Below are 226,899 nucleotides of genomic sequence, written 5' to 3'. Positions count from 1 at the left end.
TCGACGTGCTCGTCGTCACGCCGTTCCCGCTGATCCACGGCTGCGTGGTGCGCTGCCGCGCGCTCGGCATGCTGCAGATGACCGACGAATCGGGCGTCGACGCGAAGCTGGTCGCCGTGCCGCAAGACAAGCTGTGCCCGATGACGGCGCACATGAAGTCGATCGACGACGTGCCCGAGTACCTGAAGGACCAGATCAAGCACTTCTTCGAGAACTACAAGGCGCTCGAGAAGGGCAAGTGGGTGAAGGTCGACGGCTGGGTCGGCCTCGAAGCCGCGCACAAGGAAATCACCGAAGGCGTCGCGAACTACAAGAAGTAAGCGGCGAGGGCTTCGAGCCGAGCGGCGTTAGGCGTTGTTAAGCCCGCGTTGCGAAAGCCCAAAGCAGACGCAAAAAAACCGCGTGAACCCGCAAGGGTCGCGCGGTTTTTTCATGGGCATGCCGCCGATCAGGACGCTTCGGGTTGCGCGTCGTCTTCGTCAGGCGGCAAAGGAGGCGGAGGCGGCAGCACCGATTCGAGCGTGAACACGCCCGCCGCCAGTTCGCGCTTTTTGCCGGGTGCAAGCCGCTTGACCCAATATTCGGCGCGCAATGCGCTCGACCGGTCGCCGACTTCGAACGAAGCGAGGATCGCCACCGGTTTGCGCGAGCGCGTATAGCGTGCGCCTATGCCGCTTGCGTGCTTGTCGAAACGCGCAGCGACGTCGACAGCGATGCCCGTATAGACGCTGCCATCCGAGCATTCGAGCATGTAGAGAAACCAGGGCATCGTGAAGTGGTGAGAACGATGGCGCAGTCGCCATCAAGTCTTGAAAGGATTGTGCTCGCGCAATTCGTGGACATGCGCGTGGATCAGATTCGCCTCGTTGGCGAGAAAGCGCCCCACGGCATCCTCGAACGCCGGATGCGCGAGCCAGTGCGCGGAACGCGTGATCGTCGGCAGAAAGCCGCGCGCCATCTTGTGCTCGCCCTGCGCGCCGCCTTCGAAGCGGTCGAGCTTTTCTTCGATGCAGAATTCGAGCGGCTGGTAATACGCGGTCTCGAAGTGCAGGCACGGCACGTGTTCGAGCGCGCCCCAGTAGCGGCCGTAGAGCGTGCCCCCGGTCGCTTCGTTGCGCTCGTAGACGACGAGCGAGCTCGCAATCGGCTTGCCTTCGAATTCGGCGATGACGAGCAGCAGGTTCTCCGGCATCGTTTCGCCGATCCGCCGGAAAAAGTCGAGATTCAGATAGGGCGACGAGAAGTGCTCGCGGTACGTCTGCCGGTAGCACTTGCTGAAGAAGCGCCAGTCGGCGTCGGTGGCGTCTTCGCCGCGCACGCGCCGGAACGTGATGCCCGCTTCGCGCACCTTGCGGCGTTCCGCGCGGATGTTCTTGCGCTTTTTCTGTTCGAGCGTCGAGAGGAAATCGTCGAAATCGCGGTAGCCGTCGTTGAGCCAGTGAAACTGGATGCCTTCACGCTGCATCATGCCGAGATCGGTCAGCGCGCGCGTTTCGATTTCGGTTGGGAACAGCACGTGCAGCGACGACACGTCCATCTGCTTGGCGAGCGCAACGAGCGTGGCCGCAAGCTGGCGCTGCGCGGTTGCGTCGGCGGCGAGCATCCGGCTGCCCTGCACCGGCGTGAACGGCACCGCGCAGACGAGCTTCGGATAGTACGCGAGCCCGTTGCGCTGATACGCGTCGGCCCAGGCCCAGTCGAACACGTATTCGCCGTACGAGTGGCTCTTCAGATACAGCGGCGACGCGGCCGCGAGCCGGCCGGTGCGCGTGTCGGTCAGTGTGACGAAGCGCGGCGCCCAGCCCGCGTGCTCGCTCGCGCACTGCGTCGTGGTCAGCGCGGCGAGGAATTCGTGCCTGAGAAACGGCGTAGGCTGCGCCTGAAGCGCGAGCAGGCCGTTCCACTCCGCCGCGTCGACCTCGAGAGGAGACGCGAGAAGGCCCATGCGATAATCGAAGCGTTCTTGTTTCAACGGTGTGACTGTTCCACGTGGTCCGGCGATGCGGCTCAAGCCGGGCCCAGCTATCGACCCTGAATGAGACCACCCCCATGCTCTCTGCGTTCGCTGCCCCCCGAGGGGGCGGTCGGCACGTTTGGGGCGGCCCTGCACGTACCGACATGAAAACCCGAATCGCACTTGCTCAAATCAATGTCACTGTCGGCGACTTCGCCGGCAACGTCGCGAAGATCGTCGCCGCCGCGCGCGCGGCCCACGACGACGGAGCGAAGCTGCTTGTCGCTCCTGAGCTCGCGCTCTCCGGCTATCCGCCGGAAGACCTGCTGCTGCGCCCCGCGTTCTACGCCGCGAGCGCCGCTGCGCTGGCCGATCTCGCCGTTCAGCTCAAGCCGTTCGCGGGCTTGCACGTGATCGTCGGCCACCCGCATCGGGAAGCCGCGAGCGACACGAACGGCCATGGTAATGCAAACCGGCCCATCGAGCGCGGCCTGCCGCCCGTCGATACGTACAACGCCGCGTCGCTGATCGTCGACGGCAAGATCGTCGGCACGTATGTGAAGCAGGAACTGCCGAACACCGAGGTGTTCGACGAAAAACGCTATTTCGCCGCCAATCCGACGCCGTTCGTGTTCACGCTCGATGGCGTCAAGTACGGCGTCGTGATCTGCGAGGACGCGTGGCACGCGTCGGCGGCGCAACTCGCGAAGGCGGCGGGCGCGCAGGTCATCGTGATCCCGAACGGCTCGCCGTATCACTTGAACAAGGAGGCGGTGCGCGTCGATATCCTGCGCGCGCGGATCGCCGAGACCGGCCTGCCGATGATCTACGTGAACATGGTCGGCGCGCAGGACGAGCTCGTGTTCGACGGCGGTTCGTTCGTGCTCGACGCGCAGGGCGAAATGGTCGCGAAGATGCCGCAATTCGTCGAAGGCCATGCGATCGTCGAGTTCGAGGGCGCCACGCCCGTGAAGGGCGAGATCGCGCCTGAGCAGCCGCTCGAAGCGCAGGTCTACGCGGCGCTCGTCATGGGTGTGCGCGACTACATTGGCAAGAACGGCTTTCCGGGGGCGATCATCGGGCTGTCGGGCGGCGTCGATTCGGCTCTCGTGCTGGCCGTGGCCTGCGATGCGCTCGGCGCCGACCGCGTGCGCGCCGTGATGATGCCGTCGCGCTACACGGCCGACATTTCCACGACCGACGCCGCCGACATGGCGCGCCGCGTCGGCGTGCGTTACGACGAAATCGCCATTGCGCCGATGTTCGATGCGTTCCGCGGCTCGCTCGCGAAGGAGTTCGAAGGCCGCGCGGAAGACGCGACGGAAGAGAACATCCAGGCGCGCATCCGCGGCACGCTCTTGATGGCGCTGTCGAACAAATTCGGCTCGATCGTGCTGACCACGGGCAACAAGAGCGAGATGGCCGTTGGCTACTGCACGCTCTACGGTGACATGGCAGGCGGCTTCGCGGTCATCAAGGACATCGCGAAGACGCTCGTCTACCGTCTCTGCCATTACCGCAATGCGGCAACCACGTTCGAGAAGCGCGACATCATCCCCGAGCGGATCCTGACTCGCGCACCGTCGGCCGAATTGCGCGAGAACCAGACCGACCAGGACAGCCTGCCGCCGTACGACGTGCTCGACGAAATCATGCGGCTCTACATGGAAGAGGACAAATCGCTCGGCGAGATCGTCGCCGCCGGCTTCGCGGCCGACGACGTGAAGCGCGTCACGCGCCTCATCAAGATCAACGAATACAAGCGCCGTCAGGCGCCGATCGGCATTCGCGTGACGCACCGCGCGTTCGGCCGCGATTGGCGCTATCCGATCACGTCGCGCTACCACGAACCCATCGAATGACCGAAGCGGCGACACGCGCCGTGTGCATTCGCGCCCATTGTGCGGATCGCGATGCACCCGGCGCGGCGTAGAATCGAACCCATCTCTCTCTCCAAACGCTAGCGAGGCACGCCATGAAACGCATCACCGCCATCATCAAACCGTTCAAGCTCGACGAAGTGCGCGAGGCGCTCGCGGAGGTCGGGCTGACGGGGCTGACCGTCACCGAAGTCAAGGGCTTCGGGCGCCAGAAAGGTCACACGGAGCTGTACCGGGGCGCCGAATATGTCGTCGACTTCCTGCCGAAGGTGAAGATCGAGGTGGTGGTGGCGAGCGCGCAATGCGATCAGGTGATCGACGCGATCATCGGCGCGGCGCGCACCGGCAAGATCGGCGACGGGAAGATCTTCGTGACGGATGTCGAGCGCGTGATCCGCATCCGGACCGGCGAAGAGAACGAAGCGGCTGTTTGAGATGGGACTTTGAAGGTCGCGCTGCCGGTGCGCGGCGCGGCTTGATTTGCAGCTATACCGGCGTCACGCCGGTTTTTTTGCGCCCAAAATGAAAAAACGGTGCGACGCCCTTCCGGACACCGCACCGATACGCGCCTCTCGCAGCAGCGTGAAACTTGTGTTGAAACTGTTCTGATTACACCGTTCGATTAGAACGAGTGCTGGATACCTGCGTACACGCCGGTCTGGCTGTGACCCGACAGCGGGTTGTCAGAGTTGCCAATGCCGTTTGCTTCCAGGCTGAGGGTCGAGTTGTTGCTGTTGCGAATCGTCGCGACCTGGAGGTCGAGCAGCGTGCGCTTGGACAGGTTGTACGAACCGCCGATCGTGTACATCGTCCCGTTGCCGCCGCCGTTGTTCGCATTGGCGTGATAGACAGCCGCAATCAGCGCGGCCGCCGGCGTCGCCTGCCACGTCACGCCGCCCCATTCGTGGTCGACCGAGGTCGCGGCCGTCGTGAGCTTGGAGCCTGACGTACGAAGCGCCTCGTAGCCGCCTTGCACCTTGAACTGGCCGAGGAACACGTTGACCATCGCCATGTAGTCGCGGCCGTAGTTGTACGCGCCGCTCGCCACCGGGTTCGCGCTGCCGGTAGCATCGCCGTTCAGCTGACCGTTGAGCGGATTGCGGATTTCGTCATAGAGGCCGCGAACCTGGAAGAGCGCCGACGTGTAGGTCAGTTGCAGGCCGGCTTCGCGGCCTTGGGTCGTCGTGCCGTTGCCGTTCCAGTTCGTCGCGTTCGACAGCGAATACTGGCCGTAGACGTCAAAGCCGTACCACTTCGGCGACTGATACGAAATGTTGTTGCTCGACTGCGGCCAGTTGCGGCCACGCACGAGCGAAGCCGACGACCAGGACGACTGACCGAACGGGTCGAAGTCCCAAATGCCGTTCGAGATGAAAAGTTCGCGGCCGAGCAGGAAGGTACCGAATTGATCGTTCGCGAAGCCGATGGTCGCCCAGCGATTCCAGATCTGGTTGGTTCCGCCGAGGTTGCCGTTGAACGTGTTGAAGGAGCCTTCCAACTGGAACACGGCCTTCGTGCCGCCGCCCAGGTCTTCAGCACCCTTCAAGCCCCACAGGCTGGTACCCCAGTCGCCGCTTTCCGCGCGCCAGCGGCTCGTCGAGCCACCCGTGCTGTTCGGAATGCCGCTCATATATTCGATGCCTGCGTCGAGGCGCCCGTACAGCGTCACGCTGCTTTGTGCGTGTGCGACTACGCCAGCAGACATGAGCGCCGCGGCGAGCAAAGCTTTCTTCATCATCTCCTCCATTACCCTGTCAAAAATGCAGCCACTACTGCGAATAGCGCCCGGCGTGGAGACGCCGGGCGGGAATTTTTATATCCAGGGAGACCTGCGGTAAGGCCGACGCGCAATGCCGTGTGGCGGTTGTCCCCGAGCAGGGCGCGTGTAGTGGGCCAGCTGACTGTCGCAGTTCCGATCCCCTCGTTGACCGGTGTCTCCTCTGCGCTTTGAAGTAAAACTACTTTTCAAGTACTTTGTTTTGCTACTTTGGTTACTAATTTAGCAAAAATACACTTCAGTGGCGAAGAAAATCGTAGTTCGGCTAGCTGGTGTCTCTAAATTGCAATACCAGTGTGGTCCGCGTGCGTCAGCGAACCTCATGAAGATGCGGAAAATCCTTGTCTGACAAGGGAAGTCGGATTCCTAGACAGATGAGTCAAGGAATTTCACTATTGACGACCCAATTAGGCGGGAGTAGGCGGCTAATTGCGCGTGATTTGCGCGAGGGAGCCGCCTAAAAGACGACTTATTGGGATTCGAAGGAAAAATAAAAGGCGCTGAAAGCGCCTTGTAAAAAGTAGTCCAGTCGGATTTTATGCAGCTCTTATTTGAGGCTGCCCGACAAGAATTGTCGGAGCCGTTCGCTCTTCGTGTTTTGAAAGACCTCGTTGGGGTGTCCTTCTTCCTCGATGCGTCCTTGGTGCAGGAACACGACGTGGTTCGACACGTTGCGCGCGAAGCCCATTTCGTGGGTCACGACGATCATCGTGCGGCCTTCTTCGGCGAGCTTCTGCATCACCTTCAGCACTTCGCCGACGAGCTCCGGGTCGAGCGCCGAAGTCGGCTCGTCGAACAGCATCACGTCGGGGTTCATGGCGAGTGCACGCGCGATCGCAACGCGCTGCTGCTGGCCGCCCGACAAATGCGACGGATATTGCTTCTCGACCCGCGGCGCGAGTCCCACCTTCTCCAGATACTGACGCGCGCGCTCCTCGGCTTCGCGGCGCGCCAGGCCAAGCACGTGGACCGGCGCTTCGATCACGTTCTCGAGCACGTTCATATGCGCCCACAAGTTGAAGTGCTGGAACACCATCGAGAGCTTCGTGCGCATGCGCTGCAGCTGCTTCTGGTCGGCTACGCGAAGCGCGCCGGCCTTGTCCTTCTGCGTGCGGACTTCTTCGCCGTCCAGATAAATGCGCCCGGCATTTGGCTGCTCTAGGAAGTTGATGCAGCGAAGGAACGTGCTCTTGCCTGAGCCGGACGAGCCGATGATGCTGATCACGTCGCCGGCGTTCGCCTTGAGCGAAACGCCTTTGAGCACCTCGTGGTTGCCGAATTGTTTGTGCAGATCGTCGACGAAAAGCTTGTGCATCGGGGAATTCATGGAAATGGTTTTACTTGCCCTGCGGACGCAGATACGCGAGCCAGTGCTTCTCCGCGCGGCGGAACAGCGCGACGAGCGCAAACGAAATGAGAAGGTAGAGCAGGGCCGCGATGCCGAACGCCTGGAACGACATATACGTGGCCGAGTTCACGTCGCGAGCGATCTTGAGAATGTCGGGGACGGTGGCCGTGAAAGCGACGGTCGTCGCGTGAAGCATCAGGATCACTTCGTTGCTGTAAAGCGGGAGCGCGCGCCGCAACGCCGACGGCAGGATCACGCGCCGGTACAGCGTGAACGACGACATCCCATACGCGCGCGCCGCCTCGATCTCGCCGTAGGCGGTCGACTTGATCGCGCCCGCGAAAATCTCGGTGGTGTACGCGCAGGTGTTCAGCGTGAAAGCGAGCAGCGTGCAGTGCATGCCGTCGCGGAAGAAGTCGTTGAGCAGCACGTTGCCGCGGACGACTTCGAGGCTGTAGAGGCCCGTATAGCAAAGCAGCAGTTGCACGTAGAGCGGCGTGCCGCGGAAGATATACGTATAGAGCCACACCGCGCTCGACAGCCACTTCCGCTTCGAGACGCGCGCCACGGCGAGCGGCACCGAAAGACAAAAGCCAAAGCCGATCGACACGACGAGCAGCCACAGCGTGATGACGACGCCCGTCAAGCGGTAGCCGTCGCTATATAGATAGTTGCGCCAGTATTCTTGAATCAGCTCGATCATAGTTCCGCCTGCTGTTGCGCTTAGAGGTCCGCTTTACGAACGCCGATCGAGTAACGCTTCTCGAGCCAGAGCAGCACCAGATTCGAAATCGTCGTGATGGCGAGATAGATCGCGCCTGCCAGCAGCGTGAAGAAGAAAAAGCGCAGCGTGCCCTTGCCGGCATCTTGCGACGCTTTGACCACGTCGGCCAGGCCGATGATCGAGACGAGCGCGGTCGCCTTGACCATCACCTGCCAGTTGTTGCCGATGCCGGGCAGCGCGAAGCGCATCATCTGCGGGAACATGATGCGCGCGAACGTCTGCCAAGACGTCATGCCGTACGCGGCGCCCGCTTCGAGCTGGCCGCGCGGCACAGAAAGGAACGCGCCGCGGAAAGTCTCGGTGAAGTACGCGCCGTAAATGAAGCCGAGGACGATCACGCCGGCCACGAACGGATCGATGTCGATCTGATCCCAGCCGAGCAGGTCGGTGAGATTGTTCAGCCAGATCTGGATGCTGTAGAAGAGCAGCAGCATCAGCACGAGATCAGGGACGCCGCGAACGAGCGTCGTATACAGCGCGCCCGCGCCGTAGGTAACGCGGTTCTTCGACAATTTCGCCGCTGCGCCGAGCAGGCCCAGCACAAAGGCGAAGGCGAGCGAAAGGACCGCCAGCTTGACGGTCTGCCAGGTGCCCGCGAGGATCAGCGGGCCATAGCCTTGAAGGGACATAGGAGGTCCTTGACGGCGCGCCGGGCGCGTCGCGAAAGACGCGATTCCCGACAGCTTGGCGCCTTCCGTGCGGAATGGGGGCGCGCGAGGCTGTCGCGCATCGCTGTGAAATACATGACCGTCTCGCCGTGCAGCTGGTGAGGGGCTGCCATCGGGCGCGGGCAAAGCGCGTGAGGCGCAAGGCTTACGCCGTACTTCGGCAAGACGGCGCGTTTGTCGGTGGTGCTGCGGCGACCGTACTGCTTGTCGTATTGCTTCTACGAAAAGCGCGGTATTTTACCCGAAGCCGCGCGCAGCGCTACTGCGGCGAACCCCGAGCGGCGCCCGCAAACGAAAACGAAGGGCAATGTAATCGATCGGCAAGCACAGACAATGCGCCGATGCGCAAAGGTAAGCGGCCAAAAAAAACGCCACGCGGCGCATTTCATGCGCGCGTGGCGTTTTCTTCAACGCGGCGCTGGCGAAGGTGGACCGCGGCCAAGACATTACTGAGGCGCAGCGGGCGCCCCAGCAGCCCGGTGGTTTACTGCGCAGGCATCGCGTCCGATGCCGCGCCCTTCTTATGCTGCTCCCAGCGCTGATGCATCTTCTCGCGCATCTGCTCCATCTTCGCGAAGTGCTGCTTGAGCGCCGTGCTGACGATGGTTTTTTGCTGGTCGTTCAGGCCGTTGTAGAAGGCGAGCCAAGCCTGCGCGGTCTGTTCGTGAAGCTGCTGATCCTGCTGCATCGCCTTCTGGTGAGCGTCATGCAGCGCGTTCAGGTCGAGGATCGGCTGCTGCTGCATCGCCTTGAACTGCTCGTGCATCTGCTCGTGATTCGCGCGCAGCGTCTCACGGTTTTGCTTCATCGTGTTGAGCGCGTCTTGCCACTGCTTTTCCTGATCTGGCGAGAGCTTCAGTTGGGTGTGCAATTGATTCAGTTGCTTTTCGAAGCCGCCATGGTGCCAACCGCCTGGGCCGCCCATCGGCATGCCGTCCTGGGCGGCGTAAGCGGCGCCGAACGTCACGGCGAGCGATGCGGCAGCAACGGCGAGATAGCGCGAGATTTTGTTTTTCATCGAAGACTCCTAAGAATAAATAAGCCGCCGATGCGTTTTGCCGCTTACGTGAGACGCGGCGCGCCATCGGTTAGGCATAGGCTAGTCAGCCAGCGAGCGCGCCGTGTTACGCGATGAAGAGGGCGTATTACGCTACATTACGAGTGACTTTGGCAGTAATACCCGGTAACCCATTAGCGTGTTTGCTCACCGAATGCGTGGGCGGCGCGCGTTAAACTTCGTGCCATGGCTACTCAAATCCTTGTCGTCGACGACGACTCCGAACTGCGCGATTTGCTGCGCGACTACCTCGTCAAACAGGGCATCGAAGTTTCGGTGCTGCACGACGCCGGCTCGCTCGAGCGGCGCCTCGAGCGCGAGCGTCCCGATCTGATCGTGCTCGATCTGATGATGCCGGGCGTCGACGGCCTGACCGCGCTGCGCAAGCTGCGCGCGGCGGGCGACGACATTCCCGTGATCATGCTGACCGCGCGGGCGGACGACGTCGACCGCATCGTCGGCCTCGAACTTGGCGCCGACGACTACCTCGGCAAGCCGTTCAATCCGCGCGAGCTGCTCGCGCGCGTGCAGGCGGTGCTGCGGCGCCGGCGCACGGTGCCGTCGGCGGCGCCCGAGCAGCGCGAGCCGTTTTTGTTCGGGCGCTTCCAGCTCGACTTCCAATCGCGCACGCTGAATATGGAAGGCAAGCCGCTCACGCTTTCGGGCAGCGAGTTCGCGCTCTTGAAGATCTTCGTGAATCATCCGATGCGCACGCTCACGCGCGAGCGCCTGCTCGAACTGCTGCACGGGCCTGAATACGACGGCACCGATCGCGGCATCGACGTGCAGGTGTGGCGTCTGCGCCGCATTCTCGAAACCGACCCGTCGACGCCGCGCTTCATCCAGACCGTGCGCGGCCGCGGTTACGTCTTCGTGCCCGACGGCGAGCAAAATGCGCCGGCCAATTGATTCGCTGTTTGGACGGCTGGCGCTGCTGGTGATCGCCGTCCTGCTGTTGTCGCATTTTGCGTGGTTCCTGCTGATCCGCTTCGAGCGCAGCCAGTTCCAGGCGCGCTATGCCGTGGAGGAGGCGACGTTCCTGGTCGACGCCGTGCGCCAGCACGTCAAGCTCACGCCGAACCAGCCGCTGCCGTCGCGCGTGCGCCTCGTCGATCCGACGAGCGCCGACATCCCGCCCGAGAGTTCCGACTTGCCCGGCTCGCTCAAGCGCTTCGCCGACGACGTACGCGAACGCATGCCGACCGGCTCCGATGTCCGGATCGCCGTGGGACGCCCGCCCCAGCTGTGGGTGCACGAGGCGGGCGACCGCGACTGGATCGTCGTGCCGGTGCAGCCGCTGCGTCCGGCGCGGCCATTCGACCAGATGCTGATCTGGCTGTCGTCGATCTTTGCGCTGGCGGTGATGTGCGCGCTGTTTGTCGCGTGGCGGCTGCAAAAGCCGCTGACCTCGCTCGCGCAGGCAGTGACCCGTTTCGGCCGCGGGCAGCCGGTGCCGCCCTTGAAGGAGCGCGGGCCGCGCGAGCTGCGCCTGCTGACGCACGGCTTCAATCAGATGGTGCAGGAAGTGTCGCGCACCGAAAACGATCGCGCGGTCATGCTGGCTGGCGTCGCGCACGATCTCAAGACGCCGCTTGCCCGCCTGAGGCTGCGCGCGGAGATGATGGAAGAGGCGAAGATGCGCGACGGCGTCGTGCGCGACGTCGATTCGATGACGCACATCGTCGATCAATTTCTCGTGTTTGCCCACGGCGGCGTCGATCGCAGCGAGCCGGTCGAGGTCGACGAACAGTGCGAGCGCCTTGCCCGGAGCTATCGGGCGGCGTCGACGGGCGCGCCGACCGTGCAAACCGAGCTCACCGCCGGGGCGGGTTTCAGGCTGCCCGCCGCGACGCTCGACCGGATCTTGTCGAATTTACTTGAAAACGCGCATGCGTATGGCGCCCCGCCCGTGCACGTCGAGACCGCACGCACACCGGCCGGCTGGACACTGGCGGTCAGCGATCATGGTCAGGGGATTGCGCCGCAGGATCTGATCAATGCGAGCCGCCCGTTCGTTCGGCTCGACCCGGCGCGCGGCGGCAACGGGCACAGCGGTCTCGGCCTCGCGATCGTGGAGCGACTCGTGCGCCGCGCGGGCGGCGTGTGCGAGATCGGCAATCAAGAAGGCCGCGGCTTGCGCGTGCGGATGACGTTCCCGTTCGAAGCGCTGCCGCGCACGACAGCGGAATCGGAAGCGGTCTGGTAGAGGCGGGCGCTTGTTCTAACGAAAACCCGGCGAATGCGCCCGCGCAGGCGGGTGTTTATTCGGCGAACAGCGTGTTGAGCGCGGCGGCGGCGTCGCTGTCGACCGTGTTGTACGTGACGCTGTTGGCCTCGAAGATATAGTGCGTCGTGTACTTGCCGAGCTTCTCCAATATTTCCTCCTGGATCGCTTCAGGCGCCACGTCGAGTTTCAGGTACCACGCCGTCGACGACAGCCGGCTCTGGAACGCGCCGTACTCGGCCAGCAGATGGTCGAACGCAGCGGCGTCCTGATCCCGGCAGACGATGACCAGATTCCCTTTCATGGATACCTCCCAGGTTGGATCAATGACTTTCGTATGAAAGTCGATGATACCTTGAGGCCGCCGTGTGCCGATTTAATGTCGGCTTTTGCGGGCGCGCTTTTTCGTGGCGCGAAACGGCGGGTTCGACCGGTGCTCGCCGTGCTCAAGAGGTGACGACCGCGGCGCGTCCGGCGGGCGACGGGTCGTCGGGAGGAAGGGCTTTGGTGCGGTCGCGGCCGGCCGATTTCGCCGCGTACAGCGCGAGGTCGGCGCGGCTCATGATGCGCTCGGGCAAGTCGGCGCCGGACAGTTCGGTGATGCCGATGCTCACGCTCAGCTCGACGCCGGCCGGCAGCCGGGCCGACGGCTGGGCCTTCAACCGCTCGTGCAGCCGTTGGGCGACCGCGAGCCCGTCTGTCAGCGCGGTCGCCGGCAGCACGATGCCGAATTCCTCGCCGCCGAGCCGGCCGATCGCATCGCTCGTGCGCAACTCGTGGCGGCAGATCGTGACGAAGTGCTCGAGCGCGCGGTCGCCGATGGCATGGCCGAAGCGGTCGTTGATCTGCTTGAAGTGGTCGAGGTCCGCGATCGCGAGGCACAGCGGCTTGCCGCCCGCGCGCGCCGCGGCGATCTCCTTTTGCAGCAGGTCGAGGAAGTAGCGGCGCGAGAGCGCGCCCGTCAGCGCGTCGTCGCGCGCCTCGGCCGACAGCAGCAAGTTGGCTTCCTGGAGCTGGTCGGCGAGATGGCGGGCGGCGCGGTGGTGGCGTTTTTCGCGCAGGTACGACGCGCCGATCAGATAGGCGAGCATGATCGAGCCGGCCAGCAGCACGAACACGAGCAAATGCATGTTGCGATGGTTGCGCAGCAGTTCGGGCCACGAAATGACCGGATCGACGAGGTGAGCCGAGAGCCCGGAGTTGAGCCCGCCGCGCATCTCGTACAGCGAAGGCGTATGCGTGCCGGGCAGCTCGACGATCTGTCTGGCAAGCGCGCCCGGCACCCAGGGCGCATCGTGCGCGACTTGCGAGGCGAGCGGCTGCACGCCGAATTCCGGAAAATCGGTGCGCATATAGATGTTCTTGCGCTCGTCGGCGCTCATCGTCTCGACCCGTGCATGGGGCAGCGCGCGGCCGGCCACCGCGCTGTCGTGCGCCATGATGATGACGCCGTTCTCGTCGGCGATGAACGTGCCCGGGTGCGCGACCCAGTGGTGCAGCCGCGCGATGCCGAGCTTGGCGACGATGGCCCCGACGAGCTCGCCGTCGTTATACACGGGCGACGCGATGAATATCCCGGGCTCGCCGCTGTTGCGGCCGACGCCATACGCCTGCGTGAAGCCGCCGAGCAGTGCCTCCTCCAGATACGCGCGCGCTTTCATGTCGCGGCCGACGAACGAGCCCGCCATTGCGGCGTTGCTCGAAGCCACGCAAAGGCCCTCCGTATTGACGAGCCAGATGTTGTCGAGACCGGAGAAGCCCTGGGCGTTGTGCAGAAAGTCGCTGATACCGGCGAGTTGCGGGTCTTTCGATAGCGTCTCGCGCAACTCGGGTTCCATGGCGGGGCGCTTCGCGGCATAATTCTGCGCCTGAGACAGTGTGTGCTGAATCATGCGCATTTCGGCGATGGTTTCGGGAATTGCACGCGCCATCGCCAGATCGCTTGCAATCATCTGCGCCATGTTGTCTGCGGCGGCCGACGAGATCTGCCGCTGCGTGACGATGGCGTCGTCGAGTTCGCGCTCACCCATCTGATCGGCCACCAGTCCCGCGACGATCCAGCAGGCGAGCGCGACGATCATGAGGCTCGACAGCGCGATCGCCCGGCGCAGGGTGGGGTGGTTCATCGACTCTCGGATCCGTCTGACAGTTGCGTGCGGTTAGCGGGTTGGGTTGCGGTGCAGGACGCGCCGGCTGGTGCCGTGGCACCTGGGTGGCGGGAGTTGGGCCTGCTGTCGCGGCTCGATGGGTTGCGCGGGGCATACCTTGGACGCGACATCTCGAAATTCTAACTGGCGGGCGGCGTCATGCCCATATACAACAGCGGGCAGCGTTTTTGCACCATCCGGCGCCGAAAGGTTGTGCGTGAAACCTAGGTTGTAGTAGTGTCGTGCCGTCAAAAAGCAGGAAAGCCAGTCAGCCTTCGAGCGCATTGAAATGCGCCGCCGCCGGGGGTAGCGCTTGCTGACTACAGCGCCTTAGCAGTCAACGAAATACCGCACTCATGCTTCTTGTCATGTCCTCATATCGCTTTCCGAATCGACCTTTTGACTGGCGTGACGCTCACGCCATACGCCATTCGCATGCGATCTTCCGCTTAGGAGCCGGCTCGCCGGCCGCGGACCGTTCAATGTTTCTTGCCGCGGAGGGCGCCTGATGGACTTCGGCTTCAACCTGAATCGGACCGCCAATGCGTCGGCGTGGCGGCTCTTGCCCAATCGCTGGGACTTCGTGGCCTTCCCGCTGATCATCTGCCTGATCGCGATGGCCGCGATCGGCTTCCATCAGACGATGGAGCCGATTTCGACGCTCAAGACCCAGGTGATCTCGACCGATCCGTCGAACCTGCCGGAATACGCGCTGCGCACGACGCTGCGCATGCTGGCGGCAATGGTGGCGTCGCTGCTGTTCACGCTGATCTACGGCACGCTCGCGGCGAAAAGCCGCCGCGCGGAGAAGGTGCTGATTCCGATTCTGGACATCCTGCAATCGGTGCCGGTGCTCGGCTACATCTCGTTTACGGTCACGTTCTTCATCGCGCTGTTCCCGACCCGCGTGGCCGGCGCCGAATGCGCGGCGATCTTCGCGATCTTCACGAGTCAGGCTTGGAACATGACGTTCAGCTTCTATCAGTCGCTGACGACCGTGCCGCGCGATCTGGACGAAGTCTCGCGCGGTTTCCATCTGACCGGCTGGCAACGCTTCTGGAAGCTCGAAGTGCCGTTCTCGATGCCGGGGCTCATCTGGAACATGATGATGTCGATGTCGGGCGGGTGGTTCTTCGTGGTGGCGTCGGAGGCGATCACCGTCGGCAACAACACGATCACGCTGCCGGGCATCGGCGCCTATCTCGCGCAGGCGATCTCGGACAAGAACCTCACGGCGATCGGCTGGGTGATTCTGACGATGACGATCGTGATCCTCGCCTATGACCAATTGCTGTTCCGTCCGCTCGTCGCATGGGCCGACAAGTTCCGCATGGAAACCACCAGCTCGGGCAATGCGCCGGAATCGTGGCTGCTCGATCTGGTGCGCCGCACGCGCCTCATTCATCAGTTGCTGGTGCCGGCCGGCTGGATGCTGGCGCGCACGGCGCGTTTGAGATTCCGTCTGCCCTCCATGAGCGGTGTGCGTTTTCCCGTGCCCAAGCTCGAGAAGGGGCCGTCGCGCATCGGCGACATCATCTGGAGCATCGTCGTGCTGCTGGGCACGGTGTATGTGGTTTATCGCGTGATCGCGTACGTGAGCACCGGCGTCACGATGAGCGAGGTCGAGCACGTGTTCGGGCTCGGGCTCATCACGCTGCTCCGCGTGCTGTTGCTGATCGCGATTGCGTCGGTGATCTGGGTGCCGCTCGGCGTGCTGATCGGGCTGCGTCCGGCGCTTGCCGAAAAGATCCAGCCGCTCGCGCAGTTCCTCGCCGCGTTCCCGGCGAACCTGCTGTTCCCGGTGTTCGTGATCGTGATCGTGAAGTTCAATCTGAACCCGGATATCTGGCTGTCGCCGCTGATCGTGCTCGGCACGCAGTGGTATATCCTGTTCAACGTGATTGCCGGCGCGACCGCCTATCCGAACGACTACAAGGAAGCGGCCACCAATTTCCGCATTCGCGGATGGCAATGGTGGCGCCAGGCGATGCTGCCCGGCATCTTCCCGTACTACGTGACCGGCGCGATCACCGCATCAGGCGGCGCATGGAATGCCAGCATCGTCTCCGAGTTCGTGCAATGGGGCGACATCAAGGTCCAGGCGCACGGTCTCGGCGCCTATATCGCGCAGACTACGGCCGCAGGCGACTTCCCGAAGATCATCCTGGGCATCGCGGTGATGTCGTTGTTCGTCACGCTGTTCAACCGCACGTTGTGGCGTCCGATGTTCCGATATGCCGAATCCAAGCTCCGGCTCGATTGATCGGCCTCGTCCGACACCTCATCTGAAACGTAGTTAGCGAAACCAAGAGTAACGCGCGATGCAAAATTCCAAAGATGCTGTAGCTGCTACGCCGGCGCAGGCGCCGGCCGTTTCCCGGGACGCTGGCCGCGAGATCCTGAACGTCAAGGACGTATGCCGAGGCTTCGACAAGGCGCAAGGCGAACTGCTGGTGCTCGACGACGTGAATCTGACGCTGCATGACGGCGAGATCGTCGGGCTGCTGGGCCGCTCGGGTTCGGGCAAATCGACGCTCCTGCGCATCATCGCTGGCTTGATTCAGCCGACCGACGGCCACGTCGACTACCTTGGCAAGCCGCTCGACGGTCCGGCCAAAGGCGTCGCGATGGTGTTCCAGACATTCGCGCTGTTTCCGTGGCTCACCGTGCTGCAGAACGTGGAAGCGGGGCTGGAAGCGCAAGGCGTCGGTGCGCGCGAGCGCCGCGAGCGCGCCCTCGCCGCGATCGACCTGATCGGTCTCGACGGCTTCGAAAACGCCTATCCGCGCGAGCTGTCGGGCGGCATGCGTCAGCGCGTGGGCTTTGCGCGCGCGCTGGTCGTCGACCCGACGCTGCTCTTGATGGACGAGCCGTTCTCCGCGCTCGACGTGCTGACCGCCGAAACGCTGCGTACCGACTTGCTCGATCTGTGGACGCAAGGCCGTCTGCCGATCAAATCCGTGCTGATCGTCACGCACAACATCGAGGAAGCGGTGTTCATGTGCGACCGCATCCTGGTGCTGTCGTCGAACCCGGGCAAAGTGATCGCCGAGATCAAAGTGCCGTTCAAGCATCCGCGCAACCGTCTGGACCCGGCGTTCCGACGCCTCGTCGACGACATCTACGCGAAGATGACCGCGCGCCGCACCGACGAAACGGCCAAGAAGGGGCTCGAACTGGGGAGCTGGCTGCCTGAGGTGTCGACCAACCTGATGGCGGGTCTGATCGAGACGCTGGCCGCGGCGCCGTATCACGGCCGCGCGGACATGCCGGAAATCGCGCGCTCGCTGCACCTCGAAGTGGACGATCTCTTTCCGATCGCGGAAGTGCTGCAGCATCTGGGTTTCGCTGACATGCGCGAAGGCGACATCTTCCTCACGCCGCCCGCGCGCGTGTTCGCCGAGTTCGGCACGCAGGAGCGCAAGATGATGTTCGCCGAGCATCTGTTGCGGCACGTGCCGCTCGCCGCGCGTATCAAGAAGGTGCTCAACGAGCGTCCGGGGCATCGCGCGCCGCGCGTGCGTTTCGAGCAGGAGCTGGAAGATTTTCTGTCGGACCAGGCCGCTGAAGAAACGCTCGACGCGGTCATCAACTGGGGCCGTTATGGCGAGATCTTCTCGTACAACGACCAGTCGGAAATTTTCAGCCTGGAAGACGTGGAAACTTGATGGCGCGCAGGCCGGGGCTTGACCCCGGTCCTTATTGCAAGTTGCCCCACCGATCCACAGCTGGCTCCGCCGACGCCCACTTCCATCCCTGCGGCGCCTGACACGCGGTGGCCGTGTACCAGTCTTCATGCGCGTCGGAGTCGTCGCCGTCCGCGACCGAGAACACGAAATCCTTGCAGAGCGCGAGCGCCGAAGCGAACGCACGGGTCACGCGAATCCGGCCGTGACCGTTCTCGACCGGCAGCCGATGCTTGACGCGCCAAGTCTGCGTGCCATCGACCGGCGTGACGCCGACGAGCGACGCAATCGCATCCTGCTGATCCTGATGCAAGCGCTTCATGGTGCGGTTGACCGCTTCGTCGGTGGCCGCCTGCACCGCGATGCCGACGCCGATGCCCACCGCCGGGTTCGCGGTCACGGCGCCGGTGGCGACACCCGCCACCGCGCCGCTTGCCGCGCCGATCGACTGACAGCCGGCCAGGAGAAGCGCGCTCGCCGCAAGCGCCGCGCCGGCAACGATCAGACGCACGCTCATTGCAGTGCACCCCAGCGGCCGGTGGCCGGCTCGGCCGAGGCCCACTTCCACGCGTTGCCGTCGCGGCAGATCGAGGCGACGTAGAAGGCGCTTTGCGCCGCTTGGTCTTTGGTCGCGGCGGTGTCGACCGAGAACACGATTTCCTTGCAATCGAGCGTGCCGCTGCTGATCGTGCGGCTGACGGTGACGCGTCCGCGCTCGTCGTCTTCAATCGGAACCGAGTGCGAAACCGACCACGATGCCACCCCGCCGACATCGAGCGGACCGGCCGCCTGCGCGATCTGGTCCTGCGCGAACGCGTGCGCGACGCGCTGCGTGTATTTGACGCCGGCCTGCGCACCCGCGACAGCGCCAAGGCCGATACCGGTTGCCACCGCGGCGTTGTTCGTGACCTTCGCGGCGATCGCCGCGCCGCCGATACCGGCCCCGGCCGTAGCGCCTTGGTAGTAGAGCGAGCTGCAGCCGCTTAACATCGATGCCCCCGTCAGCAAGAGCATGGCGGTCAATGGCGCTTTGCAGCGCCAGAGGAAGCGGGGCAAGGGTGACATTCTTCTTTCCTTCTATTGCGGTTTATTGCTTGCTTTGCGCCGGCTCGCGCGTGCTCGGCGCGCATGCGCCGCGCGGGCGCACGCGCATTGTGAACGATCGAATTTGTAATTGGCAAAACAGAAATGCAAAGGATTGCAAATTTTGCGGCGTTCGAACGTGTTTTGTGCTTGGCGCTATTGCCGCGCGGGCGCGTGTGCGGGGCGCGATTATCGCTTAGACACGCGAGCGGTGTCGTTGAGTGATGTCACGCAATTGAATTCGAGACGAGGTCGGGGCCTTTCATCAATGTGAACAGGCCCTCGTCTTATTCTTCGCTGGCAGGCGTGTCTTCGTCGTCCTCGTACGAACCGAGCCGGTTGTACAAAGTCTTGAGACTCACGCCGAGCGCCTTGGCGGCGCGCCGCTTGTCGCCACCGCAAAACTTCAGCGTGCCGAGGATGATTTGCTTTTGCGCGTCGGCGAGCGGCGTGCCGACCCAGACGCTCATCGCGTCGCCCTGCGTGACGGCCTTCTTCGCACGCGCCGCGAGCCGCGGGTGTTCGATCTCGATCGTCTTCTCCGCGAGGATGAACGCGCGATAGACAGCGTTCTTCATCTCGCGCACGTTGCCGGGCCACGAGTAGGTGCGCAGCGTGTCGAGCGCGCGCTTGCTGAACACCTTGCTGGTGTTTTCCTGCGCGTTCATCTCGTCGAGAAAATGCTGCGCGAGCAATTCGCGGTCGCCTTCGCGCTCGCGCAACGGCGGCGCGCGCAGCGGAAATACGGCGAGCCGGTACATCAGGTCTTCGCGCAAGCCATGTTCCTTGACGGCGACGAGCGGATCGCGATTGGTCGCGGCGATCACGCGCACGTCGCTTTGCAGTTCGTCGGTGCCGCCGACGCGAAAGAACGTGCCGGTCTCCAGTGCGCGCAGCAGTTTCACCTGCCGTATCGGCGCCATCTCGGTCACTTCGTCGAGAAACAGCGTGCCGCCGTTCGCATGCTCGAAGTAGCCCGCGCGGCCCTGCACGGCGCCCGTGAAGCTACCGCGCTCGTGGCCGAACAGCTCCGCTTCGATCAGGTTGTCGGGGATCGCGCCGCAATTCACCGCGACGAACGGCGCGTCCTTGCGCGCGCTGCGCTCGTGGATCGTGCGCGCGATCAGTTCCTTGCCAGTGCCGGATTCGCCGACGATCAAGGCGGTGGCGTCGGTGGCCGCCACGCGTTCGATTTGCTCGTAGAGTTCCCGCATCGCAGGCGACGAGCCGTACAAACTGCCGTAGCACTCGAGGCTGGAGGTCTTGCGCGACGCGCGCTTCTCGGGCGCTTGCGTGCCGCTATCGTCGGGCGTTTCCGCCGTCGTATCGGGGTCGCTTGATGCCGACATGTGAGTTGTCCCGCAGAGGCGAGTTCGACCGTCGAAGTGCGCGCGGTGCATGGGCGTGCGCTGCTCGTTTCGATCTCGATCTGCTATCGCGAAAAGGCTATTTAACCATGCTCGCTGCGGCCCTCGATGTAATTTCTGCAGGCATGAAATGTGCTGATTGTTGAGATTGCAATTTTTCGGAACTCATCGCGCCCGCGGCACTCCGATTTCAAGATAGGGACAAGACGGGGGCTGTGCGGCGGCCGGAATATCGGTTGATTCGGCCCTCATGCGGTCGTCGCGTGCGTCGGGCCGCTATGCTTGAAAAGCGATAGGACGGCTCGCATCCGCGGCATTCAGAGGCGGCGTCCGGCAACATCGTGCGGGCGTCCGTGGTTCGTGCATCAGGACAAACAGATCAGGGGGACTCCCATGGCTCGCCCCAGAATCGGCATTTTCGGCGCGCTCGTCGCCGTGGGCGGCATGCTCGCCTGGCATTGGTCACAGAAGCACCGCGCCTCGCAGACGCGGCTCGTGCAGGACCTGAACCGCTGGGAAAACGAGGGCGGAGCGGTGGCCGCGTCGACCCAGACCGCGCCTTTGCCGATGTCTCCGAAGCCGGAGAAGGCCGATCAGGCCAACGGCCGTGCGGACGGCGGCAATGAGCCCGGCGTCTGGCATTTCCCGCACGGCTGAGCGGCGAGGCGTGCGTCGAGCGCCCTGAGCCGCCGGTGAGCCGGCGGCGCGTCGATCCGCCCGCAATACGTATCAAAACGTTTCATTTCGGTGCATTTGGCTTTGACGTGCAACAATGGGACTCGAAAGCGGCGCTTGCCGCTCGTATTGTTGTGAAGATAACCCTACTGGAAGCATTCGACCCACAATGCCTCATGTACTGATTGTCGACGACGACCCGAACACCCGCGACGCGCTCGCGGAGATCATCGGCGCGGACGGTCTGACGACGGCTACCGCGGGCGACCTGCGCGAAGCGCGCATCCAGCTCGTGCGGCAGACGCCGGATGTCGTGTTCACCGATCTGAAGCTGCCTGACGGCAGCGGCGTCGATCTGTTCGAGGATCTCGATCCGCGCTCGGGCGTCGAGATCATCGTCATCACTGGTCATGCAACGGTGGAATCCGCGGTCAGCGCGCTGAAAATGGGCGCGGCCGACTACCTCGTCAAGCCGGTCAACATGCAGCGCGTGAAGGCGATTCTCGAGCGCCTGCCGCGCCCGGGCGACCTCAAGGCGCAGATCGGCACGCTGCGCGGCGAGCTGCGCAGGATGGGGCGCTTCGGCTTGATGCTCGGCAGCTCGCCTGTGATGCAGGAGGTCTATGACCAGATCGGCCGCGTCGCGCCGACGGCGGCGTCGGTGCTGCTCGTCGGCGAATCGGGCACCGGCAAGGAGGTCGCCGCCCAGACGCTGCACGAGCTGAGCCTGCGGCGCAAGCATGCGTTTCTGGCGGTCAACTGCGGCGCGATCTCGCCGAACCTCATCGAATCGGAAATGTTCGGCCACGAGCGCGGCTCGTTCACGGGCGCGGACCGTCAGCACAAGGGCTATTTCGAGCGCGCGAACGGCGGCACGCTGTTTCTCGACGAAATCACCGAGATGCCGGCCGAGCTGCAGGTCAAGCTGTTGCGCGTACTGGAGACGGGCGCCTTCATGCGCGTGGGCACGACCAAGGAGATCGAGACCGACGTGCGCGTGATCGCGGCGACCAACCGCGATCCGGAAGAGGCGGTGCTCGAAGGCAAGCTGCGTCTGGACCTGTATCACCGGCTCAACGTGTTTCCGATCAGCTTGCCGCCGCTGCGCGATCGCGGCGGCGATGTCGGTCTGCTCGCGCAAGCGTTTCTCGATGAGCTGAACGATCGTCATGGCACGAAGAAGCAGTTTCCGCCGGCTGTGAAGGAGATGATGTCGTCGTATCCGTGGGCCGGGAACGTGCGCGAACTGAAGAACTACGTGCAGCGCGCGTACATCATGGCAAGCACCGGTTCCGATACCACGGCGACGGTGCCGCTGCAGATCTCGCTGTCGAAGCCGTCGACAGGCACGGCCGTCACGATTGCGTTCGGCACCTCGCTCGCGGACGCGGACCGGCAACTGATACTCGCGACGCTCGAGCAGTGCGGCGGCGTGAAGACGCGCGCGGCGGAGATCCTCGGCATCAGCTTGAAGACGCTCTACAACCGGCTCGTCGAATACGGCGACGACGCGAAGGCGGCTGCAGCAGCAGAGGCCGGCGAGGCATCGGCGACGGCGGGCGAGGCGGGTACGCCGGGTGCGTCGGTGTAAGCGGACCGGTCACAGGCGGCCGGGCGGGAGGGTTCGATGCGTGCGTTTGAATTCGACGCTTTGCGCTTGCACACGCCGGAGCCCGAGCCGCCGCATCCGCAAGAGCCGCCCGAGCCTCCCGCGCCGCCGATCGGCGATCCACCCCCATGGCCCGAAGTGAAACCGGCCGCGAGATCGTCGGGAAGCGCCGCGTTTGAAACGCAGGGATGACGTACCAGCCGCGCGCCGCGCTGCAATGTACAGGTTACAAAAATCGCGAAATTGTTACCGCGCGAATTTCCTGCCAGCGTCTAGACTAATTGGTTGATATCCCCGCTTGGGGCGCTCGCCTTCCTTTCGTCGGAGGCATCACATGAGACACCCAGCCTTGCGGCGCTCCGCGCGCCATGCTCAGAAGCGCGAAATGCGCAGCAGTCCGGGCGGCAGCGCGCCGCCCCAGCCATCGCACGATCCCGCCTCGCAAAATCGGCCCGCGCCCAACGCCCCGCCGGACGGGGATCACAACCAGGGCGGCGTGCGCCAGGAAGGCATCGACTATCAGCGCGACCTCGGTTCCGAGCAGGACGCCTAAGTTTTTTGCGGTACGCCTTTCATCGCATCTTTGTCCGCACGACGCCGCGCGGGCGCCGTCGTGCGCGTTGCATTTTCATACAACTTTTTCGACACGCTCAGAGACATAAGGCACGCGGCTTGCGTAGGCTCTCCTTCGAACGAGGTGAAAGCTTCGCTCATGCCATGACAACCGAAGAGGTGTAGCCGTAATGAGCAGACTAATCGTGGTATCGAATCGCGTTGCGCCGACGCAGGAGGGCCGGCCCGCAGCGGGAGGTTTGGCTATTGGCGTTCTCGACGCGTTGAAGGAAACCGGTGGGGTCTGGTTCGGATGGAGCGGTGAGATCGTCGGCGAGGCGGGTGAGCCCGTCATTGAAAAGCAGGGCAATGTGACATACGCGACGGTCGGGCTCTCGCGCCGCGACTACGACCAGTACTACCGAGGCTTTTCGAACGCGACGCTGTGGCCTGCGTTCCACTATCGCACGGACCTCGCGCGCTACGACCGGCAGGAATACGCGGGCTATCTGCGCGTCAACGCGATGCTCGCGAAGCAGCTGAAAGCGCTCCTCAAGCCCGACGACATCGTCTGGGTCCACGACTATCACTTGCTGCCGTTTGCGCAGTGCCTGCGCGAGTTGGGTGTCGCCAATCCGATCGGCTTTTTCCTGCACATTCCGTTTCCGGTTCCCGAGATGCTGCGCACCGTGCCGCCCCACGAAGAACTCGTGAAAAGCATGTGCGCCTATGACGTGGTCGGTTTCCAGACCGACTCGGACCGGCAGTCGTTCGTCGACTACATCGAGCGCGGGCATTTCGGCCACGTGAGCGAGGGCGGCATGGTCCACGCACACGGTCATATGTTCAAGGTCGCGGCCTATCCGATCGGCGTTTATCCGGACGCGATTGCCCAAGCCGCGCAGCAGTTCGCGGACCGCAAACCGGTCAGGGCGCTGCGCGACGCGATGCGCGGCCGCCGGGTGATCATGAGCGTCGACCGGCTCGATTATTCGAAGGGGCTCGTCGAGCGCTTCCAGGCGTTCGAGCGGTTCCTGCTCAATGCGCCGGGCTGGCATGGGCGCGTGTCGCTCGTGCAGGTCGCGCCGCCGACGCGCTCTGACGTGCAAACGTATCAGCGCATCCGGCAGAACCTCGAAGGCGAGGCGGGGCGCATCAATGGACGCTTCGCGCAGCTCGACTGGACGCCGATTCAGTACCTCAACCGCAAGTACGAGCGCAATCTGCTGATGGCGCTGTTCCGGATGTCGCAGGTCGGCTACGTGACGCCGCTGCGCGACGGCATGAATCTCGTTGCGAAGGAGTACGTTGCGTCGCAGGACCCGGCAGACCCGGGCGTTCTCGTGCTGTCGCAATTCGCGGGTGCGGCGGAGCAGCTGCCGGGTGCGCTCGTCGTGAATCCGTTCGATTTGTCGCAGACGGCCGAGGCACTCGAGCGGGCGCTGTCGATGCCGCTCGAAGAGCGGCAGGCGCGTCACGCCGACATGATGGGGCCGCTGCGCGAGATGGATCTCTCGAAGTGGCGCGATGCGTTCCTCGCTGATCTCGGGCGAGTCGCGACGGCCGCGACGGTGACGCGCAACGCAGTGAAGTTCGCGAATATCGCCGCGTGATCTAGCGATTCGATTTGAAAGGGGGCACCGCCTTTCGGGCGGCGCCCCCGCTCTTTGTCTGCGCTTTGCTTTTTACGTCGCCCTCGCGTCGGCGAGCGATCACCGCTGCCGCAACTGCGCAGGCGGCACCTTCATCAGATTCCGATACTTCGCGACCGTGCGCCGCGCGACGATCATCCCTTCCTGCGCGAGCAGCTTCGCGAGGCTCACGTCGGAGAGCGGATCGTGCACGTCCTCCTGGGCGATCAACTCCTTGATCAACGCGCGCACCGCCGCGGCCGAGCAGCGTCCGCCGGTTTCGGTCGCGAGCTTGCGCGGGAAGAAGTGGCGGAATTCGAAGATGCCGCGCGGCGTCGCCATGTACTTGTTGCTCGACGCGCGCGAGACCGTCGATTCGTGCAGGCCGAGCTCGTCGGCCACTTCGCGCAGCACGAGCGGCTTGAGCGCGATCTCGCCATAGTCGAAGAACGCCTTCTGATGCGCGACGATGCACTCGGCGACGCGCTGGATCGTCGTGAAGCGCTGCTCGGCGTTGCGCAGCAGCCAGCGCGCTTCCTGAAGCTGCTGGCCGAGCGGCGAGGCGTTCGTGCTCGTGGCCTGCGCGAACATCTCCGCGTACACGCGGTGGATGCGCGCGCGCGGCAACACGGCCGGATTGATCGCGACGACCCACTGATGCTTCACCTGCCGCACGATCACGTCCGGCACGACGTAGTTGTCGGCGGGATGCGCGTACGCTTCGCCGGGCTTTGGGTCGAGCCGCCGCACGAGCATGCATGCGACGCGCAGCTCTTCGGCCGAGCAGCCCGTCTGCTTTTGCAGCTCGGCGTGCTCGCGGCGCGCGAGGCGTTCGAGGTGGTGTTCGGCGATTTCCAGCGCGAGCGCGCGGCCTGGCGTGTCGTCGGGCATCGCCTGCAATTGCAGGCTCAAGCATTCCGACAGCGAGCGGGCGCCCACACCCGGTTTGTCGAGCGTCTGCACGAGCCGCACCGCGACGCGCAGTTCCTCTTCGGTCAGCGGCGGATCGGCTTCGCACACCTCGGTGAGTTCATCGAGCGGATCGCGCAGATAGCCGTCGTCGTCGAGCGCTTCGATGATGATCTGGGCGGCGACGCGGTCGCGCTCGTTCAACGGATACACGTTCAAGAAGCTATGCATCTGCTCGTGCATCGTCGGTTGCGCATGCGCCCAGGTGCCGGGGTCGACATCGTCGGCATCGCCGTTGTGCCGCGTGTTCGCGCGCGTCGACCAGTCGGTGGCGAACTCGCCCACGTCGCCGGAGTCGCCTGCGGGCCGGTCCGCGTGCTGGTCCAGCGAGGCATCGCCGGCGGCTTCTGCGCCCTCGGGCGTCATTTCGGCTGGAGCGGGGGCCGCAGCCGCCGCATCGGCTTCATAGCCGGGGTGGACGTCCGCGTTGCCATCGGCGGCGGGCTCGGCCTCCTCCGTCGAAGGCTCCTCGAGTTCGAGGAATGGATTCGTGTCGAGCGCTTGCCGCACTTCCTGTTCGAATTCGAGCGAAGACAACTGCAAGAGGCGCACCGATTGTTGCAGACGCGGTGTCAGCGCGACGTGCTGCTTGTGATGGAGTTCGAGAATAGGTGGCATGTTGAGCGTCCCGTCGTTAGCAAGGTTCGCTCCTGTCCTGCAATGGCCGTACCAGTTTGCTCAACCTGCTGATTTGCAGGGGTTTTCGATTTCAGCAAGCGCGTCCGAAGCGCACTTTTTACAACGTGCCCGCAAAAGTGCGGTGAATTTCGTGCGAAAAAAGCGGCCGCCCGATTCGGAGCGGCCGCCGTGTTGTGAAAGGGCTCGATCGCGGTCGAGGGCTACGGCTTCATCATCCCGCTGCCATGCTGGCTGCGCAGTGAGCGCAGGCGATCGTGATTTTCGCGCACGCCTTGATATTGCCGTTCGACGACTTGCCTGACGTCGGCCGGCAGCTCCGCATCGAGCGCCATCCGGTAGTGGTGCTCGGCGGTGTCTTCACCGCGCTCGCATTCGTTGAGGATCGCTTCATCGCTGCGGCCGGAGACGACGGTCTTTACGCCGAGCCAGCCGCGATGCAGCGCGCCGCCCATCGACCCATGGTTCTCCGGCCTGCCGCCCATTCCCCGCACGAGGTCCTGCAATTCGCGCGCGGCCCGCGTGCAGTCGTTGGCGCGGCTCGAAAACAAGAGTTTGAGTTGCTGGTCGCGGGTTGCTTCGGCGGCTTTGTGAAATTCGCGTTCGCCGTCCTTCGACGTTTCCGTGAGATCGTTCAGCACCGCAATGACGTTAGTTGACATAGGGGCCTCCTCAGGCGTAATGACGCGCGAAGCGCGTCGGGGGCGGTTGTGAGGTCATGCATAGGCCATGCCAGCGAATAAGCCGCCGCGCCGCGCGCAGACTTCTCGCGTGGATGACATGAGTGAGCGACTGCGCCTTGCCGCTACGCTTCGCGCTGATTCATTTCGGCCATCGGCGTCGGCGTTCTGGTCGGATCGAAGTCGGACCAGCGGCCTTGCTGCCAGCGTCCCGTCGCGCGCTCGATCGCCATGCCGCCGGCTTCGCGCAGCACCGTCGCGGCCTCGAGCTGATTTTCCGGGCAGACGTGCACGGCGACGAGCACGCCGGAATCGCGCATTTCGTGGAGCACGGCGTGCGCGACCGAGTCGTGCAGCGGCGGGGCGGTGCTCGCCCTGTCATGCATGGCGGAGCCGATCATCGACCCGACGTAGGCCCCCACGCCAGCGGCAATCACCGCGATCAGAAGCGACGTCGTGATCGACATGAAGATCGCGACCCCCGCGATCGCGCCCGCCACCGCGCCGATCGTGGCGCCGCGGCTCGGGCCCTTGGCGCCGTGCAGCATGGCGGCGCTCGGATGCTCGGACGATTTGCGCGCGTGCTGTCCACGCGGGTTCACGAAAAACAGATTGACGTCTTCTTCGACGAAGCCGCGATTGAACAGCTGCTGGGCGGCAGCTTCGGCGGCAGGGAAGGTGGTGAAGCGTCCAGCGACGATGAGTGACATGGCGCCTCCTTGGCATCGTTGAAAAACCATGCGTAGAGGCCCGGCGCCGCGCCGCAACAATGCGTGACGCGGGCACAACCTTAGAGTAGTGCGTGGGCCGCGAGTGCGGAAAGTGCGGGTTTTTGCGGAGAGAAAAATGTGCGGCAGGCGAGGGCCAGGCATGCGCGCGCGCCGCGTGCCTGGCGCGCTATTCAGCGCAGGCGCTCAGGCCACCTTTGGCTGCATCACCCGCAGCGTGCTCACCACCGAAGCCACGGCGGCAAACGCCGCGGCGACATAGAGGGTCACCGTCGGCCCGCTGACCGGCGCGAAGCCGAAGATCAGCGCGACGAGCGCGGCACCCAGCGTTTGCCCAGTGAGACGCGCGGTGCCGAGCATGCCGCTTGCGCCGCCGCTGCGCTCGCGCGGCGCGGACGACAGCAGCGTGCGGTTGTTGGGCGACTGAAAGATGCCGAAGCCGGCTCCGCACAGCGCCATGCGCCAGGCGATGTCGAGGGGCGTTGGATGCGCGCCGAGCGTCGCGAGCAAGAGGAGCCCGGCGGTCATCGCGACGAGCCCGGCTCCGCCGAGGAGGCCTGACGAGTAGCGGTCCGACAGCACGCCGGAAAGTGGCGCCGCGAAGATGATCGCGAACGGCCAAGGCGTGATCAAGAGCCCCGTTTGCACCTGCGAAAACCCGAGCGTGTTCTGAAACAGGAACGGCAGCGACACGAATGCGAGCATCTGCGCGCAGAACGAGCAGATCGACGTGCAGACCGACAGCGCGAACACCGGAATCTTCAAGAGATCGACGGGAAGGAGCGGCGCGGCCTGCGTCAGCTGCCGGCGCACGAAGAAATAGCCGATGATCGCGGCGCCGAGCAATTCCGCCGCCGCATAACCGCGGTTTTCGCCGTGGCCGAGGCTGTCGATCGCGACGATCAACAGCCCGAACACGAACGCGTTCATGACCGCGCTCACGTAGTCGTACGGCGAGTCGTGGCCGGGGTTGGTCGGCAGCGCCCGGACGGCGCCCAGCATCGCCGCGACGCCGATCGGCACGTTGATCGCAAAGAGCCACGGCCAGTTGGCGACGGACAGCACGGCCGACGCCACGGTCGGCCCCACCGCCGACGACACCGCCACCACCATCGCGTTGATCGCGATCCCGCGCCCGAGCTGCGTGCGCGGATAGATCATGCGCACGAGCGCGGTGTTGACGCTCATGATGCCCGCGGCGCCGAAGCCTTGGATCACGCGCGCGATCGCGAGCGTCGCAAGCGACCCGGAGAGCGCGCAGCCGAGCGACGCGACCGTGAAGAGCACGAGCCCCGCCGTGTACACGCGCCGGTAGCCGATGCGGTCGCCGAGCGAGGCGAGCGGCAGCAGCGAGATCGTGATCGACAGCTGATAGGCGTTGACGACCCAGATCGACGCGGCGGCGCTTGCTTTCAGATCGCGCGCGATGGTCGGCAGCGCGACGTTGGCGATGGCGCTGTCGAGCACCGCGAGCGTGATGCCGAGCGCAACGACGACGATGGCCCAATAGCGTTGCGGCAGGGGCAGACCTTGTTCGTGGTCCATCTTGGTCTTGGTGGAGTCTGGGGGAAGTGAAACAAAAGCGGCGGGCCGCGCGTGTCGCCGCGCAGCCCGCCGCATCGTGCTTGGCCGCTTACTTGAGTTCGTAGAGGCCGGTGTAGGTCGTCGAGTCGATTTCGTTCAGATGCGTCATGAAGCGCGCGACGGCGTTGGTCGTCTCGGCGGTAATCGGCAAATTCGCGACCTTGAGCGCATGCAGACGGAAGATGTAGCGATGCGTGCGGTCGCCGCGCGGGGGCGCCGCGCCGCCGAAGCCCTGCGTGCCGTAATCGTTCCTCACCTGCAGCGCGCCGGCCGGCAGGAGAGCGCCGTCCGCGCTGCCTGCGTTGCGCGGCAGCGCGCGCGCGTCGGCCGGGATGTTGACCACGACCCAGTGCCAGAAGCCGCTGCCCGTCGGCGCATCGGGATCGTGGATCGTGAGCGCGAAGCTCTCCGTGCCTTCCGGCGGCGAGTCCCACTGCAGCGCCGGCGACGTGTTGCCGCCTTCGCCGTCGACGCCGAACGTCTTGTCGTTCATTTCCTGCGCTTTCGTCATGAAGCCGTTGGCGGGAAAGTCGTCGGACCAGATTCTGAAATCTGCCATGGGATGCCTCCTTTAAACAGGGGTTCGAGGTGGGGCTGACGCGCGGTTCGCGAGACGGAATGTGACACGGCGTGTGGCACATCGTGATTGATCGGCAAACGCTCTGCAAACGCGCCGGTGAGCCAATCGAGTTTAGCACCGCGCTATCTGCCTTGCCGCCGGCTTCGCATCCGGCGACGACGCTTCGTATCGGCGCAACCCATCCCCCGGAGTGTTTATAAGCTGCGTGAGAGCCGCAAGCGGTGGCTTCGACATGGAGCCCGCGGCGCACCGATCACGAGTCTTCTTCGCACGTCCACTTCGAGGTGACATAGCAATGAATACGATTTCGTCCGCTTACCTGAATCCGGCCCCCACGCCGAACAACAACACGTCCAGCACGGGGCAATCGTCGACCGCCGAGGTCGAACAGCTGTTGCAAGACATCGAGAATCTGCTGGAAAGCGCAGGCGGCGGTGGCGGCTCGAACCCCGCCGCGGGTTCCGGCGCGGGCGGCGGCAGCCCCCAACCCCAGCCGACCAACTTCGCGAGCACCACGCCCGGTGCAGGCGGTGCCGGTGGCGCGGGTGGAGCCGGCGGCGGGGCAGGCGGCACGGGTGGTGTCGGCGCCGGTGCGGGGCAAGGTCTGCACGACGTGAAGATCAATTCGCAAGCGGGCGGCGAAGCGCTGCACTTGCAGGAAGACAGCCAGGGCAACCTGTACAACGGCAGCGGCAATTCGGTCGGCCGCATCAACTCGGACGGCAGCGTGTCGCTCAACTCCGGCGCGACGAAGGAAATCCAGCGCCTCGAGACCGGCAACAATCCGCTCGGCATCCCTCTCACCAAGCCGCAAACGAGCGACGGCGGCAACGCCACGTTCTCGTCCTCGCAGGTCACGGTCGAGGCCGGCGACTTGAACCAGTCGAACGACTTCTGAGGCGTTAGCCGACGGAGACGCGTCACGTGCATCGAAGCGGTGCGACGTCGGCTAACCGCGCGCCCAACCGCGCGGCGAGCGGTGCGGCGTCGCCCGCTCATCCTGCGCATCCTGCCTATGCGCAGTGCCGTGACGAGGTCGTCGGGATGCTGCTCAAGATCTTCTCGCTCGGCTTGAAGGACGCGCCGCGCGAGGATCTGGAGGACATCCTGCTCGCGTTGCGCGTGCTGCGCCGCGACGCGCTCGCGGTCGATCTCGGCGAAGTCCGCCTGCGCATCCGCGAGACCGACTGGATCGGCGCCGTGCGGCTCTTGAAGCGCCTCGAATCGGTGGACAAGAGCAACGCGGCGTCGATCGCTTTGCTGGCCGGCTGCCTCTTCAAGCTCCACGACGACGAGTGGCGCCGCTATGTCGCGAATCTGCTGCGCGACGGCGCGAACGGCGCCGCGCTCGCGCTCGTGAGCCGCTTCATCGAGACGGGCGAGACCGTGCGGCAGATGCCCAATGGCCCTGCCGTCGACGACTTGCGCACGCGCATCGCCGACGTGCTGCGCACGGGCGGCATGTCGACTTATTGAGCGTGACTTTGCTACACGCGGATCGTGCACCCAACACCCCAGGAGATGAAATGCAAATCGGCATGTTCATGACCATGCCCGCACCGGAGCCGCGGCCCGCCGCCGAGATCCTGTCGCGCGGAATCGAGCTGGCCGTCGCCGCCGAGCAACTGGGGTTGAGCCACGTCTGGCTCGCCGAGCATCACTTCACGAACTACGCGTACTCGTCGCGGCCGCTGATGCTGCTCTCGCATATCGCGGCGCGCACGCGCCGCATTCGTCTCGGCACGGCGATCGTGCCGTTGCCGCTGCATCATCCGCTCGTCGTCGCGGAAGAGCTCGCGATGCTCGACGTGCTCTCGGGCGGCCGCGCCGAGGCGGGCTTCGGCAAGGGCTATCAGCAGTATCAATACGAGCGCTTCGGGCTCGTCAAAGGCGCGCATCCGCAGCGCGACGACGAGGCGCTCGACATCGTGCAGCGCGCGCTGCACTTGCCGTTCGTCGAGTTCGAAGGCGCCGAATTCCACATCCCGCGCACGCGGCTTTATCCGCGGCCGCTGCAGACGCGCATGCCGTGCTGGGTCGTCGTCAATTCGAGCGAGCGCGCGCAGATCGAGCAGGCGATCGCGCGCCGCATGAATCTTTTCACCGGCGTGCTCGAACCGATCTCGAAGCTCATCAATATCCGCGAGCGCTATCCGGACCTCGCGCCGCAGCTCGCGGGACTGCGCATCGGCACGCAACGGCCCGTCTATGTCGCGGAGAGTGAAGCCGAGGCGCGCGAGGCGATCGAGCAGGTGCGCTGGAACGGGCGTGCGACGCTGCGTCTGCGGCATGGATTGGGCAATGTCGTCGATGGCGTCGTGTGCGCGGACCCTTTTGCGGACGAGCCGCCGGCCGATGCGTTGTGCGAAGACTTCGTCGTGATCGGCACCGCCGAGCAATGCGTGCGGCAACTGGAGCGGATTCGCGACGGCATCGGCTGCGACTACTTCAGCGCGAGCTTCTGGTTCGGCGCGCTGCCGCAAGCGCAGGTGCTCGCGTCGATGCGGCGCTTTGCGGAACAGGTGATGCCGGCGTTCGCCGAGGCGCACGTCGAGGAGATGCAAGCATGAATGCGCTAGCGGCACTGGCTGCGGACGGGGCGTTGCTGAACGAGGGGAGTGCGGTTGCAGTATTCGATGCGACGCGGGGCGATCCATCCGTCAGCGATACGATCGCCCCCTCCACCTTGAACGACCTCTGGCTCCATTGCATCCTCGATGCGCTCGCCGCGCATGGCGTGCGCCGCGCGGTGCTCTCGCCGGGCGGCCGCAGCGCGGCGCTCGTGCTCGCCACGCGCGAGCGCGAAAGCTTCGTCGATACGCTCGTCTGTACCGACGAGCGCAGCGGCGCATTCGCGGCGCTCGGCATGTCGAAGATGACGGGCGAAGCGGTGCTGATCGTCACGACGTCGGGCTCGGCCGTGGCGAACCTCGTGCCCGCGCTGACCGAAGCCGATGCGTGCGGCGTGCCGCTCGTCGTGGTGAGTTGCGACCGGCCGCGCTCGCTGCGCGGCACGGGCTTCGGGCAGATGACCGACCACATCGGCGCGTGCCGGGCGTTCGTGCGCGCGAGCGTCGATCTCGACGATCCGCTCGATTCGCCCGAGGCGCTGATGGCGATGCGAGCCGCCGTCGACGCCGTGCTCGCGCAGTGCCGGGCGCCGCGCCGTGGCCCGGTGCATATCAACGTGCCGATGCTGGGCCGGTTTGATTCGACCGAATCGCCTGAGGCGTCGGCGGCGACGCGGGCTGCGGCGCTGCCGCTGACCGAACAGCCGCTGGCCGTCGGCCGAGCGCTTCGCGATCCTGCCGATAAGCAGCGGCTCGCCACGCAGGCCGATAGCGCCGACGACATCGCTACCGCCTTATCCCATCTCGCCGCACGCCTGCCGTTGATGCCCGGCCTGCGCGGCATGATCGTCGCGGGCCCCGAATGCGGCGTCCCCGGCGACGTGCTCGACGCATTCTGCGCACGCACCGGCTTCCCGGTCATCGCCGACGCCGCCAGCGGCTTGCGCGGCTATGGCCGCGCGGACGTCTCGAGCGGTTTCGATGCGCTCGCGGTGCCGTCGCCGCTCGCCGCGCGCGCGCCCGATCTCGTGATCCGCTTTGGCCACGCGCCCGTGATGCCGCAAGTGCAGAACTATCTGCTCGCGCATCGCGTGCCGACGCTCAAGGTGTCGACGCTTCCCGCCGACGCCGATTACCTGCATCCGTCGTTCGTGCCGCTCGTCGCACCGTCGCCCGTTTTACTCGACGCACTCGCCGAGCGGCTCGCTCCCGGCGACGACAAATGGCGCACGGCGTGGCGCCAGTCGAGCACGCGCGTGCGCGCCGCGCGCGTTCAAGCGCTGGCGGGACTGGAGTGGGGCGAGTTGGTGGCCGCGCAGCAAATCTTCACGCACGACGGCTTCGACTTCGTGCAATTCGGCAACTCGATGCCGGTCCGCCACGCCGATCTGTTCGACGACGTTCGCCCGCGCGTGCGAGCCGCGCTGTCGAACCGGGGCGTGTGGGGGATCGACGGCACGGTCGGGACGTTCATCGGCGCCGCGCGTGCGCGCGGCGGGGCGGGTTTGCTCGTGCTCGGCGATCTCGCGCTGCTGCACGATCTGCCGGCGCTCGCGAGCGCACAGCGACACGCGGGCTGCGCGTGCATCTGCGTGATCAACAACGAGGGCGGCGCGATCTTCGATTTCCTGCCGCTCGCGCAACGTCCCGACTACCGCACCGCCGTGCGCAATCCTCACGCGATCGATTTCGGCTGCCTCGCGGCGGCCTTCGGCCTGCGCTTCGCGCGCGCAGCCGATCGCGAGAGCCTCGCCGCCGCGCTCGACGCCGCCCGCGCGCACGAAGGCGTGACGATCGTCGAAGCCGCCGTGCCCGCGGGGTCGGCGTGCTCGCAGATGGACCAGATGATTGCGGGGATGGCGGCGTTGTTGCGCGGACGGTGATTCGAGTCGACGCCGCGGCAGGCGCTGCCGTGGCGTGAGCGACGGCGATGCGGCGCCGATCGGAGGTGCTGGCGCCGTCCCGCGCTCAGCCCCCGCCCAGCTTCCTCAACCGCCAGATCAAGCTCGACGTATCGAGCCGGTTCCCGCCGAGCGCCTGCACGTCGCCGTAGAACTGATCGATGAGCGCCGTCACCGGCAGCGGCGCGCCGTTGCGTTTCGCTTCGTCGAGACAGATGCCGAGGTCCTTCCTCATCCAGTCCACGGCGAAGCCGAAATCGAACTTGCCTTCGATCATCGTCTTGCCCCGGTTCTCCATCTGCCAGCTCGTCGCCGCGCCTTTGCCGATCGCGTCGAGCACGCGCGCCATGTCGAGGCCCGCGCATTCGCCGAAACGGACCGCTTCGGCGAGACCCTGCACGACGCCGGCCACGGCGATCTGGTTGACCATTTTCGTGAGCTGGCCCGCGCCCGCGGGCCCGAGCAGCGTGACGGCGACCGCGTAATGCGCGAGCGTCGCGGCGACGCGCTCGAATGCGGCGGCATCGTCGCTGCCGCACATGATCGTGAGCTTGCCGTTCTTCGCGCCGGCTTCGCCGCCCGACACGGGCGCATCGATGAACGACACGCCACGCGCCTTTGCCAGCGTCGACAGTTCGCGCGCGACGTCGGCGGAGGCCGTCGTATGGTCGGCGAACACGGCGCCTTGCGCCATGCCGGCGAATGCGCCGTCGTCGCCGAGGGTGATGCTTCGGAGGTCGTCGTCGTTGCCGACACAGGTGAGCACGAGGTCGGCGCCGCTCGCGGCCTCGCACGGCGTGCGCGCCGCCTTGCCGCCGAATTCGGCAACCCATTGCGCGGCTTTTGCTTCCGTACGGTTGTAGACGGTCACGTCGAGACCGGCTTTCGCAAGATGCCCGGCCATCGGATAGCCCATGACGCCGAGGCCGAGAAACGCGACGCGCCGGACGGCGGCGCGAGAGGAAGTGGTCGGATCGCTCACCAGCGGCTCCTATAAAGGACGGGGGAAGGCGCCAATTATGTCAGCGCGCCGAGACACTCGCAGACGCCGTCGTGCCGGCAAGCGCGGACGAGGGGCCTCGGCGTCAACGCCCCCGCGTGATTTTTCGAACTATCGTCGAAGCCGATGGTTCTGATCCGAAATAGCGATTTTTCTTTTGGCGGCCGGCCTTATAGGATTCAGTCATATGCTTATGCCGTTGCCCGGCTTGGCGAGGCGCGTCATGGCGAGAGAAGGAGGTCAGATGGAACACCGAGCCCGGACCCAGAACGAAAAGCTCGAGGTGAAGACCACGACGTGCTACATGTGCGCGTGCCGCTGCGGCATCCGCGTGCATCTTCGCGACGGCGAAGTGCGCTATATCGACGGCAACCCCAACCATCCGCTCAATCAGGGCGTGATCTGCGCGAAGGGGTCGTCGGGGATCATGAAGCAGTATTCGCCCGCACGCCTTACGCAACCGCTGATGCGCAAGCCCGGCGCCGAACGCGGTGCCGCGCAGTTCGAGCCGGTCTCCTGGGAAACCGCGTTCGCGACCCTCGAAAAGCGCCTGTCCCACCTGCGCGCCACCGATCCGAAAAAGTTCGCGCTCTTCACCGGCCGCGACCAGATGCAGGCGCTCACCGGCCTCTTCGCGAAGCAATTCGGCACGCCCAACTACGCGGCGCACGGCGGCTTCTGCTCGGTCAACATGGCGGCCGGGATGATCTACACGATGGGCGGCTCGTTCTGGGAGTTCGGCGGCCCCGACCTCGACAGCGCGAAGCTGTTCTTCATGATCGGCACCGCCGAAGACCATCACTCGAATCCGCTCAAGATCGCGCTCTCGAAGTTCAAGCGCGCGGGCGGTCGCTTCATCGCGATCAATCCGGTGCGCACGGGCTACGCGGCGATCGCGGACGAATGGGTGCCGATCCGCCCCGGCACCGACGGCGCGCTGTTCATGGCGCTGATCCGCGAATTGATCGAAACGAACGCCTACGACCGCGAGTTCGTCACGCGCTACACGAACGCCGCCGAGCTGCTCGACATGGACGAGCAGCGCAACACGTTCGGCCTCTTCGTGCAGGACCCTGAATCGCCCGTCGGCAATCCGCTCTTTCCGCAGAACCGCATGTGGTGGGACCCGGCCGCAGAGCGCGCCGTGGTGCATCACGCGCCCGGCGTCACGCCCGCGCTCGAAGGCCGCTATGCGCTCGCGGACGGCACGCCGGTCGTGCCGTCGTTCGCGCTGCTGCGCGAGCAGGTGGCCGAGTGCACGCCCGAGTGGGCGTCGGAGATCACCGGCATTGCCGCCGATACGATCCGCCGCCTCGCGCGCGAAATGGCCGACACGGCCCGCGACCACAAAATCACGCTGCCGATCCAGTGGACCGACGCGTGGGGCCAGACGCACGACACCGTCACCGGCAACCCGATCGCGTTCCACGCGATGCGCGGGCTCGCCGCGCATTCGAACGGCTTCCAGTCGATTCGCGCGCTGTCGATCCTGATGTCGATCATGGGCACGATCGATCGCCCCGGCGGCTTCCGGCACAAGTCGCCGTATCCGCGCGCGGTGCCGCCGTCGGCGAAACCGCCGAACGATCCGGACGTGATCAAGCCGAATACGCCGCTGGCAACCGGTCCGCTCGGCTGGCCCGCCGCGCCGGAGGATCTCTTTGTCGATAAGGATGGCGAGCCCGGCCGCATCGACAAGGCGTTCTCGTGGGAATACCCGCTCGCGGTCCACGGCCTCATGCACAGCGTCATCACGAACGCCTGGCGCGGCGACCCGTACCCGATCGACACGTTGCTCATCTTCATGGCGAACCTGGCGTGGAACTCGTCGATGAACACGGTCGAGGTGCGCAAGATGCTCACCGACAAGCACGAGAACGGCGAGCACAAGATTCCGTTCATCGTGGTGTGCGACGCGTTCCAGTCCGAGATGACCGCGTTCGCCGACCTGATCCTGCCGGATACGACCTACCTCGAGCGGCACGATGCGATGTCGGTGCTCGATCGTCCGATCTCCGAATACGACGGCCCGGTCGACTCCGTGCGCGTTCCCGTGGTGCCGCCGACCGGCGAATGCAAGCCGTTCCAGGAAGTGCTGATCGAACTCGGCAGCCGGCTGAAGCTGCCGGCGTTCACGAAAGAGGATGGCACGCGCAAGTTCCGCGACTACCCGGACTTCGTCATCAACTTCCAGACCGCGCCCAATTCGGGCGTCGGCTTTCTCGCCGGCTGGCGCGGCAAGGACGGCGACAAGGCGCTCGTCGGCGAGCCGAATCCGAACCAGTGGGAGCAGTACGCGAAGAACAATTGCGTGTTCCATTTCACGCTGCCCGAATCGATCCAGTACATGCGCAACTGCAACGGGCCGTATCTGAAGTGGGCGGTCGAGAACGGCTTCCGCAAGTTCAGCGAGCCGATCGTGATCCAGCTCTACTCGGACGTGCTGCAGAAATTCCGGCTCGCCGCGCGTGGCAAGACGACGGGCCGCCAGCCGCCCGATCACCTGCGTGCGCGTATCGAGCGCTATTTCGATCCGCTGCCGTTCTACTACCCGCCGCTCGAAAACGCCGCGACCGATACCGAGCGTTATCCGCTCGCGGCGATCACGCAGCGTCCGATGGCGATGTACCACTCGTGGGATTCGCAGAACGCGTGGCTGCGGCAGATCCACGGCGAGAACTACCTGTTCATGAATCCGCGCATGGCGCAGGAGAACGGCATCGAAGACGGCGGCTGGATCTACGTCGAATCGCAGTGGGGCAAGGTGCGCTGCATGGCGCGCTACAGCGAGGCGGTCGAGCCGGGGACGGTGTGGACCTGGAACGCGATCGGCAAGGCGGCGGGCGCTTGGAACCTCGGTCCCGACGCGAACGAATCGAAGCACGGATTTCTGCTGAATCACCTGATCACGGACGAGTTGCCCGCTCAGGAAGCGAACGCGGCAGCGGGCGCGCGGATCTCGAATTCCGATCCGGTCACAGGACAGGCCGCGTGGTACGACGTGCGCGTGCGCGTCTATCCGGCTGAAGCCGACGCTGACCACACGCTGCCGCAGTTCGCGCCGATGCAACCGCTGCCCGGCTCGACGGGCGCGAACGCGGTGCAGCGCGTCGTGCAGGCGTATTTCGCGGGGCGCGGCGAATTTGCCAAGCGCCTGGTGCAGGCGGTGAAGCCCGCCGCCAAGCGCCACGACGACGAACAGTAAATGAGCGGGAGCAAGCAATGACTCAGATGGCCCTCGTGATCGACTTGAACGTGTGCGTCGGATGCCACGCGTGCGTGACGAGTTGCAAGGAATGGAACACGTCGGGCGAGGCGGGCAGCCTCGCGGATTTCCGGCCCTACGACGACGACCCGTCGGGGACGTTCTTCAACCGCGTGCAGACCTACGAAACCGGCGTGTTTCCGCTCACCGACACGATTCACTTCCCGAAATCGTGCCTGCATTGCGAAGACCCGCCGTGCGTACCGGTGTGTCCGACCGGCGCCAGCTACAAGCGCAAGGAAGACGGCCTTGTGCTCGTCGACTACGACCGCTGCATCGGCTGCAAATACTGCTCGTGGGCCTGCCCCTACGGCGCGCGCGAGATCGACGAGAAGCGCCATGAGATGACGAAGTGCACGCTGTGCTCGGACCGCATCAACAACGAGGCGCTGCCCGAGCGCGACCGCAAGCCCGCCTGCGTGCTCGCGTGCCCGACTTCGGCGCGGCTCTTCGGAGACATCCACGATCCTGAGTCGACGGTGTCGAAGGCGATCCGCGAGCGCGGCGGTTATCAGTTGATGCCGGAGTGGGGCACGCGGCCTTCGAATCACTACTTGCCCAGGCAAAAGACGGAATCGACGTCGTGCGGCGGGGGCTCGTGCTCGTGCAAATCGGCGGGCGACGCCCAGGATGTGTCGATCGACGCGCAGCTCGAGCGAGGCCAGTTGAACCTGGCATCGGCGGCGACGCGCGTGTGATAGCGGCTGGTCAATAAGGATTGGGAGTCAACGAAGATGAGACCTGCTTTCTCGGTGGTGTTCCTGACGACGCTTTGCGGCGCCGCACAGGGATTGTTGATCGCGCTTGTCGGCGTGGAAGCCGCCGGGCGGCTCGGCTGGGCTGCGACCAATGCGATGACGTCGCAAAGTTTCTATGTCGTGGGCGCGGGCGTGTCGGTCGCACTCGGCGCGCTGGGCCTCGTCGCATCGTTTTTCCACCTCGGACATCCGGAGCGCGCGTGGCGCGCAATCGCGATGTGGCGCACGTCGTGGCTGTCGCGCGAGTGTCTGGCACTGCCCGCGTTCCTCGCTTGCGCGTTCGCGTATGGCGTCGCGCACTGGATCGGTTCGCCGTACGCGCTCGCGATTGGCGTGCTCGGCGTGCTGGCGGGCGCGGTGCTCTTCGTCTGCACGTCGATGATCTATGCGTGCCTGCGCTTTCTGCAGGAATGGGCGACGCCGCTCACGCTGGTCAACTTCGTGCTGCTCGGCTGCGCATCGGGATTCACGCTCGCCGCGGCATGCTCGGCGTGGCTCGCGCCTGCGCTGGTCGGCGCGCTAGCGCCGTGCGCTTGCGTGCTGACGCTGGCGGGCTGCGCGAGCCGGGTCGCGTCGCTCGCGCGCAATGCGCGGCTGCGGCCGAAGTCGACGCTGGAAAGCGCGACCGGCATCAAGGGCCCGAACGTCGTCCAGAAGTCGCGCGGCTTCACCGCCCAATCGTTCAACACACGCGAGTTCTTTCACGGCCAAACGGCGCGCACGGTGCAGACCATCAAGTGGGCGTTCTTGCTCGGCGGATTCGCGGTGCCGTTTGTGCTGACGGCGTTGGGGGCGGCGGCATCGTCGTCGGTGGCGTCGTCGATCGCGCTGCTCGGCGCGGCGTTCGTCATCCAATACGCGGGGCTCGTCGCGGAGCGTTGGTTCTTTTTCGCCGAAGCGCGCCATCCGCAGAATTTGTACTACGGACGCGCTTCGTGAACGTGGCGCGGGTCGCAAAATAGATCGCCTGGCGGCAGCAACGCTCGTAGAATCGAGACAGCCGCCGTCAGATTCAGGGAGACTGCTATGCCTGATTCATCCATCGGTTTCATGCTGACGCTTATCGTCTTCGTATGCGCCGCGTTTCTTGTTGCGACGCGGTATCAGACCGAACACCCGTTGAACGACTTGCGGCGCTGGCTCGGTGCGCATCATCCGCAATGGATGCATAGGCGGCATTGAGAAAGCAGGGCGGCCAGAGGCCAGAGACGTCAGGCGCCGAAGTCGAGGCCGCCGATCAGAATGGACGGTTCGTCCTGGGTGCGCGTCGCGAAGTCGATCGATCGCGCGTCCTGCCAATTGCGCAGCTTGCGAGGAATCGCGTTGAGGTAGCGCTGAAAGCGCGTGCGGCCCTCGGGGGTCGTCAGCAGGCTTTCGATTTCGTCGTCATCCCATGTCAGGTCGACATTGAGTGGATGAGAGAAGTGCCTCACGTGCTCGTGCGCGTGCTCGCTCATCTCCCCGAATAAGCGGACTCGCGTCGGGCGGCCAGCGCCTTCGGACGAGATGATTTTCGCGCGCACTTGCGCGTCGAACAGACCAGTGATCGTCTCCGCGATGCGGGGCGCAAATTCGGTTTCGAAACGGCGGACAATCGCGACATCCATGTATGGGCTCTCCGTGCGTCGGCAGATGCTAGCACGGGGATGGGCCGCGATTCGTCCTGATACGTCCGGCTAATTCGTCCTGTCAGCTAGCGGCTCGAGCCGCCACCGCCGCCTCCACTACCACCGCCGCCGTGACCGCCGCCATGGCCACCCCAGCCGCCGCCGCTCGTCCAGACGCCGCCATGGCCGCCGCCGTGACCCCAGCCTCCGCCCCAACCGTGCCCGTGACCGCCGTCGTGGTCATGATCGTGGTCGTGATCATGGTGGTCGAAGAAGCAGCAGCTGCCGCCGCCGATGCCGACTGCACCGTATGCAAACCCCGGCTCGTAGTCCGGGCCGTAGCCGTAGTAGCCGTCGGGGTAGTAACCGTAATCGGGGTAGCCGGGAGCCTCCGCGACGCAGCCCGCGAGGGCGGAAGCTAATCCGAGGATTGCGATGAGCCTGAACATGATTTCGCTCCCATCTATCTTCTAAGAAAGGAAAAACGGGAGCGGAGTTCGACGGGAATTGTGTCCGGAGGTTACTGGCAGGTGGATGGCGGGAATATGGCAGCGCGCTTAACGTCGCTGCGCGCACTCCGGATTGAAGACGCGTTCTGTCGATGGCGGATTGTTCGCGAGCTTGTTCGCCGGACGGCGCGGCCGCGCGACCAGCTCGCCGCCGCAATTCGGGCAGGTGCCGTGAAGCACATTCGTCACGCAGTCGATACAGAACGTGCATTCGAACGAGCAAATTCGCGCGTCGGCGGACTCCGGGGGGAGGTCTTTGTCGCAGCATTCGCAGCTTGGTCTAAGTGCCAGCATCTAGAGACTCCTGAGCGTAAAGTGGTGAGGGAGCAACGCGTGCGATACGGTACATCGAAGGCGATATGACGGGACTGCCAATTTCGTGTCTTTCCCCGATTTCCGGAATGTTTTGCGTGTTCTGACCGTTTAGTTTAGGTGCCCCGCTCGGGCTCGAATTGCTTCGTTCCTTCGCAAGGGAGGTGCGCCATGTCCTCGATTCGGTCTTTGAAGCTATTGCTGGTCTTCCCGCTCCTGTTTGTCGTCGCCGGATGCGCGCACGAGGATAGCGTCTCGTCGCAGCCCACTCAAACCGCGGTCGTGTTGCCCGCTGGCGCCTGTCAGGCTTCCGATGGAGGAATCGTCGCGGAAGGCACCATTGTCTCCCGGTGCGCCGTGCCGGGCACGGGCATCACGGACTGTCCGCGGTACATCTGCAAGCGATGCACCAGCGGCGCTTGGGGCGGGGAATACACCTGTCTATACCGATGAGCCGACGGATTCGGCGAGGTACTTCCGGACAGCAAAAAGCCCCGCGGTCGTAAAACACGCGGGGCTTCTAAGAAGCTGGGAACGGCTGCGAAGCGCATTTGGTCCCCCCGACAGGAATCGAACCTGTATCTAGCGCTTAGGAGGCACTTGTTCTATCCATTGAACTACGGGGAGAGGACCGTTTTCGCGACCAAGCTCGGCAACGATGAACTGCAGCTTAGTCTTGCTTCGCGGATTCGCAATGCCGGAGCGTCCGGCGTTGGCAGCGAGCGCAGAGTATAGCAAATCCCTTTAGCGCCAAGCGGCCCCGGGGGTGCTTCGTCCGCAGACGCTACCTGCTGGATCACAGGCGCAAATCAGCAAACTTCACCCCTCGACGGAATACTCTTCAAGCTCGCGTGTTCTGTGTCGTACCGGCTCAGAACTCGACCGCCGCAAACTCGGCCTTGGTCACGTCGCATTCCGGACACCGCCAGTCTTCGGGAATGTCGGCAAAGCGGGTGCCCGGCGCGATGCCTTCGCCGGGCAGGCCGTCTTGTTCGTTGTAGACCCAGCCGCAAATCAGGCAGACCCAGCTTTTGTATTCGATGACTTCGCTCACGGAATTCTCTTTCAAATGAATGCTTTGGAACGCTCTGGCCCTTCGTGACGACGTCGGGCAAAACGCGCGATTTTACCGGATTCCGCGAGGGAGCCCGCGTGCGCAATTGCCGCGGCGCCCGAGCGCGAATCGGCTTTCTAGCTGAGTCAGTCTATTTTGCAAGCCCGGTGTATGCTGACCACCGGCTTGATTCCACCTGGAGAAAACGATGTTGAAAAACAAATGGATCACAAGCGCAGTGTTCGCGGGCCTGCTCGTGGCGTCGGCCGCGGCGCGGGCTGACTCTCGCGTCTTCTTCGTCGCGCCGAAGGACGGCGCGACCGTGACAAGCCCGGTGCACGTGGTGTTCGGGGTCGAAGGCATGACGGTCTCGCCGGCCGGCACGTTGACGGAAGGCACGGGCCACCATCATCTGATCATCGATGGCGGGCCGGTGCCGCAAGGCACCGTCGTCCCCGCCGACGAGACGCATATCCACTACGGCAAGGGGCAGACCGAGACGGACGTGACGCTGCCGCCGGGCGACCACACGCTGACCATGCAATTCGCCGACGGCGCGCATCGCTCGTATGGTCCGCAAATGAGCCAGACCATCACGGTTCATGTGAAGTAAGCCATACGGCCGCTCGTCATTCCATGCGGCGGCCGTGTCTTTTTGGGGCGCGCGCGGCTCGTGCGCGCTCGTCCTATGTGTCCTATGTCTTTAGGCACCCCCGGCCGCGCATCGCGCGACCGGTACAATGAGCGTTTTGGTTTTCTCCTAAAGCCGCTCTCCCCATGTCGCTTTATTCCATCACCGGCGCGCAGCTCGCGTTCGGTCACGTCGCGCTGCTCGATCACGCGGATTTTTCGCTCGAAGCCGGCGAGCGCGTCGGCCTGATCGGCCGCAACGGCGCCGGCAAATCGTCGCTGCTGAAGATCGTCGCGGGGCTCACGAAGCCCGATGACGGCCTCGTCACGCGTCAGCAGGATCTGTCGACCATCTATGTGCCGCAGGAGCCGGAGTTCGATGCGGACGCGTCGGTGTTCGATAGCGTCGCGGCCGGCCTCGTCGACGCGCGCGCGCATCTCGACGAATTCGACGCCGTCGCGCACAAGCTCGCGGAAACGCCCGAAGGCGCCGAGCACGATGCGCTGCTCGCGCGCATGAACGCGCTGCAATCGTCGCTCGATGCGCACGACGCCTGGAGCTGGCGCACGCGCGTCTCGACCACGCTCGCGCAAATCGGCCTCGACGGCGACGCGCGCGTGGGCGCGCTCTCGGGCGGGATGCAAAAGCGCGTCGCGTTGGCCCGCGCGCTGGTCGCGCAGCCGGACGTGCTCTTGCTCGACGAGCCGACCAACCACCTCGATTTCGACGGCATCCGCTGGCTCGAGGAGCTGCTCGCCTCGCAGCGCGCCGGGCTCTTCTTCATCACGCACGATCGCGCGTTCCTCGACCGCGTGGCGACGCGCATCGTCGAACTCGACCGCGGCCGGCTGCTGTCGTACCCCGGCAATTTCTCCGCTTACCAGACGCGCAAGGCGCAGCAGCTGGAAGTCGAGCGCGTCGAAAACGAGAAGTTCGACAAGCTGCTCGCGCAGGAAGAGGTGTGGATTCGCAAGGGCGTCGAGGCGCGCCGCACGCGCAGCGTCGGCCGCATCGCGCGGCTCGTGCAGATGCGCAACGAGCGTGCCGAGCGGCGCAACGTGCAGGGCAACGTGAAGCTCGACGTCGGGCAGGGCGAGAAGTCCGGCAAGATCGTCGCCGAGCTGACCGACGTGGTGAAGCGCTACGGCGCGCGCACGGTGGTCAACCGCTTTTCGTCGACCGTCATGCGTGGCGACAAGATCGGCTTCGTCGGACCGAACGGCGCGGGCAAGACGACGCTCCTCAAGCTGATCCTCGGCGAATTGGCGCCCGACGAAGGCACCGTCAAAGTCGGCACGAACCTGCAGGTCGCGTACTTCGACCAGATGCGCGCGCAGCTCGATCAGGAAAAGAGCCTCGCCGATACGATCAGCCCCGGAAGCGACTGGGTCGAAGTCAACGGCACGAAGAAGCACGTGATGAGCTATCTGGGCGACTTTCTGTTCGCGCCGGAACGCGCCCGGTCGCCCGTGAAGTCGCTCTCGGGCGGCGAGCGCAACCGGCTCTTGCTCGCGCGTCTCTTCGCGCGGCCCGCGAACGTGCTCGTGCTCGACGAACCGACCAACGACCTCGACATCCCCACGCTCGAACTGCTCGAAGAGCTGCTCGCCGACTACGACGGCACGGTGCTGCTCGTGAGCCACGATCGCGCGTTTCTCGACAACGTGGTGACGTCGGTGATCGCGTCGGAGGGGGCGGGGAACTGGCGCGAGTATGTCGGCGGCTTCACCGATTGGCAGGTGCAAAGCGAGCGCTCGCAGCAGATCGCCGAGCAAGCGGCTGCGAAGGACGCGGCGAAGGAAGCCCCCGCGGCCAGCGCGCCGAAGGAAAGCGCCGCGGGCCGCAATGCGCAGCGCACGGTCAAGCTGTCGTTCAAGGAGCAGCGCGAGCTGGAGGCGCTGCCCGAGAAGATCGCGGCGCTCGAGGCCGAGCAAAAGACGATCGGCGCGCAGCTGGAAGACGGGTCGATCTTCGCAAAGGACCCGCAGGAAGGCACGCGTCTCACCGAGCGCTACGCGGCCATCGACGACGAACTGTTGCTTGCGCTCGAGCGCTGGGAAGAGCTGGAAGGCAAGCGCAAGTAGTAGGGCGCGCCTAGTGGGGCACGCCACCTGCGGCAAGCGCGGCACACCAAGAGCGGCAGCGGCGCAAAGACGATCCGCTTGATGCTCCGCACTGTGCGATGCCGAACGGCGCGATCGCGTGTTCATCGCTAGCGCTTAGAAGCTGAGCTGAAGCCAGGCGACGGAAAAGACGCTCCGTCGCCCGGCTTCGAGTTCGCGTTTGCAACTAATTAGAAACCCGTATCAAGTTGCGAGCGAGCGGCGCGACATTCCTCTGACACAACATCGAGAGCGCCCACGTCCAGTGGGTCTCTCCGCTTTTTTCAGCGACATCGCATTTTTTCCACGCTGCATTGCCGCATGAATCCGGTCTGCGGGCCAGCGCACAAAGCTCTGGATATACAGCATGTCTTTTGCCTTCGATAAGGGCTCCGACACGTTACACGCTCTTACTCGATCGACGCGTTTCGAGTGGTTTCGGCTCAACGTTGGGTCATCGGAGAGCGAAAATTCCGATAAGAATGATTCCACTCCCTTCCGGCCGCGAAATGATCGATAACGCTTCGCGTTGATCGTTTGCCGTGAGGATGTTCTTTCTTCGACGTCGCAATTCCAATCACTTTCTACTGGACGTCAACGAGACGCCGTAGCGTTCCCGCTCCCCTCATCGTTCAGCGCTGAAACGTTTTTGCCCGTTTCTGCTGCGCTGCAGAGCGGCCATTTCCGCCAGACCTATACGCCAAAAGGTCTGACTACTTGCTGGTACAGACCTCGCTTACTGCGTCGCGGCAATAAACGGCGGCGCGCCCGGGATTGGGTAGCGCTCGCCGCATAAAACGGCTTCAGCGCCGGACAAAAGATTTCCCGTAGTCATTTCTTGGTGGGACGCCACGATTTCGATCGTTCGGCGCCGGGGACTCGCTTTGTCTGGACAGTTGCGCCCAACTGGCGAGGACCCATGAAAGCTACACGCACAAGCGGCACGAGTGGCACCCGAGGCACGAAACGCAAGCGCCGCAGCGCGAGCACCGCACGCACCGCACTCAAGGCAACCGCCTTGTTGCTGGTGCTCCTGGCGCGCGACTACTGCGCGGCCGACCCGGCTATCCCGCCCGCAACGGCTCGCAAGGTCGAGGAAGGCGTGGTGCTCACCGAGCGCGATCAGGTTCGGCGGCAAGTGTTCGAGCTGGCCGGCGCCGGCTCGCCGCAGCTCGCGCTGGAACAGGCCAAGCAGCGCCCCGACTCGTTCGCGGTCAAGGACTTGCTGCAAATCGAAGCGCTCGTCGTCGCGAACGAGGTGCATTGGGGCCGTCAGCAAGCGCTGGCGTCCGACGATGCCGACCGCCTCGCGCAAACCACGGCGGCGCTGAAGCACATAGACGCATTGCTCGCGCGCATCCCCGATGGCGACGACTATGCCGACGTGCGCCGCTCGGTGCAGGCCGAGCGTGTCGAAGCGCTGCAGGGTCTCGGGCGCATGAAGGATGCGATCACGCAGTACGAAGAGCTGCTGCCCGCCAACGAGCCGCTGCCTGCGCGCACGCATACCGCGGCGGGCGACGCTTACACCTACCTCGACAGTCCTAAGCAAGCCGCCCGCGCCTACGAGCTCGCGCTGAAGACGCCGCTCGATCCGATCAAGCCGTCGACCGAGCCGCATGCGCTCAAGCGCATCGACGTCGAAGAGGGGTTGTTCTTCTCCTACCTCGACCAAGGCCGTTTCGACGAAGCAAAGGCTTTCCTGCAGTCGATCAAGAAGACGACGCCGGTCTACGCCGATCTGTCCGACGACCCCGAGGAAGTGAGCGAGGACTACGGCCGCGTGAAGAAGCTCGAAGCGCAATACCTGCTCTACACGAACCGCACGAAGGAGGGCGTCGCCGCGCTCGACGACTTGCGCAAGGACGCGCCGTTCGACCCGTCGCTGGTCTCGGCGCGCTCGGATGCCGCGCTCGTGCAGGAGCGTCCGCATCAAGCCGAAAAGCTCTACCAGGACACGCTCGTCGATCACCCCGGCGATATCGAAACGCTAGCGGGCCTCGGCAAGACCGAGATCGAGCTCAATCAGTACGATCGCGCCGCGGCGATCAACGCCGAGTTCACCGACCGCTTCCCCGACAGCAACACGGTCAAGAATTTTCAGCGCGACTTCGAGGCCTACAAGAGCCCGCAGTTGATCGTCGAAGGCAACGGCCAGAAGGGCAACTCGACGCTCGCCGACAACGACTGGGGCGTCGACACGCAGCTCTACTCGCAGCCGATCGCCAACTACTGGCGCGTCTTCGCGCACCAGTTCAGCGGCCGCGCCGACACCGGCGACGGCGACAGCGTGAGCCGCATTCGCAACGGCGTCGGCGGCGACTTCCGCTACTACGGGTGGGATGCCGCGGCCGAAGTCGACCACTCGACCGGGCCGACCGGCTACACGGGCGTGGCGGGCACCGTCGCGTTCCAGCCGAACGACCACTGGAAGTTTTCGACCGGCATCGACACCAACGACAACTCGCTGCCGTGGAAGGCCTACCAGGCGGGCGTCACGGGCCGCACTGCGAGCGCCGACGCGCGCTACCAGTTCGATGACTACCGCTACTTCGATCTCGGCTACGGCGTGTCGCGCTACAGCGATACAAACCTGCATCAGCAGTGGAACGGCACCTGGTACGAGCGGCTCTTCAACACGCCGAAGTACGAGATCTCGACGTGGGTCGATCTCGACACGAACGGCAACACGCTCGCGAACACCGCGTACTTCAACCCGCACCGCGACATGACCGCCCAGATCACGACGATGTTCCAGTGGACGCCGTGGCGCAACGTCGACCGGCAGTTCAGCCAGCGCGTCTACGCGACCGTCGGCGGCTACCGCCAGACCGATGTCGGCAACTCGATGCTCTGGGAAGTGCGGCTGGAGCAGGCGTGGCAGCTCGGCACGCATTCGTCGCTCGCGTATGGCGTTGGCGTCGCGAGCCAGCGCTTCGACCACAGCCGCGAGACCAGCAAGCTTATCTATCTCAACCTCAACGTTCCGCTCTAACCGGCCACTCCCACGATCATGGACAAGCTCCTCACTCGCCGCCGCTTCCTCGCTTTTGCCGCCGCGATGTCCGCGGCGCCCGTCGCCCATGCGGCCCAGGCTGGCCTCGGGCTCGACCTCTTGCCTCCGCCCGACCAGGACGACGGCCTCACGTTCCGCGTGATCGCGATCCACGACATTCGCGACGACCTGATGGCCGATATCGGCTCGGTGGCCGACACCTGCGCGATCAGCACCACGACGTTGAACACGATCTTCGCGTGGCTCAAGGCGAAGGACTTCCATCCGGTGAGCGTCGATCAGATCGTCGCATCGCGCAACGGCGGGCCGCGTCTGCCGCCGCGCGCGGTGCTGATCAGTTTCGACGATGCGTACACGAGCCAGTACACGAAGGCGTTTCCGCTTCTGAAGGCGTACAACTATCCGGCGATGATCGGCGTCGTCACGCGCTGGACTGAAACACCGGCGGGACAGCCGGTCAGGATCAGCCGCAAGTCGCTGATGCCGCCGGGCTACTTCATGAGCTGGGAGAGCCTGCGCGAGATGGCCGATTCGGGCTTGGTCGAGATCGCCTCGCACACGCACGACATGCACCACGGCGCGATCGCGAATCCGCAGGGAAACGAATTGCCGGCTGCGAGCGCGCATCTCTACGACGCAAGCCTGAAACGCTACGAGACCGACGACGAGTACCTTTCGCGCATCCATACAGACCTCGGACGCAGCGTCGCCTTGATCCAGCAGCACACGGGCGTGAAGGTGCGCTCGGCCGTCTGGCCGTACGGCATGTACAACGCCGCCTTGATCCAGGCGTCGCAGTCGCTCGGCATGCAGACGCACTTCACGCTCGACGACGGCCCGAACACGCCCGACGTGCCGCTCACGAAGATTCGCCGCTTGCTGGTGTCGTACGACTGGGACGTCGGCACGATGATCGGCCAGTTCCGCGTCGCGCGCGCGTATCGCGGCGAGCACGATCCGGTGGAGCGCGTCGTCGATGTCGCGCTCGACGACGTGTACGACCCCGATCCCGCCAAGAGCGAAGAAAAGCTCGGACGGCTGCTCGACCGCATCAAGGACCTCGAACCGAAATCGGTCTATCTGCAGGCGTATTCGGACCCGAGCGGCACGGGTTTCGCACAGGCGCTGTACTTCCCGAACCGGCATATGCCGATGCGCGCCGATCTGTTCAACCGCACGGCGTGGCAACTGATCACGCGCGCCGGCGTGCAGGTGTATGCGCGCATGCCGCTGCTGTCGTTCGCGCTGCCCGAAGGGCATCCGGCGGCGGCGCACGTGGTGCAGACCTGGCCGGGCGTGGTCGTGGCGAGCGATGCGGACGCGAGCTTCGCTGCCGCGCGCCTGCCGCGCCTCTCGCCGTTCGACGCCGACGCGCGCGACGTGATCGGCGACATCTACGACGACCTCACGCGCTACGCGAGCTTCAACGGCGTCGTGTTCGGCGCGGACGCCACACTCTCCGAATACGAGGATGCGAGCGAAGCGGCGCTCGCCGAATACGCGACCTGGGGACTGCCCGCCGACCTCGGCCAGATCCACGCCTCCGACGCGCTGAAAGCGCGCTGGTCGCGCGCGAAGACCGCGCATCTGGTCGCGTTCACGAAGTCGCTCGCCGACCGTGTTCGGGCGTACCAGGGCGGCGGCAACGTGCTGACGGTGAGAAGCCTGCCGGCGCTCGCCGCGCTCGATGCCAACGCGGACCGCAAGTACGCGCAGAACCTCGACACCTTCATCGCGAACTACGACTTCGTCGCGCTGGCGGCGCATCCGGGCAAGGCCGGCGAGCGCACCACCGACGCCTGGCTCGACGCGCTCTCGCAACAGGTGCTCGACCACGCCGGCGCCGCGAAAAAAACCGTCTTCGAACTGCCCACCGTCGAGCGCCGCGCGGATGGCGGCACGCAAGCGGTCGCCACCGAAACGTTGCGTGCGCAACTGAAACGCCTGAACGCAGCGGGCGTCGTGCATCTCGGCTACGCGACCGACGACTTTCTCGACAACCGTCCCGACACCGTCGCGCTGCGCGACGTGATGTCGATCCAGAACTCCGTGCGGCTGAAACCGGGCATGGCGGTCTGATGGCCTGGCGCGCTTCGTAAACCCGCGCAAACAACAACAACGAGGAAACCATGAAAAACGTGCTGGGAGTGATTTCGAACTTCGTCTTCTACTACCCGCTTCTGATGGCGTACCTGTGGATGATCGGCGGCTTGCTGCATTACTTTCTGATCGAGCGCCGCGAAGCCCACCAGAAAGCGAGCGACACGCTCGACGAATATCCGAAAGTCGCCGTCGTCGTGCCCTGCTACAACGAGGCCGACAACGTGCGTGAAGTGATCGCGTGCCTCGACAAGCTCGACTATCCGAACTACTCGATCATCGCCGTCAACGACGGCAGCCGCGACGCGACGGGCGCGATCCTCAACGAGCTCGTCGACCTCTATCCGAAGCTCGTCGTGATTCACCAGAATCAGAACGAGGGCAAGGCGATCGGGCTCACGACGGCCGCGATGCTCACCGACGCGGAGTTCCTGATGTGCATCGACGGCGATTCGCTGCTCGACGCAGAAGCGATCCGCTGGATGCTGCCGCACTTCCTCAAGGACCCGAAGGTGGGCGCGGTGACCGGCAACCCGCGCATCCGCACGCGCACGTCGCTGCTCGGACGGATGCAGGTGGGCGAGTTCTCGTCGATCGTCGGGCTCATCAAGCGCACGCAGCAGATGTACGGACGCATCCTGACGGTCTCGGGCGTGGTGTCGATGTTTCGCAGGAAGGCGCTTCGCGAAGTCGGCTACTGGAGCTCCGACATGCTGACCGAGGACATCGACATCAGCTGGAAGCTCCAGACCAACGACTGGCTGATTCATTTCGAGCCGCGTGCGTTGAGCTGGATTCTGATGCCCGAGACGTTCCGCGGCCTCTATAAGCAGCGTCTGCGCTGGGCGAAGGGCGGCATCCAGGTGCTCTTCAAGTACGCGAGCGCGATCGTGCGGCGCCGTCAGGTCTTGATGTGGCCGATCTTCATCGAATACGCCGTCAGCATCGTGTGGGCGTACTGCATGCTGCTCACGATCGCGTTGATGGTCGCGACCGCGCTCGTCACGCTGCCCGAGGCGTGGCGCTTCGCGATCGTGCCGCGCGGGGCGGGCGTGTTCCTGTTCGCCACCTGCTGCCTGCAAATCCTCATCGGCTGCCTGCTCGACCGCCAGTACGACGCGCGGCTCTTGCGCTATTTCATCGACACCGTCTGGTACCCGATCGCCTTCTGGGCCATCAGCATGATCGCGGCCGTCATCGCGCTGCCGAGCGTGCTGCGCCAGCGGCGCGGCAAGCGCGCGCGCTGGGTCAGCCCGGATCGCGGCATCCGCGCGAGCGGGCCGCCCGCGGCCGCGAATGGGTTGGCAATCGTCGCCGCAGACGCCGCGAACGACGACCAGTCGCACGATCAAGCGCAACACCGCAGTCCACTCGATGCAGGTCCGCATCGGCAACTTTCCTAACCAGGAGGCACAGTCATGGATTTCCCGATCATCGATGTATCGAAGCAATCGGTGCAGCAGTTCGAAACGGAGTGCAGCCACGCGAAGGCCGTGCGCTATGTCGCGTGGTATCGCGTGATACGGCCGGCGCTCGTGCTGGGCATGTGGCTGTTCGGCGCGTGGTACGTCAACTGGTGCCTGTCGCATGCCAGTGCCGAGGAACTGTCGTTGCGGGCGTTTCTGCCGAGCATCCTCGGCATTGCCGCGATGGCGTGGACGCTGTCGCTCTGGACGCTCTTTCGCCGCGTCGAGCGCCATCTGAACCCGGTGCGCCAGGAGCGCGTGCCCGATGTGGCGCCGCCCGTCACGGTCTTTCAATACGAACTCGGCGACGGCGCCGCGCGCTGCATGGTCGCCTATCACGACGACGACGGTTTCATCTCGCACGTTATGTCCATGTCGGACCACATCAAGCAGGCCGAAGCAGCCTAACGAACACGTTACGGGGGAATGCATCATGTGCGGAATTGTGGGAGCCGTCGCGGCATGCGACGTGATGTCGGTGCTGACTGAAGGCTTGAGACGCCTCGAATACCGCGGCTACGATTCGTGCGGCGTCGCGGTGCTGCAGGAAGGCGAGCCGCGGCGCGTGCGCAGTGTCGCGCGCGTCGCGGACCTGGCGGAACAAATCGGCCGCGAGGGATTGACGGGGACCATCGGCATCGCGCATACGCGCTGGGCAACGCACGGGGCACCGGTCGCGGACAACGCGCACCCGATCTTCTCGTGCGGCGAGATCGCGCTCGTGCACAACGGCATCATCGAGAACCACGAAACCTTGCGCGACGAGCTGAAGGGGCTTGGCTATGTGTTCGAATCGGATACCGATACGGAGGTCATCGCGCACCTCATTCACTACACGCGCGCACACGGCGCTTCGAGCGACCTCGTCGCGGCCGTGCAGTGCACGCTGCGGCGGCTGCGCGGCGCTTATGCGATCGCGGTGTTCGCGAAGGATGAGCCGCATCGCGTGATCGGCGCGCGCGCGGGCTCGCCGCTCGTGGTCGGTTTCGGCGACGACGGCAACTACCTCGCCTCCGACACGATGGCGCTCGCGGGCACGGCCGAGCATTTCATCTATCTGGAAGAGGGCGACATGGTGGTGCTCACGGCCGACGCTGCACGCATCGTCGATCGCCAGGGCGCGAGCGTCGAGCGCGAGATCCGCGTGCTCGCGGCGAGCAGCAGTGCGACCGATCTCGGTCCCTACCGGCACTACATGCAGAAGGAAATCTTCGAGCAGCCGGGCGTGATCGCGGACGCGACCGAAAGCATCCGCAAGATCGTGCCGGACCTGTTCGGTCCTGACGCCGAGCGCGTGTTCTACTCGATCGAATCGCTGCACATCGTCGCCTGCGGCACGAGCTACTACTCGGGGATGACCGCGAAATACTGGTTCGAATCGATTGCGGGGCTGACGACGCAAGTCGAAGTTGCTAGCGAGTACCGCTACCGCGACAGCGTGCCGAATCGCAAGACGCTGTTCACCGGTATTTCGCAGTCGGGCGAGACGGCCGATACGCTGGCCGCCATCAAGCACGCGCAGCAGCTTGGGCACAAGTACACGCTTGCGGTGTGCAACGTTCCGCACAGTTCGCTCATGCGGCAGACGATGCTGCAATACCTGACGAGCGCGGGGCCCGAGATCGGCGTCGCGTCGACCAAGGCGTTCACGACTCAGCTCGTCGCGCTATTCGTGCTTGCGCTGACGCTTGGCAAGGTGCGCGGACGGGTGTCCTCGACGCAGGAGGCCGAGTACCTCCACCAACTGCACCACTTGCCCGCCGCGCTCAACAGCGTGCTCGCGCTGGAGCCGCAGATCATCGCGTGGGCCGAAGCGTTCGCGCGCAAGGACAACGCGCTCTTCCTCGGCCGCGGACTGCACTATCCGATCGCGCTGGAGGGGGCATTGAAGCTCAAGGAGATTTCATACGTGCATGCCGAGGCGTATCCCGCAGGCGAGCTCAAGCATGGGCCGCTTGCGCTCGTCACGGGCGACATGCCAGTCGTCACGATCGCGCCTAACGATGCGCTGCTCGAGAAGCTCAAGTCGAACATGCAGGAAGTGCGTGCGCGCGGCGGCGAGCTATACGTGTTCGCCGACGCCGATTCGCAAATCGCGAGCAGCGATCACGTGCACGTGATCCGCATGCCCGAGCACTACGGCAAGCTCTCGCCGATCCTGCATGTGGTGCCGCTGCAGTTGCTCGCGTATCACACGGCGTGCGTGCGAGGTACCGATGTCGACAAGCCGCGCAATCTCGCGAAATCGGTGACGGTCGAGTGAGGGGGGATGCTATGCGCAGACTGCTTGTTGTTTCCGTTGCCGCCGTAGCAGCTTGCGCAGGGGCGGTTCCCATCGCGACGACCGCCGTAGCGGCGGCGGTCCCATCCACCGTAGCGACGGCCACCGTACCGACCGCCGCTTCGACCGGGGACACCGCTCACTCGCACGCCCATGCTCACGCCCGCGTGGTGGCGCGCGCCGACGCGCGCCTGCGCGTGCCGCAGGGCGATCTGCGCGCCTATATGCACGGCATCGGCGCGGCATCCGATGGGCACGGCGGCACCTATGTGTTCTTCAGCAGCTCGGGCTTGCCGCCGCACGGAGCAGGGCGCGACGGCAACTGGACGCATGACGTCTATGTCGCGCACTGGTCGCCCGAGCAGCCCAAGCTCTCGAAGCCGCGCGTGTTCATCCACCGGCCCGAGGCGCAGGAGCCGGTATCGATCGCGCAGAGCAGCAGCGGCAACATCATGGTGACGTTCGAAGACGGCTGGAACACGCCGGACGAAGTGAGCCAGCGCTACGGCGTCTACTCGCGCCTGCTCGGGCCAGTGCGTCCGTATCCGATCGACGTCAAGGCTGGAGGGCACTCGGGGCATGCGGCCGCGGTCGGTTCGCGCTTCGTCGTCTTCTACTCGGATGACTGGGTCGACGGCGGCGGCGTCGACAATCTCGGCACTGGACGCGGCGTCTACGTGAAGACCTATGACGCGGACGGCGCGCTCTTGAACTTCGTCCCCGTTGCGCCCTACGTGCGTGAGTGGTGGCCGATGATCGCCGCGTCGCCGACGCGGGCGCTGCTCGTCTGGCAGCAATACGTGAACGGGCAGACATACGCGCAGTTGAAGGTGGCGGTGTTCGATCCGGTTGACGGCACGTTGAGCGAGCCGCATGTGATTGCGCCGCATTTGCAGTACTACACGTATGCGGCGGCTTATGTGCCTGCGCTTGATCGCTTCGTGGTCGCCGCGAGCGATGCGAGCGGACACGGCTTCGCGCAATTGATCGACGAAGACGGTGCGCCGGTGGCGACGCTCGCGTGTATGCCGTCGACAGTGCGGGAAGCGGGGATCGCGGTGATCGGCGATCGGGCGTTTACGCCGTCGCAGGATGGGCGTTTGCTTGAGTTGAAGCTGAGTGCGTCGTCGATCGAACTTGAAGCGACGCAGCCGTCGCCAATCAAGTGGTGGTACATGGGGAACTTGGGGCTCGCGCGTTCCGATTCGCGTTTGCACTGGGTCTCGTTGAGTCCGTATGGGCTGCAGGAAGCGGACTTCGATCTCGCTGCCATGCAGCCTCCAACGGCCGCAGACCAGTGCCAGCGGCAGAAGACGGCGGCGGAGTGATGCGGTAGTGGCGGGGGGCATTGCCATGCCAACTACCTTGATCGTGTTGGAGATTGGAAACGGAGTGATCGAGCTTTGATGCAAAGATCGCTTCAGGGGCCGGTCCCAACAGCAAGCGTAAGGCTGCCGCGGCCCCGTTTAGCTAGTCATTGGAGATGCAGGCGCCAATTCCACTTGTTTATACGCTATGGCATCAATCAAGTGTGCTGGTGCCGCGCATCGCACTACCTCACGATGTTTGGTTCGTTCGAGGTGTAGATACGTGTGCCATGGCTCCAATCGTATTCGCCGGAGCCGTAATACCAAATAGACGGCACTTCCACCCATGCGCTATCGGTTGTCGACATTTTTTTCGCGAAGATCTTGAACCTAGAATCAGAGAGAAGGATTCCGTCAAGTGTCACGTTCGAGGCACGGATTTCCGCTCCTACTCCTGAGATTAAACCGCCCGCTATGATTTCACTTGGGCCGGAATTATAAAAGGCCGTTTGAAGGCTAACGATGCCGTAAAGCGGCCTATCCCACACATCCCGACTCAAGCTCGATGCCTCAAGCGTGCCCGTGTTATTGATCACGCTGCGAGTTGCCCAATCGCGAGCCCAAGCGGTGAGCCTGATATCGCCGTCGTCGGTTTTGATGCTTCCGCTATTTCGGACGGTGGCGTCGAGACTGCCCTTGTTGTATTCGGCGGTCAGGTGAGAATCACTGAAATCGAGGGCGATGTCGTCAGCGGAGGCCAATAGGACGTCGCCGCCGCTACTCGTGATCGTGCCCAGATTCTCAACTGTCTTCGAACCAAGCAGAGCAACGGATTCCCGAGCGGTGATCTTGCCGTTATTCGCAACTCTGCCTTGGCCACCTCCGGAGAAGTTCAGTCTGTTGGCCTTGAAGTCGTCGTCGGTAATGTTGAGCGAAGAGGCGAACAGGGCGCCGACGTTGACTTTGCCGGTTGGCCCAATAACAACGCCGTTCGGGTTGACGATGAACACACGGCCATTGCCATTCAACGTACCGAGAATGGAAGTCGGGTTAGCCGAGTTGACGCGATTGAGGACAGCGGCCGTCGAGCTACGCTGCACGAAATTCAGCGTCTCGTTCCGGGCCACATCCATGTTGTCCCAGTTGACAATGAGCTTGTTGGTGGTTTGGGTGACGGTGGCGGTATTGCCGTCTTTGCTGATGCTGCCAGATCCGCTTCCGGGGACGATGGCGCCAGTGCCGACAGCGTGAGAGTTGACAGCAGCCACCAGGGAACCGGCCAAGACGGCCAGGCGAATCTTTACGGGTATATTTTTCATAAGGTTGTTCGCATAGTTCAATATTTACACTGCGCTTTCATTATGAGTCATTTCGGATCACTAAAAAATCAGGCGAATCTGAATGGCTTTAGCCAATTGGCATAAAAGCGATCCCGTACTTATGAGCGCAGAATCTCGTCAAAGCCGGACTGACCTGCCCCCTGCAAATAGGTCCTGGCTAGTATGATGATGTCCGAAGTGCCAAGGGAGCACGGAAGATGCGGACGAAAGCGAAGTCGGGCGCACGCGTGAGACGCAACGTCATCGCCGTTGCGGCGGTGGTCTTCTGCTTGATAGTCATCGGGCGCATCACCGGCATCCTGGTCGATTGGCTGTGGTTCGGCTCGATCGGCTACGGAGCCGTGTTCTGGACGGCCTTCTGGGCGAAGCTGTCCGTCTTTGCCGCCGTGTTCGCGGCGTCGGCTGCGGCGATCGCGGCGTCGGGCTGGGTCGCGCATCGCTATGCGAGGCCGGTCGATGCCATGCAAGTGATTGACTCATCCGAGTACGCGCCGCCCGACCTCGCCGAAATGGCAAGCCGCATCGCGCCGCGCGTTCCCTGGCGCCTCGCCATTACCGGCGCCGCCGTCCTGATCGGCCTTTTCATCGCCACGAGCAAAATCTCGAACTGGGACATCGCGCTGCGCTTTCTGCACCAAGTGCCGTACGGCGCGCGCGATCCGATCTTCGCCAAGGACATCGGCTTCTATCTTTTCTCGCTGCCCGTTTTCATCGCGCTCAAAAACTGGCTGTTGCAGCTACTGTTTTTCTGCACGATCGTCGCGGCCGCCGTCTATGCCCTGCGCGGCGACATAGAATTCGGACCAGCGCCGCGCTGGCTTTCTCCCGCCGCCGCAGCACACGCCTCGGCGCTGCTCGGCGGGTTCTTCGCGCTGAAGGCATGGTCGTATGCGCTCGACCGCTATCTGCTGCTGTATCGCGACAACGGCGTTGTCGTCGGCGCGAGCTACACCGACATCCACGTCGAACTGCCGGTGCTGTGGCTGCTGATCGGAATCGCCATTGCGGCGGCTGTCGCGTCATGGATCAACATGCACCGGCGCGGCTGGCGGATTCCCGCCGCGTCAGCGGTGGCGCTGTTCGGCGGTTCGTTCTTGCTTGCGGTGATCTATCCGGCGCTGTTCGAGCGCTTCTACGTGAAGCCGAGCGAGCTGCAGCTGGAGGCGCCCTTCATCGCGCACAACATCGAACTGACGCGACTGGCTTACGGCCTGAACAAGATCGAGGTCAAACCGTTTCCGGCCGAGGAGGGATTGAACGTCGCGTCGCTCGAAGCCAATCGCGCGACCATCGACAACATCCGCCTCTGGGACGTGCAGCCGCTCATGAGCACCTACGCCCAGTTGCAGGAGATCCGCACGTACTACAAGTTCTTTTCGGTGGACATCGACCGCTACCGGCTCGACTCCGGCTATCGGCAGGTGATGCTGTCCGCGCGCGAGCTGGACTCGTCGCTATTGCCCGAGAACGCGCAGACCTGGGTGAACCTGCATCTGCTGTTCACGCATGGCAATGGCGTCGTGATGTCGCCGGTGACGGAGAAGTCCACCGAAGGATTGCCGTCGCTCTATCTGCAGGACATTCCACCCGTCACGACCGGCGGCCCGGCCATCAGCGAACCGCGCCTCTACTTCGGCCAGGGCGATCAAGGCTATGTGATCGTGAAGGGCAGCACGCCCGAGTTCGACTATCCGAAGGGCAAGGACAACGTCTACACGAGCTACAGCGGACGCGACGGCGTCGCTATCGGCGGCATCGCGCGGCGCACGCTCTTCGCGTGGCAGCTCGACGATCCGAACATCCTCCTGACCGGCTACATCACGAACGAAAGCCGGATTCTGCTCCACCGCAACATCCAGGATCGGGTGTTGACGATCGCGCCGTTTCTGACGCTCGATCGTGATCCTTACATCGTCGCGAGCGCGGGGCGTCTGTACTGGATTCAGGATGCGTACACGACGAGCCGCTGGTTTCCCTATTCGAAGCAGGGTCTCGCCGACGGCTCCAACACCATCCGCAACTCGGTCAAAGTGGTGATCGACGCGTACAACGGCACCGTCGATTTCTACGTCAGCGATCCGGCCGATCCGATCCTCCGGACGTATCAGCGGATCTTCCCGAGCCTCTTCAAGCCGCTCGATGCGATGCCTGCGGACCTGCAGCAGCACATCCGCTATCCGGAAGACTTGTTCTTGATCCAGGCGCAGCTCTATCGCGCGTACCACATGGACGCGCCGGAGGTGTTCTACAACCGCGAGGACCTGTGGCAGTTCCCGCGCGAGCTGGCCGGCATCGACGACGGCAATGCGGCCGCCGGCGCGCCGATGACGCCGTACTACACGATCATGCGGTTGCCCGGCGAGTCGAAAGCCGAGTTCGTGCTGATGCTGCCGATGGTGCCGAGCCAGCGCGAGAACATGATCGCGTGGCTCGCCGCGCGCTGCGATCCGCCGGAGTACGGCAAGCTCGTCGTCTATAGCTTCCCGAAGGAAAAACTCGTGTTCGGGCCGTTCCAGATCGAGGCGCGCATACAGCAGAACACCGAGATATCCCAGCAAATCTCGCTCTGGAACCAGATGGGCTCTCGTGTGATTCGCGGGCATTTGCTGGTCGTGCCGATCGATAACTCGATCCTTTATGTGTCGCCGCTTTATTTGCGCGCGTCGTCGGGGCAACTGCCGGAGTTGAAGCGCGTGATTGCCGCTTATGGCGATCGCGTCGTGATGGAGGAGACGTTGAGCCAGGCGCTGGCCGCGCTGTTCAAGGAGACGGCGCCGGCTACCGGGGCGCCGTCTGGCGGTGCGCCAAGCGCGGCGGCCGGTTCGGGCAACGCCCAGGCGCGCGATGCCCTCGATCACTACAACCGCGCGTTGGAGCGACTGAGGGCGGGCGACTGGAGCGGGTTCGGCGCGGAGCTGGACGCGCTCGGGCAGTCGCTTAAAGCCCTCGGCGGGGGAAGCAGCAGGCCGGCGCAGCCCTGAGAGAGGCTGGATCGTCGCAAAATTCGCCGGGCCTTCAATACGTAAGGCCGGGACGCCGAGCGCGCCTCGGCCATTTGCCAAATTGCCCCCCATCCCGAAACCAGTAAAATACGCCGCGACTCGTGCGAAGCGGACTTTGCGCGGGTGGCGGCGCGTTCCACGCTTGCCGGTCAAGCGCGCAAGCACAGTCAGCGCGCTCATTTCCAGCGCACGCCCGCCATCCCGTTGTTCCGATTCGCCTTTTTAGAAGTTTCAACGGATTGTCCACGCAGATGTCCACACAGCCTGTGGACAACCGCATGTCAGCAGAACCCAAGAGAAGTCATGTCCACGAAAAAGCCAAGCGCTGCCTATAGCGAAGCGTCGATCAAGGTGCTCAAGGGCCTGGAGCCGGTCAAGCAGCGGCCCGGCATGTACACGCGCACCGAAAATCCGCTGCACATCATTCAGGAAGTCATCGACAACGCCTCCGACGAGGCCCTCGGCGGCTACGGCAAGCAAATCACGGTGACGCTGCATACCGATGGATCCGTGTCGGTCGAAGACGACGGCCGCGGCATCCCGTTCGGCCTGCATCCCGACGAGGGCGTGCCGGTCGTCGAAATCGTTTTCACGCGCCTGCACGCGGGCGGCAAGTTCGACAAGGCCGCGGGCGGCGCCTACACGTTCTCGGGCGGTCTGCACGGCGTCGGCGTCTCGGTGACGAACGCGCTTTCCACGCAGCTCGACGTCACGGTCTGGCGCGACGGCAAGATTGCCGAGATCGGTTTTGCCAACGGCGACGTCGTGAAGCCGCTCGAAACGCGCGCCGCAGCCCGCGGCGACAAGAAATCCGGCACGCGCGTCACCGCGTGGGCCAACGCGAAGTACTTCGATTCGCCGAATCTGCCGTTGGGCGAGCTGCAGCGCCTGTTGCGCTCGAAGGCGGTGCTGCTGCCGGGCGTCGAGGTCGTGCTCGTCAACGAGAAAACCGGCGAGCGCCAAAGCTGGAAGTATGAGGACGGCCTGCGCGGCTACCTGCTCGAAGGCATGGCCGGCAGCGATCTGCTGATTCCGCTCTTCGAGGGCGAGCGCTACGCCGAAAACTCGCGTTCGAGCGAAGACACGTTCGCCGAAGGCGAGGGCGCGGCGTGGGTCGTCGCGTGGAGCGAGGAAGGGCCGCTCACGCGCGAGTCCTACGTGAACCTGATTCCGACGCCCGCGGGCGGCACGCACGAGTCGGGCTTGCGCGATGGTCTTTTTCAGGCCGTGAAGAGCTTCGTCGAGCTGCACAACCTGCAGCCGAAGGGCGTGAAGCTGCTCGCCGAAGACGTGTTCGCGCGCGTGTCGTTCGTGCTGTCGGCGAAGGTGCTCGATCCGCAGTTCCAAGGGCAGATCAAGGAGCGTTTGAATAGCCGCGACGCGGTGAAGCTTGTGTCGTCGTTCGCGCGTCCGGCTTTGGAGCTGTGGCTGAACCAGCACGTCGAGCACGGCAAGAAGCTCGCCGATCTCGTCATCAAGCAGGCGCAGGCGCGCACGCGCGCCGGCCAGAAAGTCGAGAAGCGCAAGAGTTCGGGCGTGGCCGTGCTGCCGGGCAAGCTCACCGACTGCGAATCGACCGATATCGTGCGCAACGAGCTCTTCCTCGTGGAAGGCGACTCGGCGGGCGGCTCCGCGAAGATGGGCCGCGACAAGGAATACCAGGCGATCCTGCCGCTGCGCGGCAAGGTGCTCAACACCTGGGAGACCGAGCGCGACCGCCTGTTCGCGAACAACGAAGTGCACGACATCTCGGTGGCGATCGGCGTCGATCCGCACAATCCCGACGACACCGTCGATCTCTCGAATCTGCGCTACGGCAAGATCTGCATTCTCTCGGACGCCGACGTCGACGGCGCGCACATTCAGGTTCTGCTGCTCACGCTGTTCTTCAAGCACTTCCCGCAGTTGATCGAGCGCGGCCATGTGTGCGTGGCGCGTCCGCCGCTCTTTCGCGTCGATGCGCCCGCGCGCGGCAAGAAGCCCGCGCAGAAGCTATATGCGCTCGACGAGGGCGAGCTCGAAGCGATCCTCGACAAGCTGCGCAAGGACGGCGTGCGCGAAACGCAATGGACGATCAGCCGCTTCAAAGGCTTGGGCGAGATGAGCGCGGAGCAGCTGTGGGACACGACGATGAATCCCGATACGCGGCGCCTGCTGCCGGTCGCGCTCGGCGAGCTCGACTTCGACGCGACGGTCGCGCGCATGACGATGCTGATGGGCAAGGGCGAAGCGGCGTCGCGCCGCAGCTGGCTCGAAGAGAAGGGTAACGAGGTGGAAGCGGATATCTGAGCGGGGCCGAACGCCTTCGCGGATTCACCGCACACCACCCACCTGAACACGGACACGAATTTCGATGGATCAACAAGACGATCTCTTCACTGAGCCGGCCGTGCCGGACAGCGATTTCCTGACGCTCGGCAACTACGCCGAGCGTGCCTATCTCGACTACGCCGTGAGCGTGGTGAAGGGCCGCGCGTTGCCGGACGTCTGCGACGGGCAGAAGCCGGTGCAGCGCCGCATCCTGTTCGCGATGAACGAGATGGGCCTCGCCGCCGACGCCAAGCCCGTGAAGTCGGCGCGCGTGGTCGGCGACGTGCTCGGTAAGTACCACCCGCACGGCGACCAGTCCGCCTACGACGCGCTCGTGCGTCTCGCGCAGGACTTCTCGATGCGCTATCCGCTCATCGACGGCCAGGGCAACTTCGGCTCGCGCGACGGCGACGGCGCGGCGGCGATGCGCTACACCGAAGCGCGCTTGACGCCGATCGCGAAGCTCCTGCTCGACGAGATCGACCAGGGCACGGTCGATTTCATGCCGAACTACGACGGCTCGTTCGAAGAGCCGAAGCTGCTGCCCGCGCGGCTGCCGTTCCTGCTGTTGAACGGCGCGTCGGGGATCGCGGTGGGTCTCGCGACGGAAATCCCGTCGCACAACCTGCGCGAAGTGGCGGCGGCCGCCGTGGCGATGATCCGCCATCCTTCGAAGCTCACGCACGCCGAGCTGATGCAGCACATTCCGGGTCCGGACTTCCCGGGCGGCGGCCAGATCATTTCGAGCGAAGCGGAAATCGCCGCCGCTTATGAGACGGGGCGCGGCAGCTTGAAGGTGCGCGCGCGCTGGAAGATCGAGGACCTCGCGCGCGGCCAGTGGCAGCTCGTCATCACCGAGCTGCCGCCGAATACGTCGAGCCAGAAGGTGCTCGAAGAGATCGAAGAGCTGACCAATCCGAAGATCAAGCTCGGCAAGAAGTCGCTCACGCCTGAGCAGCTGCAGATGAAGCAGACGCTGCTCGCGCTCGTCGACGCCGTGCGCGACGAATCCGGCAAGGACGCGCCGGTGCGCATCGTATTCGAGCCGAAGTCGCGCACGATCGATCAGACGGAGTTCGTCCATTCGCTGCTCGCGCACACGAGCCTCGAATCGAACACGTCGCTGAACCTCGTGATGATCGGCGCCGATGGCCGGCCGCGCCAGAAGGGTCTCGTCGAGATCCTGCACGAGTGGGTCGGCTTCCGCTTCGCCACCGTGACGCGCCGCACGCAGCATCGTTTGGGCAAGGTCAACGATCGCATCCACATCCTCGAAGGGCGGATGATCGTCTTCCTGAACATCGACGAGGTGATTCGCATCATCCGCGAAGCGGACGAGCCGAAGGCCGCGCTGATGGGCGCGTTCGGGCTTTCCGAGCGGCAGGCCGAGGACATCCTTGAAATCCGGCTGCGCCAGTTGGCGCGGCTCGAGAAGATCAAGATCGAGAAGGAGCTTGAAGAGTTGCGCAACGAGAAGGCGAAGCTCGAAGAGCTGCTTGGCAGCGAATCGGCGATGAAGCGCCAGATCATCAAGGAAATCGAAGCCGACGCGAAGCAATATGGCGACGAGCGCCGCACGCTGATCCAGCAGGAAAAGCGCGCGACGTTCGAAGCGAAGGTGGTCGACGAGCCGGTGACGGTGGTCGTGTCGCGGCGCGGCTGGGTGCGCGCGTTGAAGGGCCACGGGCTCGATCCGGCCGGCTTCACGTTCAAGGACGGCGACGGCCTCTATGCGGCGTTCCAGTGCCGCACGCCCGATACGCTGATCGCATGGGGCAGCAAGGGGCGCGTCTACTCGGTCGCGGTCGCGACGCTGCCGGGCGGGCGCGGCGACGGCGTGCCGGTCACCTCGCTGATCGAGCTCGAATCGGGTACGCATCTGATGCACTACTACGCGGCGCCGGCGGAGCAGGCTTTGCTGCTCGCGTCGAGCAACGGCTTCGGCTTCATCGCGAAGGTCGGCGACATGGTGAGCCGCGTGAAGGCGGGCAAGTCGTTCATGACGATCGACGAAGGCGCGGCGCCGCTCGCACCGATGCCGATGCTGCCGAATGCGCAGCAAGTGGTGTGCTTGTCGAGCGGCGGGCGCTTGCTCGTATTTGGTCTCGACGAGATGAAGACGCTTTCGGGCGGCGGACGCGGCGTCATTCTGATGGCGCTCGACGCGAACGAAACGCTCGTGCAGGCGCTCGCGATCAACGGCGCGGGCGTCGTGCTGGTCGGCACGGGCCGCGGCGGCAAGGCGCAGGAAGAGCAGCTCGCGGGCAAAGCGCTCGAACCGCACGTCGGCAAGCGCGCTCGCAAGGGGCGTGCGCCGGATACGAAGCTCAAGGTGAGCGGGCTGCGTCCGGTGCTCGCGGGATGACGACGTAATGCACTTGTGACATAAGCGCGGCACACAATGAACTGTGTGTCGCGCGATCGGTCGAACGCGCTCGACGTACCTGTCCACACCGTTCGCCCGTCACCCAATAAATCGAAGAACCGAGAGGAAGCCTCACCATGTCCAAAGCCATCGATGTCGCGCTGTTCCTGCACTTGCTCGGCGTCGCCGTATGGGTGGGCGGCATGGTGTTCGCAAATTTCTGCCTGCGCCCGGCGCTCTCCGACTTGTCGCCGCAATTGCGCTTGCCGCTCCTCGAAGCCGTGTACTCGCGCTTCTTCAATTGGGTCGCGGGCTCGGTGCTCGTGATCTTGCTCTCAGGCGGTTTCCTGCTTCAGCAATTCGGCGGCGGCCATGCGGTGTGGCCGCTGCACGCGATGGCGGCGCTCGGCGTCTTGATGATGCTGATCTTCGGGCACCTGCGTTTCGCCGTGTTTCCGCGCATCCGCCGCGCCGTACAGGCTCAGAAGTGGCCCGACGGGGCGCGCGCCGTGGGCACGGTGCGCCGGCTCGTCATCATCAATCTGGTGCTCGGCGTGGTGACGATCGGGATGGCGGTGCTGTCGCGGGGGTTCTAGATCGAGAGCTTCATCGGCGGTTCTCTGCTGATATATTTTTCGACCTAATCAGGCTCGAAAAATATATTGGACATATCGCCGGTCGAACTGCAATCTTCACACCTTCGTTTCGCGCAGCACACGTTCTGAGAATAAACATGCCCACATACCGATCACGCACTTCCACCCATGGCCGCAACATGGCGGGCGCCCGCAGCCTGTGGCGGGCCACCGGGATGACCGACGACGATTTCAACAAGCCCATCATCGCGGTCGTCAATTCATTCACGCAATTCGTGCCCGGCCACGTCCACCTCAAGGATCTCGGCCAACTGGTGGCGCGCGAGATCGAGAAAGCGGGCGGCGTCGCGAAGGAATTCAACACGATCGCGGTGGACGACGGCATCGCCATGGGTCACGACGGCATGCTCTACAGCCTGCCGTCGCGCGAACTGATCGCCGATAGCGTCGAATACATGGTCAACGCGCATTGCGCCGACGCCATGGTCTGCATCTCCAATTGCGACAAGATCACGCCGGGCATGCTGATGGCCGCGCTGCGGGTGAACATCCCGGTCGTGTTCGTGTCGGGCGGCCCGATGGAGTCGGGCAAGGTCACGTTCAAGGGCAAGAACCGCAAGTTCGATCTGATCGACGCGATGATCGTCGCAGCCGACGACAACGTCTCCGACGAGGAAGTGCAGCAGGTCGAGCGCTCCGCGTGCCCGACCTGCGGCTCCTGCTCGGGCATGTTCACGGCGAACTCGATGAACTGCCTGACCGAAGCGCTCGGCCTTTCGCTGCCGGGCAACGGTTCCACGCTCGCGACGCACGCCGACCGCAAGCGCCTGTTCCTTGACGCGGGCAAGACGATCGTCGAGCTGGCGCGCCGTTACTACGAACAAGACGACGCGAGCGTCCTGCCGCGTTCGATCGCGAGCTTCCAGGCGTTCGAGAACGCCATGACGCTCGACATCGCCATGGGCGGTTCGACCAACACTGTGCTGCACTTGCTGGCGGCGGCGCACGAAGGCGAAGTGCCGTTCACGATGAACGACATCGACCGCCTGTCGCGGCGCGTGCCGGTGCTGTGCAAGGTGGCGCCGGCAGTGCCGGACGTGCATATGGAAGACGTGCATCGCGCGGGCGGCGTGATGGGCATTCTGGGCGAGCTGGCGCGCGCCGGGCTCATCCACACCGAACTGCCGACGGTGCATGCGCCGAGCATGGGCGCGGCGCTCGAGCGCTGGGACGTGACGCGCAATCCGGATGAGGCGGTCGCGAGCTTCTACCGCGCAGCGCCCGGCGGCATCCGCACGCAAGAGGCGTTCAGCCAGGACAGCCGCTACGACGAACTCGATACCGACCGCGCGGCCGGCTGCATTCGCGACGCCGAGCACGCCTTCTCGAAGGACGGCGGCCTCGCGGTGCTGTTCGGCAACATAGCGCTCGACGGTTGCATCGTGAAGACGGCGGGCGTCGACGCCGGCATGTTGAAGTTCTCCGGCACGGCGCGTGTGTTCGAGAGCCAGGACGCGGCCGTCGAAGGCATTCTGAGCGGCTCGGTCAAGGCGGGCGACGTGGTCGTCGTGCGCTACGAAGGGCCGCGCGGCGGTCCCGGCATGCAGGAGATGCTGTATCCGACCAGCTACCTGAAGTCGAAGGGGCTCGGCAAGCATTGCGCGCTCATCACCGATGGCCGCTTCTCGGGGGGCTCGTCGGGGCTGTCGATCGGGCACGTGTCTCCGGAGGCGGCGGAAGGCGGCGCGATCGGCTTGATCGAGGAAGGCGACACGATCGAAATCGACATTTCCACGCGCTCGATCCATCTGGCCGTGAGCGACGCGGAGCTGCAGCAGCGCCGGGTCGCGATGGAGGCGCGCGGCGCCAAGGCATGGAAGCCGGTGGCGCGCGAGCGCCGCGTCTCCACCGCGCTGAAAGCCTATGCGGCGACGACGACCAGCGCGGCACGCGGCGCGGTGCGCATCATCAAGGACTGACGTTATCGGTGTCTGCGCGCGAGCGCATGCCGGTCAGAAGAAGGAAAAAGCAGGACACGACGCTCGGAACGGGGCTCGTGTCCTGTTTGTCATCAAGCGCGCATTAAGTCATTTGCAAGCCGCGAATGCGATACTCGCCGCGTCCCGTCGCTTAGCGCACCATGGCCTCCTTCGATCCCTCCACGCCTGATTCTTCCTTGTCGCACGGCGAGCCGGCGCGCGCGCTACGTCTTACGCCCTCCGAACTATTCCTGACCTTCGCCGAAATGGGCCTGTACGGCTTCGGCGGCGTGATGCCATGGGCGCGGCGGATCATGGTCGAGCGCCGCCAGTGGATCGACGACCGCGAGTTCGCCGAGCTGCTCGCCATCGGTCAGATCCTGCCGGGTCCGAACATCTGCAACATTGCCGTGATCGTCGGCTACCGGTATTGCGGCTGGCGCGGGTCGGTGGCGGCGGCGCTGGGCCTCATGGGGGTGCCGTTCGTCATCGTGCTCGTGTTGGGCGTGCTGTATCACCGCTTCGGCGGTCTCGCTTCGGTACAGGGCGCGCTGCGCGGCATGAGCGCGGTCGCGGCCGGACTCGTGCTGATGACGGGCATCAAGCTCGCGCAAAGCCAGCCGCGCACGGTGCGCGGCCTCGTGTTCGGCGCGCTCGCGCTGCTGGCGGTCGGGGTCTTTCATTTTCCGCTCGGCTGGACGCTGCTCGCACTGATCCCGACGGCGCTCATCACCGAGTGGAGGGCGCAGCGATGATCCTCTTGGAGCTCGCCTGGCGCTTCGCGCTCGTCTCGGCAATCGCGTTCGGCGGCGCGACCGCCGTGATCCCCGAGATGCACCGCTTTCTCGTGCAGGACAGCCATTGGATCAGCGATTCGACTTTCGCCGCGCTGTTCGCGATCTCGCAGGCGTCGCCGGGGCCGAACGTGCTGTTCGTTGCGCTGTTCGGCTGGCAGGTCGCGGGCTTGGCCGGCGCGCTCGTCTCGACGCTCGCGATGTGCGGGCCGTCGTCGGTCGTTGCGTTGCTGTTCGAGCGCTACACTGCCGCGCATCGCGACACGCGCTGGATGACGATCATCCGCCGCGCGCTCGCGCCGCTCACGATCGGGCTGTTGCTCTCCACCGGCGCGATCGTCGCGCAGGGAGCCGATCATTCGGTGGGCGCGATTCTGCTGACGCTCGTCACGATCGCGGTCGGTCTCAAAACACGATGGAATCCGCTCTGGCTGATTGCGGCGGGGGCGGGCATGGGGTTGTCCGGCTGGGTTTGATGCGGGCTACGCGTGCCCGAACACGATCCAGATCCCGCAGGCGACAGCCACCGTCGCATACACCGCATACACGGGCACCTTGAGCTTGCCGAAACACAGGCAGGCGAACGCGGCCGTCGCCAGATAAGCCGGTTCGAACGGCACGTGCACGGCGATCCGCACGACGGCGGCCACCAGAAACGCGGTCGTCGCGGCGCGCAGCGCCCGCATGCCGTGCTCGAAGCGCGGGTAGGTTTCGAGCTGCTTCAAATGCCGCTGCGCGAGCACGATCAAGCAACCGGACGGCACGAAGAGCGCGAGTGTCGCGGCGACCGCGCCGAGCCAGCCGTCGGTCAGATAGCCGAGAAACGGCACGACGTTCAGCAGCGGTCCGGGCGAGACTGGCGAGAGTGCGAAGGCCAGTGTGAAATCGCTGTCCGTGACGCCGACCGCCGGCGTCACGAACAGGGTCTTCAACACGGGCAGCGCCGAGAAGCCCCCGCCGAACAGCGTCATGCCGGCGCCCGCGAGACGCGGCCAGAGGAAGGCGTTCTCGAAGCGATGCGGCAGCGGCATGGCGAATAGCAGGATGAGCACGAGGAGCGCGCCGAGCAGCTGCCAATCGCCGCGGCGCAGTTTGATCTCGAGCCGTCCTTCGCGCGACGGGCTCGCGAACCAGCCGGCCGCGAACGCGCTCGTGAGCAAGATGACATAGGTGGCCGCGCTGTGCGCGAAGGCGAGCGCGAGGCAGGCGAGCGCCGCCACTGTCCAGCCGAGCCGCCCGCGCACGATCGTGCGCGTCTGCTTGAGCCAGGTCACGCCGATGATCGACGCCAGCACCACGCTGAAATGATTGAGCAGCATCTGCGAGTTCATCGCGCGCACGAGTTGCGTCTGATAGAAGCTCGCGAACGCGGTCATCATCGCGAAGAAGGGCAGCACGCTCGCCACGCCCGACACCCAGGCGCCCGCGCGTCCGCGCAGCCCATGGCCGACCTGCACGGCGACGTTGCAGCCGACCGGTCCCGGCACCATCCACGCGAGCGCCATCCAGTCGGAGAAGGCGAGCCGCGTGAAGCGCCGCTCGCGTTCGACGTAGTGGTGCTCGAGCTGCGCCATCAGCGCGAGGCCTCCCCACGACAGCGACGACAAGCCGAACACGACCCAGAAGAGCGTCCAGAGCGACTCGGGCTTGCGCGGTTCGGGCGTGTCGTGCGAGGTGGAGCGCTGGGGGCCGGCCGGCGGCGTCGCGCCGCTGTCGGACTTCGAACCGGACTTCGAACGGGTGAAGAAGCTCGACGCAAGCGCCGAGCCGGCATGGCGAGACCGCGCGCGCCAATCCGTCATCCCGGGCCCTACGCGGACAGTCCGCTGGTACTCGTCTGGCCCCGGCTCTGGCCGTGAGCCTGCGCGCCTTGGACTTCGCGCGCACTGCACACGCCGAAGCGCTCGAGCAGTGCCGGAATGCCGTCGGCGGGAACCGGCCGCGAGAACAGGAAGCCTTGCGCTTCGATGCGTCCGAGCGCCGAGAGCCACGCAATCTGCTCTTCGGTCTCGGTGCCCTCGACCACGACCTTGAGCCCAAGCGAGCGGGCGAGGTTCACGATCGCCGACACCATCACGCAGACGCTGCGATCGCCCGGAATCGCCTGCACGAACGAGCGGTCGACCTTGAGCGTATCGACCGAGAAGCGGTTCAGATACGACAGCGACGAATAACCCGTGCCGAAATCGTCGAGCGCGACGCGCACGCCGAGGCGCTTCAACGCGATGATCTTTTCCGACACGAGTTCGGGATATTCCATCATCGCCGTCTCGGTGATCTCGAGCTCGAGCCGATGCGCGGGGATGCCGGTCTCCTCGATCGCGCGCGATACCGTCTCATAGAGGTCGCCGCGCCAGAACTGCACCGCCGAAATGTTCACCGACAGCGACAGCGAGTCGTACCCGTCGTTTTGCCAGCGGGCGAGCTGCTGGCACGCGGTGCGCACCACGTAGTCGCCGATCGGCACGATCAGGCCGGTCGATTCGGCGATCGGGATGAACTCGTTGGCCGCGATGATGCCGTGCTGCGGATGGTTCCAGCGCGCGAGCGCCTCGAAGCCGGTGATGCAGCGGCGCGAGAGATCGACCATGGGCTGATAGACCAGGAAGAGCTGGTTTTCGGCGAGCGCGACGCGCAGCTGCTGCTCCCACTTCATCAGATGGTCGGCGCGATGCGACAGATGCGGCGAGTAGAACTGGTAGCAGTTCTTGCCGGCGTCCTTCGCGCTGTACATCGCGAGGTCCGCCTTCTTCAGCAGATCGATTTCGCTTTCGTTGGCGACCGAGTAGAGCGCGATGCCGATGCTCGCGTGCAGCACGAACGACGAGCCGCGCACGTCGAACGGACGCTCGAACGAGCCGCGCACCTTCTCGGCGAGATCCACCGCGTGCCGTTCGACGTCGGCCCCCTTCAACACGACGACGAACTCGTCGCCGCCGATGCGCGAGAGCGTGCCCGAGTCGGCGACCGCGTCGGACAAGCGCGCGGACGTCATCTGCAGCACGATGTCGCCGGCGTTGTGGCCGAGCGTGTCGTTGACCGTCTTGAAGTTGTCGAGATCGATGAAGAGCAGTGCGAGGCGGCCAACGTTTGCGGGCTGGCCCACGTCGTGGCGCAGCGACTGCAGCGTGGCGTAGCGGTTGCGCAGGCCGGTCAGCAAGTCGTACTCGACGAGATGCGTCATCTCGCGCTCGCGTCCCAGGAGCTTGCCGATGAGGCCGGTCGCGACCGCGAAGAAGCCGAGCATCGCGAGCGAGATGAAGCCCGCCATCAGCAGATAGACGTTGCGCGTGTGGTTGTAGTCGGCGAACTCCTCGGCTTGTGACAGACCGACCAGCACGCCCATCGGATAGCCGTCGATGTGCCGGTACGACACGATGCGCGTGACGCTGTCGATCGGATCGACGTAGGTGCCCGACACGTGCTCGGACACCGGGTAGGCGCCCGTCGCCGAGAAGGTGCCCGGCACGTCCTTTGCGCTGCCCGTATGGCGTGCGAGCACCGCGCCGTTGTCCGAGATCACGGCGATCACGCCGAACTTGCCGATCGCCGCGTTGTTGTAGAAGTCGCTCGTGAAGTAGTTCGGGTCTTCCGATACGACCACGACGCCCGCGAACGAGCCGTCGGGGTGATTGAGCCGCCGCGTCATCTGCAGCGTCCATTGGCCCGACACGCGGCCGAGCACCGGCTTGCTGATATAGAGGTTGTCGTCGTTCTCGTGCTCGTGGACCTTGAAGTGCTCGCGGTCCGACAAGTCGATGTGCTTCGGATTCTCTTCGGCGGTATTGGCGACGAGCGTGCCGTGCTCGTCGATCAGCGAGACCTGCACGAGCGTGTCGCTCTGCACGACGCCTTTCTGGACCGTGGTCGCGAGGTCGAAGTGATTCGGGTTCTTCTCGAACTCGTATTTGACGAAGCGGGTGATCTGGTCGACCTGATGAATGGCCTTGATCGTGTGCTGCTCGAGCGCCGCCGACAGGATCGCGGCCGATGCCATCGCTTCGCGGTAAGTGGACTCTTTCTCGACCGACAGCCGCGCGAAGATCACCGTCCACAGCAGAATCAGCACCAGGACGCCGAGGAACGGGATGGCGAGCAGCGCGCGAGGTTGCGAGCCGCTGGAGTTGCGCTTCAAATGTGAGTCGCGCGCGGAATGGTGCCGGGCGAAATTCATCGAGCCGACCGAGTCCATGGAAACAGGGACGTCTGGCCGGCATTCGTCGACTGCGCCAGGTTCGTGTTGGACTGCATGATTAGCATCGTTACCAAGACTGCCGCGCAGAGTCAAAAAGTAATACGTTTCGCGGGCGCTATTCGTCCGAGAAACGTGATTATTCCGATCTTACTGAATGACTAAAAATTAAGATAGCGTCCGTTTATCGGGTAAACGTTTGTTTTTGTTGGCATGAAATCCGGTTAGGCGGTTGTGCTGGCCTGCCTGTCGGACGCAAGTCCTTGCATGGATTGAAAGAATAGGATGGCAATGGATTCTCGCGGCGTCATTTGAATTATCGGTCTAAGGTGCTTTAGCCCTGCGCCGAATGCAATCCGTAATTACGCGTGATGACCCATTAAGGTGCGCGCTGCCTATTTCTTTTATTTGTCCAGGGTTTATCCCTGTTGTTCGCGAGGTTTTTCCCGATGCCGGAGCGGCGTGCGCCGTCAGCCGAGCAAAAACGTGCCGTCGACAATCGTGACGGAGGGGCCGCCGATCCAGATGCGGCCGGCGTCGTCGTCATAGTCGACATGCACGCGCCCGTCGCGCTGCAGAACGGTGCCCTGACGAGCGATGTAGTGGAGGCCCGGGCGCAGGTTCTGGCTCTTCAGCAAGCCGGCGATCGCCGCGTTCGCGCTCCCGGTGACCGGGTCTTCGTCGACCGCCATGCTGCCGCCGAGCATCAGGCAGCGGACTTCGAATGCCGCCGGACCACCCGGTGCATAAGGGCCGTAGACGGCGAGCCCGTGCATGCCGGCTGCGTGGACGACGTCTGTCAGCGCGGACCAGTCCGGATCGAGCGCGAGACATGCCTCGGCCGAGCGCATGCGCACGACGAGCCAGGGCACCCCGTTATCCACCGCGCATGGCGTGGCGCTGAAATCGATTGCATCGGTCTTTAGCGCCGCGGCCAAGGCTGCGTGCGCGGATTCGGCCAGCGGCACGACCCGGGCCGGCGGCGCCGCGAACGCCCAGCCGCGGTTGCCGCTTTCGGTTTCGGCTTGCGCTTCGAGTGCCTTCAGTTCGACCAGCCCGACGCCGCATTGCTGCACGAGCCGCCCGGCCTGCCGCGGGCGATAGCCGCTCGCGATGAGCGCGTGCGCGGTGCCGAGAGTCGGATGCCCCGCGAACGGCAACTCCAGACTCGGCGTGAAAATGCGCACGCGATAGTCCGCGGCCGGATCGGTCGGCCGGCACAAGAACGAGGTCTCCGACAGGTTCGTCCAGCGGGCGATCGCTTGCATCGCTTCGTCGCCGAGATCATCGGCATCGAAGACGACAGCGAGCGGATTGCCCTTGAACGGCACCGAGGTGAACACGTCGACTTGCTGGAAACGGACTTGGCGTGCGCTCATCGCGAATGTCTGGCGAGTTGGTGACAGCAGGTGACTTAAGCGACTTCGGCGATCAGCTCGATCTCGACGCACGCGCCTAGCGGAATCTGCGCAACGCCGAACGCCGAGCGCGCGTGCTTGCCCGCGTCGCCGAACACTTCGGCGATCAGCTCGGACGCGCCGTTGGTCACGACGTGCTGCTCGGTGAATTCGAGCGTCGAGTTCACGAGGCTCATCACCTTCACGATGCGCTTGACGCGGTTCAAGTCGCCGACGTGCGCGTGGAGCGTGGCGAGCAGGTCGATCGCGATCGCGCGCGCGGCCTGTTTGCCTTCCTCGGTCTGCATCGTCGCGCCGAGCTTGCCGACCCACACCTTGCCGTCCTTCTTCGCGATGTGGCCCGACAGATAGACTGTGTTGCCGCTTTGCGCGCTCATCACATAAGCGGCGGCCGGTGCGCCCGCTACGGGCAGTTCGATGCCGAGTTCCTTCAGCTTGTCATACACGTTTGCCATGACATGTCCTTTGGTCGGTTAGAAAACAGAGAGGGAATTAGATGCGCTCGCGAATCAGTGCGGCAAGGCGGGCCACGCCTTCGTCGATCTTGGCGGGCGGCACGGTCACGAACGACAGGCGCAGCGTATTGCTCTGCGCCTCGTTCGCGAAGAACGGCCCGCCCGGCACGAACGCGACGTTTTGCGCGACTGCGGCTTCGAGCAGCTTCATGCTGTCGATGCCGGCCGGCAGATCGACCCAGACGAACATCCCGCCTTCGGGCCGGTTCCAGCTCACGCCTTCGGGCATGTAGCGCGTCAGCGCCGCGAGCATCGCCTCGCATTGGTCGCGGTAGAGCGCGCGGATGGTCGGCACGTGCGTGTCGAGAAAACCGTCCTTCACGACTTCGTGCACGACGCGCTGTGTGAAGCTCGGGGTGTGGAGGTCGGTGGCCTGCTTGGCCTGCACGAGTTTGAAGTGTAGTTCCTCGGGCGCGATGATGTAGCCCACGCGCAGACCCGGCGCGAGCACCTTCGAGAACGAGCCGAGGTGGACGATGTGGTCCGGCGCCATCGACAGCAGCGTCGGCAGCGGGTCGCCCGCGTAGTCGAGTGCGCCGTAGGGGTCGTCTTCGATGACCGGGAACGCGCTCGTCTTGGCGAACTCGGCGAGCGCGCGACGGCGCTCGATCGGCAGACGGCGGCCCGTCGGGTTCTGGAAGTTCGGCTGCGCGTACAGGAGGCGCGCGCCGGCGGTCAGCGCGGGCGTCAGACCCGAGGGGATCAGGCCTTGCTCGTCGGTCGGCACCTGCACGTAGCGCGGCTCGTACATCGAAAACGATTGCAGCGCGCCGAGGTAGGTCGGCGTTTCGACGAGCACCGGGCTCGCCGGATCGATCAGCACCTTGCCGAGCAGATCGAGCGCCTGCTGCGAGCCCGTCGTGATCAGCACTTGCGAGCTGCGGATCGTCGCGCCGTTGACCGAGTAGCGCTGGGCGACCCATTCGCGCAGCGGCAGATAGCCTTCAGTCGCGCTGTACTGCAGCGCGGCGGCGGGCGCATCGCGCAGGATGCGGTCCGACGCTTCGCGCATGCGCTCGGCGGGGAACGTGACGGGCGACGGCAGGCCGCCCGCGAAGGAAATGACTTCAGGCCGCTCGGTGACCTTCAGAATCTCGCGGATCGCCGAGCTCGTGAGCTTGCGTGCGCGTTCGGAAAGTTGCCAGTTGTTCTGTGGCAGGTCGCTTTGGTCCATGAAGTCTCCAGAGTTTCTAGGTTGGGGCGGGCTGAGAAGCGGAATTATCGCCTGAGAAACGGGTTGTCCATCTACTAATCGTGCATGCGGGCGCTGCTTACGTCGCGCGGGCCGGCTGCGGCGCGGTACGCACGGCGGCCTTGCGACCGATCACGACGGTGGCGATCACGGCGGCGGCGAACAGCCACGTGGAGGGCGCGACGGTCTCGCCGAAGAACAGCGCCGAGAACGCCATCGTGAAGAAGATCTGCAGCAGCTGAACCTGGCCGACGCGCGCCGTGCCGCCCATCGCGAGTCCGGCGTACCAGGCGAAAAAACCGATGAATTGCGAAAAGATCGTCACGTAGCCGAACGCGAGCCAGGTCGAGAGCGATCCCGGGCCGGGATGCTGCACGTGCTGCTCCCAGGCGAGCCAGCCGACCGGCAGCACGAGGAACGGGGCGGAGACCACGAGCGCCCAGCAGATCACCTGCCAGCCGCCGATTTGCTTGGCGAGCCGCGCGCCTTCGGCGTAGCCGAGCGCGCCGATGCCGACCGCGACGAGCATCAGCGCGTCGCCCGCCTGTGGCGAGCCGCCGCCCTGCTGCAGCGCATAGGCGACAACGAGCGCGCTGCCGACGATGGCGGCCGCCCAGAACCCCTTCGACGGCCGTTCATGCGACAGCCACGCTGCGTAAAGCGCCACGAAAAGCGGCTGCAAACCGTTGACGACAGCGCCGTGCGAGGCGGGCACGCTTTTCATCGCCCACGCGGAGAACACCGGAAACGCGATGATGACGCCGAGCGAGACCACGACGAGGCTCTTGACCTGAGCCCAGGTCGGCCAGGCTTCGCGCCGGTACGCGAGGAGCAGGGCGGCGGGCACCGAGGCGGCGAGCGCGCGGCCGAGGCCGTTCAGGAGTGGGCTCCATTCGTGCACGACGATGCGGGTCATCGGCAGCGTCAGGCTGAAGATCATCACGCCGATCAGGCCGAGCAGCATGCCTTGGGATTCGCGCGGGTTCATTGCGATTTGTCTCTCCATGTTGTGGCGCGGCTCGCGTATTGGCGGGCTGCGCGGTTGCGGTGGCCTGTTATAGCCGCGAACCCGGCGCTCAACGATGGCTAGGCGCTGATACCGCCTATTTGAGCGTGCGGGTTTCGCCGGACAGGCCGATTTCGATTTCTGCGGCGAGCGCGGGCTCGCCTTCCGTGGTTTCCAGCCGGATCAAGTCCGACACGCCGAGCCAGTCGAGCTGGGCTTGCACGTTGTCCGCGCGCGGGTGGTAGCCCGTGAGCGACTTGAGCGTGAGCCCGGTTTCCGGCAGCCGCGCCGACGGATGAAGCGGCGTATCCCACTGGATCAGCGTCGGCACAATGCCGTTGCCTGCGCCTTGCCAACTCGGGAACGCGCCGTCTTCAGGCACCGACAGGCCCCAGGCGAAGTCGCCGCGCGTCATCGGCACGACGGGCGGAATTCGCTCCGGGTACTGCGCCTGCCAGCGCGCGAGGTTCTTCGGCCGCTCGACGCGCACCACCCAATGCGCGAGGTACGGGCCGCGCTCGAGACGCGCGTGCGTCGCAGGATCGTCGAGCGCGAAGAGCCGCGCGCGGCGCCCGGCGGCAGCACCGCTTGTCGTTGCCGCAGCTGGCGTTGCCGTGGCTTCGGCGTCCGGATCGATCGCGATCACTTCGAGATAGGCGCCGCCCCACAGGTTGAGGAGCCGGTTGTGCGTGCGCATCAGCGGGTGCCTGCCGCCTGCGGCCAGTTCGGCGCCGAGGGTATCGGCAACGAATTGCGCGCCCTCTTCAAGCGTGCGGGCGGCGACTACGAGGTGATCGAGCGAGAGCGTTCGGGCGTTCATGGCGTACTGGCGTGCGGTTAGGGCAAGAAGGATCGGAATCGGACGGAATGCCGGTACGCTTTCTTGTCCCTTCGGGCGCGCACCGGGCCGATAGCATACCGCTCGCGCCGCTTCTCCTCTATCCGCCCTTGGCCTTTGCGCCTGCCAGACGACATTGTCCGAAAACTGTAATCGCTCGTACCAGGACAGTAACGGTACAATCGGGGCGATACTTTTCGGTACAGTTGGAGCCGTCATGACCGTCCCGCTGAATCTGATTCCCGCCCCGCACGACGCCTCGCCGCTCACGCTCGTCGACCAGCTCGTGCAATGGGCGCGGCGCCGCATCGAAGAACGCGTGTTTCGCCCCGGCATGCGCATGCCGTCGATCCGCAAGCTCGCGCTCGACAAGGGCGTGTCGCGCTTCACGGTCGTCGAGGCGTACGAGCGGCTCGTCGCGCAGGGTTTTCTCGACTCGCGGCGCGGCTCGGGCTTTTTCGTGCGCGACCGTGCCGGCAGCGGCGTGCCCGCCGAACGGAGCGCGCCAGCCGAGCGGCAGCCGGCGCACAACACGATCGACGTCGTCTGGCTATTGCGCAACATGCTGCACACGTCGAGCCCGGAGAAAGGGCCCGGCCTCGGCTATCTGCCGAGCCGCTGGCTCGACGGCGAGCTGATCACCAGCGCGCTGCGCGCGCTCGGCCGGCAAAGCGGTGCGCAGTTGCTCGGCTCCGGCACCGCGCAAGGTTTCCTGCCGCTGCGCCAGCAACTGCAGACGCGCCTGGAGGAGTTCGAAATCGGCGTCGCGCCCGATCAGATCGTGCTCGTCTCGGGCATCACCCAGGCCATCGACCTGATCGCGCGCATCTACGTCCAGCCGGGCGACGCGGTGATCGTCGGCGATCCGGCCTGGTTCCAGATGTTCGGCCGTTTCGCGTCGCAGGGCGCGCAACTCGTCGGCATGCCGTACACGCCGGACGGGCCGGATCTCGATGCGCTCGAGACGCTCGTACAGATGTGGCGGCCGAAGATGCTCATCCTCAATTCGCTGCTGCAGAACCCGACCGGCACGTCGCTGACCGCGGCGCAGGCGTTCCGCATTCTGCGCCTGGCCGAAGCCTACGATTTCATCGTCGTCGAGGACGATATCTACGGCGACCTGTGCCCGCCGGGCTATCCGGCGACGCGCCTGGCGAGCCTCGATCAATTGAAGCGGGTGATCTATCTCGGCAGTTTTTCGAAGACGCTGTCGGCGAACTTGCGTGTGGGCTTCGTCGCATGCGCGCCCGAAGTGGCGAAGGCGATCACCGATCAGAAGATGCTGGTCGGCATGACGACGCCGGAGTTGAACGAGCGCGTGCTGTACAAGGTGCTGACCGAAGGGCACTACCGGCGCCATGTCGAGCGCCTGCGCGTGCGGCTCGACGGCGTGCGGGACAAGACGGCTCGCATGCTCGAGAAGACCGGGCTGCGGCACTTCACGATGCCGTCGGCGGGGATGTTCCTATGGGCGGACTTGGGCGTCGATTCGGATGCGCTCGCGGCGGCGGCGCACGAAAAGGGCTTTTTGCTGACGCCGGGGAGTCTCTTCTCGCCACAGCAGTCGCCGACGACATGGATGCGGTTCAACGTCGCCAATTGCGGCGACCCGGCGCTGCCGGGGGTGATCGGCGACTACCTGGAGTCGGTGGCGCGGCGCGCGGGCTGAGGCGCCGTGGCGGTCAGCCCTCGATGTCGATCGGCGTGCCGTTGGGGACGAGCGACCAGATTTCGCGCATCTCCTCGTCGGTGACGACGATGCAGCCGTCGGTCCAGTTCCAGCGGCGGTGCAGGTCGCCGAGGAAGCCCCAGCCATTGGGCAGGCCGTGGATCATCACGTTGCCGCCCGGCGGGACTTGGGCATCGGATGCACGCTGGAGGTCGTCGGCGTTGGGGTAGGAGATGTGCAGGCTCAGGTGGTAGGCCGAGTTTTCGTTGCGCCAGTCGATGACGTAGCGGCCTTCGGGGGTTTTCTTGTCGCCTTCCTGTTGCTTGTGGCCCCGGGGATTGCCGCCTAGGGAGATGCGGTATTCGCGCAGCACGGCGCCGTCGCGCAATAGCTGCATGCGCTTTTCCGATTTGACGACGTGAATGGCGTCGGCTTGATCGGCGGGGTCTGCCATGGCCGGGGCGTTTGTGGAAACGTAGCGCGCCGCGAGCCGGGTGTAGCCGTAGGCGGCGATGGCGAGCAGGGCTGTCGTCAGGCTGATGATGACGAGGCGCTTCTGCGTCATGGTGCGCATAGTCGGTCAATGCTTGGGCTGGGCTGCACAGCAAGGTGAGGGCGGGCTGTTGATGCCCGCCATGAATCAATACCGTTGTTTAGCGGCGGCAAAGACGCTTTAGGACGTGCCATGCGATGAAAGTGCAGAGGCTCGCGAAGAGAAACGAGGCGGTGAGCATGTAGAAGACATCGACGTCGGCGCTTGCCTCCGCATCATGCGCATCGAACAAATCGTTGAGCCAGAGTGAGAATTCGAGCGGCGGCGGAGGGATCGCGTCGGGGTGTCGGCCCCACACGTAGGCGAGCGCAAACGTCGCGAAGAGTAGCCACACAATGACGCCGCCAATTTTGATTGCGCGCTTCATTTCACCGTCACCATGCCGTAAGCACTCAGCGCGCTTCCGGGAATCGGATATTTACCTCGGCCGACTAGTGAGACTCTGAGTCGGTGGAAATCGGCGGAATTCTCAATGACGATGCATCCCTGGCTGATGCCACGAGGCCCCTTCGGGTGTAGGCGAAAATTTCCGCGTAGAACCTCATTGCAAAACGTTGAGTCGTCGATTTTTCCATCTGCGGCGTAAAGCGCGAACCAATCGCTTCGATGGAGAAAAGCCTCCCTTAGCGATCCAAGTCTCCCGCCTGACTCTCTATCGACGATGTAATACCTGCCCGGCGGGATCGGCCCCACATCGAGCAGACAGGCCGATGCGCGCTTATTGATATGCGGCTCGAGCCCTGAGAATGCCGGGACTGAAAATCCGCCGTGGATTACGAACGTGCTCATCGGCTGGTCATTGAGTTCAAAGCTGCACTGCAACATGGGGGTTCCGTTTTGTTGGCAAAGTGGCCACTGGACCACGTCTTCCTTCACGGAGAAATCGGACGATTCCGAATCAGACCCTCTGATCTTTGCCAGGACTCGTCGCGTGTCGCCCCGAAAGCGCTTTAACATTGCAGCTTTCGTCAACCGAAAGTCTTCAGACCGACCGCTATCATCCCGACCCAATTTCGCCGTCGACTCTTGAATTTGCGATAGCGATCCCCAATTGAGCGCTCGATTCGCGACGCGGCCTCGCGGGCCTTGGCAGGCCGCCGCGACAGGCGCGCCAAGCCGGCAGAGCCCAGGCGCCGAGCCACCGAGACACACCATCCACGAAAGAGGAACTCCCGACCATGGCACAAGAAACCATGAGCTTCCAGGCAGAAGTGAAACAGCTTCTGCAACTGATGATCCATTCGCTCTACAGCAACAAGGAAATCTTCTTGCGCGAGCTGGTCTCGAACGCATCGGACGCCGCCGATAAGCTCCGCTTCGAAGCGATCGCCGACAGCGCCCTCTTCGAGAACGATCCGAACCTGCGCATCCGCGTGTCGTACGACAAGGCCGCGCGCACCATCAGCATCGACGACAACGGCATCGGCATGAGCCGCGAGGAAACGATCTCGCACCTCGGCACGATCGCCCGCTCGGGTACCAAGGAATTCTTCTCGAAGCTCTCCGGCGACCAGCAGAAGGACGCCGCGCTGATCGGCCAGTTCGGCGTCGGCTTCTACTCGGGATTCATCGTCGCCGACAAGATCACCGTCGAAACGCGCCGCGCCGGACTGCCGGCCACCGAAGGCGTGCGCTGGGTCAGCGCGGGCGAGGGCGACTTCGCGGTCGAGACGATCGAGCGCGCCCAGCGCGGCACGACGATCACGCTGCACCTGCGCGAAGGCGAAGACGAACTGCTGTCGTCGTATCGCCTGAAGTCGATCATCCAGAAGTATTCGGACCATGTCGCGCTGCCGATCCTGATGAAGAAGGAAGAGTGGGATCAGGAAAAGGGCGAGATGATCGAGAAGGACGAAGACGAGACCGTCAACCAGGCGAGCGCGCTCTGGACGCGTCCGAAGAACGACATCACCGACGAGCAGTACAAGCAGTTCTATCAGCACCTCGCGCACGACCACCAGGACCCGCTGACGTGGACGCACAACCGCGTCGAAGGCCGCAGCGAGTACACGCAGCTCCTCTACGTGCCGGCGCACGCGCCGTTCGACCTGTGGAACCGCGACCATCGCGCGGGCCTCAAGCTCTACGTGAAACGCGTCTTCATCATGGACGACGCCGAGCAGCTGCTGCCGATGTATCTGCGCTTCATCAAGGGCGTGGTCGATTCGAGCGATCTGCCGCTGAACGTGTCGCGCGAAATCCTGCAGGAAAGCCGCGACGTGAAGGCGATCCGCGAAGGCGTGACCAAGCGCGCGCTGTCGATGCTCGAAGAACTGGCGAACGCCGAGACCGATGAGGGCAAGGCGCAGTACGCGGGCTTCTGGAAGGAGTTCGGCCAGGTGCTCAAGGAGGGCCTCGGCGAAGACTTCGCGAATCGCGACCGCATCGCCAAGCTCGCGCGCTTCGCGTCGACACACAACGACACGCCCGAGCAGAACGTCTCGCTCGCCGATTACGTCGCGCGCATGAAGCCCGAGCAGTCGAAGATCTACTACGTGACCGCCGATACCTGGCAGGCCGCGAAGAACAGCCCGCATCTCGAAGTGTTCCGCAAGAAGGGTGTCGAAGTGCTGCTGTTGACGGACCGCGTCGACGAATGGGCGCTGTCGTCCTTTACGGAGTTCGACGGCAAGCCGCTTGCGAGCGTTGCGCGCGGCGATCTCGATCTCGGCGCGCTCAATGACGAGGAAAAGAAGGCGCAGGAAGAGGTCGGCGAAACGATGAAGCCGCTCATCGAGAAGATGAAGGACGCGCTCAAGGACAAGGCGAAGGACGTACGCCTCACGTTCCGCCTGACTGATTCGCCGTCGTGCCTCGTCGCCGACGACGGCGAGATGAGCGGCTACCTGCAGCGCATGTTGAAGGCTGCCGGGCAGAACGCGCCGGCGCTCCATCCGATTCTCGAAGTGAACCCCGAGCACGCGCTCGTGAAGGCGCTGACCGTCGACAGCGCGAACTTCGACGATTGGTGCCATCTGCTCTTCGATCAGGCGTTGCTGGCCGAAGGCGGCGCGCTTGAGGATCCGGCGAGCTTCGTCAAGCGCACCAACGCGCTGCTGCTCGCGCGCTGATGAGCGCGCCGCGCGTTCGCTTCGACGCAGCCGGCGGCGGCTGGCGCGCCGTGCCGCAGCCTGCCTTCACGGCCGACCAGAAAGACTGGCTGACGCGCGGCGGCTCGCTGACCGCACATTTGCGCACGCTCGGCAAAGTCGCGGTGCGCGTGACGCGCGAGGCGATCGATCAAGCGTGGCGCGACGAAGTCGCGGCGCTCGGCATTGCGGCGCGCGCGCCGGTCTGGGTGCGGGAAGTCGTGCTCGAAGTGGACGGTGTGCCGTTCGTCGCCGCGCACAGCATCGCTCCGCTCGCGGCCAGCCACGGCGTGTGGCAGGCGATGCGGCGGCTGCGCACGCGGCCGCTCGCCGAGCTGTTGTATAGCGACAGCAGTGTCGCGCGCTCGGCGCTCGTCAGCGCGCGGCTCACGCAGCGCGATCCGCTCGCGGTGCTCGCGGCGCGCGAGATCGCGGGGCCTGCGCCGCACGCGCTCTGCGCGCGGCGCTCGGTGTTCGAGCGGCATGGCGAGCCGCTGATGGTCACCGAGTGCATGCTGCCGGCGCTGTGGGTGCATCTTGAAGCGCGGGCACGCCGCGAGGGCCGTACTGCTGAAACGATCGCCCATCACGCGCATGCGTCGCACGCGCGCGAGTCGGCTGGTCCACTCGATCATCTTGCGTCGCGCGCTCATGGCGCGCACGCGCCGAACAACGATTCATGACCCTCAAGCGCTGCTTTCCGCCGGTTGTCGATCGAAACACGCGAGTGCTCGTGCTCGGCAGCCTGCCCGGAGAAGTGTCGCTCGCGCACAACCAGTATTACGCGCACAAGCAAAATCGGTTTTGGCATTTGATTGGGGATGTGATCGGCGAGAATCTTCCGAGCATGGATTACGAAGCGCGGCTGCAAGCGCTGCTCGATCATCGCGTGGGGCTGTGGGACGTGATCGCGAATGCACGTCGCGAAGGCAGCCTCGATAGCCGGATTCGCGATCATGCGACGAACGATCTTGCTGCGCTCGTAGCTGGGTTGCCGAGTCTCGCCGCTGTCGCGTTCAATGGCGGCACGGCGGCGAAGATCGGTGTGCTGGCGCTGGCGGAAAGCCGGCCGTCGCTCGAGCTCGTCAGGCTGCCGTCGAGCAGCCCAGCCTATGCGGCAGTGCCATATGCCGAGAAGTTGAGGGCGTGGGAGGCGTTGCGTAAGTGGCTGTCGGTGTAGTTGCGCGACAACAATCTAGGCTACATCACAGAGAACTTACTTCCGCTGGAGTCGGGCGCGTGCGGCTTCGATCGATTGATGAAGCTTTGCTTGCAGTGTTTCGCGCGGCGGCAGCACGGTCAGATATTCCGCTACATGGATGCCACTCTTATCGAGTTCGAGCAGCTCGATTTGCTCTTGCTTTTTCCCCGCACAAAGAATGATTCCAAGTGGCGGTTGCTCACCTGGCTCCTGTTCGTATCGAGCGAGCCAGCGAAGATACAGCTCCATCTGGCTCTTGAACTCGGCGCGGAACGGGCCGAGCTTGAGTTCGATAGCGACGAGGCGCTGTAATTTGCGGTTATAGAACAGCAGGTCGATGTAGAAATCATCGTTGTCGATTTGTATTCGTTTCTGCCGGGCGACAAAAGTGAACCCAGCGCCGAGTTCAAGTAGGAATTGCTCCATCTCCCGCAGAATCGCGTCTTCTAGATCACGCTCGAGGTAGTGGTCGTTGAGCCCGAGAAAGTCCAAAACATAAGGATCTTTGAGCAGCACGTCGGGTGACACGCGCTGGTCGCGACGCAACTGTGCCAGATCGTGTCGCACCACGTCTGCAGGCTTTCGCGAAATCGCGGTACGTTCAAACAGCATCGATCCGATGCGCTCTTGCAACTGCCGAGACGACCAACGTTCAAGCCGACACAGCTCGAGATAGAAGTCGCGCTTGATCGGGTCGTCGATGTATATCAGCGCCTTCAGGTGCGTCCAACTCAATTCTCTCCGCACTGCGGAGAGAATTGCTTCATCCGGAAATACGTCAGCTGCGCGCACACAATGTCGCAACTGCTGCTCGCTCCATCCCCGCCCGTATTCCGCCGTCAGTTGCCGGGCGAGCGACAGAATCAGCTGTTGGCCGTACTCGGCTCTGTCGCCGCAAAGGACTTCCTGCCGGACGAGGCGGCCGACGTGCCAGTACAGTAGCGTCAACTCAGCGTTGACCGCGGCCGCTACCCGCTCCCGCGCCGAATCGATCAGGCGCCGAATTTCAGTCAAGAGGGTGGGTGGCATTAGTTCAGTCATGCTGTCCGGCTGATGGTAAGCGGGCGACGCGTCGGCAATATTTACAGGGGAGACACCTTACAGCAAAAGGGCTGGTTCGGGAAAACGTCACGCGAGAGCCGCGCTGGACGCCCCTTGAACCGATTCTCTCCGCGGTGCGGAGACAAAGAACAGGTGAACGTCTGCAACTGATCGGATTCCGTCGGATGGACATCCGCACTATGTGTCCGGCGACAGCCCACGGCGATTGCCGCCCGATGTCAAATCAGCCAAAACACCAATCAGTTTTGGCATTTGATCGGCGACGTGATTAGCGAGAGCTTACCCGGCCTCAATTACCCCGTGCGTCTGCAGGCTCTGTTGCATCATCGATCGGCCTTGGGTATGTTGTTGCAGAGGCACGGCGCGAAGGCAGCTTGGATAGCCGGATTCGCAACCATGTCAGCAACGATCTGACGGCGTTGGTCAAATCTCTACATAGTTCGATCGTCATCGCATTCAATGGTGGCACTGCGGAAAGGCTCGGCATCAAGGCCCTGTATGACTTAGAGGGGCGATACGAACTCATCAGGCTGCCGTCGAGCAGCCCTGCGTACATATGCCGTATGCAGCGAAACTTCTTGCGTGGAAAACGTTGTGCATGGCATGGCTCGAGCGCGATGGGGCAGGGGCTCAGAAAGGCGCTGCGTAATAGACGTTGTCGGGGCCTAGCTGGGTCCTGGCGTATCGGCTCGGTTCCAGTCTTTGAGCCCGCTGGATGCAATGCTCGCGTTCAATCAAATTGCGTTTACGGTGCGACATCCCTTTATAAAACTTCTAAATTGACGTTTCTATTTGTCGTCATCCGCGAGACGTAAAGATTTCCCGATATGAGAATAATCAGCGAAACGCCGATATATCTATGACCTTGCGAAGGGAATCTTTGTCCACCTGTGCCGTGAGTGGTCGTAAGGCATCTGGAAGTGTTTCCGGATTGTAGCGCTCGATCAATTGGCGAACGTGGCGCACATGCCCGGCGTTGACGTTGAACCCGGCACTGCGCAAGTCTTTGGCAGTTCTGCGATTTGCAGCTTCATCGGATGGCGCCGATCCGATCGATCCCGTTGAAAAAGCACGAATTAGTGCATCTAAGAATACCTCAAGCGTAAACCCATAGGTTAAGGCAATGTTGGCGAGTTCCGCGCGGTCCTTTCTTTCTTGCTGAGCGGCTGCTTCTTGCTCTCGGCGTATGCGAAGTTCGTCTGCATCCTCAAGGCTCCACGCTACAACGCGATGAATTGGAAACTGATTTGAATGAGCGGCGTCCTCGTCGATCTCATCGCGGATTAGAAAGTCAAAGGCGTCAATAACATCGACCTCAAAGCTGTACTGAAGCCGCTCAATTAAGCCCTCATAGGCAGAGCGAACGGCGCATATAAGTATTGAATCGACAACGTCGGCGTTGTAGGTGGCATAAGGGCCGTAGCTCTCACGAGGTTCTGGTCGAAGGTTACCTACGCCACGAATATACATGAGCTCATTTGACGCGCGGCTATCGAAAGTAGATTGTTCGTCACCAACGAACCATCGGAAATCTGGTGGCTGCGACCACTTTCGTTGTGAGATCAGGTTGACGTGATTTTGGCCAGTTCCATTCCAGTCAAAATGCGAGTGCCTCCAACCCCCTGGGTGCCAGCGCACGGAAAGGTTGTTCATCTTGGTAACGTGAGCGGACAACTCGATGCGCGGTTTCGCCGAAGAGTCCTTTTCCAGACGCGATCGCATCTGCGGAAGGTCCAGCGTCTTCCAGTCGAATAGCTTTGAAAATGCATCGCTGGGAGGCTCGCCTATCCAACTAACCAGATCGGATAAGACGGTCTGCGTATGCGGCGCTCGATCGTGTGATTCGATGTCGCGGATTTCCATGCCTAAACGACCAAGTTCACGCAAAAGGTGGGAAACATATTCGCTGGCGGGGGGGCAGAACGTGCTGTGCCAACTCCTTGTGCGAAACATCTGCAATCGAGCTGACGGAGTCATGCGTTGCGAACGTTTGCGACCCGATGTTTTCGCCATTTCGTTTATCCAAAGTGAAGGTCGCCTTGAAATCCCAAGACGACGCTTGTGGCGTTTTAGTCAGAATTCAGGTGAGTCCAACTCTTCTTCTGCACACTCGATTGACCCTTCGTGAAACTTGTGCCTAGGGATTGAAACGTAGTCAAGTGCCGATTTTCTAATCACTATGGTTCTGTGGTAGCCCTCAAGCGGTAGGCAGATCACGTCCTCCATATCGTCGGAAAGTTCAAGGAGACTGAATACCTCATACAGTAGCCTATTTTCGTATACGTATTCGTGCCGAAGCTGTCCCGAGGACAACTGCCATGAAACGGTTTGGGCGCGCTTCAGAAGCTTTTCAGTTAAATCCGTACTCTCCTTCCACACTTTCTCGCGGTCTTCAGGCTCTACATTTCCCGTCTCGACGAGCTTGTCTAGAGCAGCTTCCGTCATGCGTACCTTGCCAAGAACTTCCTCGATTCTGCTTTCTTCAAACTCGTCGCGAACGTCCTCAAGACAATCGAGGGATTCAATTATTTTCCAGAAGTCATCATCAGGGGCCACGCCGAGATGATCCACATATTCTTCAGGCCCGAATGTATCGTAGGCCTCGCTCGAAATATAGATATCAGTAACGGCGTTGCGACGGATGAAGAGCATTCGGTTGTCCAAGGACTCGGCTGCAATGAAAGTACTTCCGGTCGAAAGCTGACGAAGCAAGCTCGAGCGCATTTCTTCGGAGACAGGCAGAAGGATTGGTGCTCCTTTTTCAAAGTGAATTGCCAGTTCTCCGAAGTACTTTCGATGGTCCGGGGCGTTACGATCAATCCCGAACAGATCGAAATCAGCTGGCTTTCCAAGCAGCTCATCAACGGATGTCTTGAGTGTTCGAGCCAGCTTCTTCAGTTTCGTTTTCGGCACTGGCGCGCTCCCTGATTCCCAGCGCTGATAGTTGGGTTGGCTGACTCCTATAGCCGTGGCGACTTGCGTCTGTGTCATTCCGGCTTCAAGCCTAAGCTTCTTCAAGGTTTGCTTTGTCATCTCGCCTCCACACACAATTTATACGTATAATATATACGTTGGCGTATAAATCAAGCCGTTGGTGGGCAGTGTGTGACTTACGTCACACACTGCACGCATCATGAGTGTGTGCAAGATCGTTAGCGGCTACGAGTATTTGCGCGAGGGCGAGGCGACAGGAATAGGTGGGCTGGCGGGTGTCAAATTAGCCAAAACCTCAATCGGTTTTGGCTGCTGTTCGGGGATGTCATCGAAAAAGACCTGACCGAGATGGCGTGCGAGGCGCGCGTTGCAAACGCTGCTCGAACATCGAACGGGCTATGGGATGTGGTTGCGGAAGCACGCCGCACAGGCAGCCTCGATAGCAACCTCCGCAATCACGCGAGCAACGATCTCGTCGCGCTCATCGACACGTTGCCGAGTCTCGCGGCCGTCGCGTTCAATGGCGGCACGGCGGCGAAGATCGGTGTGCTGGCGCTGGCGGAAAGCCGGCCGTCGCTCGAACTCGTCAAGCTGCCCAGCCTATGCGGTAGTGCCTTATGCCGAGAAGTTGAGCGCATGGGAGGCGTTGCGTAAGTGGTTGTCTACGGAATAAATTGAGGCAGGAATACGTTCGTCACAGGGCATGCGGCTGCCAGTGGTAGGTTGCCGCAATGATGCTATTCGGAGAGGAGGGCTCGCGATGAAAAGCAACGCAAAGACAATCCGGCACGCGCTTGGCGCAAGCCTGTGTGTACTGTCGCTGCACGGCGCAATTGCATACGCCGCGGACGCGTTCGAACTGACTTCACCAGGTCTGCCCGACGGCGGCACGCTCTCCCTTGATCATGCTGGGAGCCAGAACAATTGCGGTGGCGGCAATGTATCGCCGGCATTGCAATGGCGCAATGCACCTGCCGGCACGCGCAGCTTCGCGGTTACGATCTTCGATCCGGACGGCGCGAAGGGCTTTGGCGTTGTGCACTGGGTGATGTACGGCATTCCCGCTTCGACGACGTCGCTGGCAGCGGGCGGCGAGCCGCCGGCCGGCGCGCGAGTGGGCCTCAACGTTAGCGGGCAAGCGGCCTACCGCGGGCCGTGTCCACCGGCCGGGGAGGTTGCGCATCACTATGTCGTGCAGATCTATGCGCTCGACATTGCGCCCGATGCGCTCGCGGCCGGGTTGACACGCGATGCGTTGCAGGCGGCGATAAAGGATCATGTGCTGGCCAATACAAGCACCGTGATGCGTTTTGGGCGCTAGCGCGGACTACTGGGTGGTAATGCGCGAGCGCCGGCGCGAATCGCGCTAACCCCGCAACTGCGGCGCGGCTTTCAGACTGCGCAACGTCAGCACCGTCAACGCCCCGGTAACGACCGCCGCGAACAGATACAGCCCCCTCGGCCCGACGAGCGCCATCGCCGCCGACGCGAGCGTCGGCCCGCCGCTCGCGCCAAGCGAAAAAATCAGCAGCAACGCCGAGCTGACCGCGATGCGTTGATCGGACGGCGTGCAATCGTTCACATATGACGTGACGACACCGTAAAGCGAAAACACCACGGCGACGTAGAGATAGTCGATGGCGACCGCGAGCCCCCCTTTTTGCAGCACGAACAGCAGCACGCAGCATGCGGCGGTGAGCGCCGAGATCGCGGCGATCACCGCGCGGCGGTCGACGAGGTCCGCCAAGCGCGCCACGGGCCATTGCGGCAACAAGGCGGCGAGCAGCGCGAAACCCATGAAGTGGGACACGTCGCCGATCGAATAGTCGAGCCGGCGCATGAAAATCGGCTGCATCGTATAGAAGCTGCTGTTGAGGAGTCCGGCCGCGAGGCAGCCGAACACGCCGAGCGGCGCCCACCGGTACACGATGCCGAGCCCGGACAACCCCCGCGCAAGCTTCGACGCGCCGCCGGGCCGCACGACGGATTCACCCGACGCCGTAACGGGTGCATGAGCGGAACCATGAGCGGCCGCCTGACCCGGCGCACCGCCCGCCAATGCAACCGGTATCAGCGAGGCCGAGAACAGCGCGCTCACGACGCTGAATAGCTCGAAGCCCGCCGGGTCGGCCAAGCCGAGCAGAAACTGCCCGATGCCGACGCCCAGATAGTTCGTGATCAGATAGGCCGAAAACACCCGCCCGCGGTGCGCGTTGCTCGCGACCTGATGCAGCCAGCTCTCTATCACGGTGAAGATGCCGACGAGGGAAAAGCCCATGACGAAGCGCAGCGCAACCCAGACCGGCGCGGCGCGCCACACGGCAAAGCCGAGCGCGCAGCAGGCCGAGAAGGCCGCGAGCGCGACGAACGCGCGATGGTGTCCGACGCGCCGGATCAGCCCGCCGCCCCACAGCGCGCCGACCATGAAACCCGCGTAATACGCCGACTGGACGACGCCGACCACGAGCGAGGGCGTTTGCTGCTCGATCAAGCGCAGCGAGATCAGCGTGCTCAACAGGCCGTTGCCGGTGATGAGGATCGCGTAGCCGAACAGCAGGATGGCCGTGGCTTGCAGGCTGTGGCGCGGGGTTTCGTGATTGGCCGGCGCGCCGGGCAAGGGCGGCGTCAGCGTGGCGCCCGACAGCGGCGTCAGCGTGGGCAGCGTCGGCTCGAACGAATCGGCGTCGGCCGCCGAAGTGGCTTGAAGCGCAGGGGCTTGGCTAGGCAGCGCGGAAAGCCCGGCTGACTCGCGGGTCCACGGTTCGTTGGCCGATTTCATGGTGAGTGTCAGTGCAGAGTGGCCGGGAAGGGCCGCGAAGGCCGTCTACGGATGTTGGGTATTGCCGCCTAAGCCATGTTGTAGCATCTCCAACGCTTCGCGCAACGGACTCAATTTACTCAATTGACATGGCTTGTACACGGCAAGCCGAAACGGCAAGCCGTTACGGCGAGCCAATCCCGCACAATGCTATCCTCTCGTTCGCTCAAAAATAGCGCCTATCTCTGGCACGACATCCTGACATGACTGAATTGATCAAACGCGCTTCGGCCGAAGCGCGCGCCTTCCGCAAATCGCGCCGCGACGACGACTCCGCCTCGAAGCAGAAAATCTCGCGCACGAAGGGCACGAAAAAACGCCTCGCCGACGGCGCCGATCTCGACGACGCGCCCATCATCGAAGCGCCGCGCAAACCGCGTTTCGCGCCCGTGACGTTCTCGGAAGAGGGCGGCGTGCGCTTCCTGCACTTCGGAACCGAGTGGGTGCAAGGCGCGATGCGCATCAACAAGCCGCATCACATCGAGCTCGAATACGCGCAGCAGATGATGGCCTGGCTGCTGTTCCTCGAAACGCCGAAGCGCGTCGTGCAGCTCGGCCTCGGCGCGGCGGCGCTCACCAAGTTCGCGCACCGCTTCCTGAAGCGCGCGCACGTCGAGGCGGTCGAGCTGAACCCGGCTGTCGTCGTAGCAGCGCGAACGATGTTCGAGCTGCCGCACGACGACGCGCGCCTGACCGTGCACGAAACCGACGCGTGGGACTTCGTCAACGACCGCGCCAACCACGGCACGATCGGCGCGCTCCAGATCGATCTCTACGACGCGACGGCGCGCGGCCCGGTGCACGACACCATCGCGTTCTACCGTGCGGTGCGCGCGTGCCTGGCCGATGCCGGCGTCGTCACGATCAATCTGTTCGGCGACCACCCGAGCTTCGTGCGCAACATGAAGCACTTGAACGCGGTGTTCGACAACCGCGTGATCGCGCTGCCGGAAGTGCACGAAGGCAATCGCGTCGCGCTGGCGTTCTCCGGCCCCGCGCTCGACGTGCCGTTCGCCACGCTGCAGCAGCGCGCGAAGCTGATCGAAGAGAAGCTCGGCTTGCCCGCGCGCAAGTGGCTCAAGGGTCTCGAGGCGTCGCTCGGCGGTAAGCGCGCGCGCTTCACGATCTGAAGTCCGCGGTGTGCTGCCGCCCCAACGCGACCCAAGCGCGACCTAAGTGAGCAGCCCAAGTGCGACAACACACCGCTCCCTCGCGCAATTCATTTCAGCGAAATCCGCTTGACAGGGCCATCCCGCCTCGGGTTGGCCCCGCTTGACCGCGCCGGTCCGGCTCTTATACTCTTGCGAAGCTTTCGGGGGGTCCGTGGGCTGCCCGGAAGCGGGCGCTCGCCAGTCACGACAACGGACCACAACTTCAATAAAGTACAAAGGAGACGTCATGGCTCAAGACGCCGACGCCAACCGCGCCGCCAAACGTTGGCTCTGGCTGCTGGTGCTGCCCTGGATCGCGATGATCTGGGTGCCTTCCTATAACAAGATCGACCCGCAGCTCTGGGGCTTTCCGTTCTTCTACTGGTATCAGCTGCTGTGGGTGCTGATTAGCGCGGTCATCACGGCGCTCGTCTACTTCAAGACCAAGACGCGCTCGACGAAGGGTTCGCAAGGAGGCGCACGATGAACGCCACTGCAACCTTTGTCTTCGTTCTCTTCTTTATCGGCGTCACGATTCTCGGTTTCGTCGCAGCGCACTGGCGGCGCGGCGATCTCGCGCATCTCGAAGAGTGGGGCCTCGGCGGCCGACGCTTCGGCACGGTCGTCACGTGGTTCCTGCTGGGCGGCGACCTGTACACCGCCTATACGTTCGTCGCAGTGCCGGCGCTCGTGTTCGGCGCGGGCGCGACCGGCTTCTTCGCGCTGCCCTATACGATCCTGATCTATCCGTTCGCGTTCGTCGTGTTCCCGAAGCTGTGGAGCGTCGCGAAGCGCCAAGGCTATGTGACCTCGGCCGACTTCGTCAGCGCCCGCTACGGCAGCCGCATGCTCGCGCTCGCGGTGGCGGTGACGGGCATCATCGCGACGATGCCGTATATCGCGCTGCAGCTCGTCGGCATCGAAGTGGTGATCGGCGGTCTCGGCTTCGATACGTCCGGCTTCGTCGGCGACCTGCCGCTCATCATCGCGTTCGCGATTCTCGCCGCGTACACGTACACGTCGGGCCTGCGCGCGCCGGCGATGATCGCGGTCGTCAAGGACCTGCTGATCTACATCACGATCGCGGTGGCGATCATCGTGATCCCCGCGCAGATGGGCGGCTTCGGCCACATCTTCAGCGCGGTGCCGCCGGCCAAGCTGCTCCTGAAGGCGCCCGACGCGACGAGCCTGAACGGCTACAGCGCGTACGCGACGCTCGCGGTCGGCTCGGCGCTCGCGCTCTTCCTGTATCCGCACTCGGTCACGGCGATCCTGTCGTCGTCCTCGGGCAACACGATTCGCCGCAACATGGCGATGCTGCCCGCGTACTCGCTCGTGCTCGGCCTGCTTGCGCTGCTCGGCTACATGGCGCTCGCCTCGGGCGTGAAGGACATGCCCGAGTTCGCACCGTACTTCAAGGCATTCGGCCCGAACTTCGCGGTGCCGGCGCTGTTCCTGCACTTCTTCCCGTCGTGGTTCGTCGGTGTCGCGTTCGCGGCGATCGGCATCGGGGCGCTGGTGCCGGCGGCCATCATGTCGATTGCGGCAGCGAACCTGTACACGCGCAACATCCATCGCGAGTTCGTGAACCGCAACATGTCGCACGAGCAGGAGACCAACGTCGCGAAGCTCGTCTCGCTGATCGTCAAGGTGGGGGCGGTGGCGTTCATCCTCGGCCTGCCGCTCACGTACGCGATCCAGCTGCAGCTGCTCGGCGGGATCTGGATCATCCAGACGCTGCCGGCGATCGTGCTCGGTCTCTACACGCGCAAGCTCGATTACCGGGGCCTGCTCGCCGGCTGGGCGGTGGGTATCGCGCTGGGCACCTGGATGGCGGGATCGACGGGCCTGAAGAGTTCGATCTTTACGATCCATCTCGGCGGCACGGCGATTCCGGGCTATGCGGCGCTATGGTCGCTCGCGATCAACCTCATCGTGGCGATCGTGGTCAGCGCGATCGTGCGCGTCGCCGGCATGAAATCGGCCGAGGACCGCACGCGCCCGGAGGACTATCTGGACGTCGTCGAAAGCTGACCGGCGGATGGAGCGGCGTTGCGCTGGGTCAAATCCGGCGCAGCGCAACATCCGCGGTATCCCGGCTAGAGCAAGCCCGCAACGATCGTTGCGGGCTTTTTTCTTGCGTGCGCGATATCCTTTTATCTCGAATTCCCACGCCTACATTTTTGAACGCGAGCCTTTCATGGCTTCTACCGAACCGGACCGTCTAGTCTTCACCTGCAAACGCTGCGCGCGCATCTGGCGCTCGGTCACGTCGCCGTATTACCGGTTCAAGCACGCGCGGATGCTTCACAGCATCCGCGTCGGCCTGGCGATGCTCGTGTCGATCCTGGTCACCACCGGTGTCGACTTTCCGCACGGCATTTGGGCATCGGTGACGGTGCTGATCGTGATCGGCGGCCTCCAGCATTCAGGCAACATCCGCAAGAAAGCGGCCGAGCGCGCGCTCGGCACGATGCTCGGCGCGCTCGTCGGTCTCCTGGTGCTGATTCAGTTGCGTTTCATCGGTTCGCTGACGCTCACCTATGTGCTGATGTCGGTGGTGGCCGCAATTTGCGGCTACTTCGCGATCGGCAGGCCCGCTTATATCGCGCTCCTGACCGCGATCACGATGTGCATCGTCGCGGGCCATGGCGACAACACGATCGATGTCGGACTGTGGCGCACGTTGAACGTGCTGATCGGCATCGCGGTCGCGCTCGCGTTTTCGTTCGCGTTGCCGCTGCACGCGACCTATTCGTGGCGCTACCTCCTCGCGCGCAATCTGCGGGAGTGTGCGCATCTGTTCGGACGCATCGCGAAGGGCGAGCCGTGCGAAGCCGAAGAGCAGGTCGCGACCTTCGCGGCGCTCGGCGAGCGGCTCGTGAAGGCGCGTGCGCTGATGCCGTCGGTGGCGAAGGAGATCGGCGTATCGACCGCGCGGCTCGATGCGATCCAGCGTGTCCATCGATCGCTATTGAGCGCGCTCGAACTCATGGCGACGGGTTCGCTCGCGCACGCAAGCGCAGCGGAGCGCGCCGAGTTCGCGCGCCGCTGCGGCGTCGAGGCGCGGGACGTGCGCTCCGGGCTGCTTTCGATGTCGCGTGCGTTGCGCTTCGGTTCCTATATCCGCTTGCTCGCGCCGGTGTGCGCCTGGGAGCCGGGCGAATCGCCGTGCGTGGCCCCGGCCGGTTTGCGCGCCGATCTGCAAGGGCCTTACTGGCTGAGCCAGCGGTTTGCCGAGCAGGTCGAGCAGCTGCGGGTGCTGCTGTTGGAGCTCGAGCCGCACTGGAATATCGAGCGTCAGTCGCAGGTGCCGCGCGAAGTATAAGGGCCTGCCACTTGCGTGGGCAGGCCCTGTCGGAACAACGTGCTGCGTGGGGCGGCGTGGACGACGTGAATGCACCAGCCGCCCGCGCGGCAGAGTCGATGAAGGGTTACTGCTGCTGCGGACGCTCGACGTTCACCATCCAATGAACGCCGAATTTGTCGGTCACCATGCCGAAGCCCAGCGCCCAGAACGTCTCCTGCCACGGCATGCTGATTTCGCCGCCATCCGCCAGGCCCTTGAACAGCTTCTCGCCCGAGGCGACATCATCCGGTGCAATCGACAGGCTGAAGCCCGAGTACGACGCCGCCGCCGGCTTCGACATATCGCCGTCGCTCGCCATCACGATGCTCGAACCGATCTTGAACGACACGTGCATGACCTTGTCCACGTGCTCGGGCGCGCACGCCGGCATATCCTTGGGCATATCGCCAAAACGCATCTTGAACAGCACTTCGGCGCCGAGCTTGCTTTGATAGAACTCGAGCGCCTCGTTGCAGCGTCCGTAGAAAGTCAAATAAGGCTGGACTTGCATCACTACCTCCTGGGTCTCTTTCTCGGGGATTGAGCGCGGCGCACGAGGGCGTGCGCCGCGACTGGCAGCATCAGCGCAGAGCCTCGATCAGTTTTTCGAGTTTCACGGCGTCCGCTGCGAATGCACGAATACCTTCAGCGAGTTTTTCGGTGGCCATGGCCTCGTCGTTGACGAGGAAGCGGAACGACGGTTCGTCGACGGCAATGCGCTCGATCGATTCGCTCTTGAAGGCGTCAGGCGACAGCTTGCGCTCGATCGCGCCGGTGCTGTCTTGCAGCTTTTGCAGCAGGTCCGGGCTGATCGTCAGCAGGTCGCAGCCGGCGAGCTCGACGATCTGGCTCGTCGTGCGGAAGCTCGCGCCCATCACTTCGGTGTTGTAGCCGAACTTCTTGTAGTAAGCGTAGATGCGGCGCACCGACTGCACGCCCGGATCGTTCGCGCCGCCGTTCTTCACTTCGTCCCAGTCGGCGCCGGTGCTCTTCTTGTACCAGTCGTAGATGCGGCCGACGAACGGCGAGATCAGCTGCGCGCCGGCCTCGGCGCACGCAACGGCCTGCGCGAGCGAGAAGAGCAGCGTCATGTTGCACTTGATGCCTTCCTTCTGCAGCACTTCTGCCGCGCGGATGCCTTCCCAGGTCGACGCGAGCTTGATCAGCACGCGCTCGCGGCCGATGCCCGCTGCCTCGTAGAGCTTGATGAGCTCGTGCGCCTTGTCGATCGAACCCTTCGTGTCGAACGACAGGCGGGCGTCGACTTCGGTCGAGACGCGGCCGGGGATGATCTTGAGGATTTCGGTGCCGAACGCGATCAGCAGGTGATCGATGATGTCGCGCACCGGCTTGCTCGCGTGATCGCGCACGGTTTTTTCGAGCAGCGGCTTGTAGTCGTCCTTCTGGACGGCCTTGAGGACGAGCGACGGGTTGGTCGTCGCGTCTTGCGGCTTGTATTGGGCGATTTGCTGGAAGTCGCCGGTGTCGGCGACCACGGTCGTGTACTGCTTCAGTTGATCGAGTGCGGTTGTCATGGCTGATCTTCCAGGCGCGTGAGCGCGGTTGTCCAATGAAAGGGTGATCCGGCTATTTTATTGCGGATCGAATGACTCGGTTCTGACAAATTCAGTCGCGCCCGGCGTTCAGCACGACTTGCGTGACGACGCCAGCGACGAGTCCCCAGAACGCCGAGCCGATCGACAGCAGCGTGAGGCCCGACGCGGTGACCATGAACGTGACGAGCGCTGCCTCGCGCTGCTTCAAGTCGTGCATCGCGCTGGTGAGGCCGCCCATGATCGAGCCGAACAGGGCCAGCGCCGCCACCGACACGACGAGCGCCTTCGGCAAGGCCGCGAACAACGCGGCGATCGTCGCGCCGAAAATGGCCGCGATCAAATAGAACACGCCGCACCAGAGCGCGGCGGTGTAGCGCTTCGTGCGGTCTTCGTGCGCCTCGGGGCCGGTGCAGATCGCGGCGATGATCGCAGCAAGATTGATGCCGTGCGAGCCGAACGGCGCGAGCACGAGCGACGCGATGCCGGTGGTGGCGATCAACGGCCCGGAAGGCGTCGTGTAGCCGTCGGCGCGCAGCACGGCGATGCCCGGCACGTTCTGCGACGCCGTCGCGACCACAAACAGCGGAATGCCGATGCTGATGGCCGCGGCGAACGTGAAGCTCGGCATCGTGAACACGGGCTTCGCGAGCGCGACGTGAAAATGGCTGAAGTCGAGCAAGCCGAGCGCGCCCGACGCCGCCGTGCCGACGATCAGCGTCGTCACGATCGCATAGCGCGGCGCCGCGCGCTTCATCACGAGATACGCGGCGAACATCGTGAGCACGAGCGTCGTCTGGTACTGCGCGGCGCGAAAGATCTCGATGCCGATCTCGAACAGGATGCCGGCCAGCAGCGCGGCGGCGATGCCGGCGGGGATCTTCTTCATCAGCGTGTCGAACCAGCCGGTCAGCCCGACGATCGTGAGCAGCACCGCACAGACGACGAACGCGCCGATCGCCTCGGGATAGGCGACGTGCGGCAGCGAAGTGATCAAGAGCGCCGCGCCCGGCGTCGACCAGGCGATGACGATCGGCGCGCGATAGCGCAGCGAGAGGCCGATGGTCGTGAGCGCCATGCCGATCGACAGCGCCCAGATCCAGGAGGAGATCTGCGCATCGGTCAGATGGGCGGCGCGGCCGGCTTGAAACATCAGCACGAGCGAACTCGTGTAGCCCGTCATCATGGCGACGAAGCCGGCGACGACCGCGTGCAGCGAAGTATCGGCAAAGGGACGCAACGCGCCGTTGCGAGCGGCGGGCGACGGGGAGAACTCGGGAGTCGACGGGGGATTCATGCGATGAGGGGCCGGGGCGGCGAAGCGCCCAGGCAGGCGTCAATGGTCGTTTAGTTTTTTGAGGGATCGCTGGCGGACTACTTGCTTAGCGTGCGCATCGCGGTTTCGAGCCCGGCGAGCGTGATCGGATACATCCGTTGGCCGAGCACCTGCCGGATCGCCGACACGGATTGCCGATAGTCCCACAAGCCTTCCGGCTCGGGGTTGAGCCACACGTGATGCGGGAACTGATCGGCGAGACGCCGCAGCCACACGGCGCCGGCCTCCGCATTGTTGTATTCGACCGAGCCGCCCGGCTGCAGCACTTCGTAGGGGCTCATCGTCGCGTCGCCGACGAAGATCAGCTTGTAATCGGGCGTGAACTTGTGCAGCACGTCCCAGGTCGGCGTGCGCTCCGCGTGGCGCCGGCGGTTGTTCTTCCACAGGAAGTCATACACGCAGTTGTGGAAGTAGTAGAACTCGAGATGCTTGAACTCGGCCTTCGCGGCCGAGAAGAGCTCCTCGGTGCGCTTGATGTGGTCGTCCATCGAGCCCCCGACGTCGAGCAGCATCAGCACTTTCACGTTGTTGTGCCGCTCGGGGACCATCTTGATGTCGAGCCAGCCCGCGTTGGCAGCGGTGCTGCGGATCGTGTCGGGCAAATCGAGCTCTTCGGCCGCGCCTTCGCGCGCGAAACGGCGCAGCCGCCGCAACGCGACCTTGATGTTGCGCGTGCCGATCTCGACCTGGTCGTCGTAGTCCTTGTACGCGCGTGCTTCCCACACTTTCACGGCGGTGCGGTTGCCCGCCGAATCGCCGCCGATCCGAATCCCTTCCGGGTTGTAGCCGCCGTTGCCGAACGGCGACGTGCCGCCCGTGCCGATCCACTTGTTGCCGCCTTCGTGGCGGCCCTTTTGCTCGTCGAAGAGTTCTTTCAGGCGCTCCATCAGCTTGTCGAGGCCGCCCATCGCTTCGATCTGCGCTTTTTCCTCGGGCGTGAATTCGCGCTCGAGCTTCTTCTTGAGCCAGTCGAGCGGCACGTCGAGCGCAAGCGCCGCCGTGCTTTCGACGCCGTGAAAATACGCGCCGAACGCCTTGTCGAACTTGTCGAAATACTGCTCGTCCTTAACGAGCGTCATGCGCGACAGATAGTAGAACTCGTCGAGCGACGGCGCGATCACCTGCGCCTTGAGCGCCTCGATCAGCGTGAGGTATTCCTTGACGGAGACCGGCAGCTTCGCGGCGCGCAGCGAATAGAAGAAGTCGATCAGCATGCGGTTTCCTTCGCGGGTTCGGCCGATCGAGCGTGGCCGGCGTGGCGGCGTCGGCTCGCGATCAACGGTTGTGGCGATTCATGAAGATGAGCCGCTCGAACAGGTTCACGTCCTGCTCGTTCTTCAGAAGCGCGCCGTGCAAGGGCGGAACGATCTGCTTCTGGTCGGTCGAGCGCAGCGCTTCCGGCGGAATGTCTTCGGCGAGCAGCAGCTTGAGCCAATCGAGCAGTTCCGACGTCGACGGCTTCTTCTTCAATCCCGACACGTTGCGCAATTCGAAGAAGCTCGTGAGCGCCGCCGACAGCAGCTCTTGCTTGATGCCGGGATAGTGGACCTCGACGATCTGCTGCATCGTCGCCGGTTCCGGGAACTTGATGTAGTGGAAAAAGCAGCGGCGCAGGAACGCGTCGGGCAGCTCCTTCTCGTTGTTCGACGTGATGATGACGAGCGGCCGGTGCTTCGCGCGCACGAGCTCGCGCGTCTCGTACACGTAGAACTCCATGCGGTCGAGCTCGCGCAGCAAGTCGTTCGGGAATTCGATGTCGGCCTTGTCGATTTCGTCGATCAGGAGCACGGTCTGCTGGTCCGAATCGAACGCCTGCCAGAGCACGCCCTTCACGATGTAGTTGGCGATGTCCTTCACGCGCTCGTCGCCGAGCTGCGAGTCGCGCAGGCGCGACACGGCGTCGTATTCGTAGAGGCCCTGCTGCGCCTTCGTCGTCGACTTGATGTGCCACTGCAGGAGCGGCATGCCGAGCGCGGCCGCGACTTCCTCGGCGAGCATGGTCTTGCCGGTGCCCGGTTCGCCCTTGATGAGGAGCGGCCGTTTCAGGGTCATCGCGGCGTTGACCGCGAGCTTGAGGTCGTCGGTGGCGACGTACTGCGAGGAGCCTTCGAAACGCATATCGGACGCTCTTTCAAAAAATTCCAGTATAAGTCAGAAGCCCTTTTGTCTCCGGGGCGGCCGGCGTATCGTGTAGGCCGCTCGCAAGGGAGTGCGGCCTGTGGACGCACGGCGCGGCGGCGCGGTACAATTGGGCCGATTTTTTTGGCCTGCGTGGCAACCCTATAAGTAGAACGGCGCGGGCCGTTGCCTTTTTGGGCGCCTGTTTCCCCTCAAGCTAGGTTACAAGAGCTATGAACAAACTCGTCGGCAAACACGTCGTGATCGCAGCGCTGGCAGCGTTCGCGGGCTTCGCGGTGAGCGCGCAGGCAGCGGATGTCGTCGGCAACGCGAAGGCGGGCCGGAGCAAGGTTGCAATGTGCATCGGCTGCCACGGCATTCCCGGCTATCGCACGGCGTTCCCGGAGGTCTACCGGGTACCGATTCTCGGCGGCCAGAACCAGCAATACCTCGAAAACGCGCTGCACGCCTATAAGAAGGGCGACCGTCATTTCGACACGATGCACGCGATCACCGCATCGCTCTCCGACCAGGACATCGCCGATATCGCCGCCTACTACGCGGCGCAGACGCCCACCTCGAAAGACAATCCCGACAAGTGATGAAGGCGCGTTGCCAACGGCATTCGAACCATCACTGAGCTATCTAATTTCGCGGGATAGGAGAATTCATGAACAAGCCTAATCAGGCACTCCGCACGGTGTTCAAGGCTGCGACCGCAGCGGCCGTGCTCGGCGCTTTCGTCGCGTTCAATCCGGCAGTCGCCGCCGATGCCGGCAACGGCAAGGTGCTCGCCGACGCCCACAACTGCGCGGCATGCCACGGTCCGGGCCTCAACAAGCCGGTGAGCCCGGAGTATCCGAAGCTCGCGGGCCAGCACTCCGACTACATCTTCTTCGCGCTGCGCCAGTATCAAATGGGCACCGGCAACCCGCGCTTCGGCCGCAACAACGCGATCATGGCCGCGCAGGTGCAGAGCCTGTCGCAGAGCGACATGAAGGATATCGCCGCGTACATCGAGTCGCTGCAAGGCGATCTGGTTGAGAAGAAGTAACGCGACAGCAGGTGCCGGCAGCGCTGCCGGTCCAGCAACAAAACACCCCGCCTCGAGCGGGGTGTTTTGTTTGGTGCGCCGGTTTTCGAGCGCTTGCGCTTGATGGCGCTCGATCGCGCTGCCGTTGCGCAGCGCAGTGGGCCGTCAGTCGCGTGACGCGCGCCGTTCGATGCGGGCGAGATACGCGTCCGAATCGGGCGGCGTGTTGTTGCGCTGCGCTTCCCAGATCGTCTCGCCGAGACATTCCATAATCGCGTGCTGCGCATCGTGGGTCGAGCCGAGGCGCGCGGCAAGACGCTCGTGCGCGGCGCGGATGCCGGGCGGCTGGTCGATCGAGAGCTGCTCGCTGATCGCGAGGTGCATCGACAGATGCAGGAACGGGTTGGTTTGGCCGCGCTCGGGCGAGTAGTCCGCAGCGGCCGCCGATCCTTCCGTATCCGCCAACGCGTCGTGGTACTCGGGGTGCTCGACGATCCAGTCGGCGGCGATCGCTTCGAGCGGGGTGAGAATTTCGCCGGCGCGCTGCTTGCGCCAGGTGTCGATGAAAAAGCTTCGGACTTCGTCGCGGCTGGGGTTGAACATCGTGTGAGTGCGTCTTCGGTGGAGGCGGACAGGCGCCGCGTGAGCAATCCGGCATTTTACGCCGGGCAGGTTGGGGGCGCTTGTTGGGCACCGTAGCGCCCGGCTAGAATCGCGCGGTTGCGCTTCCTCGTTATTCCGACCAACGATGACTTCCCACCCACACTCCCGGGCCGAAACCGTGCGCGGCGCCGCGTTTGTCGCGCTGTCGGCGATGGCGTTTGGCGCGATGGCGATTTTCGGGCGCTACACCTATGCGGGCGGCGCCGACGTGCTCGGGCTGCTCATCGTGCGCTTCGCGATCGCCGGGGCCGTGCTGGCGTTGATCGCGGTCCGGCGCAGGATCGTCTGGCCGCGCGGGCGCGCGGTCTGGCCGATCATCGGAATGGGCGGAATCGGTTATGTCGGGCAGGCGTTCTGCTACTTCACGGCGCTCGAGCATGCTCAGGCAAGCCTCGTTGCGCTGCTGCTGTATCTGTACCCGGCGTTCGTCACGCTGCTCGCCGCCTGGTGGCTCGGGGAGCGTCTGACCAAGGTGAAGGTGGCTGCGCTGGTGCTGTGTGTCGCCGGGTCGGCGGTGATGGTCGGCGGCGGCCATGGCGATCCGCTCGGGATCGGGCTGGCGCTCGCCGCAGCGGTGATCTACTCGCTCTATATCGTGATCGGCGCGCGCTTTACGCGCGGCGTCGATCCGCTCGCGACGTCGGCGATTGTGTGTCTTTCCGCGACGGCCACGCTGACCGTAATCTGCATGGCGCGCACGCTGGCCGGTGCGCCGCCGCATCTGCCGGGCACGTCCGGCGGCTGGGCCGCGGCGCTCGCGATTGCGCTGATTTCGACGGTCGCCGCGCTGCTGTGCTTCTTCGCGGGGCTCGACAGGCTGGGGGCGGCGCGCACGTCGATGCTCTCGACTCTGGAGCCGGTCGTCACCGTCGTGCTCGCCGCGATCACGCTCGGCGAAGCGCTGACGCCGCTCCAGTGGGCGGGAGGGGCGTCGATCCTGGTAGCGGTGTTGTGGCTCGTGCGCGCGGGCGGCGGGGCGCACGACGATGAGACGGTGGCGCTCGAAGCCAATCAATAGCGCTTAGCGCCGCTCACATCTCCGGCGGCGGCGTTTTCGGCTTGAACTCGCACAGCGGCTCGATCACGCAATGCCAGCATTCCGGGCGTCGCGCCTTGCATACATAGCGTCCATGCAAAATCAGCCAATGATGCGCGTCTTGGCGGAACTCGACGGGCGTGAACTTCTCCAGCGCGGCTTCGACCGCGCGCACGTCTTTGCCGGGCGCCAGGCCCGTGCGGTTCGCGACGCGGAAGATGTGCGTATCGACGGCGATTGTCGGATGGCCGAACGCGACGTTGAGCACGACGTTCGCCGTCTTGCGGCCGACACCCGGCAGCCCTTCCAGCGCTTCCCGATCGGCCGGCACCTCGCCGCCGTACTGGTCGAGCAGGATGCGGCACGTCGCGATCACGTTCTTCGCCTTGGTCCGGTAGAGCCCGATTGTCTTGATGTAGTCGGCGACGCCGTCTTCGCCTAGAGCGAGCACCTTCTGCGGCGTGTTGGCGACCGGGAACATCCGGCGCATCGCTTTGTTCACCGATACGTCCGTCGCCTGCGCCGACAGCATCACCGCGATCAGCAGTTCGAATGGTGTCGAGTATTCGAGCTCTGAGGCCGGATGCGGGTTGAGGCTTTGCAGCGTTTCGTAGATCGCGCGGCGTTTGTTCGCGTTCATGCGGTCGGTTTTAGCGCTTGGGGTCGTCGTTTGAAGGGGAAGGGGCGTCGGGCGCGGAGGGCTCGCTCGCGCCTTCCGGCGCGATGCCGAGCCGGCGGCGGCGCGCCTCGGCCGCATCGATTTGGGCTTGCACGTCGTCGCTGACCGTATCGACGTTCTTCGGTCCCTGGCCTTGTGCTGCCAGCTCTTCTTTCTTCTTGCGCGCGCGTTCTAGCGCAGCCTGGATGATGGCGCGCTTCTTGGCTTCGGCGTCGTCCGCGGCTGGCGCGATCGATGCAGGGGCGTTGGCGGCGGCGCTAGTGCTGGCCGTAGCGGCGGTGTGGCTCGCCGCCCGCCGCGCCGCGGCGCGCGCTTCGGCCGCTTCGCGCTCGCGCGCTAGACGCGCAATGTGACGGTCGTGCCGCATGCGCGCGCCTTCGGCCTGCGGCTGCGTCCAAGCGTCCCAGCCGGTCGCCGCGCCGGTGACCGGCACCATCGCGATGCAGTCGACCGGGCAGGGCGCGACGCACAGGTCGCAGCCCGTGCACAGCTCGGCGACGATCGTGTGCATTTGCTTCGGGGCCCCGACGATCGCATCGACCGGACACGCCTGCATGCAAAGCGTGCAACCGATGCAAAGTTGCTCGTCGATGACGGCGAGCGGCCGCGGCCGTTCGACGCCGTTGTCCGGATTCAGCGCGATGACGGGCTTGCCGAGCAGCGCGGCGAGCCGCGCCACGCCTTCCTCTCCGCCAGGCGGACATTGGTTGTAGCCGGCCTCGCCGCCGGCGATGGCTTCGGCATAGGGGCGACAGCCGGCATAGCCGCACTTCGTGCATTGCGTCTGAGGAAGCAGATCTTCGATGCGGTCTGCGAGGGTCTGGGGATGGATCACGGTGAGGACGTCTGGAGCGGCTGGCGGTGAGGGCCGCGCCGCGCTTGTAGTCTTGTTTGCAGCCGCGCAGCGAGCGCTTGAAACGGGCTGGTTGGCGTTTTGGTTTGCCGCTTGGTTTGCCGTTTCAGTGCATGCGGCGCGGAATTAGTCAAAGGCTGCATTATCGCCGATTTCCCCGATTGCCATTGACAAACCATGTGCCATAATCGAAGCGCTTTTTCGCACGACCGCAGGAGAGAGTCTCCCAATAACGGCGCGAGCGTCACGACTAGCCGGTGCAGGTCTTGCAGGGCCGGCGGCGCGCTTCCGGTAACGCGGTTCAAGAAGCAATTTGCCACCATGAATCAGCCGAAAATCAAAAGAGATCCTGAAGGCACACGGCGCCGAATCCTGCTTGCGGCGGCCGAAGAATTTGCGAATGGTGGGTTGTTCGGCGCGCGCGTCGATCAGATCGCCCGCCGCGCCGAAACGAACGAGCGCATGCTCTATTACTACTTCGGCAGCAAGGAGCAGCTTTTCACCGCAGTGCTCGAGTACGTGTTCGGCGCTTTGACTGAAGCGGAGCGGGCGCTCGATTTGAACGGCATCGCGCCGGTCGAAGCGATCACGCGGCTTGCGCACTTCGTTTGGGACTACTATCGCGATCACCCCGACTTGCTGCGGCTCGTGAACAACGAGAACCTGCACGAGGCGCGCTACATGCACAAATCGACCCGCATCCGCGAAATGATCTCGCCGATCGTCGCGACGCTCTCGTCGATATTGGAGCGCGGGCAGAGGGCGGGGCTCTTTCGCTCGAACGTTGATCCGCTGCGCTTTTACGTGGTGCTGTCGGGGCTCGGTTACTACATCGTGTCGAACCGCTTCACGCTCGCAGCCACGCTGGGGCGTGATTTCAGCGCGCCCGCCGAGCGCGGCGAGATCGTCCAGATGAACACGGAGCTGTTGCTGGCGTACTTGATGCGGCGTTGAGGCCGCACAGGGGTTTTATCACCTAAAACAAAACGCAAAGGGCGCATCGCGAACGATGCGCCCTTTGTCTTTCCCGCTTTGATGCTAGTCGCGTGCCAATCGCGTTTACGCTTCGACGGCGGCGCGTTCGGTCTTCGGCTCCTTGTTGTGCGCGAGGATGAAGTCGCGCAACTGCGGATAGATGATCGTGCGCCAGCGCCGGCCGGAGAAGATGCCGTAGTGGCCGCACTTCTCCGCCGTGAAATGACGCTTGTTCTTGGCGGGAATGCCGCTGCACAGATCTTGCGCGGCGCGCGTCTGGCCGTCGCCGGAGATGTCGTCGAGCTCGCCTTCGATCGTGAAGAGCGCGGTCTTCTTGATGTCCTGCGGACGCACCGGCTCACCGTCGATCACCCAGGTGCCCTCGGCGAGCCGGAACTCCTGGAACACGATGCGGATCGTGTCGAGATAGTATTCGGCGGCCATGTCGAGCACCGCGTTGTATTCGTCGTAGAAGCGGCGGTGTGCTTCGGCATCCTCTTCATCGCCGCGCAGGAGGCTTTGATAGAAGTCCCAGTGCGAGGCCGCGTGCCGTTCCGGATTCATCGCGACGAAGCCCGTGTGCTGCAGGAAGCCCGGGTACACGTGGCGGCCGACGCCCGGATAGTTCGACGGCACGATGTGAATCACGTTGTTTTCGAACCACTCGTACGAGTGCTGGACGGCAAGCGAGTTGACCGACGTCGGGCTCTTACGCGCGTCGATCGGGCCGCCCATCATCGTCATCGTGCGCGGGGTGTCTTCGCCGCGGCTCGCCAGCAGCGAAATCGCCGCGAGCACCGGCACCGTCGGCTGGCAGACCGAGATCACGTGCAGGTTCTTCGCGCCGATGTGGCGGATGAATTCCTGAATGTACGCGACGTAGTCGTTCAGATGGAAGTCGCCCTCTTCGAGCGGCACCATGCGCGCGTCGATCCAGTCGGTGATGTAGACCTTGTGGTCCTGCAGCAGCGTGCGCACCGTGTCGCGCAAGAGCGTGGAGTGGTGGCCCGAGAGCGGCGCGCACACCAGCACGACGGGTTCGTCCTTCAGTTGCGACACCGCGCCGCTGTCGTCGGCGAAGCGCTTGAAGCGCAGCAGGCGGCAAAACGGTTTTTCGACGATCGTCTGCTCGACGATCGGGATGTTGTGGCCGTCTTTGACGATCTGGTGAATGTTGAATTCGGGCTTTTCGTAATCCTTGCCGAGGCGGTACAGCAATTCGTAGGCGGCCGACAGGCGCGTCGCGCCGGGCACGTAGGCAAGCGGGCTGGCGGGGTTCGCAAACGACTTCGACGCCGCCTGGGCCCAGGCCGTCATGGGGCTCAGCAGCGCGCGCTGGAATTCGTGAAACTGGTAAAGCATGGTGGGAGGCTCCCGCGTGTGGGGACGGATCGCGTGGGGCGGCGCGTGGCGTCGCGGCGTGCCGTGTTAACTCGTTGATTCTGGGCCGGTCAAACGAGTCGATAATATAGGACAACACCCGATTGTGCAACGCAGCAATTTCGAGATTTCCGGAAGGATTTTCCCGTACTCAAGAACCCTCTGTTCTTGCCGAGAGGGATGATTACAGTTTCCTTGCGGTGCGGCAGAAATTCACCGAAATACGACACCGGCCCACTTGTTTCGCATCAATCGAGCCAGCCTTGCCGGCCGGCTGCGCGGGGCGTCTATTCGCGGCCTTCTGCCGCGGATGCATTCTCCGCACCGTTCTGCGCAGGATGGCCGGTCGCGCGAGTCATCCCCTGTTCGTGTCGCATCAGGTTCAAGCCCGTATGCACGAGCGCCACATGCGAGAACGCTTGCGGGAAGTTGCCGACGAGCCGCTTCGTCTCCGGGTCGTATTCCTCCGATAAAAGACCGACGTCGTTGGCGAGCGACAGCAGGCGCTCGAAGAGCGCGTGCGCATCGTCGAGGCGTCCCTGCAGCGCCAGGTTGTCGACCAGCCAGAAGCTGCACGCGAGAAAAGTGCCTTCTCCGGGCGGCAGGCCATCGTCGACGTCGCCGGTGTGATAGCGCAGGACGAAACCGTCGCGCATCAGGTTCTTTTCGATGGCTTCGACCGTGCCCGCGATGCGCGGATCGTTGGGCGGCAGAAAGCCCAGCAGCGGCATCAGCAGGGTGGACGCATCGAGGTCGTCGCTCCCATAGGCTTGCGTGAACGCGTTGCATGCCGGGTTCCATGCCTTCGCGCAGACGTCGGCGTGAATTTGCTCGCGGACTGCGCGCCAATGTTCGAGCGGTGCGGGCAGGTCGAATTTTTCCGCCGAGCGTATCGCGCGATCGAAGGCCACCCAGGCCATCACCTTCGAGAACGTGAAGTGCTGGCGGCCGCCGCGCACTTCCCAAATGCCTTCGTCGGGCTGCTGCCAGATCGTCTCGAGATGGTCGAGCATCGCGCATTGCACCGACCACACGGTCTCGTCCGTCTCCAGGCCGCCGACACGCGCCAGATGTAGGGCGTTCATCACTTCGCCATACACGTCGAGCTGTAGCTGACCGACCGCGTTGTTACCGATGCGCACCGGTTTCGCGCCCTGGTAGCCGGGCAGCCAGTCGATCTCCGATTCGGGCAGCCGGCGCTCGCCGGCCAAGCCATACATGATCTGCACTTGCGACGGCGAGCCCGCCATCACGCGGCCGAGCCAGGCCCGCCATGCGCGCGCCTCGTCGTAGTAGCCGCCGCGCATCAGCGCGAGCAGCGTGATGGTGGCGTCGCGCAGCCAGCAATAGCGGTAGTCCCAGTTGCGCGTGCCGCCGAGGTGCTCGGGCAGTGACGTGGTCGGCGCCGCGACGATGCCGCCGGTCGGCTCGTAGGCGAGCGCCTTGAGCGTGATCAGCGAACGGCGGATCGGCTCGGCATAGCGGCCGCTTACCTCGCAGCGCGACGACCAGTCGCGCCAATGGTTTTCGGTGCGTGCGAGCGACGTATGCGGATCGCGCGCGGGCGGGATGCGCAAGTGCGAGGACGCATACGCGAGCGTGAACGGCACGCGCTCGCCCGCCGACACCGTGAAGTCGGAGACGGTGTGCATGTTTTCGCCGCGCAGTTCGACCGGCGTGCGGAGCACGACGGTGTCCGGCCCGACGATCGCCTTGATGCCGTTGTCGCGCGAAAGGCTCGTGACCCACGGCACCGAAAAGCCGTAGTCAAAGCGCAGCACCAGCTCCATCCGCATGCGCACGGTGCCGCGCCTGCCGACCACGATGCGCGCGAGCTCGGACCAACCGTTGCCGGGCGGCATGAAGTCCACCACGGTCACGGCGCCCTCGGCCGTTTCGTAGTCGGTCTCGAGGATCAGCGTCTCGCCGCGATAGCGGCGCGTGATCTTCGGCGTGTCGTCCGTCACGGGCGAGAGCAGCCAGCGCCCGTGCTCGGGCTCGCCGAGCAGCGCGGCGAAACAGGCGCCGGAATCGAAGCGCGGCCAGCAGAGCCAGTCGACGGAACCGTCGCGGGAGATCAGCGCGGCGGTATGGCCGTCGCCAACGAGTGCGTAGTCTTCTATGGGTGCGGGCATGGGCAGGATTCGGGTAAAAACTGCTGAAACGTAATCAGGTCAGCAGACTAATGGCAAAAAATGGTCAAAGACGGCAAGAAGCCGGGAGAAACTGATCGGCAACCGCCAGATAACGGCAAAAAGAATGCATCTTTCGTTGCCATGGCCGGACCGGCGTCGCTACAATCAGGCTTCAAACTATGCAGGCCCACGTGCGGCATCCGTCGCGATGCCATGCGAATGCGGCCATCAACGCGCTCGTGTTTTGCACCCTTTGCGAGGATAAGACGCCATGCTGAATCCGTCGAAAGTCGACTGCATCACGATTCTCTCCGCCGCCAGCGAAGTGGGCGACGGCGCATTTCTGCCTCTCGAACATCACCGTCTCGGACTCACCCGCAACGGCATGGAAACGGCCGCTGCGTTTCTCATCGAACGTGCCTGCTTTACGCATCATCGTCGTGAAGACGATGGCCATTATGCGGTGGGTGGCCTTTCGTTGCAGGGGCGGCTGCGTCTCGATCAATTCGTGAACGGCTGACCGGCCACGGGGCATGCCTCGCGTGGCGTAGCGTTGGACCCATCTCGAAGCGGCCGGCATTCATGCCGGCCGGTTGCGCTCGTCACAGATGATGCGATCCGCCCACGCCGAACAGCCCGATCACCCCGATGATGATCAGATACAGCGCGACGATGTAGTTCAAGAGACGCGGCACCACCAGAATCAAAATGCCGGCGATCAGCGAGATGAGCGGTCCCAGGCTGAGTGTGATGTTCATTGTTGGCTCCTTGGGTGGGTGACGTCAGGGGGCGGCGTCATGCTTCGCAGTCCTTGCGCAATGCGTTACCGGCACGACGCGCCCGCCGCCTTGTCCCGTGCATCGCAGCAATCGAGGCGGCAGCAATAAAAACGGACCCGCACGACAGAGCGTCCGCGCGGGCCCGAAACTGCCGTCCCACGGGGGGCGGGGGCGGCAGGGGAACGAAATCGGCGTTTCCGGTGATCTTTTGCTTCAAGAGAGCGGCATTGTTCGACGTCCGCGCAATCGGCCCGCTTGCTTTCAAGCAACGCCTATGCCCAGGCTGGCGCGCTACGCCGCGCGCGCCGAGCGCTTCGATCGATCGGCTTCGCTCATCGCCTCCACTTACGCCGTTTCGGCCGCGGTTTCGTCATGACGCGCTGCGTTCGCGGCAGCGTCGCGAACAGGCGTCAAACGATGACTAACTCTTGCAATCGCCGCGCACGATTTACGCGCGGCGATTGCCCGGAGACTCATAGGATGAAATCGGCGCTCGTGCGTAGCATCTTTTGCCGCCGCCGGTACGCCAGATTGACGCATCGACTTCCCCGGCTTGGGAGGCGAGGATGAATAACATAGAATCGAAAACGCATGGCCCGGTCCGTCTGGCGATATGCGCGCCCTTTCCGGCAAGGCCGAGCGGTGTGCGGCCCGAGCAATACACGGAAAGTGTGGAGTGCGCAATTTCTGCGGGGGCGTAGTGCTCTCTTACAACACAAGATTGGCGAAAGCGGTATAGACTCCCACACCGCAACGCCTGAAGAAGCGCAGTTGCATCGAGTACCAGTAGTCACAGTTCGTCCAGCGGTCCCCTTCCTGTGCGACTTCCATAGGGATCGTCGCCAACTATGAAAAAAGGAGAATGTGAATGAAGGCTATTCAGGCAATCAAGCTGGCAAGCGGCGCGCTGATTATCGCGGCTTCCGTTAGCGCCTTTGCACAAGCAAGCGATACGGGCATGGCCTCGGCTCCGGCAGCGGGCATGTCGAAGCATCACTTCAAGATGAGCCCGGCTGAACGCGCGTTGAGCAAGAAGGTGCGCTCGGCCCTTGCCAAGGCGAAGGGCGTGTCGGCTGCGAACATCATTGTTCGTGCCCAAAACGATGCAGTGATCCTGGAAGGCACGGTGCCGGATCAGGGGCAATCTGATAAGGCCACCACCGTTGCGCAAGGTGTCGCCGGTGTGGGCTCGGTCAAGAACGACCTGACCGTGAAGGAAGAAGGCCAGTAATTCCGGTCTGCGGCGAGGCCCCCTCCGTTTGCGAGGGGGCCTCGCTTTTTCTGCCGCATTTTCCGCCGCGTTTTCCGCCGCACTTCCTGCTGATACTCGGCGTCTGCTTCACCCCCCGCTCGTTTCCATTCGCGACTATTCCGCCGGCCCTGGCGCCAGCACTTCGCGGCTGCCGTTGATGCCCATCGACGACACCAGCCCCGCCGCCTCCATCTGCTCGACAAGCCGCGCCGCGCGGTTGTAGCCGATGCGCAACTGACGCTGCACCGACGAGATCGACGCGCGCCGCGTGCGCACGACGAACGCCACGGCTTCGTCGTAGAGCGGATCGGCTTCCGCATCGGGCGCATCGCCGAACAGATCCTGCGCCGCGCCTTCGCTTGCCGGCCCGTCGAGAATGCCGTCCTCATACTGCGGCTCGCCGAATTGTTTCAGATGGTCGACGATCCGATGCACTTCCTCGTCCGTGACGAACGCGCCGTGCACGCGCTGCGGGTAGCCGGTGCCGGGCGGCAGGAACAGCATGTCACCCTGGCCGAGCAGCGACTCGGCGCCCATCTGATCGAGGATGGTGCGTGAATCGATCTTCGACGACACCTGGAAGGCGACGCGAGTCGGAATGTTCGCCTTGATGAGACCGGTGATCACGTCGACCGAGGGGCGCTGCGTCGCCAGAATCAGATGGATGCCGGCCGCGCGGGCTTTCTGCGCTAGCCGTGCGATCAATTCCTCGATCTTCTTGCCGGCGACCATCATCAGATCGGCGAGTTCGTCGATCACGACCACGATGAGCGGCAGCGTCGACAGCGGCTCAGGCGCCTCGGGCGTGAGCGAGAACGGATTGGTCAGCTTTTTCTCGGCGCGCTCGGCGTCACGCACCTTCTGGTTGAAGCTCGCCAGATTACGCACGCCGACCGCCGACATCAGCTTGTAGCGCTTCTCCATTTCGCCGACGCACCAGTTGAGCGCGTTGGCCGCGAGCTTCATGTCCGTGACGACCGGCGCGAGCAGGTGCGGGATGCCCTCATACACAGAGAGCTCGAGCATCTTCGGATCGATCATGATGAGGCGCACGTCCTCGGGTGTCGCCTTGTAGAGCAGCGACACGATCATCGCGTTGATCGCCACCGACTTGCCCGAACCGGTCGTGCCGGCCACGAGCATGTGCGGCGCCTTGGCGAGATCGGTAACGACCGGTTGACCAATGATGTCCTTGCCCATTGCGAGCGTGAGTTGCGACGCCGAGTTCTGGTACGCACCCGATTCGAGGATCTCCGAGAGGCGGATCGTTTGCCGCTTCGCGTTCGGCAACTCGAGACCCATGCAGGTCTTGCCGGGGATCGTCTCGACCACGCGAATCGAGGTGAGGCCGAGCCCGCGCGAGAGGTCCTTCATCAAGCCGACGATCTGGCTGCCGCGCACGCCGAGAGCGGGCTCGACTTCGAAGCGCGTGATGACCGGGCCGGCGGATGCGCCGACCACCGTCACCGGCACTTTGAATTCCTGCAGGCGCTGTTCGATCAACTGACCGGTTTCGGCGAGACGCTCTTCGGGAATCGTCTCGATGTCGCCGGAAGCGCGCTCGAGCAAATCGAGCGAGGGCAACTCGATCGACCACGCCTTCGGCGCGTGGAATTCGAATTCGGTCGGCGTATGGCCGCGCAGGGCAGGGCGCGGGGCGGAGGGGTCCGATGACGTGTCGGTGGCGGCAGGTGCAGTGCTATCGGCTTGCGCTGCCGGGACGGCAACGGATTCGGGCAGCGCTGCGCCGGGGAAGCGGACGACGTTGGATGGCGCGGCGTCGTTGGCGGCCGGCTCGGGGGCTGCGGCGAGCAGCAACGGATTCGCAGGTTGCGATGTGTTGTCCTGTGCCTCGTCATCACGGTTGCTCGACGGTGGCGCCGGTTCCTCCCGTGTCGCTACTGACGATTCGGACGGTTGCGATGCGGGCGCCGTCGTCGCTGCCGGTGCGGTAGTTGCTGCTGCGCTCGCTGGCGCATTGGCGGGGCGCAGCAACGCATCGAACGTGACTGACGTGGCCCAGCGCGGCGCAGACGCTGCGACAGGAACGCTAACAGGTGGCACCGGTGTTGCCGCAAGCGGATTCGGCGCTTGATGAGGCGGTGCGGCAGGCGGCGCCGGTTCGTCGGCTGTGGCCCAGGGGGCGAGCGGCTGGGGCGTTTGTGACGTCTGTGGCGCTTCGACTGTCGTATCGAGCTCAGGGGCAATGACGGTTTCTACAGCAACGCTTGCCGCTTGGGCGGGTTCGCTCGTGGTTTCGGTCACGGGCGAAACATCAGCCGGCGAGCTCTCGTGCGATTCAGGAGCGGCTTCCGGCGCTTCCATATCGGCTTCGACGTCGGCCGCAACCTCAGGCGCGACATCGGAGGCAGCCTGATTCTCCACGGCGGGTTCATCAGCAACGGCATGCGTGTGCACCAGCTGAGCCGGTTCGCCCATCGTTGCCGGCATCACCTCGTCTGCCGGAGAACTCGCCATTGTGCTGCTGCGGCGAGCGAGGCTCGCGCCCGCAAGCGTCGTCCAACGCGCGGCGTTTTCCTCGATCGCGCGCAGCGTCTCCTGCACGCTCGCGGATGGCGAAGGCGACGTCGCTTTCGGATAGTCGGGCTGGCGAGGCGGCGTGGTAACCGGGTAGCGGCGAGTCACTGGGCGCGGCGCCGCTGACGCTGGGCGAGACCCGACGGGCGGACGCAGCGGCGCCGTTCGCCGCGTCGCCTCGGCGGCTTTCGATGCGGTCGACCCGAGCGTTACGGGGCGTGGATTCGATGCGTTCATCGGCGTATGCGGCGCGCTGTTCGCCATCGCGCCGAATCCTGCGGTCATATCGCCTAGCGGTGAGCTCGTGCCGGCGGGTGCAGCCGCCGCCGCTCCGCGCCTGCCGATTAGCGCATCAGCGTCCGGTACACCGGCGCCCGGCATATCCGTGCCCCGCGTGCCCACATGCGCGGATGCAGCCTGATCGCGCAGCCAGCCGGCTGGCGCGACGGGTTCCGTCGGTGCACTGTCGCGCGCGACGCTGCTGCCGCCACGCGAAACCGCTGGCGGACGCCAGACCGTCGGACGTGCATATCGGCCGGTTTGCTTGGGCGCCATAGGATTCACGCTCGCGCCGGACGCGACCGATGCAGCGGACGCGCTAGACGCGGCAGACGCGCTCGCCGCTTCGGCCGCGCGCCGCCCTCGCGGCTCGTCGCCGAGTTTTTTTCCGTCGAGCGGCAAGCCGAGCCCGAACGCGGCGTTGGCCCAGCGCAGCACGCTAGTCCAGCGAAAGCCGATGAGCCACGGCACGCTGACGAACATCAGCGCGAGCATGACGAGCGGCGTGCCGATGCGGCCGAACAGATGCCCGAAGCCCGCGGCAAGCGTGTGGCCGAGCCCGTCGGCGCCGCTCGAAGCGAAGCTTGCCTCGAGCGTGCTGCTTGCGAACAGCACGCCCACAAAGCCGAGCCACAAGCGGATCGTGCCGGGACCGCGCAGTCCGCCGCCGCCCGGCAGCGCCGCCTTCGCCAGACGCCAGAAAAGAGGAAGGAACCAGACGGCGGAGATGCCGAACCAGCCGAGAACTACCGTATGCAGCATGCTAGAGCCAGAGACTGACGAAAGACGGACACGCGCTTTTCGCGCAACCCGCCGAGTTTAACCGGTGAAGCGAGGCGCCTCTAAGACAGAGACGGGCCCATCAGGCGCCCGAAAGATGCGAGCAAGGCGCGTCAAGGCCACGCCCCGCGAACGGCCGCATGCATTCGAGGCGCGGGCGTCGCGACGCGGCATGGCGTGAGCGTTGCGCGCTGCGATCATTGGCCGCGAGGATGCGAAAAAATCAGCGTCTCGCCGTTATCGAGCACGATCTGCAATTGCTGAGGCGGCTTCATTTGCACGCCCGCTTTTGCGACGTGCGCGAGCCCGTCGAGATACGCGCCCTCCAGATCCCCCGCCGCGGATTGACACGCCTTGCGCGTGCTGGCGAGCGGGCCGAACGACAAGCTGCCGTTCTTGAGCGTATAGCTGCCGGTATAGCGGTTGCAGCCCGAGAAGCCGCTCACGCGGCGCTGGCCGCCGGCGGTCGAGAAGTCGAGCGTGAGCGCGTCGCCGCTCGCTCCGCTCGTGTCGTTCCCGGCTTGCGGAAGCGTGCGCCCGCTGCCGTCGGCGTTTTTCCATTCCGCCAATTCCCAGCTCGTGTCATCGAGCAGTTGCGTTGCCGCGGGATTGAACGGATCGCTTGCCGGCGCGGACGAATCGAGGTGTTTCGGCATCGCGCAGGCGGCGACGAGCGTGGCTAAGGTCAACGCGCTCAATGAAATCTTTGCGCGCGCAAAAAAGATGGCGCGTCGCGGCGCGATTGACTGATTCGGCATGACCTCGTTCCTCTTCAAGCTGGCGAAGGCGTAAGGGTAACGCACTCCGCGGCGTCTGCGTCGCGAGTCTGGGGTCGGCCGTTCGGCATATGTGTCGCGCCGATGCGTAGTGTTAACATCGCGCATCCATCGTTTCGTCTCTTTCGATATTTCGGGAACTCTCATGCAGATCGGTCAACGCTTCGGCACGCCGCTGTCGAAATCGGCCACCCGCGTCATGCTGCTCGGCGCCGGCGAACTGGGCAAGGAAGTCATCATCGCGTTGCAGCGGCTTGGCGTCGAAGTGATCGCCGTCGACCGCTATCCGAACGCGCCCGGCCATCAGGTCGCGCATCGCGCTCACGTCATCGACATGACCGACCGCAACGCGCTCATCGACCTCGTCAAAGCGGAACAGCCGCATTTGATCGTGCCGGAAATCGAAGCGATCGCCACCGACGCGCTCGCCGAAATCGAAGCCGCCAACCTCGCCGAAGTCATCCCGACCGCGCGCGCGACGCAGCTCACGATGAACCGCGAAGGCATTCGGCGCCTCGCTGCCGAGGAGCTCGGCCTCGCGACATCGCCCTATGCTTTCGCGCAATCGCTCGACGAGCTGAAGGCGGCGATTGCGGAGATCGGCTATCCGTGCGTCGTGAAGCCGGTGATGTCGTCGTCGGGCAAAGGGCAGTCGGTGCTGAAGAGCGAAGCCGACGTCGAGCCCGCGTGGCAGTACGCGATGGCGGGCGGCCGCGTGAATCACGGGCGCGTGATCGTCGAAGGCTTCATCGCCTTCGACTATGAGATCACCCAGTTGACGGTGCGCGCCGTCGATCCCGCCAGCGGCGGCACGCAGACGTATTTCTGCGAGCCGGTCGGCCATGTGCAGGTGGCGGGCGACTACGTCGAATCGTGGCAGCCCCAGCCGATGAGCGCGCTCGCGCTCGAACGTTCGCGCGACATCGCGCATAAGGTGACGGCGGCGCTCGGCGGACGCGGTTTGTTCGGCGTCGAGCTCTTCGTGAAGGGCGACGACGTGTGGTTCTCGGAAGTGAGCCCGCGTCCGCACGACACGGGGCTCGTTACGCTGTGCTCGCAGCGCTTCTCCGAGTTCGAGCTGCATGCGCGCGCGATTCTCGGCCTGCCGGTGGATACCTCGCTGCGCGCGCCGGGCGCGTCGGCGGTGATCTACGGTGGGCTCGACGAAGCGGGCATCGCGTTCGAGGGCGTGCGCGACGCGCTCGCCGTGCCGTTCACCGACCTGCGTCTGTTCGGCAAGCCCGAGAGCTTCAAGAAGCGCCGCATGGGCGTCGCGCTCGCGACCGGCGAAGATACCGACGAGGCGCGCGAACGTGCGAAGACCGCGGCGGCCAAGGTTCGGCCGGTATCGGCGGGCTGACCGGGAGGTTGTGCATGAAACCATCGACCATCGCGCGCGTCGTCGCTGCTGCGCTCATTGCCTGCGCTACGGTCGGCGCCAGCTCCGCGGCCTCGGCAGCGTCGCTCACGTTCCCCGAGATTCCGGCGGTCAAGCCCAAGACTTCGACCTATACCTGCGCGAATGGCAAGACGCTGAAAGTGTCGTACTGGAATACGGCCAACGGGCAGAGCTTTGCGCTCGTCCCGGTGAAAGGGCGCACGTTGTTGTTCGTCAATACGTTCGCGGGGTCCGGCGCGAAGTATCAGGCTGAGAATTACACCTGGTGGACCAAGGGGCTGCAGGCCAACCTCTATGACGCGATGGCGGGCGCGAACGCGCCGCCCATCCTCGCCGGCTGCGTGACGCTGCGCTGAAGCCGCTAGTGGGGCGCTTCGCCCGAAGCGCCCCGAGTGTCCCGCTCTACCTTGGCTTGCCCTCCCGCGCAGCTCGCTGCGCGTCGCGTCCCAATCTCCTAGAATCAAACTTCGCTTCGCCGTTTTCGGCCCGCAGCTGGCCGCAAAGGCCAAGCGTGCTTCTCCTATCGATGGGCCGCGAACGGCCAGCATGCGTTGCCTCGCGGCGCACGCGTGGCGTCTTCGTCCGGCGTGGCGGGTCGGCACGCTGTCGGCGTTGCGTTTCCGGTCCGGTTGCGCGGGGCCGTGCTCTGCGCGTGCGTAGTTCTCAGCGAGGCCGCTCATGAAAGCATCGGATCTATTCGTCAAAGCGCTGGAGGCCGAAAACGTCGAGTACGTGTTCGGGATTCCCGGTGAAGAAAACCTCGATCTGCTCGAATCGCTGCGCCGTTCCAGAATCAAGCTCGTCCTCACGCGGCACGAACAGGCGGCGGGCTTCATGGCCGCCACCTATGGGCGTCTGACCGGCCGCACGGGCGTTTGCCTGTCGACGCTCGGGCCCGGCGCCACCAACTTCGTGACCGCCGCCGCCTACGCGGAGTTGGGCGGCATGCCGATGCTGATGGTCACGGGCCAAAAGCCGATCAAGTCGAGCAAGCAAGGGAGTTTTCAGATCGTCGACGTCGTGCGGATGATGGAGCCGCTGACGAAATACACGCGGCAGATCGTGTCGATCGGCAACATTCCGGCGTTGGTGCGCGAGGCGTTCCGGCGCGCTGAGGAAGAGCGCCCGGGGGCGGTGCACCTCGAACTGCCCGAAGACGTCGCGCACGAAGAGGGCGACGGCAAGCCGATTCCGAAGAGCTTCAGCCGCCGTCCGGTCGCCGAGGACAAGGCTGTCGCGCGCGCCGTGGCCGCTATTGTTGCCGCCAAGCACCCGCTCCTGATGGTGGGTGCGGGCGGCAACCGCAAGACGACGCGCACCATGCTTGGCGAATTCGTCGACCAGATCGGCATTCCGTTCTTCACGACACAGATGGGCAAGGGCGTGATCGACGAATCGCATCCGCTGTGGCTCGGCAATGCGACGCTCTCGGACGGCGATTTCGTCCACCGCGCGATCGATCACGCCGATTGCATCATCAACGTCGGCCACGACGTGATCGAAAAACCGCCGTTCTTCATGCGCGGCGCCGACGCGGGCGAGAAGACCGTGATTCATGTGAACTTTCTCGGCGCGCAGGTCGACCCGGTGTATTTCCCGCAGATCGAGGTGGTCGGCGATATCGCGAACGCGGTCTGGCAGATGAAGGAAAGCCTGAAACCGAAGCGCGAGGCCGCCAAGTGGGACTTCTCTCGCTTCATGGACATCAAGGCGCATTTCGACGCGCACCTCGCGAAGGGCCAGGACGACGCGCGTTTCCCGCTCTACCCGGTGCGGATCGTCCACGACGTGCAGGAAGTGATGCCCGACGACAGCATCATTTGTCTGGACAACGGCATGTACAAGATCTGGTTCGCGCGTTACTACCGCGCGCACGAGCCGAACTCGCTGTTGCTCGACAATGCGCTCGCGTCGATGGGCGCCGGGCTGCCGTCGGCGATCGCGACCAAGATCGTGCATCCGGACCGCAAGGTGATGGCGGTCTGCGGCGACGGCGGCTTCATGATGAACTCGCAGGAACTGGAAACGGCGGTGCGCCTCAAGCTCGATCTCGTGGTCCTGGTCCTGCGCGACGACGCGTTCGGGATGATCCGCTGGAAGCAGGAGAACATGAATTTCCCCGACTACGGCATGACGCTTGCTAACCCGGACTTCGTCGCCTACGCGCAGAGCTACGGCGCGCAGGGGCATCGCGTCGAATCGGCGGAGGCGTTCGCACCCCTGATGCGCGAATGCTTCGCGACGCCCGGCGTGCATTTGATCGACGTGCCGATCGACTACTCCGACAACGAGCGAGTGCTCAACCGCGAGATCAAGCGCTTGAGCGCCGCTTTGACGATTTGAGGCCAGGGCGTGGCCGGGCCGTCACGGCGCTCGGCCTCGCCTGGCTAAACCCAGTCATGCGCACCGCGCCAAGGAGAACGAGTCATGTTGCAGAAGACTTACCCGTACTACCTCGCGAACCGGCCCGTCGAGGCCAATACGGACCTCGAAGTCACCGACAAATTCAGCGGCGAAGTCGCGACCCGCGTCGCCATGGCGGACGCGAAGGCCATCGATGAGGCGATCGGCCACGCGGTCAGCGCGCAGCATGCGTTGCGCGAATTCCCGCCTTACGCGCGCCAGGCGGTGCTCGAGCACTGCGTGAGGCGCTTTCGCGAGCGCTTCGACGAGCTGGCGATGGCGCTGTGCATCGAGGCCGGCAAGCCCATCAACGACTCGAAAGGCGAAGTGACGCGCCTGATCGATACCTTCAAGGTCGCCGCCGAGGAGGCGGTCCGTATCGATGGCGAGATCCTCAATCTGGAGATATCGCCGCGCGCGCGGGGCTATTACGGTTATGCGAAGCGCGTGCCGATCGGGCCGTGCTCGTTCATCTCGCCGTTCAACTTCCCGCTGAACCTCACGGCGCACAAGGTGGCGCCCGCGATCGCGGCCGGCTGTCCGTTCGTGCTGAAGCCCGCGAGCCGCACGCCGATCGGCGCGCTGATCATGGGCGAGATCCTCGCGGAAACTGACTTGCCGGAAGGCGCGTTCTCGATCCTGCCCGCGCATCGCGACGGCGCGGACCTCTTTACCACCGACGAGCGGTTCAAGCTGCTGTCCTTCACCGGGTCGCCCGCCGTCGGCTGGGAACTCAAGAAGAAGGCGGGCAAGAAGAAGGTGATCCTCGAGCTGGGCGGCAACGCGGCGGCGATCGTCGACGGCGATCAGCACGATCGGCTCGACTACGTGGTCGAGCGCCTCGCATTCGGCGCGTACTATCAGTCGGGGCAGAGCTGCATCGGCGTGCAGCGGATTCTCGTGCACGTCGACCTCTACGACGCGCTGCGCGAAAAGCTGATCGCAAAAACGAAGTCGCTCAAGATGGGCGACCCGAAAGACCCGCAGACATTCGTCGGACCGATGATCTCCGAATCCGAATCGAACCGGCTCGCCGGATGGATGGAGCAGGCCGTGCTCGCGGGCGCGAAGATCGTGGCGGGCGGCAAGGTGGACGGCGCGATGTTCGAGGCGACGCTGCTCGAAGGCGTGCATCGCGATCAGGACCTCTACCGTAAGGAAGCGTTCGGTCCGATCGCGATCCTCGAGAAATTCAGCGATTTCGACCAGGCGCTGATGACGGTCAACGACAGCGATTTCGGCCTGCAGGCCGGCATCTTCACCGATTCGCTCGCACACGCGCACCGGGCGTGGGACGTGCTCGAAGTGGGCGGCGTGGTGATCAACGACGTGCCGTCGTTCCGCGTCGACAACATGCCGTACGGCGGCGTCAAGGATTCGGGCCTCGGGCGCGAGGGCATCCGCTACGCGATCGAGGATATGACCGAGTTGCGCCTCATGGTGATGCGCGAATTGCGCTAAAGCCGCGCTGTCATGCCGTTGCCGTTTGCCGGGGCTACCCTGGCGGGCGGTTGTGCCGCTGGCGCCCGGCTCTGCGGGCGATAGCGGCACGGTGCTACAATACCGGCCTTTCCGGCGGGGATTCTGCGCCGCAGCAGGATTGCCTGCGGCGGGCGTCCGCCGGCCGGAGCCGTCCGCACATTCGGTTCGTCACATTGGGCAACCGTGGCTCCGCCTTCATTTCGATGCCTTCGAGCGGCTGTTGCCGCTGCCGTCCGCGCTTCACCGACACGACGCCCCACGGCGCATTTTTAGCGAAAGCCACCATGTCCGATCCAGCTGTCACGCCTGTTCAACCGACCTTCGATCAGTTCGGCCTCGCCGCCGACATCCTGAAAGCCGTCACGGAGCAGGGCTATACGACGCCCACGCCGATCCAGGCGCAGGCGATTCCGGTCGTGCTGTCCGGCCGTGACGTGATGGGCGCGGCGCAAACCGGCACCGGCAAGACGGCGAGCTTCTCGCTGCCGATCATCCAGCGGCTGCTGCCGCAAGCGAGCACGAGCGCGTCGCCGGCGCGCCACCCGGTCCGCGCGCTGATCCTCACGCCGACGCGCGAACTCGCCGACCAGGTTGCCGCGAACGTGCAGTCCTACGCGAAGCACACGCCGCTGCGCAGCGCCGTGGTGTTCGGCGGGGTCGACATGAATCCGCAATCGGCCGAGTTGCGGCGCGGCGTCGAAATCCTGATCGCGACGCCGGGGCGTTTGCTCGATCACGTTCAACAGAAGACCGCGAATCTCGGGCAGGTGCAGATCCTCGTGCTCGACGAAGCCGACCGCATGCTCGACATGGGCTTCCTGCCCGACTTGCAGCGCATCCTGAACCTGCTGCCAAAGGAGCGCCAGACGCTGCTCTTTTCCGCGACGTTTTCGGGCGAAATCAAGAAGCTCGCGTCGACCTACCTGCGCAACCCGCAGACGATCGAAGTCGCGCGCAGCAACTCGACGGCCACCAATGTGACGCAGATCGTCTACGAAGTGGCCGAAGGCGACAAACAGTCGGCAGTCGTGCAGTTGATCCGCGGGCGCGGCTTGAAGCAGGTCATCGTGTTCTGCAACAGCAAGATTGGCGCGGGGCGTCTGGCTCGCCAGCTCGAGCGCGACGGCGTGGTGGCGACGGCGATTCACGGCGACAAGTCGCAGCTCGAGCGGATGCAGGCACTCGAGGCATTCAAGCGTGGCGAAGTCGAAGCACTGGTGGCGACCGACGTCGCCGCGCGCGGGCTCGACATCGCCGAGCTGCCGGCCGTCATCAACTTCGATCTTCCGTTCAACGCCGAGGACTACGTGCACCGGATCGGCCGTACGGGCCGGGCGGGGGCGTCGGGCGATGCCCTGTCGCTATGCAGCCCGAACGAGAAAAAGCAGCTCGCCGACATCGAAAAGCTGATCAAGCGGCCGCTCGACGTGGAGCGGCTGGTCGTCGATGCGCCGGCGCGTCAGCACCGCGAAGAGCGTGGCCGCCGCGATCGCGACGACCGCGACGAGCGTTCTTCCAGCCGCCGCCGCACGGGCACCTTCGAGCGCACGCATCACCGGCATGCGCCTATCGACGATTTCTTCCTGAAGCCCTACGAGCCCTCGCCGTCGGCGCTCAAGCGCGACGAGTCGCCGGCGTCCGAGCCCGCAGCCAAGCCGACGTCGAAGCAACCGCTTGCGGCGCTGCTGGGCGGGTTTGGGATGCCGCGGAAGACGACGTCGTCCTGACGCTCCTCAACCGAAGCGTTTCGCCCAAAGAGCCGTCGCTTCTGCGTAGAACGCGTCAAACGAAGTCTCGGCCGAGGCGCCGAGTGTGAGCCCAAGGTGGCGCGCCGCATCGCCGAGCGTCGCCAGCGGATCGCGAGCATCGAGCGCGGCCGCGCCAGTCTGCTTGCTGAGCTTTTCCCCTTCCTCGTTGACGACCACCGGTACGTGCAGATACGCCGGTGTCGGCACCCCCAGGCAACGCTGCAAATAAATCTGGCGCGCGGTCGAGTCGAGCAGATCCGCGCCGCGCACGACGTGCGTGATTTCGCTGTCGGCATCGTCGACGACGACCGCCAACTGATACGCCCATTGCCCATCCGCACGCTTCAATACGAAATCCCCAACCTCGGTCGCGAGGTTCTGCGTTTGCGCTTGTTGCCAGCGATCGTCGAAGTTAATGATGGCCGCATCGCCGTCGGGCACGCGTAGGCGCCAGGCGCGCGCGGGCTTGCCGTTAAGGCCGTGGCGGCATGTGCCGGGGTAGGCGAGCGTGGTGTTGCGCGTGTGCGCGTTGAGAAGCGAGTCGGCGATTTCCTTGCGCGTGCAGCCGCACGGGTAGATGAAGCCCGCTTGATCGAGTGCGTCGAATGCTTGCTGATAACGCACGGTGCGCGTGCTTTGCCAGATGGGCGGTTCGTCGGCGCGCATGCCGAAACGGGCTAGCGTAGCGAGGATGTCTTCCGCGGCGCCGGGCACGTTGCGCGGGCCGTCGATATCTTCGATCCGCACGAGCCACGCGCCGCGATGGGCGCGTGCATCGAGATAGCTTGCCAATGCGCCCACGAGCGAGCCGAAGTGCAGCGGCCCGGTAGGCGAGGGCGCGAAGCGGCCGCGGTACGGCTTGGACGCGCGCATCGGCCCGCCGTTACGCCGCGCGCGCGGCGTCCTTTTGCGGATGGCACGCGGGGCATGTCTTGCCCGGTGTGTAGAGCGGCGACTTCTGATCCTCCGGCGAGACGACTGCGCGGCAGCCGAAGCATTGTTCGGTGGCGGTCGGTTCGAGCTGCGGATTGAGCGCGGTGCGGTAGTCGAACACGAAGCATTCGCCGTGATAGTGCGCGCCGCCGACTTCCTCGAAGTATTTGAGAATGCCGCCTTCGAGCTGGTAGACGTTTTCGATGCCCACGTCCTTCATATGGATCGCCGCCTTCTCGCAGCGAATTCCGCCTGTGCAGAACGACACCACGGTTTTGCCTTCGAGGTCCGCGCGGTTCTTCTCGATCACTTCCGGAAACTCGCTGAACTTCGTGATCCGGTAGTCGAGCGCTTGATCGAACGTGCCGACGTCGACTTCGAACGCATTGCGCGTGTCGAGCATCACGACGGGGCGGCCTTCGTCGTCGTGGCCACGGTCGAGCCACGCTTTGAGCGTGGGTGCGTCGACGAACGGCGCGCGGCCCAGCTCTGGCTTGATCGCCGGCTTTTTCATCGTGATGATTTCGCGCTTGATCTTGACGAGCATGCGCCGGAACGGCTGCGTTTCCGACACGCTTTCCTTGAATTGCAGGTCCGCGAATTTGCCTTCGAAGAGCGGATCGTGGCGAATGTAGTTAATGAATGCCCGCACGTTGTCCGGCGTGCCGGCGATAAACAGGTTGATGCCCTCGGGCGCAAGCAGGATCGTGCCGCGCAGCCCCAGCGCCATGCATTTTTCGGTAACGAGCGGGCGCCATTCCAGAATGGCGTCGAGCGTGGCGAATTGGTAGGCGGAGAGATTGATGATGCTCATGGTGGTCCTGCGGAAAAAACGAATCGCTGAGGCGGTGCGGCGTGCGCGAGGAGATTTCAGGCGGGCGCGGCGCGGCAGCGAAAATGACGAAAACCCGTATTATCCCGCATTCGGCCGATCTGCCCGGCATTAGGCCGAACGGCTAATCGCCGCACGTGGCCCCGGTGTTTTCGCCGTGCGCCGAGACTCGCTCCGAGAGGCCTTGTCCGAACGGCCAACGCAGCGTTTTCGGCGCGTGTCGCTCGATAGGGCGGATGTACAATAGCGCCCATGTCAGATCCCCGCTTCGTCCATCTCCGCGTCCACTCCGAATTCTCGATCGCCGACGGCATCGTGCGCCTTGACGACATCGTCAAAGCCGCCGCCGACGACGGCCAGGGCGCACTCGCATTGACCGATCTCGGCAACGCTTTCGGTCTCGTCCGTTTCTACAAGGAAGCGCGCGGCAACGGGGTCAAACCCATTGCCGGCTGCGACGTCTGGATCACCAATCCCGACGATCGCGACAAGCCTTCGCGTCTGCTCCTGCTCGTCAAAGATCGCCGCGGCTACCTCAATCTGTGCGAGCTGCTCACCAAGGCGTGGCTCACGAACCAGTATCGCGGGCGCGCGGAGATCGAGGCCGAGTGGCTCGAATCCGGCCTCGAACAAGGTTTGCTCGCGATCTCGGGCGCGCAGCAGGGCGATATCGGCTTGGCGCTTGCCGCCGGCAACGAGGAAGCGGCGAAGCGCTGTGCCGCGCGCTGGGTCAAGCGCTTTCCGAACGCGTTCTATATCGAGCTGCAACGCTGCGGTCAGCCGGGCGGCGAGGCCTACGTGCAGCAAGCGGTGGCGCTGGCCGCATCGCTGAAGCTGCCGGTGGTGGCGACGCACCCAACCCAGTTCATGACGCCCGACGACTTCACCGCGCACGAAGCGCGCGTGTGCATTTCGGAAGGCGACATGCTCGCGAACCCGCGCCGTCAAAAGCGCTTCACGACCGAGCAGTTTTTCCGCACGCAGGAGGACATGGCTGCGCTCTTCGCGGACATTCCTTCGGCGCTCGCGAACACGGTCGAAATCGCGAAGCGCTGCAACTTGACGCTCGAACTCGGCAAGCCGAAGCTGCCGCTCTTCCCGACGCCTGACGGCATGTCGCTCGACGACTATCTCGTGCAGTTGTCGAAGGAAGGTCTCGAGAAGCGGCTCGAGCAGCTCTATCCGAACCAGGCCGAGCGCGACCAGCAGCGCGACACGTACTACCAGCGTCTCGACTTCGAGTGCGGCACGATCATCAAGATGGGCTTCCCCGGCTACTTCCTGATCGTGGCGGACTTCATCAACTGGGCGAAGAACAACGGCGTGCCGGTCGGTCCGGGCCGGGGTTCCGGCGCGGGCTCGCTCGTCGCCTACGCGCTCGGTATTACCGATCTCGATCCGCTGCGCTACAACCTGCTGTTCGAGCGTTTCCTGAATCCGGAGCGGGTGTCGATGCCCGACTTCGACATCGACTTCTGCCAGCACGGCCGCGATCGCGTGATCCAGTACGTGAAGGAAAAGTACGGCGCGGACGCGGTCTCGCAGATCGCGACGTTCGGCACGATGGCCGCCAAGGCGGCGGTGCGCGATATCGGCCGCGTGCTCGATCTGGGCTATATGTTCACGGACGGCGTCGCGAAGCTGATTCCGTTCAAGCCCGGCAAGCACGTGACGATTGCCGACGCGATGAAGGAAGAGCCGCTCCTGCAGGAGCGCAACGACAACGAAGACGAAGTGCGGCAGCTTCTCGAGCTGGCGCAGCGCGTCGAAGGCCTCACGCGTAACGTCGGCATGCACGCGGGCGGCGTGCTGATCGCGCCGGGCAAACTCACCGATTTCTGTCCGCTCTATACGCAGGGCGACGACGGCGGCGTCGTGAGTCAGTACGACAAGGACGACGTCGAAGCGGTCGGCCTCGTGAAGTTCGACTTCTTGGGCCTGACCACGCTCACGATTCTCGATTGGGCCGAACGCTACATTCGCCGGCTTGATCCGTCGAAGCAGGATTGGTCGTTGGCGCAAGTGCCGCTCGACGATCCCGCTTCGTTCTCGATCCTCAAGAAAGCGAATACGGTCGCCGTGTTCCAGCTGGAAAGCCGCGGCATGCAGGGCATGCTCAAGGACGCGCAGCCCGACCGCTTCGAGGACATCATCGCGCTCGTGGCGCTGTACCGCCCGGGCCCGATGGACCTGATTCCGAGCTTCTGCGCGCGTAAGCACGGGCGCGAGGTGGTCGAGTATCCCGATCCACGCGTCGAACCTGTTCTGAAAGAGACCTACGGCATCATGGTCTATCAGGAGCAGGTGATGCAGATGGCGCAGATCATCGGCGGCTACTCGCTCGGCGGCGCGGACTTGCTGCGCCGCGCGATGGGCAAGAAAAAGCCCGAGGAGATGGCCAAGCACCGCGAGATCTTCGCCGAGGGCGCCGCGAAGAATGGCCTCACGCGCGAGAAAGCCGACGAAACCTTCGACTTGATGGAGAAGTTCGCGGGCTACGGCTTCAACAAGTCGCACGCGGCCGCGTACGCGCTGCTGGCGTACCACACCGCGTGGCTGAAGGCGCACCATCCGGCCGAGTTCATGGCAGCCAACATGAGCTTGGCGATGGACGACACCGACAAGGTCAAGATCCTCTTCGAAGACTGCTTGACTAACGGGATGGCCGTGCTGCCGCCGGACATCAACCGTTCGGCGTACCGCTTCGAGCCGGTGGCCGAAGCCGACGGCAAGCGCTCGCGCACGATCCGCTACGGCCTCGGCGCGGTGAAGGGCAGCGGCCAGAATGCGATCGAGGAAATCCTGCGGGCGCGCGAAGAAGGGCCGTTCCAGGATCTGTTCGACTTCTGCGCGCGTATCGACCGTCGCGTCGTCAATCGCCGCACGGTCGAGGCGCTGATCCGCGCGGGTGCGTTCGATACGCTTCATGACAACCGCGCGCAACTGATCGCCTCGGTGCCGCTCGCGATGGAGGCCGCCGATCAGGCCAGCGCGAACGCGATGCAAGCGGGCTTGTTCGACATGGGCGACGCGCCCTCGCAAGGCCACGAGCTCGTCGCCGAACCCGCGTGGCACGAGAAAAAGAAGCTGCAGGAAGAAAAGAGTGCGCTGGGTTTCTATCTGTCCGGCCACTTGTTCGACGCCTACAAGGATGAAGTGCGCCGTTTCGCGCGTCAGAAGCTCGGCGAGCTCAAGGAAGGGCGCGACAAGCTGGTTGCCGGCATCATCTCGTCGCTGCGCACGCAGATGACCCAGCGCGGCAAGATGCTGATTGCGCTGATCGATGACGGTACGGGGGCGTGCGAAGTCACGGTTTTCAACGAGCAGTACGAGGCGCACAAGGAGCTGTTCAAGGAAGATGAACTGCTCGTCGTCTCGGGGCAGGCGCGCAACGATGCGTTCACGGGCGGCATCCGCTTTACTGTCGATACGGTGATGGACCTCCAGCGCGCGCGCAGCCGCTACGCGCAGGCGGTCAAGCTGCAGATGAACGGCAATGCTGACGCGGTCGCGCTGCGGCGCGTGCTCGAGGCGCATAGCGCGGGGCCGGCTGTGGCGGCCGAACCGGCGCAGGTTTCGGCCCGGCCGGCGCGCGGTGGTGGCGCGGCGGGCCGCGGGGGCTTCGGTGGCAACGGAGGCGATAACCGGCAGCGTGCCCCCGCGAATATCCCGAACGGCCTCGCTGTGCAGATCGTTTATCGCAGCAATCACGCAGAGGGTGAGGTGCGCCTCGGCGACGAGTGGCGCGTGAAGCCGACCGACGAATTGCTGGCGGCGTTGCGCGGCGAGTTTGCGGGCAGCGCGATCGAGATCGTTTACTGAGTGTCCGAACGTGGCCGCATTGTTTTCCACCTCTCGTCCGCCGCGCAGCATTCTCGTCGTCGTCACGCGACGCATCGGCGACGTGCTGCTCACCACGCCGATCGTGCGCTCGCTCAAGGCGCGATGGCCCGACACCCCGATCGACATGCTCGTGTTTCGCGGCACGGAGGGGATCCTCGAACACAATCCCGACGTGCGGCGCGTGATCACCGTCGCGCAGCGCGCGCGATTCTCCGAGCGCCTCGCTGACGCGGCGCATCTCTGGCGCCGTTACGATCTCGCCTGCGCGGCTGTCAGTTCCGACCGGCCGCGCTTTTACACCTGGTTCGCGGGCAAGAAGCGCATCGGACTGGTCGATCCGAACCGCGTCACGTGGCTCGTGCGATTCATGTTGCATGGCATCGCCATCAACCATCACGAATCGGTCCATACCGTGAACAGCACCTTGGCGCTGGCGCCGCTCGTGGGGATCGAGCCGCGCGCCGAGGTCGTCGCTCCCGGGATCGGCGACGACCCTGAGCGCCGCGCGCAGTTCGACGCGCGCCTTTACGCATCGTCGGCCGTGCGTCCGGGCCAGCCTTACGTCGTGCTGCATCCGTACCCGATGTTCGCGTACAAGCGCTGGCATATCGAAGGATGGGTCGAGCTGATCGGATGGCTGCGTTCGCAGGGTTATGCCATCGCGTTGAGCGGCGGGCCGGCTGCGGCGGAGCGGGAGTACGCGGAGCGCGTGGCGGCTGCGGCCGGCGGTCCGGTGCTGAATATGGCGGGGCTATTGTCGCTCGGCGAAAGCGCGGAGATGATCCGGGGCGCCAAGCTCTACGTGGGGCCCGACACGGGTGCGACGCATATCGCGGCAGCCACCGGCACGCCGACGATCGCGCTCTTCGGCCCGTCCGACCCGGTCCGTTGGGGCCCGTGGCCGTGCGGCTGGCAGGCAGGCGTCGATCCTTGGCCCTTGGTCGGATCAGCGCGTCATGGGAACGTCTATCTGCTGCAAGGGGAAGGCGATTGCGTGCCTTGCAAGGGAGAAGGGTGTGAACGGCACGTCGAGAGTCTCAGCGAGTGTCTGACGACGCTCAGTGCGCGGCGCGTGATCGGCGTCGCGGCGGAAATGCTAGGCTTGCCCACTCCGCAGCTCGAAGCCGCTCGCGCTTCGCAAGCGGTCGAGGCGGTCGTCGATACGTCGTCGCTGCTCGGCCGTCAGCGCGGTCAATGACGCCGCGCGGCGGCGTCAGGCCTGCCGAGGGGCAGGCGCGGCGCCGCCTTGTGTGGCCTTCACCGCGCTGGGCGCGCGATATCCGCATCCAAGCAGAATGCCAGCGAGCAGCACGAGCAGGTGTCCTTCCGCAAAGTCCAGCAGGAGCGAGTTCGCCAGGCAACTGACGGCAAACGCGACGAGCCAGCCCAGCAACAGTTGTTTGGAGCGCGGATCGAGTGCGAATGCGCCGCGTGCGATCTGAACGAGCAGATTGACGAACAGCGCCAGGCCGATTGCGCCGAGCTGTACAGCCATCAGCAGATATTCGTTGTGCGGATTCTCCGTGAACAGTCCTTGAGCTTCCGTCTTTCCTGCGCTCAATTTCGCAAATTCGACGCCGAGGCCGCCTGCGCCATAGCCGATCACCGGCCGCGCGCGAATCAGTTCAAAGCACTTGTGGTACCACTCGAGCCGCAGCCCGGTGGACGTGATCGCGTCGGTCTGCCGATATTCCTTCACTTCGGTGCCCACCTGCAGCAAGCGTCCGCCCTTCATCGTGGCCGCGACGCCCACCAGCATCCCGGCGGCGGCGATCACGGCGCAGACGTAGAGCGCCGCGCGCATCGGCGATTCTTCATGCTTGCGCCATGCGAAGCGCAGCGCCGTGTACAGCATGAAAATCAACGCGATGATTTGTCCGGTGCGACCCTGCAGCATCACAAAAACATTGACCAGCGCGAGCGCCGCGATCGCAGCGAACAGGATGCGGACGCGGGCATTACGCGTCGACAATGCGAAATCGATGGCCTGATGGAACAGCAAGGCGCCGAAGAGGCCCGCCGCGATATGGTTCTTGAACACCCAGGCGCGCGAGAGCGGCAAATCTGTGGCATGGGCGGGGCCGATCGCGGTCAGGCCGAGGTAGTTCGTCGTCGACAGCAGCAGGATCACGCACAGGGTCACGAACCAGCTCCAGCGCACGATGCCGTCCCACTTCGAGTCCTTGAACGCGATTACCGCGAACGGCAGCAGCAGCAATTTCGCGTACTTGCCGATCCACGACCAGGCCTCCTGATGCGGCGCGACCGTATAGACGACGCTCGCCATCAGCGCCGCGAGCAGCAGCAGCGCGGAAACCGCCGCGCCGTGACGAAGCAGCGCAGGCAGATTGCGCCAGAATTCCGGCGCGCTCAGGAGCGCGAGTGCGAACAGCGCGCAGGCGATGTTGGTGAATGCCGTCGAGACGGGCACCATGCACAAGGCCGTGACCGCGAAGACGCGTGCAGCCGTCAAGCGGTGCGAAGCGTTTTGCATGACTGTAGACATTGACGATCGGTGGGGCAAAGCGTGGGTTGGAGCGTCGCTTTAGGCTGAGAAAAGCGATGTGTCCCGAAAATCGGCCGAGCCTCGTCAGGCCGGGCGACGTCCAGCGGGGCTGCGGTCCAGAAAGCAGACAAGTATACGCTATGAGGCTGTCCCATCTTATTTCACCGATGGAACCTCTGGCCCTTTGATGGCGGCGTAGCCCAGTATTGTGCTGGATGACGCGCGTTAGCTGAACGCGCGCTTGATGCGCGATTTCAGCAGCGCGCGCTTGAGCCGTCCTGTTTGCTCCGGCTCGGCGACTTCGAGCCGCTGATCGACCGGCTGTCCGCGGCGCAGATAGTAGCGGTCGAAAGTCGCCTGCGTCATGCCCCACTTGTTCAGGAACTGACGGCGTCCGTCGTTCTTGACGATCTTGCCGGTGCTTTTCTGCTGGAAGTGATAGACGAGACTGTCGCCGACCCCAAGGAACACGCGGCAGCCCGCGTCCCACAGCTTCATCGAGAAATCGTTGTCGCTGCTCATGCCCGGGCTCAGCTCGCTGCTGTAGCCGCCTGTCTTGTACCACCAGTCGCGGTGCACGAGCGTGGGAGGCCAAGTGGCGCCGCGCCAGTCGGCGCGCACGAGTTGCGGGGCCGCGGCGACCAGGTCGGCGGCGCGGAACGTGTCCGCGTCGCGCCCGAAGTCCTTCACTACGACGCATGGATTACCGGTATCGACCGGTTCGATCATCGTGCCCGACAGCAGGAACAGGTCCGACGGCATCTGTTCGATGCGGCGCGCCAGTGCGGCGTCCCAGCCAGGGCAGCAGTACATATCGTCGTTCATATAGACGACGTATTCGCGCGTCGCGCGCGCCGCCGCGATATTCACCGCGTGGCAGATGCCGATATTGGCCGGCGACGCCGTGTGTTCGATGCCCTGTTCGCGCACCCAGGCTAGCGTGCCGTCCGAGCCGTCGTTGACGTGGACGATGATCTGATGCTCGTGCGTCGAATTCTGGCGGATGCTCTGGACGACGCATTGCAGATACGGAAGGTTGTTCCAAGTCGGGATGATGATTGAGAACATCGAGATCGGGTGTCGGTTGTCGTGGGCGCGGCAATGCGCCGGGGCATCGAGGCGCTGAGGTGCTGGAGCGCCGGAAAAAGCAGGCTGAATTGTAGCGCTCGCCGTCGAGACGGCGCGTTTGCCGCGAATGGGGCGAATGTGGCGATTGTCGAGCCTGCGACGGCACTCAGGCCGGGTCGTCGTGCTGCCGCGTCAACCCGAGCTTGAGGAACCGGTAATAGACGGTCTCCGCGTTGAAGACGGCGATCATAAACCCCGCGCGGCCGTCCAGAAAGCCGCGCCGCAGCAGGTAGGTACGAATGAAGGCCCACGCGCCACGCCCGAGCGCCTTGCCGAAGCCGCCGCGCTGGCCGGCCGTGCGGCGCTGGCGGGCGCCGGCAGTCGAATAGGCGTCGAGCTTGCGCAGCACGGTCTCGAAGTCTTCGTACGAGTAGTGCATCAGCTTGCCGGTAAGGCGCGCGGCAGGTGTATCGAACACGAGGCGCTCGTGCACGAGATCGTCGGAAAAGCGCGCCGCGCCGCGCTTGAAGAGGCGCGGCACCCAGTCGGGATACCAGCCGCTGTGGCGCACCCATTGGCCGCAGAAGCTCGAGAGTCGATCGACCGCGTAGACTTCGGCGCCGGGCGCGCCGGGGGTGGCGATTGCGGCGCGGATCGACGCCGCGAGTTCGGGCGAGACGATTTCATCGGTGTCGATCGAAAGAATCCAATCCGTCGACAGCGCCGCCACCGCGCGGTTCTTCTGCGGGCCGAAGCCGGGCCAGTCGGGATCGACGATCACGCGCGCGCCATGCGCTCGAGCGATCGACACCGTGTCGTCGGTGCTGCCGCCGTCGACGACCAGGACTTCGTCGGCAAAGGCAAGCGCCGCGAGGCATTGCGCGAGCCGCCCCGCCGCGTTGAGCGCGATGAGGGCGACGCCGAGGGTCGGGGCGGCTGGGGAGGAGGGAGGCGTTGGCTGCACGTCGGAATCGGGTCGCATCGGTATTGAGTGAGCGCGAGTATACCGGGCGGCCAGGTTCGGCCGGACAGGCCGTCTGGCCGCCGGGCGAAGAAGGGCGGGACGGCTATAATGCTTCGATTTTTCGCACTGTCGGAATACGCTCGCTTACCTCCACGAAAAATGGCAGGAAGAGGGAGTTAAAAGGAATTCCTTGGAAACCCAATCCACTCTGAGAAAGCCCGCCGACGCTGTACGGGCGCCGACCTCCGCCGTGATGAAGCGGCTGTGGCCGTACCTCAAGCCGCTCATCGGCGCGTTAATGCTCGGCATCGTCGCGATGGCGGTGAGCGCCGCGACCGACGCCGGCATTCCCGCGCTCCTGAAGCCGCTGCTCGACCACGGCTTCGGCGCGAACGCGAACAAGCACTCGGTGTGGTTCGTGCCGATCGCGGTGATCGGCCTCGCGTTCGTGCGCAGCGCCGCGTCGTACGCGTCCAATTACCTGCTGCAGTACGTGTCGAACCGCATCCTGCTGCAGATGCGGCTCGACATGTTCAACCGCATGATCCACACGAGCGCGTCGTTCTTCCAGCGCGAAACGGCGAGCACGATCATCAACGCGATCGTGTTCGAGGTGAACCAGATCCTGAACGTGCTGATCAGCGTGCTGATCACGCTCGTGCGCGATTCGCTCACGGTCGTCTTCCTGCTCGGCTACCTGTTCATTTTGAATTGGCGCCTCACGCTGATCGTCGCGGTGATCCTGCCGAGCATCGGGTGGATCACGAGCAAGATCAGCCGGCGCCTGCGGCGGCTCAATCGCGAGCATCAGTCGCTGACCAACGAGCTGTCGTACATCGTCGAGGAGACGGTGGGCGGCTACAAGGTCGTGAAAGTGCACAACGGCGAGAAGTACGAAATCAACCGCTTCACGGCGATGAGCAAGCGCCTGCGCGGCTATCAGATGCGCATGACCGTGGCGGGCGGCCTGGCACAGCCGATCACGCAGTTCCTCGCATCGATCGCGCTTGCGATCGTCATCACGATCGCGGTCGTGCAGTCGGCGCACGATCAGACGACGGTCGGCGGCTTCGTCGCGTTCGTCACGTCGATGCTGCTGATCATTTCGCCGCTCAAACATCTGATCGACGTCAATCAGCCGCTGCAGCGCGGGATGACCGCGTGCGAGCTGATCTTCGGCCTGATCGACGAGCCGCTCGAGCCCGCCGGCGGCGACCGCAAGCTCGAGAATGCACGCGGCGACATCGAATTCCGCGACGTGTCGTTCAACTATGGCGCGACGGATCGTCCGACGCTCGATCGCGTGTCGTTCACCGTCAAGCCGGGCGAGATGATCGCGCTTGCCGGGCCGTCGGGCAGCGGCAAGACCACGCTCGTCAATCTGCTGCCGCGCTTCTTCTCGCCGACGGGCGGGCAGATTTTCGTCGACGGCGTGCCGATCGACGAATACGGCGTGCACGATCTGCGCGGCCAGATGGCGATGGTCAGTCAGGATGTCGTGCTGTTCAACGATACGATCGCCGCCAACGTGGCCTACGGGCACACGCCGGACCGCGAGCGCGTCGAAGCCGCGTTGCGGGCCGCGAATCTCGCCGAAGCGGTCGAGGCGATGCCGCAGGGCATCGATACGTTGATCGGCGGCAACGGCATGCGCCTGTCGGGCGGACAGCGCCAGCGTCTTGCGATCGCTCGCGCGATCTACAAGGATGCGCCGATCCTGATTCTCGACGAGGCCACTTCGGCGCTCGATTCGGAATCGGAGCGCCATGTGCAGGCTGCCCTCGAAACGCTGATGAAGGGGCGCACGACGCTCGTCATCGCGCACCGTCTGTCGACGATCGAGCGCGCGAACCGCATTCTCGTCATGGAAAGCGGGCGCATCGCCGAGCAGGGCAGCCACGAGGAGCTGCTGCAGCACGGCGGCCTCTATGCGCACCTGCATCGCATTCAGTATCAGCAGCAGGCGGCTTAGTTCGCTGTATCGCGCTTACCGTCCGCGCTGAAGCAACCGGACGTCGTCATGCAAAGGGCCTCGTCTCACGACGAGGCCCTTTCCTTTTGCGCGGCTCAGACGCCTCCCGTCACGAGCGGCAGCACGGTCAGATCGGGGTGTGTCCCGTCGACGATGCTGCGTCCGATGTGAACGCCCTCATACAACGCGTCGGCTGCGCTCTTGAACGACTCTTCGCCGTCGGCATGAAACGGCACCGAATGGCCGGGGAGCTTCGGGTCCGCGCCCGGGTGGCAGACATAGCCGATGTAGGTGAAGCGGTCGCCGGGCTGCGGCGCCTGATTCTCAGGCTGGCCCTTCACAAACGGGGCCACATGGATTTCGAATCCTTCGTATTGTTCCGTTTGCCACGGCGCTTGTTCGTCGGACATGCTGGTCTCCGTTCTCAGTCAGTGCCGATGACGCATCCGGTCCCAGAGCCGATGCCCGTCCAGCCGCGAGAGCAGCCGTTCCTTGTGATGTTCGCGCCGATAGTGCGAGGTCACGAGGATCACGGCCACGATCAGCACGATCAGACCGATCACTGTGCTTTCTATCGATTCAGCCATGGCAGCCTCCTTCGAAGTCACCTGCATCTAAAAATTCTAGGTGATCCTCGCGGGGAACAAAGGGGGGCGGAGCGCTCGGTTGAGAAGGGGAGATCGGCGCCGAATACCGTGTCTTTCGTCCGACAGAAATAAATATGCCGTTACGCAAATCACAATTCGCACTCGAACGGCGCTGCGCACATGGCTATCTAATAACAACAACGACTGGGAGAGCGACTATGGGCAGAATTCTGATCGCCGTCGTGCTGCTCGGCGGACTGTCCGGCTGCATCGTGGCGCCGCCACCGCCCGGCTACGGGTACGCGCCGGGCTACTACTATCCGGGCTATTACTATGGACCGTCCGTCAGCGTGGGCGTCGTCGGCGGCTGTTGCTGGCATGGTGGCTGGCGGCACTGACGCCGCAAGCGTAACCAAATGTAAGAGCGGCGCTGCCCCATGACTCCATGGGCAGCGCCGCGGTTCAATCCATCCGTTCACGGATGTCTAGCGGATTAGCGGAGCACTTGCGCCGCAAGCCTCACGCATCGAGATAGGCGACTTCCCCGTGCAGTTCGGTATCGAGCCCGCGCTGTGCCGCGTCCGCACCGACCTTCACGCGCGTCACACGATCGATCAGCCACAGCATGCCCCAGGTGAACGCGAACGCCCAGATGCCGGAGACGATCACCGCGACGCACTGCTTGAAGAAAAAGTCGGTGCCGCCGAGCAAGAGGCCGTCGGCGCCGTTCGCATTCCACGCCTTCGACGCGAACACGCCGAGCATGATCGTGCCCGCCAGGCCGCCCACACCGTGCACGCCCCAGACGTCCAGCGCGTCGTCGAGACCGAGCTTGTTCTTCAGCGCGACCGCGTAGTAGCAGATGAGACCGGCGGCCATGCCGATGATCGCGGCGGTGTCGAGCGAGACGTAGCCGGCGGCCGGCGTGATCGTCGCGAGACCCGCGACCGATCCGGTCAGCAGACCGACGAACTTCGGTTGCCGCGCGTTCAGCCATTCGATCAGGAGCCACGTAACGGCCGCGAACGAGGCGGCGACGTCGGTATTGAGGAACGACGAAGCGGTCACCGCGTCGATGCGCAGTTCGGAGCCTGCGTTGAATCCGTACCAGCCGAACCAGAGCAGGCCCGTGCCGAGCGCGATCAGCGGCACGTTGTGCGGCTTGTGCTCGACGCTATGACGACGCCCCACGTACAGCACCGAAGCGAGCGCCGCGAAGCCGGCCGTGTTGTGCACGACGATGCCGCCGGCGTAGTCGAGCACGCCCCACTTCGCCAGCAGTCCTTCCGGACTCCATACCATGTGCACGAACGGGAAGTACACGAGCACGAGCCAGCCGGTGAGGAACAGGAAATACGCCTTGAACGTCACGCGGTTCGTGAAGGCGCCCGTGATCAGCGCAGGCGTGATGATCGCGAACATCATCTGATACGCGACGTGGACGACGAGCGGAATGCCGGCGTCGTTGCCCTGGTACATCGTTTGCAGCGTGATGCCGCGCAGGAACGCGTAGTAGGTCGGATCGCCGACGATGCCGTGCCACGTCGGGCCGAAACACATCGAATAGCCGAACGCGAACCAAAGCACGGTCGTCCACGCGAGCGAAATGAAGCTCTGCATCATGATCGCGAGCACGTTCTTGCGCTCGACGAGGCCGCCATAGAAAAACGCGAGCCCCGGCGTCATCAGCATGACCAGGCTCGCGCACAGCAGCATGAAGGCGGTATTGCCGACGTTGATCGGCATCGAAGCGGGTAGCACGGCGTCGTCTCCTTAGTTTGTGGGTGACGAAAAATATGCCGTGCGGAGAGGGGGCGCAATACGCGATGTGCCTATAGTCGGTTTCAGCGCTTGGGTATGGGTTCCGTGCCGCAAGGAGAAGCGCGCTAGGAGAACGGGTAAACGCGTACGCAGATGAATTCGATCGATATGGCCTGCGCCGTAATGCGCGCATACGGCAATGCGAATGTACGACGCAAGGAATTAAAAGCCCCATTAAAACCGCGTTGAAAACGGACTGGCTTCTGCCACCGCGGTCATTGCCGCGTCAGGTTGCCGCCACCTCCGATCTGTATGCTGACTGTCAAGCGATCACAAGGAGCGAAGCATGGAGTCCTTCCCGCTTTTCGTCGTCGGCTCGCCCAGGTCGGGAACGACGTTTCTGTGTTCCGTCCTCAACATGCACCCGCAGATTCAATTGACCAACGAGTGCCGCGTGTTTGCGTTGATGAAGGAGATGATCGACGTCGGCGCGAATCGGCCCGATTTGTTGGGCGTGGCGTATCGCGATCGCTTTCGGGATTTCAGCCGCCGCACGCTCGGCGCTTGGGTCGAGCGCTTCTATCGAGAAGAGCTCGGTGTGAGCGCGCCGATCTGGGGCGACAAGCATCCGCCCTATGCGGACCCGGCCTTGCTGTCCGGCCGCATGGGATCGGTCGAGCGCTTGCCGCGTTCCGGCTCGTGTCTGCGCCTCATCCGCGAATGGTTGCCGCACGCGCGCTTCATTCACATCCATCGCGATCCGGGCCATGTGGCGAATTCGCTGATGCGAAAGCACTGGATCGGATCGATCGAAGACGGCGTGCGCGTGTGGGGACAATACGTCAGCGAGATCATCGAGTTCTTCGACGAGCTGCCGCAAAGTCAGGCATTGACGATTTCATATCGTCATTTGATCGAGGATTCCGCCGCGACCGTGCGTGGCATCGGACGGTTTCTCGGCTTGGCGGACGCGTCTCCGATCGGCGACTTCCTCGCCTCTCAGCGCCACGCCCCGACGCCGTTCAGCGATCCCGTCACCGATGTCGCCGATCTGTATCTGATCCCGAGCGCGCCGACTCATGACGAAAAGCTGCTGGCGCTCGCGGGAAGTGCGGCCGCTTATCTGGGGTATGCGGCGGCTTGAGACGAAACTCAGCGGTCCTTCCTAACACCGCCGCGGCGCAGTCCGCTCAATGCGGCTTCAATTCCACCGGCGGATCGGCGCGATAGCCGCCGCCCAGCGCCTTCACTAACGCGATTTCCTGGCTGAGCCTCTGCCCATTGATGTCGACAAGCGATGCCTGCTCGGCAATGACGGGCAGGCGCGCCTGCATCGCCGTAAACCGGCTGTCGAGCCCGCGCGCGTAGTGCGCCTCGGCGCTGTCGCGCACGAAGGTCACGGCCTGCACCTTCTGCGACTGCAATTGCGCTTCGGTATCGAGATCCTGCAGCCGGTTGCCCGTCTGCGCGACATCTCGCACGGCGTCGAGCACCGCCTGGTTGTATTGCTCGATGAGCGTGTTGCTCACCGCGCGCGCGCCGCTCAAATTCGCGTTGAGGCGGCCGCCGTCGAATATCGGCAGATACAGCCCGGGAATGAAGTTGATCTGCTGGCTCGCATGCGTGAACAGATCGCCGAGATGCAGCGCATCGACGCCGAAAAACGCTTTGATGTCGAAGCTCGGATAGAACGCGGCTTTGGCGGCGTCGATCCGGTGGAACGACGATTCGACGTACCAGCGCATTGCCTGCAGGTCGGGACGCCGCGCGAGCAAATCGTAGGACAGCGTCGCCGGCAAGCTCGCTTGCGATTGCGCCGGCAGCGGCACGGGTTCGATGTCGGGCAGGTTGTTCGGGCCGGCGCCAATCAGCGCGCGCAGCGATTCGCGAAACTGCTTGACCTGCGTCTGCGCCGCTACGATCTGCCGCGTGATGGCAAATTGCTGAGCGCGCGCCTCTTCGACCCGGGTCCGCGGCTCGAGTCCGCGCGTCGCGCGCGCCTCGTGTGTCTCTACCGAAAACGCCGCGACTTGCCGGGATTGCTCGAGAAGATCGATCAGCGCATAGGTCGTCTGGATGCCGTAGTAAAGCTGGGCGACATCGGTCGAGATTTCGAGCTCGACGGCCGATTCCTCCGCGACCTGCGCGTTGTGCTCGCCGAGCGACGCCGCCACCAGCGCACGCTGTTTGCCCCAGATGTCGACGTTCAGGCTGGCGCCGAGCCCGACGATGCCTTCGGTGTACCAGGGGCCGGAAAGGCCGAGCGCCGGGTCGTTACTTGCGTACGGACCGATAAAGCCGTTGGCCGAGACGTGTTCGCGATCGAGCAGGCCGAGCGCGGTCACCTGCAGGCTGGACCCTGCCTTGACCAGCTCGACGTTCGATTTCGCCTGCGCGACCCGCGAGCGCGCGATCACCATCGTCGGCGCATTGGCGAGTGCGCGATCGATCAAGGCGTCGAGCTGCGGGTCGCCGTACACGCTCCACCAGCGCGCGGACGGCCAGCCTTCGCGTGCGAGATGGATGTCGTCGGCGAGGCGGATCTGGTCGGGCTGGATCAGCGCGTCGGGTTTGCCGTTCGTGTGGATCAGCGCGCAGCCCGTTAGCGCGCATAGCAAGCACGCGGTCCACGCGGCCAGTAGGCGGCCGCGATAAAACGAAGACACCCAGGGACGCTGTCGCTTATTCATGTTCGGCGGACTCGCGCAGGGTTGCGGGCGGCGGCGGGGCGAGGTTCCAGTCCGGCAAGCCCGATACCGCGCGCACCAGTTGACGCGCGCTGGCTATCAGCGCGGCTAGGGAAGCGTCGGCGGCTCGCGCGGGAACGTCGATCGCGCGCGGAGCGAGCGCGACGGGCGGGTGCGCCGCCAAGTCGTCTGCGTAGCGGTCGAGCTGCGAAGCCGCCTGCTCCTGAACCGCGCGCACCGTATCGGACATGCCTGGGTTCGCGCGCGCCTCGGGCGTATCGAGCACGTTGTGAAGCGCGCTGCCGGCCAGCATGATTTCGCGCCCTTGAGCGAGCACCGCTTGCGCGCGAACTGTCATCTGCGCCTGCTCGCCTTCCTGCCAGCTTGGTTCAAGCGCGACGCGCGTGAGCGTCGCTTCGCAGTCGGTCAGCACGGCCCAGGTCCGCAATTGCTGCTGCGCATAGGCGAGTTGCTCGGGCGTCCCGGCGCCGCTTACCGGCGCGCGCAGCAGCGCGGCGACCGGACGCAGCATCGACGACAGCTTCTGCCGCAGCACATCGCTTTCGCCTTCCCGCCAGAACGCGACCTGAACGACAGTCGAAAGGCCGACGCCGAGCAGAATCCCGACCATCCGGTCGCGGATTTCGGTGAGGTTCGTGCTTGGCCCGAACTGCGCGAGCAGCGACAGCGCGAACGTGAACAGGACCTGAAGGCCCGCGTAGCCGATGCGTTCCGATCCGGCCGCGATCCACGCGGCGAACGCGACGACCGGCAACACCACGAGCAAGAGCCCGACGATGTCGTCGAGATGCGGGATCACGAAGACCACCATGAAGAGCGCGAGCGCACTGCCACCGAGCGCGCCGCCGACGCGCAGCAGCGCTTTTTGCGTCGACGCCCCGAGGCTCGGCAGCGCGACGATCAGGCAGGTCAGCATGATGGTGTGGATGCCTTGCCAGTCGACCGCGTTGTAGAAGACGTAGCCGATCAGCACGGCGAGCAAGGTCTTCAGCGAAAAGCGCGCGTAGACGGGATTGGTGAACGCGTCCGGCACGACCATCGGCTCTTCCGCGGGGGCCTTGCCGGCCATGTCGCCACGCGAGCCGAAATCGCCGAAGGCGCGTAGCGCGCGCTGCATTTCGCCTGCGGCGGCGGGCGCATCGGTGATGTCTTGCGATTGCTGTGCGGTGGTGGCGGCGATTTGATAGGGGTGGCCGGAGGCGATCGCTTCGTCGAGCGCTCGACACTCCGCGCGCAACACGCCCAAGACCCGTAATTGCGCCGCGGGCCTGTCCTGCCGGTCCATCGACAGCTCGCTCGCGCCGCGATACACGCGCGACACCGTCGCAATGCAGGCCAGCTGATAGGCCTGTTCCTCGCGAGACGCGGCGCCGCGCATCCCGACGAACTTGAGCAGCTTCTGCAATGACATCGCGCCTTGCTGGAGCGCGAGCGGCGTGATGGGCTCGGGCCGCTCGCCACCATCGATCAGATAGGTGAGCCGCGCATCGACCGCCGCCAGTTGCCGGTGCATGGCTTCCTTCAATTGCTCTGCGGGCTCGGCGGGCAAGAGCAGCGTATTGATCACGAGCGTCACCGCGATCGGATAGTTCACGGCGACCCAGACCCACAGCACGCCACGGACCAAGAGCTCCGCCTGATCGGTCTGGTCGACGAAGCTTTGCACGTAGATGACGACGATCGCGACGATGAAGAACACGACGCCGATCTTCAGGATCCGCATCAGATAGACGCTGCAGAAGAGCAGCACGCTCGCCACGACGATGCGGATCAGCGGGTAATCGAACGTGAACTTGAGAAGCAGAATCGAGCTGCCGATCGCAAGCGTCGAGCCGAGGATGAACATCACGCCCACGAGCTTCGTCACCACCACATTCGACTGCGTGACGTAAAACACGACCAGAAGCGACAGCGCGACTTCGGGCACTTCGAGCGTCATCGACGCCACGAGCACGATCGCGCTCGTCAACACCGCGCGCAGCATGACGTTCGTGCGTCCGGGAAACGGCGCGAGTTCGGCCCTCAGAAACCGGCCCGCGTCGAGCACCGGGTCCGGAACGTAGTCGGATAGGTTCATGCCGGCGGCTCAGTGATGGGCGTCGTCGCTGCTCGAGCGGTGCAGCACGGCAACGGCCGACGTGCCGACGCGGAACAAGTCCGGGTTCGGATTCTCGACGAGAATCTTGACGGGAAAGCGTTGCGACACGTGCACCCAGTTGATGCTGCGCTGAATGCGGGGCAGCTCGCCGGGCAGGGCGAGGCCGCCTTCGTCGGGCGACACGCCGTAGCTGACCGAGTCGACCGTGCCGCGAAAGCGCTGGTCCGTGTCGCTCATCAAATAGACGGTCGCGGGCGTGCCGGCGTGGACCCCTTTCAAGTCGGTCTCGCGGAAATTCGCGACGACGTACCAATGGCGGGTGTCGATCAACGTGAACACCGGCTTGAGCGCGGAAGCGAATTGGCCGGTCGAGGTTTTGAGCGAGACGACGCGGCCGTCGAACGGCGCGCGCACCGTCGAGTATTCGAGGTTGAGTTCGGCGATCGCGATTTCGGCCTCGACGACCGCGCGCTGCGCGACGAGCGCATCCACGCCGCTGACCGCCGCCGCGGCCTGCTGCGCCTGCAGTTGGGCCGCGCTGAGCTCGGCGGACGCGGCGCGCTGTGCGGTGCGCGCTTGGTCGACGTCTTCGGCGGATACGTAGCCTTGCTTCAAGAGCGGCTCGGTACGGTGCAGCGTATCGGCCGCCTGGTTGGCGGCGGCCCGCGCGCGCTCGACCGCGGCGCGCACCGATTCGGCGTTGTACTGCTGCGCGTTGACGCTGCGCTGCGTGAGCTCGATTTGCCGGTCGAGCGCGACGAGCGAGGCTTTCGCGCGCGTCAGCGCATCCTGGTACGGGCGCGGGTCGATCTGAAACAGGAGCTCGCCTTGCTTGACCGCTTGATTGTCGTGCACGGCGAGTTGGACGATCTTGCCGTTGACCTCGGGCACGACGTCGATCGTGTCCGCGTAGGCGTAGGCATCGTCGGTGCGCGGTGCGCGATCCAATAGCCAGATCACGAAGATCAGGAGCGCCAAGGTGACCAGGACCAGCACGAAGGCCGGCCATGTCTTCTTAGGTGGCTTACTGACGTTTGTCGCCATCGACTCTGCCCATCACGGGTTTCAACGTTGAAAGAAGATCAGCCAGACAACGAGTGCAAGGAAGGTCACGAGGGTGGGGTAGACCACCCCGGGTGGACTCAGCCACTGCGTGTTGCGCGTCCGGGCCAGAACGACGTAAAGCATGACCGCAAGCACGACGCTGGCGACGATGCAGAACAGCCAAGCAGGAAAGTAGGCGCCGAGCACGCTGAGGGACGGCGCATTGGCACATCCGCCAGTGAGGAGGGCCGTGACAACGGCAACCCCGGTCGTCACTGCCGTCCCCCCCGTTCTGGAGAACCGCATGAATTTGCTCCACAGTCGTCAAGATCGTTCGAATCAGGGCGCGCGTGGCGCTTAGTCGATTAATTCTGCCTGAGTTGTTCGAAACGCAACAAAAAACGTGGGGCTGATCTTACAGGCGCTTTACATCAGCACAATGTCGTACTGCTCCTGACTCAAATTCGACTCGACTTGCAGCGAAACCGGCTTGCCGATGAAATCGATCAGCATCGCGAGATGCTGCGACTCTTCGTCGAGAAACAGATCGATGACTTGCTGCGAAGCGACCACGCGAAACTCGCGCGGATTGAACTGGCGCGATTCGCGCAGGATTTCGCGCAGCACGTCGTAGCAGACCGTGCGCGAGGTCTTCACCTGTCCCTTGCCCTGGCAAACCGGGCAGGGCTCGCACAGCACATGCGCGAGCGATTCGCGCGTGCGCTTGCGCGTCATCTCGACGAGCCCGAGCTGCGAGAACCCGTTCACCGTCACCCGCGTCCGATCGCGCGACAGCGCCTTCTTCAGCTCCCCGAGCACCGCATCGCGATGCTCGGCGTTCTCCATATCGATGAAGTCGATGATGATGATGCCGCCCAGATTGCGCAGCCGCAGCTGCCGAGCGATCGTGTGCGCGGCCTCTAGGTTGGTCTTGAAGATCGTGTCGTCGAAGTTGCGCGCGCCGACGTAGCCGCCCGTATTGACGTCGATCGTCGTCATCGCCTCGGTCTGGTCGATCATCAGGTAGCCGCCCGACTTCAGATCGACGCGACGCGACAGCGCGCGTTGAATCTCGGCTTCGATGTTGTACAGATCGAAGAGCGGCCGCTCGCCGGTGTAGTGGTGGAGCTTCGAGCTGACGGCGGGCGTGAATTCGGAGGCGAACTCCGCGAGCATCTGATAGGTCTCGCGCGAATCGACCTGGATGCGCGTGGTTTCGTCGTTGACGAAGTCGCGCAGCACGCGCTGCGCCAGATTCAGATCCTGATAGAGGAGGCTCGTCGCCGGCAGGCGCTGCGCTTGCGCCACGATCGTCGTCCAGGTCTTGCGCAAGTAGGCGACATCGGACGCGAGCTCTTCGCTGGTCGCATCTTCGGCGATCGTGCGGACGATGTAGCCGCCTTTTTCGTCGACGGGCAGCACGGCCGTCAAGCGCGCGCGGATCGCTTCGCGCTCGGCTTCGCTCTCGATCTTCTGCGAGATGCCGATATGCGGCTCCTGCGGCAGATACACGAGCGTGCGGCCCGCGATGCTCACTTGCGTGGACAGCCGCGCGCCCTTCGTGCCGATCGGATCTTTCACGACCTGCACCATCAGCGACTGTCCCTCGAAGACGATCTTCTCGATCGGCTGATGCGGTGTTTGATTCTGCGCTTCGCCGGCAATGCGCGGATGCCAGATATCGGCGACGTGCAGGAACGCGGCGCGCTCGAGCCCGATGTCGATGAACGCGGACTGCATGCCCGGCAGCACGCGCACGACCTTGCCGAGATACACGTTGCCGACGCGACCGCGCGCGACCGTGCGCTCGACATGAAGCTCTTGCACGGCGCCTTGCTGGATCAGCGCGACGCGCGTTTCCTGCGGAGTTACATTGATCAGGATCTCTTCGTTCATGTCAGTACGCGCCGGGTCGCCCCAAGCGTACTGACCGCCCCCTTGGGCGGCGGCGAACGCAAAGGGCGTGGGAGCGGTTCATTTGTTTTAGAAGTCGACGAGAGCCGTGCGCAGCAATGCAGCGGTCTCAAAAAGGGGCAGACCCATAATACCTGAATAGGATCCGTCGATACGCTCGATAAATTCGGCTGCGCGGCCTTGAATCCCATAGGCGCCAGCCTTGCCGAGCGGCTCGCCGCTCTCGGCATAGCGCTGCAGCGCGGCGAGCGGCGCTGCGGCAAAGCGCACCGTGGAGCGAGACAGCGCGGGCGGCAGCAGCTCGCCGGTGGAGTCGATCACGGCCAGCGCCGTCAGCACTTCATGCTCGCGGCCCGCGAGTCGCCCGAGCATCTCGACCGCGTGCTCGACGTCATCGGGCTTGCCGAGGATCGCGCCGTCGATCGTGACGGTTGTGTCCGCAACCAGAATCGGCGCGGCGCGATGGCCGCCCGCGACGAGCCGTGCGCGCGCCGCTTCCGCCTTCGCGACGCACACGCGCAGCACGTAGTGATCGGCGGCTTCGCCGTCTTGCTCGGCTTCGAGCGCTTCGGCGTCTTCATCGGGGCGGGGCAGCAGCAGCTCGAAACGCACGTTGAGCTGCGAGAGCAGTTCCTGGCGGCGCGGGCTTTGCGACGCGAGATAGATGAACGGGTGGCGTGAAAGCGGGGACGTGTCTTGCGGCATTAGGGTTCTCGTAGGACGCACCGTGACGCGTCGTATGAGAACGGCGCGTCAGGCACGGTGGTAGGGGTGATTCTGCGTGATGCTCCACGCGCGGTAAAGCTGTTCGGCGAGCAGCACGCGCACCATGCCGTGCGGCAGCGTGAGACTCGACACGCGCAGCATCAGTTCGGCACGCGCCTTCACTTGGGGATCGAGGCCGTCCGCGCCGCCGATCACGAACGCGACGTCGCGCGCGTCCTGCTGCCAGCCGGGCAGCGCGTCGGCGAGCTGCATCGTGGTCCAGTCGCGGCCGCGTTCGTCGAGCGCGACGATGCGCGCATTCTTTGGCAGGGCCGCTTCGATGCGCTGCCGCTCGGCCGCCATCACGCTTTCGGCGGACCGGCCCGACGAACGCTGCTCGGGCTTGATCTCGCGCAGTTCGATGCGCAGCTCGGGCGGCATGCGCTTCGCATATTCGTCGAAGCCGGTCGAGATCCAGTCGGGCATCTTGTGACCGACGGCCAGGATATGCAGTTTCATCGAATCAAAGGCGTCGATCAGCGGCGGCGCGCTGGCGCCTTGCGCGCCGGCTTCGCGGCGGGGGCCTCGTCTTCGTCGTCTTCCTCGTCGAGCGGCTCGCTCGCACGTGCGCCGCCAAACGCGCTCGTGTTCGTGAGCTTCACGCGCACGGGCTTGTCGCCCCAGATTTCTTCGAGGTTGTAGTACTGGCGCAGCGCCGGCTGCAGGATATGCACGACCGCGTCGCCGCAGTCGACGAGCACCCATTCGCCGATGTCCTCGCCCTCGGTGCTGACGATGTCGCCGCCGGCTTCCTTCACTTTGTCGCGGACGCTGGAGGCGAGCGCTTTGGTCTGCCGGTTCGAGGTGCCGCTCGCGACGATCACGCGATCGAACAACTCGGTCAGGTGGGTGGTGTTGAACACCTTGATGTCTTGCGCTTTGACGTCTTCGAGGCCGTCGACGATCGCGCGTTGCAGTTTGCGAATATCCATAAGTTACCGGTGGTACAGATGATGTTGAAGAATATAGTCCGAGACCGCGTCGGGAACCATGTCGGAGAGAAGGCCCGCGGCGGCGGCTTCCGTGGGTTGCGCGAGGCGGTCGCGCAACTGGTGGCGGATGTCGGTGGCGGAAACGTCGAGGGCCAGTACGGTGTCGATCAGCAGATGGCCGCTCGGCGTGCCTTGCAGCACGTCGGCGCCGGCTTCGCGCGCGGCCAGTTCGTCGCGCAGTTCGGGTGAGGCCGACGCAAGATCGAAGCCAGGGCGCGTCGCCGCGCAGATATGCGCGAAGTCGAAAAGCCGACGCCAATGGTGCCACTTGTCCAGATGCACGAGCTGATCGGCGCCGATCAGGAGCGCCAGCGACACATCGGCGCCTTCGCGGGCGCGCCAGCGCTCGAGCGTCTCGACCGTGTAGGTCGGGCCCTGATGCTCGATTTCGTCAGTCGCGACGCTGACCGTCACGCCCGGCAGCACGAGCGAGGCCGACGCCGCGCGCGTCATCGCGAGCCGGTGCTCGGCGGGGGAGACGTCGGCTTTCTGATAAGGTTGGCCGGCAGGCAGCAGCACCAGTTCGGTCAGCCGCAGCACCTCGGCGAACCGGCGCGCGAGCGCGAGGTGGCCGTTGTGGATCGGGTCGAACGTGCCGCCGAGCAGGCCAATGCGCCTTGGCAACGGTGGCCGTGGCGCGAGCGGGTCAGTGGGGGAAGGGCGGGCTTGCGGATTCAGATGACAGTCCTTTGCGCGTCACAGCCAATCGCGCGGCTTGAGGAAGTCGCTATAGAGGCGCGCTTCCGGCGTATTCGGCTCCGGCTGCCAGTTATAGCGCCAGTTCGCGACGGGCGGCATCGACATCAGGATCGACTCGGTGCGGCCGCCGCTTTGCAGCCCGAAGTGCGTGCCGCGGTCGAATACCAGGTTGAATTCGACGTAGCGACCGCGCCGGTAGGCTTGGAACGACCGCTCCGCTTCGCCATAGGTCATAGCGCGGCGTTTTTCGACGATCGGCACGTAGGCGGCTAGAAACGCGTCACCCACGCTTCTCACCATCTCGAACGAGCGATCGAAGCCGAGTTCGGCGAAGTCGTCGAAGAAGATGCCGCCGATGCCGCGCGTCTCGTTGCGGTGCTTGAGGAAGAAGTATTCGTCGCACCAGCGCTTGAAGCGCGGGTACAGCTCGGCGCCGAACGGTTCGAGCGCGTCACGGCAGGTGCGGTGGAAATGCTGGGCGTCTTCTTCGTAGCCATAGCAAGGCGTGAGGTCCATGCCGCCGCCGAACCAGAAGATCGGCGCCTCGCCTTCCTTGGTTGCCATCAGGAGGCGCACGTTCATGTGCACGGTCGGGCAGTGCGGGTTGCGCGGATGGATTACCAGCGACACGCCCATCGCCTCGAAACCGCGCCCCGCGAGCTGCGGGCGGGCCGCGCTCGCCGAGCCGGGCAGGGCGTCGCCCTGCACGTCGGAAAAGCCGACGCCGCCTCGCTCGAACAGCTCGCCGCCTTCGAGAATGCGCGTCATGCCGCCGCCGCGCAGCTTCTCGCCGGGGCCGCGCTGCCAGGCGTCGGTGGCGAAAGGCATGCCGTCGAGAGCGCCGAGCGTGTCGGCGATGCGCGTCTGCAGGCCCTGGAAGTAGGCCCGGACGGCCTCTACGTCGTGGATCGGATCGGTCATGGCAACAACGCGCGCGGGTTGCCGCGGCGCGGACAATAAAAGAGTACTGCCGGGGATTCTAACGAATGCCCGGCAGTTCGATACTCGGCGCCTCGCCAAACGAGGCGCTTGGGGCCCGGCGCGCTGCTGCTTCTCAGGCGCCGCGTGCCGTTCAGTGCTTGCGGCCGATCGCGCGATGGCCGATATCGCGGCGGTACTGCATGCCGTCGAACGCGATCTGGTTGATCGTCTCGTAGACGACCGATTGCGCGCCGCGCACGGAATCCGACAGTCCGACCACACACAGCACGCGGCCGCCCGAGGTCAGCAGCTTGCCGTCGGTGAGCGTCGTGCCGGCGTGGAAGGTCACCGCTTCTTCGGTCTCGGCCGGAATGCCGTTGATGCGATCGCCCTTGCGCGGCGTTTCCGGATAATTGTGCGCCGCGAGCACGACGCCGAGCGCCGTGCGGCGGTCCCAGGTCAGCTCGACGGTATCGAGCGTGCCGGCGATCGCCTGCTCGACCACCTTCGAGAAGTCGCCCTTCAAGCGCGCCATGATCGGCTGCGTTTCCGGGTCGCCCATGCGGCAGTTGAATTCGAGCGTCTTCGGGTTGCCTTGCGCGTCGATCATCAGGCCGGCGTAGAGGAAGCCCGTATAGCGGATGCCGTCGGCTTCCATGCCGCGCACGGTCGGCAGAATGATTTCGCGCATCACGCGAGCGTGCAGCTGCGGCGTGACGATCGGAGCGGGCGAGTAGGCGCCCATGCCGCCGGTGTTCGGACCCTGATCGCCGTCGAGCAGGCGCTTGTGGTCCTGGCTCGAGGCGAGCGCCAGCACGTGCTTGCCGTCGACCATCACGATGAAGCTCGCTTCCTCGCCTTCGAGGAACTCTTCGATCACGACGCGTGCGCCCGCGTCGCCGAGCTTGTTGTCGGACAGCATCATGTCGACGGCGGCGTGGGCTTCTTCGAGCGACATCGCCACGACGACGCCTTTACCCGCGGCGAGGCCGTCGGCCTTGATGACGATCGGCGCGCCTTTCTGATCGATATAGGCGTGCGCGGCGGCGAGCTCCGAGAACGTCTCGTATTCGGCAGTCGGAATGCCGTGGCGCTTCATGAACGCCTTCGCGAAGTCCTTCGAGCTTTCGAGCTGCGCGGCTTCCTTGGTCGGCCCGAAAATCTTCAAGCCGCGCTGGCGGAACAGGTTGACGATGCCGGCCGCGAGCGGGGCTTCCGGACCGACCACCGTGAACGCGATTTGCTCCTTCTCGACGAAATCGGCGAGCGCTTCGGGCTCGGTGATGTCGACGTTGAGAAGGCGCTCATCCTGGGCGGTGCCGCCATTGCCCGGCGCGACGTAGACGAGCTGGACCCGCGGCGCTTGCGCGAGCTTCCAGGCGAGCGCATGTTCGCGACCGCCGGAACCGACGACGAGTAACTTCATGTGATTCCCCGAAGGCTAACAAACAGTGACGGCCGGCGAATCGCGCCGGCCGTTGGGAACTTTCGCGAGGCGCGCGGCGTGTTCAGGCGCCGCGCGCTTGGCAGATCATGCTTCAGCGATGGAGGCGTTCGTATACACCTCCTGCACGTCATCCAGGTTTTCGAGCGCGTCGAGGAGCTTTTGCATTTTCACGGCGTCTTCGCCCGTGAACTCGACTTCCGTTTGCGGTTTCATCGTGACTTCGGCGAGCTCCGCCTTGAAGCCGGCGGCTTCGAGCGCTTCCTTCACCTTCGTAAAATCGTTCGGCGGCGCCAGCACTTCGATGCTGCCGTCGTCGTTCGTGACGACGTCGTCGGCGCCGGCTTCGAGTGCGGCTTCCATGAGCTTGTCTTCGGGCGTGCCGGGCGCGAACAGGAACTGGCCGACGTGATCGAACAGGAACGCGACCGAGCCGTCGGTGCCCATGTTGCCGCCGTACTTCGAGAACGCGTGGCGCACTTCGGCGACCGTGCGGGTGCGGTTGTCGGTCATCGTATCGACGATGACCGCCGCGCCGCCGATGCCGTAGCCTTCGTAGCGGATTTCCTCGTAGTTCGCGCCATCGACGCCGCCGACGCCGCGCTGGATCGCGCGGTTGATGTTGTCCTTCGGCATGTTGGCGTCGTACGCCTTGTCGACGGCCAGGCGCAGGCGCGGGTTCGAATCGATATCGCCGCCGCCCATGCGGGCCGCGACTTGGATTTCCTTGATCAGACGAGTCCAGATCTTGCCGCGCTTGGCGTCGGCGGCGGCTTTCTTATGCTTGATGTTGGCCCATTTGGAATGACCAGCCATACCTTTCTCCATCGCGCGCGCGTCGTGTCACGCGCACGCATGTTGCGTGTTGTACTTGCGAATTGGCGATTGAATGCGGTTTCGGGCGGCGAGTTGCGCGAGCGGCATGGAGCCGCTGTCTGAACATATGAGGCAATTCGAGCCGCGCGATGAGTGGACAGAGATTTTAACATGCCGCCCGTGCCGCGAAAGCGCTGGCCGAATGGGATAGGGGCATGCGAAGCCCGTTCTGGGGCGGCATTGCACCGCCCGCCGCGCCTATCCTCAGTTCTTGGTGCCGAACAGCCGGTCGCCGGCGTCACCTAGGCCCGGCACGATGTAGGCATGCTCGTTCAGATGCGAATCGAGCGAGCCGACATAAAGCTTCACGTCCGGATGGGCGTCCTGGAACACCTGGACGCCTTCGGGCGCGGCCACGAGCGCGAGGAACAGAATGTTCTCGCCCGCCACGTTGCGGCGCTTCAACACGTCGATGGCGTGCACGGCCGAGTAGCCCGTCGCGACCATCGGGTCGCACAGGATGAAGATCCGGTCTTCGAGATCCGGCAGCCGCACCAGATACTCGACCGGGCGGTGGTCTTCCGCCCGGTACACGCCGATATGCCCGACGCGCGCCGACGGAATCAGCTCGAGCAGGCCGTCGGACATGCCGATGCCCGCGCGCAGCACCGGCACGATCGCGAGCTTCTTGCCGGCGATCACCGGCGCGTCGATCTCGACGAGCGGCGTGGCGACGCGCTTGGTCGTGATCGGCAGGTTGCGCGTGATTTCATAGCCCATCAGGAGCGTGATTTCGCGCAGGAGCTCGCGGAACGTGCGCGTGGACGTGTCCTTGTCGCGCATATGGGTGAGCTTGTGCTGGATCAGCGGGTGATCGAGGATGAAGAGATTCGGAAAGCGGCTGTCTTGTTTCATGGCGGGTAGGCGCAAGCGGCTAGAAGGGGCGGCGGATGTCATCGGCGGCGGCGCTTGGGCTGAGCGGGACGGCCGGATGACAGTGGGTTACGCCAAATGACGAATGACGTCCGCAAGTTTACCGAAAGATCGGCGGATAAAGGCGCGCAAAGTCGTGTCCGGCACAAAAAGACGCCGCGACGCTCGAACTCGCCCCAGCGATACCGGATATAGCGGACCTCGCGTACAGCACCGCCGTGGGGTTTCTTCTAGAATCGAAAGTCTTCGCTTTCTTCCGGCAAACAAAAAGGGGAAACCAGCATGGACATGGGTATCGCAGGACGCACCGCGCTCGTATGCGCAGCCAGCAAGGGTCTCGGGCGGGGTTGCGCGGAAGCGCTCGCGGCCGAGGGCGTGAAGCTCGTGATCTGCGCGCGCACAGCGGAGACATTGGAGGCGACCGCCGCCGATATCCGCGCGAAGACGGGCGCCGACGTGACGGCTGTCGCCTGCGACGTCACGACTCCCGAGGGCCGCGCCGCCGTGCTCGCGGCGTGCCCGCAGCCGGACATCCTCGTCAACAACGCAGGCGGCCCGCCGCCGGGCGACTTCCGCAAGTTCACGGAGCAAGACTGGATCAAGGCGCTCGAAGCGAACATGCTGGCGCCGATCGCGCTGATCCAGGCGACGATCGACAGCATGATCGACCGCGGCTTCGGGCGCATCGTCAATATCACGAGCTCGGCCGTGAAGGCGCCGATCGACGTGCTGGGCCTGTCGAACGGCGCGCGCTCGGGGCTGACCGGCTTCGTCGCGGGCGTGGCGCGCAGCAAGGTGGCCGGGCACAACGTGACGATCAACAACCTGCTGCCGGGTCTGTTCGACACCGACCGCATCTCCGCTACGTTCGACGCGCAGGCGAAGGCGGGCAACATCAGCGTCGACGAGGCGCGCCGCCAGCGCATGAAGAGCATCCCGGCCGGCCGCTTCGGCACGCGCGACGAGTTCGGCGCGGCCTGCGCGTTCCTGTGCAGCGTCCACGCGGGCTATATCACCGGGCAGAACTGGCTGATCGACGGCGGCGCTTATCCTGGCACGTTCTAAGCAGGCAATTTCCATCCAAGCGCATCAGACAACCCAGCACAGAGCAAAGGACTCCCCCTCATGACCACACGCGTTGCGCTGATCGCGCACGACCACAAGAAAGACGACATCGTCGGCCTCGCCGGCGAATACGCCGACACGCTGCGCCGCTGCAGGCTCGTCGCGACCGGCACGACCGGCGCGCGCATCGCGGCCGCGCACGGGCTGACAGTGGAGCGCATGCTGTCGGGGCCGAACGGCGGCGATTTGCAGATCGGCGCGCAATTGGCCGAGGGCAACGTCGACGTGGTGATCTTCCTGCGCGACCCGATGACGCCGCAGCCGCACGAGCCCGACATCAACGCGCTCGTGCGCGCGTGCGACGTGCACAACGTCCCGTGCGCGACCAATGTCGCGACCGCGCGGATGATTCTCGACACCTTGACGCAGCGCATCGGCCAGCAGGTGTGACGGCGCGGATTTCTTTAGCTAGAGGAGACGGTGATGACCAAGGCAATTCGATTCGACAAAACCGGCGGCCCGGAAGTCATGAAGTGGGTCGACGTGGAAGTGGGCGAGCCGGGCGACGGCCAAGTCCGCATCAAGCAGCATGCGGTGGGCCTCAACTACATCGATATTTATTTCCGCACCGGGCTTTATCCGCTGCCGCTGCCGGCCGGGCTCGGCATGGAGGCGGCGGGCGAGGTGACGGCGGTCGGGCCAGGCGTGGAGAACCTGCGGGTCGGGGACCGCGTCGCTTACGTGGCGCGTCCGCCAGGCGCTTACACGCAGGAGCGGGTCCTGCCCGCGGCGGTGCTCGTCAAGCTGCCCGGCTCGCTCGGCTATGACGAAGCCGCTTCGGTGATGCTGCAGGGCCTCACCGCGCAATATCTGCTGCGCCGGACCTATCGCGTGAAGGCCGGCGACACGATTCTGATCCAGGCGGCCGCGGGCGGGGTCGGCCTGCTCGTGTGCCAATGGGCGAAGGCGCTAGGCGCGACGGTGATCGGCACGGTCAGCTCCGACGAGAAAGCCGAGCTCGCGAAGGCGCACGGCTGCGATCACCCGATCATTTATACGCGTGAGAACTTCACGAAGCGGGTGAAGGAAATTACGAACGGCGCGGGCGTGCCGGTCGTCTACGATTCGATCGGCAAAGACACCTTCGAAGGCTCGCTCGACTGCCTCGCGCCGCTCGGGCTCTTCGTGAGCTTCGGCAATGCGTCGGGCCCGCTGCCGCCGATCGACTCGTCCGAGTTCGCCGGCCGCGGCTCGCTCTTTTTCACGCGGCCGACGCTCTTTACCTACATCGGCAAACGCAGCGACTACGACGCGATGGCGGCCGAGCTGTTCGAGGTGATCGGCTCGGGCAAGGTCAAGACGATGATTCAGCAGCGCTACCCGCTCGCGGAAGTGGCGCAGGCGCACGTCGATCTCGAAAGCCGCCGCACCACGGGCTCGACGGTCCTCGTGCCCTGACGAATCCACTCATCCCATCGGCAAAGGCGGCGCAGTGCGCCGCCTTTTTTCGTTTACGGCTTTTTTATATCCCCCCGGTGAGCTTTGACCAGCCCTTTACGCCGGTTGGCATAACGTTCCGGTTGTCCAAAATCCGTAAATGGAGAACACAAAATGGATGTGGTGTACGTCGGCGGTCTGGTGCTTTTTGCAGCGCTGACCTTTGCGTTGATTGCCGGCTGCGACAAGCTGTTCCAGTCGCGGCGCGGCCAAGGGGAACGGCCATGACCTGGATGCTCTGGTTGGCAGGGGCAGCCACGGCGCTCCTGTTCGTCTATCTCGTTTATGCGCTCTTGTATGCGGAGGATATTGAATGAACTCGAACAATATCCTTCAATCGGCGCTGTATCTCGTCGTCTTGCTCGTCTGTGCGGTACCGGTTTCAAAGTACCTCACGCACGTGATGGACGGCACCTCGCGCGTCGTGCGCTTCTTCGGCCCGCTCGAGCGGGCGCTGTATCGGATCGCAGGGGTCGATCCGCAAGCCGAGATGGGCTGGAAGCAATACGCGATCGTGACGATCGCGTTCAATGTGCTCGGCACCGTGTTCCTCTATGCGCTGCTGCGCGTGCAGGCATTCCTGCCGGGCAATCCGCAGGCGTTCACCGCAATGACGGTCGACGGCGCGTTCAATACGGCCGTCAGCTTCGTCACCAATACGAACTGGCAGGACTACACGCCTGAGCAGGCGGTCAGCTATCTCGCGCAGATGCTCGGCTTCACCGTGCAGAACTTCTTGTCGGCGGCGACCGGCATCGTTGTCGTGATCGCGCTGATCCGCGGCTTTGCGCGCCACACGACGAAGACGATCGGCAACTTCTGGGTCGACCTCACGCGCGTCACGCTCTACGTGCTGATCCCGATGTCCGCGATCATCGCCGCGCTCCTGATGAGCCAGGGCGTGATCCAGAACTTCAAGGCCTACGAAGACGTGCCGGTTCTGCAGCAGACCACCTACAGCGCGCCGAAGACCGACGCGCAGGGCAACCCGGTCAAGGATGCGAAGGGCAACCCGGTGATGGTCGACACGAAGGTCGAGAAGCAGACCATCGCGATGGGCCCGGTGGCGTCGCAGGAAGCGATCAAGATGCTCGGCACCAATGGTGGCGGCTTCTTCAACGCGAACTCGGCGCACCCGTATGAAAACCCGACGCCGTTCTCGAACTTCCTGCAGATCTTCGCGATTCTGATCATCCCGGCCGCGCTGGCTCTGGTGTTCGGCAACATGGTGCTCGACCGCAAGCAGGGCGTCGCGGTTCTGGCGGTGATGACGATCGCGTTCGCGGTTTGCGTGGTCGGCGAAATCAGCGCCGAGCAGGCGGGCAACCCGGTCTTCACGTCGCTGAACGTCGACCAGTCGGCCAGCGCGCTGCAAGCGGGCGGCAACATGGAAGGCAAGGAGACGCGCTTCGGCATCGCGCAGTCGGGCATCTTCACGGTCGCGACGACGGCGGCGTCGTGCGGCGCGGTGGACAACACGCACGATTCGCTCACGCCGCTCGGCGGCTTGATTCCGATGCTCCTGATCCAGCTCGGCGAAGTGATCTTCGGCGGTGTCGGCTCCGGTATGTACGGCATGCTCGTGTTCGCGCTGTTGGCCGTGTTCGTTGCGGGCCTGATGATCGGCCGCACGCCCGAATACGTCGGTAAGAAGATCGAGTCGTACGAGATGAAGATGGTGTCGATCGTGATTCTGCTCACGCCGCTGCTCGTGCTCGTGCTCACCTCGATCGCGGTGCTCACCGACGCCGGCAAGGCCGGTATCGCGAACCCCGGTCCGCATGGATTCTCCGAAATCCTCTACGCGTTCAGCTCGGCTGCGAACAACAACGGCAGCGCGTTCGCAGGCTTGTCGGTCAACACGCCGTTCTACAACTGGCTGACGGGTATCGCGATGTGGTTCGGCCGCTTCGGCACGATCGTGCCGGTGCTGGCGATCGCGGGCTCGCTCGCATCGAAGAAGAAGATCGCCGTGACGAGCGGCACGATGCCCACGCACGGTCCGCTCTTCGTAGTGCTGCTCTTCGGTACGGTTCTGCTCGTCGGCGCGCTGACTTATGTGCCTGCGCTGGCGCTCGGCCCGGGTGTCGAACATCTGATGATGATTTCGGGTCACTGATCCCAAATCAACAAGAAGAGTATTTGAGGATTCCATGACTCAACATTCTGCAACGCGGTCCATGTTCGATCCGGCGCTGGTAAAGCCGGCGATCGCGGACTCATTCAAGAAACTGACGCCGCGTCACCAGCTTCGCAATCCGGTGATGTTCTGCGTCTATGTCGGCAGCATCCTGACGACGATCCTTTGGATTGCCGCGCTGGGCGGCCAGGCCGAAGCCCCCGCGGGCTTCATCCTCGCGATTGCGCTGTGGCTGTGGTTCACGGTGCTGTTCGCGAACTTCGCCGAGGCGCTCGCCGAAGGCCGCTCGAAGGCCCAGGCCGCATCGCTGAAGAGCGCGAAGCGCGACGTGATGGCGAAGAAGCTCAACGAGCCGCATCCGAAGTCGCCGATCCGCATCACGACGGCGACCGATCTGCGCAAGGGCGACGTCGTGCTCGTCGAAGCGGGCGACACGATTCCGGCCGACGGCGAAGTGGTCGACGGTGTGGCGTCGGTCGACGAATCGGCGATTACCGGTGAATCCGCGCCGGTGATCCGCGAATCGGGCGGCGACTTCTCGTCGGTGACGGGCGGCACGCGCGTGCTGTCGGACTGGATCGTCGTGAAGGTCACGGCGAATCCGGGCGAAGCGTTCCTCGACCGCATGATCGCGATGGTCGAAGGCGCGAAGCGCCAGAAGACGCCGAACGAAATCGCGCTGACGATTCTGCTCGTCGCGTTGACGATCGTGCTCTTGATGGCGACCGCCACGCTGCTGCCGTTCTCGATGTTCTCGGTCGAAGCCGTGAAGGCCGGCCACGTCGTGACGATTACCGCGCTTGTCGCGCTACTCGTCTGCCTGATTCCGACGACGATCGGCGGCTTGCTGTCGGCGATCGGCGTGGCGGGCATGAGCCGCATGATGCAAGCCAACGTGATCGCCACCTCGGGCCGCGCGGTCGAAGCGGCCGGCGACGTCGACGTGCTCTTGCTCGACAAGACCGGCACGATCACGCTCGGCAATCGTCAGGCCTCGACGTTCATCCCGGCACCGGGCGTGACCGAAGAAGCGCTTGCTGATTCCGCGCAACTCTCGTCGCTCGCCGACGAAACGCCGGAAGGCCGCAGCATCGTCGTGCTCGCGAAGGAACGTTTCAACATTCGCCAGCGCGACATGGCGACGCTGCATGCCGAGTTCATCGGCTTCTCGGCGCAAACGCGCATGAGCGGTGTCGATCTGCCCAGCCGCCAGATCCGCAAGGGCGCGGCTGACGCGATCAAGAAGTACGTCGAAGCCAACGGCGGCCGCTTCCCGAGCGAAGTGTCGAGCGCGGTGGACGAAGTCGCGCGTCGCGGCAGCACGCCGCTCGTGGTCGCCGACAAGGGCGAAGGCGGGGCGCGCGTGCTCGGCGTGATCGAGCTGAAGGACATCGTCAAGGGCGGCATCAAGGAGCGTTTCGCCGAGCTGCGCAAGATGGGCATCAAGACCGTGATGGTGACGGGCGACAACCGCCTGACCGCCGCCGCGATCGCGGCCGAAGCGGGCGTCGACGATTTCCTCGCTGAAGCCACGCCGGAAACGAAGCTCAAGACGATTCGCGATCACCAGGCCGAAGGCCGCCTCGTCGCGATGACGGGTGACGGCACCAACGACGCCCCCGCGCTCGCGCAGGCCGACGTCGCGGTGGCGATGAACACCGGCACGCAAGCGGCGAAAGAAGCCGGCAACATGGTCGACCTCGATTCGAACCCGACGAAGCTGATCGAGATCGTCGAGATCGGCAAGCAGATGCTGATGACGCGCGGCTCGCTTACGACGTTCTCGATTGCGAACGACGTCGCGAAGTACTTCGCGATCATCCCGGCCGCATTCGCGACGACGTATCCGCAGTTGCGCGTGCTCGACGTGATGCATCTGACTTCGCCGGCGTCGGCGATTCTGTCGGCGGTGATCTTCAATGCACTCATCATCGTCGCGCTGATCCCGCTTGCGCTGAAGGGCGTGAAGTACCGGGCGCTTGGCGCGGCGTCGCTCTTGCGTCGCAATCTGCTGATCTACGGCCTCGGCGGCATCCTGTTGCCGTTCCCGTGCATCAAGCTGATCGACATGGTGCTCGCCGCTTGCGGCTGGGCCTGATCGGCCGGTTTTTGAGGAAACAAAATCATGAAGACATTGTTCCGTCCGATGATCGTGATCTTCGCGGTGCTCGCCGCGATCACCGGACTCGTTTATCCCGCCGTGATGACCGCGTTCGGGCAGGCTGTGTTCTCAAGCCAAGCGAACGGCAGCATGCTCGAGAAGGATGGCAAGGTGGTCGGCTCGTCGCTGATGGGCCAACAGTTCGACGCGCCGCAGTACTTCTGGGGCCGTCTGTCCGCCACGTCGCCGATGCCGTACAACCCGACGAACTCGGGTGGCTCGAACACGGGCCCGACCAACCCGGCGCTTGCCGATGAGGTCAAAGGCCGCATCGCCGCGCTGAAGGCAGCGGGCACCGATGTCAGCAAGCCGGTGCCGGTCGATCTGGTCACGTCGTCGGGCAGCGGTCTCGATCCCGAGATCAGCCCGGCTGCGGCTGAGTACCAGATCGCGCGCGTGGCGAAGGCCCGCAAGATGTCAGAGGCCGACGTCGCCGCGCTCGTCGACAAGTACACGCAAGGCCGCCAGTTCGGCGTGCTCGGCGAGCCGCGCGTGAACGTGCTCGAGCTGAACCTCGCGCTCGACGAAGTCAAGCAAGGCTGACCTCGTTCGCGAGTCAAGGCGGCGCCGCTTTTTCGCGGCGTCGCCTTTTGCCATTGGTACGCATTCAGAACACAATGTCCTATTGCCAACGCTGCAGCCCTTGCTGCAAACCGCATGAACCGACCCAACCCCGATGAGCTGCTCGACAAGCTGCAGCGCGATGAAGAAAAGCGTCAGCGCGGCAAGCTGAAGATTTTCTTCGGCGCGTCCGCCGGCGTCGGCAAGACCTACGCGATGCTGCAGGCCGCGCGCCGGCACAAGGACGAAGGCATCGACGTCGTCGTCGGCATCGTCGAGACGCACAAGCGCCAGGAAACGGAGGCGCTCGTGCAAGGGCTCGACGTGCTGCCGCTGCAGCAGATCGAATACCGCGGGCGCACGCTCGGCGAGTTCGATCTCGACGCCGCGCTCGCGCGCAAACCTCAGCTCATTCTCGTCGACGAACTCGCGCACTCGAACGTGCAGGGCGCTCGGCACTTGAAGCGCTGGCAGGACGTGCACGAGCTGCTCGACGCGGGCATCGACGTCTATACGACGGTGAACGTCCAGCACCTCGAAAGCCTCAACGACGTGGTCGGACAAATCACCGGGATCCGCGTCTGGGAGACCGTGCCCGACCGCGTGTTCGACATGGCCGACGAAGTGACGCTCGTCGATTTGCCGGCCGAAGAGCTGCTCGACCGGATGCGCGACGGCAAGGTCTACATGGCGCAGCAGGCCGAGCGCGCCGTGCGCAATTTTTTCCGCAAAGGCAACCTGATCGCGCTGCGCGAACTCGCGCTGCGGCGCACCGCCGACCGCGTCGACGCGCAGATGCGCGAGTACCGCGCCGACCGCTCGATCCAGCGGATCTGGCAGGCTCGCGAGCGCTTGCTCGCGTGCGTCGGCCCCGGCGAAGAAGCGCCCGCGCTCGTGCGCGCTGCCGCGCGTCTCGCCGCGAGCCTCAAGGCGGACTGGATCGCCGTCTATGTCGAAACCCCGAAGCTGCAGAAGCTGCCGGACAAGATCCGCGAGCGCACGCTCAATGCGTTGAAGCTCGCCGCCGAACTCGGCGCCGAGACCGCGACGCTCGCGAACAACGACGCCGTCGCCGCGCTCGTCGGCTATGCGCGCGTGCGCAACGTGTCGAAGCTCGTCGCGGGCGGCTCGTCGCGCGTCGGCTTCAACCGCTGGCTCAGGCGCCCGATGGGCGAGAAGATCGCCGAGCACGCGGGCGACCTCGATGTCACGCTGGTCCGCGCGTTCACCGAGCGCGAGACGCGCGAGCCGGGCGGCGGCGCGCTCGACGCGGCCACGCGCGCCTGGCGCGACGCGCTCGCCGCAGGCGGCGAGCGCCGTTCGCCGCCGCGCATGTACGCGTATGCGGCCGTGATCTGCGCGGTCATCACGGGTCTCGCGAGCCTGCTGCACGCTCACATCGACCTGACCAACCTCGCGATGCTGTACTTGCTCGGCGTCGTGTTCGCGGCGGTGAAGCTCGGGCGCGGGCCGGGTGTCATGCTGTCGTTTCTGTCGGTGGCCGCATTCGATTTCTTCTTCGTGCCGCCGCGCATGTCGTTCTCGGTCTCCGACACGCAGTACCTGCTGACCTTTTTCGGCATGCTGCTGACTTCGCTCGTGATCAGCCACCTGACGTCGAGCTTCCGCCGCGAAGCGGCCGTCGCGCGGCGCCGCGAGCGGCGCACCGGCGCGATGTACGCGATGGCGCGCGAGCTGGCCGCCGCGCTCACGACGGAGCAGATCGTCGAGATCGGCAGCCGCCACGTGAGCGAGGTGTTCCGTGCGCGCGTCGCGATGCTGTTGCCCGATAGCGTCGACAAGGTGAAGCAGAAGGTCGAGGAGCCGGACGAGAAGATCACGTTGCAGGGCCCCGAGCTCGATATCGACGTCGGCCAATGGGTCTACGATCAGCAAAAGCCGGCGGGCCGCGGCACCGATACGCTGCCCGCGGCGCAGGCGTTGTATCTGCCGCTGAAAGCGCCGATGCGCACGCGCGGCGTGCTCGCCGTCGTGATGCAGGACATGGGCGAGCTCGAAGTGCCCGAGCAGCAGCGCATGCTCGATGCGTTCGCCGCGCAGATCGCGCTGGCGCTCGAGCGTGTCCACTACGTCGAGATCGCGCGCGACGCGCTCGTGAACATGGAATCGGAGCGGCTGCGCAACTCGCTGTTGTCCGCGATTTCGCACGATCTGCGCACGCCGCTTACATCGATCGTCGGCTTCTCGTCGATGCTCGTGCAGAATCGCGACGCACAGGCCGCGCCGCGCCCGGGCGACGATCTCGTCGAAGCGATACACGAAGAAGCGCTGCGCATGACGGGCATCGTCACGAATCTGCTCGACATGGCGCGCCTGCAGTCGAGCCCCTTGCAATTGAACCGTCAATGGTCGCTGCTCGAAGAGACGGTCGGCGCGGCGCTCGCCGCGTGTAAGCGCGTGCTCGCTCAGCATCCGGCGCAAGTGAAGCTGCCGGCCGACTTGCCGCTCCTGCAGCTCGACGTCGTGCTGATGGAGCGGCTCTTCTCGAACCTGTTCGAGAACGCCGCGAAGTACACGCCTGCGAACACGCCGCTTCTGATCGGCGCCGAGCGCATTGAAGAGGACGGCAAGCCCTACGTGCGCGTCACGATCGACGACTTTGGCCCAGGCCTGCCGCCCGGCATGGAAGCGCGCGTGTTCGAGAAGTTCACGCGCGGCGAAAAGGAATCGGCGAAGCCCGGCATCGGGCTCGGGCTCGCGATCTGCCGGGCGATCGTCGATGCGCACGGCGGCACGATCGGCGCGTTCAACCGCGTCGCGGGCGACGGCAGCATCGCCGGCGCGCGCTTTTGGTTTACGCTGCCGGTCGAGACACCGCCGCCCGAACCGGATGCCTCCGAAGCCCCGGAAGCGGCTGATACCGCGCTACCCGCCGATGCCGATGCGCACGCCGCCGCAGCCGGCATCGTCAACCCGCACGACCACAACCCGAACCGCCAGTCATGAGTGAGCCGACCGTCACCGTAGTCTTGATCGAAGACGAAAAGCAGATTCGCCGCTTCGTGCGCGCGTCGCTCGAAGCCGAGGGGATCGCCGTCCATGACGCCGAGACCGGCAAGCAGGGGCTCGTCGAAGCGGCGACGCGCAAGCCCGATCTCGTGATCGTCGACCTGGGCCTGCCCGACACCGACGGGCTCGATGTGATCCGCGAGCTGCGCGGCTGGTCCGAGATGCCGGTGATCGTGCTGTCGGCGCGTACGCAGGAGACCGAGAAGGTCGCCGCGCTCGACGCCGGCGCGGACGATTACCTGACCAAGCCGTTCGGCGTCTCCGAGCTTCTCGCGCGGATTCGAGCGCATCTGAGGCGGCGCAACCAGGGCGGCGCGAGCGAGTCGCCGCAAGTGAAATTCGGCAGCGTGGCGGTCGACCTCGCGCTGCGCCAGGTCTGGCGCAACGGCGAGGTGGTCCACCTGACGCCGATCGAATACCGCCTGCTCGCGACGCTCGTGCGCCACGCCGGGCGCGTGCTCACGCACCGGCAACTGTTGCGCGACGTGTGGGGGCCGTCGCACGTCGAGAGCAATCACTATCTGCGCATCTACATGGCGCATCTGCGGCAGAAGCTCGAGAGCGATCCCGCGCAGCCGGAACACATCGTGACCGAGACGGGCGTCGGCTACCGGCTGGTCGGCGCGGTCTGAGGGTCTGAGGGCGGGCGCTATCGCCGGTATACTTGCCAAGCGCGGGGACGGCCTCGCGCATGCCGAGCGCGCCGCGCCCGGCATCTTTCTTATCGGGGACGGCCCCATTCGACAATGAGGCGTCCCAGATGTCCTGGATTCTTCTTTTCATTGCCGGTTTGCTCGAAGTCGCCTGGGCGACCGGTCTCAAGGCTTCCGAAGGCTTCACGCGCGTTGGCTGGTCGGCTTTCACGGTCGTGACCGCCTTGGGCAGCTTTTGGCTGCTCGCGATGGCGATGCGGCAGCTGCCGCTCGGCACGGCCTACGCGGTATGGACGGGGATCGGCGCGGTCGGCGCCTTTATCTTCGGCATCGTCATGATGGGCGAGGCCGTGACGCTCGCGCGGGTGGGGAGCGCGGCGCTGATCGTCGTCGGGCTGATCGGGCTCAAGCTGTCGTCGGGACACTAGCCGGAGCACTCAGCGACGGAACCGTGGCGTAACGCGGTGTAGTCGTTTCGACACCCGCCCGGATGTTGCGCGCACGCGAAGCATGCGAATGGCGAAAAGGCGTGGCTATAATGAAGCCGAATCCGTCTTGAAATAGTTCCGCGCATGACTTGCGCGGGTGGCAGCTACGCCGGCAAGGGCCTGCCGAGCGCGGCGCTGATTGCTGCCGCAGCCGCCGACCGGAACGCCCGGTCCACCCAGGCGGCCGGCGGTCACGCAAGGAGGGGGCAATGCTAGACGCACTTTCGCTCGGAGCCGGCCTGTCATGGGCCAGCGGCCTGCGCCTCTACCTGACGGTCTTTCTCGCCGGCGTTTTGCAGCGCTTCGGCGTCCTCCATCTTCCCGATACGTTGGCCGTCCTGTCGTCGCCGTGGGTGATCGGCGCGGCGGCCGTGCTGACGGTGGCCGAATTCCTGGCCGACAAGGTTCCCGCCTTCGATTCGCTCTGGGACGCGGTGCATACCTTCATCCGCATTCCGGCGGGCGCCTTGCTCGCGGCCGGCGCGCTCGGCCACGCGGATCCGGCGCTCTTGACCGTGGCCGCGCTCGCGGGCGGCACGCTGGCCGGCTCGGCGCATCTGGCGAAGGCCGGTACGCGCGCGTTGATCAATCTGTCCCCTGAACCGTTCTCGAACTGGGTCGCGTCGTCGGCCGAGGACGGGCTCGTCTTTATCGGCCTCGCGCTCGCGCTGCTCGTGCCGGTGCTGTTTCTCGCGCTGATGGCGGGCTTCCTGCTGTTCGCGAGCTGGGTGCTCCCGCGGCTGTGGCGCGGCGTGCAGGGCGGCTTTCGCGGCATGGCGACGCATATGGTCTCGCGGCTCGGCTCGTTCGGGAGCAAACACGATTGACCGAGCCGACCGTCGTTTCGGCCGCGCGCCGCTTTTCCGTCACTGATCTTTTGCGCCAGGCGGCGCGCATGACCGCGCGCGACTGGCGCGCGGGCGAACTGACGATGCTGCTGCTGGCGCTCGTGCTGGCGGTGGCGGCGCTGTCCAGCGTCGGCTTTCTGGCTGACCGGCTGCATCAAGGGCTCGAACGCGACGCGCGGCGGATGATCGCCTCCGATTTCATCGTCCGCTCGGATCATCCGGTCGATGCGGCGTTCGTCACGAAAGCGAAGGCGCTCGACCTCCAGACGGCGACGACGGTCATCTTCGCCAGCATGATCTCGTCGAAAGGGGGCGCAGGGGGCGAAGCGCAATCGATCGCGCGGCTCGCCGCCGTGAAGGCCGTCACGAGCGCGTACCCGTTGCGTGGCGCGCTGCGCATCGGGAGCGCGCCCGGCGCACCCGATCATCCCGCCAACACGATTCCCGCGCCCGGCACCGTGTGGGTCGATGCCCAGCTGCTCGACGCGCTGCATGTGCGTGTCGGCGACCCGGTGCAGGTCGGCACGCGCACCTTCACGATTGCGGCCGTCATCACGCGCGAGCTCGATCGCGGCTTTGCGTTCGTCAATTTCGCGCCGCGCCTCATGATGCGCGACGACGAGCTCGCATCGACGGGCCTCATCGGCTACGGCAGCCGCGTGACCTACCGGTTGCTGGTGGCGGGCAGCGACGCGGCCGTCGCGCAGTTCACGGATTTCGCCCACGCGCGCGTCGACGGCGGCAAGATGCGCGGCGTCGCGCTCGAATCGCTGCAGGACGGCCAGCCGCAAGTCCGGCAGACGCTCGACCGCGCCGGCCACTTCCTCACGCTCGTCGCACTCTTGACCGCGCTGCTGGCGGCCGTGGCGATCGCGATGGCCTCGCATCGCTACATGCGGCGCCATCTCGACGGCTGCGCGGTGATGCGTTGCCTGGGTTTGAGCCAGGGGGCGTTGCGCGCGCTCTTCACGCTCGAATTCCTGATGCTCGGCGTCGCGGGCGGCGTGCTCGGCGTCGCGCTCGGCTTTGCGGGACATTGGGCGCTGCTCGCGTGGCTCGGCAGCCTGATCGACGTCCAATTGCCGCTGCCGCGCGTGTGGCCCGCCATCGAAGGCATCGCGGCCGGGCTCGTGCTGCTGTTCGGCTTCGCGCTGCCGCCGCTGTTGCCGCTTACCCGCGTGCCGCCCGTGCGCGTGCTGCGCCGGGAGTGGGGCGAAGCAGGCCGCACCGCGTGGTACGCCTACGCGCTCGGCATCGCGCTGTTTGCCGGGCTGCTCGTGCTCGCGGCGGGCGAGTTGAAGCTCGGCGGCATCGTCGCGGGCGGCTTCGCGGGCGGCATGCTCGTGTTCGTCGGCGTTTCGCGCGCGGTGCTGTGGGGCGCGGCGCGCATCGCGCGCAGCGAGCGCGTCAATGCGGGGATCGGCTGGCGCTATGCCCTGGCGTCGCTCGAGCGGCGCAGCGCCGCGAGCGCGCTGCAGATCACGGCGCTCGCGATCGGCCTGATGTGCCTGCTGCTGATCGCCATCACGCGCGACGATCTCGTGGCGGGCTGGCGCAAGTCGACGCCTCCCGATGCGCCCAATGAATTCATTATCGATATCCAGGCCGACCAGAAGGCCGCTGTCGAAAAGTATCTGGCGGCGCAGGGGATGAGCGACGCGGTGCTCGAACCGATGGTGAAGGGGCGCCTGATCTCGATCAACGGCAAGCCGGTCAATCCCGAGTCATACAAGAACGACGACGCGAAGCGCCTGGTCGACCGCGAATTCAACCTCTCGTACCGCACGACGCTGCCTGACGACAACCGGATCGTCGGCGGCACGTGGTACGGCGACACGGCCAAGCCGCAGATCTCGATCGAGGAAGGGCTCGCGAAGCTGATCGGCGTGAAGACCGGCGATGTGCTGCGCTTCGACGTGACGGGGCTGCCGATCGACGCGCCGGTCACGAGCGTGCGCAAGCTCGATTGGGGCTCGTTCAAGGTCAACTTCTTCGTGCTGATGCCGCCGGCCGCGCTCGACAATTTCCCGGCCACCTACATCACGAGCTTCCACCTGCCGCCCGAGCGGCGCGCGGTGATCGACGGCCTGATCGCCGACTACCCGAGCCTGACCGCCATCGATATCGCGCCGATCCTCGCGCAAATGGAGCGCGTGCTCGCGCAGGTGATCGGCGCGGTGCAGTTCCTGTTTGCGTTCACGCTCGGCGCCGGCGTGCTCGTGCTGTACGCGGCGCTCGCCGGCACGCGCGACGAGCGTATGCGAGAATCCGCGCTGCTGCGCGCGCTCGGCGCGTCGCACCGGCAGGTGCGGGCGGTGCAGGTGGCGGAATTCGTCGCTGTCGGCGCGCTGGCCGGGCTGATGGGCGCGCTCGGCGCGCAGATTCTCGGCTCGGTGCTCGCGACGCGGGTCTTCGAGTTCTATCTCGACTTCGATCCCTGGGTGCTGCCTGCGGGCGTCGCTGCCGGCGTCGCGTGCGCGGGCATCGGCGGCTGGCTCAGCTTGCGGCACGTGCTGATGCGGCCGGCGGTGCAGTCGCTGCGCGACGCGTGAGGCGGGCGGAATTCATCCGCTTTTCGCCTGCTGCCGGAACCCGCGCGGCGATCCTTCTTACTGATTTGGCTGACCGTATGACCGATGTGAACGACGAAACCCCGTCGCAGCCGACGGCCTTCGAACTCGTGGGCGGCGAGGCGCGCGTGCGCGAAATCGTCGACCGTTTCTACGACCTGATGGACCTCGAGCCCGAATTCGCGGGCATTCGCGCGCTGCATCCGCCGACGCTCGACGGCTCGCGCGACAAGCTCTTTTGGTTCCTGTGCGGCTGGCTCGGCGGCCCGGACCACTACATCAGCCGCTTCGGCCACCCTCGGCTGCGCGCGCGGCACTTGCCGTTCGCGATCGCGTCGTCCGAGCGCGACCAGTGGCTGCGCTGCATGGCGTGGGCGATGGACGACGTCGGTCTCGACGAAGCGCTGCGCGAGCGGCTCCTGCATTCGTTTTTCGATACCGCGGACTGGATGCGCAATCGGCCTGGTTGATCGACCGGTACGGCGCTGCCCACACTGGCCGAATGGCTGACTGTCGACGGGGCGGGCGGCTCGGCATAATGGTTTCGCTGGTTATTGCCGTCACCCGGAAACAAAGGAGTCCCCATGCTGACGCGCGCACTCTTTCGCGACGACGCTTACCTGATGCGCTGCGACGCATCGATCACGAGGATCGACGCTGAAGGCATCCATCTCGACCAAACCGTGTTCTATCCGCTCGGCGGCGGCCAGGCGGGCGACGCCGGCACGCTGACGCTCGCGGACGGCGTGCGCATCGAGATCGCCGACACCCGCAAAGCGAAATTCGAAGGCGCAACGCCCGACGACGCGATCCACGTGCCGGCCGCCGGTCAGGAGGCGCTGCTGGCGCGGCTCGCGGCGGGCGAGCGCGTGAGCGCTGAGATCGACTGGGCGCGCCGTTACCGGCACATGCGGCTGCATACGGCGAGCCATCTGATGTGCGCGGTGCTGCCGTATCCGGTCGACGGCTGCAGCATCACAGCCGATTACGCGCGGCTCGATTTCGCCACGGTGGAGCCGATCGAGCGCGAGTTCGTCGAGCAGCGGCTCGCGGAACTGGTCGGCGGCGCGCATCGCGTCGCGACCGAATGGATTACCGATGAAGAGATGCAGCAGCGTCCCGAACTCGTGCGCACGATGAGCGTCAAGCCGCCGATGGGCCTCGGGCGCGTGCGGCTCTTGCGTATCGACAGCGTCGATCTGCAGCCGTGCGGCGGCACGCACGTGCGCAATACGCAGGAGATCGGCGCGCTGCGGGTCGCGAAGCTCGAAAAGAAGAGTGCGCGCACGCGGCGTCTCGTTTTGGAATTCGCATCATGACGCACGACATCGACGCCGCAGCGGCGGTCAATGAGCCGGACTCCGGCGATTACGCCACGCTCGATCCGGCCACGCGAGACGTGCTCGACTTCTGGTTCGGCACGCCCGGATCGGCGGAATTCGGCGCCGATCGCAAGCTCTGGTTCAAGCGCGACGCCGCGTTCGATGACCGCTTGCGCGAGCGCTTCGGCGCGACGCTCGCGACCGCGCTTAGCGGGGGCCACGACGACTGGCAGCGCACGCCGCTCGGCGCGCTCGCGCTCGTCGTCGTGCTCGACCAGTTTTCGCGCAACTGCCATCGCGGCAGTCCGCGCGCTTTCGAGGCCGATGCCAAGGCGGTGCAAGTAGCGCGGAGGATGGTGGAGACGGGCGCGGATCGGCGGCTGCCGTCCACCCATCATCGCGCGTTCGTCTATCTGCCGTTCGAGCACGACGAGTCGATCGAAAGCCAGCGCGAGTCGATACGTCTGTTCGGCGAGTTGGAGCACGAGACAGGGGACACCGGCTATCTCGACTACGCCCACCGGCACGCGGCGATCATCGAGCGTTTCGGGCGGTTTCCACATCGCAATGCCGTGCTCGGCCGCCAATCGACCGACGAGGAGATCGCGTTCCTGCGCGAGCCTGGGTCTTCGTTCTGATGACGGGCGCAGTCCACCGCTCAGTGCAAGGCGGCCACAAGGCTGGGCTTGCGCACGAACACCCGCAGCAGTTCGCTGTCGTCGCCCGGCCGCGCGCCTGACCAGTACGGCGTCCAATTGCCGTCGGGCCGGGTCGCGTCGGAGCGGTAGCTTTGCGTGATGAGCCACCGGCAGGCGGTGGTCTTGGGCGCGTCGGTCGGCTTGTGCAGAACGCCGGCGAAGTAGTACAGCATCGGCGCTTCCGATTCGCCGAGGTTCACGCTGGCCATGCAGTCGCCGGCGTTCCATTCGACGTTCAGGTGCGTGTCGAGGTCTTCGAACACCGAGCGATAGCTCTTTGCCGCATCGATCCACGGCAGGAGCAGCGTGAAGACGAGCCCCCACGCGACGATCGCGCCCGTGCACCAGCTGAACGCCCCGCGCCATTTGCCCGTACGCGCAAGCAGCGGCATCAGGCACAGCCAGCTGAGCGTCAGTACGAGTGCGGGGAGCATCAGGTTCGGCTTGATCGGCAGGGTCCAGTCGAGCGGCAGCCAGCGGCCTAGCAGCTTGAGACCAGCGTGCGCGCTCGTCGAGTCCGTCATGTCGGACCACACGACCCAGGTAAGCGCGGCAATCGTGCCGAAGAGGGTGCGGCTCGCGTAGTCCCAGACGACGTGAACGCGTTGCGGCAAGCGTTCGACGCCTTGCAGCGCAAGAAGCGCAAGCGGTGCGATGAACGGCAGAACGTAGAGTTCGCGCGCCGTCGCCGACATTTGCAGCACGATCATGCCCGTGCCGGAAAACACGACCGGCAACGCAACGCGCGGCTCGCGCCAGCGACGCCAGGCGCCGCCCGCGAGTGCAATCGCGGCGAGCGGCGCGACCGGAAAGCCCACGGAGAAGAGCGAGCGCCAGATGAAGAGCGGCTTGTCGTTCTCCGAGCCGAGCGCCGGCACGGAAAAGCCGAAGAAGCGGCCGACGTTGTTATCCCAGAACCAGACCTTGAACAGCGCCTCCGAGCGCAGATAGAACGCGATCGGCCAGATCAGCGCGAACGGCGCGAACACGAGCGCGGCGGGCACGAGCGAGCGTGCGAACGCACGGCTGCGGCAGGCGGGGTAGAGCACGGGAAGCGCACAGAACGTCGCGCCGAACACGAGCGGCACGAAGAGCCCTTTGCTCAAGAACGCAATGCCGACGCCGGCGCCGAGCATCGCCGAGGCCGTCAGCGAAGCTTGCCGGTTGACGGCATGCGGTCTGCGCACGAATGCGGTGACGAGTTCGAACAGGCCGCAAAAGCCGAGCGCGGTGCCGGCCATCAGCGCGACGTCGGTCATCATGTCGTGCGAGTGCTTGAGCACGACCAGCGTGCCGGCGAAGACCGCGAACGTGCCGAGCACGCGAGCGTCGAACCAGCTGCGTGCGCGCGTGGCGGCGCGGGTGAACCGCGCGACGCAGCCGAGCGTCATCGCCATGAAGAGCGCGCTCGCGAGCCGGGCGGCGTCGTGCAGCGGCAAGTAGCGCTCGAAGGCCCAAGCGAGGCCCGTGGCGACCCAGTCGTAGAGCGGCGGCTTTTCGACGAACGGCTGTCCCGCGTTGGTCGGTACGATCCAGTCGCCGGTTTCGAGCATGTGCTGGATGATGCCGAAGGTATAGGTCTCGTCCTGCTTCCATGGGTCGTGGCCCAGCGTGCCCGGAAGCAGGTAGGCGCACAGCACGGCGATCACGGCGAGCGCGACGCCCAGCCCCGACCAGGGCAAGGCGCGCGAGGCGGAGCTCGAGATCGCGGAAGACGTGGCCGCGGCCGGCGTCATCGAAACGGGGCCGCCGGTCACGAGCGGCGCGCCCGTACGCGTCCGCCGCGTGGAAGAAGATGAGGAATCCTGCATGGTCGGTCCTGATGGCCGAATTCTCGATGGAGTCCGGCCTTGTGAAGCATCGTCACGTGGATCGCTGGCAGATCGACGTGCACGAGCGCCGACTGTCAGGGCTGCGCCATGCTATCGCCCATTTGTTACGGAGTATTACGAGATTTTGTTGAGAATTGTGTAGTTCTGTCGTTGGCAAGCGGCTGCTGGGTGCAAACGATGGGGCCGCGAAGCGGGGGAGGAAGGCGGAGAGCCTTGCCCAGCGGGGCGTACAGAGTCGGCGCGCTGGCGGGAAGGCTCGGTGAGGACTTGGTTAGGGGGCGGACTTTGGAAGAGGGTTCAGCGTCCGCCTGCGACGTCGAGCAGCGCGCCGTTCACGTACGACGCGGCGTCGCCAAGCAGCCAGACGATCGCCTCGGCGACCTCGTCAGCCGTGCCGGGCCGCCCGGCCGGCGTTTGCGCGCCGAGCACCGCGGCGCGGTCGGGACGCCCGCCGCTCGCGTGGATTTCGGTATCGATGAGGCCCGGGCGCACCGCGTTGACGCGCACGCCCCTTGGGCCGAGTTCCTTGGCGAGGCCGATCGTCATCGTGTCGATCGCGCCTTTCGAGCCGGCGTAGTCGACGTACTCGTTCGGCGAGCCGAGCCGCGAGGCCGCCGACGACACGTTGACGATCGCGCCGCCCTGGCCGCCGCGGTCCGTGGACATGCGCCGCGCCGCCTCGCGCGCGCAGAGGTAGGCGCCGAGCACGTTGATGTTGAACATGCGCGCGAGGCGCGCGTAGTCCATCTCGGCGAGCGGCATCCCTGCAGCGACGATGCCCGCGTTGTTGACGAGCGCGTCGATGCGGCCGAATGCGGCCTCGACTGCGTCGAACATCGCGATCACCGCGGCTTCGTCGGCCACGTCGCCTTGCACGACGCACGCCTGGCCGCCCGCGCGCACCACCTCGGCGGCGGTGTCGTCCGCGGCGGCGCGGTTGCGCGCGTAGTTCACGCCGACCGCCCAGCCTTGCGCGCCCAGCATGCGCGCGGTCGCGCGGCCGATGCCGCGGCTTGCGCCGGTGATCAGGACGGTCTTTGTCATGGCGCTTCGTTACACCGTATCCGGCGTGGTTTTAGCCGACCACTTGTCCTTGCCGGGCGGCTGATAGCGCTTGATCTTGTCGATCAGCGCGGCGGCGTCGGCATCGATTTGCAGGATGTCGAAGTAGGTCTGCTGCATGAAGCCTTCCTGCACCGTGTGCTCGAGCATCGTGATGAGCGGATCGTAGTAGCCCTCGATGTTGTAGAGCGCCACCGGCTTGTGGTGATAGCCGAGCTGCGCCCACGTATAGACCTCGAACAGCTCCTCGAGCGTGCCCGCGCCGCCCGGCAGCGCGACGAACGCATCCGAGAGATCGGCCATCATCTTCTTGCGCTGATGCATGTCGGGCACGACATGCAGCTCGGAAAGCCCGCGGTGCCCGACTTCCTTGTTGACGAGCAGCTCGGGGATCACGCCGATCGCGCGGCCGCCGGCGGCGAGCACCTCATCGGCGATCGTGCCCATCAGGCCGACGCGGCCGCCGCCATAGACGAGCGTCAGCCCGGCCTCCACCAGCGCGCGGCCAAACGATTGCGCGGCCTTCGCATAAACCGGCTTCACGCCGAACGAAGAGCCGCAGTACACACATACCGATTTCATTTATCGAGAATCCTTCGAATCGGAGCGGGCCGCGCCGGGCTCGCGAGGCGGCAGGAAGTCGGCGAACTCGCGCTTGGGAAGCTTGCCCGAGACGAGGTCGTCGAACAGCTGCCGCGAGCGGCCACGCAGGTACGGCGCCATCATCGAGATCACGTGCACGCTCACCTGATGCAGTTCCGCGCGAATCGCATCCTGCTCGTTGTATTTGCGCGGGTTCATCACGAATTGGTACGACAGCCAGTAGGTCGAGATGACGCCCATATTGGTCGCGATGACCTGAATCTCTTCCGGCGTGGCGACCATTTCGTTGTCCGCCACGAGCAGCTCGCACATTTCGCGCGCGAAGCGCACCTTGTGGCTGATGATCTGCTTGAAGTGGGTTTCGAGCGTGCGATTGCGCGCCAGCAGGTCGTTCAGGTCCCGGTACAGAAATCGGTACGCCCACATGAACTCGGCCATGTACTGCAGATAGGACCACGTTTCGTCGATGGTCGGACGATGGTCTTCCGGAAAGCGCAGACGCCGTTCAATAGCCTGCTCGAACTGCGCAAAAATGCTATTGATAATGTCGTCTTTATTACGGAAATGGTAGTAAAGGTTGCCGGGGCTGATCTCCATTTCCTCGGCGATGGTCGTCGTCGTGACGTTCGGTTCACCGATCTCGTTGAAGAGCTTCAGCGACAACTCGAGAATGCGCTCACGAGTACGGCGGGGAGGTTTGGCTTCCATTCTCGACGGCCCTGGTTCCGCCGGGACTCGCGCACGGCAATGGGTGGGTTGCGGCGTAGATCCGGCTTGGTTTCTATGATGATTTTGAGACTGCCGGCCGATTATAAACCGGTCGTTCTCTTATCTAGGCCGGGATTCAGGGTTTTCACTGGTCTAGACCGAATTGACCGTTTGCGCGGGCGTTTCCGTCGTGTTTCGGGGCCCGAACGCTCGCCGGTCTCACCTTAGCGCCCGATCCAATTCCCAACCCACCGCACCACGAGCGGTCCGACGATCAGCACCCACGTCATGACGCAGACGAACAGCGCCACCATCACCGCCGCGCTGCCGAGGTCCTTCGCGCGCTTGGACAGCTCGTGACGTTCGAGCGAGATGCGATCGATGGCGGCCTCGACGCTCGAGTTCAGCAGCTCGACGATCAGCACGAGCAGCACCGAGCCGAGCAGCAGCACATGCGAGACGGCGTCCACCGGCACGAACACGCCACACGGCACCAGGATCGCCGTGAGCGTGAGCTCCTGACGGAACGCGCTTTCTTCGCGGATCGCGACGCGAAAGCCATTCAGCGAGTTTTTGAGCGCGTGCCAGGCCCGCGTGATGCCGCGATTGCCTTTGTACGGATTGAACGGCAGCGGCGCGAGCGGATCGTCGGGGCCGAGCGGTTCGTGGGTGTCGGCGCTATCTTGGGAGTCGGAGAGATGGAGGCGCATCGGCGTGACCTGGGGGACGGAGTCGGCAGGGTCGCCATCGGTCGGCACGGCTCGCGCAGGGCGAGCCGTGTGGGCCGATGGAGCGCCTATTTTCGCGCCTGTCGAGCCGCGCGTCATGCGGCTTGGCTTTCCTCGCTGAACGTCGGGCGCGACAGCGGTTTCAGGTGAGCCGCGAACTGCTCGGAAGCCGCCGTCCACGAGAAGCGCTCAGCCCACGCGCGGGCATGATTGCGATCGATCTTCAGCGCTTCGAGGCACGCTTCGCGCAGGTCCTCGTGCATCGCGCCGGCGCCGCCGTCGCCGAGCACGTCGATCGGACCGGTCACCGGGAACGCCGCCACCGGCGTGCCGCAGGCGAGCGCTTCGAGCAGCACGAGCCCGAACGTGTCGGTGCGGCTCGGGAATACGAAGACGTCGGCTGCCGCGTAGACCTTCGCGAGCTCGGCCTGCGTCAGCACGCCGAGATAGTTGACCTCGGGATAGCGCGACTTCAATTCGGCGAGCGCCGGACCTTCGCCCGCGACCCACTTCGAGCCGGGCAGGTCGAGCTTCAGGAATGCCTCGACGTTCTTCTCCACGGCCACGCGCCCGACATACAGGAAGATCGGCCGCGCGGTGTTGAGGACCTTCGATTCCATCTGATGGAAGATGTCGAGATCGACGCCGCGCGTCCACAGCACGACGTTGGTGAAGCCGAACTTTTCCAGATCGGCCTTGACGACCGGCGTCGGCGCCATCACCGCCAGCGACGCCTTATGGAACCAGTGCAGGAACTTGTAGGTGGCCGAGAGCGGAATGCCGAAGCGCGCCTGCACGTACTCAGGAAAGCGCGTGTGATAGGCCGTCGTGAACGGCAGCTTGTGCTTGATCGCATAGGCGCGGGCAGCGAGGCCGAGCGGGCCTTCGGTTGCGATGTGCAGCGCGTCCGGCGCGAATTCGTCGATGCGCGCGTTGAGCTTGCGGCGCGGAAACAGCGACAGCCGGATCTCGGGGTAAGTCGGACACGGAATCGTGTTGAACTCGAGCGGCGTGAGCAGCTCGACGCGATGTCCGAGCGCGGTGAGCTCGCGCGTCGTGTTCTTCAGCGTGCGTACCACGCCGTTGACCTGCGGTTCCCATGCATCTGTGACGATCAGGATTTTCATTGAGTGCGGTCCGATGAGGAGCAGGATTTAAGCGGTCGTAGCCTTGGCCTTGCGCGTGCTGACTTCCGGCGAGCGCATGACGGTCCAGTAGATCACCTTCAATTCGCCTTCGAGCGTCTCGACGAGCGCCGACAGGCTCTCGACCCAGTCGCCGTCGTTGCAATAGAGCACGCCATCGATGTCGCGGATCTCGGCCTTGTGGATGTGGCCGCAGACGACACCATCGCAGCCGCGGCGACGCGCTTCGTCGGTCATCACGCGCTCGAACGAGGAGATGAAGTTGACGGCGTTCTTGACCTGATGCTTCAGGTATTGCGACAGCGACCAGTACTGGAAGCCGAGCTTGATGCGGATGCGGTTGAACCAGCGGTTCAGGATCAGGATCATCGAGTACGCGGTGTCGCCGAGGTAGGCGAGCCACTTCGCATGCTGGATCACGCCGTCGAACAGATCGCCGTGCACGATCCACAAACGCTTGCCCGAGAGCGTCGTGTGGAACGCCTCGCCGCGCACGTGGATGTCGCCGAACGCGAGGTCGCAGAACTGGCGCGCGCCCTCGTCGTGGTTGCCGGGGATATAGACGACGTGCGTGCCTTTTCGCGCTTTGCGCAAGATCTTCTGCACGACGTCGTTGTGCGCCTGCGGCCAGTACCAGCCTTTCTTCAACTGCCAGCCGTCGATGATGTCGCCGACCAGGTACAGGTATTCCGACTCGTTGTGGCGCAGGAAGTCGAGCAGATACGGCGCCTGACAGCCGCTCGAGCCGAGGTGGATATCCGACAGCCAGATCGCCCGGTAGCGATGCGAGCCCGCATCGTCATCGTCGTGATGACTGCTGGCCGTGGCAGGCGGAAGACTGGGATCTTGCGGGACTGGCAGCGTGCCGCCTGGAGAGGCGGGCCGGAAGGCGGCGGGGTCGACGCTGGCGCCGATTTGGCGGAAGAGGGTAGTCGCGGACGTTTGTTGGTCCATGGCTCACGCGTCGAGTTTTGCGATACGCGCATTGCGCCATGGGGCTGTGACTGCTCCGTGACAGTCACGAGAACTTCTTATTACGTGCCGTTTGTACCGTGCCGAGCGTTGCAAAAGCGCATCATCGGGCGGCGCATCGGCTTGCTTATTCGCCCGCTTTAGAGGCGGATTGGGCGAGATCGACGGTGACGATGCGCGTACCGGCGATCCGATCGTGCGGGAATTGCCGTTCGCGATCGAGCCGCGCGGCGGCGGCCCACAGCACGAACCAGGCGGCCGCAATGCCGAGCGTCACCGGCAGGCTCAAGTGCAGGAGCGGATGCAAGGCGAGCGGCGGCAGGAACCACAGCCACGCCACGGCATAGCGGACCACCGCGCGCGCGACCGGCACGGCGTTGCCGTCGGCGCCGACGATGCGCAGCCGCCACGTCTTCATCGGCAGCGTCTGGCCGCCGTGCGTCCAGAACCAGACGAAGTAGACGCCGACCACGAGGCCGATCCACGCGGCGAGCAGATTGTGATGGGTGAGGCCGTTGCGCTGCTGGGTCAGCGTGCCGAACAGGTAGCCCGCGAAGAACACGACGCCGAACAGGATCACGCCCTCATACGCCATCGATGCGAGGCGGCGGCGTACGGTCGGCGCAGCGCTGGCGGGCGCGAGGGAGGGCGAGGGCGTGGTTGGGTCGGTCGGAGACGTAGGAGTGAGCACGGGCGGGGCGGCCAAAATCGCGCTCAGGAGCCTTGGTACACCGACGGCGCTTCGGACGGCGACACCGGCACCGGCGTCGCGGGCGCGAAGCTGCCGGGCGCGGGAATCTGCGGTGCGCCGCCCCCTGCGGGTTCGCTCGCCGGGCCCGCCTGCGGCAAGGCCGCAACGCTGCTGCCCGGCTGCTCGTGCTGGTTCACCAGCCGGTTGATGCCCTTGATTTCAGCTTTGGTGCCGGACGGCGGCGCGCTGACGACGGTCGGCCGGCGTTTGCGTTCGGTTGCCGCGAGCTTCTCTTTCTGCTCCTCGGGCAACTCTTGATATGCCTTCCAGGCGTTCTGGCGCGCCTGCGCCGGCAACTCCTTCGAAACCTGGTAGTTCTCGCGCGCGACGCGCCGTTGGTCCGGCGTCATCTTGACCCACTCGGTCATGCGTTCATGGAGTCTTTTCTGCGCTTCTGGCGACATCTTCGCGAAACGCGACGCGATCTTGATCCATTTGCGCTTGCGTTCGTCGCTGAATTTGTCCCACTCGGACGCGAACGGAGCGAGCGCTTCGTGCTGGGCGGACGTCAGGCGCGCCCACGCGAGGGGATTATTGTCGATCGGGAGCGACGGCAGATCGGCCGCCAGCGACGCGACCGGCGACGACGCGCCAACCGGCGCGCCGGCGGCCGGCGTGACAGCCGCCTGCGGATAGAAGCGTGGATAAGTGGCGGCGAACGCGACCAGGCCCGCGATCGCGCAACCGAACACAACGGCCAAGCCGCGCTTGTAGCTCACCCCGATGGTCTCCCTGCCGCTTTAACGGGCGCGCGACAGATACGCGTTGAACCCGTGATCGAGATACGCGTTGAGCGGCAGGTCGTCGCTCAGCATGGCGGCATCGATATCGGCGAGTTCGGCGGAGCGCTGCACGTCTTCCCAGTAGGCAACGGCCACGACGCCTGCCACGAGCGCCACGAGCGGCCATACGCGCAATGCGCGGCGCAGCGGCGAGACGCGGCGCGGCTCGGAGGCGGGAGCGGGCATGCCGACATTGGCGCCGGCATGGGCGAACACCGGCACGAAAGCGGGTGCGGCGACGGCTTCCGGCTTCTTGCGGGCGAGAGCGGTACGCCGGGCTGCCGCCAGCCTGTCGGTAGCGGAGGCGGGCAGGTTGGCGGCGTTTTCGTCGAGCGCGCGGCGCACTTTCAGTGCGAATTCGAGTTCTTTTGTTTCGGGAGCGGAGCTCATAGCGTGATTCCTTTGGCCTTGAGCGCGGCCGCCAATGCGTGCGTGGCTCGCGAACAGTGTGTCTTGACACTGCCTTCGGAGCAGCCCATTGCGGCGGCAGTCTCGGCGACATCCATATCTTCCCAGTAACGCATGAGAAACGCCTCCCGTTGACGTGCCGGTAATTTTTGGATCTCCGCGTCGATCAGCCCGAGCACCTGCTCGCGCTCGAGCTTTTGCTCACTGCTCTCCGCGCCGATGGAGCCTTCCTCTGATTCGAGGGTCTCGAGCGGATCGAATTCGTCGTCTTCCGCGTTGCCGAGCGACGAAAACAGGCTGACCCAAGTATTGCGCACTTTCTGGCGACGAAAATAATCATGCGTCGCATTCTGAAGAATACGCTGAAAGAGAAGGGGAAGCTCAGCTGCCGGACGGTCGCCGTACTTCTCGGCGAGCTTGATCATCGCGTCCTGAACGATATCTAGGGCGGCATCGTCGTCGCGCACGGCGTAGACCGTCTGCTTGAACGCGCGCCTTTCGACGCCCGCCAGAAAATCGGCGAGTTCCTTGTCTGATGCCATCCGTGGGAATCGGCGCAGCGAGTGCGCGCCGTAATCGATTGAAAAATGTCGTAAAACTCGCGGATGCTAACAAACTTTTGCGATGCTGGGGTCGCCGGATGGCCCAAAGGCTGGCCGATGCGTTGTTTTTACGCGGTTTATGCAGTGAATTTTGGCGCGCTTGCGCCCCCGGTGTGCTGCGCTGCGGGAATTATTACTTGACCGCGCAACGCGCAACGATTATCTTCGACGGTTCGCAACATAAGTGACTGTCTCTTTTGAGGCGAACCCAAGAAGTTCGCCTGTCAACTGGACGCGCCGCTTGAACCCGAGCCACAAGCCCGGCAGAGAGCACCCGATCAATTTTTTGCCGAAAATTCGAAAGGTGAATGATGAATATGCCCAGCGCGGAATTCTCCACGTCGGATACGACCACTCCCCACGAAACTGACTCCATTGGCGCAACCGTGCTCATGCGCGCGCTCGCCGACGAAGACGTCGAATTCGTCTGGGGCTATCCCGGCGGCTCGGTACTCTACATCTACGACGAGCTGTACAAGCAAGACAAGTTTCAGCACATCCTCGTGCGCCACGAGCAAGCCGCCGTGCACGCCGCCGACGCCTATGCGCGCTCGACGGGCAAGGTCGGCGTGTGTCTCGTGACCTCCGGCCCCGGCGTCACCAACGCGGTGACCGGCATCGCCACGGCCTACATGGATTCGATCCCGATGGTGATCATCAGCGGCCAGGTGCCGACTGCCGCCATCGGCCAGGATGCGTTCCAGGAGTGCGATACGGTCGGCATCACGCGTCCGTGCGTGAAGCACAACTTCCTCGTGAAGGACGTGCGCGACCTCGCGGCCACCGTCAAGAAAGCGTTCTACATTGCCCGCACCGGTCGCCCCGGCCCCGTGCTGATCGACATTCCGAAGGATGTGTCGAAAGCGCCGTGTCAGTACGAGCCGCTCAAGAGCGTCTCGCTGCGCTCGTACAACCCGGTCACCAAGGGCCACTCGGGCCAGATCCGCAAGGCCGTGTCGCTGCTGCTGTCGGCGAAGCGCCCGTACATCTACACCGGCGGCGGCATCATCCTCGCCGACGCGTCGCGCGAGCTGAACCAGTTCGCCGATCTGCTCGGCTACCCCGTCACGAACACGCTGATGGGGCTCGGCGGCTACCGCGCGAGCGACAAGAAGTTCCTCGGCATGCTCGGCATGCACGGCACGTACGAAGCCAACATGGCGATGCAGAACTGCGACGTCCTGATCGCCATCGGCGCGCGCTTCGACGATCGCGTGATCGGCGATCCGGAGCACTTCGCCTCGCGTCCGCGCAAGATCATCCATATCGACATCGATCCGTCGTCGATCAGCAAGCGCGTGAAGGTCGACATTCCGATCGTCGGCGACGTGAAGGAAGTGTTGAAGGAATTGATCGAGCAATTGCAGCACGCCGAGCATGGCCCCGACACCGAAGCGCTCGCGCAATGGTGGAAGGACATCGAAGGCTGGCGCTCGAAGAATTGCCTCAAGTACGACCGCGAGAGTGAGATCATCAAGCCGCAATACGTCGTCGAAAAGCTCTGGGAGCTCACCGACGGCAACGCGTTCGTCTGCTCGGACGTCGGCCAGCACCAGATGTGGGCCGCGCAGTTCTATCGCTTCAACAAGCCGCGCCGCTGGATCAACTCGGGCGGCCTTGGCACGATGGGCTTCGGCCTGCCGGCGGCGATGGGCGTCAAGATGGCGCACCCGGATGACGAAGTCGTCTGCATCACGGGCGAAGGCTCGATCCAGATGTGCATCCAGGAGCTCTCGACCTGCAAGCAGTACGAGACGCCGGTCAAGATCATCTCGCTCAACAACCGCTACCTCGGCATGGTCCGCCAGTGGCAGCAGATCGAATACAGCAAGCGCTATTCGCATTCGTACATGGATGCGCTGCCGGATTTCGTGAAGCTCGCCGAAGCGTACGGCCACGTCGGCATGCGCATTGAGAAGACTTCGGATGTCGAGCCGGCGCTCAAGGAAGCGCTGCGTCTGAAGGATCGCACCGTATTTCTCGACTTCCAGACCGATCCGACCGAAAACGTCTGGCCGATGGTTCAGGCCGGCAAGGGCATCACTGAGATGCTGCTCGGATCGGAAGACCTATAAGGACGCTTGCCCGCGCCAGCTTCGGCTCTCGCGCGCCTTCACGAAGGGCGCAGCGACGACGAAGCGGCGGCAACTGTTCGCATCGACATCTGGATAGACTGGGAAATCAACCATGAGACACATTATTTCCGTCCTGCTGGAAAACGAACCGGGCGCGTTATCGCGCGTCGTCGGGCTCTTTTCGGCACGCGGCTACAACATCGAAACCTTGACGGTGGCGCCGACCGAAGACCATTCGCTGTCGCGCTTGACCATCGTTTCCATTGGCTCCGACGACGTGATCGAACAGATCACGAAGCATCTGAACCGCCTGATCGAGGTGGTGAAAGTGGTCGACCTGACCGAGGGCGCCCACATCGAACGCGAGTTGATGCTGATCAAGGTGAGAGCGGTCGGCAAGGAGCGTGAAGAGATGAAGCGCATGGCGGATATCTTCCGCGGACGTATCATCGACGTCACCGAAAAAACCTACACGATCGAATTGACGGGCGCGAGCGACAAGCTCGACGCCTTCATCGAAGGGCTCGACGCCGCCGTGATTCTCGAAACGGTCCGCACGGGCAGCTCGGGGATCGGCCGCGGCGAACGTATTCTGAAGGTGTAACGCCGCTTCGATCGCGCGCCGGGCGAGAGGCAGCCATGCAATGCCAACCCGGCGCAACCACGCAACGCATTTGAATTTCACTGATTACGCGAAGGAACAGACATGAAAGTTTTCTACGATAAAGACGCCGACCTCTCCCTCATCAAAGGCAAGCAGGTCACGATCATCGGCTACGGCTCGCAAGGCCATGCGCACGCGCTGAACTTGAAGGAAAGCGGCGTGAATGTGACGGTCGGTCTGCGCAAGGGTGGCGCATCGTGGAGCAAGGCCGAGAACGCGGGCCTCGCCGTCAAGGAAGTGGCGGAAGCCGTGAAGGGCGCCGACGTCGTCATGATGCTCCTGCCCGACGAGCAGATCGCCGAGGTCTACGCGAAGGAAGTGCACGCCAACATCAAGCAGAACGCCGCACTCGCGTTCGCGCACGGCTTCAACGTCCACTACGGCCAAGTGATTCCGCGTGCCGATCTCGACGTGATCATGATCGCGCCGAAGGCGCCGGGCCATACCGTGCGCGGCACGTACTCGCAAGGCGGCGGCGTGCCGCACCTGATCGCGGTTGCGCAAGACAAGTCGGGCGCGGCGCGCGACATCGCGCTGTCGTATGCAGCGGCTAACGGCGGCGGCCGTGCCGGCATCATCGAAACGAACTTCCGCGAAGAAACCGAAACCGACCTGTTCGGCGAGCAAGCCGTGCTGTGCGGCGGCACGGTCGAGCTGATCAAGGCTGGCTTCGAAACGCTGGTGGAAGCGGGCTACGCGCCGGAAATGGCGTACTTCGAGTGCCTGCACGAACTGAAGCTGATCGTCGACCTGATCTACGAAGGCGGCATTGCGAACATGAACTACTCGATCTCGAACAACGCCGAGTACGGCGAGTACGTGACGGGGCCGCGCGTCATCACCGACGAAACGAAGAAGGTGATGAAGGATGTCCTCAAGGACATCCAAACGGGCGAGTACGCGAAGAGCTTCATTATCGAAAACCGCGCCGGCGCGCCGACGCTGCAATCGCGCCGCCGCCTGACGGCCGAGCACCAGATCGAGCAAGTCGGCTCGAAGCTGCGCGCGATGATGCCGTGGATCGCGAAGAACAAGCTCGTCGACCAGTCGAAGAACTGATAAGTCGCGTTGCTTTGCCGCAGCCGGTGCGAAATGCGTGCCGGTTGCACCAAAAAGCCGTCCGGTGTCGCCGTGCGCCGGACGGCTTTTGCTATGCTACGGTTTTACAAAAAGACTGAATCAATCCATGAATTACCCTCACCCGATCATCGCGCGCGAAGGCTGGCCTTTTATTGCGATCGCCGCCGTCGTTGCGTTGCTGATCCATGCCGTCTCGGGGTTCGGCTTTGCGTGGCCGTTCTGGCTGCTGCTCATTTTCGTCGTCCAGTTTTTCCGCGATCCGGCGCGTCCGATTCCGACTCAAGCGAACGCCGTGCTGTGTCCCGCCGACGGGCGTATCGTCGCGGTCGAAACCACGCACGATCCCTATGCGAATCGCGAAGCGCTGAAGATCAGCGTGTTCATGAACGTCTTCAACGTCCACTCGCAGCGCTCGCCGGTGGATGGCGCGATCTCGAAGGTTGAATATTTTCCGGGCGCGTACTTGAACGCCGCCATCGACAAAGCGTCGCTCGAAAACGAGCGCAATGCGGTCGTGATTCAGACCGCGGGCGGCCAGACGGTGACCTCGGTGCAGATCGCCGGCCTCATCGCGCGACGCATTCTCTGCTACGTGCGCGCCGGCGAGCCGCTGACGCGCGGCCAGCGCTACGGCTTCATCCGATTCGGCTCGCGTGTTGACGTGTATTTGCCGGTGGGCAGCCGTCCGCGCGTTTCGATCGGCGAGAAGGTCTCCGCATCGTCGACGATTCTCGCTGAACTCTAAGGCGGCACAAGGAGGCATCGATGGCCGCACTCAAACCGCGCCGCCCCCGTGGCAACGGCACGCACTTGCCGCGGCCGTTTCGCCGCAACAAGGCGCTGGCCGCGGAGCCGGCGCCGATCGACAGCCGTCGCGCGCTACGCCAGCAGTTTTTGCGCAAGCGCGGGATCTATTTGTTGCCTAACGCGTTCACCACCGCGGCGCTGTTCTGCGGTTTCTTCGCGGTCGTGCAGGCGATGAACGTGCGCTTCGAGATCGCGGCGATCGCAATCTTCGTCGCGATGGTGCTCGACGGGATGGACGGCCGCGTCGCGCGCATGACTCACACGCAAAGCGCGTTCGGCGAGCAGTTCGACAGCTTGTCGGACATGGTGTCGTTCGGCGTGGCGCCGGCGCTCGTGATGTACGAATGGGTGCTGAAGGATCTGGGCCGCTGGGGCTGGCTCGCGGCGTTCGTCTACTGTTCGGGGGCGGCGCTGCGTCTCGCGCGCTTCAACACGAACATCGGCGTCGTCGACAAGCGCTTTTTCCAGGGGCTGCCTAGCCCGGCCGCGGCCGCGCTGATCGCGGGCTTCGTCTGGCTCGCGACCGATAATCGGGTGCCGGTCAAGCTCGTATGGCTGCCGTGGGTAGCGTTCGCTCTGACCGTGTACGCCGGCGTGACGATGGTGTCGAATGCGCCGTTCTACAGCGGCAAGGCGCTGGACGTACGGCATCGCGTGCCGTTTGCAGCGATTCTTTTGGTCGTTGTGGCTTTCGTGCTGGTGTCGTCCGATCCGCCGCTCATGCTGTTCGGCCTTTTCGTGCTGTATGGCTTTTCGGGGTACGCCTTCTGGGCGTATATGGCGGTTCGGGGCAGGGAGAATCCTGCAAGGTCTTCGCCGCACGATCACTGATCTGGTGCGATCCAAGGTACGCGGGGATTTCGAAAGCGGCAGCCTGATTGGCTGCCGCTTTTGTATTGCCGCTCCAGACGGCCGTCCCCGGATGGCCGTCCCTCCCATTTGCACGATTATGCGAATGCCGCTATAGTCACCGGCATGGCAACTTTCACGTTCCCCCTCCTTTCCCTTCTAGCCGGTGCGCCGCTACGCGCGCTAGCTCTAGCGCGCCTGCCGCGCTGATCGTTTTCGCCCTCCGTTTGCCTCGTTCGTTGTTTGGCGTCGCCTGCGGTGGCGCAAACACCCGAATTCCGTTTGTATCCAATCGAATGAACGAGTCCCCGGAGACCTGAAATGGCAGACAAGCTGATTATTTTCGACACGACGTTGCGCGACGGCGAGCAATCGCCTGGAGCGTCGATGACGAAAGAAGAGAAGATCCGCATCGCGAAGCAATTGGAGCGGATGCGCGTCGACGTGATCGAAGCGGGCTTCGCGGCCAGCTCGAACGGCGATTTCGACGCGATCAACACGATTGCGTCGATCATCAAGGAAAGCACGGTCTGCTCGCTTGCCCGCGCAAACGACAAAGACATTCAACGCGCCGCCGATGCTCTGCGTCCCGCCGAGCGCTTCCGCATTCACACGTTCATCGCGACGTCGCCGCTGCACATGGAAAAGAAGCTGCGGATGACGCCCGATCAGGTCTACGAGCAGGCGCGCCTCGCCGTGCGCTTCGCCCGCAAGTTCACCGATGACGTCGAGTTCTCGCCGGAAGACGGCAGCCGTTCCGACATGGATTTCCTGTGCCGCGTGCTGGAAGCGGTGATCGACGAAGGCGCGACGACGATCAACATCGCCGACACCGTCGGTTATGGCGTGCCCGAGCTTTACGGCAATCTCGTGAAGACGCTGCGCGAGCGCATCCCGAACTCGCACAAGGCTGTGTTCTCGGTCCATTGCCATAACGATCTCGGCATGGCGGTCGCGAACTCGCTCGCGGGCGTGCAGATCGGCGGCGCGCGCCAGGTCGAGTGCACGATCAACGGTCTCGGCGAGCGCGCGGGCAACACGTCGCTCGAAGAAATCGTGATGGCCGTGAAGACCCGCAAGGACTACTTCGGCCTGGATCTCGGCATCGACACGACGCAGATCGTGCCGGCTTCGAAGCTGGTATCGCAGATCACCGGCTTCGTGGTTCAGCCGAACAAGGCGGTGGTCGGCGCCAATGCGTTTGCGCACGCGTCGGGCATCCACCAGGACGGCGTGCTCAAAGCGCGCGACACCTACGAAATCATGCGCGCGGAAGACGTGGGCTGGACCGCGAACAAGATCGTGCTCGGCAAGCTGTCGGGCCGTAACGCGTTCAAGCAGCGTCTGCAAGAGTTGAGCATCACGGTCGATAGCGAAACCGAACTGAACGCTGCGTTTGCGCGCTTCAAGGAACTGGCCGACCGCAAGGCGGAAATCTTCGACGAAGACATCATCGCGATCGTCACCGAGGAATCGGCGCAGGCGCAAGAACGCGAGCACTACAAGTTCGTGTCGCTCGCGCAGCATTCGGAAACCGGCGAGCGGCCGCACGCGCGCATCGTCTTTTCGGTCGACGGCAAAGAGACGACCGGTGAGGCGCACGGCAACGGCCCGGTCGATGCAACGCTCAACGCGATCGAGAGCGAAGTCGGCAGCGGCTCCGAGTTACTGCTGTATTCGGTGAACGCGATCACGACCGGCACGCAGGCGCAGGGCGAGGTGACGGTGCGTCTGTCGAAGAGCGGGCGCATCGTGAACGGCGTCGGCACGGATCCGGATATCGTCGCCGCTTCGGCGAAGGCGTATATCTCGGCGCTGAACAAGCTGCACTCGAATGCGGACAAGCTGAACCCGCAGCGTTCCTGATCGGGCAGGCGGCAGGCGGCGGTTGATCCGCCGCCGGTTACCAGCGAGCTTGAAATGAAAGGCCCTCGCCATAAGCGAGGGCTTTTTGCTGCCTGCGCGCCGCACAAGGCGTGTGCGATCGGCACGCGAAATTTCCGTTAGAAAATGTTGCGCCGATCAGGATCGTGCAGCGGATCGGGCGTCTTCTGCGTGAGCCTAAGCACGCCCTGATCGTCGAAATAGAAGCTGTAGAGCATGTACCAGACGTTGTCCTCCATATAACGATACGTCCAGACCTCGCGCTTCATCAGCGGGAAATACGAGGTTTCCACCGGACGTCCGAAATTCACGAGCACGTCTTTCCTGGTCCACTGGCCGATCTGCGCGCGGTAGAACTCGTTGGGCTGCAGCACTTGGCGCACATTCACGATCTTGCCGGAAGCGTCGACGTCGGCGGCGGTGGTGACTTCGCCCATCGGCTGCGTCGGCCACATGAGGCGCTTGCCGCCATCGGGCAGGTCGTAGACTTCGCGTGGCGGACCGAGTCGGGCGATGATCGTCGATTGGTCGGCGCCCGCTTGATATTGCTGCCAAGGCTGCGCGCAGCCCGCTAGCAGCAACGCCGCGGCGCACACAAGCACGGATGTCAGGCGCTGTCTCATGGAGTCCTCCAATTCATCGAGTGACGGCTTTTTATCACGGGGTCACATGATTTTGACAGGTTGCGCGGCAAAAGATTTTTTAGCGCTTCGAAGCGGGCGGTGTGACGGAGATCGCGAATCGATGAGCGGGGATGCGTCGTATTGACGGCAACGTCGCGCATTCGCTGTCGAAAGGAGGGCGGGGTGACTGCTTGCGAATCGCCGGTTCGCCGAACTATGATCCGCGCTTCGAACAATTCACTCGGGGTAGCGATGACACGAGCATGGATGAGCCGGCTGGCGGCGGCCGCCTTTGCAGCATGGGTGGCGGCGACGCCGGCGCAACAGGTGAGCGCAGCGGCAGCACCGGCGGGTGCGCCGATTCAGCTCGCGTTGATCGAAGGAATGTCGGGGCCGTTCGCCAACGCGGGGGCCGCGGTCGAGCGGAACCTGCGCTTTGGCGTCGAGCGCGTGAATGCGCGGGGTGGCGTCAAGCTCGCTGACGGCGCGCATCCGCTCGAACTGGTCGTGCTCGACAGCAAGGGCAGCACCGAAGGGGCGCTCTTGCAATTGCGCGCCGTCGCCGACCGGCACATCGGCTTCGTGATGCAGGGCAATAGCTCGGCGGTCGCGGCAGCGCTCGTTGCGTCGATCGAAAAGCAAAACGCGCGCGAACCGGACAATCGCGAGCTGTTCCTCAACTATTCGGCCGACGACCCGGCGCTCACCAACGCCAATTGCAGCTTCTGGCACTTCCGTTTCGACGCGCACGCGGGCATGCGGATGGACGCGCTCGCGGACGTGATCCAGCAGGACCGGTCGGTGAAAAAGGTTTATCTGCTGAACCAGGACTACAGCTTCGGGCATGACGTCAGCACGCTCGCGCGCGAGGCGCTGGCGCAAAAGCGCCCGGATATCGCGATCGTCGGCGACGAGTTCCATCCGATCGGCCGCGTGAAGGACTTCACGCCCTATATCGCCAAAATGCGGGCGAGCGGTGCAGACGCGGTCATCACGGGGAACTGGGGCAACGACCTGACCCTGCTGGTCAAAGCAGCGCGCGAGCAAGGGCTCAACGCGAAGTTCTACACGTTCTACGGCAACAGTCTCGACGCGCCCGCGGCGCTCGGCGACGCGGGCGTAAAGCGCGTGCTGGCCGTCGCGGACTGGCATCCGAACGCGGGACCGGCGGCCTCCGACGCCTACTACGCGGCCTTTCGCGCGCGCTTCCCGGCCGCCCAGGACGACTACCCGGTGCTGCGCATGGAAATCATGATCGAGATGCTGGCTGACGCGATGACGCGCGCGGGCACGCCAGATCCGGCGGCGGTGGCAAAGGCGCTCGAAGGGATGAAGTTCGACAACGGCTTTCATCGCGCTTGGATGCGTGCCGAGGACCATCAGTTGATCCAGCCCCTTTATGTGATGGAGATGGACAAGGCCGGCACGCCGGGCGTGCGCTTCGACAATGAAGGGAGCGGCTATGGCTTTCGCACCGTGCTGGCCTTGCCGCCGGAGCGGACCGTATTGCCGGCAACCTGCCAGATGAAGCGGCCCTGAAACAGGTTCCTTACGGTACCGCTGGTCTCCGAATTCGGCTGTGCTATAATTCGCGTCTTGCTGTACCTCCACGGCACGGCCTTTCTTCCGTGACCGCCTGTCTAGTTATTAAGGAAATCAAATGTCTGTTGCTGATATCAAGAAGTCCGACGTTGTTGCGCAATTCGCGCGTGCTGCCAATGACACCGGCTCCCCTGAAGTGCAAGTCGCTCTGCTGACGACTCGCATCAACGAGCTGACCTCCCACTTCAAGTCCCACTCGAAGGACCATCACAGCCGCCGCGGGCTGCTGCGCATGGTGAGCCGCCGTCGCAAGCTGCTCGACTACCTGAAGGGCAAGGACGCCGACCGCTATCGTTCGCTGATCGAAAAGCTGGGTCTGCGCAAGTAATCGGACTATCGTCTCTTCAACAAGATGCCTGTGTCAGTCTGCTGATACAGGCATTTTGTTTTTGAATGGCGCGCTTCATGTGAAATGCGTCAAAGCGTCAGGCGCCGCGGCTAGGGATGCAATGCGGTGCCGGGCTTGCAACACGGCTTGGCTTGGCGGGCAGAGCTTTGTGTCATTCCAGCGATTCACTCGCCGCGAGAAGCGGACCGCTGGAATGGCATAACACACCTCTTTCCGTGCGGGCTTCGGCCGTGACGTCGCCGCGCCATGACAGCAAGGTTGCGGCGAAACGATATAAATGAAACGAGCGAAAAGTGAGAAGGAGTGACTATGTTCAATAAAGTCGTCAAAGAGTTCCAGTGGGGACAACATAAGGTCCGGATGGAAACGGGCGAAATCGCTCGTCAGGCAAGCGGCGCCGTGATCGTCGATATCGAAGACACCGTGGTGCTCGCGACTGTGGTCGGCGCGAAGTCGGCCAAGCCGGGTCAGGACTTTTTCCCGCTGACGGTTGATTACCTCGAAAAGACCTACTCCGCCGGTAAGATCCCTGGCGGCTTCTTCCGCCGCGAAGGCCGTCCGTCCGAGCATGAAACGCTGACGTCGCGCCTGATCGACCGTCCGCTGCGTCCGCTGTTCCCGGAAGGCTTCTATAACGAAGTGCAGGTCGTCGTGCACGTGATGTCGGTGAATCCGGAAGTCCCAGCCGACATCCCCGCGCTGATCGGCGCTTCGGCTGCCCTGGCAGTGTCGGGTCTGCCGTTCAACGGCCCCGTCGGCGCAGCGCGCGTTGCTTACATCAACAACGAGTACGTGCTGAACCCGACGCGCGCCCAACTCAAGGAATCGCGCCTCGACCTCGTCGTCGCCGGTACGGAGCGTGCCGTGCTGATGGTCGAATCGGAAGCCGACCAGCTGCCAGAAGACGTGATGCTGGGCGCCGTGGTGTTCGGCCACGATCAGATGCAAACGGCAATCGACGCCATCCACGAGCTCGTGCGTGACGGCGGCAAGCCGGAATGGGACTGGCAACCGGCGCCGAAGGACGAAGCGCTGATCTCGCGCGTGACGGCACTCGCGCAAGGCGATCTGCTGGCCGCGTATCAGATCCGCGACAAGCAAGCGCGTTCGACGAAGTTGAAGGAAGTCTACGCAGCGGTGTCGGCGAAGCTCGAAGAAGAAGCCGCGGCAGCAGGTACGTCAGCGGCCGACAAGGCCACCGTCGGCAACGTCCTGTTCGACATCGAGGCGAAGATCGTCCGCAGCCAGATCCTGAACGGCGAACCGCGCATCGACGGCCGCGACACGCGCACCGTGCGTCCGATCGAGATCCGCACTGGCGTGCTGCCGCGCACTCACGGTTCGGCGCTCTTCACGCGCGGCGAAACGCAGGCGCTCGTCGTCGCGACGCTCGGCACCAAGGGCGATGAGCAGATCATCGACGCGCTCGAAGGCGAGTATCGCGACCGCTTCATGCTCCACTACAACATGCCTCCGTTCGCGACCGGCGAAACGGGCCGCGTCGGTTCGCCGAAGCGCCGTGAAATCGGTCACGGCCGTCTCGCGAAGCGCGCGCTCGTCGCGTGCCTGCCGAGCGCCGAAGAATTCGGCTACTCGATCCGCGTCGTGTCGGAGATCACCGAGTCGAACGGTTCGTCGTCGATGGCTTCGGTCTGCGGCGGCTGCCTCGCGCTGATGGACGCCGGCGTGCCGATGAAGGCGCACGTCGCGGGCATCGCGATGGGCCTGATCCTCGAAGGCAACAAGTTCGCGGTGCTGACCGACATCCTCGGCGACGAAGATCACCTCGGCGACATGGACTTCAAGGTGGCGGGCACGGAAGCTGGCGTGACCGCGCTGCAGATGGACATCAAGATCCAGGGCATCACGAAGGAAATCATGCAGGTCGCGCTCGCGCAGGCGAAGGAAGGCCGCATGCACATCCTCGGCAAGATGACTGCCGCTGTGTCGGGTGCGAACACCGAGCTGTCGGAATTCGCGCCGCGCATGATCACCATCAAGATCAACCCGGAAAAGATTCGCGACGTGATCGGCAAGGGTGGTTCGGTGATCCGCGCGCTGACCGAAGAAACGGGCACGACGATCGATATCTCCGACGACGGCGTCGTCACCATCGCGAGCACGAGCAGCGAAGGGATGGCCGAGGCGAAGAAGCGCATCGAAAACATCACGGCGGAAATCGAAGTCGGCCAAGTGTACGAAGGTACCGTGCTCAAGCTGCTCGAGTTCGGCGCGATCGTGAACATCCTGCCGGGCAAGGATGGTCTGCTGCACATCTCCGAGATCGTCAACGAGCGCATCAAGGACATCAACGACTACCTGAAGGAAGGTCAGCAGGTTAAGGTCAAGGTGATCCAGACGGACGAGAAGGGCCGTGTGCGTCTGTCCGCGAAGGCGCTGCTGAACGAAGCGGCACAGTCCGAATCGGCGCCGCAGCAGTAACGCGGTAGTGATTGGATAGCGGCCGGCAGCGCGCAAGCGCGCCGGCCGTTTTGTTGAAGCAGGGTGGTTGCCACTGCGAGCCGCTTCGGCATCGAACGAATGCCAAGGCGGTTCGCAAGGCCAACCCGACCTTGGAGGTGACCTAGATGAACGCGATCGAAATTACCGAATTTGGGGCGCCGGAAGTCCTCGTGCTCGGGGAGCGTCCGATGCCCGAGCCGAAGGCGGGCGAAGTGCTCATCAAGGTGGCGGCGTCGGGCATCAATCGGCCGGACGTGTTTCAGCGCAAGGGCGGTTATGCGCCGCCTCCCGGGGCGTCGGACTTGCCGGGGCTGGAGGTGGCGGGCGAGATCGTCGGCGGGACGATCGACGAGAAGCGCAATCCGTTCGGCCTCAAGATTGGCGATCGCGTCTGCGCGCTCTTGGCGGGCGGAGGCTACGCCGAATATGCGAGCGCGCCGCTCGCACAGTGCTTGCCGGTGCCGAAGGGTCTGACCGATGTCGAAGCGGCGTCGCTGCCCGAGACTTTTTTCACGGTGTGGAGCAACGTCTTCGAGCGCGCGCAGTTAGGGCGCGGCGAAGGCGGCGAGAACGAAACGCTGCTCGTGCAGGGCGGATCGAGCGGCATCGGCGTGACGGCGATTCAGATCGCGCACGCGCTCGGGTATCGCGTGTTCGCGACGGCGGGCTCCGCCGACAAATGCCGCGCGTGCGAGGCGCTTGGCGCGGATCGCGCGATCAACTACAAGTCGGAAGATTTTGTCGAGGTCGTGAAGTCGCTGACGAACGATCGCGGCGTGGACGTGATTCTCGACATGGTGGCGGGGAGCTACGTGCCGCGCGAATTGACGGCGCTCGCGGACGGCGGGCGGCTCGTGCTGATCGCGCTGCTCGGCGGCGCGAAGTCCGAGCTCAACTTCAACGAGATTTTGCGCCGACGCCTGACGGTGACGGGCTCGACGCTGCGTCCGCGCTCCGTCGATTTCAAGGCGAAGATTGCCGCGCAATTGAAAGAGCACGTGTGGCCGCATCTCGAGGAAGGCCGGATCAAGCCGGTCATCTACCGTGTGTTCCCGGCGGCTCAAGCGGCGCAGGCGCACGCGCTGATGGAGAGCAGCGAGCATATCGGGAAGATCGTGCTGGACTGGAATCTCCAAGGTTGACACACGCGGTTTGACACGGGCGGTTTGACCCGCTCAGCCAGCACACAGTAAAATTGCGTGTTTTGCGTACGCCGCATGAAAGAGGGCCGGGACAAAACAATGTCGAGACAACAAGCGAAGCGGGTAGTCGGTAACTGGAAGATGCACGGGCGCCTTGCCGAGAATGCGGCGCTGCTGCAGTCCGTGGCGCAGGGTGCGCTCGCGCTGCAGAGCGGTGTGCAAGTCGGCGTATGCGTGCCGTCTCCGTATCTGGCGCAGGTGCAGGCCTTGTTGAGCGGCACGCGTGTCGGCTATGGCGTGCAGGACGTTTCCGCTTACACGCACGGCGCCTATACCGGCGAAGTCGCGGCCGAAATGGCCGTGGAATTCGGCGCGACGCTCGCGATCGTCGGGCACTCGGAGCGCCGCGCGTATCACCGCGAAAGCGCCGAACTCGTGGCGACGAAAACGCAGCGTGCGTTGCGCGCCGGTTTGACCCCGATCGTTTGTATCGGCGAAACGCTCGAGGAGCGCGAGGCCGGTACGACCGAGCAGGTGGCGGGCGCACAGCTCGACGCGGTGCTCGCGGTGTTATCGGCAGATGAGGCGGCCCGCATCGTCGTCGCTTATGAACCGGTCTGGGCAATCGGCACGGGTCGCAGCGCAACGGCGGAGCAGGCGCAGGAAGTGCACGCTTTCCTGCGTGGGCGTCTCGCGGCGAAGGGCGCCGCGGTTGCTGACGTGCCGCTGCTGTATGGCGGCAGCGTGAAGCCGGAAAACGCGGAAGAATTGTTCCGCCAAAAGGACATCGACGGCGGCCTGATTGGCGGCGCGTCTTTGAAGAGCAAGGATTTCCTCGCGATCTGCGAGGCAGCGCAAGCGGCTATCGCGGCTGCGCACTGAACAGAGCGCCGTCGCATTGCTGCGCCGGCGCGATTGCAGGACACACGTCTGACGCATTTGTGTCGGACGATTAACTCAAACTCGGGTGAGCGCAATGCTGTATTTGAAAACGTTGATCATCGTCGTCCAGTTGCTGTCGGCGCTTGGGGTCATCGGCCTCGTGCTGCTTCAGCACGGCAAGGGTGCCGATATGGGGGCTGCGTTCGGCAGCGGCGCGTCGGGCAGTTTGTTCGGCGCGACGGGGTCGGCGAACTTCTTGTCGCGTACGACGGCCGTCCTCGCGGCGATCTTCTTCGTGACGACGTTGGCGCTGACCTACCTCGGTTCGTACAAGTCGAAGCCCTCGGTTGGCGTGCTCGGCGACGTGCCGGCGGCGTCCGTTGCGGCATCGGCTGCTTCGATTCCGGCCGCGGCTTCGGTGCCGGTTGCAGCGTCGTCGGCATCGGCTCCTGGCCAAAACGTGCCGAAATAAAAAATTTCGTTCAAAACGCATTTGTGCGTTGAACAATCTGTTTAGACAGGTTAGAATTTAAGTCTTGAAGCGATTCGTGGTTTAAATAAGTTGTTTTCCCGGATTGCAGGTAGTGCCGACGTGGTGAAATTGGTAGACACGCTATCTTGAGGGGGTAGTGGCGAAAGCTGTGCGAGTTCGAGTCTCGCCGTCGGCACCAAAGTTATCCAATGCCAGCCGCATGCATCGCTTCGGCTGGCATTGTCACTTCTGGCTCCAGCCTTGCGGCTTCCTTGCGATGCTGAGTTGGATGAAGTGATTTCCCGTTAGGGTGTACACTCCCGGCGGAATTCAGAACCAACCAATTGAGGACAGTCTTGAACCTCGCAGCCTATTTCCCCGTCTTGTTGTTTCTCCTCGTGGGCACTGGTTTAGGCGTAGCGCTGGTCAGCATTGGTAAGATCCTCGGCCCCAATAAGCCTGACAATCAAAAGAACGCGCCGTACGAATGCGGCTTCGAAGCGTTCGAAGATGCGCGCATGAAGTTCGATGTGCGCTACTACCTCGTTGCAATCCTGTTCATCATTTTCGATCTTGAGACCGCGTTCCTGTTTCCGTGGGGTGTGGCCCTGCGCGATATCGGCTGGCCGGGCTTCTTGGCGATGATGATTTTTCTGCTCGAATTCCTGTTGGGCTTTGCCTATATCTGGAAGAAAGGCGGCCTCGACTGGGAGTGACGGGCTAATCGCCGGTTTGCGTGGGCGGCCACTCTCCGCCGCCCGTCTGGAGTGGAAAGCAAATGAGTATCGAAGGGGTCTTGAAGGAAGGGTTTGTCACCACTACGGCTGACAAGCTGATCAACTGGACGCGCACCGGCTCGCTGTGGCCGATGACGTTCGGTCTCGCGTGTTGCGCGGTCGAGATGATGCATGCGGGCGCAGCCCGTTACGACCTTGACCGTTTCGGGGTCGTGTTCCGTCCCAGCCCGCGTCAGTCGGACGTGATGATCGTGGCCGGCACGCTGTGCAACAAGATGGCGCCGGCGCTGCGCAAGGTCTACGACCAGATGGCCGAGCCGCGCTGGGTGATCTCGATGGGCTCGTGCGCCAATGGCGGCGGCTACTATCACTATTCGTACTCGGTGGTGCGCGGTTGCGACCGGATCGTGCCGGTCGACGTCTACGTGCCGGGCTGCCCGCCGACGGCCGAGGCGCTTGTCTACGGTGTGATCCAGTTGCAAGCGAAGATCCGCCGAACCAACACCATCGCTCGTCAATAAGGCCTGAGCCTTCCCCCACAATATGGCAAGCAAACTCGAGACCCTCAAAGCGAACCTCGAGGCGGCTTTTGGCGGCCGCCTTGCAAGCATCACGGAATCGATCGGTGAACTGACGATCGTCGTGAAGGCAAGCGAATACCTCGAAATCGCGAAGCGTCTGCGCGACGACCGCACGCTCGGCTTCGAACAGCTGATCGATCTGTGCGGCGTCGACTATCAAACTTACGGCGATGGCGCCTATGACGGCCCGCGCTTCGCAGCGGTGCTGCATCTGCTGTCGATCTCGAACAACTGGCGTCTGCGCGTGCGCGTGTTCGCGCCGGACGACGAAGTGCCGATCGTCGCATCGGTCGTCGATATCTGGAATTCGGCGAACTGGTACGAGCGCGAAGCGTTCGACCTGTACGGCATCGTCTTCGAAGGCCACCCGGACCTGCGCCGCATCCTGACTGATTACGGCTTTATCGGCCATCCGTTCCGCAAGGATTTCCCGGTCTCCGGCTACGTCGAAATGCGTTACGACCCGGATGAGAAACGCGTCGTCTACCAGCCGGTGACGATCGAGCCGCGCGAAATCACGCCGCGCGTGATCCGCGAGGATCACTATGGCGGTCTGAAACACTAAGAGGACGCCATGGCAGAAATCAAAAACTACACGCTCAACTTCGGCCCGCAGCACCCGGCAGCGCACGGCGTGCTGCGCCTCGTGCTCGAACTCGACGGCGAAGTGATTCAACGTGCCGATCCGCACATCGGCCTTCTGCACCGCGCGACCGAAAAACTCGCCGAAACCAAGACGTTCATTCAATCCGTGCCGTACATGGACCGTCTCGACTACGTGTCGATGATGGTGAACGAACACGGTTATGTGCTCGCGATCGAAAAGCTGCTCGGCATCGATGTGCCGATCCGCGCGCAGTACATTCGCGTCCTGTTCGACGAAGTCACGCGCGTGCTGAACCACCTGATGTGGATCGGCGCGCACGCGCTCGACGTCGGCGCGATGGCGGTGTTTCTGTACGCGTTCCGTGAGCGTGAAGACTTGATGGACGTGTATGAAGCGGTGTCCGGCGCACGGATGCACGCGGCGTACTATCGTCCGGGCGGTGTCTATCGCGATCTGCCTGACGCGATGCCGCAATACAAGGCGTCCAAAATCCATAACGCGAAGGCGTTGTCGAAGATGAACGAAGCGCGCCAAGGGTCGCTGCTCGACTTCATCGACGATTTCTTCACGCGCTTCCCGACCTGCGTCGACGAATACGAAACGCTCCTGACCGACAACCGGATCTGGAAGCAGCGTCTCGTCGGCATCGGCGTGGTGAGCCCGGAGCGTGCGATGCAGCTCGGTTTGACTGGCGCAATGCTGCGCGGCTCGGGCATCGAGTGGGATTTGCGCAAGAAGCAACCGTACGAGGTGTACGATCGTCTCGATTTCGACATCCCCGTGGGCGTAAATGGCGATTGCTATGACCGTTATCTGGTGCGCGTCGAAGAAATGCGCCAGTCGACGCGTATTGCGAAGCAATGTATTGAGTGGCTGCGGAAGAATCCTGGCCCGGTGATGACCGACAATCACAAGGTTGCCCCGCCGCATCGTGAAGGCATGAAGACGAACATGGAGGATCTGATCCACCATTTCAAGCTCTTCACCGAAGGTTTCCACGTGCCGGAAGGCGAGGCATACGCAGCCGTCGAACATCCGAAGGGCGAGTTCGGCATCTATCTGATCTCGGACGGTGCGAACAAGCCGTATCGCCTGAAGATTCGTGCGCCGGGGTATGCGCACCTGTCCGCGCTCGACGAAATGGCGCGGGGCCACATGATCGCCGACGCTGTGACGATCATCGGTACGCAAGACATCGTGTTCGGGGAAGTCGACCGTTAAGCCGTTTCGCGATGCCGGCCGGCAACGGCGGGTGTCGCAAGCGGCAAGTCCGCTCGCGGGGCGACGCGAAGCTCGCGGTCCCGCCAGGAGCCAAGAGGAGCGCTAGGTCTGTCGCATGAATGATCGGCGACAGGTTTTCGTTCGGTAGGAATTGAAAGAGTCGTGTCTGAAAATGATCTCAGCTGAAGGCCTGAAAGAAATCGATCGTGCGATCGCGAAGTATCCCGCCGATCAGAAACAGTCCGCCGTGATGTCGGCGTTGGCCGTTGCTCAAGAGGAGCACGGCTGGCTGTCGCCGGAAATCATGCAATACGTGGCGGACTATCTCGGCATGCCTGCGGTTGCCGTGCAGGAAGTCGCGACGTTCTACACGATGTATGAGACGGCGCCTGTCGGCAAATACAAGATCACACTCTGCACGAATCTGCCGTGCCAGCTCGGCCCGGACGGCGGCTCGGAAAGCGCTGCCGAATATTTGAAGAAGAAGCTCGGCATCGACTTCGGCGAAACCACGGCCGACGGCAAGTTCACCCTGAAAGAGGGTGAGTGCATGGGTTCGTGTGGCGACGCGCCGGTGCTGCTCGTGAACAACCATCGCATGTGCAGCTTCATGAGCCGCGAAAAGATCGACCAATTGCTGGAGGAACTTTCGAAATGACGTCTCTCCACGATCGTCACATCAAACCGCTGATTCTCGCCGGCCTGAACGGCGACAACTGGCACCTCGAAGATTACGTGGCGCGCGGCGGTTACGCCCAGCTGCGCCGCATTCTCGAAGAAAAGATTCCGCCCGAGCAGGTCATCGCCGACGTCAAGGCGTCGGGTCTGCGCGGCCGCGGCGGTGCGGGCTTCCCGACGGGCTTGAAGTGGAGCTTCATGCCGCGTCAGTTCCCGGGACAGAAATACCTCGTCTGCAATTCGGACGAAGGCGAACCGGGCACGTTCAAAGACCGCGACATCTTGCGCTGGAACCCGCATTCCCTGATCGAGGGTATGGCGATCGGCGCGTACGCGATGGGCATCACGGTCGGCTACAACTACATCCACGGCGAGATCTTCGAGACCTATAAGCGTTTCGAAGAGGCGCTCGAAGAAGCGCGCCGCGCGGGCTTCCTCGGTGACAACATCCTCGGCTCCGGGTTCTCGTTCGAGCTGCACGCGCATCACGGTTACGGCGCCTATATCTGCGGCGAAGAAACCGCGCTGCTCGAATCGCTCGAAGGCAAGAAGGGCCAGCCGCGCTTCAAGCCGCCGTTCCCGGCGAGCTTCGGCGTCTACGGCAAGCCGACGACGATCAACAACACCGAAACGTTCGCCGCTGTGCCGTTCCTGCTGTCGATCGGGCCGCAGGCGTATCTCGAACTCGGCAAGCCGAACAACGGTGGCACGAAGATCTTCTCGGTGTCGGGCGACGTCGAGCGTCCGGGCAACTACGAAGTACCGCTCGGCACGCCGTTCGCGACGCTCATGGAGCTCGCCGGCGGCATGCGCGGCGGCAAGAAGATCAAGGCCGTCATTCCTGGCGGCTCGTCGGCGCCGGTCGTGCCGGGCGACATCATGATGCAGACCGATCTCGACTACGACTCGATCGCGAAGGCCGGCTCGATGCTCGGCTCGGGCGCGGTGATCGTGATGGACGAAACGCGCTGCATGGTGCGCTCGCTCTTGCGCCTGTCGTACTTCTACTATGAAGAATCGTGTGGCCAGTGCACGCCGTGCCGTGAAGGCACCGGCTGGCTCTATCGCGTCGTGCATCGCATCGAGCACGGCCAGGGCCGCAAGGAAGACCTCGATCTGCTGAATTCGGTCGCGGAAAACATCATGGGCCGCACGATCTGCGCGCTCGGCGATGCAGCGGCAATGCCGGTGCGCGGGATGTTGAAGCACTACTGGGACGAATTCGCGTACCACGTCGAGCACAAGCATTGCCTCGTCGGCGGCCATGCGGGCGCTCCGGCATCGGCCGAAGCGATTCTCGCGTAATACGTGGCGGCTTTTGGCGGTAGGCAGTAGGCGGTTCGAGCAGTACCCCACGCACGGAATTCATTGCGACATTGAACGGCTCGACGGCAATCCGCAGGGCCTGCATTGAGCGAATGATTGAGCGGTAAATAGGTTAAGGACCATTCACCATCATGGTTGAACTTGAAATAGACGGCAAGAAGGTCGAGGTGGCCGAAGGCAGCATGGTGATCCAGGCTGCGCATAAGGTCGACACGTACATTCCTCACTTCTGCTATCACAAGAAGCTCTCCATCGCGGCCAACTGCCGGATGTGTCTCGTCGATGTCGAGAAAATGCCGAAGGCCGTGCCCGCATGTGCGACGCCGGTCTCGCAAGGCATGATCGTCCATACGAAGTCCGACAAGGCGGTGAAGGCTCAGCAATCGGTGATGGAGTTCCTGCTGATCAATCACCCGCTCGATTGCCCGATCTGCGACCAAGGCGGCGAATGCCAGCTGCAGGATCTCGCGGTCGGCTACGGCAAGTCGTCGTCGCGCTACAACGAAGAAAAGCGCGTCGTGTTTCATAAGAATGTCGGTCCGCTGATCTCGATGGAAGAGATGACGCGCTGCATTCACTGCACGCGCTGCGTGCGCTTCGGTCAGGAAATCGCCGGCGTGATGGAGCTCGGCATGCTGGGCCGTGGCGAGCACTCCGAGATTACGTCCTTCGTCGGCAAGTCCGTCGACTCCGAGCTGTCGGGCAACATGATCGACCTGTGCCCGGTCGGCGCGCTCACGAGCAAGCCGTTCCGCTACAGCGCGCGTACGTGGGAACTGTCGCGCCGCAAGTCGGTGAGCCCGCATGATTCGGTCGGCGCGAATCTCGTCGTCCAAGTGAAGAACAATCGCGTGATGCGCGTGCTGCCGTTCGAGAACGAAGCGATCAACGAGTGCTGGATCTCCGATAAAGACCGCTTCTCGTACGAAGGCCTGAATAGCGACGAGCGCCTCACGCAGCCGATGATCAAGCAAGGCGGCCAGTGGATCGAAACCGACTGGCAGACTGCGCTCGAATACGTCGCCAAGGGCATCAAGGGCATTACCGCGGACCACGGCGCGAAGGCGCTGGCGGCGCTCGCGAGCCCGCATAGCACGGTCGAAGAGCTGTTCCTCGTGAAGCAGCTTGCCGCTGCGATCGGTACGCCGAACGTCGACTTCCGTCTGCGCCAGGCCGATTTCTCGGCGACGTCGGAAGGCGCGCCGTGGCTCGGCGTGAAGCTGGCCGATCTGTCGAAGGTCGATGCCGCGTTCGTGATCGGCTCGTTCCTGCGCCGCGATCATCCGCTCGTGGCCGCGCGCCTGCGCCAAGCCGCGAAGGGCGGCGCGAAGGTGCATTTCCTGAACGCAACCAGCGACGATTCGCTGATCCCGACCGCGAAGCGCATCGCCGCCGCGCCGTCGGCATGGCTCGACGAGCTCGCGGGCGTGGCTGCCGCCGTCGCGCAAGCGCGCGGCGTGGCGCTGCCCGAAGCATTCAGCTCGGCTCAAGCATCGGACGCTGCGAAGGAAGTCGCCGCGGCGCTCGCAGCCGGTGAACTGCGCGTCGTGCTGCTCGGCAACGGCGCTGTGCGTCACCCCGAGTTCGCGCGCATTTACGCGGCGGCTCAATGGATCGCCGAAAACACGGGCGCTACGCTCGGCTTCGCGACCGAAGCAGCGAATACGGTCGGTGCCCATGTGGCCGGCGCACTGCCGGGCGAGGGTGGCTTGAACGCACGCGAAGTGTTCGAGCAGCCGCGCAAGGGCTACCTGCTGCTCAACGTCGAACCCGAGTTCGACACCGCGAATCCGGCGCAAGCGCTGGCCGCGCTGAACCAGGCGGAAATGGTCGTGATGCTGTCGGCGTTCAAGCACGGCACCGATTACGCCGACGTGCTGCTGCCGATCGCTCCGTTCACGGAAACGGCCGGTGCGTTCGTCAACGCGGAAGGCACGGTGCAGTCGTTCAATGGCGTCGTGCGTCCGCTCGGCGAAACGCGTCCCGCATGGAAGGTGTTGCGTGTGCTCGGCAGCCTGCTCGGCTTGCCTGGCTTCGAATACGACACGGCGGAAGAAGTGCGCACGGCCGCGCTTGGCGAGGGTGAAATCGCCGCGCGCCTGTCGAATCGCACGAGCGCTGCAGTCGCACGTGCGAACGGCGCCGCGCCGAAGGCCGCAGACGGCAAGTTCGAGCGCATCGCCGACGTGCCGATTTACCACGCCGACCCGCTCGTGCGCCGTGCGCCGTCGCTGCATCTGACGGCCGCTGCACGCGCCGCGAACGCGATCGGCCTGCCGGCCGCGTTGTTCGACAAGCTGGCGTTGAAGGATGGCGACGCGGTGCGCGTGCGTCAGGGTGACCGCGAGGTGCAAGCGCCCGCGGTGCGCGAGGCAAATCTTGCCGCAGACGTTGTCCGAGTATCGGCGGCTACGCCTGCCGGTGCTGCCCTGGGCAGCCTGTTCGGTGAACTGGTGGTGGAGAAGGCGTAAATGAGCTTGTTCGATACGATCAACTCGGGCGGCACTCAGCTTCTCGGCGTGGCATGGCCCACGGTGTGGGCGCTCATCCGGATCCTGGTGGTGTCCGTCGCGATCCTGCTGTGCGTGGCCTACCTGATTCTCTGGGAGCGCAAGCTCATCGGCTGGATGCACGTGCGTCTCGGTCCGAACCGCGTTGGCCCGGCCGGTTTGCTGCAGCCGATCGCCGACGTGCTGAAGCTGCTGCTGAAGGAAGTGATTCGGCCGACGGCCGCAAGCCGTTGGATCTACCTGATCGCGCCGGTCATGGTCGTCGTTCCGGCGTTCGCGGTGTGGGCGGTGATTCCGTTTCAAGCGGGTGCGGTGCTCGGTGATATCAACGCGGGGCTGCTGTACGCGATCGCGATTTCGTCGGTCGGCGTGTACGGCGTGATTCTGGCAGGCTGGGCGTCGAACTCGAAGTACGCATTCCTTGGCGCGATGCGCGCCGCGGCGCAGATGGTGTCGTACGAAATCTCGATGGGCTTTGCGCTCGTCGTTGTGCTGATGACCTCGGGCAGCCTGAACCTGTCGGATATCGTGACGTCGCAAGAGCGTGGTCTCTTCGCGAGCTACGGCGTGAATTTCCTGTCGTGGAACTGGCTGCCGCTGTTGCCGGTGTTCGCCGTCTACTTCATCTCGGGCATTGCCGAAACGAACCGCCACCCGTTCGACGTGGTGGAGGGCGAGTCGGAAATCGTCGCGGGTCACATGATCGATTACTCGGGTATGGCGTTCGCGCTGTTCTTCCTCGGCGAGTACATCAACATGATCGTGATCTCGGCGCTGACGGCCACGATGTTCCTCGGCGGCTGGAGCGCGCCGTTCGGCTTCCTGTCGTTCATCCCGGGCATCTTCTGGCTCGTGCTGAAAGTCTTCTTGCTGTTGTCTGTATTCATCTGGGTGCGCGCCACGTTCCCGCGTTACCGCTATGACCAGATCATGCGCTTGGGCTGGAAGGTGTTCCTGCCGGTGTGCGTGGTGTGGGTGATCGTGGTCGGGTTCTGGATCATGTCGCCGTTGAATATCTGGAAATAAAGGGCGGACGAGAACATGACCGCAATCCAAAACTTCTTCAAGACGTTCTTTCTGACCGAGCTGCTCAAGGGCTTGGCGCTGACCGGACGCTATACGTTCAAGCGCAAGTTCACGGTGCAGTTCCCGGAAGAAAAGACGCCGATCTCGCCGCGTTTCCGCGGGCTGCACGCGCTGCGCCGCTACGAAAACGGCGAAGAGCGCTGCATCGCATGCAAGCTGTGCGAAGCGGTGTGCCCGGCGATGGCCATCACGATCGAGTCGGAAACGCGCGCGGACAACACGCGCCGCACGACGCGCTACGACATCGACCTGACCAAGTGCATTTTCTGCGGTTTCTGTGAGGAAAGCTGCCCGGTCGATTCGATCGTCGAGACGCAGATCCTCGAGTACCACGGCGAGAAGCGGGGCGACCTGTACTTCACGAAGGACATGCTGCTGGCAGTCGGCGATCGCTACGAAACCGAGATCGCGGCGGCCAAGGCGGCCGATGCGCCTTACCGTTGAGCCGCGCGTCGGAAGGGCTCGTTTAAACGCTTTAGCTTGACCGTTTTTGGTTTGATGCTGCCGGCTCGAAGGCCGTGCGCCGCGGGGCGATCTGTGTGTGCCGTGGCGCGAAAATCGTCGTGCCAGCTGTACGGCAGGGCGGATGCCTCAAGCCAAAGAACCACCATGCCTGTCGATGGGCTAACGATGAACCGGTAATCATGGAATTCACGACCGTACTGTTCTACATCTTCGCTGCGCTCCTGACGGTGTCAGGGCTGAAGGTGATCACCTCGCGCAACCCGGTTGCCGCTGCGCTCTTCCTCGTGCTCGCGTTCTTCAACGCGGCAGCCATCTGGATGCTGCTGCAGGCCGAATTCCTCGCGATCCTGCTGGTGCTCGTCTACGTCGGCGCGGTGATGGTGTTGTTCCTGTTCGTCGTGATGATGCTGGACATCAATCTCGACATCCTGCGCAAGGATTTCCGGCGCTTCGTGCCGATGGCGACGCTGGTCGGCGCGATTATCGTGATCGAAACGGCACTGATCCTGTGGCACGGCTACGGCGCGACGTCCACGCCGGTGCACGACCTCTCGGCAAGCGTGGCCGGTGCGACGAGCGCGATGCCGAACACGCGCCTCATCGGCAAGGTCATCTACACCGACTACATCTTCGCGTTTGAAATCGCCGGCCTCGTGCTGCTTGTCGCGATCATCGCCGCCGTCGCGCTGACCGCACGCCAAGGCAAGGACAGCAAGCGTCAGCGCGTGTCGCAACAGGTCAAGGTGCGTCGCGAAGACCGCGTGCGCCTCGTGAAGATGCCGGTGGAGAAGGAGCTGCCGGTTGTGCCGGAAGCGTCCGCAGCAGCCGCACCGGGCAACGCTGGCGCCGGCACGGTCGGCAACAAGGCCTGAGCGCACTGGAGAAAAATATGTTGACCCTTGCTCACTACCTCGTGCTCGGTGCGATCCTGTTTGCGATCAGCATCGTCGGTATTTTCCTGAACCGCCGCAACGTCATCATCATCCTGATGGCGATCGAATTGATGCTGCTGGCGGTGAACACCAATTTCGTCGCGTTCTCGCATTACCTCGGCGATGTGCACGGCCAGATCTTCGTGTTCTTCGTGCTCACGGTGGCCGCGGCTGAAGCCGCGATCGGCCTCGCGATTCTGGTGACTCTGTTCCGTAGTCTCGACACGATCAATGTCGAAGACCTCGATCAGCTCAAAGGTTAAATTCAGGCACAGCTGTTATGTCAACGACACTTAATGAAAACCTGCTGCTGGCGGTTCCGCTCGCACCGCTCGCCGGCTCGCTGATTGCGGGGCTGTTCGGCAAGACGGTAGGGCGCAAGGGGAGCCACCGGGTCACGATCCTGGGTGTGTTCATTTCGTTCATCCTGTCGGCGATGGTGTTCGTCGACGTGCTGAACGGCGCGAGCTTCAACGCGACGGTCTACGAATGGATGAACGTCGGCTCGGTGAAGCTCGAAGTCGGCTTCCTGGTCGACACGCTGACCGCGATGATGATGTGCGTCGTGACCTTCGTGTCGCTGATGGTGCACATCTACACGATCGGCTACATGGCCGAAGACGACGGCTACGAGCGCTTCTTCTCGTACATCTCGCTCTTCACGTTCTCGATGCTGATGCTCGTGATGAGCAACAACTTCCTGCAGCTGTTCTTCGGCTGGGAAGCGGTGGGCCTCGTGTCGTACCTGCTGATCGGCTTCTACTTCACGCGTGAGAGCGCGATCTACGCGAACATGAAGGCGTTCCTCGTGAACCGCGTGGGCGATTTCGGCTTCCTGCTCGGCATCGGCCTGATCTTCGCGTACGGCGGTTCGCTGAATTACACGGACGTGTTCGCAAAGAGCCATGATTTGGCGGCGCTGTCGTTCCCGGGTACGAGCTGGGGCCTCCTGACGGTTGCCTGCATCTGCTTGTTCATCGGCGCGATGGGTAAGTCGGCACAGTTCCCGCTGCACGTGTGGCTGCCCGACTCGATGGAAGGCCCGACGCCGATCTCCGCGCTGATTCACGCGGCGACCATGGTGACGGCCGGCATCTTCATGGTGACGCGCATGTCGCCGCTGTTCGAACTGTCGGATACGGCACTGTCGTTCATTATGGTGATCGGCGCGATCACCGCGCTCTTCATGGGCTTCCTCGGCATCGTCCAGAACGACATCAAGCGCGTCGTCGCCTATTCGACGCTCTCGCAGCTCGGCTACATGACCGTTGCGCTTGGAGCGTCGGCCTACTCGGTCGCCGTGTTCCACCTGATGACGCACGCGTTCTTCAAGGCGCTGCTGTTCCTCGGCGCGGGCTCGGTCATCATCGGCATGCACCACGATCAGGACATGCGCAACATGGGCGGCCTGCGCAAGTACATGCCGATCACCTGGATCACGTCGCTGGTCGGTTCGCTGGCGCTGATCGGCACGCCGTTCTTCGCGGGTTTCTATTCGAAGGACTCGATCATCGATGCGGTGAAGCTCTCGCATCTGCCGGGTTCGGGCTTCGCGTATTTCGCGGTCGTGGCGAGCGTGTTCGTCACCGCGCTGTACTCGTTCCGTATGTACTTCATGGTGTTCCACGGTGAAGAGCGCTTCCGCGGTCCGAAGCACCCTGACTCGCCGCTGGGCGCGGAAGCGGCGTTGCACGCGGCGCACGGCCATGGTCATGACGACCACGGCCATGGCCACGGTCACGACGACCACGCGCACGAGCCGCATGAGACGCCGTGGGTCGTGTGGGTGCCGCTGGTGCTGCTGGCGATTCCGTCGGTGGTGATCGGTGCGATCGCAATCGGTCCGATGCTGTTCGGCGACTTCTTCCAGCACGGCGTGGCGTCCAGCCAGGTGATCTTCATCGGCGAGAACCATCCGGCGCTGCATGAGATGGCCGACGAGTTCCACGGCTGGGTGGCGATGGGCCTGCACTCGGTGTCGGGCCTGCCGGTATGGCTCGCGCTCGCAGGCGTGGTCACTGCCTGGTTCCTGTACCTGAAGCGTCCGGATCTGCCGGCGGTGATTCGCCGCGCGTTCGGCCCGATCTACACGCTGCTCGACAACAAGTACTACATGGACAAGATCAACGACCTCGTGTTTGCCAAGGGTGCTGTGGCGATCGGCCGTGGCCTCTGGAAAGAGGGCGATGTCGTGGTCATCGACGGTATCGTCAACGGAAGCGCGCGCTTCATCGGCTGGTTCGCGAGCGTGATCCGCTTCCTCCAATCCGGTTACATCTATCACTACGCGTTCGCCATGATTATCGGCATGTTGGGGCTCCTGACCCTGTTTGTAACGCTCGGCGGCAAATAAGGCGGGGGATACTAATGCACTCTTTTCCGATTCTCAGTGTCGCGATTTGGTTGCCGATCGTTTTCGGCCTCGCTGTTCTCGCTATTGGTTCCGATAGGAACCCCGCACCGGCGCGCTGGCTTGCGCTGATCGGTTCGATTCTCGGTCTGCTCGTCACGTTGCCGCTTATCACCGGCTTCGATTCGAGCACCGCCGCGCTGCAGTTCGTCGAGCAGGCGAACTGGATCGAGCGCTTCCATATCACGTACCACCTCGGCGTCGACGGCATCTCGATGTGGTTCGTGGTGCTGACCGCGCTGATCACGGTGATCGTCGTGATTGCCGGCTGGGAAGTGATCACCGAACACGTGTCGCAGTACCTCGCCGCGTTCCTGATCCTCTCGGGGATCATGGTCGGCGTGTTCTCGGCGGCTGACGGCATGCTGTTCTACGTGTTCTTCGAAGCGACCCTGATCCCGATGTACATCATCATCGGCGTGTGGGGCGGTGCGAACCGCGTCTATGCGGCGTTCAAGTTCTTCCTGTACACGCTGGCCGGCTCGCTCCTGATGCTGGTTGGTTTGATTTATCTGTATGTTCAGACCGGCACGTTCGATCTCGCCGCTTGGCAGAACGCACCGATCGCGATGACGCCTCAGGTGTTGCTATTCATTGCCTTCTTCCTCGCATTCGCGGTGAAGGTGCCAATGTGGCCGGTGCACACGTGGTTGCCGGACGCGCACGTGGAAGCACCGACGGGCGGCTCGGTCGTGCTGGCGGCGATCATGCTGAAGCTCGGCGCGTACGGTTTCCTGCGCTTCTCGCTGCCGATCACGCCTGACGCGAGCCACACGCTGGCGCCGATCGTCATCGCGCTGTCGCTGATCGCGGTGATCTACATCGGTCTCGTCGCGATGGTGCAGGCCGACATGAAGAAGCTGGTCGCGTATTCGTCGATTGCGCACATGGGCTTCGTCACGCTCGGTTTCTTCATCTTCAACCAGATGGGCGTCGAAGGCGCGATCGTGCAGATGATCTCGCACGGCTTCGTGTCGGGCGCGATGTTCCTTTGCATCGGCGTGCTGTACGACCGCATGCACTCGCGTCAGATCGCCGACTACGGCGGCGTGGTCAACGTGATGCCGAAGTTCGCGGCGTTCGTGATGTTGTTCGCGATGGCGAACTGCGGCCTGCCGGGTACCTCCGGTTTCGTCGGCGAGTTCATGGTGATCCTGGCGTCTGTCGGCTACAACTTCTGGATCGCGTTCGGTGCTGCGTTCACGCTGATTCTCGGCGCGGCCTACACGCTGTGGATGTACAAGCGCGTGTACTTCGGCAAGGTGACGAACGATCACGTGGCGAAGCTCACGGACATCAGCCGCCGCGAGTTCTTCATTCTGGGCGTGCTGGCGGCGCTGACGCTGTTCATGGGCCTGTATCCGAAGCCCTTCACCGATGTGATGCACGTCTCCGTGGAAAATCTCCTCGCCCACGTCGCGCAGTCGAAGCTGCCGCCGTTGTCACAGTAAGAGAGAGCAGAGGAACTTAAAGATCATGCAAAACGCTTCTATGTCTGCTCTGGGTCCTGATGCGCTGATCATGGCCGCGATCGTCGTGGCCTGGCTGAACGACACGTTCGTCGGCGCATCCGGCCGTCGCTTGACGTATTTGATCGCGGTCGTGTCGTCGGTGATCGCGGGCATCTGGTTCGCGGCGCTTTCGTTCGACTCGCAGACGCTGTATTTCTATTCGCGGATGTATGTGGTCGATTCGTTCGCGAGCGCGATGAAGGCGGTGGTGTCGCTCGGTTTCGCCGTGACACTCATCTACTCGCGCAAGTATCTTGAGGATCGAGACCTGTTCCGTGGCGACTTCATGCTGCTCGGGATGTTCTCGCTGCTCGGCCAGCTCGTGATGATCTCGGGCAACAACTTCCTGACGCTGTACCTCGGCCTCGAGCTGATGTCGCTGTCGCTGTATGCGGCGATCGCGCTGCGCCGCGATGCGTCGCAGTCGAACGAAGCGGCGATGAAGTACTACGTGCTCGGCGCGTTGGCTTCCGGTTTCCTGCTGTACGGCATCTCGATGCTGTATGGCGCGACCGGCTCGCTCGACCTGAAGGAAGTGCTGACGGCAGTGGCTTCGGGCCGCATCAACGACATCGTGCTGCTGTTCGGCGTGATCTTCATCGTTGCCGGTATCGCGTTCAAGATGGGCGCCGTGCCGTTCCACATGTGGGTGCCGGACGTCTACCACGGCGCGCCTACGGCGATGACGCTGCTCGTCGGCGGCGGCCCGAAGGTCGCGGCGTTCGCATGGGGCCTGCGCTTCCTCGTGATGGGTCTGCTGCCGCTCGCAGTCGACTGGCAGCAAATGCTCGTGATTCTGGCGGCGCTGTCGATGATCGTCGGTAACATCACCGGTATCGTCCAGCGCAACGTCAAGCGGATGCTCGCTTACTCGGCGATCTCGAACATGGGCTTCGTGCTGCTCGGCCTGCTCGCGGGCGTGGTCGACGGCAAGACTGGCGGCATGGCCGGCGCGTACGGTTCGGCGATGTTCTACAGCATCGTGTACCTGATCACGACGCTCGGTTCGTTCGGCGTGGTGATGCTGCTCGCGCGCCGTGAGTTCGAAGCCGATTCGCTCGACGACTTCAAGGGCTTGAACAAGCGCAGCCCGGTCTTCGCGTTCGTGATGATGGTGATGATGTTCTCGCTGGCCGGCATTCCGCCGACCGTCGGCTTCTACGCGAAGCTCGCCGTGCTGCAATCGGCGATGAACGCCGGCCTCACGTGGCTGTCGGTGCTTGCCGTGGTGACGTCGCTGTTTGGCGCGTTCTACTACCTGCGTATCGTCAAGCTGATGTACTTCGACGTGCCGCAAGACACGACGCCGATCGCCGGCGATACGTGCAAGCGCGTCGTGCTCGCACTGAACGGTGTCGCCGTGCTGGTGCTCGGCATCATTCCGGGCCCGCTCATGACCGTCTGCCTGAACGCGATCACGCATACGCTGCCTGTGGCGCTGTAATGTCGGCAGCAGGCTGGTTTATCGTGCTGTTGGCGCTCGTGGGCGCCAACTTGCCGTTTCTGAATCAGAAGCTCTTTGCCGTCGTGCCGCTCAAGTCGACGAAAAAGAGTGCTTGGATTCGCATCGGCGAAATGATCGTGCTGTATTTTCTGGTTGGCGCGCTCGGCTTCATGCTCGAAGCGCGCGCCGGCAACCGCTTCGAGCAGGGCTGGCAGTTCTACGCGATCACGTTCAGCCTGTTCGTCGTTTTCGCGTTTCCCGGCTTCACTTTTCAATATCTCGTCAAACGCCGCTGATGGCTCTACGCCATCGCGCGTCCTGGCCGTCTCTCTGAGGATGCACCATGGCTGAACTGCCCAACCACGATGCCGCGCTCACCGAGACGTGCGTCGAAAGCAACACGATCCACGCCGGTTCTTTCCTGACACTCAAGCGCGACACCGTGCGCCTGCCGGACGGCAAGCACGCGACGCGCGAATACGTCCAGCATCCGGGCGCGGTGATGGTGATCCCGCTCTTCGACGATGGCCGCGTGCTGATGGAAAGCCAATATCGCTATCCGATCGGCAAGGTGATGACCGAGTATCCGGCGGGCAAGCTCGATCCGAATGAGGGCGCGCTGGCCTGTGCAAAGCGCGAGCTGCGCGAGGAGACCGGCTATACGGCGCGCGAGTACGTGTATCTGACGCGCATTCACCCGATCATTTCGTACTCGACCGAATTCATCGATATCTATCTTGCGCGCGGCCTGACGGCGGGCGAGCGCAAGCTCGACGACGGCGAGTTTCTCGAGACGTTCACCGTCGATCTTTCTCAAGTGATGGAGTGGGTGCGCACGGGCAAGATCAGCGACGTGAAGACGATTATCGGCACGTTCTGGCTCGAGAAGGCGCTCTCCGGCACGTGGCCGCTTGGAGAAGTGCAGCCGGGTTGAGTACGACTGGCTAGCGCGAGGGTTATTCGTTGGCGGCAAATCAGCGCGGCAACAAGAGACGGCGGATGATCCCGCCGTTTTTTATTGGCGCCGAAGCTCCACCGTCATAGTGCATTGCCCCGGAACCGCACGATCTGGACCGATTTTCCCCGAACCTGTCATCGTGCCGTCACCGTCGGCGCGATCTCGCGCGAAGCGCTAAAATCCCCCACGCACGTCGATTTTCTCTACGCGTTCAGCGTCCGGCAGTCCTCGTCGCGATCTCCCGATAAATTTACGAACGATCGTTCACAAATTTTAATTTTGCGCTACACTCAAGCGCAAGCCCTGACTCATGAAGGTTCTCGACTTACAGTGTCCGCATGGCCATCGGTTCGAAGGCTGGTTTGCTTCCGCCGATGACTTCGAATCGCAGTTGTCCCGCAAGCTCGTCGAATGTCCGATCTGCGGTGCGACCGAGGTGAGCCGCATGCCGTCCGCGCCCCGTCTCAATCTGTCGGGCGCGAGCGAGGCGCAGCCCGCGGCGGATACAGCTGAATGGCAGGCCCGCGCGATGCGTGCATTGCGCGAGGTGCTCGAGAAAACCGAGAACGTGGGCGAGCGCTTTGCCGAGGAAGCGCGGCGCATTCACTACAACGAAGCGCCCGCGCGCAGCATTCGCGGCGTCACGACGCCGGAGGATGCGAAAGCCTTGGTCGAAGAGGGCATCGACGTGATGCCGCTGCCGGTCCCGACCGCACTGAAAGAGTCGCTGCAATAGCGCAGCGTCATCCTGGCGGCGAACGGCGCGGCCAGGAGACACTGCGTATGAATCTCGACTACACCCCCGCCGAAGACGCGTTCCGCGTCGAAATCCGCGCGTGGCTCGAGGCGAATCTGCCTGCCGAGCTTGGCGCCAAAGTCCTCAATCACAAACGCTTGTCGCGCGACGACATCGCGAGCTGGCATCAGCGGCTCGGCACGCGCGGCTGGTCTGCGCCTGCGTGGCCTGTCGAATACGGCGGCCCCGGCTGGAACGCGACGCAGCGTCATATTTGGGAAGAGGAATGCGCTCGCGTCGGAGCGCCGCCGGTGCTGCCGTTCGGCGTATCGATGGTCGCGCCTGTGCTGATGAAGTACGGCAGCGAGGCACAGAAACGCCACTATTTGCCGCGCATTCTCGATGGCACTGACTGGTGGTGCCAGGGCTATTCGGAGCCCGGCTCGGGCTCCGATCTAGCGTCGCTGCGCACGCGGGCCGAGCGCTTCGGCGATCACTATGTCGTCAATGGGCAGAAGACCTGGACGACGCTTGGCCAGCACGCCGACATGATGTTCTGCCTCGTGCGTACCGATAGCGGTGCGAAGAAGCAGGAGGGCATCTCGTTCCTGCTGATCGACATGAAGACGCCGGGCATCACGGTGCGTCCGATCATCACGCTCGACGAAGATCACGAAGTCAACGAAGTGTTCTTCGAGGACGTGAAGGTGCCGGTCGAGAACCTCGTCGGCGAGGAGAATCGCGGCTGGACTTACGCGAAGTATCTGCTTGGTCACGAGCGCACGGGTATCGCGGCGGTCGGCCGCTCGAAGCGCGAACTCGTGTTCCTGAAGCGCCTTGCGCGCGAGCAGAAGAAAAACGGCAAGCCGCTGATCGAGGATCCGTCGTTCGGCGCCAAGGTCGCCGCGCTCGAGATCGAGCTGATGGCGCTCGACGTGACCGTGCAGCGCGTCGTCAGCAACGAGGCGAGCGGGCGCGGGCCGGGGCCCGAGGCGTCGATGCTGAAGATCAAGGGCACCGAGATCCAGCAGGGGTTGACCGAGCTGATGTTCGAAGCGGCCGGGCCGCTGGCGGCGGCGTTCGACGTGCCGTTCCTCGAAGGCGAACGCGAGCACAGCCTTGCCGGCGACGACGATGCCGCGCCGCTTGCCGCGTACTACTTCAACTACCGCAAGACGTCGATTTACGGCGGCTCGAACGAAATTCAGAAGAACATCATCGCGCAGATGATTCTCGGCCTTTGAGGAGCGTTGCATGGACTTCACCTTCACCGAAGAACAGCAGCAATTCGCCGACGCGCTGCGTCGCTATCTCGAGAAGAACTACAGCTTCGAAACACGGCAGGCGATCGTGCGTTCGGAGGCGGGCGTTTCGGCTACGCACTGGAGCGCCTTTACGGAGCTCGGTCTGACGGCGTTGCCGGTGCCGGAAGCGCAGGGCGGCTTCGGCGGCAGCGCGATCGACATGCTCGTCGTCATGCAGGAGTTGGGGCGCGGGCTCGTCGTCGAGCCGTATTGGGCGACGGCGGTCGGCATCGAGGCGCTGCGCCTCGCTGGCACCGGCGATGGGGCCGACGCGCAATTGCTCGAACGCGCCGGCGCGGGCGAGATCAAGCTCGCTGTCGCGTTTCACGAGCCGCATGCGCGCTACGACTTGTTCGACCTTGCGACGGTCGCTGAAGCGAGCGGAAATCAATTCGCGCTGACCGGTTGCAAATCGATCGTGCAGCACGGCGCACAAGCGGACTACTGGATCGTGCCGGCGCGCCTGGACGGCGAAATCGCGCTGTTCGTCGTGTCGCGCGATGCGGCGCACGCGGAAGTCGCCGAATACCGCACGATCGACGGCCAGCGCGCCGCGACGCTCACGTTCGCGAATACGCCGGCCCGCCGGCTCGCTGGCCTGCACGCGGGCGCGGCGACACTCGAGCACATCGCCGACTACGGCATCGTGTTGCTGTGCGCGGAAGCGATCGGCACGCTCGACGCGCTGAACCACGCAACGCTCGAATACACGAAAACGCGCCAGCAGTTCGGCGTGCCAATCGCGCGCTTCCAGGCGCTGCAGCACCGCATGGTCGACATGCTGATCCACACGGAGCAGGCTCGTTCGCTCGCGTATCTGGCCGCGGTCCGCTACGCGAGCCGCGATGCCGACGAGCGCCGCCGCGCGGTGTCGGCGGCGAAGGTTCGCATCGGACAAGCCGCGCGCTTCGTCGGCCAGCAAGCGGTGCAATTGCACGGCGGCATGGGCGTGACGAATGAAGTCGCGGCGGCGCACTGGTTCAAGCGGCTCGCGATCATCGAGACGACGCTCGGCGACGTCGATCATCACCTCGCGCGCTTCGCGGCGCTGCCTGGTTTCGCGACGGCCGACGCGTGAGCGCCCGAGCCGACGACGTACCTCTACGAAGGAGCAGAACGATGGGTACCACGTACGAAGACTTTGAAGTCGGCACGACAGTCGACATCGGCAAGCATACGTTTAGCGCCGATGAAATCATCCGCTTCGGCGAGCAATTCGATCCGCAACCGTTCCATGTGGACGAGGAGGCCGCGAAGGCGTCCCCGTTCGGCGGCCTGATCGCGAGCGGCTGGCATACGTGTTCGGTCATGATGGGGCTCATCGTGCGCAACACGCTGGGCGGCTCGACTTCGATGGGCTCGCCCGGTGTCGACGAAATCCGCTGGATCAAGCCGGTGCGCGAAGGCGACACGATCCTGATGAAGAACACCGTGCTCGACAAGCGCGTGTCCGAAAGCCGCCCTGACCGCGGCATCGTGTCGATCCAATGGGAAGGCATCAATCAGAAAGGCGAGACCGTCATCACCGTGCGTTCGAAGGTGATTTTCGGGCTGCGCAATCCGGGAGGCGCAGCATGACGCGCGAGGCGCCCGTTTCAACAGAAGATGCGATCGTCGAGCTGGCCGATGCGAGCGCGCTGCGTTCGCTCATCGGCGCGGCGCCGTTGACGAGCGGCTGGGTGGCTATCGATCAAGCCCGCGTCAACCTGTTTGCGGACGCTACCGGCGATCATCAGTGGATTCATGTCGACCCTGAGCGTGCCGCGCGCGAATCGCCGTTCGGCGGAGCGGTCGCGCATGGATTTCTGACGTTGTCGCTGGTGCCTGCGCTGCTCGAGAAGACCGTCGCGATGCGGCAGCGCATGGGCGTCAACTACGGGCTCAATCGCGTGCGCTTCACGGCGCCGGTGCCGGTGGGTTCGCGTGTGCGGGCGCGCTTTCAGGTGGAGGGCGTGACCGATGTGGACGGCGGCGGCGTGCAAGTCATTTGGAATGTGACGCTCGAAGCCGAGAGCGGTGCCGCGGGTACGGGCGACAAGCCGGTTTGCGTCGCCGAGTTCATCACTCGGCATTATTTCTAGGCTGTTTTCACCGCTTTCTTTAAGCTGCGGCGAGCAGCACGTTCAAGCCGCTCGCCATTCATCCAGCGTCGCGCGCTGCCCGCTCAATGCCGCGCGTATTGCGTCGCGCCGAATAGCACTTCCTTTGCTTTGTCGTCGAACGACGGCTTGCGCACCGACGCGAGCACTTCGACCGCGCGCTGCACCGCGGGCCGCGCTGCAATTGCTTCATGCCAGCGCTTCACGTTCGGGAAATCGTCGAGCTCGACACCTTGGTTCTTCCACGAGCGCGTCCACGGAAAGCTCGCGATGTCGGCGATCGAGAAATCGTTGCCCGCGAGATATTGCGTCTTGCCGAGCTGCGTATCCATCACGCCGTACAGGCGCTTCGTCTCGTTCGTATAGCGGTTGACCGCGTATTCGATCTGCTCGGGCGCGTAGAGGCGGAAATGGTGCGTCTGGCCGAACATCGGACCGATGCCGCCCATCTGGAACATCAGCCATTGCAGCGTCGCGTAGCGGGCGATGGGATCGGCAGGAAGAAATTTGCCGGTCTTCTCGGCCAGATAGATCAGGATCGCGCCCGACTCGAACAACGACAGCGGCTTGCCGCCAGGGCCTTCCGAATCGACGATCGCCGGGATCTTGTTGTTCGGGCTGATCGCGAGGAACTCAGGCGTGAACTGGTCGCCGGCGCCGATGTCGATGGGGTGCACGTTGTAAGCGAGGCCCGTCTCCTCGAGCATGATGTGAACCTTATGGCCGTTCGGGGTCGCCCAGCTATAGACGTCGATCATCGTGGCTCCTTGTCTTTTCCATAAAGAAGGCGCCGCACGCGCGGCGCCGAAAGTATCGAAAAATTAGAGCATAGATCGCAGCATGCTGCTGACGGCCCCGAAAACCCCGTCTGGCATCCGGGGCTTTCAGCCGCGATCGGCCGCTTTGGGGGGTGATGTAGCGCGCGAGTTCGAGCTTCGCGATCGCGTTGCGGTGCACTTCGTCGGGGCCGTGCTTAGCGCACTTTCTGCGCGTACTGCCAAGCCAGTTCGGCCATTGGCCGGGCGCGGCGGCCGGCGTCGGCCGCTTGTGCGCTCGCCGCCGTGCCCTCGACGACGCGCTTCATGATCCCTTGCAGAATCGCCGCGATGCGGAACATGTTGTAGGCGAGGTAGAAGTTCCAGTCGCCTTCGATCTTCAATCCGGTGCGTTCGCAATAGCGCTGCACGTAGTGGGCTTCGTCGGGAATGCCGAGCGCCGCCCAGTCGAGACCGGCGATGCCGCGAAACTGCGTGGGGTCGACGTGCCATGCCATGCAGTGATACGCGAAATCGGCGAGGGGATTGCCGAGTGTCGACAATTCCCAGTCGAGCACCGCAAGCACGCGCGGCTCGCTTGGATGGAAGATCAGGTTGTCGAGCCGGTAGTCGCCGTGCACGATCGAGACGCGTGTTTTTCCGTCGCGGCCTTCGTCCGCTTCGATAGGCATGTGCTGCGGCAACCACTCGATGAGCCTGTGCATCGCTTCGATCGGCTCGGTTTCCGATGCCTGGTACTGCTTGCTCCAGCGGCCGATCTGACGGGCGAAGTAGTTGCCGGGCTTGCCGTAGTCGGCGAGGCCGGCTTGCTCGACATCGACGCTATGCAATGCCGCGATCACGCGATTCATTTCGTCGTAAATCGCAGCGCGCTCGGCGCTCGACATGCCGGGCAGCGATTGATCCCACAGCACGCGGCCCTCGACGAACTCCATCACGTAGAACGCCCGGCCGATCACCGCTTCGTCGTCGCAGAGCGCGAGCATGTGTGCGACAGGGACATCGGTATTCGCGAGCGCGTGCATCACACGGAATTCGCGTTCGATCGCGTGCGCGGAAGGCAGGAGCTTCGCGGCGGGGCCCGGTTTCGCGCGCATCACATAGCTGCGCGACGGCGTGACGAGCTTGAACGTGGGGTTCGACTGGCCACCCGCGAATTGCTCGACCGTAAGCGGCCCTGCAAAACCGTCGACGTGCCCGGCGAGCCATGCTTCGAGCGCCGCGACGTCGAAACGCTGACGCTCGGACACCGCTCGAGTACCGACGAACGCAGAATAGTCCTGCGCTTGCTCCGATGCTGCTGCTGGATGGCGGGTAGCCATTGTCTCCTCCAGATCGGTTTGAGCTCGGCTTTCGTGCTGTTTGGGTGCTCAGTCGCGCTTGTATCGAAGGTATTGCGTGTAGACGCTCATTTGTAGACCGGCGCGCGTTTTTCGAGGAATGCGGTGATCCCTTCGAGCCCGTCGCGGTGATGGAGCGACGCGACGAAGCTGTCGCGCTCGGCGATCAGGTGATCGGCGAGCGACTGCGAATCGGCCGCGGCGACGAGCGATTTGATCCGCGTGGCCGCGTTCGGCGAGACGCGCCCGAGTTCGTCGGCCCAGGCGAGCGCAGTGTCGAGCACGGCGGAGGGTTTCGCGAGACGGTTGACGACGCCGAGTTCGTACAGGCGCGTGGCCGTTACCGGCTTGGCTTCGAGCAGGACTTCGGTCGCGAGCTGACGCGGCAAGGCGCGAGCGAGAAACCACGAGCCGCCGCCGTCGGGCGTGAGGCCCACGCGCGAATACGACATGACGAACTTCGCGTCGTCGGCGGCGACGATCAGGTCGCACGCGAGCGCGAGCGAGAAGCCCGCGCCGGCTGCCGCGCCGGCAACCGCGGCGATCACCGGCTTCGTCGAGGCGCGCAGCGCCGAGATCCATTCGCCGAGCAAGTCGATGCTTTGCGCCTGCACCGAGGGATCTTTCGCGCGGTTCTCGAGCAGTCGGTTCAGGTTGCCGCCCGCGCAAAAGAAGTCGTCCGCGCCGGTCAGCACGATCGCGCGGATCGACGGATCGCGCTCGGCGGTGCTGAGCGCTTCGATGCCGGCGGCGTACATATCGGGGTGCAGCGCGTTGCGCGCGCCGGGGTTCGAGAGCGTGAGGACGAGCGTCGATTCGCTCTCGGACGGGCGCGACGCAAGGAGTTCGGCGGTCATGGTGTGTCCTGGGTAGGTAACGTGTTGGTCGAGTTCGATCTTAGTTTGGAGCATCGGACGCATCGGCGCTCGTGAGCGGCAAGCCGAGCTGAGCGCGCCGCGCGAGCCACGGTGACGGCCGATAGCGCGGATCGCCGAGCACGCTCGAGATATTGCGCAGAATCGTGAGGATCGTTTTCGCGCCGAGCGCGTCGCCAAGCGCGAGCGGTCCCTTCGGATAGCCGAGGCCGAGCGTGACGGCAAGGTCGATATCGTCAGGCGACGCGATTTGCCGCTGTGCGATATCGCAGCCGATGTTGACGATCGTCGCGACGATCCGCTGCGCGACGAAGCCCGTGGAATCGCGTATCACCGTGACGGGGATGCCGTCGGCCGCGAAGAGCGCATGCGCGGCATCGCGCGCGGCGCGTGTGGTGGCGGGCGTCGTCATCAGCGTGCGGCGTTTGACGTTGGCGAGCGGGAAGAGCGTATCGATCGCGACGGTGCGGGTTGCGTCCAGTTGCTCTTCGACTGCCGCCGTCGTCGCATCGAGCCCGAACGGCGTCACGACGATCAGCGAATCGGCAGCCGGTTTCCCGCCTTCATCGAGTGCGACGCTCGCGCGTGTCATGAGCTCCAGCACCGCGTTGCGCGCTTGCCCGTGACGCGCGCTGACCCACACGCGCTGCGGCAGCGCGGTTGGCGCGCTCGGCTCGTCGGGCACTTGCTGCTTGCCGTCGACATAGCGATAGAAACCCTCGCCCGCCTTCTTGCCGATCAGCCCGCCCGCGAGCCGCGTGCCGGTGATCGGCGACGGCGTGAAGCGCGGCTCCTCATAGAACTGGTGATAGATCGACTCCATGACCGGATGCGAGACATCGAGCGCGGTCAGGTCGAGCAATTCGAACGGACCAAGGCGAAAGCCGGCCTGCTCGCGCATGATCCGGTCGATATCGACGAAGCTCGCCACGCCCTCGCTCGCGACGCGCAGCCCTTCGGTATTCATCCCGCGCCCGGCATGGTTGACGATGAAGCCGGGCATGTCCTTCGCGCGCACGGGCGTGTGTCCCATGCGGCGCGCGAGATCCATGAGCGCATTGCCGGCGGCGGGGTCGCCGCGCAGTCCGTCGATTACTTCGACGACCTTCATGAGCGGCACCGGATTGAAGAAGTGGTAGCCGACGACGCGCGATGCATCCATGCACGCGGCGGCAATCGCGGTAATCGACAGCGACGACGTATTCGACGCGAGCACGCATCGTCCGCTGACGATGGTCTCGAGTTCGCGGAAGAGCGCGCGCTTGGCATCGAGCTTTTCGACGATCGCCTCGATCACCAGATCGCAATCGGCGAGCTCGGCGAGCGACTGTGCGCCGATCACGCGCGCGAGCGCGGCGTGCGCGCCCGCTTCATCGAGTTTGCCCTTGACGGTCAGCTTGACGAAGATGTCCGCGAGGTAGTCGCGCGCGGCGGCGACGGCTTGCGGATCGGTATCGAAGAGCCGCACGGTGAGGCCGGCGAGCGCCGCGATCTGCGCGATGCCGCGTCCCATCGCGCCTGTGCCGACGACGCCGACAGTCTCGATGGCGTACTGACGAGAGCCCATAATGGTGTCTCACTCCAAGTCTGTTTTAGAATTGCACGCTCGTGCGATTCAAGAATAATGCATGGCGGAGCATGGCTGCGGCGCGCAGCGTCGAGCGGCTCCGATCATCCTGTCACATGGAGACGCCGTATGATCCAGCTGCATGGTTTCGCGCTGTCCAACTACTACAACAAGGTGAAGTTCGTTTTGCTCGAACACGGTATCGCGTTCGAGGAAGTGTTCGTGATCCCATCGCAGGACGAAGCGGTGCTCGCGCATTCGCCGCTTGGCAAGGTGCCGTTCATTCGTACGGAAGAGGGGGATCTGTGCGAATCGGAGGTCATCATCGAGTATCTCGCGCAGCGCCATCCTGACAAGCCGATTTTCCCGGCCGATCCGTTCAAGGCCGCGAAGGCGCGCGAGCTGGTGACGTTCGTCGATTTGCATCTCGAACTCGTCGCGCGAGAGCTGTACAAGGAGGCGTTTTTCGGCGGTACGGTGACCGACGTCACCAAGGCGCGCGCCGAGAAGCGCTTGGTACACGGCATGGCCGGCTTCAAGCGGCTCGCGAAGTTTTCGCCTTACCTGGCGGGCGACGAATTCACCATCGCTGATATCGCCGCGTTCGTGAGCCTGCCGCTGGTCGGCATGACGACGAACGCGATCTACGGGCGCGACTTCTTGCTCGATGCCGGCATCGATTGGAAGGAGCATGTGAAGCTGATCAACCAGCGGCCCGCCGCGCAGCGCGTGACGGACGATCGCAAAGCCTACATCGCGGCGACGAAGGCGAGCTGAGCGAACCGAGCCGTGGCGCGCATGCGAAGAACCGATGCTCTGTCGCATGATCGCGCCCTTCGTCAGAGCCGCGCGAGCCGTTCGAGCGCGGTGGCGAGCGTGCTTTCCTGCTTTGCGAAGCAAAAGCGCACGACGCCCGATTCGTGCGCCTCGTGATAGAACGCCGACACCGGAATCGCCGCGACGCCGATTTCGCTCGTGAGCCACGTCGAAAAATCCGCCTCCGTCATATCGCTCACCGCCGAGTAGTCGACGCACTGGAAGTACGTGCCGGTGCAAGGCAGGAGCTTGAAGCGCGTCTTTGCGAGGCCGTCGCGAAAGAAGTCGCGCTTCTTCTGATAGAACGCGGGTAGATCGAGATAAGGCGCCGGATCGCGCAGATAGTCGGCGAGCCCGAATTGCATCGGCGTGTTCACCGTGAACACGTTGAACTGATGGACCTTGCGGAATTCGGCCGTAAGCTGAGCAGGCGCGCAGACATAGCCGATTTTCCAGCCCGTCACGTGATAAGTCTTGCCGAAGCTCGACACGACGAAGCTGCGCTGCGCCAGCTCCGGATAGCGCGCGATGCTTTCATGCGGCGCGCCGTCATACACCATGTGCTCGTAGACCTCGTCCGACAGAATCAGCAGATTGGTGCCGCGCACGATTTCTTCGAGCTTCTGCATGTCGCCGGCGCGCCAGACCGTGCCAGTCGGATTGTGCGGCGTGTTGATCAGGATGAGCCGGGTTTTCGGCGTGATCGCAGCGGCGAGCTTGTCGAACGGAATCGCATAGTCGGGCGCTTCCAGCGTGACGAAGACCGGCTTGCCGCCGGCCAGTTCGATCGACGGCACATAGCTGTCGTAGTTCGGTTCGAAGACGATGACTTCGTCGCCGGGGTGCACGGTCGCGAGGATCGCGGTCAGCAATGCCTGCGTGGCGCCGGCCGTGACGGTGACCTCGGTATTCGCGTCGTAGCGGCGGCCGTAGAGGTTCGCGACCTTGTCCGAGATGGCCTGGCGCAACGGCGCGATGCCGGCCATCGGCGGATATTGGTTGTGCCCGTCGCGCATCGCTTTCGCGACCGCGTCGACGATGCGCGGATCGCAATCGAAATCGGGGAAGCCCTGCCCGAGATTGACCGCGCGTTTCTCGGCGGCGAGCGCGCTCATGACGGTGAAGATGGTCGTGCCGACGTTGGGCAGGCGCGAGGCGAAGGCGGGCGTCGTGGTCGTTTCGTGCGGTGCGTTCATGGTGCGGTCGGCAGGCTCAAGCAGGTTCGTGTTGGTGATCAAGGCGCTGGCGGCGGGTTTCATCGGGCTTGACGCTTGATGCGCAAAGGCGGGGCGTCAGGCCGGTTCCGGCTCCGGTGCGGTGGCCGCGCCCAGTTCGCAGGCAGCGACGAACGGCGCGGGTTGCGCAATCCGGAAGCCGAAGTCGCGCGCAATGCGCTTCGCGAGCTTCAGCACGGCGCGGTCCTTCGAAACAAGCCAATCGGCGCGCGCTGCGTGCGCGAGTTCGAGAAACTTCTGGTCGTCGCGATCCTTGCAGACGGGCAGCGGACGGGTGTTTTCGGTCGCCGCGTTCAGTTCGTCAGATGCATTCGATGCATTCGGCGCGACGAATTCAGCAAGGCGCCCGACGGCGGCCAGGGCCGCTTCCTTGTCGACACTGCGGGCGACGAACTGAGGATAGTCGAGCACGCGGGTGAGTTCGCCGAGGCATCGCCCGTCGATCAGCGCGTGCAGCGCGCCGGATTCCAGCGCCGCGCGGATCGGACGCGTATCGGGGTCGTCGAACACGAGAATGTCGATCCAGACATTCGAATCGAGGATGACGCGAGGCGCGCCAAGCGAGGCATGGGAACTAGGCATTCGTTACAATCGGGCTTTTCCGTCTTTACCGTCCGGCACGGCGTGCCGGCGAGCCTCTATGATAATTGTTTTGTCTCCGGCGAAATCGCTCGACTACGAAACGCCGCCGCACGTCAAGAAACATACGATCCCCGATTTTGCAGACGAAGCCGCCGAGCTGATCGGCGAGCTGCGCCGCTTGTCGCCGCAACAGATCGCGTCGCTGATGGACATCTCCGACGCGCTCGCCCATCTGAATTTCCAGCGTTATGCCGACTGGTCGCCGCGTTTCTCCACGGAGAATGCGAAGCAGGCCGTGCTCGCGTTCAACGGCGACGTGTATGAAGGATTCGATGCGAAGTCGCTGTCGGCCGCCGATCTCGACTACGCGCAAAACCACGTGCGCGTGCTGTCTGGCCTTTATGGCCTCCTGCGGCCGCTCGACCTGCTGCAGCCCTACCGGCTCGAAATGAAGACGCGCTTTGCGAACGGACGCGGCAAGGATCTCTACGCGTTCTGGGGCGAGCGCATCACGCACGCGCTCAATGCTCAGTTGCACAAGAACAAGGGCGCGGCGCGGGTGCTCGTCAATTGCGCATCGGAGGAGTACTTCAAGTCGGTCAAGCCGAAGCTGCTCGATGCGCCGGTCATCACGCCGGTCTTCGAGGACTGGAAGGGCGGCCGCTACAAGATCATCAGCTTTCACGCGAAGCGCGCGCGCGGCCTGATGGCGCGCTATGCGGTCGAAAACCGCGTCGATGCGCCGGAAGCGCTGAAGGACTTCGCGGCCGAAGGCTACGCGTTCGATGCCGAGGCTTCGAACGATTCCACCTATGTATTTCGCCGGCGCGTCGGCGATTGATTGACAGCCAGCTCCGCTGACGTCGCGCAAACCAACAAGGATCCCTCATGAGTCTATCGATCACGACCAATTTCGACGCCGGCGCAGTCGAAGTCCTGTCCTGCGAACAAGCGGGCGACATCCGCTTGCGCATTCGCCGCGACAGCCACGCGGATTTCGCGCAGTGGTTCTATTTCCGCCTTTCGGGCGCGCGCGGCGAGCGCTGCGTGATGACGTTCGAAAACGCGTCCGAATGCGCGTTCGCGGAAGGGTGGCGGAACTACCAGGCCGTGGCGAGCTACGACCGCGTCAACTGGTTCCGTGTGCCGACCTCATACGACGGCCGCGTGATGACGATCGACCACACGCCCGACTTCGACCGCATCTACTACGCGTACTTCGAGCCGTACAGCGAGGAGCGGCACTCGGAGTTTCTCGGCGCGGTGCAGCAGATGCCGCAAGCGAACTTGGTCGAGCTGGGGCAGACGGTCGAAGGCCGTCCGATGTCGCTGCTCGTGCTCGGCACGCCGGAGATGGACGACCAGCCTAAGAAGAAGGTTTGGATCATCGCGCGCCAGCATCCGGGCGAGACGATGGCCGAGTGGTTCGTCGAAGGACTCGTGAAGCGGCTCGCAGGGTGGGGCGATTGGGCGGGCGACCCGGTCGCGCGCAAGCTCTACGATCACGCGGTGTTCTACATCGTGCCGAACATGAATCCGGACGGCAGCGTGCGCGGCAATCTGCGCACGAATGCCGCGGGCGCCAACTTGAACCGCGAATGGATGGAGCCGGACGCGGCGCGCAGCCCCGAAGTGCTGCTCGTGCGCGATGCGATTCGGGCGACGGGCTGCGATCTCTTCTTCGATATTCATGGCGACGAGGCGTTGCCGTATGTGTTCGTCGCGGGCTCCGAGATGTTGCCGGGCTTCACCGAGGAGCAGGGCAAGCAGCAAGCCGCGTTCATCGAAGCATTCAAGCAGGCAAGCCCGGACTTCCAGGACAAGTTCGGCTACGAATCGTCGAAGTACCAGCAGGATGCGTTGAAGCTCGCGTCGAAGTACATCGGCCATGAATACGGCTGCCTGTCGCTGACGCTGGAGATGCCGTTCAAGGACAACGCGGATCTGCCTGATGAACGCGTAGGCTGGAACGGCGAGCGCAGCGCGGCACTGGGCGCGGCGATGCTGAATGCGGTGTTGCGGCACGTGCAGACGTTTGGCTGAAAGCGCAGAGCAGAGTGGCGGCGTGATGCATCGCGCTGCCGTTTGCGGAGTGCGCAAGTCGACGGTCGCAGGCGCTTGAGAGGAACGGGCGTCGGGCGAGACGAAAAACGGGGATCACGTTCAATCGTGCTCCCCGTTTTTGCTGATGTCGCGGCGTGCCTCGCTAGTGTCTATCCGCGTGGGCTGCAATTGCGATGAAACGGCTCACGCGCGGCTTAATGGAATAGACAGGGAATACACAGACCAAAGGAAACGGTCAGGATTGTTTCGCCTTAGAGGTCGTCGTCTTCTTCTTCGAACTGCTCGATTTCTTCGTCGACGATTTGCTGGCCGTGGTCTTCTTGCTTGATGTCGTTTTCGACGATACCGCCTTGCTCGATCCCTTTCCAGTCGACTTCTTCTTCGTCGAGCCTTTGCCGGTGTGCTTGCCCTTCGTAGCCTTGGAGACGGGCGCCTCCGCGCGCGGCTTTGCGGCCGGCACCGGATCGTTCCAACTGAAAGCGAGCATCTGTGTGCCGACGTAGCCGCAGCGGAACTTCAAATTGATCGGCGGTTGGCTCGAGTCATGCGGATAGCCGAGCCCTTCGACCGTCACGATGTTATCGACCTTCACCCGTTGCTTGCCTTCGTCGAACGAATCGTTCCAGGGGGTGACGGTGGCGTGCTGGCTATCGAACGAGTCGGCGGAAAACTCGACGTGGTCGATCGCGCTCGATGTGCTCGCGACGAAGTTGCCGTGCGCGGCGCAGTCGGCCACTAGCGGGTCGGCGTGCATGTCGGCGATGTACTTGTCGATCATTTCGTTGCGCTGATCGACGAGGTCGGCAAAGGCGGGGGTGGCAAGCACGAGTGAAGCGCTGGCAGTGTATGTTGCCAGCCGGCCGACGAAGAGAAAGAATCGGCGCGAAGTGTTGGAGCTATCCATCTAGTTGTGCACGTTAAGACATCAGGCACGTAAGATGCCTGACGATGCGGTGTAGTTCAACTTTAGAGCAAATATTCCGGCGGATTTCGCGACGGGATATGGGTTGATAGAGGGCGGATGCCTTGGCGATCCCGCTCCGGATTCCATCACAGATGCCGCGCCGCAATCGTATCCGCCGCCGTGCCGTAATGGCCCGGGCAGCAATGACGCGATTCAGGTGCGGGGGCCGCCGAGCCGATAGCGGCGCACATCGTACGTCGTGACCCACGTCGGTTTGTAGACCGCGATGAGCGCCGTCGACATTCCGGTAAACCACGCCTCGCCAGATGCGAGCAACAGTACGCTGAATGCGTACCCAACCGGGATCACGGCCATCGACCCGTTGGCCAGGGCGACGTGTGTGCCGATCGCAGTCGCTGATGCAACGGCCACTGCAATGGCGGGTGACACGAAGCCTTGCGCGCAGATAAAGACAAACAAATTGCGCGGCAGCCACGCGGTGGTCGCGCGCTGCAGCAACGCGGATATGCCGACCGGCATCGCTCCGTAGACAAGAAAGGTCAGTGCGACGCCTTGCCATGTCGCATCGAAGATCACCGCTGCGATGCCGCTGACGGCCGCCATCGCAATCAGCGCGAGCGCCCAATCGAACAGCGTGACCACCAAGGTCGCGCCGAGCAGATGCATGACTGGCCCGTCGTCGAGCCACGCATTGGTCGCCCATAACACGGAGACCGCCACGATGATTGCGAGCCATACGTGCTGAAGCGTGCCGTCCTGGAGACGGCGGAACGGTCTGCGCGATAACGCGAGCGCAAGCAGTCCTGCGGCGACGATCCAGGCACCGACGGCAAGCCAAAACGGTAGCGGTGTGTAGAGGAAACCCATGCATCTCATATTACTCGTTGGTGCGCAAAAGGTGTGAGCGGAATCCATGCCAGCGGCCTGTCGAAGCCGCTGGTCAACGCATCGGGCAACGCGTCAGGTTCCGTCTGATCTCTTTTTGCCGAATGGCGCAACAGGCTCCGCAGCGATCGGGAGTTCGCCGTCGTCGTTGTCGGGTAGCGGATATTTGAATCGGGCATTACGCCGCAGAGGGACGGGCCCGGCCTGACCGAGTACAGGTTTTGGAGCGCCATCGGATGGCGAGCGCAGGACTTCGAGGTGCGGCGATTGCCAATCGTTGTAGATCGCTACGGCTGCAGCTCGGTTGAGCGCGCCCAACTGCTGGAAGATGCTGGCGAGATGTATTTTGACCGTGCCCTCGCTGATCCCCAGCGTGCGCGCGATCATCTTGTTGGTGCTCCCCATGTGGACGCAGCGCATGATCTGCTCTTGGCGTGGCGAGAGCCGGCGCGCAAGACGTACGCGGCGCGGGTTGCGGCGGGCTGCATCTCGTGCTCGCGATCCGCCGCCGTGAGGCGGCTCCTGTGCCGACGGCGTGTCGAGCGTCAACACCCGATGCGACACGAAGTGGCCGCCGAGCAACACCCGCTCGAGTGCGTGGACGATCAACTGCGGTTCCATTGCTCGCGGGATGATCCCGCGAACGCCTTCGCCGAGCAGCGCCTGGACCTGGGGCATCGACGCTTCGTCGATGAGCGCTGCGATTCGCAGCGACGGGTGCTCGCTGAGGAGCGCACGTATGTCCGTCAAGCACATCGACTCCTGCCAGTCGACGACGAGAAGGTCGACGCTCGAACGCTGCAATGCGCGGCTTGCCTGGGCCCAATCCTTCGCATCATTAAAGCGCGCCTGCCGGTCGATTTGCCGCAACAGCGCCTTGAGCCCGTCGCGTCTTTCTGCTTCTGAATTGACAACCGAGAACCGCATTTTCTGCCTCCCTTGGTCAAATGAGGCGGCGCGTTATCTGGTTTGCCGGTTCGCGCCGGCTGTCTGTGATGCGCCGCCGGGCCTATGATGACAAATTACTTACATCACGTGCGCCTGACCGAAAGGCATAGGAAAAATGCAGAAAAAAGCCCTGCGCGGGCAGGGCTTGATGTCGCGGTGCGCGCATGGCGCGCAAACTCAGTGGAAGTGCGGTTGCGCGGGCTCCGCATCTTCCGGCATTTCGGCGTGCACGATTTCGCCGAGCGGATCCGCATACAGCGGCACGCCGCAGTCGTCGCAGTATTCCGGTTCGAAGCGGCCTGCGTGGCGGCGGATGTCGGTCACGCCTGCTTCCTTGAGTAGCGCGACGATTTCCTCGATCGGGCCGTCGGCGGGTTCGGCGCCTTCCGGTTCCTCGTCGATGGCCAGCTCGCCGTTTTCGCGGCCGTAAAGCGGCCAGACGACGCCATAAATCACATCGTTGCTGCCGCGCCGGGTGAAGCCGACTCGATACTCGTCGATGCGGCGCTCGCCGAAGCCTGCGACAACGGCGCGCAGGTCGTGCGGCGCCGCGCCGATCGTGTCGTATAGGTAGCGGATGGCGGTGCGGACCGTGTGCGGGCGCACGCGCTCATCGGCGTCGCGGCAGGCCGAGTAGTAGGCATCCGGCAGCAGGCATTCGAACTCGCAGCCCGGCAGCACCAGTGCGAGATTGGCGCCGCCTTGCGTGGCCCATTGCTCGAGGCATTGGCCCCGTTCGATGCGCGCTCCGCCTTCCTCCTCCTGCCACCGAAAGAGCGGAGCGCCGACCGGCGCGGCGACGACCGCAAGCAGGAAGCGCGGGTCGGCGAGAATCGGCGAGGTTTCCGGCAGATCGCCGTAATTGATCTTGGTGGCGGCCCCGCTGACGGCGGCCTGGACGAGTTGTTGCGCCACCCGATACGTTTCGACGTGATGCCGCGGCAGTTGATCGATGCTGTAGAGGAATGGCGCCAGCGCGACGCGCGTGGAATCGGCTAGGACGTGGGCCTGCAGATGCGCCCGCAGGGCCTCGACGGAATCGATCTTCAGCGGGCCGGAAGGGATCGCGTAGCGCGTCCACGCCAGCACGGGCGCCGCGATCAGGAGCGCTTCATATGGCGTGCCTTCGTGTTCGACGAGGAACGACTCGCTATGCGTTTCGGCCATGTCGGCCAGCGCGCCGTACGCATCGGGGTGGTTTTGCTGCAGGTGGTCGAGCGCGGCATCGAGCGTCGTCTGATTGCCGTTGCGGACGATTTTCGCGAGCAGCGCATCGAGCTTCGCCTCCCAGAAGCGGTCTTCGGTGCGGCTGCCCGACGCAAACAAGGCGAGCGACAGACCGACCAGCTTGTCAGCATCGGGAGGGAGGCGTTTGGCGATTCGCGAGCGCATAGTGGCTAGATGGTTGTATTCGGAGAACCTTCCATTCTAGTCTTTTCCAGCGAGCTTTAACTTTGACTGGGAGGGGGTAAGGGCCGTCAATGGCCCAGGGAGCCTGGGGGCTAGGTGCCGCTGCTGAAGTAAGCGGGGAGCATGGCTCCGGCTGAGCGTGATGAGCGTTCGTTTGCCGCCGGAGGTTGTCGGATGGCGGCTTGATCTTGGGGAGTAAAGAGCGCCTGGAGTCACATTTGAAGTGCTTGTCATAGGAATTTCAAAATACCGCTTGCCAGGTGTGCGGAGGGTGGCTAGAATCTCGGTCTTTCGCGCTTCGGAGTGAAGCGTGAGGGAAGCGAGGCAGGTGGGGCGCGAGTAGTGCGCAGCCCGATCTGGCAAGGCTTTCGGCGGGGTTGATAAGTTTGAGTGGTTAAAAAAACTTGTTGACGAGTTACGAAAGAGTCTGCATAATCTCGTTTCTCTGCTGCTGATGCAGCGACGCAAGACGGTAGCGAAGTTAG

At 64.2% G+C, this 226,899-nt stretch carries 205 protein-coding genes and 2 tRNA genes (1 of these 207 only partly in view); 113 read left to right on the top strand and 94 right to left on the bottom strand.

All coding sequences use genetic code 11. The annotated features are described in order from the left end of the window. On the top strand, window positions 1-320 hold the 3' portion of the coding sequence (gene ppa / locus AAHK20_RS12910) for an inorganic diphosphatase (protein ID WP_449181844.1). 208 nt of this gene lie to the left of the window's left edge; 320 of the gene's 528 nt are visible here — the last part of the coding sequence; the start codon falls outside the window, past its left edge; the stop codon is at window positions 318-320. 128 nt (window positions 321-448) lie between these two features. On the opposite strand, the gene AAHK20_RS12905 is transcribed toward ppa, so the two are convergent. Together AAHK20_RS12905 and AAHK20_RS12900 are read right to left on the bottom strand one after the other, a co-directional pair. Next, a complete protein-coding gene (locus AAHK20_RS12905; RefSeq protein WP_449181843.1) occupies window positions 449-769 on the bottom strand; it encodes a GIY-YIG nuclease family protein in 321 nt (106 codons plus the stop codon). Between the two features lie 33 nt (window positions 770-802). After that, a complete protein-coding gene (locus AAHK20_RS12900) occupies window positions 803-1,972 on the bottom strand; it encodes a GNAT family N-acetyltransferase (RefSeq protein WP_449181842.1) in 1,170 nt (389 codons plus the stop codon). 146 nt (window positions 1,973-2,118) lie between these two features. On the opposite strand from AAHK20_RS12900, the gene AAHK20_RS12895 reads away from it, so the two are divergent. Then, window positions 2,119-3,816 carry an NAD+ synthase gene (locus AAHK20_RS12895; RefSeq protein WP_449181841.1) on the top strand — a complete coding sequence of 566 codons (1,698 nt, stop codon included), beginning with the start codon at window positions 2,119-2,121 and terminating at the stop codon, window positions 3,814-3,816. 113 nt (window positions 3,817-3,929) lie between these two features. After that, the gene (locus tag AAHK20_RS12890) at window positions 3,930-4,268 is read left to right on the top strand and encodes a P-II family nitrogen regulator (RefSeq protein WP_121280827.1); all 339 of its coding nucleotides are present in this window, start codon (window positions 3,930-3,932) and stop codon (window positions 4,266-4,268) included. A 188-nt stretch (window positions 4,269-4,456) separates the two neighbouring features. Here the strand turns inward: AAHK20_RS12890 and AAHK20_RS12885 are convergent, their stop codons facing one another. The 5 genes from AAHK20_RS12885 to AAHK20_RS12865 all read right to left on the bottom strand — a co-directional run bounded on the left by AAHK20_RS12885 (window position 4,457) and on the right by AAHK20_RS12865 (window position 9,429). Beyond that, on the bottom strand, window positions 4,457-5,569 hold the full coding sequence (locus tag AAHK20_RS12885) for a porin (protein ID WP_449181840.1): 1,113 nt from the start codon (window positions 5,567-5,569) through the stop codon (window positions 4,457-4,459). A gap of 589 nt (window positions 5,570-6,158) precedes the next feature. After that, complete coding sequence (locus AAHK20_RS12880; RefSeq protein WP_449181839.1) at window positions 6,159-6,938, bottom strand: ABC transporter ATP-binding protein; 780 nt, start codon at window positions 6,936-6,938, stop codon at window positions 6,159-6,161. A 10-nt stretch (window positions 6,939-6,948) separates the two neighbouring features. Next, entirely contained in the window at window positions 6,949-7,662 is a 714-nt protein-coding gene (locus AAHK20_RS12875; protein WP_449181838.1) for an ABC transporter permease, read from the bottom strand. 20 nt (window positions 7,663-7,682) lie between these two features. After that, complete coding sequence (locus AAHK20_RS12870) at window positions 7,683-8,372, bottom strand: ABC transporter permease (protein ID WP_449181837.1); 690 nt, start codon at window positions 8,370-8,372, stop codon at window positions 7,683-7,685. A 523-nt stretch (window positions 8,373-8,895) separates the two neighbouring features. Further along, window positions 8,896-9,429 (bottom strand): Spy/CpxP family protein refolding chaperone, encoded by a 534-nt coding sequence (locus AAHK20_RS12865; protein ID WP_449181836.1) that lies wholly within the window; start codon window positions 9,427-9,429, stop codon window positions 8,896-8,898. 225 nt (window positions 9,430-9,654) lie between these two features. On the opposite strand from AAHK20_RS12865, the gene AAHK20_RS12860 reads away from it, so the two are divergent. Both AAHK20_RS12860 and AAHK20_RS12855 read left to right on the top strand, forming a co-directional pair. Beyond that, window positions 9,655-10,377 (top strand): response regulator, encoded by a 723-nt coding sequence (locus AAHK20_RS12860; RefSeq protein ID WP_137331465.1) that lies wholly within the window; start codon window positions 9,655-9,657, stop codon window positions 10,375-10,377. Next, window positions 10,361-11,674, top strand: a complete 1,314-nt coding sequence (locus AAHK20_RS12855; protein WP_449181835.1) for an ATP-binding protein — start codon at window positions 10,361-10,363, stop codon at window positions 11,672-11,674. Before AAHK20_RS12860 ends, AAHK20_RS12855 begins: the two co-directional genes overlap by 17 nt. Window positions 11,675-11,729: 55 nt before the next feature. Here AAHK20_RS12855 and AAHK20_RS12850 read toward each other — a convergent pair whose 3' ends face one another. Both AAHK20_RS12850 and AAHK20_RS12845 read right to left on the bottom strand, forming a co-directional pair. After that, window positions 11,730-11,996 (bottom strand): double-stranded DNA-specific endonuclease, encoded by a 267-nt coding sequence (locus tag AAHK20_RS12850; protein WP_449181834.1) that lies wholly within the window; start codon window positions 11,994-11,996, stop codon window positions 11,730-11,732. A gap of 142 nt (window positions 11,997-12,138) precedes the next feature. Beyond that, window positions 12,139-13,818, bottom strand: a complete 1,680-nt coding sequence (locus tag AAHK20_RS12845; RefSeq protein ID WP_449181833.1) for a sensor domain-containing diguanylate cyclase — start codon at window positions 13,816-13,818, stop codon at window positions 12,139-12,141. 529 nt (window positions 13,819-14,347) lie between these two features. Between AAHK20_RS12845 and AAHK20_RS12840 the strand changes: the two genes are divergently transcribed. Both AAHK20_RS12840 and AAHK20_RS12835 read left to right on the top strand, forming a co-directional pair. After that, entirely contained in the window at window positions 14,348-16,102 is a 1,755-nt protein-coding gene (locus tag AAHK20_RS12840; protein ID WP_449181832.1) for an ABC transporter permease, read from the top strand. A gap of 58 nt (window positions 16,103-16,160) precedes the next feature. After that, complete coding sequence (locus AAHK20_RS12835; protein ID WP_449181831.1) at window positions 16,161-17,507, top strand: ABC transporter ATP-binding protein; 1,347 nt, start codon at window positions 16,161-16,163, stop codon at window positions 17,505-17,507. Window positions 17,508-17,538: 31 nt separating this feature from the next. On the opposite strand, the gene AAHK20_RS12830 is transcribed toward AAHK20_RS12835, so the two are convergent. From AAHK20_RS12830 to AAHK20_RS12820, 3 genes are all read right to left on the bottom strand, one after another. Beyond that, the gene (locus tag AAHK20_RS12830; RefSeq protein ID WP_449181830.1) at window positions 17,539-18,042 is read right to left on the bottom strand and encodes a hypothetical protein; all 504 of its coding nucleotides are present in this window, start codon (window positions 18,040-18,042) and stop codon (window positions 17,539-17,541) included. Then, a complete protein-coding gene (locus tag AAHK20_RS12825) occupies window positions 18,039-18,539 on the bottom strand; it encodes a hypothetical protein (RefSeq protein ID WP_449181946.1) in 501 nt (166 codons plus the stop codon). Before AAHK20_RS12825 ends, AAHK20_RS12830 begins: the two co-directional genes overlap by 4 nt. A 356-nt stretch (window positions 18,540-18,895) precedes the next feature. Beyond that, a complete protein-coding gene (locus tag AAHK20_RS12820) occupies window positions 18,896-19,957 on the bottom strand; it encodes a sigma-54 interaction domain-containing protein (RefSeq protein WP_449181829.1) in 1,062 nt (353 codons plus the stop codon). A 411-nt stretch (window positions 19,958-20,368) separates the two neighbouring features. On the opposite strand from AAHK20_RS12820, the gene AAHK20_RS12815 reads away from it, so the two are divergent. The 4 genes from AAHK20_RS12815 to otsA all read left to right on the top strand — a co-directional run bounded on the left by AAHK20_RS12815 (window position 20,369) and on the right by otsA (window position 24,424). Further along, the gene (locus tag AAHK20_RS12815; protein WP_449181828.1) at window positions 20,369-20,632 is read left to right on the top strand and encodes a hypothetical protein; all 264 of its coding nucleotides are present in this window, start codon (window positions 20,369-20,371) and stop codon (window positions 20,630-20,632) included. Window positions 20,633-20,819: 187 nt separating this feature from the next. Next, window positions 20,820-22,241, top strand: a complete 1,422-nt coding sequence (locus tag AAHK20_RS12810) for a sigma-54-dependent transcriptional regulator (protein ID WP_449181827.1) — start codon at window positions 20,820-20,822, stop codon at window positions 22,239-22,241. Between the two features lie 352 nt (window positions 22,242-22,593). Then, window positions 22,594-22,812 carry a hypothetical protein gene (locus AAHK20_RS12805; RefSeq protein WP_449181826.1) on the top strand — a complete coding sequence of 73 codons (219 nt, stop codon included), beginning with the start codon at window positions 22,594-22,596 and terminating at the stop codon, window positions 22,810-22,812. Window positions 22,813-23,002: 190 nt separating this feature from the next. Further along, entirely contained in the window at window positions 23,003-24,424 is a 1,422-nt protein-coding gene (gene otsA, locus AAHK20_RS12800) for an alpha,alpha-trehalose-phosphate synthase (UDP-forming) (RefSeq protein WP_449181825.1), read from the top strand. Between the two features lie 99 nt (window positions 24,425-24,523). On the opposite strand, the gene AAHK20_RS12795 is transcribed toward otsA, so the two are convergent. The 5 genes from AAHK20_RS12795 to AAHK20_RS12775 form a co-directional block, all read right to left on the bottom strand. Next, the gene (locus tag AAHK20_RS12795) at window positions 24,524-26,029 is read right to left on the bottom strand and encodes an RNA polymerase factor sigma-54 (RefSeq protein ID WP_449181824.1); all 1,506 of its coding nucleotides are present in this window, start codon (window positions 26,027-26,029) and stop codon (window positions 24,524-24,526) included. A 221-nt stretch (window positions 26,030-26,250) separates the two neighbouring features. Beyond that, entirely contained in the window at window positions 26,251-26,709 is a 459-nt protein-coding gene (locus AAHK20_RS12790) for a PA2169 family four-helix-bundle protein (protein ID WP_449181822.1), read from the bottom strand. 143 nt (window positions 26,710-26,852) lie between these two features. Continuing rightward, window positions 26,853-27,437 carry a glycine zipper domain-containing protein gene (locus tag AAHK20_RS12785; protein WP_449181821.1) on the bottom strand — a complete coding sequence of 195 codons (585 nt, stop codon included), beginning with the start codon at window positions 27,435-27,437 and terminating at the stop codon, window positions 26,853-26,855. 204 nt (window positions 27,438-27,641) lie between these two features. Further along, window positions 27,642-29,000 carry an MFS transporter gene (locus tag AAHK20_RS12780; RefSeq protein WP_449181820.1) on the bottom strand — a complete coding sequence of 453 codons (1,359 nt, stop codon included), beginning with the start codon at window positions 28,998-29,000 and terminating at the stop codon, window positions 27,642-27,644. Window positions 29,001-29,088: 88 nt separating this feature from the next. Then, window positions 29,089-29,598: a YbhB/YbcL family Raf kinase inhibitor-like protein gene (locus AAHK20_RS12775; RefSeq protein ID WP_449181819.1), complete on the bottom strand. Its 510-nt coding sequence runs from the start codon at window positions 29,596-29,598 to the stop codon at window positions 29,089-29,091. A 316-nt stretch (window positions 29,599-29,914) separates the two neighbouring features. Between AAHK20_RS12775 and AAHK20_RS12770 the strand changes: the two genes are divergently transcribed. The 4 genes from AAHK20_RS12770 to menD are packed head-to-tail and all read left to right on the top strand — an operon-like array spanning window position 29,915 to window position 34,072. Then, window positions 29,915-30,517, top strand: a complete 603-nt coding sequence (locus tag AAHK20_RS12770) for a hypothetical protein (protein WP_449181818.1) — start codon at window positions 29,915-29,917, stop codon at window positions 30,515-30,517. 26 nt (window positions 30,518-30,543) lie between these two features. Next, window positions 30,544-31,095, top strand: coding sequence for an HrpB1 family type III secretion system apparatus protein (locus AAHK20_RS12765; protein WP_449181817.1), 552 nt, complete (start codon window positions 30,544-30,546; stop codon window positions 31,093-31,095). Window positions 31,096-31,145: 50 nt separating this feature from the next. After that, window positions 31,146-32,189, top strand: a complete 1,044-nt coding sequence (locus AAHK20_RS12760; RefSeq protein ID WP_449181816.1) for an LLM class flavin-dependent oxidoreductase — start codon at window positions 31,146-31,148, stop codon at window positions 32,187-32,189. Then, a complete protein-coding gene (menD, locus tag AAHK20_RS12755) occupies window positions 32,186-34,072 on the top strand; it encodes a 2-succinyl-5-enolpyruvyl-6-hydroxy-3-cyclohexene-1-carboxylic-acid synthase (protein ID WP_449181815.1) in 1,887 nt (628 codons plus the stop codon). Before AAHK20_RS12760 ends, menD begins: the two co-directional genes overlap by 4 nt. An 85-nt stretch (window positions 34,073-34,157) precedes the next feature. Here the strand turns inward: menD and AAHK20_RS12750 are convergent, their stop codons facing one another. Beyond that, the gene (locus tag AAHK20_RS12750) at window positions 34,158-35,072 is read right to left on the bottom strand and encodes an NAD(P)-dependent oxidoreductase (protein WP_449181814.1); all 915 of its coding nucleotides are present in this window, start codon (window positions 35,070-35,072) and stop codon (window positions 34,158-34,160) included. Window positions 35,073-35,334: 262 nt separating this feature from the next. On the opposite strand from AAHK20_RS12750, the gene AAHK20_RS12745 reads away from it, so the two are divergent. The 4 genes from AAHK20_RS12745 to AAHK20_RS12730 all read left to right on the top strand — a co-directional run bounded on the left by AAHK20_RS12745 (window position 35,335) and on the right by AAHK20_RS12730 (window position 40,295). Further along, entirely contained in the window at window positions 35,335-38,295 is a 2,961-nt protein-coding gene (locus tag AAHK20_RS12745; protein WP_449181813.1) for a molybdopterin oxidoreductase family protein, read from the top strand. A 17-nt stretch (window positions 38,296-38,312) separates the two neighbouring features. Further along, the gene (locus AAHK20_RS12740; protein WP_449181812.1) at window positions 38,313-39,053 is read left to right on the top strand and encodes a 4Fe-4S dicluster domain-containing protein; all 741 of its coding nucleotides are present in this window, start codon (window positions 38,313-38,315) and stop codon (window positions 39,051-39,053) included. 36 nt (window positions 39,054-39,089) lie between these two features. Then, window positions 39,090-40,052, top strand: coding sequence for a dimethyl sulfoxide reductase anchor subunit family protein (locus AAHK20_RS12735; protein WP_449181811.1), 963 nt, complete (start codon window positions 39,090-39,092; stop codon window positions 40,050-40,052). Between the two features lie 87 nt (window positions 40,053-40,139). Further along, window positions 40,140-40,295 (top strand): hypothetical protein, encoded by a 156-nt coding sequence (locus AAHK20_RS12730; RefSeq protein ID WP_175425524.1) that lies wholly within the window; start codon window positions 40,140-40,142, stop codon window positions 40,293-40,295. A 29-nt stretch (window positions 40,296-40,324) separates the two neighbouring features. On the opposite strand, the gene AAHK20_RS12725 is transcribed toward AAHK20_RS12730, so the two are convergent. The 5 genes from AAHK20_RS12725 to AAHK20_RS12705 form a co-directional block, all read right to left on the bottom strand. Beyond that, a complete protein-coding gene (locus AAHK20_RS12725) occupies window positions 40,325-40,720 on the bottom strand; it encodes a DUF5594 family protein (protein WP_449181810.1) in 396 nt (131 codons plus the stop codon). Between the two features lie 86 nt (window positions 40,721-40,806). Continuing rightward, a complete protein-coding gene (locus AAHK20_RS12720; RefSeq protein ID WP_449181809.1) occupies window positions 40,807-41,169 on the bottom strand; it encodes a hypothetical protein in 363 nt (120 codons plus the stop codon). 108 nt (window positions 41,170-41,277) lie between these two features. Beyond that, window positions 41,278-41,523, bottom strand: a complete 246-nt coding sequence (locus AAHK20_RS12715; RefSeq protein WP_449181808.1) for a DUF1272 domain-containing protein — start codon at window positions 41,521-41,523, stop codon at window positions 41,278-41,280. Between the two features lie 570 nt (window positions 41,524-42,093). Then, a tRNA-Arg gene (locus tag AAHK20_RS12710) sits at window positions 42,094-42,168 on the bottom strand. A 244-nt stretch (window positions 42,169-42,412) separates the two neighbouring features. Further along, window positions 42,413-42,595 carry a rubredoxin gene (locus AAHK20_RS12705; protein WP_137331492.1) on the bottom strand — a complete coding sequence of 61 codons (183 nt, stop codon included), beginning with the start codon at window positions 42,593-42,595 and terminating at the stop codon, window positions 42,413-42,415. A gap of 208 nt (window positions 42,596-42,803) precedes the next feature. On the opposite strand from AAHK20_RS12705, the gene AAHK20_RS12700 reads away from it, so the two are divergent. The 8 genes from AAHK20_RS12700 (at window position 42,804) to AAHK20_RS12665 (ending at window position 55,519) form a co-directional block, all read left to right on the top strand. Continuing rightward, window positions 42,804-43,208: a DUF4399 domain-containing protein gene (locus AAHK20_RS12700; protein WP_449181807.1), complete on the top strand. Its 405-nt coding sequence runs from the start codon at window positions 42,804-42,806 to the stop codon at window positions 43,206-43,208. A gap of 164 nt (window positions 43,209-43,372) precedes the next feature. Further along, the gene (locus AAHK20_RS12695) at window positions 43,373-45,310 is read left to right on the top strand and encodes an ATP-binding cassette domain-containing protein (protein ID WP_449181806.1); all 1,938 of its coding nucleotides are present in this window, start codon (window positions 43,373-43,375) and stop codon (window positions 45,308-45,310) included. 937 nt (window positions 45,311-46,247) lie between these two features. Next, window positions 46,248-48,323, top strand: a complete 2,076-nt coding sequence (pgaA, locus tag AAHK20_RS12690; RefSeq protein WP_449181805.1) for a poly-beta-1,6 N-acetyl-D-glucosamine export porin PgaA — start codon at window positions 46,248-46,250, stop codon at window positions 48,321-48,323. An 18-nt stretch (window positions 48,324-48,341) separates the two neighbouring features. Continuing rightward, a complete protein-coding gene (gene pgaB / locus AAHK20_RS12685) occupies window positions 48,342-50,423 on the top strand; it encodes a poly-beta-1,6-N-acetyl-D-glucosamine N-deacetylase PgaB (RefSeq protein ID WP_449181804.1) in 2,082 nt (693 codons plus the stop codon). 50 nt (window positions 50,424-50,473) lie between these two features. After that, window positions 50,474-51,847: a poly-beta-1,6-N-acetyl-D-glucosamine synthase gene (gene pgaC / locus AAHK20_RS12680; protein ID WP_449181803.1), complete on the top strand. Its 1,374-nt coding sequence runs from the start codon at window positions 50,474-50,476 to the stop codon at window positions 51,845-51,847. A gap of 15 nt (window positions 51,848-51,862) precedes the next feature. Continuing rightward, a complete protein-coding gene (locus AAHK20_RS12675; RefSeq protein ID WP_449181802.1) occupies window positions 51,863-52,318 on the top strand; it encodes a hypothetical protein in 456 nt (151 codons plus the stop codon). 25 nt (window positions 52,319-52,343) lie between these two features. After that, window positions 52,344-54,173, top strand: a complete 1,830-nt coding sequence (glmS, locus tag AAHK20_RS12670; RefSeq protein ID WP_449181801.1) for a glutamine--fructose-6-phosphate transaminase (isomerizing) — start codon at window positions 52,344-52,346, stop codon at window positions 54,171-54,173. 11 nt (window positions 54,174-54,184) lie between these two features. After that, a complete protein-coding gene (locus AAHK20_RS12665; RefSeq protein WP_449181800.1) occupies window positions 54,185-55,519 on the top strand; it encodes a hypothetical protein in 1,335 nt (444 codons plus the stop codon). 224 nt (window positions 55,520-55,743) lie between these two features. On the opposite strand, the gene AAHK20_RS12660 is transcribed toward AAHK20_RS12665, so the two are convergent. Beyond that, on the bottom strand, window positions 55,744-56,817 hold the full coding sequence (locus AAHK20_RS12660) for a two-partner secretion domain-containing protein (RefSeq protein WP_449181799.1): 1,074 nt from the start codon (window positions 56,815-56,817) through the stop codon (window positions 55,744-55,746). A gap of 218 nt (window positions 56,818-57,035) precedes the next feature. On the opposite strand from AAHK20_RS12660, the gene AAHK20_RS12655 reads away from it, so the two are divergent. The 7 genes from AAHK20_RS12655 (at window position 57,036) to AAHK20_RS12625 (ending at window position 68,360) form a co-directional block, all read left to right on the top strand. Continuing rightward, a complete protein-coding gene (locus AAHK20_RS12655) occupies window positions 57,036-59,819 on the top strand; it encodes a UPF0182 family membrane protein (protein ID WP_449181798.1) in 2,784 nt (927 codons plus the stop codon). Between the two features lie 324 nt (window positions 59,820-60,143). After that, window positions 60,144-62,129, top strand: a complete 1,986-nt coding sequence (locus AAHK20_RS12650) for a DNA topoisomerase IV subunit B (RefSeq protein ID WP_449181797.1) — start codon at window positions 60,144-60,146, stop codon at window positions 62,127-62,129. Window positions 62,130-62,193: 64 nt separating this feature from the next. Then, window positions 62,194-64,515, top strand: coding sequence for a DNA topoisomerase IV subunit A (parC, locus tag AAHK20_RS12645; RefSeq protein ID WP_449181795.1), 2,322 nt, complete (start codon window positions 62,194-62,196; stop codon window positions 64,513-64,515). Between the two features lie 137 nt (window positions 64,516-64,652). Continuing rightward, on the top strand, window positions 64,653-65,111 hold the full coding sequence (locus AAHK20_RS12640; protein ID WP_449181794.1) for a CopD family protein: 459 nt from the start codon (window positions 64,653-64,655) through the stop codon (window positions 65,109-65,111). 137 nt (window positions 65,112-65,248) lie between these two features. Next, complete coding sequence (ilvD, locus tag AAHK20_RS12635) at window positions 65,249-67,090, top strand: dihydroxy-acid dehydratase (RefSeq protein WP_449181793.1); 1,842 nt, start codon at window positions 65,249-65,251, stop codon at window positions 67,088-67,090. Window positions 67,091-67,251: 161 nt separating this feature from the next. Next, window positions 67,252-67,845 (top strand): chromate transporter, encoded by a 594-nt coding sequence (locus AAHK20_RS12630; RefSeq protein WP_449181792.1) that lies wholly within the window; start codon window positions 67,252-67,254, stop codon window positions 67,843-67,845. Continuing rightward, on the top strand, window positions 67,842-68,360 hold the full coding sequence (locus AAHK20_RS12625; RefSeq protein ID WP_449181791.1) for a chromate transporter: 519 nt from the start codon (window positions 67,842-67,844) through the stop codon (window positions 68,358-68,360). The genes AAHK20_RS12630 and AAHK20_RS12625 overlap by 4 nt, the downstream gene beginning before the upstream one ends. A 6-nt stretch (window positions 68,361-68,366) precedes the next feature. On the opposite strand, the gene AAHK20_RS12620 is transcribed toward AAHK20_RS12625, so the two are convergent. From AAHK20_RS12620 to AAHK20_RS12590, 7 genes are all read right to left on the bottom strand, one after another. Further along, window positions 68,367-69,686: a chromate transporter gene (locus AAHK20_RS12620; protein WP_449181790.1), complete on the bottom strand. Its 1,320-nt coding sequence runs from the start codon at window positions 69,684-69,686 to the stop codon at window positions 68,367-68,369. Between the two features lie 8 nt (window positions 69,687-69,694). Beyond that, window positions 69,695-72,058, bottom strand: coding sequence for a bifunctional diguanylate cyclase/phosphodiesterase (locus AAHK20_RS12615; RefSeq protein ID WP_449181789.1), 2,364 nt, complete (start codon window positions 72,056-72,058; stop codon window positions 69,695-69,697). Between the two features lie 488 nt (window positions 72,059-72,546). Continuing rightward, a complete protein-coding gene (locus AAHK20_RS12610; protein ID WP_449181788.1) occupies window positions 72,547-73,455 on the bottom strand; it encodes a PhzF family phenazine biosynthesis protein in 909 nt (302 codons plus the stop codon). A gap of 35 nt (window positions 73,456-73,490) precedes the next feature. Further along, window positions 73,491-73,949: a RidA family protein gene (locus AAHK20_RS12605; RefSeq protein WP_449181787.1), complete on the bottom strand. Its 459-nt coding sequence runs from the start codon at window positions 73,947-73,949 to the stop codon at window positions 73,491-73,493. Between the two features lie 37 nt (window positions 73,950-73,986). Next, on the bottom strand, window positions 73,987-75,183 hold the full coding sequence (locus AAHK20_RS12600; protein WP_449181786.1) for an aminotransferase-like domain-containing protein: 1,197 nt from the start codon (window positions 75,181-75,183) through the stop codon (window positions 73,987-73,989). A 97-nt stretch (window positions 75,184-75,280) separates the two neighbouring features. Further along, the gene (locus AAHK20_RS12595; RefSeq protein WP_449181785.1) at window positions 75,281-76,189 is read right to left on the bottom strand and encodes a DMT family transporter; all 909 of its coding nucleotides are present in this window, start codon (window positions 76,187-76,189) and stop codon (window positions 75,281-75,283) included. A gap of 115 nt (window positions 76,190-76,304) precedes the next feature. Further along, the gene (locus AAHK20_RS12590) at window positions 76,305-77,027 is read right to left on the bottom strand and encodes a VOC family protein (RefSeq protein WP_449181784.1); all 723 of its coding nucleotides are present in this window, start codon (window positions 77,025-77,027) and stop codon (window positions 76,305-76,307) included. Window positions 77,028-77,262: 235 nt separating this feature from the next. Between AAHK20_RS12590 and AAHK20_RS12585 the strand changes: the two genes are divergently transcribed. After that, complete coding sequence (locus tag AAHK20_RS12585; RefSeq protein WP_449181783.1) at window positions 77,263-78,714, top strand: aminotransferase-like domain-containing protein; 1,452 nt, start codon at window positions 77,263-77,265, stop codon at window positions 78,712-78,714. Between the two features lie 13 nt (window positions 78,715-78,727). Here the strand turns inward: AAHK20_RS12585 and AAHK20_RS12580 are convergent, their stop codons facing one another. The 3 genes from AAHK20_RS12580 to AAHK20_RS12570 all read right to left on the bottom strand — a co-directional run bounded on the left by AAHK20_RS12580 (window position 78,728) and on the right by AAHK20_RS12570 (window position 80,092). Further along, window positions 78,728-79,288: a L,D-transpeptidase family protein gene (locus AAHK20_RS12580; protein ID WP_449181782.1), complete on the bottom strand. Its 561-nt coding sequence runs from the start codon at window positions 79,286-79,288 to the stop codon at window positions 78,728-78,730. Between the two features lie 79 nt (window positions 79,289-79,367). Continuing rightward, window positions 79,368-79,634 carry a hypothetical protein gene (locus AAHK20_RS12575; protein ID WP_449181781.1) on the bottom strand — a complete coding sequence of 89 codons (267 nt, stop codon included), beginning with the start codon at window positions 79,632-79,634 and terminating at the stop codon, window positions 79,368-79,370. Further along, window positions 79,631-80,092 (bottom strand): DUF2778 domain-containing protein, encoded by a 462-nt coding sequence (locus tag AAHK20_RS12570; protein ID WP_449181945.1) that lies wholly within the window; start codon window positions 80,090-80,092, stop codon window positions 79,631-79,633. Before AAHK20_RS12570 ends, AAHK20_RS12575 begins: the two co-directional genes overlap by 4 nt. Before the next feature lie 353 nt (window positions 80,093-80,445). On the opposite strand from AAHK20_RS12570, the gene htpG reads away from it, so the two are divergent. From htpG to AAHK20_RS12555, 3 genes are read left to right on the top strand one after another with little or no spacing between them, the layout of a single operon-like run. Beyond that, window positions 80,446-82,338 carry a molecular chaperone HtpG gene (gene htpG / locus AAHK20_RS12565; RefSeq protein WP_449181780.1) on the top strand — a complete coding sequence of 631 codons (1,893 nt, stop codon included), beginning with the start codon at window positions 80,446-80,448 and terminating at the stop codon, window positions 82,336-82,338. Next, window positions 82,338-83,039: a chorismate--pyruvate lyase family protein gene (locus AAHK20_RS12560; protein WP_449181779.1), complete on the top strand. Its 702-nt coding sequence runs from the start codon at window positions 82,338-82,340 to the stop codon at window positions 83,037-83,039. The genes htpG and AAHK20_RS12560 overlap by 1 nt, the downstream gene beginning before the upstream one ends. Further along, complete coding sequence (locus AAHK20_RS12555; protein ID WP_449181778.1) at window positions 83,036-83,536, top strand: DNA-deoxyinosine glycosylase; 501 nt, start codon at window positions 83,036-83,038, stop codon at window positions 83,534-83,536. The genes AAHK20_RS12560 and AAHK20_RS12555 overlap by 4 nt, the downstream gene beginning before the upstream one ends. Before the next feature lie 36 nt (window positions 83,537-83,572). On the opposite strand, the gene AAHK20_RS12550 is transcribed toward AAHK20_RS12555, so the two are convergent. From AAHK20_RS12550 to AAHK20_RS12540, 3 genes are all read right to left on the bottom strand, one after another. Further along, window positions 83,573-84,598 carry a PDDEXK nuclease domain-containing protein gene (locus AAHK20_RS12550; RefSeq protein WP_449181777.1) on the bottom strand — a complete coding sequence of 342 codons (1,026 nt, stop codon included), beginning with the start codon at window positions 84,596-84,598 and terminating at the stop codon, window positions 83,573-83,575. Between the two features lie 858 nt (window positions 84,599-85,456). Next, complete coding sequence (locus tag AAHK20_RS12545) at window positions 85,457-86,632, bottom strand: hypothetical protein (RefSeq protein ID WP_449181776.1); 1,176 nt, start codon at window positions 86,630-86,632, stop codon at window positions 85,457-85,459. 60 nt (window positions 86,633-86,692) lie between these two features. Further along, complete coding sequence (locus AAHK20_RS12540) at window positions 86,693-87,652, bottom strand: helix-turn-helix domain-containing protein (RefSeq protein WP_449181775.1); 960 nt, start codon at window positions 87,650-87,652, stop codon at window positions 86,693-86,695. Between the two features lie 306 nt (window positions 87,653-87,958). Between AAHK20_RS12540 and AAHK20_RS12535 the strand changes: the two genes are divergently transcribed. Next, window positions 87,959-88,207, top strand: a complete 249-nt coding sequence (locus tag AAHK20_RS12535) for a hypothetical protein (protein WP_449181774.1) — start codon at window positions 87,959-87,961, stop codon at window positions 88,205-88,207. 106 nt (window positions 88,208-88,313) lie between these two features. After that, the gene (locus tag AAHK20_RS12530; protein ID WP_449181773.1) at window positions 88,314-88,874 is read left to right on the top strand and encodes a YbhB/YbcL family Raf kinase inhibitor-like protein; all 561 of its coding nucleotides are present in this window, start codon (window positions 88,314-88,316) and stop codon (window positions 88,872-88,874) included. A 45-nt stretch (window positions 88,875-88,919) separates the two neighbouring features. Here AAHK20_RS12530 and AAHK20_RS12525 read toward each other — a convergent pair whose 3' ends face one another. Next, window positions 88,920-90,332 (bottom strand): MFS transporter, encoded by a 1,413-nt coding sequence (locus AAHK20_RS12525; protein ID WP_449181772.1) that lies wholly within the window; start codon window positions 90,330-90,332, stop codon window positions 88,920-88,922. A 242-nt stretch (window positions 90,333-90,574) separates the two neighbouring features. On the opposite strand from AAHK20_RS12525, the gene AAHK20_RS12520 reads away from it, so the two are divergent. The 4 genes from AAHK20_RS12520 (at window position 90,575) to AAHK20_RS12505 (ending at window position 94,850) form a co-directional block, all read left to right on the top strand. Next, window positions 90,575-91,501: a class I SAM-dependent methyltransferase gene (locus AAHK20_RS12520; protein ID WP_449181771.1), complete on the top strand. Its 927-nt coding sequence runs from the start codon at window positions 90,575-90,577 to the stop codon at window positions 91,499-91,501. A 268-nt stretch (window positions 91,502-91,769) separates the two neighbouring features. Beyond that, complete coding sequence (locus AAHK20_RS12515; RefSeq protein ID WP_449181770.1) at window positions 91,770-92,009, top strand: DUF3311 domain-containing protein; 240 nt, start codon at window positions 91,770-91,772, stop codon at window positions 92,007-92,009. Continuing rightward, on the top strand, window positions 92,006-93,556 hold the full coding sequence (gene mctP, locus AAHK20_RS12510; RefSeq protein WP_449181769.1) for a monocarboxylate uptake permease MctP: 1,551 nt from the start codon (window positions 92,006-92,008) through the stop codon (window positions 93,554-93,556). The genes AAHK20_RS12515 and mctP overlap by 4 nt, the downstream gene beginning before the upstream one ends. Window positions 93,557-93,722: 166 nt before the next feature. Continuing rightward, window positions 93,723-94,850: an FUSC family protein gene (locus AAHK20_RS12505; RefSeq protein ID WP_449181768.1), complete on the top strand. Its 1,128-nt coding sequence runs from the start codon at window positions 93,723-93,725 to the stop codon at window positions 94,848-94,850. Window positions 94,851-94,956: 106 nt separating this feature from the next. Here AAHK20_RS12505 and yjdN read toward each other — a convergent pair whose 3' ends face one another. The 5 genes from yjdN to AAHK20_RS12480 form a co-directional block, all read right to left on the bottom strand. After that, window positions 94,957-95,382 carry a VOC family metalloprotein YjdN gene (gene yjdN / locus AAHK20_RS12500; RefSeq protein WP_449181767.1) on the bottom strand — a complete coding sequence of 142 codons (426 nt, stop codon included), beginning with the start codon at window positions 95,380-95,382 and terminating at the stop codon, window positions 94,957-94,959. 70 nt (window positions 95,383-95,452) lie between these two features. Beyond that, on the bottom strand, window positions 95,453-96,406 hold the full coding sequence (tal, locus tag AAHK20_RS12495; RefSeq protein ID WP_449181766.1) for a transaldolase: 954 nt from the start codon (window positions 96,404-96,406) through the stop codon (window positions 95,453-95,455). A 91-nt stretch (window positions 96,407-96,497) separates the two neighbouring features. Then, window positions 96,498-97,721: a benzoate/H(+) symporter BenE family transporter gene (locus AAHK20_RS12490; protein ID WP_449181765.1), complete on the bottom strand. Its 1,224-nt coding sequence runs from the start codon at window positions 97,719-97,721 to the stop codon at window positions 96,498-96,500. 77 nt (window positions 97,722-97,798) lie between these two features. Next, window positions 97,799-98,974, bottom strand: a complete 1,176-nt coding sequence (locus tag AAHK20_RS12485) for a vWA domain-containing protein (protein WP_449181764.1) — start codon at window positions 98,972-98,974, stop codon at window positions 97,799-97,801. A 61-nt stretch (window positions 98,975-99,035) separates the two neighbouring features. Next, window positions 99,036-99,878 (bottom strand): AAA family ATPase, encoded by an 843-nt coding sequence (locus AAHK20_RS12480; protein ID WP_449181763.1) that lies wholly within the window; start codon window positions 99,876-99,878, stop codon window positions 99,036-99,038. A 233-nt stretch (window positions 99,879-100,111) separates the two neighbouring features. On the opposite strand from AAHK20_RS12480, the gene AAHK20_RS12475 reads away from it, so the two are divergent. Both AAHK20_RS12475 and AAHK20_RS12470 read left to right on the top strand, forming a co-directional pair. After that, window positions 100,112-100,480 carry a c-type cytochrome gene (locus tag AAHK20_RS12475; protein WP_449181762.1) on the top strand — a complete coding sequence of 123 codons (369 nt, stop codon included), beginning with the start codon at window positions 100,112-100,114 and terminating at the stop codon, window positions 100,478-100,480. A 68-nt stretch (window positions 100,481-100,548) separates the two neighbouring features. Next, window positions 100,549-100,932 carry a c-type cytochrome gene (locus tag AAHK20_RS12470; RefSeq protein ID WP_449181761.1) on the top strand — a complete coding sequence of 128 codons (384 nt, stop codon included), beginning with the start codon at window positions 100,549-100,551 and terminating at the stop codon, window positions 100,930-100,932. A gap of 144 nt (window positions 100,933-101,076) precedes the next feature. Here AAHK20_RS12470 and AAHK20_RS12465 read toward each other — a convergent pair whose 3' ends face one another. Beyond that, window positions 101,077-101,514, bottom strand: a complete 438-nt coding sequence (locus tag AAHK20_RS12465) for a DUF1841 family protein (RefSeq protein ID WP_449181760.1) — start codon at window positions 101,512-101,514, stop codon at window positions 101,077-101,079. Window positions 101,515-101,659: 145 nt separating this feature from the next. Here AAHK20_RS12465 and AAHK20_RS12460 point away from each other — a divergent pair, with 145 nt between their 5' ends. Continuing rightward, a complete protein-coding gene (locus AAHK20_RS12460) occupies window positions 101,660-102,592 on the top strand; it encodes a DMT family transporter (RefSeq protein WP_449181759.1) in 933 nt (310 codons plus the stop codon). A gap of 13 nt (window positions 102,593-102,605) precedes the next feature. On the opposite strand, the gene nth is transcribed toward AAHK20_RS12460, so the two are convergent. Together nth and rsxB are read right to left on the bottom strand one after the other, a co-directional pair. Then, window positions 102,606-103,250 (bottom strand): endonuclease III, encoded by a 645-nt coding sequence (gene nth, locus AAHK20_RS12455; RefSeq protein ID WP_449181758.1) that lies wholly within the window; start codon window positions 103,248-103,250, stop codon window positions 102,606-102,608. Between the two features lie 10 nt (window positions 103,251-103,260). Next, on the bottom strand, window positions 103,261-104,124 hold the full coding sequence (gene rsxB / locus AAHK20_RS12450; RefSeq protein WP_449181757.1) for an electron transport complex subunit RsxB: 864 nt from the start codon (window positions 104,122-104,124) through the stop codon (window positions 103,261-103,263). A 339-nt stretch (window positions 104,125-104,463) separates the two neighbouring features. Between rsxB and AAHK20_RS12445 the strand changes: the two genes are divergently transcribed. Then, complete coding sequence (locus AAHK20_RS12445) at window positions 104,464-105,096, top strand: TetR/AcrR family transcriptional regulator (RefSeq protein ID WP_449181756.1); 633 nt, start codon at window positions 104,464-104,466, stop codon at window positions 105,094-105,096. Window positions 105,097-105,201: 105 nt separating this feature from the next. Here AAHK20_RS12445 and AAHK20_RS12440 read toward each other — a convergent pair whose 3' ends face one another. Both AAHK20_RS12440 and AAHK20_RS12435 read right to left on the bottom strand, forming a co-directional pair. Then, on the bottom strand, window positions 105,202-106,479 hold the full coding sequence (locus tag AAHK20_RS12440; RefSeq protein WP_449181755.1) for a polyhydroxyalkanoate depolymerase: 1,278 nt from the start codon (window positions 106,477-106,479) through the stop codon (window positions 105,202-105,204). Window positions 106,480-106,784: 305 nt separating this feature from the next. Beyond that, window positions 106,785-108,632 (bottom strand): glycoside hydrolase family 15 protein, encoded by a 1,848-nt coding sequence (locus tag AAHK20_RS12435; RefSeq protein WP_449181754.1) that lies wholly within the window; start codon window positions 108,630-108,632, stop codon window positions 106,785-106,787. 271 nt (window positions 108,633-108,903) lie between these two features. Between AAHK20_RS12435 and AAHK20_RS12430 the strand changes: the two genes are divergently transcribed. Further along, complete coding sequence (locus tag AAHK20_RS12430; protein WP_449181753.1) at window positions 108,904-109,152, top strand: hypothetical protein; 249 nt, start codon at window positions 108,904-108,906, stop codon at window positions 109,150-109,152. 82 nt (window positions 109,153-109,234) lie between these two features. On the opposite strand, the gene AAHK20_RS12425 is transcribed toward AAHK20_RS12430, so the two are convergent. Further along, the gene (locus AAHK20_RS12425; RefSeq protein ID WP_449181752.1) at window positions 109,235-109,390 is read right to left on the bottom strand and encodes a DUF3096 domain-containing protein; all 156 of its coding nucleotides are present in this window, start codon (window positions 109,388-109,390) and stop codon (window positions 109,235-109,237) included. A gap of 889 nt (window positions 109,391-110,279) precedes the next feature. On the opposite strand from AAHK20_RS12425, the gene AAHK20_RS12420 reads away from it, so the two are divergent. After that, window positions 110,280-110,642: a BON domain-containing protein gene (locus AAHK20_RS12420; RefSeq protein WP_449181751.1), complete on the top strand. Its 363-nt coding sequence runs from the start codon at window positions 110,280-110,282 to the stop codon at window positions 110,640-110,642. 135 nt (window positions 110,643-110,777) lie between these two features. On the opposite strand, the gene AAHK20_RS12415 is transcribed toward AAHK20_RS12420, so the two are convergent. Together AAHK20_RS12415 and AAHK20_RS12410 are read right to left on the bottom strand one after the other, a co-directional pair. Continuing rightward, on the bottom strand, window positions 110,778-114,242 hold the full coding sequence (locus AAHK20_RS12415; protein WP_449181750.1) for an FtsK/SpoIIIE family DNA translocase: 3,465 nt from the start codon (window positions 114,240-114,242) through the stop codon (window positions 110,778-110,780). Between the two features lie 215 nt (window positions 114,243-114,457). Next, the gene (locus tag AAHK20_RS12410; protein WP_449181749.1) at window positions 114,458-115,018 is read right to left on the bottom strand and encodes an META domain-containing protein; all 561 of its coding nucleotides are present in this window, start codon (window positions 115,016-115,018) and stop codon (window positions 114,458-114,460) included. A 163-nt stretch (window positions 115,019-115,181) separates the two neighbouring features. Here AAHK20_RS12410 and purT point away from each other — a divergent pair, with 163 nt between their 5' ends. The 5 genes from purT to AAHK20_RS12385 all read left to right on the top strand — a co-directional run bounded on the left by purT (window position 115,182) and on the right by AAHK20_RS12385 (window position 122,047). Next, entirely contained in the window at window positions 115,182-116,396 is a 1,215-nt protein-coding gene (gene purT / locus AAHK20_RS12405) for a formate-dependent phosphoribosylglycinamide formyltransferase (RefSeq protein WP_449181748.1), read from the top strand. A 14-nt stretch (window positions 116,397-116,410) separates the two neighbouring features. Continuing rightward, window positions 116,411-116,791, top strand: a complete 381-nt coding sequence (locus AAHK20_RS12400) for an MliC family protein (RefSeq protein ID WP_449181747.1) — start codon at window positions 116,411-116,413, stop codon at window positions 116,789-116,791. A 322-nt stretch (window positions 116,792-117,113) separates the two neighbouring features. After that, window positions 117,114-118,778, top strand: a complete 1,665-nt coding sequence (locus AAHK20_RS12395; RefSeq protein WP_449181746.1) for an acetolactate synthase large subunit — start codon at window positions 117,114-117,116, stop codon at window positions 118,776-118,778. An 84-nt stretch (window positions 118,779-118,862) separates the two neighbouring features. Then, window positions 118,863-120,299, top strand: a complete 1,437-nt coding sequence (locus tag AAHK20_RS12390; protein WP_449181745.1) for an aldehyde dehydrogenase family protein — start codon at window positions 118,863-118,865, stop codon at window positions 120,297-120,299. Between the two features lie 305 nt (window positions 120,300-120,604). Continuing rightward, the gene (locus AAHK20_RS12385) at window positions 120,605-122,047 is read left to right on the top strand and encodes a DEAD/DEAH box helicase (RefSeq protein WP_449181744.1); all 1,443 of its coding nucleotides are present in this window, start codon (window positions 120,605-120,607) and stop codon (window positions 122,045-122,047) included. 6 nt (window positions 122,048-122,053) lie between these two features. Here the strand turns inward: AAHK20_RS12385 and gluQRS are convergent, their stop codons facing one another. Both gluQRS and AAHK20_RS12375 read right to left on the bottom strand, forming a co-directional pair. Beyond that, the gene (gene gluQRS / locus AAHK20_RS12380) at window positions 122,054-122,941 is read right to left on the bottom strand and encodes a tRNA glutamyl-Q(34) synthetase GluQRS (RefSeq protein WP_449181743.1); all 888 of its coding nucleotides are present in this window, start codon (window positions 122,939-122,941) and stop codon (window positions 122,054-122,056) included. Between the two features lie 10 nt (window positions 122,942-122,951). Continuing rightward, a complete protein-coding gene (locus AAHK20_RS12375) occupies window positions 122,952-123,815 on the bottom strand; it encodes a sulfurtransferase (RefSeq protein WP_449181742.1) in 864 nt (287 codons plus the stop codon). A 261-nt stretch (window positions 123,816-124,076) separates the two neighbouring features. Here AAHK20_RS12375 and dnaE point away from each other — a divergent pair, with 261 nt between their 5' ends. After that, window positions 124,077-127,655, top strand: coding sequence for a DNA polymerase III subunit alpha (gene dnaE / locus AAHK20_RS12370; RefSeq protein WP_449181944.1), 3,579 nt, complete (start codon window positions 124,077-124,079; stop codon window positions 127,653-127,655). A 10-nt stretch (window positions 127,656-127,665) separates the two neighbouring features. Beyond that, window positions 127,666-128,874, top strand: a complete 1,209-nt coding sequence (locus tag AAHK20_RS12365) for a glycosyltransferase family 9 protein (RefSeq protein ID WP_449181741.1) — start codon at window positions 127,666-127,668, stop codon at window positions 128,872-128,874. Window positions 128,875-128,889: 15 nt separating this feature from the next. Here AAHK20_RS12365 and AAHK20_RS12360 read toward each other — a convergent pair whose 3' ends face one another. The 3 genes from AAHK20_RS12360 to AAHK20_RS12350 form a co-directional block, all read right to left on the bottom strand. Beyond that, window positions 128,890-130,182 (bottom strand): O-antigen ligase family protein, encoded by a 1,293-nt coding sequence (locus tag AAHK20_RS12360; protein WP_449181740.1) that lies wholly within the window; start codon window positions 130,180-130,182, stop codon window positions 128,890-128,892. Between the two features lie 225 nt (window positions 130,183-130,407). After that, window positions 130,408-131,250: a glycosyltransferase family 2 protein gene (locus AAHK20_RS12355; protein ID WP_449181739.1), complete on the bottom strand. Its 843-nt coding sequence runs from the start codon at window positions 131,248-131,250 to the stop codon at window positions 130,408-130,410. Window positions 131,251-131,416: 166 nt separating this feature from the next. Next, entirely contained in the window at window positions 131,417-132,214 is a 798-nt protein-coding gene (locus AAHK20_RS12350; RefSeq protein ID WP_449181738.1) for a glycosyltransferase family 2 protein, read from the bottom strand. 190 nt (window positions 132,215-132,404) lie between these two features. Here AAHK20_RS12350 and msbA point away from each other — a divergent pair, with 190 nt between their 5' ends. Then, window positions 132,405-134,186 carry a lipid A export permease/ATP-binding protein MsbA gene (gene msbA / locus AAHK20_RS12345; RefSeq protein WP_449181737.1) on the top strand — a complete coding sequence of 594 codons (1,782 nt, stop codon included), beginning with the start codon at window positions 132,405-132,407 and terminating at the stop codon, window positions 134,184-134,186. 95 nt (window positions 134,187-134,281) lie between these two features. Here msbA and AAHK20_RS12340 read toward each other — a convergent pair whose 3' ends face one another. Both AAHK20_RS12340 and AAHK20_RS12335 read right to left on the bottom strand, forming a co-directional pair. Continuing rightward, the gene (locus AAHK20_RS12340; RefSeq protein WP_449181736.1) at window positions 134,282-134,596 is read right to left on the bottom strand and encodes a hypothetical protein; all 315 of its coding nucleotides are present in this window, start codon (window positions 134,594-134,596) and stop codon (window positions 134,282-134,284) included. Window positions 134,597-134,614: 18 nt separating this feature from the next. After that, window positions 134,615-134,773, bottom strand: coding sequence for a hypothetical protein (locus AAHK20_RS12335; protein WP_449181735.1), 159 nt, complete (start codon window positions 134,771-134,773; stop codon window positions 134,615-134,617). Window positions 134,774-134,991: 218 nt separating this feature from the next. Between AAHK20_RS12335 and AAHK20_RS12330 the strand changes: the two genes are divergently transcribed. Next, window positions 134,992-135,171 (top strand): hypothetical protein, encoded by a 180-nt coding sequence (locus tag AAHK20_RS12330; RefSeq protein ID WP_449181734.1) that lies wholly within the window; start codon window positions 134,992-134,994, stop codon window positions 135,169-135,171. Window positions 135,172-135,292: 121 nt separating this feature from the next. Here AAHK20_RS12330 and AAHK20_RS12325 read toward each other — a convergent pair whose 3' ends face one another. Further along, window positions 135,293-136,534 carry an ammonium transporter gene (locus AAHK20_RS12325; protein ID WP_449181733.1) on the bottom strand — a complete coding sequence of 414 codons (1,242 nt, stop codon included), beginning with the start codon at window positions 136,532-136,534 and terminating at the stop codon, window positions 135,293-135,295. 346 nt (window positions 136,535-136,880) lie between these two features. Here AAHK20_RS12325 and AAHK20_RS12320 point away from each other — a divergent pair, with 346 nt between their 5' ends. Next, the gene (locus tag AAHK20_RS12320) at window positions 136,881-137,678 is read left to right on the top strand and encodes a sulfotransferase family protein (RefSeq protein ID WP_449181732.1); all 798 of its coding nucleotides are present in this window, start codon (window positions 136,881-136,883) and stop codon (window positions 137,676-137,678) included. A gap of 46 nt (window positions 137,679-137,724) precedes the next feature. On the opposite strand, the gene AAHK20_RS12315 is transcribed toward AAHK20_RS12320, so the two are convergent. The 13 genes from AAHK20_RS12315 to upp form a co-directional block, all read right to left on the bottom strand. Further along, complete coding sequence (locus tag AAHK20_RS12315; RefSeq protein ID WP_449181731.1) at window positions 137,725-139,224, bottom strand: MdtP family multidrug efflux transporter outer membrane subunit; 1,500 nt, start codon at window positions 139,222-139,224, stop codon at window positions 137,725-137,727. After that, window positions 139,217-141,319, bottom strand: coding sequence for an FUSC family protein (locus tag AAHK20_RS12310; protein WP_449181730.1), 2,103 nt, complete (start codon window positions 141,317-141,319; stop codon window positions 139,217-139,219). Before AAHK20_RS12310 ends, AAHK20_RS12315 begins: the two co-directional genes overlap by 8 nt. Window positions 141,320-141,328: 9 nt before the next feature. After that, window positions 141,329-142,384 (bottom strand): multidrug transporter subunit MdtN, encoded by a 1,056-nt coding sequence (gene mdtN, locus AAHK20_RS12305; RefSeq protein ID WP_449181729.1) that lies wholly within the window; start codon window positions 142,382-142,384, stop codon window positions 141,329-141,331. Between the two features lie 21 nt (window positions 142,385-142,405). Beyond that, window positions 142,406-142,690 (bottom strand): YtcA family lipoprotein, encoded by a 285-nt coding sequence (locus AAHK20_RS12300; RefSeq protein WP_449181728.1) that lies wholly within the window; start codon window positions 142,688-142,690, stop codon window positions 142,406-142,408. Between the two features lie 120 nt (window positions 142,691-142,810). Next, window positions 142,811-144,280 carry a ribonuclease G gene (gene rng / locus AAHK20_RS12295; RefSeq protein ID WP_449181727.1) on the bottom strand — a complete coding sequence of 490 codons (1,470 nt, stop codon included), beginning with the start codon at window positions 144,278-144,280 and terminating at the stop codon, window positions 142,811-142,813. An 87-nt stretch (window positions 144,281-144,367) separates the two neighbouring features. Then, entirely contained in the window at window positions 144,368-145,003 is a 636-nt protein-coding gene (locus tag AAHK20_RS12290) for a Maf family protein (protein ID WP_449181726.1), read from the bottom strand. Between the two features lie 48 nt (window positions 145,004-145,051). Continuing rightward, entirely contained in the window at window positions 145,052-145,522 is a 471-nt protein-coding gene (rlmH, locus tag AAHK20_RS12285; RefSeq protein WP_449181725.1) for a 23S rRNA (pseudouridine(1915)-N(3))-methyltransferase RlmH, read from the bottom strand. 17 nt (window positions 145,523-145,539) lie between these two features. Then, on the bottom strand, window positions 145,540-145,995 hold the full coding sequence (gene rsfS / locus AAHK20_RS12280; RefSeq protein ID WP_449181724.1) for a ribosome silencing factor: 456 nt from the start codon (window positions 145,993-145,995) through the stop codon (window positions 145,540-145,542). 3 nt (window positions 145,996-145,998) lie between these two features. After that, entirely contained in the window at window positions 145,999-146,733 is a 735-nt protein-coding gene (locus AAHK20_RS12275; protein ID WP_449181943.1) for a nicotinate-nucleotide adenylyltransferase, read from the bottom strand. 18 nt (window positions 146,734-146,751) lie between these two features. Next, window positions 146,752-147,675, bottom strand: a complete 924-nt coding sequence (gene hemF / locus AAHK20_RS12270; protein ID WP_449181723.1) for an oxygen-dependent coproporphyrinogen oxidase — start codon at window positions 147,673-147,675, stop codon at window positions 146,752-146,754. 151 nt (window positions 147,676-147,826) lie between these two features. Continuing rightward, entirely contained in the window at window positions 147,827-149,101 is a 1,275-nt protein-coding gene (gene purD, locus AAHK20_RS12265; protein ID WP_449181722.1) for a phosphoribosylamine--glycine ligase, read from the bottom strand. A 105-nt stretch (window positions 149,102-149,206) separates the two neighbouring features. Beyond that, a complete protein-coding gene (locus AAHK20_RS12260; protein WP_449181721.1) occupies window positions 149,207-149,935 on the bottom strand; it encodes a YebC/PmpR family DNA-binding transcriptional regulator in 729 nt (242 codons plus the stop codon). Between the two features lie 264 nt (window positions 149,936-150,199). Then, window positions 150,200-150,850, bottom strand: a complete 651-nt coding sequence (upp, locus tag AAHK20_RS12255; RefSeq protein WP_449181720.1) for a uracil phosphoribosyltransferase — start codon at window positions 150,848-150,850, stop codon at window positions 150,200-150,202. Window positions 150,851-151,150: 300 nt separating this feature from the next. Between upp and AAHK20_RS12250 the strand changes: the two genes are divergently transcribed. The 16 genes from AAHK20_RS12250 (at window position 151,151) to AAHK20_RS12175 (ending at window position 167,841) form a co-directional block, all read left to right on the top strand. After that, complete coding sequence (locus tag AAHK20_RS12250) at window positions 151,151-151,933, top strand: SDR family oxidoreductase (protein ID WP_449181719.1); 783 nt, start codon at window positions 151,151-151,153, stop codon at window positions 151,931-151,933. Between the two features lie 60 nt (window positions 151,934-151,993). After that, complete coding sequence (locus tag AAHK20_RS12245) at window positions 151,994-152,383, top strand: methylglyoxal synthase (protein ID WP_449181718.1); 390 nt, start codon at window positions 151,994-151,996, stop codon at window positions 152,381-152,383. 33 nt (window positions 152,384-152,416) lie between these two features. Continuing rightward, window positions 152,417-153,391: a quinone oxidoreductase family protein gene (locus AAHK20_RS12240; RefSeq protein WP_449181717.1), complete on the top strand. Its 975-nt coding sequence runs from the start codon at window positions 152,417-152,419 to the stop codon at window positions 153,389-153,391. Window positions 153,392-153,544: 153 nt separating this feature from the next. Then, window positions 153,545-153,658: a potassium ABC transporter ATPase gene (locus AAHK20_RS12235; protein WP_136898692.1), complete on the top strand. Its 114-nt coding sequence runs from the start codon at window positions 153,545-153,547 to the stop codon at window positions 153,656-153,658. Continuing rightward, window positions 153,655-153,747, top strand: coding sequence for a potassium-transporting ATPase subunit F (locus AAHK20_RS12230; RefSeq protein WP_137331581.1), 93 nt, complete (start codon window positions 153,655-153,657; stop codon window positions 153,745-153,747). The genes AAHK20_RS12235 and AAHK20_RS12230 overlap by 4 nt, the downstream gene beginning before the upstream one ends. Next, a complete protein-coding gene (kdpA, locus tag AAHK20_RS12225; RefSeq protein ID WP_449181716.1) occupies window positions 153,744-155,549 on the top strand; it encodes a potassium-transporting ATPase subunit KdpA in 1,806 nt (601 codons plus the stop codon). Before AAHK20_RS12230 ends, kdpA begins: the two co-directional genes overlap by 4 nt. Before the next feature lie 34 nt (window positions 155,550-155,583). Further along, entirely contained in the window at window positions 155,584-157,668 is a 2,085-nt protein-coding gene (gene kdpB / locus AAHK20_RS12220) for a potassium-transporting ATPase subunit KdpB (protein WP_449181715.1), read from the top strand. Between the two features lie 27 nt (window positions 157,669-157,695). Next, complete coding sequence (kdpC, locus tag AAHK20_RS12215) at window positions 157,696-158,274, top strand: potassium-transporting ATPase subunit KdpC (RefSeq protein WP_449181714.1); 579 nt, start codon at window positions 157,696-157,698, stop codon at window positions 158,272-158,274. 114 nt (window positions 158,275-158,388) lie between these two features. Further along, on the top strand, window positions 158,389-161,259 hold the full coding sequence (locus AAHK20_RS12210; RefSeq protein WP_449181713.1) for a DUF4118 domain-containing protein: 2,871 nt from the start codon (window positions 158,389-158,391) through the stop codon (window positions 161,257-161,259). Next, window positions 161,256-161,954 carry a two-component system response regulator KdpE gene (gene kdpE / locus AAHK20_RS12205; protein WP_449181712.1) on the top strand — a complete coding sequence of 233 codons (699 nt, stop codon included), beginning with the start codon at window positions 161,256-161,258 and terminating at the stop codon, window positions 161,952-161,954. The genes AAHK20_RS12210 and kdpE overlap by 4 nt, the downstream gene beginning before the upstream one ends. Window positions 161,955-162,082: 128 nt before the next feature. Further along, complete coding sequence (locus tag AAHK20_RS12200) at window positions 162,083-162,403, top strand: DMT family transporter (protein WP_449181711.1); 321 nt, start codon at window positions 162,083-162,085, stop codon at window positions 162,401-162,403. 269 nt (window positions 162,404-162,672) lie between these two features. Next, window positions 162,673-163,290, top strand: a complete 618-nt coding sequence (locus AAHK20_RS12195; protein WP_449181710.1) for a DUF4126 domain-containing protein — start codon at window positions 162,673-162,675, stop codon at window positions 163,288-163,290. Window positions 163,291-163,358: 68 nt separating this feature from the next. Next, complete coding sequence (locus tag AAHK20_RS12190; protein ID WP_449181942.1) at window positions 163,359-165,863, top strand: ABC transporter permease; 2,505 nt, start codon at window positions 163,359-163,361, stop codon at window positions 165,861-165,863. 77 nt (window positions 165,864-165,940) lie between these two features. Further along, the gene (locus tag AAHK20_RS12185) at window positions 165,941-166,351 is read left to right on the top strand and encodes a group II truncated hemoglobin (RefSeq protein WP_449181709.1); all 411 of its coding nucleotides are present in this window, start codon (window positions 165,941-165,943) and stop codon (window positions 166,349-166,351) included. Between the two features lie 114 nt (window positions 166,352-166,465). Beyond that, window positions 166,466-167,200: an alanyl-tRNA editing protein gene (locus AAHK20_RS12180; RefSeq protein WP_449181708.1), complete on the top strand. Its 735-nt coding sequence runs from the start codon at window positions 166,466-166,468 to the stop codon at window positions 167,198-167,200. Then, window positions 167,197-167,841: a DUF924 family protein gene (locus AAHK20_RS12175; protein WP_449181707.1), complete on the top strand. Its 645-nt coding sequence runs from the start codon at window positions 167,197-167,199 to the stop codon at window positions 167,839-167,841. The genes AAHK20_RS12180 and AAHK20_RS12175 overlap by 4 nt, the downstream gene beginning before the upstream one ends. A 20-nt stretch (window positions 167,842-167,861) precedes the next feature. On the opposite strand, the gene AAHK20_RS12170 is transcribed toward AAHK20_RS12175, so the two are convergent. The 11 genes from AAHK20_RS12170 to AAHK20_RS12120 all read right to left on the bottom strand — a co-directional run bounded on the left by AAHK20_RS12170 (window position 167,862) and on the right by AAHK20_RS12120 (window position 177,434). Further along, window positions 167,862-169,712 carry an ArnT family glycosyltransferase gene (locus AAHK20_RS12170; RefSeq protein WP_449181706.1) on the bottom strand — a complete coding sequence of 617 codons (1,851 nt, stop codon included), beginning with the start codon at window positions 169,710-169,712 and terminating at the stop codon, window positions 167,862-167,864. Between the two features lie 318 nt (window positions 169,713-170,030). Further along, window positions 170,031-170,777, bottom strand: coding sequence for an SDR family oxidoreductase (locus AAHK20_RS12165; RefSeq protein ID WP_449181705.1), 747 nt, complete (start codon window positions 170,775-170,777; stop codon window positions 170,031-170,033). 9 nt (window positions 170,778-170,786) lie between these two features. Further along, entirely contained in the window at window positions 170,787-171,377 is a 591-nt protein-coding gene (locus tag AAHK20_RS12160; RefSeq protein ID WP_449181704.1) for an LOG family protein, read from the bottom strand. Further along, window positions 171,378-172,106, bottom strand: a complete 729-nt coding sequence (locus tag AAHK20_RS12155; RefSeq protein ID WP_449181703.1) for a TetR/AcrR family transcriptional regulator — start codon at window positions 172,104-172,106, stop codon at window positions 171,378-171,380. Between the two features lie 224 nt (window positions 172,107-172,330). After that, on the bottom strand, window positions 172,331-172,933 hold the full coding sequence (locus AAHK20_RS12150; protein ID WP_449181702.1) for a diacylglycerol kinase: 603 nt from the start codon (window positions 172,931-172,933) through the stop codon (window positions 172,331-172,333). Continuing rightward, window positions 172,930-173,961, bottom strand: coding sequence for a glycosyltransferase family 4 protein (locus AAHK20_RS12145; protein ID WP_449181701.1), 1,032 nt, complete (start codon window positions 173,959-173,961; stop codon window positions 172,930-172,932). The genes AAHK20_RS12150 and AAHK20_RS12145 overlap by 4 nt, the downstream gene beginning before the upstream one ends. Window positions 173,962-173,988: 27 nt before the next feature. Further along, complete coding sequence (locus tag AAHK20_RS12140; protein ID WP_449181700.1) at window positions 173,989-174,933, bottom strand: UDP-2,3-diacylglucosamine diphosphatase; 945 nt, start codon at window positions 174,931-174,933, stop codon at window positions 173,989-173,991. 145 nt (window positions 174,934-175,078) lie between these two features. Then, on the bottom strand, window positions 175,079-175,642 hold the full coding sequence (locus tag AAHK20_RS12135) for an RDD family protein (RefSeq protein WP_449181699.1): 564 nt from the start codon (window positions 175,640-175,642) through the stop codon (window positions 175,079-175,081). 23 nt (window positions 175,643-175,665) lie between these two features. Beyond that, window positions 175,666-176,421 carry a DUF3106 domain-containing protein gene (locus tag AAHK20_RS12130; RefSeq protein ID WP_449181698.1) on the bottom strand — a complete coding sequence of 252 codons (756 nt, stop codon included), beginning with the start codon at window positions 176,419-176,421 and terminating at the stop codon, window positions 175,666-175,668. Window positions 176,422-176,442: 21 nt separating this feature from the next. After that, on the bottom strand, window positions 176,443-176,874 hold the full coding sequence (locus AAHK20_RS12125; RefSeq protein ID WP_449181697.1) for a DUF3619 family protein: 432 nt from the start codon (window positions 176,872-176,874) through the stop codon (window positions 176,443-176,445). Next, a complete protein-coding gene (locus AAHK20_RS12120; protein ID WP_449181696.1) occupies window positions 176,871-177,434 on the bottom strand; it encodes an RNA polymerase sigma factor in 564 nt (187 codons plus the stop codon). The genes AAHK20_RS12125 and AAHK20_RS12120 overlap by 4 nt, the downstream gene beginning before the upstream one ends. Window positions 177,435-177,805: 371 nt before the next feature. Here AAHK20_RS12120 and AAHK20_RS12115 point away from each other — a divergent pair, with 371 nt between their 5' ends. From AAHK20_RS12115 to AAHK20_RS12090, 6 genes are all read left to right on the top strand, one after another. After that, entirely contained in the window at window positions 177,806-179,569 is a 1,764-nt protein-coding gene (locus AAHK20_RS12115) for an acetolactate synthase 3 catalytic subunit (RefSeq protein ID WP_449181941.1), read from the top strand. 112 nt (window positions 179,570-179,681) lie between these two features. Beyond that, window positions 179,682-180,173, top strand: coding sequence for an acetolactate synthase small subunit (ilvN, locus tag AAHK20_RS12110; protein WP_136898714.1), 492 nt, complete (start codon window positions 179,682-179,684; stop codon window positions 180,171-180,173). 102 nt (window positions 180,174-180,275) lie between these two features. Next, on the top strand, window positions 180,276-181,292 hold the full coding sequence (ilvC, locus tag AAHK20_RS12105) for a ketol-acid reductoisomerase (RefSeq protein WP_449181695.1): 1,017 nt from the start codon (window positions 180,276-180,278) through the stop codon (window positions 181,290-181,292). 127 nt (window positions 181,293-181,419) lie between these two features. Continuing rightward, the gene (locus AAHK20_RS12100; RefSeq protein WP_449181694.1) at window positions 181,420-182,058 is read left to right on the top strand and encodes a phosphatidylserine decarboxylase; all 639 of its coding nucleotides are present in this window, start codon (window positions 181,420-181,422) and stop codon (window positions 182,056-182,058) included. A 20-nt stretch (window positions 182,059-182,078) separates the two neighbouring features. Then, complete coding sequence (pssA, locus tag AAHK20_RS12095) at window positions 182,079-182,951, top strand: CDP-diacylglycerol--serine O-phosphatidyltransferase (protein WP_449181693.1); 873 nt, start codon at window positions 182,079-182,081, stop codon at window positions 182,949-182,951. A 339-nt stretch (window positions 182,952-183,290) separates the two neighbouring features. Beyond that, entirely contained in the window at window positions 183,291-184,835 is a 1,545-nt protein-coding gene (locus tag AAHK20_RS12090) for a 2-isopropylmalate synthase (protein ID WP_449181692.1), read from the top strand. Between the two features lie 137 nt (window positions 184,836-184,972). On the opposite strand, the gene AAHK20_RS12085 is transcribed toward AAHK20_RS12090, so the two are convergent. After that, complete coding sequence (locus AAHK20_RS12085; protein ID WP_449181691.1) at window positions 184,973-185,476, bottom strand: hypothetical protein; 504 nt, start codon at window positions 185,474-185,476, stop codon at window positions 184,973-184,975. Window positions 185,477-185,728: 252 nt separating this feature from the next. Between AAHK20_RS12085 and AAHK20_RS12080 the strand changes: the two genes are divergently transcribed. The 28 genes from AAHK20_RS12080 to AAHK20_RS11945 all read left to right on the top strand — a co-directional run bounded on the left by AAHK20_RS12080 (window position 185,729) and on the right by AAHK20_RS11945 (window position 212,973). Then, the gene (locus AAHK20_RS12080) at window positions 185,729-187,015 is read left to right on the top strand and encodes a branched-chain amino acid ABC transporter substrate-binding protein (protein WP_449181690.1); all 1,287 of its coding nucleotides are present in this window, start codon (window positions 185,729-185,731) and stop codon (window positions 187,013-187,015) included. Between the two features lie 121 nt (window positions 187,016-187,136). After that, window positions 187,137-187,406, top strand: coding sequence for a 30S ribosomal protein S15 (gene rpsO / locus AAHK20_RS12075; protein WP_207001221.1), 270 nt, complete (start codon window positions 187,137-187,139; stop codon window positions 187,404-187,406). 324 nt (window positions 187,407-187,730) lie between these two features. Next, the gene (pnp, locus tag AAHK20_RS12070; RefSeq protein ID WP_449181689.1) at window positions 187,731-189,869 is read left to right on the top strand and encodes a polyribonucleotide nucleotidyltransferase; all 2,139 of its coding nucleotides are present in this window, start codon (window positions 187,731-187,733) and stop codon (window positions 189,867-189,869) included. Between the two features lie 146 nt (window positions 189,870-190,015). Beyond that, window positions 190,016-191,032: an NAD(P)H-quinone oxidoreductase gene (locus AAHK20_RS12065; protein WP_449181688.1), complete on the top strand. Its 1,017-nt coding sequence runs from the start codon at window positions 190,016-190,018 to the stop codon at window positions 191,030-191,032. A gap of 99 nt (window positions 191,033-191,131) precedes the next feature. After that, window positions 191,132-191,914 (top strand): triose-phosphate isomerase, encoded by a 783-nt coding sequence (gene tpiA / locus AAHK20_RS12060; RefSeq protein ID WP_449181687.1) that lies wholly within the window; start codon window positions 191,132-191,134, stop codon window positions 191,912-191,914. A gap of 94 nt (window positions 191,915-192,008) precedes the next feature. Then, window positions 192,009-192,386 (top strand): preprotein translocase subunit SecG, encoded by a 378-nt coding sequence (gene secG / locus AAHK20_RS12055; protein WP_449181686.1) that lies wholly within the window; start codon window positions 192,009-192,011, stop codon window positions 192,384-192,386. Between the two features lie 114 nt (window positions 192,387-192,500). Beyond that, window positions 192,501-192,585 (top strand) — tRNA-Leu (locus AAHK20_RS12050). Window positions 192,586-192,742: 157 nt separating this feature from the next. After that, a complete protein-coding gene (locus AAHK20_RS12045) occupies window positions 192,743-193,102 on the top strand; it encodes an NADH-quinone oxidoreductase subunit A (protein WP_136898726.1) in 360 nt (119 codons plus the stop codon). A 62-nt stretch (window positions 193,103-193,164) separates the two neighbouring features. After that, window positions 193,165-193,644 (top strand): NuoB/complex I 20 kDa subunit family protein, encoded by a 480-nt coding sequence (locus AAHK20_RS12040; protein WP_006052903.1) that lies wholly within the window; start codon window positions 193,165-193,167, stop codon window positions 193,642-193,644. A gap of 22 nt (window positions 193,645-193,666) precedes the next feature. Further along, window positions 193,667-194,269 (top strand): NADH-quinone oxidoreductase subunit C, encoded by a 603-nt coding sequence (locus tag AAHK20_RS12035; protein ID WP_449181685.1) that lies wholly within the window; start codon window positions 193,667-193,669, stop codon window positions 194,267-194,269. Between the two features lie 9 nt (window positions 194,270-194,278). Beyond that, window positions 194,279-195,532, top strand: coding sequence for an NADH-quinone oxidoreductase subunit D (locus AAHK20_RS12030; RefSeq protein ID WP_449181684.1), 1,254 nt, complete (start codon window positions 194,279-194,281; stop codon window positions 195,530-195,532). 172 nt (window positions 195,533-195,704) lie between these two features. After that, window positions 195,705-196,190 (top strand): NADH-quinone oxidoreductase subunit NuoE, encoded by a 486-nt coding sequence (gene nuoE / locus AAHK20_RS12025; protein ID WP_449181683.1) that lies wholly within the window; start codon window positions 195,705-195,707, stop codon window positions 196,188-196,190. Further along, window positions 196,187-197,515, top strand: coding sequence for an NADH-quinone oxidoreductase subunit NuoF (nuoF, locus tag AAHK20_RS12020; RefSeq protein ID WP_449181682.1), 1,329 nt, complete (start codon window positions 196,187-196,189; stop codon window positions 197,513-197,515). Before nuoE ends, nuoF begins: the two co-directional genes overlap by 4 nt. Before the next feature lie 152 nt (window positions 197,516-197,667). Then, window positions 197,668-200,007, top strand: coding sequence for an NADH-quinone oxidoreductase subunit NuoG (gene nuoG / locus AAHK20_RS12015; protein ID WP_449181681.1), 2,340 nt, complete (start codon window positions 197,668-197,670; stop codon window positions 200,005-200,007). After that, complete coding sequence (nuoH, locus tag AAHK20_RS12010) at window positions 200,008-201,072, top strand: NADH-quinone oxidoreductase subunit NuoH (protein WP_449181680.1); 1,065 nt, start codon at window positions 200,008-200,010, stop codon at window positions 201,070-201,072. It begins immediately after the preceding gene. Between the two features lie 15 nt (window positions 201,073-201,087). Further along, a complete protein-coding gene (gene nuoI / locus AAHK20_RS12005; RefSeq protein ID WP_449181679.1) occupies window positions 201,088-201,576 on the top strand; it encodes an NADH-quinone oxidoreductase subunit NuoI in 489 nt (162 codons plus the stop codon). Between the two features lie 200 nt (window positions 201,577-201,776). Continuing rightward, entirely contained in the window at window positions 201,777-202,469 is a 693-nt protein-coding gene (locus AAHK20_RS12000; protein ID WP_449181678.1) for an NADH-quinone oxidoreductase subunit J, read from the top strand. A gap of 17 nt (window positions 202,470-202,486) precedes the next feature. Beyond that, window positions 202,487-202,792 (top strand): NADH-quinone oxidoreductase subunit NuoK, encoded by a 306-nt coding sequence (gene nuoK, locus AAHK20_RS11995; protein ID WP_006052894.1) that lies wholly within the window; start codon window positions 202,487-202,489, stop codon window positions 202,790-202,792. 17 nt (window positions 202,793-202,809) lie between these two features. Further along, window positions 202,810-204,882, top strand: a complete 2,073-nt coding sequence (nuoL, locus tag AAHK20_RS11990; RefSeq protein WP_449181677.1) for an NADH-quinone oxidoreductase subunit L — start codon at window positions 202,810-202,812, stop codon at window positions 204,880-204,882. A gap of 14 nt (window positions 204,883-204,896) precedes the next feature. Further along, entirely contained in the window at window positions 204,897-206,390 is a 1,494-nt protein-coding gene (locus AAHK20_RS11985) for an NADH-quinone oxidoreductase subunit M (RefSeq protein ID WP_449181676.1), read from the top strand. A 25-nt stretch (window positions 206,391-206,415) separates the two neighbouring features. Continuing rightward, window positions 206,416-207,894 carry an NADH-quinone oxidoreductase subunit NuoN gene (nuoN, locus tag AAHK20_RS11980; protein WP_449181675.1) on the top strand — a complete coding sequence of 493 codons (1,479 nt, stop codon included), beginning with the start codon at window positions 206,416-206,418 and terminating at the stop codon, window positions 207,892-207,894. Beyond that, the gene (locus AAHK20_RS11975; RefSeq protein ID WP_449181674.1) at window positions 207,894-208,190 is read left to right on the top strand and encodes a DUF2818 family protein; all 297 of its coding nucleotides are present in this window, start codon (window positions 207,894-207,896) and stop codon (window positions 208,188-208,190) included. Before nuoN ends, AAHK20_RS11975 begins: the two co-directional genes overlap by 1 nt. 47 nt (window positions 208,191-208,237) lie before the next feature. Next, on the top strand, window positions 208,238-208,828 hold the full coding sequence (locus AAHK20_RS11970; protein WP_449181673.1) for an NUDIX domain-containing protein: 591 nt from the start codon (window positions 208,238-208,240) through the stop codon (window positions 208,826-208,828). A 334-nt stretch (window positions 208,829-209,162) separates the two neighbouring features. After that, window positions 209,163-209,588 carry a DUF1178 family protein gene (locus AAHK20_RS11965; protein WP_449181672.1) on the top strand — a complete coding sequence of 142 codons (426 nt, stop codon included), beginning with the start codon at window positions 209,163-209,165 and terminating at the stop codon, window positions 209,586-209,588. A 47-nt stretch (window positions 209,589-209,635) separates the two neighbouring features. After that, window positions 209,636-210,832, top strand: coding sequence for an acyl-CoA dehydrogenase family protein (locus tag AAHK20_RS11960; protein ID WP_449181671.1), 1,197 nt, complete (start codon window positions 209,636-209,638; stop codon window positions 210,830-210,832). 10 nt (window positions 210,833-210,842) lie between these two features. Then, entirely contained in the window at window positions 210,843-211,970 is a 1,128-nt protein-coding gene (locus AAHK20_RS11955; protein WP_449181670.1) for an acyl-CoA dehydrogenase family protein, read from the top strand. Between the two features lie 41 nt (window positions 211,971-212,011). Next, window positions 212,012-212,470 (top strand): MaoC family dehydratase, encoded by a 459-nt coding sequence (locus tag AAHK20_RS11950; protein WP_449181669.1) that lies wholly within the window; start codon window positions 212,012-212,014, stop codon window positions 212,468-212,470. Next, window positions 212,467-212,973 (top strand): MaoC family dehydratase, encoded by a 507-nt coding sequence (locus AAHK20_RS11945; protein WP_449181668.1) that lies wholly within the window; start codon window positions 212,467-212,469, stop codon window positions 212,971-212,973. Before AAHK20_RS11950 ends, AAHK20_RS11945 begins: the two co-directional genes overlap by 4 nt. Before the next feature lie 83 nt (window positions 212,974-213,056). Here AAHK20_RS11945 and AAHK20_RS11940 read toward each other — a convergent pair whose 3' ends face one another. The 4 genes from AAHK20_RS11940 to AAHK20_RS11925 all read right to left on the bottom strand — a co-directional run bounded on the left by AAHK20_RS11940 (window position 213,057) and on the right by AAHK20_RS11925 (window position 217,549). Continuing rightward, complete coding sequence (locus AAHK20_RS11940; RefSeq protein ID WP_449181667.1) at window positions 213,057-213,749, bottom strand: glutathione binding-like protein; 693 nt, start codon at window positions 213,747-213,749, stop codon at window positions 213,057-213,059. Between the two features lie 215 nt (window positions 213,750-213,964). After that, a complete protein-coding gene (locus AAHK20_RS11935; RefSeq protein ID WP_449181666.1) occupies window positions 213,965-215,089 on the bottom strand; it encodes a phosphotransferase in 1,125 nt (374 codons plus the stop codon). Between the two features lie 86 nt (window positions 215,090-215,175). After that, the gene (locus AAHK20_RS11930) at window positions 215,176-215,964 is read right to left on the bottom strand and encodes an oxepin-CoA hydrolase, alternative type (protein WP_449181665.1); all 789 of its coding nucleotides are present in this window, start codon (window positions 215,962-215,964) and stop codon (window positions 215,176-215,178) included. A 40-nt stretch (window positions 215,965-216,004) separates the two neighbouring features. After that, window positions 216,005-217,549 (bottom strand): 3-hydroxyacyl-CoA dehydrogenase, encoded by a 1,545-nt coding sequence (locus AAHK20_RS11925; RefSeq protein ID WP_449181664.1) that lies wholly within the window; start codon window positions 217,547-217,549, stop codon window positions 216,005-216,007. A 129-nt stretch (window positions 217,550-217,678) separates the two neighbouring features. Here AAHK20_RS11925 and AAHK20_RS11920 point away from each other — a divergent pair, with 129 nt between their 5' ends. Beyond that, on the top strand, window positions 217,679-218,326 hold the full coding sequence (locus tag AAHK20_RS11920) for a glutathione S-transferase family protein (RefSeq protein WP_449181663.1): 648 nt from the start codon (window positions 217,679-217,681) through the stop codon (window positions 218,324-218,326). A 62-nt stretch (window positions 218,327-218,388) separates the two neighbouring features. Here the strand turns inward: AAHK20_RS11920 and AAHK20_RS11915 are convergent, their stop codons facing one another. Further along, the gene (locus tag AAHK20_RS11915) at window positions 218,389-219,561 is read right to left on the bottom strand and encodes a pyridoxal phosphate-dependent aminotransferase (protein ID WP_449181940.1); all 1,173 of its coding nucleotides are present in this window, start codon (window positions 219,559-219,561) and stop codon (window positions 218,389-218,391) included. 96 nt (window positions 219,562-219,657) lie between these two features. After that, window positions 219,658-220,182: a putative toxin-antitoxin system toxin component, PIN family gene (locus AAHK20_RS11910; protein WP_449181662.1), complete on the bottom strand. Its 525-nt coding sequence runs from the start codon at window positions 220,180-220,182 to the stop codon at window positions 219,658-219,660. 58 nt (window positions 220,183-220,240) lie between these two features. Between AAHK20_RS11910 and yaaA the strand changes: the two genes are divergently transcribed. Both yaaA and AAHK20_RS11900 read left to right on the top strand, forming a co-directional pair. Continuing rightward, entirely contained in the window at window positions 220,241-221,023 is a 783-nt protein-coding gene (gene yaaA, locus AAHK20_RS11905; RefSeq protein WP_449181661.1) for a peroxide stress protein YaaA, read from the top strand. Between the two features lie 47 nt (window positions 221,024-221,070). Continuing rightward, window positions 221,071-222,225 (top strand): M14 family metallopeptidase, encoded by a 1,155-nt coding sequence (locus tag AAHK20_RS11900; RefSeq protein WP_449181660.1) that lies wholly within the window; start codon window positions 221,071-221,073, stop codon window positions 222,223-222,225. A gap of 256 nt (window positions 222,226-222,481) precedes the next feature. Here AAHK20_RS11900 and AAHK20_RS11895 read toward each other — a convergent pair whose 3' ends face one another. The 4 genes from AAHK20_RS11895 to AAHK20_RS11880 form a co-directional block, all read right to left on the bottom strand. Next, window positions 222,482-223,150, bottom strand: coding sequence for a BspC domain-containing protein (locus AAHK20_RS11895; RefSeq protein ID WP_449181659.1), 669 nt, complete (start codon window positions 223,148-223,150; stop codon window positions 222,482-222,484). A gap of 213 nt (window positions 223,151-223,363) precedes the next feature. Next, window positions 223,364-224,038, bottom strand: coding sequence for an energy-coupling factor ABC transporter permease (locus AAHK20_RS11890; protein ID WP_449181658.1), 675 nt, complete (start codon window positions 224,036-224,038; stop codon window positions 223,364-223,366). A gap of 93 nt (window positions 224,039-224,131) precedes the next feature. Beyond that, entirely contained in the window at window positions 224,132-224,983 is an 852-nt protein-coding gene (locus AAHK20_RS11885) for a response regulator transcription factor (RefSeq protein ID WP_449181657.1), read from the bottom strand. Between the two features lie 198 nt (window positions 224,984-225,181). Next, the gene (locus tag AAHK20_RS11880; protein ID WP_449181656.1) at window positions 225,182-226,396 is read right to left on the bottom strand and encodes a DUF2863 family protein; all 1,215 of its coding nucleotides are present in this window, start codon (window positions 226,394-226,396) and stop codon (window positions 225,182-225,184) included. Between the last annotated feature and the right edge of the window lie 503 nt (window positions 226,397-226,899).

This window comes from Trinickia camelliae (genome assembly GCF_053525655.1).
The sequence above is the reverse complement of the archived record's forward strand: the minus strand, read 5'-3'. Positions and strand labels throughout refer to the sequence as shown.

Excerpts from the sequence above, each read along its gene's own strand:
- AAHK20_RS12905 (WP_449181843.1), bottom strand. The coding sequence starts at position 769 with ATGCCCTGGTTTCTCTACATGCTCGAATGCTCGGATGGCAGCGTCTAT.
- AAHK20_RS12895 (WP_449181841.1), top strand. The coding sequence starts at position 2,119 with ATGAAAACCCGAATCGCACTTGCTCAAATCAATGTCACTGTCGGCGAC.
- AAHK20_RS12890 (WP_121280827.1), top strand. The coding sequence starts at position 3,930 with ATGAAACGCATCACCGCCATCATCAAACCGTTCAAGCTCGACGAAGTG.
- AAHK20_RS12885 (WP_449181840.1), bottom strand. The coding sequence starts at position 5,569 with ATGAAGAAAGCTTTGCTCGCCGCGGCGCTCATGTCTGCTGGCGTAGTC.
- AAHK20_RS12880 (WP_449181839.1), bottom strand. The coding sequence starts at position 6,938 with ATGAATTCCCCGATGCACAAGCTTTTCGTCGACGATCTGCACAAACAA.
- AAHK20_RS12875 (WP_449181838.1), bottom strand. The coding sequence starts at position 7,662 with ATGATCGAGCTGATTCAAGAATACTGGCGCAACTATCTATATAGCGAC.
- AAHK20_RS12870 (WP_449181837.1), bottom strand. The coding sequence starts at position 8,372 with ATGTCCCTTCAAGGCTATGGCCCGCTGATCCTCGCGGGCACCTGGCAG.
- AAHK20_RS12865 (WP_449181836.1), bottom strand. The coding sequence starts at position 9,429 with ATGAAAAACAAAATCTCGCGCTATCTCGCCGTTGCTGCCGCATCGCTC.
- AAHK20_RS12860 (WP_137331465.1), top strand. The coding sequence starts at position 9,655 with ATGGCTACTCAAATCCTTGTCGTCGACGACGACTCCGAACTGCGCGAT.
- AAHK20_RS12855 (WP_449181835.1), top strand. The coding sequence starts at position 10,361 with ATGCGCCGGCCAATTGATTCGCTGTTTGGACGGCTGGCGCTGCTGGTG.
- AAHK20_RS12850 (WP_449181834.1), bottom strand. The coding sequence starts at position 11,996 with ATGAAAGGGAATCTGGTCATCGTCTGCCGGGATCAGGACGCCGCTGCG.
- AAHK20_RS12845 (WP_449181833.1), bottom strand. The coding sequence starts at position 13,818 with ATGAACCACCCCACCCTGCGCCGGGCGATCGCGCTGTCGAGCCTCATG.
- AAHK20_RS12840 (WP_449181832.1), top strand. The coding sequence starts at position 14,348 with ATGGACTTCGGCTTCAACCTGAATCGGACCGCCAATGCGTCGGCGTGG.
- AAHK20_RS12835 (WP_449181831.1), top strand. The coding sequence starts at position 16,161 with ATGCAAAATTCCAAAGATGCTGTAGCTGCTACGCCGGCGCAGGCGCCG.
- AAHK20_RS12830 (WP_449181830.1), bottom strand. The coding sequence starts at position 18,042 with ATGAGCGTGCGTCTGATCGTTGCCGGCGCGGCGCTTGCGGCGAGCGCG.
- AAHK20_RS12825 (WP_449181946.1), bottom strand. The coding sequence starts at position 18,539 with ATGCTCTTGCTGACGGGGGCATCGATGTTAAGCGGCTGCAGCTCGCTC.
- AAHK20_RS12820 (WP_449181829.1), bottom strand. The coding sequence starts at position 19,957 with ATGTCGGCATCAAGCGACCCCGATACGACGGCGGAAACGCCCGACGAT.
- AAHK20_RS12815 (WP_449181828.1), top strand. The coding sequence starts at position 20,369 with ATGGCTCGCCCCAGAATCGGCATTTTCGGCGCGCTCGTCGCCGTGGGC.
- AAHK20_RS12810 (WP_449181827.1), top strand. The coding sequence starts at position 20,820 with ATGCCTCATGTACTGATTGTCGACGACGACCCGAACACCCGCGACGCG.
- AAHK20_RS12805 (WP_449181826.1), top strand. The coding sequence starts at position 22,594 with ATGAGACACCCAGCCTTGCGGCGCTCCGCGCGCCATGCTCAGAAGCGC.
- otsA (WP_449181825.1), top strand. The coding sequence starts at position 23,003 with ATGAGCAGACTAATCGTGGTATCGAATCGCGTTGCGCCGACGCAGGAG.
- AAHK20_RS12795 (WP_449181824.1), bottom strand. The coding sequence starts at position 26,029 with ATGCCACCTATTCTCGAACTCCATCACAAGCAGCACGTCGCGCTGACA.
- AAHK20_RS12790 (WP_449181822.1), bottom strand. The coding sequence starts at position 26,709 with ATGTCAACTAACGTCATTGCGGTGCTGAACGATCTCACGGAAACGTCG.
- AAHK20_RS12785 (WP_449181821.1), bottom strand. The coding sequence starts at position 27,437 with ATGTCACTCATCGTCGCTGGACGCTTCACCACCTTCCCTGCCGCCGAA.
- AAHK20_RS12780 (WP_449181820.1), bottom strand. The coding sequence starts at position 29,000 with ATGGACCACGAACAAGGTCTGCCCCTGCCGCAACGCTATTGGGCCATC.
- AAHK20_RS12775 (WP_449181819.1), bottom strand. The coding sequence starts at position 29,598 with ATGGCAGATTTCAGAATCTGGTCCGACGACTTTCCCGCCAACGGCTTC.
- AAHK20_RS12770 (WP_449181818.1), top strand. The coding sequence starts at position 29,915 with ATGAATACGATTTCGTCCGCTTACCTGAATCCGGCCCCCACGCCGAAC.
- AAHK20_RS12760 (WP_449181816.1), top strand. The coding sequence starts at position 31,146 with ATGCAAATCGGCATGTTCATGACCATGCCCGCACCGGAGCCGCGGCCC.
- menD (WP_449181815.1), top strand. The coding sequence starts at position 32,186 with ATGAATGCGCTAGCGGCACTGGCTGCGGACGGGGCGTTGCTGAACGAG.
- AAHK20_RS12745 (WP_449181813.1), top strand. The coding sequence starts at position 35,335 with ATGGAACACCGAGCCCGGACCCAGAACGAAAAGCTCGAGGTGAAGACC.
- AAHK20_RS12740 (WP_449181812.1), top strand. The coding sequence starts at position 38,313 with ATGACTCAGATGGCCCTCGTGATCGACTTGAACGTGTGCGTCGGATGC.
- AAHK20_RS12735 (WP_449181811.1), top strand. The coding sequence starts at position 39,090 with ATGAGACCTGCTTTCTCGGTGGTGTTCCTGACGACGCTTTGCGGCGCC.
- AAHK20_RS12730 (WP_175425524.1), top strand. The coding sequence starts at position 40,140 with ATGCCTGATTCATCCATCGGTTTCATGCTGACGCTTATCGTCTTCGTA.
- AAHK20_RS12725 (WP_449181810.1), bottom strand. The coding sequence starts at position 40,720 with ATGGATGTCGCGATTGTCCGCCGTTTCGAAACCGAATTTGCGCCCCGC.
- AAHK20_RS12720 (WP_449181809.1), bottom strand. The coding sequence starts at position 41,169 with ATGTTCAGGCTCATCGCAATCCTCGGATTAGCTTCCGCCCTCGCGGGC.
- AAHK20_RS12715 (WP_449181808.1), bottom strand. The coding sequence starts at position 41,523 with ATGCTGGCACTTAGACCAAGCTGCGAATGCTGCGACAAAGACCTCCCC.
- AAHK20_RS12700 (WP_449181807.1), top strand. The coding sequence starts at position 42,804 with ATGTTGAAAAACAAATGGATCACAAGCGCAGTGTTCGCGGGCCTGCTC.
- AAHK20_RS12695 (WP_449181806.1), top strand. The coding sequence starts at position 43,373 with ATGTCGCTTTATTCCATCACCGGCGCGCAGCTCGCGTTCGGTCACGTC.
- pgaA (WP_449181805.1), top strand. The coding sequence starts at position 46,248 with ATGAAAGCTACACGCACAAGCGGCACGAGTGGCACCCGAGGCACGAAA.
- pgaB (WP_449181804.1), top strand. The coding sequence starts at position 48,342 with ATGGACAAGCTCCTCACTCGCCGCCGCTTCCTCGCTTTTGCCGCCGCG.
- pgaC (WP_449181803.1), top strand. The coding sequence starts at position 50,474 with ATGAAAAACGTGCTGGGAGTGATTTCGAACTTCGTCTTCTACTACCCG.
- AAHK20_RS12675 (WP_449181802.1), top strand. The coding sequence starts at position 51,863 with ATGGATTTCCCGATCATCGATGTATCGAAGCAATCGGTGCAGCAGTTC.
- glmS (WP_449181801.1), top strand. The coding sequence starts at position 52,344 with ATGTGCGGAATTGTGGGAGCCGTCGCGGCATGCGACGTGATGTCGGTG.
- AAHK20_RS12665 (WP_449181800.1), top strand. The coding sequence starts at position 54,185 with ATGCGCAGACTGCTTGTTGTTTCCGTTGCCGCCGTAGCAGCTTGCGCA.
- AAHK20_RS12660 (WP_449181799.1), bottom strand. The coding sequence starts at position 56,817 with ATGAAAAATATACCCGTAAAGATTCGCCTGGCCGTCTTGGCCGGTTCC.
- AAHK20_RS12655 (WP_449181798.1), top strand. The coding sequence starts at position 57,036 with ATGCGGACGAAAGCGAAGTCGGGCGCACGCGTGAGACGCAACGTCATC.
- AAHK20_RS12650 (WP_449181797.1), top strand. The coding sequence starts at position 60,144 with ATGTCCACGAAAAAGCCAAGCGCTGCCTATAGCGAAGCGTCGATCAAG.
- parC (WP_449181795.1), top strand. The coding sequence starts at position 62,194 with ATGGATCAACAAGACGATCTCTTCACTGAGCCGGCCGTGCCGGACAGC.
- AAHK20_RS12640 (WP_449181794.1), top strand. The coding sequence starts at position 64,653 with ATGTCCAAAGCCATCGATGTCGCGCTGTTCCTGCACTTGCTCGGCGTC.
- ilvD (WP_449181793.1), top strand. The coding sequence starts at position 65,249 with ATGCCCACATACCGATCACGCACTTCCACCCATGGCCGCAACATGGCG.
- AAHK20_RS12630 (WP_449181792.1), top strand. The coding sequence starts at position 67,252 with ATGGCCTCCTTCGATCCCTCCACGCCTGATTCTTCCTTGTCGCACGGC.
- AAHK20_RS12625 (WP_449181791.1), top strand. The coding sequence starts at position 67,842 with ATGATCCTCTTGGAGCTCGCCTGGCGCTTCGCGCTCGTCTCGGCAATC.
- AAHK20_RS12620 (WP_449181790.1), bottom strand. The coding sequence starts at position 69,686 with ATGACGGATTGGCGCGCGCGGTCTCGCCATGCCGGCTCGGCGCTTGCG.
- AAHK20_RS12615 (WP_449181789.1), bottom strand. The coding sequence starts at position 72,058 with ATGAATTTCGCCCGGCACCATTCCGCGCGCGACTCACATTTGAAGCGC.
- AAHK20_RS12610 (WP_449181788.1), bottom strand. The coding sequence starts at position 73,455 with ATGAGCGCACGCCAAGTCCGTTTCCAGCAAGTCGACGTGTTCACCTCG.
- AAHK20_RS12605 (WP_449181787.1), bottom strand. The coding sequence starts at position 73,949 with ATGGCAAACGTGTATGACAAGCTGAAGGAACTCGGCATCGAACTGCCC.
- AAHK20_RS12600 (WP_449181786.1), bottom strand. The coding sequence starts at position 75,183 with ATGGACCAAAGCGACCTGCCACAGAACAACTGGCAACTTTCCGAACGC.
- AAHK20_RS12595 (WP_449181785.1), bottom strand. The coding sequence starts at position 76,189 with ATGAACCCGCGCGAATCCCAAGGCATGCTGCTCGGCCTGATCGGCGTG.
- AAHK20_RS12590 (WP_449181784.1), bottom strand. The coding sequence starts at position 77,027 with ATGAACGCCCGAACGCTCTCGCTCGATCACCTCGTAGTCGCCGCCCGC.
- AAHK20_RS12585 (WP_449181783.1), top strand. The coding sequence starts at position 77,263 with ATGACCGTCCCGCTGAATCTGATTCCCGCCCCGCACGACGCCTCGCCG.
- AAHK20_RS12580 (WP_449181782.1), bottom strand. The coding sequence starts at position 79,288 with ATGCGCACCATGACGCAGAAGCGCCTCGTCATCATCAGCCTGACGACA.
- AAHK20_RS12575 (WP_449181781.1), bottom strand. The coding sequence starts at position 79,634 with ATGAAGCGCGCAATCAAAATTGGCGGCGTCATTGTGTGGCTACTCTTC.
- AAHK20_RS12570 (WP_449181945.1), bottom strand. The coding sequence starts at position 80,092 with ATGTTGCAGTGCAGCTTTGAACTCAATGACCAGCCGATGAGCACGTTC.
- htpG (WP_449181780.1), top strand. The coding sequence starts at position 80,446 with ATGGCACAAGAAACCATGAGCTTCCAGGCAGAAGTGAAACAGCTTCTG.
- AAHK20_RS12560 (WP_449181779.1), top strand. The coding sequence starts at position 82,338 with ATGAGCGCGCCGCGCGTTCGCTTCGACGCAGCCGGCGGCGGCTGGCGC.
- AAHK20_RS12555 (WP_449181778.1), top strand. The coding sequence starts at position 83,036 with ATGACCCTCAAGCGCTGCTTTCCGCCGGTTGTCGATCGAAACACGCGA.
- AAHK20_RS12550 (WP_449181777.1), bottom strand. The coding sequence starts at position 84,598 with ATGACTGAACTAATGCCACCCACCCTCTTGACTGAAATTCGGCGCCTG.
- AAHK20_RS12545 (WP_449181776.1), bottom strand. The coding sequence starts at position 86,632 with ATGGCGAAAACATCGGGTCGCAAACGTTCGCAACGCATGACTCCGTCA.
- AAHK20_RS12540 (WP_449181775.1), bottom strand. The coding sequence starts at position 87,652 with ATGACAAAGCAAACCTTGAAGAAGCTTAGGCTTGAAGCCGGAATGACA.
- AAHK20_RS12530 (WP_449181773.1), top strand. The coding sequence starts at position 88,314 with ATGAAAAGCAACGCAAAGACAATCCGGCACGCGCTTGGCGCAAGCCTG.
- AAHK20_RS12525 (WP_449181772.1), bottom strand. The coding sequence starts at position 90,332 with ATGAAATCGGCCAACGAACCGTGGACCCGCGAGTCAGCCGGGCTTTCC.
- AAHK20_RS12520 (WP_449181771.1), top strand. The coding sequence starts at position 90,575 with ATGACTGAATTGATCAAACGCGCTTCGGCCGAAGCGCGCGCCTTCCGC.
- AAHK20_RS12515 (WP_449181770.1), top strand. The coding sequence starts at position 91,770 with ATGGCTCAAGACGCCGACGCCAACCGCGCCGCCAAACGTTGGCTCTGG.
- mctP (WP_449181769.1), top strand. The coding sequence starts at position 92,006 with ATGAACGCCACTGCAACCTTTGTCTTCGTTCTCTTCTTTATCGGCGTC.
- AAHK20_RS12505 (WP_449181768.1), top strand. The coding sequence starts at position 93,723 with ATGGCTTCTACCGAACCGGACCGTCTAGTCTTCACCTGCAAACGCTGC.
- yjdN (WP_449181767.1), bottom strand. The coding sequence starts at position 95,382 with ATGCAAGTCCAGCCTTATTTGACTTTCTACGGACGCTGCAACGAGGCG.
- tal (WP_449181766.1), bottom strand. The coding sequence starts at position 96,406 with ATGACAACCGCACTCGATCAACTGAAGCAGTACACGACCGTGGTCGCC.
- AAHK20_RS12490 (WP_449181765.1), bottom strand. The coding sequence starts at position 97,721 with ATGAATCCCCCGTCGACTCCCGAGTTCTCCCCGTCGCCCGCCGCTCGC.
- AAHK20_RS12485 (WP_449181764.1), bottom strand. The coding sequence starts at position 98,974 with ATGCTGATCGACTTCTTCTATTCGCTGCGCGCCGCGAAGCTGCCGGTC.
- AAHK20_RS12480 (WP_449181763.1), bottom strand. The coding sequence starts at position 99,878 with ATGCGTTTCGAAGGCTCCTCGCAGTACGTCGCCACCGACGACCTCAAG.
- AAHK20_RS12475 (WP_449181762.1), top strand. The coding sequence starts at position 100,112 with ATGAACAAACTCGTCGGCAAACACGTCGTGATCGCAGCGCTGGCAGCG.
- AAHK20_RS12470 (WP_449181761.1), top strand. The coding sequence starts at position 100,549 with ATGAACAAGCCTAATCAGGCACTCCGCACGGTGTTCAAGGCTGCGACC.
- AAHK20_RS12465 (WP_449181760.1), bottom strand. The coding sequence starts at position 101,514 with ATGTTCAACCCCAGCCGCGACGAAGTCCGAAGCTTTTTCATCGACACC.
- AAHK20_RS12460 (WP_449181759.1), top strand. The coding sequence starts at position 101,660 with ATGACTTCCCACCCACACTCCCGGGCCGAAACCGTGCGCGGCGCCGCG.
- nth (WP_449181758.1), bottom strand. The coding sequence starts at position 103,250 with ATGAACGCGAACAAACGCCGCGCGATCTACGAAACGCTGCAAAGCCTC.
- AAHK20_RS12445 (WP_449181756.1), top strand. The coding sequence starts at position 104,464 with ATGAATCAGCCGAAAATCAAAAGAGATCCTGAAGGCACACGGCGCCGA.
- AAHK20_RS12440 (WP_449181755.1), bottom strand. The coding sequence starts at position 106,479 with ATGCTTTACCAGTTTCACGAATTCCAGCGCGCGCTGCTGAGCCCCATG.
- AAHK20_RS12435 (WP_449181754.1), bottom strand. The coding sequence starts at position 108,632 with ATGCCCGCACCCATAGAAGACTACGCACTCGTTGGCGACGGCCATACC.
- AAHK20_RS12430 (WP_449181753.1), top strand. The coding sequence starts at position 108,904 with ATGCTGAATCCGTCGAAAGTCGACTGCATCACGATTCTCTCCGCCGCC.
- AAHK20_RS12425 (WP_449181752.1), bottom strand. The coding sequence starts at position 109,390 with ATGAACATCACACTCAGCCTGGGACCGCTCATCTCGCTGATCGCCGGC.
- AAHK20_RS12420 (WP_449181751.1), top strand. The coding sequence starts at position 110,280 with ATGAAGGCTATTCAGGCAATCAAGCTGGCAAGCGGCGCGCTGATTATC.
- AAHK20_RS12415 (WP_449181750.1), bottom strand. The coding sequence starts at position 114,242 with ATGCTGCATACGGTAGTTCTCGGCTGGTTCGGCATCTCCGCCGTCTGG.
- AAHK20_RS12410 (WP_449181749.1), bottom strand. The coding sequence starts at position 115,018 with ATGCCGAATCAGTCAATCGCGCCGCGACGCGCCATCTTTTTTGCGCGC.
- purT (WP_449181748.1), top strand. The coding sequence starts at position 115,182 with ATGCAGATCGGTCAACGCTTCGGCACGCCGCTGTCGAAATCGGCCACC.
- AAHK20_RS12400 (WP_449181747.1), top strand. The coding sequence starts at position 116,411 with ATGAAACCATCGACCATCGCGCGCGTCGTCGCTGCTGCGCTCATTGCC.
- AAHK20_RS12395 (WP_449181746.1), top strand. The coding sequence starts at position 117,114 with ATGAAAGCATCGGATCTATTCGTCAAAGCGCTGGAGGCCGAAAACGTC.
- AAHK20_RS12390 (WP_449181745.1), top strand. The coding sequence starts at position 118,863 with ATGTTGCAGAAGACTTACCCGTACTACCTCGCGAACCGGCCCGTCGAG.
- AAHK20_RS12385 (WP_449181744.1), top strand. The coding sequence starts at position 120,605 with ATGTCCGATCCAGCTGTCACGCCTGTTCAACCGACCTTCGATCAGTTC.
- gluQRS (WP_449181743.1), bottom strand. The coding sequence starts at position 122,941 with ATGCGCGCGTCCAAGCCGTACCGCGGCCGCTTCGCGCCCTCGCCTACC.
- AAHK20_RS12375 (WP_449181742.1), bottom strand. The coding sequence starts at position 123,815 with ATGAGCATCATCAATCTCTCCGCCTACCAATTCGCCACGCTCGACGCC.
- AAHK20_RS12360 (WP_449181740.1), bottom strand. The coding sequence starts at position 130,182 with ATGTCTACAGTCATGCAAAACGCTTCGCACCGCTTGACGGCTGCACGC.
- AAHK20_RS12355 (WP_449181739.1), bottom strand. The coding sequence starts at position 131,250 with ATGTTCTCAATCATCATCCCGACTTGGAACAACCTTCCGTATCTGCAA.
- AAHK20_RS12340 (WP_449181736.1), bottom strand. The coding sequence starts at position 134,596 with ATGTCCGACGAACAAGCGCCGTGGCAAACGGAACAATACGAAGGATTC.
- AAHK20_RS12335 (WP_449181735.1), bottom strand. The coding sequence starts at position 134,773 with ATGGCTGAATCGATAGAAAGCACAGTGATCGGTCTGATCGTGCTGATC.
- AAHK20_RS12330 (WP_449181734.1), top strand. The coding sequence starts at position 134,992 with ATGGGCAGAATTCTGATCGCCGTCGTGCTGCTCGGCGGACTGTCCGGC.
- AAHK20_RS12320 (WP_449181732.1), top strand. The coding sequence starts at position 136,881 with ATGGAGTCCTTCCCGCTTTTCGTCGTCGGCTCGCCCAGGTCGGGAACG.
- AAHK20_RS12315 (WP_449181731.1), bottom strand. The coding sequence starts at position 139,224 with ATGAATAAGCGACAGCGTCCCTGGGTGTCTTCGTTTTATCGCGGCCGC.
- AAHK20_RS12310 (WP_449181730.1), bottom strand. The coding sequence starts at position 141,319 with ATGAACCTATCCGACTACGTTCCGGACCCGGTGCTCGACGCGGGCCGG.
- mdtN (WP_449181729.1), bottom strand. The coding sequence starts at position 142,384 with ATGGCGACAAACGTCAGTAAGCCACCTAAGAAGACATGGCCGGCCTTC.
- AAHK20_RS12300 (WP_449181728.1), bottom strand. The coding sequence starts at position 142,690 with ATGCGGTTCTCCAGAACGGGGGGGACGGCAGTGACGACCGGGGTTGCC.
- rng (WP_449181727.1), bottom strand. The coding sequence starts at position 144,280 with ATGAACGAAGAGATCCTGATCAATGTAACTCCGCAGGAAACGCGCGTC.
- AAHK20_RS12290 (WP_449181726.1), bottom strand. The coding sequence starts at position 145,003 with ATGCCGCAAGACACGTCCCCGCTTTCACGCCACCCGTTCATCTATCTC.
- rlmH (WP_449181725.1), bottom strand. The coding sequence starts at position 145,522 with ATGAAACTGCATATCCTGGCCGTCGGTCACAAGATGCCCGACTGGATC.
- rsfS (WP_449181724.1), bottom strand. The coding sequence starts at position 145,995 with ATGGATATTCGCAAACTGCAACGCGCGATCGTCGACGGCCTCGAAGAC.
- hemF (WP_449181723.1), bottom strand. The coding sequence starts at position 147,675 with ATGACCGATCCGATCCACGACGTAGAGGCCGTCCGGGCCTACTTCCAG.
- purD (WP_449181722.1), bottom strand. The coding sequence starts at position 149,101 with ATGAAGTTACTCGTCGTCGGTTCCGGCGGTCGCGAACATGCGCTCGCC.
- AAHK20_RS12260 (WP_449181721.1), bottom strand. The coding sequence starts at position 149,935 with ATGGCTGGTCATTCCAAATGGGCCAACATCAAGCATAAGAAAGCCGCC.
- upp (WP_449181720.1), bottom strand. The coding sequence starts at position 150,850 with ATGAAACAAGACAGCCGCTTTCCGAATCTCTTCATCCTCGATCACCCG.
- AAHK20_RS12250 (WP_449181719.1), top strand. The coding sequence starts at position 151,151 with ATGGACATGGGTATCGCAGGACGCACCGCGCTCGTATGCGCAGCCAGC.
- AAHK20_RS12245 (WP_449181718.1), top strand. The coding sequence starts at position 151,994 with ATGACCACACGCGTTGCGCTGATCGCGCACGACCACAAGAAAGACGAC.
- AAHK20_RS12240 (WP_449181717.1), top strand. The coding sequence starts at position 152,417 with ATGACCAAGGCAATTCGATTCGACAAAACCGGCGGCCCGGAAGTCATG.
- AAHK20_RS12235 (WP_136898692.1), top strand. The coding sequence starts at position 153,545 with ATGGATGTGGTGTACGTCGGCGGTCTGGTGCTTTTTGCAGCGCTGACC.
- AAHK20_RS12230 (WP_137331581.1), top strand. The coding sequence starts at position 153,655 with ATGACCTGGATGCTCTGGTTGGCAGGGGCAGCCACGGCGCTCCTGTTC.
- kdpA (WP_449181716.1), top strand. The coding sequence starts at position 153,744 with ATGAACTCGAACAATATCCTTCAATCGGCGCTGTATCTCGTCGTCTTG.
- kdpB (WP_449181715.1), top strand. The coding sequence starts at position 155,584 with ATGACTCAACATTCTGCAACGCGGTCCATGTTCGATCCGGCGCTGGTA.
- kdpC (WP_449181714.1), top strand. The coding sequence starts at position 157,696 with ATGAAGACATTGTTCCGTCCGATGATCGTGATCTTCGCGGTGCTCGCC.
- AAHK20_RS12210 (WP_449181713.1), top strand. The coding sequence starts at position 158,389 with ATGAACCGACCCAACCCCGATGAGCTGCTCGACAAGCTGCAGCGCGAT.
- kdpE (WP_449181712.1), top strand. The coding sequence starts at position 161,256 with ATGAGTGAGCCGACCGTCACCGTAGTCTTGATCGAAGACGAAAAGCAG.
- AAHK20_RS12200 (WP_449181711.1), top strand. The coding sequence starts at position 162,083 with ATGTCCTGGATTCTTCTTTTCATTGCCGGTTTGCTCGAAGTCGCCTGG.
- AAHK20_RS12195 (WP_449181710.1), top strand. The coding sequence starts at position 162,673 with ATGCTAGACGCACTTTCGCTCGGAGCCGGCCTGTCATGGGCCAGCGGC.
- AAHK20_RS12190 (WP_449181942.1), top strand. The coding sequence starts at position 163,359 with ATGACCGCGCGCGACTGGCGCGCGGGCGAACTGACGATGCTGCTGCTG.
- AAHK20_RS12185 (WP_449181709.1), top strand. The coding sequence starts at position 165,941 with ATGACCGATGTGAACGACGAAACCCCGTCGCAGCCGACGGCCTTCGAA.
- AAHK20_RS12180 (WP_449181708.1), top strand. The coding sequence starts at position 166,466 with ATGCTGACGCGCGCACTCTTTCGCGACGACGCTTACCTGATGCGCTGC.
- AAHK20_RS12175 (WP_449181707.1), top strand. The coding sequence starts at position 167,197 with ATGACGCACGACATCGACGCCGCAGCGGCGGTCAATGAGCCGGACTCC.
- AAHK20_RS12170 (WP_449181706.1), bottom strand. The coding sequence starts at position 169,712 with ATGCAGGATTCCTCATCTTCTTCCACGCGGCGGACGCGTACGGGCGCG.
- AAHK20_RS12165 (WP_449181705.1), bottom strand. The coding sequence starts at position 170,777 with ATGACAAAGACCGTCCTGATCACCGGCGCAAGCCGCGGCATCGGCCGC.
- AAHK20_RS12160 (WP_449181704.1), bottom strand. The coding sequence starts at position 171,377 with ATGAAATCGGTATGTGTGTACTGCGGCTCTTCGTTCGGCGTGAAGCCG.
- AAHK20_RS12155 (WP_449181703.1), bottom strand. The coding sequence starts at position 172,106 with ATGGAAGCCAAACCTCCCCGCCGTACTCGTGAGCGCATTCTCGAGTTG.
- AAHK20_RS12150 (WP_449181702.1), bottom strand. The coding sequence starts at position 172,933 with ATGACGCGCGGCTCGACAGGCGCGAAAATAGGCGCTCCATCGGCCCAC.
- AAHK20_RS12145 (WP_449181701.1), bottom strand. The coding sequence starts at position 173,961 with ATGAAAATCCTGATCGTCACAGATGCATGGGAACCGCAGGTCAACGGC.
- AAHK20_RS12140 (WP_449181700.1), bottom strand. The coding sequence starts at position 174,933 with ATGGACCAACAAACGTCCGCGACTACCCTCTTCCGCCAAATCGGCGCC.
- AAHK20_RS12125 (WP_449181697.1), bottom strand. The coding sequence starts at position 176,874 with ATGAGCTCCGCTCCCGAAACAAAAGAACTCGAATTCGCACTGAAAGTG.
- AAHK20_RS12120 (WP_449181696.1), bottom strand. The coding sequence starts at position 177,434 with ATGGCATCAGACAAGGAACTCGCCGATTTTCTGGCGGGCGTCGAAAGG.
- AAHK20_RS12115 (WP_449181941.1), top strand. The coding sequence starts at position 177,806 with ATGAATATGCCCAGCGCGGAATTCTCCACGTCGGATACGACCACTCCC.
- ilvN (WP_136898714.1), top strand. The coding sequence starts at position 179,682 with ATGAGACACATTATTTCCGTCCTGCTGGAAAACGAACCGGGCGCGTTA.
- ilvC (WP_449181695.1), top strand. The coding sequence starts at position 180,276 with ATGAAAGTTTTCTACGATAAAGACGCCGACCTCTCCCTCATCAAAGGC.
- AAHK20_RS12100 (WP_449181694.1), top strand. The coding sequence starts at position 181,420 with ATGAATTACCCTCACCCGATCATCGCGCGCGAAGGCTGGCCTTTTATT.
- pssA (WP_449181693.1), top strand. The coding sequence starts at position 182,079 with ATGGCCGCACTCAAACCGCGCCGCCCCCGTGGCAACGGCACGCACTTG.
- AAHK20_RS12090 (WP_449181692.1), top strand. The coding sequence starts at position 183,291 with ATGGCAGACAAGCTGATTATTTTCGACACGACGTTGCGCGACGGCGAG.
- AAHK20_RS12085 (WP_449181691.1), bottom strand. The coding sequence starts at position 185,476 with ATGAGACAGCGCCTGACATCCGTGCTTGTGTGCGCCGCGGCGTTGCTG.
- AAHK20_RS12080 (WP_449181690.1), top strand. The coding sequence starts at position 185,729 with ATGACACGAGCATGGATGAGCCGGCTGGCGGCGGCCGCCTTTGCAGCA.
- rpsO (WP_207001221.1), top strand. The coding sequence starts at position 187,137 with ATGTCTGTTGCTGATATCAAGAAGTCCGACGTTGTTGCGCAATTCGCG.
- AAHK20_RS12065 (WP_449181688.1), top strand. The coding sequence starts at position 190,016 with ATGAACGCGATCGAAATTACCGAATTTGGGGCGCCGGAAGTCCTCGTG.
- tpiA (WP_449181687.1), top strand. The coding sequence starts at position 191,132 with ATGTCGAGACAACAAGCGAAGCGGGTAGTCGGTAACTGGAAGATGCAC.
- secG (WP_449181686.1), top strand. The coding sequence starts at position 192,009 with ATGCTGTATTTGAAAACGTTGATCATCGTCGTCCAGTTGCTGTCGGCG.
- AAHK20_RS12040 (WP_006052903.1), top strand. The coding sequence starts at position 193,165 with ATGAGTATCGAAGGGGTCTTGAAGGAAGGGTTTGTCACCACTACGGCT.
- AAHK20_RS12035 (WP_449181685.1), top strand. The coding sequence starts at position 193,667 with ATGGCAAGCAAACTCGAGACCCTCAAAGCGAACCTCGAGGCGGCTTTT.
- AAHK20_RS12030 (WP_449181684.1), top strand. The coding sequence starts at position 194,279 with ATGGCAGAAATCAAAAACTACACGCTCAACTTCGGCCCGCAGCACCCG.
- nuoE (WP_449181683.1), top strand. The coding sequence starts at position 195,705 with ATGATCTCAGCTGAAGGCCTGAAAGAAATCGATCGTGCGATCGCGAAG.
- nuoF (WP_449181682.1), top strand. The coding sequence starts at position 196,187 with ATGACGTCTCTCCACGATCGTCACATCAAACCGCTGATTCTCGCCGGC.
- nuoG (WP_449181681.1), top strand. The coding sequence starts at position 197,668 with ATGGTTGAACTTGAAATAGACGGCAAGAAGGTCGAGGTGGCCGAAGGC.
- nuoH (WP_449181680.1), top strand. The coding sequence starts at position 200,008 with ATGAGCTTGTTCGATACGATCAACTCGGGCGGCACTCAGCTTCTCGGC.
- nuoI (WP_449181679.1), top strand. The coding sequence starts at position 201,088 with ATGACCGCAATCCAAAACTTCTTCAAGACGTTCTTTCTGACCGAGCTG.
- AAHK20_RS12000 (WP_449181678.1), top strand. The coding sequence starts at position 201,777 with ATGGAATTCACGACCGTACTGTTCTACATCTTCGCTGCGCTCCTGACG.
- nuoK (WP_006052894.1), top strand. The coding sequence starts at position 202,487 with ATGTTGACCCTTGCTCACTACCTCGTGCTCGGTGCGATCCTGTTTGCG.
- nuoL (WP_449181677.1), top strand. The coding sequence starts at position 202,810 with ATGTCAACGACACTTAATGAAAACCTGCTGCTGGCGGTTCCGCTCGCA.
- AAHK20_RS11985 (WP_449181676.1), top strand. The coding sequence starts at position 204,897 with ATGCACTCTTTTCCGATTCTCAGTGTCGCGATTTGGTTGCCGATCGTT.
- nuoN (WP_449181675.1), top strand. The coding sequence starts at position 206,416 with ATGCAAAACGCTTCTATGTCTGCTCTGGGTCCTGATGCGCTGATCATG.
- AAHK20_RS11975 (WP_449181674.1), top strand. The coding sequence starts at position 207,894 with ATGTCGGCAGCAGGCTGGTTTATCGTGCTGTTGGCGCTCGTGGGCGCC.
- AAHK20_RS11970 (WP_449181673.1), top strand. The coding sequence starts at position 208,238 with ATGGCTGAACTGCCCAACCACGATGCCGCGCTCACCGAGACGTGCGTC.
- AAHK20_RS11965 (WP_449181672.1), top strand. The coding sequence starts at position 209,163 with ATGAAGGTTCTCGACTTACAGTGTCCGCATGGCCATCGGTTCGAAGGC.
- AAHK20_RS11960 (WP_449181671.1), top strand. The coding sequence starts at position 209,636 with ATGAATCTCGACTACACCCCCGCCGAAGACGCGTTCCGCGTCGAAATC.
- AAHK20_RS11955 (WP_449181670.1), top strand. The coding sequence starts at position 210,843 with ATGGACTTCACCTTCACCGAAGAACAGCAGCAATTCGCCGACGCGCTG.
- AAHK20_RS11950 (WP_449181669.1), top strand. The coding sequence starts at position 212,012 with ATGGGTACCACGTACGAAGACTTTGAAGTCGGCACGACAGTCGACATC.
- AAHK20_RS11945 (WP_449181668.1), top strand. The coding sequence starts at position 212,467 with ATGACGCGCGAGGCGCCCGTTTCAACAGAAGATGCGATCGTCGAGCTG.
- AAHK20_RS11940 (WP_449181667.1), bottom strand. The coding sequence starts at position 213,749 with ATGATCGACGTCTATAGCTGGGCGACCCCGAACGGCCATAAGGTTCAC.
- AAHK20_RS11935 (WP_449181666.1), bottom strand. The coding sequence starts at position 215,089 with ATGGCTACCCGCCATCCAGCAGCAGCATCGGAGCAAGCGCAGGACTAT.
- AAHK20_RS11930 (WP_449181665.1), bottom strand. The coding sequence starts at position 215,964 with ATGACCGCCGAACTCCTTGCGTCGCGCCCGTCCGAGAGCGAATCGACG.
- AAHK20_RS11925 (WP_449181664.1), bottom strand. The coding sequence starts at position 217,549 with ATGGGCTCTCGTCAGTACGCCATCGAGACTGTCGGCGTCGTCGGCACA.
- AAHK20_RS11920 (WP_449181663.1), top strand. The coding sequence starts at position 217,679 with ATGATCCAGCTGCATGGTTTCGCGCTGTCCAACTACTACAACAAGGTG.
- AAHK20_RS11915 (WP_449181940.1), bottom strand. The coding sequence starts at position 219,561 with ATGAACGCACCGCACGAAACGACCACGACGCCCGCCTTCGCCTCGCGC.
- AAHK20_RS11910 (WP_449181662.1), bottom strand. The coding sequence starts at position 220,182 with ATGCCTAGTTCCCATGCCTCGCTTGGCGCGCCTCGCGTCATCCTCGAT.
- yaaA (WP_449181661.1), top strand. The coding sequence starts at position 220,241 with ATGATAATTGTTTTGTCTCCGGCGAAATCGCTCGACTACGAAACGCCG.
- AAHK20_RS11900 (WP_449181660.1), top strand. The coding sequence starts at position 221,071 with ATGAGTCTATCGATCACGACCAATTTCGACGCCGGCGCAGTCGAAGTC.
- AAHK20_RS11895 (WP_449181659.1), bottom strand. The coding sequence starts at position 223,150 with ATGGATAGCTCCAACACTTCGCGCCGATTCTTTCTCTTCGTCGGCCGG.
- AAHK20_RS11890 (WP_449181658.1), bottom strand. The coding sequence starts at position 224,038 with ATGGGTTTCCTCTACACACCGCTACCGTTTTGGCTTGCCGTCGGTGCC.
- AAHK20_RS11885 (WP_449181657.1), bottom strand. The coding sequence starts at position 224,983 with ATGCGGTTCTCGGTTGTCAATTCAGAAGCAGAAAGACGCGACGGGCTC.
- AAHK20_RS11880 (WP_449181656.1), bottom strand. The coding sequence starts at position 226,396 with ATGCGCTCGCGAATCGCCAAACGCCTCCCTCCCGATGCTGACAAGCTG.